The following is a 228,598-nucleotide window of genomic DNA, read 5'->3' as shown; positions in this document are numbered from 1 at the left end:
ACGTCCACATCATCGGCGGCGGCCTCGCGGGCAGCGAAGCAGCTTGGCAACTCGCGCAGCGCGGCTTTCGCGTACGCCTGTCCGAGATGCGCGGGAGCGGCGACACGACGCCCGCGCACCAGACGGAGGGCCTGGCGGAGCTCGTCTGCTCCAACAGTTTCCGTTCCGACGACGACGAGCGCAACGCCGTCGGCCTGCTGCACCACGAGATGCGGCGTCTCGACTCGCTGGTGATGCGCGCCGGCGAGATCGCACGCGTTCCTGCGGGGTCGGCGATGGCGGTCGATCGCGACGTGTTCTCAGCCGAAGTCGAGCGGGTGCTCACGGCGCATCCGAATATAACGGTCGTGCGCGAGCGGATCGACGAACTGCCGACCTCCGGCCTCACGGTCGTGGCCACGGGGCCGCTCACCGCGCAGGGACTGGCGGAAAGTATCGTCAGGGCAACCGGGCAGGACCGCCTCGCCTTCTTCGACGCCATCGCGCCGATCGTCCACCGCGAGTCCATCGATATGGACGTGTGCTGGTTCCAGAGCCGCTGGAACAAGGGTGACGGGAAGGACTACATCAACTGCCCGATGACGAAGGAACAGTACCTCGCCTTCCATCAGGGCCTGCTCGACGGGGAGAAAATCGCCTTCAAGGATTGGGAGGCCGACACCCCCTATTTCGAAGGCTGCATGCCGATCGAGGTCATGGCCGCGCGCGGCGTCGACACGCTGCGCTACGGCCCGATGAAGCCGGTCGGGCTCGACAATCCGCGCGACACGACACCGGAGTTCCCTCAAGGACGCTGGCCCTATGCCGTCGTGCAGTTGCGGCAGGACAACAAGCTCGGCACGCTGTGGAACATGGTCGGCTTTCAGACCAAGCTGAAGCACGGCGCGCAGGTGGAGTTGTTCCGCACGATCCCCGGGCTGGAGAATGCCGAGTTCGCACGCCTGGGCGGCTTGCACCGGAATACCTTCCTCAATTCGCCGCTGGTGCTCGACCGGCAGCTACGCCTCAAGGGCGGTGAGCATGTCCGTTTCGCCGGGCAGATCACGGGATGCGAGGGCTACGTCGAAAGCTCGGCCGTGGGGATCATGGCCGGATTGATGACCGCGGCCGAGCTGGCGGGTACGGCGTGGACTCCGCCGCCGCGCAGCAGCGCCATGGGAGCGCTTCTCGCGCATATCACGGGCGACGCGGAGGCCGAGACGTTTCAACCGATGAACGTCAACTTCGGGCTCTTCCCTCCGCTTCACGACGTGAAGAAGAAGTCGCGCAAGGAAGCCTACACGAGCCGCGCCAAAGCCGATTTCAGTGAATGGCTGGAGAGTGCCGCCCGCGTTCCGGCCTAGGCTGAAATAATGCGCACGAGCATCTCCGCAGAGAGGCACCTGGAAACACAGAAGAGGGCACAACGGGCCAACACACGAGGCCCGGCAGGCGACCGCTGGCTTGCTAGCATTTACATGCCGGCTTCGGATTGCGCTTCGGTGCAGTCGTTGCGAACTCCGCCGCAGTCAGTTCCTCATTTCCATCGGCGTCGGCGCCTTCGAAGCGCTCGGCCGTCGTGACGGCCCATTCCTCGAAAGTCAGCAGATTGTTGCCGTCCTTGTCGAGTTTGCGGAAGCCGTCGCTTCGCGTCGACAGCATCTCGTTGCGCGTTATCTTGAGGTCGCGATTGCGGTCGTAGCGGAAGAAGCGCCGCTGCTCGCGCGTCAGCTCGGTTGCCTCGGGCGGCTCTGGACCGCTCAAGTTTCCGGGATCGACTTGCGGCAGCGTCTCGTCATCGGGTTCCGCGATTTCGGGCAACGGCGGTGGAGCTCCTCGCTCGACCTCGGCCCTTCCCTGCCACCAGAACATACCGATCCCGACAAGAATCAAGGCGCCGACCGCCCCCAGCACGAGCCGGTTCATCGTCCACTCTCCCCCTGCTTCGCGGGGGATCATAGGCTAACGGCCGATCATGCCAAGACGCAGCGCAGCAAGAATGTCGCGCCTCCCTGTGACGAGCGGCGCCCCTCCAAGAAGGAGAGCACGGTGCGCAAGCCCTCGCAGCACCGCCAGCGGACGCAGCGCGCGGGGCAGGCGCGGGAAGCGATGCTCTTGCCCTTCCGCCAGACGACACGCCGTCTGCCGCTCCTGGTCGTCACTCACCCGGGCCGCGAGATCGGCAAGAGCCCAAACCCTTCCGGCATCGCGAGCTATCTCTTCCGCGGACGGCTCACCTGCGAGGCGGGCGAGCGCCGCGAACGCACCGGCGCGGCCGTCGGCAAAACTTTCGAGAGCGGAACCTGGTAACGGTGCAGCGCCGACGAGTTGCTCCCACCCGTCTATCAGGCGAATGAGCGCGTGTTCCTCTCCCGGCCATGTCTCGCCGAGCGTGTCGAGTATGGGATCACCCCTCGCCCGCTCCTCCTGTGGCTTGCTCAGCTCATCGCGCCACCACGCCAGGCGCAGCTGCGCGAGCAGCGGCTCGTTGGCCTTGGCGACAAGCTCCCCCAGGCGTGCGTCGAGAGCGAACAGCGCAGCGGTCTGCGCACGAATACGTTCGGGCGCGTAGTTCAGCGCCAGCCGCTGCGGCAAGGGGAGGAAACCGAGATCCATCGAGTCTGCTGCCGATAGCACCGATCGGGCCGACCACGCCACGTCGATCCGAGATGCATCGCCTATTTGGAGTTTCTTAATGCCGTCTTGGTAGGCGCAAGGCGAACAACTTCGGACGTTCCATGAGGGGTATCGGCATCGCCACATCGCTTGCAGCGCTCTGGCGCGATCGGGGGGGAAACACCCTGCCGATTTTCGCGGCATCGCTGATTCCGCTGCTCGCGATCGTGGGCGGCGGGGTCGACGCCAGCCGCGGCTATCTGACCAAGACGCAGTTGCAGAACGCCTGCGACGCCGGCGTACTCGCGGGCCGCCGCGCCATGGCGAAGTCTGGTCTGTTCGAAACCTCCGAAAAGGCGAAAGCATCGCGCATGTTCGATGCGAACTTCGATTCCGCTATCGTCGACGCAGAAGAGGTGACCTTCGATACCCGAGCCGGCACGGACGGTGACGTCTACGGTACGGCCACAGCGACGATCCCGACCGTGCTGATGAAGCTGTTCGGCACCAACGAGCTGTCGTTCTCGACAGGATGCATGGCCGAGCTGCAGATCACCAACACCGATGTGATGTTCGTGCTCGATACGACCGGGTCCATGGCAGGTACCCGTATCCAGGGCCTGCGCGACGCGGTGAAGGACTTCCACAAGACCATCGCTTCGTCAGTAACCGACGACGATGTACGGGTACGCTACGGCTTCGTACCGTACAGCATGACCGTGAACGCCAGAAACTTGCTGGTCAACGGCGACATGCCGAAAGATTATATAGCCAACACCGCCCGCTATAACGTGCGGAAGGCGGTGTTCGATTCCCATGAATGGGCTTGGACGGGCTCGAAATGGGAGCAAGTCTACAAGCTGTCCGGATGGCGCCGCGAACCCACCGAGATCGATGTATCGTTCCTTAAGGACTTTACCTCGGTCAAGATCGTAAGCAAAGTTGAGGGAGAGGGCCGGAACGAAGATCCGGCCTATATCAAGGGTACCCCCGCAAGTCCCCGTGAATACGACATGCTCAGACTCGCGACGATGTCCGGCACGGTTGGGGTCAAGACACTCAACTATTCTTGGGGCGGATGCATCGAAGAGCGTGCAACGGTGGTCGATGGGGATATGGATCCTGTCCCCTCCGGCGCCACCGACCTTGACATCAACTCCGCGCCGAACAGTGACGATACACGTTGGAAACCATATTTCGCCCCATATGTCGTCGGGACGCGCAATTCGGCGAGCGCCGCTGACAACTGCCCCTCGCCGATGCAGCTATACAAAAAAGTTGACCTAACGCCGAACGAGATCCCGGAATGGCTCGACAACTATGTCGATGGACTGGTCGTCCGGGGCAATACCTATCACGATATCGGGATGATCTGGGGAGGGCGTCTGGCGAGTCCGAGCGGAATTTTTGCCGATCTCGTTAACGATGAACCCGATCGCTCAGTCAGTCGGCACATCATCTTCATGACTGATGGCGAAATGCTCCCCGTGCTGAGTGGCTACTCTGCATATGGGATCGAACAATACGATCATCGTGTAGCCCCCTCCGGCAGCGATACCGATGATCTGATCGCTTACCACAATGCCCGCTTTGTGGCGGCATGCAACGCAATCAAGGACGAAGGCTACACGGTCTGGGTAATCGGCTTCGGTTCGTCACTGACGACGCAGATGAAGAACTGCGCGACGGGCCATAGAGCGTATTACTCCAACGACTCCGACGAACTCCGAGCCACCTTCCGCTACATCGCCTCACAGGTGGCCGACCTGAGGCTCGGCGAATGAACCGCTTGCGTGCTCTTCTCCGCGACACAGCGGGCGTTACGATCATCGAGTTCGCGATCGTGGCTCCGGTGTTGCTGACGCTGATCTTCGGCGTGCTCGACCTCGGTCATGGGCTCTACATGCAGTCGGTGCTCCAGGGCGCGGTGCAGGACGCGGGGCGCGACGCCGGCTTGGAGAGCGGGCGTACGGCGCAAGCCACGATCGACGAGAGCGTGCGGACGAGCGTCCAGGCCGTCATGCCGTTCATTCCTGACGAGGATATCGACATCAAGCGCTCCAACTACGTCACGTTCAGCGACATCGGCGTGCCGGAGGACTATGACGACACCAACAACAACGACCTGTACGATATCACGGAGTGCTTCACCGATCAGAATGGCAACGGCCAGTGGGACGATGACATCGGCGCCGACGGGCTCGGCGGGGCGGACGATGTCGTCTACTACGAAGTCACAGTCGGGTACGATCGCCTCTTTCCTCTCTGGTCCATGATCGGCTTGCAGCAACGGGCCACGGCGCAGGCGACCACCGTCATGCGCAACCAGCCGTTCGGTGAGCAAGCAGCCCGCAAGACGGTGCGCATATGTCCGTGACGCGCCTTGCTTCGTGGGTGACGCGCGAATTCCGCACGCTCGCCGGCGCGCGTGATGGCGTAGCTCTGATCGAGTTTGCCTATTCGCTGCCGATCATGGTCACGCTCGGCCTCGGCGGCCTCGAGCTCGTCAACTACACGACCGCACATCTGCGGGTGAACCAGATCGCGATATCGCTGGCCGACAACGCCTCGCGCGCCAAGCAGGAGGTGGTCGGCAGCAATCCCCGCTTCCGGGAACTCGACGCCAACGAGTCGATCCGCGCCGCGCAGTTACAGGGCGGCAATCTGAACTTGAAGGCAAACGGCCGTGTCGTTCTCTCCAGCCTTGAGGTGAATGGAGACGGTGGCCAGTGGATCCACTGGCAGCGTTGCGGCGGAGACAAGTCCTATCCTTCACGTTACGGCGCGGAAGGCGAGGGAGAAACGGGAACGTCGTTTGCCGGGATGGGCGCTGGCACGCGCATGGTGCAGGCGGAACCGAGATTCGCGATCATGTATGCCGAGGTCTTCTATGACTATCAGCCGGTCGTGTTCCGCGGTCTGATCCCGGAACAGACGATCTACAAGACGGCCGCGATGTACGTCCGCGACGATCGCGATTTGACCAATATCTTCAACCCGGACCCGGCAGCTACCAAAAGCGCCTGCTGAACCGAAGCGAACGAACTCAATAAATTAACCCCAGTCATTCACGATAATCTTACTGCGGCTCGATAACAGCGAAGGGTGGGAAATCGTCTCGCCTCGCCGCCTCGGCCGGTCGCCGGATTGCTGACGCGCCTCGTGCGCGATCGGTCGGGCAACACGCTGGCCATCATTGCCGCGGCGATTGCGCCGATCCTCGCCATGGTCGGCGGCGGGATCGACATGGGGCGCTCCTACCTCAGCCAGAGCCGGCTACAGCAGGCCTGTGATGCCGGGGTGCTCGCCGCGCGAAAGCGGCTGGGCGCGCAAGCCGCCGCCACCGGTGAAATTTCGCCCGACGTTGCCGAGACCGGACAACGCTTCTTCAACATCAACTTCCGCTCGGGCTCCTACGGCACCGAGGACCGCGATTTCGTGATGACACTGGAGGACGATTTCGCGATCTCAGGCGTGGCAACGGTCGACGTCCCGACCACGATCATGCAGATCTTCGGCTTCACGGTCGTTCCGGTGCGCGTCGAGTGCGAGGCGCAGATCGACTTTGCCAACACCGACGTGATGATGGTGCTCGACGTCACAGGTTCCATGGCGCAGCGCAATCCGGGCGATACGCTCTCGCGCCTCGATGCGATGAAGCAGACGGTTGCGACCTTCCATGCGCAGCTCGCCGCCGCGTCGCAGGCCGGTTCGCGCATCCGCTACGGCTTTGTCCCCTATTCGACCAATGTCCATGTGGGCCATCTGCTGCGCGACGAATGGGTCGCTGGGACATGGAGCTATCAGTCGCGCGAGAAGCATGACGACCTGACCAGCCCTGCGTCGCGGACATATACGACGCCTGCAAAACGCGTATCCGGCTCGATCACGGTGAGCAATTACACGTCCTACAAGGCCAGCTTCACCGAATTGAAAGGATACCACTGTCCTTCGAAGCCGTCGGGGAAAATCACCACCGGCACCGAGGTCACGGAGACTCTGACGGACGTTCTCACGCCCATACCCGGCGTCCGCCACGAGTGGACTTATCTTCGCACGCGCAATGGGAACAGCTATTCGACCGTTCTGAACGATACCACCTGCATCGTGCGCCAGCACACGTACGACAATTATGTCGACACCTACAAGAAGATCCAGGAACCCGCGCTCCTGAGCGAAGCGCAATGGCGATATGCGCAGATCGAGTACGATGTCGGTGACTGGCGCACGACCGGAAACGGCTGCGTGGAGGAGCGCGATACCTACGAGATCGCGGATTTCAGCGCCGTGGACCTGAGCCGCGCCCTGGACCTCGACCTCGATCGGATTCCGGTCAGCGGCAATCCGTCGACGCAATGGCGGCCGATGATACCCTCCTACATCTTCGGCCGCGCACTGCGCTGGGACGGCAGGGGCAAGTTCGACACCAGGGAGACGATCACCACCGAGGACTATGTTTCCCCGGTCGGGCTCGATTCCGCCGCCTGCCCTGCGCCGGCGCGCAACCTGTCCGCGATGACGGCCGACGAGTTGCAGGACTATCTCGAAACCCTGCGGGCGGAAGGCAGCACATATCACGACATCGGAATGATCTGGGGCGGCCGCCTCATCTCCCCGACCGGCCTGTTCGCAGCGGAAAATGCGGATGCCGCCAATTCGATGACCAGTCGCCACCTGATCTTCCTCACCGACGGCGAAACCGCGCCGCTCGATCTCAGCTACTCAAGCTATGGCTTCGAACCGCTCGACCAACGGCGGTGGTCGCCGGACTCCCCGCTCTCGCTTGCCGAAACCGTCGAGAAGCGTTTTGCCTTCGCTTGCGGAGAAGTACGCCGGAAGAACGTCACGGTATGGGTCATCGGCTTCGGCATCACCTTGACCGACGTGATGAAGAACTGCGCCGGCGAGGGACATTACTTCGAAGCCGCCGACGCGGCCGAACTCAACGCCTCGTTCGCCGCGATCGCCGAGAGCATGAGCGACTTGCGGGTGAGCCGATGACGCGGGCGCGCAATCTTTTCGTCGATCGCGGGGGTGCCGCCCTGGTCGAATTCGCGCTGGTGGCGCCGGTGCTGCTGCTGATGCTGCTGGGCATGTTCGACATGGGCTACAACTACTACGTCCAGTCGCAGCTCCAGGGCGCCATCCAGAAAGCCGCGCGCGATTCCGGCATCGAAGGCGCGCATTCGCGGATGGGCGAGATCGACGCACGGGTGGCCGATGCAGTTCACGCCATCGTGCCGGGCGCGGAGGTGACGTTCTCGCGCAAGGCCTACGCCCGCTTCTCCGACGTCGCACGACCGGAGGATTTCAGCGATATCGACGGCAACGGCACCTGCAACGACGGCGAACCGTTCGAGGATGCGAACGGCAACGGCATCTGGGATGAGGATCGCGGTGCAGAAGGCCTCGGCGGCGCGCGCGATGCGGTGCTCTATGTCGTGACCGTGAGCTACACGCGCGCTTTCGCCATCAGCGCTTTCATCGGCATGCCGGACACGTTCACCACCCAGGCGACGACGGTGCTGCGCAATCAGCCTTACGGCGAGCAGGATGTCTCGTCGCTGGTCAGGAATTGCGGATGAGCCCGCTACGCGCTCTCCTCAGGCGTATGTGCCGCTCGACGTCGGGCACCGCACTTACCGAATTCGCGCTCGCCGCGCCGCTGGTCATGACCGCGGGCCTCTGGGGTGTGGAATCGGCGCATCGCGCGGTCGTGCAGATGCGTATCAGTCAGATCTCGGTGTTGATCGCGGATAACGCGTCGCGCGTGGGCGAGAACTCGCTGCTCGGCGAAACCAAGCTTTACGAGACCGACATCAACGACGTGCTTTACGGCGCGCATGTCCAGGCCGGGAACTTCGACCTCTACAAGCACGGGCGGGTGATCCTATCCAGTCTGGAAGTCGTGCCGGGAACCCAGGACCAGCAGTACATTCACTGGCAGCGGTGCAAGGGCGAATTGGTCCACACCTCAAGCTACGGACACGCCGGCGACGGCCTCATGAGCGGCATTCCCGGCATGGGACCGCCCGGCGAGGAGATCATCGCGTTCGAAGGCGAGGCGGTGATGTTCGTCGAGGTCGTGTATGACTATCAGCCGCTGATCTCGCGCGCCTTCACCCATGCCGACAAGATAAGCGCCACCGCCGCCTTCAACGTGCGCGACAATCGCGATCTATCGCAAGTCTACCAGCACGATGCCGGGGACCCGGACGCGACCGCGGATTGCAACGTGTACGACGGGGTGGCGACGCTCGGCTGAGCGCCGCCCCAGGTCAGACGTAGCAGACCTTCTTCACCGCTTCGACGATCCGCGGCGCATCGATCAGCGCCATCTTCTCGAGGTTCGCCGCATAAGGCAGCGGAACGTCCTCGTTGCACACGCGAAGGACCGGTGCGTCGAGGTGGTCGAAGCCCTCCTCCATACAGATCGCGATCACTTCCGAGGCGATCGAGCACGTCGGCCAGCCTTCTTCCGCGACCACCAGGCGGTTGGTCTTGGCCAGGCTTTCGAGGATCGTCTGGCTATCGAGCGGACGCAGCGTGCGCAGGTCGATCACTTCCGCATCGATGCCTTCTTCGGCCAGCTTCTCCGCCGCCTGGAGCGCAAAGCCGACCCCGATCGAATAGCTGACGATGGTCACGTTGGAACCTTCGCGCACGATCCGTGCCTTGCCGATCGGCAGGACGTGGTCGTCGAGTTCGGGCAGTTCGAAACTGCGACCGTAAACCAGCTCGTTCTCGAGGAACACGACCGGATCCTCGCTGCGGATCGCGGCCTTGAGCAGACCCTTGGCGTCCGAGCTGTCGTAGGGCGCGATCACGATCAGGCCGGGCACGCTGGCGTACCAAGGGCCGTAGTTCTGGCTGTGCTGAGCGCCGACGCGGCTGGCCGCACCATTCGGACCGCGGAAGACCACCGGGCAGCGCATCTGCCCGCCCGACATGTAATTGGTCTTGGCTGCCGAGTTCACGATGTGGTCGATCGCCTGCATTGCGAAGTTGAAGGTCATGAACTCGACGATCGGCCGCAGACCGCCCATCGCAGCACCCGTGCCGATCCCGGCAAAGCCGTACTCCGTGATCGGGGTATCGATCACGCGCTTGGGCCCGAATTCGTCGAGCAGTCCTTGCGTGACTTTGTAGGCGCCCTGATACTCGGCGACTTCCTCGCCCATGACAAAGACGCGCTCGTCGCGGCGCATTTCCTCCGCCATCGCATCGCGCAGGGCTTCGCGCACGGTGACCGTCGCCATGTTGGTGCCGTCGGGAATGGCCGGATCGGACTTGGGCTCCGACTTCGGCTTGCCCGGAGCGATCGCTTCCTTCTCGTCGCCGGACTTTTCCTGATCTCCCGCAGTCGCTGGAGAATCAGGCTGTTGGTCCTCTTCGTCGGAGGTTGCTGCCTCCGCGGGGGCCTCGACCTCGGAGGCATCTTCCCCCTCGCCCGCGAGCATGGCGATCACAGTGCCGACCTTGACGTTCTCGGTGCCTTCCGGAACCAGGATCTTGCCGACCGTGCCTTCATCGATGGACTCGAATTCCATCGTCGCCTTGTCGGTCTCGATCTCGGCGAGAATATCGCCGCTCGAAACCGTGTCGCCTTCCTTGACCAGCCACTTGGCGATCGTGCCTTCCTCCATGGTCGGGGAAAGGGCTGGCATTTTAAGTTCGATGGCCATCAGTCGGTTACCGTCTGCTGATGTTGAATGAGATGCCAGCCGGCATCGGCACCGCGATAGGTGCTCGAGCAGTGGCAGGTGTAAGTTTCGTCGTCACCGCGTTTGGCTTCGGCGCGATAGGCGAGCACTGCAACGTCCTTCCCGAAGCGCGCCACATGCCTCTCGGACATGTCGAGCTCCCGCCAGCGCGGCGCATTCTCGAGGCCCGCGATAGCGCCGGCGCGATCCATCACGCCCATGCCCGGGAAAACCATCACACAGTCCGGTGCGACCAGCTCACCATAAGCCTCGGCACCCTCGGTCCACAGCCGCCGCTCGGCATGCCACAAGTTGTCGTCGGTGATCGCCAAGCTCAGTACTCCTCCACCAGGACATCGGTGTAGAGTTCGCCTGCTTCCGGCTCGGGAGAATTTTCGGAGAAATCAGCCGCTTCCGACACGATCTTGCGAATTTCCTTGTCGATCGCCTTCAGATCGTCCTCGCTCTTGCCTTTCTCGACCAGGACTTTCTTGAGGCCCTCGATCGGATCCTTGTGCTCGCGCACGTCCTGCACTTCCTCGCGCGTACGGTACTTGGCCGGGTCGGACATCGAGTGACCGCGATAGCGATAGGTGTTGAGCTCCATCAGCACCGGCCCCTTGCCCTCGCGGACGTGCTTGAATGCGACTTCGGCCGCCGCACGCACCTCGAGCACGTCCATGCCGTTGACGTCCATGCCAGGGATGCGGAACGCCGTACCGCGCCGATGGAATTCCGTCTCGGCGCTGGATCGCGCGGTGCTGGTGCCCATTGCATACTGGTTGTTCTCGATCACGAAGACGATCGGCAGCTTCCACAGCGAGGCCATATTGAAGGTCTCGTAGACCTGGCCCTGGTTCGCCGCGCCGTCGCCGAAATAGGCGAGGCACAGGCCGCCGTCTTCGTTGTACTTGTGCGCGAGCGCGAGCCCGCCGCCGAGCGCCACCTGCGCGCCCACGATGCCGTGGCCGCCGTAGAACTTATGCTCGGTGCTGAACATGTGCATCGAGCCGCCCTTGCCTTTCGAGATGCCGGCCTGGCGCCCCGTAAGCTCGGCCATGATGACCTTGGGATCGATACCGTAAGCGAGCATGTGGCCATGATCGCGGTAGCCGGTGATCACGCTGTCCTTGTCGTTGTCGAGCGCGCTCTGAAGCCCGATGGCAACCGCTTCCTGTCCGATGTAAAGGTGGCAGAAGCCCCCGATCAGGCCCAGGCCATAGAGCTGCCCCGCCCTCTCCTCGAACCGGCGGATGAGCAGCATCTGCCGGTAGAACGCCATCATCTCGTCTTCGGAGGCGTCGTAGGTTTTCGCCTTCTCGAACGCTTCCTGCAGACTGTGCAGCGCGAAATCGGGATCGTCGGACGGGCCGCCCTGCTGCTGGCTTTTCGCGGGCGTCTTGCGGGTCTTGGCGGTTCTGGCCAATTCTCTTTCCTCGGTTGTGGCGATCACCTGGGGAGGTGCGCCGCATCGCGCGGCATGCCGCGCCTATAGGCGCAAGCAGCGCGCACGTGCAACGCCCCGGACTGCAGATGAATACGAAATTCCCGACAGTGCAAGAGAGTGCCCGCTGCCGGCTTACTCGTCCTGGGGTTCGAGGATCAGAACGACCTCGTCCGGATGCACTACGTTGAAGTTCTGGCGCAACTGCTCGCCAACGAGATCGGGATCCGCGTGATCCGGGTCCAGCAACTTCACACGGTTGCGGAGCGCGTCGCGCTGTTCCGTCAGCTTTGCGATGCGCGTCTGGTGCTTGCCCAGCAACTGCTCGTTCTCGCCCCATGCGAGCAGCCCGCTCGGCCCCGCGATCGCCAAACCCATGAGCAGCAAAAGCAGCGCCAGGGCGAACCCTTGCGTCAATTGCTCCCTCGGCAAAGTGATCTTGTGCCCTGCTCTCGTCACGAGAACGACAGAATCACAGTTAATGCCGCTATTCAAGCGGTTTGTCTGCGATCATCACCCATTTGCGACGACCCGATGCTCCTGCGCGAGCCCTATGGCGTCTCCCAAGCGTTTTTCAAATGGCCCACCCTTGCGGAACGGGATCGAATTGGTTACACTTGAAACCAACAGAGGAGACCACATTCATGCCCGACCTGTTCGAAAATCCCGCCAGCCTCGATGGCTTCGAGTTCGTGGAATTCTGCGCGCCCGAAAAGGGCGTTCTCGAACCGGTGTTCGAAGCCATGGGCTTCACGCACGTGGCCACTCACCGCAGCAAGGATGTGCACCTGTGGCGCCAGGGTGGAATCAATCTGGTCACCAATTACGAGCCCAGAAGTGCTGCTTGGTATTTCGCCCGCGAGCATGGCCCGTCCGCCTGCGGCATGGGGTTCCGCGTGAAGGATGCCGCCAAGGCCTGGCAGCACCTGATGGACAGGGGGGCCGAACCAGTCCACGTCGAGACCGGACCGATGGAACTGCGCTTGCCTGCCATCCGCGGCATCGGGGGCGCGATCCTTTACCTCGTCGACCGCTATGAGAACGAGGATGGCGAAGGTCTGTCGATCTACGACATCGATTTCGAATATCTGCCCGGTGTCGAGAAGCACCCGGTCGGCGCCGGTTTCAAGCTGATCGACCACCTGACGCACAACGTCTACGGCGGACGGATGAAGTACTGGGCGGACTATTACGAGACGCTCTTCAACTTCCAGGAAATCCGCTATTTCGACATCAAGGGCGAATATACCGGTCTCACCTCGAAGGCGCTGACCGCGCCCGACGGCAAGATCCGCATCCCGCTCAACGAAGAAGGCGACGGCGGCAAGGGCCAGATCGAGGAATACCTGCGCGAGTTCAACGGCGAAGGCATCCAGCACATCGCCCTGATCTGCGACGACCTCGTCGCCTGCTGGGACAATCTCAAGAAGCTGGGCGTGCCGTTCATGACCGCGCCGCCCGCCACCTATTATGAGATGCTCGACGAGCGCCTGCCCGGCCACGGCGAGGACGTAGAGGCGCTGAAGGCGCGCGGCATCTTGCTCGACGGCACTACCGAAGGCGGTCATCCGCGCCTGCTTCTGCAGATCTTCGCGGAGGCGCAGGTCGGTCCGGTGTTCTTCGAGTTCATCCAGCGCAAGGGCGACGAGGGCTTCGGCGAAGGCAACTTCAAGGCGCTGTTCGAATCGATGGAACGCGACCAGATCAAGCGCGGCGCGCTCAAGGTCGAGGACGCGCAATCCGTTCAGACGGAACCGGCCGAGTAGGCCACACGGAGGTAGCGATGACCGAACAGGCAATGCACCCGATCAAGCTCGGCGGGGTCCACCACGCGGCCTACCGGTGCAAGGATGCCAAGGAGACGGTCGAATGGTACGAGAAGGTCCTCGGCATGGAATATGTCAGCGCCTTCTCCGAGGACCATGTACCGTCGACTGGCGAATACGATCCCTACATGCACGTGTTCCTCGACGCGGGTAACGGCAACGTGCTGGCGTTCTTCGAGCTGCCTCAGCAGAAGGACATGGGCCGCGACGAGAACACGCCCGCATGGGTCCAGCATCTCGCCTTCCGTGTCGGTTCGGAGGAAGAGCTGCTGGCCGCGAAGGAGCATATCGAAAGCCTCGGCATCGACGTGCTCGGCCCGACACATCACGGTATCTTCAAGTCGATCTATTTCTTCGATCCCAACGGCCACCGCGTGGAGCTCGCCGCCGACATCGGGACCGACGAGCAGTACGCCGAGCTCAAGCGGGTCGCGATGCCGATGCTGGAGGAATGGTCGCAGACCAAGAAAGCCCCCCGGCACGCCGACTGGCTCCACGAGATCGCCCGCGCCGAACACGCCGCCAAGGGCTGATGCCGCGGCGCTGGCTTCGCCCGCGCATGAGCCAGCTTCTGTGTAGTTCTTGCAGCACCGCGCCCGCGACCCTAAAGCGCGCTGCGGGGCGCCCGTAGCTCAGTCGGATAGAGCACCAGATTCCTAATCTGGGGGCCACAGGTTCGAATCCTGTCGGGCGCACCACGACCGCTACCAGCAACTTCGGTCGATCAGTTGATCTCGTCGGGCTCAGCCACGGGGAACGGCAGCGGGGCGAGCGAGATGCCCTCGTCCAGCAATTCCTTCGCTTCCTTGAGCGTCGCCTTGCCGTGGATCGCCTCGAGATCCTTCTCGCCATAGTGCATCGCCCGCGACTCCTCTGCGAAGCCGTCGCCGACCCAGCGGCTGCTCTCGAGCGCTTTCGCCTGGGCTTTCGCGAGCGCTTCCATCGCCTTGCGCACCTCCGGCGGGATCTTGCCGCCGCTCATCGGCTTCTTTTTGGTCTCGCCGGCGGCAGGACGCTGATTGCTCTTGGCCCCGACCGCGGGCGCCATCGGCGCCTTGGCGATTTCGGTTGAACCGCACCGCGGGCAAGTGACGAGCCCGCGCGTCTTCTGCCCGGCAAAGTCGTCGGACGAGCCGAACCAGCCTTCGAAACGGTGCCCTTCAGCGCAGGAGAGTTCGAATACGATCATAGCGGGCGCGCTAGTCGGGCATCTGGCGGCGATTGGCAAGGCTGGGAACCTGCCGGCGGACCTCGGCGATCCGCTCTGCATCGATCTCGGCAAAGCCCAGTCCCGGCCCTTCGCCACCCATGTCGAGCAGGACTTCTCCCCACGGATCGACCACCAGGCTGTGCCCGTAGGTTCGCCGGCCGTCCTCGTGAGTGCCGACCTGCGCCGCAGCGATCACGTAGGCGCTCGCCTCGATCGCCCGCGCCCGTTGAAGCACGTGCCAGTGCGCCTCGCCGGTCGGGACGGTGAAGGCAGCGGGGATCGCAATCGCATCGCACCGGCGGTTGCCGAGCGCCTCGAACAGTGCGGGGAAACGCAGATCGTAGCAGATCGAAAGACCCAGTCGGCCGAGCGGCGTATCGGTTGTCACGATCTCCTCACCCGGACGATAAGCATTCGATTCGCGCCAACTCTCTCCGCTGGCGAGATCGACGTCGAACATGTGCATCTTGTCGTAGCGCGCGGCGATATCTCCGCCTGAATCGATCAGGTAGCTGCGGTTCGCCCACTTGCCGCCTCCGAGGTCGATCGCGAGGGAGCCGAGGGCGATCCATAGTGCCTTCCGCGCTGCCGCTTCCCGGACGGCGCTCAGCACGCGGTCGTCCGCTTCTCGCGCGATGTTCTTCGCGGCTCTGGCACGGTCGCGGTCGAGCAGACCCGACATTTCGGGCGTAAAAAGCATCGCCGCACCCTCGCCCGCAGCGCGTTCCGCGGCCTCCACGATCGTTGCGGCGTTGCGGCCCGGGTCGATCCCCGACTGCATCTGGAGAAGTGCGATGCGCGTCATCCGCCGAGCAGCGCGTCCAGCTTGCCTTCGCGTTCGAGCGCGTGGAGCTCGTCCGACCCGCCAACGTGGGTGTCGCCGATGAAGATCTGCGGCACCGTGCGCGCGCCCGGAGCCCGCTTCAGCATCTCGTCACGCTTCGGGCCGCCCAGAGTGATATCATATTCGGTATAATCGACATCCTTCTGGTCCAGCAGGCGCTTGGCACGAAAGCAATATCCGCATCCGAATTTGGTGTAGATGTCGACCTTTGGGGTACTCATTGATATTCCTCGGTTATTCTTGGCAAGAAGAGGCTCTTGAACGGCGGGCCGTGCTCCCTATCTGGCGAATGGAGGCGCATGCCGCAATGGATGTGTCCTCCGCCAAACCGCCGGGCGCCGCATTGGGCCCGGCACATAGTCAAATTGCTCTTAGGAGGATTTGTTTCGATGAACCGTTTTGATTTTACCCCTTACCGCCGCTCCACCGTCGGCTTCGACCATCTGTTCGACCTGCTCGAGCGGCAGGCGCGCAGCAACACCGGCGACAACTATCCGCCCTTCAACATCGAGCGCCGGGGCGAAGACAGCTATCGCATCGTTCTGGCGGTGGCCGGCTTCCGCCCGTCGGACATCGATATCACGGCGCAGCAGAACCTGCTCGTCGTTCAGGGCAAGAAGCGCGAAGAAACCGATAGCGAGAGCGAAATGCTCCATGTGGGTATCGCCAATCGCGGGTTCGAGCGTCGCTTCGAACTGGCCGATTACGTCCGCGTCGAGAACGCGCGGCTCGAGGACGGCCTGCTCGCGATCGATCTGGTCCGCGAAGTGCCTGAAGCGATGAAGCCGAAGAAGATCGCCGTGAACGGGCAGAAGACGCTCGAGGTCGTCCGGGATGACGACGGCGACGAGAGCGAAGACAAGGCCGACGCCGCCTGACAGGTACTGGCAAGCTGGAACGGTCCGCCTCTGGAAACGGGGCGGGCCGTTTTGTTCAATTACAGACGGAGGCAGCGGCCGGAGATGGAGGCGGGCCCGAAAGCCCGCCCCCGCGGCGCGGACGCCGCCTTGTCACGGAGCATGATCGTCCGGGTCGCAGAAGACGATCAACTCCGAGCCAAGCTCGATTCAATAGCCTGGAGCCCCTCGCGGACGACTCACGAAAAAAATCGCGCGTGCCCAACGGCATCATGCGCTGAATTCATCAAAAGATAAAGCCGAGGCGCAAACATCTGTGCCTCGCTGTCCCGATTTGACGCTGTTTATTGCGCCCATACGGGTCAGAGAGGCCTATGATTTCGCAAGTTCGCCAACGATAATACGCGCTTAGGCGGCTTAGACGAGGCGCGATTGGTCCAGCGCGGCCGCTACGAAGCCGGCGAACAGCGGGTGCGGATCGAATGGTTTCGATTTCAGTTCCGGATGGAACTGCACCCCGACGAACCACGGATGTTCGGGGCGCTCGACGATTTCCGGCAGCAATCCGTCAGGCGACATGCCCGAGAAGATCAGGCCCCCGCTCTCGAGCGCGTCGCGATAGGCGACGTTGACCTCGTAGCGATGGCGATGGCGCTCCGATATTTCCGTGGCCCCGCCATAGATGCGCGAGACGTGGCTGTTGCCTGCAAGCTTGGCATCGTATGCGCCAAGCCGCATCGTTCCGCCAAGATCCCCGCCGGCCTCACGCTTCTGCAGGCCCTCCTCGCTCATCCATTCGGTGATGATGCCGACCACCGGCTCCTGAGTCTCGCCGAACTCGGTCGAGGACGCACCTGGATGGCCGGCGCTGCGCGCGCCTTCGATGCAGGCCATCTGCATGCCGAGGCAGATGCCGAGGAACGGTACGCCGCGCTCCCGCGCGAAACGGACGCTCGAGATCTTCCCTTCGGACCCCCGTTCGCCGAAGCCGCCGGGCACCAGAATGCCGTGAAGCGGCTCAAGCTTGGCCGCGAGCTCCGAATCCTCGCCCTCGAACAGTTCCGCATCGATCCAGCGGATGTTGACTCGAACCCGATTGGCCATGCCGCCGTGGATAAGCGCCTCGTTGAGCGACTTGTACGCATCGGGCAGGCCGACGTACTTGCCGACCACACCGATCGTCACCTCGCCTTCGGGATGCTCGTAGCGGTCGAGGATGTCGTGCCAGATCGAAAGATCCGGCTCCGGCGCGTCCTCGATCCCGAAGCCGCGCAGCACCTGCGTATCGAGCCCTTCGCGGTGATATTGCAGCGGCACCGCGTAGATCGACGAGGCATCGAGTGCCGGAATGACCGCTTCGGGGCGGACGTTGCAGAACTGGGCGATCTTGCGGCGATCGCTGTCGGGCAGCGGATGCTCGCAGCGGCACAGGAGGAGATCGGGCTTGATCCCCAGGCTGGCGAGTTCGCGCACCGAGTGCTGCGTCGGCTTGGTCTTCAGTTCGCCGGCCGCCGCGATGTAGGGCACCAGCGTGACGTGGACGCTCAGCGTCCGGTCTGGCTCGAGCTCGTTCCGGAGCTGACGGATGGCTTCCATGAAGGGCAGCGATTCGATGTCGCCCACCGTGCCGCCGATCTCGCACAGGATGAAGTCGTGGTCGTCCTGGTCGGCGAGCGCGAATTCCTTGATCGCGTCGGTCACGTGCGGAATCACCTGGACGGTCGCGCCCAGATAGTCGCCACGCCGCTCCCTGGCGATGATCTGCTGATAGATACGGCCCGAGGTCACGTTGTCGCTCTGGCGCGCGGAAACGCCCGTGAAGCGCTCGTAGTGGCCGAGGTCGAGGTCGGTCTCCGCCCCGTCGTCGGTGACGTAAACCTCGCCGTGCTGATAGGGGCTCATCGTCCCCGGATCGACGTTGAGGTAGGGGTCGAACTTGCGAATGCGGACCTTGAACCCGCGTGCCTGCAGCAACGCGCCGAGGCTCGCCGCCATGAGACCTTTACCGAGCGAAGAAACCACGCCGCCGGTGATAAATATGTACCGCGCCATGGGAGTCGGGCCTTACGCGTGAGGTATGAGTCGGGGCAAGCGGAATGGTGCGGGCAAGCGCCCGCAATCCACAACTGCCAGTGTGAAGTTACTGGGTGACGTCGGCCAGCGGATCGTCACCGGCCGGAGCAGGGGGCTGCGTAGCAGGTGCCGCAGGCGCCGGCGTACCGCCAGCGGCCTCTCCGAGCGGATCGGCGATCGAGCGGTCGAGCGTCGAGGTAATGCTGTCCTGTCCGGTCGTCTCGGCCGCAATCACCGCGAGCGCGATCGAGAGGAGGACGAAAACGACCGCCAGCCACTTCGTCGCCCGGGTGAGGAAGTCTGCCGCGCCGCGGGCGCTCATCAATCCACCCGGGCTACCGCCACCGCCGATGCCAAGCCCGCCGCCCTCGGAACGCTGCATCAGCACGACGCCGACCAACGCCGCGGCGACGATCGCCTGGAGCACGAAAAGGAAAATGAAGAGGGACATGCGTTCTATCTCGATCCGTTTGCCCGCGCATCTAGGGACTGCGCGGCGTCGGGGCAAGCCGCCCCTCCGGCGTAGGGCTTATTGCTCGTGCACTTCGGCAGCAGCAATGACGATACCCATGAAGCTGTCTGCCGTCAGGCTCGCACCGCCGACCAGCGCGCCGCCGACCTCGTCCGCCGACAGCAGTTCGCGGGCATTGTCCGCCTTGACCGACCCGCCATAGAGGATTCGTATCGACGCACCGTCGGCGTCCCCATAGCGTTCGACCAGCAGTTCGCGGATCGCACGATGCATGACGCCGATATCGTCGACCGTCGGCGTGCGGCCGGTGCCGATCGCCCAGACCGGCTCGTAAGCAACCGTCAGCATCTCGCCGGCCCGCTCGTGCTTCTCGGGCAGCGAGGCGCGAAGCTGGGAAGCGACGAATTCGATGGCATTGCCCGCGTCGCGGACATCCTCGGTCTCGCCGCAGCACATGATCACCCGCAGGCTCGCGGCCAGGGCCGCCTCCGCCTTGGCACGAACCAGCGCGTCGTCTTCGCCGTGGTTCTGCCGCCGCTCGCTATGTCCCAGAATCACGAACTTCGCGCCCGCGTCGGCGACCATCGTCGCGGAGACATCACCGGTATGCGCACCGTCGGTGGAGCAATGGCAATCCTGAGCGCCGACGCCGATTTGCTCGACTTCCCGGTGGGTCGCGTGAATCAGTGTGAACGGCGGCGCAAGCGCCACTTCGACCTTCATCATGTTCTGCGCCGCGCGGTCGATGGCACGCGCCTGGGCGAGCATCGCCCGCGTGCCGTTCATCTTCCAGTTTCCAACGATATAGGGCCGTTCGGCCATGACAATCCGTCCTGTAATCCCGATTTAGACGATTCCGATCGCCGCCTATATGGGGCGATACGCCCCGGCCGCCAGATGCTTCGCCTTGCAGGGCCAAAAGCGCTGCCGACCTGTTGCCGGGACGCCGCAGGCCGGATAAAGCGCTCGCCGTATAGCGCAACCCCAAATCGATCGCAGCTTCCGGAACCACCCACGACATGCTCCTATTCTTCCGCAACTTCTTCAACTCGAAGTTTGGCGTTCCCATCACGTTGGCCTTTCTGGCGCTGATCGCGATCGCCTTTGCGAGCAGCGATCTGGCCAACTCGGGCACCTTCGGCGGCGTCGCCGGCGGCGACCGGGTGGCGGTGGTCGGCGATCGGAAGATCGATTCGGCCGATCTGATCAGCAGCGCGAACGCAGCGCTCGATCAGGCTCGGCAGAGCAATCCGAATCTGTCGATGAACGCCTTCATCGAACAAGGCGGACTGGACGACGTCCTGGACCAGATGATCGATCGCGCGGCGATCGCCGAATATGCACGCCTTCACGGGCTCCGCGCGGGGGAGAACCTGGTCAACAGCGAGATCATGGCCATTCCGCAATTCCGCGGCGCCAACGGAGAGTTCGACACGAACACGTTCCGTCAGTTGATCGCCGCCCAGGGCCTCTCGGAAGCGACGTTCCGCGCCGATCTGGCGCAGGGCCTGCTCGCCCAGCAACTGCTCGTTCCCGTCGCGATCGGCGGGAAGGCCCCGGAAAAGGTCGTGACGCACTACGCCGCATTGCTCAAGGAACGGCGCCGCGGCGCTATCGCGGTCCTCCCGGCGCGGGCTTTCGCGCCGACCGGCGATCCCAGCCAGTCCGCTCTCGAAGCCCACTACACCGAAAGCCGCGCCGATTTCATTCGGCCCGAGCGCCGGGTAATCCGGTATGCGGTGTTCGGCGCCGATACCCTCGGCAAGCAGGCCGAACCGACCGCGGCCGAAATTCGGGCGCGCTATGACGAAAATCGTGCGCAATATGCGGCGAGCGAGAATCGCCGTCTCACGCAGCTCATCGTTCCCACGCAGGACGCGGCGAATGCCATCCGCCAGCGGGTGAGCACAGGCGGTTCGCTGGAAACGGCAGCACGTGAGGCCGGATTCGACACGGCGGCGCTGGGGCCGATTTCCCGGGAAGATCTAGCGGCTCGCAGCTCACCCGAAGTCGCCCGCGCCGTTTTCGCAGCGAACCGCGGAGAGATTGCGGCGCCTGCACGAAGCGGCCTCGGCTGGCACGTCGTGCGGGTGGACGAGATCGATACGACGGCGGCGCGCAGCTTCGAGCAGGTTCGCAGCGAGATTGCCGACGCGCTGCGGGTCGAAAAGCGCCAGAATGCTCTCGCCGATCTTGCTGCGAACGTCGAAGAGCAGTTCGCGGACGGCGTTTCGCTGTCCGACGTCGCGAAGGACCTCGGCGCCGAACTGCAAACCACGCGTCCGCTGCTTGCATCGGGCGGCGTCTACGGCACGCCGAACGAAACTGCGCCCCAAGTTCTCGCGCCTGCGATGGAGACGGCATTCCAGATGTCCGAAGGCCAGCCGCAGGTTGCGGAGATCGAACGAGGCCAGACGTTCCTGATCTTCGAGGCGAGCCAGATCATCCCCTCGGCCGCTGCGCCGCTGGCGGAGATCCGCGACGACGTGGTCGCTTCCTGGCGGCAGGCGCAGGGCGCCAAGGCGGCGCGCGCCGCAGCGGATCGTATCCTGCAGCGCGTCAAGGACGGTGCGACGCTCACTGCGGCAATCGGCGAGGAGGAGCAGGATCTGCCAGGTGTGGAGCAGATCGATCTCACGCGTGAACAGCTTGCCGCGATGCAGGGGCGGTTCCCCCCGCCGATCGCGCTGCTGTTCAGCATGGCCGAGGGTACTACGAAGAAGCTTGAAGCGCCGGACAGCAACGGTTGGTTCGTCGTCGATCTCGACGACATCGAGACCGGCGAGGTGAGCCGTGAAGATCCGGTGTTCGCGCAGGCGAGCGCGGACCTTGGAGGCGCGATGGGCCGCGAATACGCCGATCAGCTTCGTCTCGCGCTGCGCAAGGAACTCGGCGTCGAGCGCAACGAAACGGCGATCGCGGCGATCCGCAAACAGCTCCTCGGGCAAAATTGAGGGGGTCGGCTCTGGCCGCCCCGGGTCTCTCGAACGCGGGCGCCGCTCGCAGTGCGCTTGCTGCGGGACGGCCGGCGCTCGTCTGGCGCAAGGTCGTTGCCGATACCGAAACGCCGGTGGGCGCGGCGCTGAAGCTGATCGAACCGGGCCGGGGCGACTTCCTGCTCGAATCGGTCGAAGGCGGCGAGGTGCGCGGGCGCTACAGCCTGCTCGGCCTCGATCCGGATCTGGTGTTCCGCGCCGAAGGCGATCATGCCGAAATCAACCCGTGCTGGCGCGAAGATCGGGCGGCGTTCGCGCCGTGTAGCGAAGGGGCGCTGGCGGAACTGCGTGCACTCGTTGCCCGCTGCCGGATTGACGTGCCCGAGGCCCTGCCCCCAGCCCTCGCCTGCCTCGTCGGCTATTTCGGATACGAGACCATCGGGCTGGTCGAGAAGCTGCCGCGCGCGCCGCAGAGCTCGGTCGCCCTGCCCGACATGCTCTTCGTCCGCCCGACCGTGCTGCTCGTGTTCGACCGTCTGGGCGACGAACTTTTCTGCATCGCGCCGATCTGGGCGGAAGGCGGCGATCCGGACCATGCAATCGAAGCTGCAGAAGAACGGATCGATGACACCCTGCGAAAGATGGCCGGCCCCGTCGCGCCGGCAGATCGCGCGGCAAACCTGCCGGAGATGGCACTGGCCCCGACGATGGCCGGCGAAGACTACGCCGCAATGGTTGCGCGCGCGAAGGGCTACATCGAAGCCGGCGACATCTTCCAGGTCGTGCTCGCCCAGCGCTTCACGTGTCCCTTCCCGCTACCGCCGTTCGCGCTCTACCGAGCGCTGAGGCGGGTGAACCCCTCACCGTTTCTCTATTTCCTCGATCTACCCGGCTTCGCTGTCGTCGGGTCGAGCCCCGAGATCCTCGTCCGGGTGCGCGACGGGGAGGTCACGATCCGTCCGATCGCCGGTACGCGCCCGCGCGGCGCCACACCTGAGGCCGATCGTGCGGCAGAGGCCAGCCTGCTCGCCGATCCCAAGGAACGCGCCGAACACCTCATGCTGCTGGATCTCGGCCGCAACGATGTCGGCCGCGTCGCCGCAAAGGGCACGGTCGAAGTGACCGACAGCTTCACCGTCGAACGCTACAGCCACGTCATGCATATCGTGAGCAACGTTGTCGGCCGTCTCGGTGCCGACAAGGACGCATTGGACGCGCTCTTCGCAGGCTTCCCCGCAGGCACTGTCAGCGGCGCACCGAAGGTCCGCGCGTGCGAGATCATTGCGGAGCTCGAGCCCGAAACACGGGGGGCTTACGCAGGCGGCGTTGGCTATTTCGCACCAGACGGATCGGTCGACAGCTGCATTGTCCTGCGCACCGGTGTGGTGAAAGACGGCGTGCTCCACGTCCAGGCCGGTGCGGGCATCGTCGCCGATAGCGACCCGGCCTACGAACAACGCGAATGCGAAGCCAAGGCCGGCGCCCTCCTCGCCGCCGCACGGGAGGCCGCGCGGATCGCGCAGGAACCGGGATTCGGCCAGTGAAACGTCTGCTCGCCCTCGCCGCGCTCCTTGCCCTCACCGCGTGCGAAAAGCAGCCGGCGGGTGAACCCGTCATTCGCACGGAAATTGGAAGCGGCGTGGCTGAAAAAACGGACGCGCCTTCCCCAACCCCCACACCGACTCCGAGCGTCGCTTCGGCCTGCGAGAGCGTCACCTTCGAAGGCGCGGCCTTTACGCATTGCCTCGCCGACCCCGCGAAGCACCGCATTCTCACCGATCTCGGACCCGACGACGGCGCGCCCTACCGCAGCTTGGCGAAGCTCGCCGCCGCTCGCAGCGACGATGCGCCCAAGGTCGCGTTCGCGATGAACGGCGGGATGTACGATGGCGAAGGCAAGCCGATCGGCTACTACGTCGAGAACGGCGACCGTCTTGAGGAGCTCAACCGCGCGGACGGGCCGGGCAATTTCCACATGAAACCGAATGGCGTGTTCTTCGGCACCGGCGGCAAGTGGCAGATCCGTACGGCGGACGATTTCTACGCCAACGTCGGCGATCGCCCCGACTTCGGCACCCAGAGCGGCCCGATGCTCGTGATCAAGGGCAAGTTGCATCCCAAGATTTCGGAGGACGGGCCGAGCAAGGCGATCCGCAACGGCGTCGGCATAGACGCACAGGGTCGCGCCCACTTCGTCATCTCCGATGGACCGGTAAGCTTCGGCGTCCTCGCGCGTTACTTCCGCGACGTTCTCAAGACGCCCGACGCATTGTTCCTCGACGGTAGCGTCAGTGCGCTTTGGAACCCCGCCACCGATCGTCTCGACAACCGGGCACCGATCGGGCCGATGATCGTAGTCGAGCACAAGGACAAGCCATGATCCGGATTGCATACGAGCGCACTCTCTACCCACCCATCGAGCCGTACGAGACCGGAACGCTCGATGTCGGCGACGGCCACACGATCTACTGGGAGCGCGTCGGCACGCGCGGCGCCAAGCCGGCAGTCTTTCTCCACGGCGGCCCGGGTTCCGGCAGCAGCGATACGCAGCGCCGCCAATGGGACCCGGCGCTCTACGACGTGCTGCTGTTCGATCAGCGCGGCTGCGGCCGCTCCACGCCTTTCGCGAGTCTGGAGCACAATACGACTTGGGACATCGTCGCCGACATGGAGCGCCTGCGCGAGATGTGCGGGCACGAGACATGGCAGGTCTTCGGGGGAAGCTGGGGTTCGACCCTGGCCCTCTCGTATGCGCAAACACATCCCGAGCGCGTCAGCGAACTCGTGTTGCGCGGCATCTTCCTGTCGAGCCAGGCCGAACTCGACTGGCTCTACACTTACGGTGCGAGCGAGCTCTATCCGGAAGCCTGGGCGGACTTCATCGGGCTGATACCCGAGGACGAGCGGGACGACGTCGTCGAGGCCTATCACCGCCGCCTCACCAGCGACGATCACCCCACGAAACTCGCCGCTGCGAAAGCGTGGAGCACGTGGGAGGGTATGACGGTGACCCTCCTGCCCGATCCCGCAATGCTCGAGGAGTTCACCGAAGACGATCATGCGATCGCCATCGCCCGGATCGAGAACCACTACTTCCGCCACAAGTGCTGGCTCGAGGAAGGCCAACTCCTCGCCAACGCGCATCGATTGAAAGGCATCCCCGGCGTAATCGTGCAGGGGCGGCACGACTGCTGCACTCCCCCTGCCGCGGCGTGGGCGCTCAAGCAGGCGTGGCCCGAAGTAGACCTGCAGATCGTGCCGGACGGCGGGCACTTGTTTACCGAGCCCGGCATCACCGATGGCCTCGTCCGCGCCAGCGACCGGTTCGCGGGAAAGAGCGGCTGATAGCTTAACTTGCTTGATCGAGGGCGCCCGAATGGCGAAGGCCGCGCTATGACCGCACGACCCGACATACTCGTCATCGACAATTACGACAGCTTCACCTTCAATCTGGTCCACTACCTGATGGAACTGGGCGCCGAGGTTCGCGTCGAGCGCAACGATGCGCTGACGGCGGCGGAGGCGGTCGCGAGCGGGCCGGCGGGCGTGCTGATCTCGCCCGGACCTTGCACACCGAACGAAGCCGGGATCAGCCTCGATCTCGTCGGTGCCTGCGCAGACGCCGGCATACCTCTGCTCGGTGTGTGCCTGGGGCACCAGGCGGTCGGGCAGCATTTCGGCGGGCGCGTGGTGCGCGGCGGCTTGATGCATGGCAAGACCTCGCCGGTCGAGCACGACGGTAGCGGTATATTCGCCGGCCTGCCGTCGCCCTTCACCGCGACCCGCTATCATTCCCTGATCGTCGAGGATGTCCCCGAGGCTCTGGTGGCCAACGCGACCAGCGAGACGCCGGGGCTCGACGGCACGAGCGTGATGGGCTTCCGTCACGTCGAGCTGCCTATCCACGGGGTACAGTTCCACCCGGAAAGCATTGCCACCGAGCACGGCCACGCGCTGCTCGCCAACTTCCTCGCGATCTGCGGAATCGACGCGAAGGTGCCGGCATGAAGACGCTCCCGCAGGCAGAGCCGCACCTTTCGGAAACCGAGGCGGAGGAGGTCTTCGGCTGGATCCTCGACGGCGAGACCAGCGAGGAGGAGATCGCGCGCTTTCTTATCGAGATCACGGAGCGCAGCGAAACGGCGGACGAAATCGCCGGTGCGGCGCGGGCACTCCGAGCACGAATGATCCCGGTCGCGGCACCAGAGAATGCCGTCGATTGCTGCGGCACCGGGGGCGACGGTCATCACACGCTCAATGTCTCGACCGCAGTCAGCCTCGTCGTGGCGGCGGCAGGCGTTCCGGTCGCCAAACACGGCAATCGCGCGGCGAGCAGCAAATCCGGTGCGGCGGATACGCTGGAAGCGCTCGGGCTCGACATGGCGGCGGCTGGGAACACTGCCGAGAGGACGCTGGCCGAACTGGGCATCTGTTTCCTCTTCGCGAAGAACCATCACCCCGCCATGGGGCGCATCCAGCCTCTCCGGCAACGGCTCGGACGGCGCACGATCTTCAATCTCATGGGCCCGTTGTCGAACCCCGCCGGGGTGCGCCGGCAGTTGATCGGCATCGCGCGCCCCGGTTACGTGCCGATCTATGCGGCGGCCAAAGCCAAGCTGGGGACCGAGCGTACCTTTATTGCCTCGGGCGACGAGGGGCTCGACGAGCTGAGCCTTGCCGGCGGCAACGAAGTGGCGGACGTGGTCGGTGACGACTTCGAGATGCGCCGGGTCGATGCCTCCATGGCAGGCCTGCCGAATGCTCCGGTCGAAGCGATTCGCGGCGGTGATGCGCTGCATAACGCCCGGGCGCTCAAAGCGCTGCTGATGGGCTCGCCTGGGCCCTACCGCGACGCCGTGTTGCTCAACGCCGCGGCCACGCTGATCGTTGCGGGTGCGGTCCAGGGATGGGAGGAAGGCGTCGCGGTCGCCGCGGAGTCGCTCGATAGCGGAAGCGCAGGCACCCTGCTCGACCGCTGGATCGAAATGGCGCGGTAGATCGCGCGATCGAACGCAAGCCTGCCACACAGGACCGGATAATGAACAAGCTCGACGAAATCTGCGCCACGAAGCGAGAGGAAGTCGCCGCTCGCAAGGGGCTCGCCACGATCGAAGATCTCGACCGTGCGGCACTGGATGTCGAGCCGCCACGAGGCTTTGCCGAGGCGCTTGCGGCCAAAGCGCGCACCGGCTTCGGTCTGATCGCCGAAATCAAGAAAGCTTCGCCATCCAAGGGTCTGATCCGCGCCGATTTCCGCCCGGCGGAACATGCTCTGGCGTACCAGTCAGGCGCCGCCGCCTGCCTTTCCGTCTTGACCGATGCGCCCTATTTTCAAGGGCACGAGGATTTTCTGATGGATGCACGCGCGGCCTGCGATCTGCCGGTGCTGCGCAAGGACTTCATGGTTGATCCCTGGCAAGTCGCAGAGGCGCGCGCGATCGGCGCTGACGCGATTCTGATCATCGTGGCCGCGCTTGACGATGGCGCGATGGCCGAGATCGAGGCGGCGGCACTCGAGCGCGGCATGGATGTGCTGGTCGAAGTTCACGACGAGGCGGAGATGGAGCGGGCAAGCGCGTTGCGCTCGAGGCTCATCGGAATAAATAATCGCGATCTCAAGACCTTCTGCACCGATCTTGCAGTGACCGAACGTCTCGCACCGCTCGCTCCCGAAGGTGCGCTCTTGGTGGGCGAGAGCGGGATCGAGTATCATGCCGATTGCGAGCGCCTGGCCGGCGCGGGTGTGCGTTGCTTCCTCGTCGGCGAGAGCCTCATGCGGCAGCCCGATCTCACCGAGGCGACGCGGCGGCTTCTCCTCGGTTGAGGGCGTCGGAGACGAAAGCGGAACGGATGTTCTCCGTTATCGACTCCAAAATGGCGGAATTGCTTGACTTCACCAAATTGGTTGCCTAGTTGTTCCGCATTCGTTCGCAACCTGAGCGAGCATATCAGGCGACCGAGGAGACTTCGCCATGCTGACGGCAAAGCAGCACGAGTTGATCCGCTTCATCCAGCAGCGACTGGAAGAGACCGGCATTTCCCCTTCGTTCGAGGAGATGAAGGAAGCGCTCGATCTCAAGAGCAAGTCAGGCGTCCATCGGTTGATCTCGGCGCTCGAGGAACGCGGCTTTATCCGCCGCCTTCCCAACCGCGCCCGTGCGCTCGAAGTGCTCAAGCAGCCCGAAGATGCAACACCCGTCGCGCGCAGCGCGAGAGGCGACAACGTCATCGATCTGCATCGGGTCGCGCCCCCTGCGCAGCCACGACCTGCCAACGACGTAATCGAAGTTCCGCTCCACGGGCGCATCGCTGCGGGCGTTCCGATCGAGGCGATCGAGGGGCAGAGCAGCTTGCCGGTCCCGGCTGCGCTGCTTGGACCGGGCGAGCACTATGCGCTCGAAGTGTCTGGCGATTCGATGATCGAAGCGGGTATTTTCGACGGTGATTTCGCGCTCGTGCGCCGTACCGATGTGGCGCGAGACGGCGAGATCGTGGTGGCCCTCGTGCGCAATGAAGAAGCGACACTCAAATATCTGCGCCGCGAGAACGGGATGGTCCGGCTCGATCCCGCCAATGGCACCTACGAGCCGCAGATCTATCGGCCGGATGAGGTTCAGGTGCAGGGAAAGCTTTCGGGGCTGCTGCGCCGTTATCACTGATCCCTGAGAGTACGGCGGCGGCTCGATCGTTGATCTAGCGACCCGCGCCGCGCCACCAGCCGTGCTCGCCCTGCCCTTCGGCGACCGTCTGCATGCGTGGTTCGTCGAGGTAGAGCGCGAGCCCACCCGTCCGGCTGAGCAGGCGCCGATCGGCCTTTAGCCAACGGGGGCGGCAACTGCGCGGAAGGAAACGATCGGCAACGACGATGTCGGCGCGATCGCAGGCTGCGGCGAGCGCGCGTTCCTCCACCATGTCGCGGCTGCGCGCCATCAACAGTGTCCAGCGTCGTTCGCCACGGTCGATCGCGAGCGTGCAGAAGTCGCGGCTGCAGCGCGCACCATTCCAGCGGCCAAGCGGAACCGGCTCGCCCTCCAGTCCCGCGAGCTCCAGGAGATTGTCGCGCGCGAACTCGCTGCGGGTGTCGCGCAGCATCAGAAGCCGGGCGCCCTCCCCCGCAATTCCGACATGCCGTCCGTCGCCCGAAATAAGCATGTCCGGCGCGGGCGTTCCGATCAGCAGAATCGTCCCGAGAGCCGCGGGCGCAAGGCCGAGAAGCCGCGTCCGTCCGCGCCAGAGGGCCAACCACAGCCCTCCGATCACGAATAGCGCGATGGTTGCCAAATCCATTTGCGGCGCAAGCTTCACCGCCCCCGGCTGCGTAGCGGTGAAGTGCGCGATGGCCAGCAGCAGTTCGAGCGACTTGCCGGCCAGCCACCACAAAGGCGCTCCCATCCCGACAAGGTCGAACAGCAAGGCAAGCGCGATCAGCGGCATCGATATGAAAGTGACCAGCGGAATTGCGATTACGTTCGCCGCAGCGCCGTAGAGGCCCGCGCGGTGGAAATGGAACAACACGATCGGCGTCAGCGCGATCTCGATCACAACACCCATCATCAGCAGCATCACGGCGCGCCGTGCGAACCGAACCACCCAACTCTCCTCGCGCGGAGCAAGGAAAGCCTGCATCGGCTCGCTGCCGTGCAGAGCGACGATCGCAAGCACCGCCGCGAAGCTCATCTGGAAGCTCGGCCCCACCAGCGACTCAGGCCACAGCAAGAGCACGGCGATTGCGGCCACCGCCACCATTCTCATCGACAAGGGCTCACGCCCCAGCGCCAGCGCAATCAGGACGAGCACCGCCCCGATGCAACTACGCACGGTCGGCACCTCCGCGCCGGTCAGCAGCGTGTATCCCACGCCCGCACCGGCGGCGATCGCGGCGGCAAGCACCGGCAACCGCACCCGCAGCGCAAGCCACGGCCAGAGCGCGAGCAGCTTGATTGACAGAAGATACGCCGCCGCGATCACCGCGCTGACGTGAAGACCGCTGATCGACAGCAAGTGCGTCAATCCGGAATCGCGCATCGCCTCCTCGTCGGCACGGGTTATGGCTCCTCGGTCCCCGCTCGCGAATGCCGCCGCGATGGTCCCCGGCGAGCCCGACAACCGCTCGCGCACATGCGCGGCCAGCGCACGCTGAACCCCGGCGAGGCTGCTCGCGTCCCGGCCGGACTGCACGACCTCGACCTCTCCGATCAGCGATCCCGTCGCCGAAAGTCCCTGGAACCATGCGGTGCGCGCAAAGTCGTAGCCACCCGGCAGCATCGGGGGCGACGGCGGCATCAACCGAGTTCGCAGGCGCACGATCGCCCCTTCGGCCAATCCTTCCCGATCCGCCGCGAGCGGCACGTTGACCCGCACCTTTCGCGCAAGCCCCGCCTCTGCATCGCGGTACGCCAGTACGAGGCGCAGGCGGTCTTCCGCCGGCTGATCGATCCGTTCGAGAACCCGCGCTTCGATCCGCTCGACCCGTGGAGAAGGGAGCGGTTCGGCCCCTGCAGCTGCAGATCGCAGCCACACGATCGCGACGCCGGCCGCGACCACGATCGCCAGGGAAATCACCGCCAGCCGGAGATTGGCGCGATCGTCCCGGTCTCGCCACAGCGCTTGCGCGGCAACCGCTGCGAGAATCGCAAGGGCGATAACGGCAAGCCACTGCCAAGGCATCGAGAGGCGGAACCAAGCCCCGATCCCAGCGGCAAAGGCGACCGCGAGCCACGGCCCGCGATCGAATCCCGCCTCAGCGAGAAACGTCTCGATCCGATCCGCCGCACTGGACAAACGCGCCGCGCTGCGCCAATTGCGCTGCGCTGCAGCATTGGCCCGCTCGGGCCCGCCCCCCAACGGCACTTCGGGCACCCCCGTCGCCATGGGAGACATAGGAAAGGAACACGTCGGATATGGCAAGCGATAGCGGACAGGTTGTGACGCGCTTCGCCCCATCGCCGACCGGATTCCTGCATATCGGCGGCGCCCGTACGGCCCTGTTCAACTGGCTCTACGCGCGCCATCACGGCGGCAGGGCGTTGCTCCGAATCGAGGATACCGACCGCAAGCGCTCTACCCCGGAAGCGATCGATGCGATTCTCGACGGGCTCGCCTGGCTCGGCCTCGAATGGGACGACGACGTCGTGTTCCAGTCGGAACGCGGCGCGCGCCACGTCGAAATAGCGGAGCAGCTCCTCGCCGCAGGGCACGCCTACAAGTGCTATGCGACGCCCGAGGAGCTCGAGGAAATGCGCGCCGCACAGCGCGCCGCCAAACAGCCGCTGCGTTACGACGGCCGCTGGCGCGACCGCGATCCGGCCGACGCTCCGCTCGGCGCACCCTATGTCGTCCGGCTCAAGACGCCGAATGAAGGCGAGACGGTGATCGAGGACCGGGTCCAGGGCCGAGTGACGGTGCGCAACGAGGAACTCGACGATTACGTCCTCCTGCGCGCCGACGGCACTCCGACCTACATGCTGGCGGTGGTGGTGGACGATCACGACATGGGTGTCACCCACGTCATCCGCGGTGACGATCACCTCAACAACGCCTTCCGCCAATTGCCGATCTATCGCGCGATGAACTGGCCGGAGCCGAGCTACGCTCATATTCCGCTGATCCACGGCAGCGACGGAGCCAAGCTGTCCAAGCGTCACGGCGCGCTCGGCGCGGAAACCTATCGTGACGAGTTCGGCATTCTACCCGAGGCGCTGTTCAACTATCTGCTCCGCCTCGGCTGGGGGCACGGCGATCGCGAGGAGATCACGCGCGAGGAAGCGATCGCGCTGTTCGATCTCGACGGTGTGGGCAAGAGCCCTTCGCGGTTCGATCTGAAGAAGCTCCAGAACCTCAACGGCCACTATATCCGCGAGGCTGACGATGCGCGGCTCGCGAAGCTGGTGGCGGATCGGATGGGAACGAACGCCGACGAGGCGCTGCTCGCGCAGGCCATGCCCGTGCTCAAGACCCGCGCGCGCGATCTCGATGAGTTGGCTGAGGGCGCGGCGTTTCTGTTCAAGACCCGCCCGCTCGCACTGACGGAAAAGGCCGAAACGCTGCTCGATGGCGATGCGCGCGCAATTTTAGGTCGAATTGCCGATCGTTTGCGAGCCGAAAAGAACTGGACAATCGAGGCTCTCGAAGCCACTACCAAATCACTCGCCGAAGAGCTCGAACTGGGCCTCGGCAAGCTCGCGCAACCCATGCGCGCAGCGCTGACCGGGACAACCACGTCCCCGGGTATTTTCGATGTGCTGGTCCTGCTCGGGCGGGAAGAGGCGCTTGCGCGGATCGACGCGCAGACCGCTCCGGCGAAGCAGGGCTAGGCATCAAAGAGGAGAACGAATTTGGCGGACAAGCAGGCGAAACTCGAGCTGGGCGGCCAGACCCATGAATTTCCAGTGCTCCAGGGGAGCGTGGGGCCGGAGGTCGTCGACATCCGCAAGCTCTATGGCAGCACCGGCCTCTTCACCTTCGACCCGGGCTACAAGTCGACCGCCAGTTGCGAAAGCGCGCTGACCTACATCGACGGCGAGGAAGGCGTCCTGCTCCATCGCGGCTACCCGATCGGGCAGCTCGCCGAACATTCGAGCTTCATGGAAGTCGCCTACCTGATGCTGAACGGCGAACTGCCGTCGCAGAACGAGCTCGACGATTTCAACTACACGATCACCCGCCATACGATGCTGCACGAGCAGCTTGCGACGTTCTATCGCGGATTCCGCCGCGATGCCCACCCGATGGCGATCATGTGCGGCGTCGTGGGCGCTCTGTCGGCTTTCTATCACGACAGCACCGACATCTCCGACCCCGAGCATCGCAAGATCTCGAGCCATCGCCTGATCGCGAAGATGCCGACGATCGCGGCGATGGCTTACAAGTACTCGATTGGTCAGCCGTTCCTCTATCCGCAGAACGATCTGAGCTACACCGGCAACTTCCTGCGCATGACGTTCGGTGTTCCGGCCGAGGAATATGAGCTGCATCCCGCGGTCGAAAAGGCGATGGACCGGATCTTCATCCTCCACGCCGATCACGAGCAGAACGCGTCGACTTCCACCGTCCGGCTCGCTGGTTCGTCCGGGGCCAATCCCTTCGCCTGCGTCGCGGCCGGTATCGCCTGCCTTTGGGGCCCGGCGCACGGGGGAGCGAACGAGGCGGCGCTCAACATGCTGCACGAGATCGGCACGCCCGATCGCATTCCGCATTATATCGAGCGGGCCAAGGACAAGAACGACCCGTTCCGCCTGATGGGCTTCGGTCACCGCGTCTACAAGAACTACGATCCGCGCGCGACGGTGATGCAGAAGACGGTGCGTGAGGTGTTCGAAGCGCTCAAGGTCACCGATCCGGTGTTCGAGACTGCGCTGCGGCTCGAAGAAATCGCGCTGAGCGACGATTACTTCAAGGAAAAGAAGCTCTTCCCGAACGTGGACTTCTACTCGGGCATCATCCTTTCGGCGATCGGCTTCCCGACCACGATGTTCACCGCCCTCTTCGCGCTGGCTCGCACGGTTGGCTGGGTCGCGCAGTGGAACGAGATGATCTCGGATCCCGGCCAGGTCATCGGCCGCCCACGTCAGCTCTACACCGGCCCGACAGAGCGCGACTACGTTCCGGTCGAGAAGCGCTGAGCTTCACGCCTTCTTCAGGTTGCCGGCAGCGCAGTCGTTCGCCGGCAACCCAATTATTCCTGAGACTTGTGAGCCGCCGGTAGCTCGAGCGTGAAGTTGGCCCCGCTGCCGAGTTCGCTCTGCACCGTGAGGTCGCCGCCCATAGCGCGCGCAAGGCGGCGCGAAATGTAGAGCCCGAGCCCGGACCCGCCGTCACCACTGCGGCCCAATCTTTCGAACTTCTCGAACACCCGCGCTTGCTGCTCCGCGTCGAGCCCCGGTCCTTCATCGATCACGCTCACACTGGCACGCGCCCCCTCGGCTGAAAGTTCCAGACGGATTTGCGAGCCTTCGGGCGAATAGCGGATAGCGTTCCCGACGAGGTTGAGCAGAATCTGCAGGACGCGGCGGAATTCGGCCACCGCAGGCACGGGACGTCCTGCGGGTGGCGCAGTCAGGGCTATCCCCTTCTCCTTCGCGCGCACCGCCAGAATCCCAGCGGCACGGTGGGCGACATCGCCGAGGTCGATCTCGTCGGGCGCCGTAGCGAAGCCTTCGGCCTCCACGACTTCGAGATCCGACAAGTCCTCGATCAGTGCCAGAAGGTGCTGCCCCGCAGCCGCGATATCGGCCGCGTAGTTGCTGTATTCCTCTGCCAGCGGCCCCGCGAGGCGGGTGCGGATCGTCTCCGCATTGGCGATGATCCGCGCGATCGGTTGACGCAGAACGGGCGCAAGATTTCGCCCGATCAGATGAGTGGCAGGAGGTCCGGCCAACTCCGCGTGGGGCGGAGCTTCCCCGGTGGGAAGCACGGCGTCCGATGCGAGGTAGAGCTCGAAGCCGGACTGCCCGGGCTCAGGACCCCCGAGGGGCGCCAGTGTTACGGTCCATTCCCGCGGCGATTCCGGCACCCGGACCGCCAGGCCGTCAAGCAAGCGCCAGTGCATCGGCTGCTCGTGGACCGCACCGGGCAGCTCGACGAAATCGGTCCATGGCCGCCCTGCGCCCTGCATCATGCGGAGAGCAAGCGCGGCGAGGTCCGGCGCATGGGCTTCGGCCGCGAGCACGCCTTGCGCCGGATCGAGCCGCGCCCACAGATCGGCCACACTGCGCTCGATCTCTAGGTGCCGCACCGCCGCCTGCGCATTATCCTCGCGTACCGCCGGCGATACCTGCCAGTCGGCAATGCCGATCGAGCAGCCCGCTTCGTTTCCGGAGTGCGGAAAGACCTCGATCCAGGCGTGAATGATGTCTTCGCCCCCGAATGCCTCGATCGCACCGCTGAGGCGGGTGCCGGCGGCACGTGCCTGGCGCACCCGTTCGAGCAGCGCAGGCACCGCAAGCACACCGGGAATCTCGCCCCCGCAGCTTCGCTGCAAGGCGGCGAGCAGCTCGTCCGCTTCGATCAGGCGATCTTCTGCGTCCGTCCGCCCGCGCGCGAGATAGCTGGGAGAGTGGGCGTTCATGGGCTCAGCCCAGCGCCTGCCGGTCCGACGCCGCAAGAATCGTCGCCGCGCGGTCGGCGCGCAGCGTGTCGAACGCGCCGGGCAATGTGATGCCAGGGTGAATGAGCACGAACTGTTCGGCAATCTGTTCGGGCTTGAGCCCGGCGGCGCGCAGCGCGAGCGCCAGCCGCCCGACCTGGCTTTCGTTGATCGACACGGCAACCAGATCACGATCCTGTCCCGCCGCGAGCGCAAGTGCCGACAGGAACAGCCCGGTTCCGGCATGGCCGATGGAAAGGGCAGGCCTCATCCCGTCACCGACCGCCCCCGCCGCCCGCTCAAGCAGAGCAAGACGCGTGGCGTGCGGATCATAGGCGTCTCGCAGGCGCTTGTCCGCTTGCTCGACCGCGTTTTCGTCGGTGCCCCCGGCCTGCGCACGCCACACCGAAAGTGCGTGCTCGAACAGCGGAGGCGGCAGTTCAGCGAGCGGGAGTTCGACCCTGCGCTGTTGCTGAACGAAGCGGGCCTGCGCGGCGAGAAGCGCCATGGCAAGCTGAGATGTGTCCGTATCGGAAGACGCGATCAGCGATTGGAGCAGCGGAGACAGCACCGGATCGATCGCGTTGCGCCGATCCAACTGCATCGCCAGGCGATGCTCGAGCGCGAGTGCGTGGCAATGGCCGAGGAACTGCAGGTTCCGCGCAAGGCTCTCCGCCAGGGCATCGCCATGCTCGGCCGCAAAGGCGAATGGATCCTCGATACCCGCCGCGTTGGCCTGCGCGACCAATGTCTGCCGCGCCACGTGGAGGCCCATGCCGCGCACGTTGGCGACGATCTCGTCGCTGAACAGCGCACTGTCATGATTGGCCAACAACATGCCCAGCATTGGGCCGACCGTGCCGAGCACGAGATCGCCGCGCGCGAGCTCGCCCGCGAGAACCGCCTCGATCGGCGAATACGAGGCGCTGTTCGTGCCGGACTCGTTCATTCATCCGCCTTAACGCGGTATAGTTAAGCGAGCGTTATCCGCGTTCGCCGCGGGCGAGATAGATCGCCGCCAGCACCGCGAGCACAAGTATCTGAATTCCCGGGAGAGTTTGATCGAGCGCCGCACACAGTGCGAGCACCAGCGCCAGTGTACCCCGATCTGAGGCCGCGCGGGCGAGCGATTCGACCTGCGAACGTTCGGCGATTCTCAGCGCCAGAAGCAGCGCGAGCCCCCCGAACAACCAGTCCGCAAGTTCCCCCACCGGCGCAAGCATTCCGACCAGCGCCAGAATAATCGCATCGACCGCCAACCCCGGGAGGACGCGGGTCACGCGCGCAACGATGCCGCTCCGGCGACCTTCGCTGAGAAACGCAGCAACCGTCTCGCCCGTTCGCAGAAGGAAGGTTCCGAGTGCAGCCGCCCCGAAGGCGAGCGGCGGCAGCTTCCACCACGCGGCGGCGAGCGCTCCGCCGAGGCCCAGGATACCGCCTGCGATGGGAAGCGCCGCCTTGCCGCGCTGGGCGAGGACGCCAGGCGCCAGAACCATTGCGGCCCGATCCGCCAGGGCATGCACCGGCGCAGCGAAGGACGACAGGGTAACGCGCTGATTGAGCCAGGCAGCCTCGAACGCACGTGCCTGCTGCTCGTCGCGCAGCAAGGCCCAGCGCCGATCGCTCACCAGCGATGGCGTGAGCGGCACGATCCGTGTGCCGGTCTGCAGGCCGACACGCAGCAAGGCGGGCACCGCGTCGACTTCGAACGGCATTTCGACCAGCCGCTCGACCGCCGATCCCGGCAGGCGCGCCACGCCGGCCCAAGCATGATCCCGGTCGATTCGCTCGAATCCGGCCTCGATCCCCGGCTCGGCCGGCAGGGCGATGATGCCCGAACGCTCGCCCAGCAGCTCCCCGACCACCAGCGGATCGGGCACGACGCCCTCGGCGAAGAGGAACAGTTCGTCCTGCGCCCGCACCAGGCCTGAAAGCGAGCGTGCGCTGCTTAGCGCATGGAAGGTCGCCCCGCCCTGCTCCGCACGGTGAAGCAAGGGCAGCACGCCTTCGTCCAGGCCTTCCGCAAGGCACACAATGCGCTCGCATCCCAAGCGCAGCGCGAGATCGAGCTGGAGCGCGGCGACGCTCCGGCCGGCCACGGTCAGCAGGCCGCGCGTGGCCGCTCCGCTCCCTTCTCCACCTGGATGGATTGCCGACAGGATCGCAACCCGCAACTGCTCACTCCCGCATGAAAGCGAGGAGGTTTAAGCCCAGCTAGGGCTTGTGCCAAGCGTACCGATGGGGCGCTCAGGCAGGTCCGGCGGAGAAATCGCGTCTGAACGCCTCCAATCGGCGCAGGATGGTCGGCTCCCCGGGCGCGGCCGCGATCGCCTCGTCCGCAAGTTCGATGAGACCCGCAGCGTGAAAACTCGCGGCCAGCCCCTTCAACCGCAAGGCGGCGACATTCCAGTTTCCGTCGCAGCGCGCCCGCCCGAGCAGGTCGATCTGCCGCTCGAGACTGTCCGCGAAAGCTGCGCGCAGCTCGGCGAGCAGGACGGGATCGTCGCCCGCCGCCGCTGCCAGCGTGGCATCCAGGGCACCGTTTTCGTGGACCATTGCACTCCGTCTATCGCAAGACTGGTTAAAGCAGGGTTTCAGCCCCCCCTTTTCGTGATAGCCTTCCGGCCATGTCTGGAGGATCGAATATCAGGGCCATAGGGCCGGACGACGCGGGGAGCGAACAAGTCACGAACGAGGTTGAAACGACCGAGATCGAGGCGGACGTCGACGACCACACCGCGTTCGAGGAAGAATGGGACGAAGAGCCCGAACCTGAGGCGAAGACCCGATGGCTTGCGCCGACGCTCGTCCTGGGTGTGACGGTCGCGTGGACCGCAGCCTTCGTGTGGATCGTCCGCGAACCCATGCTTGCGGGCGCCCCTCCGGCGCAATGGCTCGCCTGGATGGGTCAATGGGCGGTACCAGTCCTTCTTGTGGCCGTGTTGTGGCTGATCGCGACGCGCAACAGCACGCACGAAGCACGCCGCTTCGGTGAAGTCGCCCATCTGCTATCGCACGAGTCACGCGTGCTGGAGACCCGGCTCGCCACGATCAACCGCGAACTCAGCCTTGCGCGCGAATTCCTCGCATCCCAGTCGCGCGAGCTCGACACGCTGGGGAGAGTCGCGACCGAGCGGCTCTCGACCCACGCCGATCGCCTTCAGGGACTCGTCCAGGACAATGGACAGCAGGTGGAAGTGCTCGCAACTGTCAGCACCACTGCCTTGACCAACATGAACAAATTGCGTGACGATCTTCCGGTTATCGCGAATTCCGCGCGTGACGTTTCGAACCAGATCGGCAATGCCGGGCGGATCGCGCACGAGCACGTGGCCGAACTGACGAGGGGCTTCGAGCGGCTCAACGACTTCGGTCAGGCGAGCGAGCGGCAGGTTGGCACTCTCGAATCCCGGATCGAGGAAGCGCTGGCCGGGTTCGGTAGTCAGCTCGATCAGCTCGATCAGCTCACCGCCGAGCGTTTCGAAGCGCTCCGTACGACGAGTGAAACCTTCCGCGCCGAACTCGATGGGCGAGAAGTGGAGACACTGGCTGCCCTGCGTCGCCGCGCCCAATCGTTGGCCGAGGAACTGCACGCAACGCACGAATCGCTGGCGTCCGAAGAGGAGGAAGCGCTCGTCTCCCTCCGCGCGCGTCTCGGCGGCCTGCGCGACGAAGCAAAGATCATCGGCAATGCCGTGCGCGAAGGCGAAGAAGCCGCGCTCGGTACCTGGGCCGAACAGATCGAGGCAATGAAGCAGCGCCTCAATGAGGCGATCGAGGTGATCAAGGGAGTCGACGACAACGCCCTCGCGTCGGCCAATCAGAAGCTCGCCGCACTCAAGGCCGAAGCCGAAGCGGTCGACCGGGGCATCGCGGAACGCGATCAGCGCTTGCAAGACCGGATTGCCGAACGTCAGGCGGCCCTCGCCGACGCGGAGCGCGAATATACCGAAGCGCTCACGTCGCGCCTCGCCGAAATCGATGCAGCGATTGCCGAGCGGCGCGAGGCGCACATCGCGCAGACCGACGAACTCGCGCGCAAGGGCGAGGCCGTGACCGAGCGGCTCGTGCAATTGCGCGCCGAGGTGGAAGCAATCGCGCACCACGGTGGGGAAACCGAGCAGGTACTGGCGCAGAGCCTCGAGCGGCTCGAAGCGAAACTCGGCGAGAGCCGCGCGACGCTGCACGGAACCGATGAGGCAGTCGCGTCCCTCACGGAAGCGAGTGTCCGCCTGCTCGAATTGCTCCAGGCGAGCGAGCAGCATTCACGTGAGGATCTGCCTCTCGCCATCGGCGAAGCGGAAGGCCGCCTCGCGTCGGTCGAGGAACGGGCAGGCAATCTCAAGCTCGTGCTCGACGAAGCGAACGCCACCAGCGCGCAGTTGTCCGACTATGTTGTCGGTGCCCGCGACACTGGCCGCGAGACGATCGGCGATGTGGAAGTCCTGCACGAACGATTCGCGCAGGCGAACGAAGCCCATGTTGCGCAGGTCGGTGAGCTGCGTGCCGTGATCGCCAGTCTTGAGGAGGACAGCACCGCGGTCGCCGAGAAGGCGCGTGCAGACTTGCGCGATGCCATCGAAGCGCTCGAAACGGCAGCCCGTTCGGCCCGTGCCGCGATTGGCGAGAGCGCCAGCGAGAGCATCCGCGAACTTGCCGAGCGCGTGGGTACGGAAACCTCGCAAGCACTCGACGAAGTTATGCGGGAGAAGGCCGAGCAATCGATCGGTCAGCTCGAGAAAGCAGCCGCGAAGGCATCGGATGCGAGCCGTCAGGCCGCGATTCAGCTACGCGACCAGCTGGCCAAAGTGGACGAACTCGCCGGCAATCTCGAAACGCGCGTCGTGCAGGCGCGCGAACGTGCCGAGGAACAGGTCGACAACGATTTTGCCCGGCGCATGGCGCTAATCACCGAGAGCCTCAATTCGAACGCGATCGACATCGCGAAGGCGCTTTCGACCGAAGTGACCGATACCGCGTGGACATCCTACCTGCGCGGCGATCGCGGCATCTTCACCCGCCGCGCGGTGCGCTTGCTCGACAGGGCGGAGGCGCGGGACATTGCCGGCCTCTACAGCAGCGAGCCGGATTTCCAGGAGAACGTAAACCGTTACGTCGCGGACTTCGAGGGAATGCTGCGCACTATGCTGTCCACGCGGGACGGACACGCCTTGGGCGTGACCTTGCTAAGCTCCGACATGGGCAAGCTCTATGTCGCGCTCGCCCAGGCGATCAAGCGGCTACGCGAATAGGCGGGTGACGTCGAGATCCTCGACCTCGATCCAGCGATACTCGTAATTGAGCGCGAAAAGCCCGGTGAGCACCGCTGCGAGGATCGTAGCGCGTAGCACCAGGCGGCCGGGGCGGAAGTTGGCCGGCGCACTGTCCGCCTGCCCCGGAATCTTTTCGAGACCCAGCTCGTCGTGGGTGCGAACACCGAACGGCAGCAGGAAGAATGCGCTCATCACCCAGACGATGAAATAGATCGCAAGGATGGAAGTCCATTGCATCTCATCAGCCCTCCAACATCACGACCTTGACTTGCGGGTTCTTGCCCGACCAGCGGCGCGCCGCCCGGCGAGCGGCAAGCCGTGCAGCCTCGGCAACATCGTCGGCGCCGGCGCGCGCCTTGCCGCGCAACTTGCGGATCGCTTCCAGCACGTCCGCTTTTGCCTCCGCGGCGAAATCGGTCATGTCTTCCTCGAGCGGGAGCCCGAAGGATTCGATTGCCACATTGCCGTCGGGGGAGAGGATGACCACCAGCGCGCCTTCCGCGGCGATACGCCGGCGCATGACGATGCCCTCGCCGTCGGCCGGCGCGATGATGTCGCCGTCGAGCACGAGCCGTCCAGCGCGCACTTCCGCCACTTTTCCCGGCGCGCCCGGTGCGAGGCGCACGACGTCGCCATTCACCTGCGCCACCGCGTGGGGGATGCCGCTGGCTAGGCCGAGCCGCGCCTGTTCCTGCATGTGCCGCACCTCGCCGTGCACCGGCACGAGCACTTCCGGACGGAGCCATCCGTAAAGCGCCTCGAGCTCCGGCCGCCCCGGATGACCGGACACGTGGATCGCGCTCTGCCGGTCGGTAACCATCACGATCCCTCGCGCGGCGAGCTGGTTCTGCACTCGACCGATCGCGATCTCGTTGCCGGGAATCTGCCGGCTTGAGAACAGCACCACGTCACCCGCGGTAAGCTCGATCGGGTGCGATCCGTCAGCGACTCGCGCGAGCGCCGCTCTCGGCTCGCCCTGTCCGCCGGTCGCGAGGATCAGCACCTCGCCGCGCGGCAGGCCCATGGCGGTGTCGAAATCGACCAGCGGCGGCAGGTCTTCCAGATAGCCGTTGTCCTGCGCGACATCGATGATCCGGTCGAGCGAACGCCCGGCAACGCACAACTGGCGCCCGGTCGCCTTCGCGACTTCGCCCAAGGTGTGCAGGCGTGCGACGTTGGAGGCGAAGGTGGTGACGAGCACGCGCTTACCCGCCTGGCGCTTCACCTCCTCCATCAGCCCCTGATAGACGGCGCCTTCCGAACCGCTCGCGGCGGGATTGAAGACATTGGTGGAATCGCACACGAGCGCGAGAATGCCTTCGTCGCCGAGTTCGGTCAGTTCCTCCTCGGTCGTCGGCTCGCCCACGATCGGGTCTTCGTCGAGCTTCCAGTCACCGGTGTGGAATACGCGGCCATAGGGCGTCTCGACCAGCAGTGCATTGCCCTCCGCGATCGAGTGCGCGAGCGGTACATAAGAAATATCGAACGGGCCCAAGGAAAACGGATCCGTGCTTGCGACCACATTGAGCTCGACCGTGCGCGAGAGCCCCGCTTCCTCCAGCTTGCGCATGACCAGATCGGCGGTGAACGGCGTCGCGTAGAGCGGAACGCCGAGATCGGCGGCGAAATAAGGCACCGCGCCGATATGATCCTCGTGCGCGTGGGTGAGGACGATGCCGACGAGGTCCTTCGAGCGCTCCTCGATGAAGTCGAGGTCCGCGAACACGAGGTCCACGCCCGGATACTCGCCGCCGGAGAACGTCATGCCGAGATCGACCATCAGCCATTTGCCGTCGCACCCGTAGAGGTTGACGTTCATGCCGATCTCGCCTGACCCGCCGAGCGCGAGGAACAGCAGCTCCTTTTCCGGGGTGAAGTCCTTTTTCACTGCGATGCACGCTCCGCGAGAATGGCCAGCCCCTCGAGCGTGAGATCGGCGTCCACGGCGTCGAATATCTGCGTGTGCTGATCGAACAGGATCGCGAGGCCACCGGTCGCGACCACTTTCGCGGGTCGGCCGATCTCGGCCCGCATCCGCGCGATCAGGCCCTCCATCATGGCGACATAGCCCCAGAATACGCCGATCAGCATCTGATCCTCGGTGTTCGTGCCGATCACGCTGTTGGTGCGCGGCGCCTCGATGGCGATTCGAGGCAGCTTCGCGGTGTTGCCCACCAACGCGTCGAGCGAGAGGTTGATCCCCGGCGCAATGATTCCGCCCTTGTAGGCCCCGTTGAAATCGACCGCGTCGAAGGTGGTCGCGGTCCCGAAATCGACCACTATCAAGTCGCCCTGGTATTTCGCATGCGCGGCGATCGTATTGAGTGCCCGGTCGGCACCGAGCGAACGCGGTTCGTCGACGTCGACCGCAATGCCCCAGGCAGCTCTCCCCTCACCGGCGATCAACGGCGTGATGCCGAAATACTTTTCGGCAAGCACGGTGAGATTGTGGATCGCACGAGGTACGACCGATCCGACGATAAGCTGCGTGATCGCACTCCGGTCGATGCCCTCGATCGCGAGCAGCTGCAGCAACCAGACCGCATATTCGTCGCCCGTCCGGCGCGGATCGGTCGCGATGCGCCAGCGGGCCTTGATCTCGCGCCCTTCGAACAGCGCGAAGACCACATTGGTGTTTCCGACATCGGCAGCGAGCAGCATGACAGATTCCTTCAGCCGAGCGTCACGTCGCCTGCGTGGATGGCACGGGTTGTCCCGTCTTCCAAGCGCAGGAGAAGCGATGCGTCGGGCGCCAGGCCGGCAAAGGTGCCGGATGTGGGCACTCCATCGGCATCATGCACCTTCAGCGGTGTGTCCAGCGGGTGCGCCACGGCCAGCCAGCGGCGGATCAGCGGTTCGATCCCGAAAGTGCGCCAGCGTTCGATCTCCCGATCGAAGGCGGCGGCCAGGGCGAGAGCAAAGGCATCGCGGTCGGGCGCCGGTCCGAGATCCGACAGGGCGACCGTCGGCCGATCGGGCAGATCGGGTGCCTGCGCGAGATTGATTCCGATGCCCACTACCACGGCGTCGCCTTCGCGCTCGAGCAATATGCCCGAGAGCTTGGCGCCGCCGAGCAGAAGGTCGTTCGGCCACTTGATGACGAGCGCGCGCGGGTCGGGAAGCAGCGGCACGACTGCTTCGTAGGCCGCCAGCGCCGTCGCCAGTGTCAGCGTGTGCGGAGGTGGATCGCCGGGGCCCGGGTGAACCACGGTCGACCCCATGAAATTCCCCGAAGCATCCTGCCACGGACGGCCATGGCGGCCCCGCCCCGCGTTCTGGCGATCCGCGACCAGCCAATCGCCTTCGGCAACACGCTCCCCTGCGCCCAATCGCGCGGCGAGGTCGGCACTGGTCGATCCGGTTTCGGCGACGGTGTGGATCAAGCGACGAAGAACAGCGCGGCGGCTGCCCTGTCGGCCAATTCGCCCAAGGGCCCCGTCAGCAAGTAACCCAGCGGCGAGACGAACAGAGTGGTCGCGCCCAGGATCAGCCAGTGCGCCCAGTCGCTCCCGCCCTTCACCACATCGACCGGCTCGTCGAAGTACATCACCTTGACGATCTTGATATAGTAGAAGGCGCCGATCACGCTGGCCGCTATACCGATCGCTGCGAGCGCGACGAGATCGGCTTGCACCGCGGCCTGGAAAACCACGAACTTACCCCAGAAGCCGAACAGCGGCGGAATGCCCGCAAGGCTGAACATCATCGCCGCGAGGCACAGTGCAAGCAGCGGTCTGGTGCGCGACAGACCCGCAATGTCGGCAACCCCTTCGAGCTGTTCGCCCTCGGCGGTGCGCAGCATGAGCACGGCGACGAAGCTACCGAGCGACATCGCGACGTAGATCGCTAGGTAAACCAGCATCGCCGAAGCGCCGCTCGCCGTTGCAGCGGCGAGGCCGATCAGGATGAAGCCGACGTTGTTGATCGAGGAGTAAGCCAGCAGCCGCTTGAGGTTGCCCTGCCCGATCGCACCCAGCGCACCGAGGATGATCGAGGCGAGCGCGGCAAAGATGACGATCTGCCGCCACGCATCGACCTGCGCGCCGAACGCGTCCAGCGCAACGCGCGCGGTGAGCGCGATCGCCGCCACCTTGGGCGCCGTCGAGAAGAAGGTCGTCACCGGCGTCGGCGCGCCTTCGTAAACGTCGGGCGTCCACATGTGGAACGGCACGGCCGAAATCTTGAACGCGAGGCCCGCGAGCACGAAGATCAGCCCGAACAGCGCGCCCATCGACAGTTCACCGGTCAGCGCAGCCCGCGCGCCTTCGAACGAGGTGGTGCCGGTGAAGCCGTAGACCAGGCTGATGCCGTAAAGCAGGATGCCGCTCGCCAAGGCGCCGAGCACGAAGTACTTGAGCCCTGCCTCGGCCGAACGGTCGTCGGCCCGCATGAACGATGCGAGGACGTACGCGGCCAGACTGTTGAGCTCCAGCCCGATGTAAAGCGTGATGAAATCGGTCGCCGAGACCATGATCCCCATGCCGAGCGTGGCGAGCAGCACCAGCACCGGATATTCCGGCCGCATCGCGCCGTTGCGGTCGAAGAAGGTCGGGGCGACCATCAAGCAGGCGATGGCCGCGACGTAGATCAGGATCGTGGAGAACGAAGCGAAGGCATCGGCGGCGAATTGTCCGCCGAAGGCCATGGTATCCGGCCCCATCGCCCCAGCGCAAAGCGCGGGTGCTGCGACGAACGCCGCACCGCCGAGCGCGACGGCGGCAAGTATGCTGACCAGACGGCTGGAGTTGCGGCCCCAGGCCGCGACCAGCAGCAGCGCCAGCGAAGAGAGGCTGAGCAGGATCTCGGGCGCAATGAGCGCGAGGGAAGCCTTGAAGTCCATCAGTGCGCTCCCTCCGCTTCGCCATGGCCGACACTGTGCGTGCCCCCCACGGCGTTGGCGGCCTCGGCACGCGGCGTGCCGGCGACGAGATGCGCGTCACCTTCGGGCGCCGCGCGCGAGAGGCGGGCATCGAGAGCGGCAATGTCCTGACGCATCGGGGCAAGGAAGCTTTCCGGATAGACGCCCATCCACAGGACGGCCGCGGCGATCGGGGCCAGCATGAGCCATTCGCGCAAGGAGAGGTCGGGCATGGCGGCGGCGTCCGCGTTCTTCTGCACGCCAAACGCGATGCGCCAATAGAGATAGAGCATGTAACCCGCGCCCAGAATGATACCCGTGGCGCACACCAGCGTGACCCAGGTGTTTGCCTGATAGATGCCGGCGAGGCTCAGGAACTCGCCGACGAAGCCACTCGTCCCCGGCAGGCCAATGCTGGCCATGGTGAACAGCAGGAAGAACAGCGCATATTTCGGCATGTTGATCGCAAGACCGCCGTAGCGATCGATCTCACGCGTGTGCAGCCGGTCGTAGATCACGCCCACGCACAGGAACAGCGCACCCGACACGAGACCGTGGCTGAGCATGACGATCATCGCGCCCTCGAGCCCCTGCACGTTGAACGCGAACAGGCCGACGGTCACGATCGCCATGTGCGCGACCGACGAGTAGGCGATCAGCTTCTTCATGTCCTGCTGCACCAGCGCGATTAGGCTGGTGATGACCACCGCGGCCATCGACAGGCCCCAGATCAGCCACACGAACTGCGCACTCGCTTCGGGGAACATCGGCAGGCTGAAGCGGATGAAGCCGTATCCGCCCATCTTCAGCAGCACGCCGGCCAGGATCACAGAGCCGGCGGTCGGCGCCTGAACGTGCGCATCGGGCAGCCAGGTGTGCACCGGCCACATTGGCATCTTGACCGCGAAGCTGGCGAAGAACGCGAGCCACAGCCAGGTCTGCGCGCCGGCCGGGAAATCGTACTGCATCAGCGTGGGGATGTCGGTCGTGCCCGCTTCGTTCACCATCCACAGCATCGCAATCAGCATCAGCACGGAGCCGAGCAGCGTGTAGAGGAAGAACTTGTAGCTGGCGTAAATCCGGTTCTGACCGCCCCAGATGCCGATGATCAGATACATCGGGATCAGGCCGGCTTCGAAGAAGATGTAGAACAGGAACAGATCCTGCGCCGCGAAGACGCCGATCATCAGCACTTCCATGAACAGGAAAGCTGCCATGTACTCGCCGACGCGCTTTTCGATCGACTGACTGGCGAGGATGCAGATCGGCATCAGGAACACGCTGAGCACGATCAGCAGCATCGCGATCCCGTCGATCCCGAGCGCATAGTTGAAGCCGGCGAAGATCGGCGCGCGCTCGGTGAACTGCCACTGCGCGCCGCCGATATCGAAGTTGAGCCACAATGCGATACCGAGCGCGAGGTCGACCAGCGTCGCTGCGAGCGCGATCGTGCGCGCGGCCTTCGCCTCCACGAACAGGCAGGCGATGCCCGCCAGCAGCGGCACCAGCAGCATCACGGAAAGGATCGGGAAGCCCCCCATTACATCAGCACCCACGTAACCGCGGCCACCAGCCCGAGCAGCATGACCAGCGCATAGCTATAGAGATATCCGGACTGCACCTTCTTCGCTGCGACCGAACCCTTGGCGACCACCCAGGCCGCCCCGTCGGGGCCGAAGCGGTCGATCAGGCCAACGTCGCCGCGCTTCCAGAACTGACGCCCGAGCCAGAACGCCGGCCGCACGAAGATCAGGTCGTAGAGCTCGTCGAAGTACCACTTCCGGTAGACGAAGTTGTGCACCAAGCTGAACTGCTCGACGAACTTGCCGGGGATCGAGGTGTCACGGATGTAGGCGAGCCAGGCGCCAAACAGGCCGAGCAGCATGACGATCGTCGCGGTCAGCTTCACCCACAGCGGCACGGCGTGCATCTGGTGGACCAGCGCCTCGTTGTAGAAGATCGAGTCGCCCCAGAAGGCCGGATCGTCGAGGAAGGCGTGGCTGAAGACCCAGCCCGCCAACACCGCGCCGAGCGTCAGCAGGCCCAGCGGGACCAGCATCGTCAGCGGGCTCTCGTGCGGATGGTAACCCGCAGTCCCTTCATGCGGGTGCAGGTCGGGCGCGGCGGCGTGGCCATGTTCCTCGTCGGGATTTTCGTGCTGGCCGTGGACCGCGTGCTGGATATGCTCGCTGTCGGCCCAGCGCGGCTTGCCCCAGAACGTGAGGAACATCAGCCGCCAGGAATAGAAGCTCGTCAGGAGCGCCGCGATCGCGCCCATCCAGAAGGCGAAGGTGCCGAGACTTGTCCCGCGTGCAAAGGCGACTTCGAGGATCGCATCCTTCGAGTGGAAGCCTGCGAAGCCCGCATGCAGCCAGTAGACGCCCACGCCGGTGATCGCGAGCGTGCCCGCCATCATCGCCCAGAAGGTGAACGGGATATGCTTACGCAGCGCGCCGTAATAGCGCATGTCCTGCTCGTGGTGCATCGCATGGATGACCGAACCCGCGCCCAAGAACAGCAGCGCCTTGAAGAAGGCATGCGTGAACAGGTGGAACATCGCCGCACCGTAGGCGCCGACGCCCGCGGCGAAGAACATGTAGCCGAGCTGGCTACAGGTCGAATAGGCGATGACCCGCTTGATGTCCCACTGCGTCGTGCCGATCGTCGCGGCGAAGAAGCAGGTCGCGGCGCCGATGAAGGTCACCATGCCGAGCGCGACCGGTGCCGTCTCGAACATCGGCGAAAGCCGGCAGACCATGAACACGCCCGCGGTGACCATCGTCGCCGCGTGGATCAGCGCAGACACCGGCGTCGGGCCTTCCATCGCGTCGGGCAGCCAGGTGTGCAGGCCGAGCTGCGCCGACTTGCCCATCGCGCCGATGAACAGGAGGATGCAGAGCACGTCCATCGTCTGCAGTCGCATCCCGAGAAACCCGATCGAGCTGCCGCTCATCCCCGGAGCAGCGGCGAGGATCTCGGGGATCGAAGTCGTCTGAAACACCAAGAACGTGCCGAAGATACCGAGCATGAAGCCGAGGTCGCCCACGCGGTTGACCACGAAGGCTTTGATCGCGGCCTTGTTGGCGCTCGGCTTCTTGAACCAGAAGCCGATCAGCAGATAGCTCGCGAGGCCCACGCCTTCCCAACCGAAGAACATCTGCACCAGGTTGTCCGCCGTCACCAGCATCAGCATCGCGAAGGTGAACAGCGAGAGGTAGGCGAAGAACCGCGGCTGATCCGGGTCTTCGTCCATATAGCCCCAGCTATAGAGGTGGACGAGCGCCGAGACGCTGGTGATCACCACCAGCATGACCGCGGTCAGCGTGTCGACCCGCAGCGCCCAGTCGAAGCTCAGCGCGCCCGACTGCACCCACTGCAGCACCGGCACGACCTGTGCTTCGGCGGTCCCTCCGATGAAGCCGAGGAAGATCGGCCAGGAGAGCGCGCACGAGACGAACAGCGCGCCGGTCGTGAGCGACTTTGCGACGGTGTTGCCGAGCGCACGGTTGCCCAGCCCGACGACGATCGCCGCCAGCAGAGGCAGGAAGACGATAAGCAGGATCGATTGCACCGGTGCTTATCCCTTCATCCGGTTGACGTCGTCGACCGCGATCGTGCCGCGGCCACGGAAGTAGATCACGAGGATTGCCAGCCCGATCGCAGCCTCGCCCGCAGCGACGGTGAGTACGAACATCGCGAACACCTGCCCCGTCATGTCGCCCAGAAAGGCGCTGAACGCGACGAGGTTGATGTTCACCGCCAGCAGGATCAGTTCGATCGCCATCAGGATGACGATCACGTTCTTGCGGTTGAGGAATATCCCCAGAACGCCGAGCACGAACAGGATCGCGCTAACGACGACGTAGTGTTCGATGCCGATCACAGCTCGACCCCCTTGCCCACTTCGGGGCGCTTCATTTCGGTCGCCTCGTTCGGGCGGCGGCGGTTCTGCTTGTCGATATTCTGGTGGCCCCGCGCGCCCTTGGGCTGTTCGCGGTGCGTCAGCACGATCGCTCCGACCATCGCCACCAGTAGGATCAGGCCCGCGGTTTCGAACAGGAACAGGTATTCGCCGTAAAGCACCGCTCCGAGGCTCTCGATATTGGTCCGGTCCATCAGCGGAGCTGCGCCACCGTCCGGCACGCCCAGCTCGATCGCACCCGCGCGGTAGGCGCCGATGCCGAGGACCAGCTCCGCGAGCAGCACGAGCGCGATGGCGATGCCGAGCGGGAAGTTCTTTACGAACCCCGCGCGCAGCTCGGCGAAATCGATGTCGAGCATCATCACCACGAACAAGAACAGCACCGCGACCGCACCAACGTAGACGATCACCAGCAGGGCGGCGATGAACTCCGCACCGACGATGACCATCAGCCCCGCAGCGTTGAAGAACGCGAGGATCAGCCACAGCACCGAATGCACCGGGTTGCGCGCCATAATCGTGAACACACCGCTGGCGATCACGAGAAACGCAAATAGGTAGAAGGCTAAAGTCTGGATCATGGCCCCTGAATCTCGTTGCGGCGGCGCCTAGCGGTAGGGCGCATCGGCTTCAAGGTTCGCCGCAAGCGCGCGCTCCCACTTGTCCCCGTTGGCCAGCAGCTTCGCCTTGTCGTAGAGCAGTTCCTCGCGCGTTTCGGTCGAGAACTCGAAATTCGGGCCTTCGACGATCGCATCGACCGGACAGGCTTCCTGGCAGAAGCCGCAGTAGATGCACTTGGTCATGTCAATGTCGTAGCGCGTGGTGCGGCGGCTCCCGTCCGCGCGCGGTTCGCTCTCGATCGTGATCGCCTGCGCGGGGCAGACTGCCTCGCACAGCTTGCACGCGATGCAGCGCTCCTCGCCGTTGGGATAGCGGCGCAGCGCATGCTCGCCGCGGAAGCGCGGGCTGATCGGGTTCTTCTCGAACGGGTAGTTGATCGTCACCTTGGGCTTGAAGAAGTACTTCAGCGTGAGAGCATGCGCCTTCACGAACTCCCACAGGGTGAACGATTTTATGAGATGGGCGACGGTCATTGGACTACCTCTCGATCATCGCTCTCGATGATCGGTGAACAGACACCGGAGACTTCTGTGATAGGGGCACCATTAGGCTTTAGGCGTTCATTATTCGCCCAAAATATGCTGAAAGTCCCGCCCTCATTTGGAACAAGAAGGCCGGAGAGCGGTGCGCCGTCCTGCTTCGGCAGAATTAGCACCGAACCATGAAAGTTTGGGCCTGTTTCCCAATCCGACGCCAAGCCCAACGCTTCGGCTCCGGTCAGGTAAATCTCTGCGTTCTCCCGAACAAGCACTGAATGCGACGGACCGCTGAGCGTGACTTTATGCTCCGGGCCAATCAGCATCGAGCCATCGGCAGACGTGGCGTGCAATATGCAGGACAAGGCCAACGCTTGTGCAGCAACTGCCAGACTCATGCCCCGTACCTCGTGAACATCAACCAGCCCGACACGAGCACTACGAACAGCAGGCTCAGCGGCAGGAAGACTTTCCAGCCCAGCCGCATCAACTGGTCGTAGCGGAAGCGTGGGACGGTGGCCTTCACCCAGCTGAAGATGAAGAAGAACAGGAAGATCTTGGCGAAGAGCCAGATCCAGCCCGGAATGTCGAACCACGGGATCAGATCGATGTTCAGCGGGGGCAGCCAACCACCGAAGAACAGCACTGCGTTGAGCGCGCACATCAGCAGCACGTTGGCATATTCACCGAGCCAGAAGAGCGCGAAGCTCATCGAGGAATATTCGGTCTGGTAGCCGGCGACGAGCTCGCTCTCCGCCTCGGTCAGATCGAACGGCGCGCGGGCGGTTTCCGCAAGGCTCGAGATCAGGAACATGACCCAGATCGGGAACAGCAGCAGGTTGAAGAAGAACCCGTTGACCAGACCAAACCCGTGGCCGCGCTGCGCCTCGATGATGTCGTTCAGGTTGCTGGTGCCCGCATAGAGGATCACGCAAACGAGGATGAAGCCGATCGATACCTCATAGCTGATCATCTGCGCCGCAGCGCGCATCGCCGAGAAGAACGGATACTTCGAGTTGGAGGCCCAGCCAGCCACCACCACGCCGTAAACCCCGAGCGAACTGATCGCGAGAACGTAGAGCAGGCCGATATTGATATCGGCGAGCACGGCCTCCGGCCCGAACGGGATCACGGCCCAGGCAAGCAGCGCGACCGTGAAGGTCACGATCGGGCCGATCAGGAACAGTCCCTTGTTCGCGGCAGAAGGGATAATCGTTTCCTGCAGAAACACCTTCAGACCATCCGCAAAGCTCTGCAGCAAACCGAACGGCCCGACCACGTTGGGGCCGCGCCGCAGCGCAATCGCCGCCCAGATCTTGCGGTCGGCATAAATGATCATCGCCACCGCCAGCATTAGCGGCAGAGCGATCAGCAGCACGCCCGCGACGGTGGCGACGAACCACGCCCACTCGTAGGTCATGCCAAGGGATTGGAAGAACGCGGTCATTCCGCCGCCTCCAGAATTTCCTCGCCGTGGAGAAGTTCGGCCGAGCATCGCTGCATTACGGCGCTGGCGCGGGCGATCGAGTTGGTCAGGTAGAAATCCCTGATGGGATAGGAAATCGCACCCTTCACCTTGGCCGCCTTGGCCTTCGGCAGCTTGCCCCCCGAAAGACCCATAATGTCGGCGAGACCTTCGACGCCCAGCGCGGGGACTTCCGCGATCATCGCCGCCTGCAGTTCGGCGAAACTGTCGAAGCCGACCTCGACGCCCAGCGCATCGGCGAGCGCGCGCAGGATCGTCCAGTCCTCACGCGCATCGCCCGGCGCGAACACTGCCTTCTCGGCGAACTGCACGCGGCCTTCGGTATTGACGTACGTGCCGTCCTTCTCGGCGTAGCTCGCGGCGGGAAGGATAATGTCCGCCGCATGCGCGCCCTTGTCGCCGTGATGGCCGATATAGACCTTGAGACTCTTGCCGAAGGCCGACCAGTCGACCTCGTCGGCACCCAGCGCGAGCACGACCTTGGGTTCGGCCTTCACCACGTCGGCGATACCGCCCTTCTGCGCATAGCCGAGCATGAGCCCGCCCATCCGCGAAGCGGAGGTATGGAGGACGTTGAAGCCGTTCCACCCTTCCCTGCTCCAGCCCTGCGCGAGCGCGAGGGCATCCTGAAAGGCGCCTGCCGCGAGGCCGCCGGCGCCGACGATTACTGCCGGGCGCTCCGCCTTCTCGAACAGCTCCGCGACTTCCGAGGGAAGATCGCCGAGCACGCTCACGTCATCGCCCAGGAACTCGGCCGGATAGGTCGTTTCCCAGCGCGGGCCGACCAGGAAGATCTTCGCCCCGCGCTTGACCGCCTTGCGCAGGCGGACGTTCACCAGCGCCGCTTCCCAGCGAACGTGGCTGCCGACGACTAGGATCGCATCGGCCGTCTCGATCCCTGCGAGGGTCGAGTTGAAATTCACCGCAGCGAGATTATCCGTCGGGTAATCCAACCCGGTCTGCCGCCCTTCAAGCAGGTCGGACCCGAGCGCGCCGAGCAGCTTCTTGGCCGCGAACATCGTCTCGCAGTCGACCAGGTCGCCGGCGATCGCGGCAACGCTGTTGCCCGCCTTGGCCTTGGCGATCGCCTTGAACGCATCCTCCCAACCCGCCGGCTGGAGCTTTCCGCCCTTGCGAATCCACACCCGGTCGAGCCGGCGCCGGGTGAGCCCGTCGACCATGTAGCGGCCCTTGTCGCTGAGCCACTCCTCGTTGACGTCGTCGTTGATGCGCGGCAGCGCCCGCATGACTTCGCGCCCGCGGCTGTCGAGACGGATGTTCGCCCCGACGGCGTCGCTGACGTCGATGCTGAGCGTCTTCTTGAGCTCCCACGGCCGCGCCTCGAACGCATACGGGCGGCTGGTCAGCGCGCCGACCGGGCACAGGTCTATCACGTTGGCCGAAAGCTCGTGCTTGGCGGCATGCTCGAGATAGGTCGTGATCTGCATGTCCTCGCCGCGATAGAGCGCGCCGATTTCGTCGACGCCAGCGATCTCCTCGGAGAAGCGCACGCAGCGGGTGCAGTGGATGCAGCGGGTCATGATCGTCTTGATCAGCGGGCCCATGTACTTCTCGGTCACCGCGCGCTTGTTCTCATGATAGCGCGAGCCGCCGCGGCCATAGGCGACCGCCTGGTCCTGCAGATCGCACTCGCCGCCTTGGTCGCAGATCGGGCAGTCGAGTGGGTGGTTGATGAGCAGGAACTCCATCACCCCTTCACGCGCCGTCTTGACCATCTGGCTATCGGTGCGGATCTCCTGCCCGTCGGCAGCGGGGAGCGCACAGCTCGCCTGCGGCTTGGGCGGCCCGGGCTTCACCTCGACCAGACACATGCGACAGTTGCCCGCGATGCTCAGCCGCTCGTGATAGCAGAACCGCGGAATCTCCTTCCCCGCCAGCTCACACGCCTGCAACACGGTCGCGCCGTCGGGGACCTCGATTTCCTGACCGTCTACGGTAACTTTAGGCATTATTCGGCTGCCTCGGCAAACTTGGTGTTATGCTCCTCGATCCGCCGTTCCAGCTCGGGGCGGAAGTGGCGGATCAGGCCCTGGATCGGCCAGGCGGCGGCGTCGCCCAGGGCGCAGATGGTGTGGCCTTCGACCTGCTTGGTCACCTGCTGCAGCATGTCGATCTCCTCGATCGCCGCATCGCCGGTGCGCAGGCGTTCCATGACGCGCCACATCCACCCGGTGCCTTCGCGGCATGGGGTGCACTGGCCGCAGGACTCGTGCTTGTAGAAATAACTGATCCGGCTGATCGCGCGGACGATGTCGGTCGACTTGTCCATCACGATCACGGCCGCAGTGCCGAGCCCGGAGCCTAGTTCCTTGAGCCCGTCGAAATCCATCGGGCAGTCCATGATCTGCTCAGCGGGGACCAGCGGGACGGAGGAACCGCCCGGGATCACCGCCAGCAGGTTGTCCCATCCGCCGCGGATGCCGCCGCAGTGCTTCTCGATCAGTTCGCGGAAGGGGATGCTCATCGCTTCCTCGACCACGCAAGGCTTTTCAACATGGCCGCTGATCTGGAACAGCTTGGTGCCGGCGTTGTTCTCGCGTCCGAAGCCGGCGAACCACGAGGCCCCGCGACGCAGGATCGTCGGGACGACCGCAATGGACTCCACGTTGTTGACCGTGGTCGGGCAGCCGTAGAGGCCCGCGCCGGCCGGGAACGGCGGCTTGAGGCGCGGCTGGCCCTTCTTGCCCTCGAGGCTCTCGATCATCGCGGTCTCTTCGCCGCAGATGTAGGCACCCGCGCCGCGATGCAGGAACACGTCGAAGTCGTAGCCCGAGCCGCTGGCGTTCTTGCCGATCAACCCGGCATCGTAGGCCTCGTCGATCGCCGCCTGCAGCGTTTCGGCCTCGCGGATATATTCGCCGCGGATGTAGATGTACGCCGCCCGCGCACGCATCGCAAAGCCCGCCACGAGCGCACCTTCGATCAGTTTGTGCGGATCGTGGCGGATGATCTCGCGGTCCTTGCATGAGCCCGGTTCGGATTCGTCGGCGTTGATGACGAGGAAGCTAGGACGGCCGTCCTTGCTTTCCTTGGGCATGAACGACCACTTGAGACCGGTCGGGAAGCCCGCCCCGCCGCGCCCGCGCAGGCCCGATGCCTTCATCTCGTCGATGATGGCGTCCTGACCGCGCCCGATCAGCGCCTTGGTGTCGTCCCAGTCGCCGCGCGCCTGCGCCGCCTTCAGCCCCCAGTCCTGGAAGCCATAGAGGTTGGTGAAGATGCGATCCTTGTCGGCCAGCATCACATGGTCCCCTGCGAAACGAAATAGATCGCGGCCGCCGCCACCAGGACGATGGCGCCGAACTTCACGAGACCGGCGAGCACCTTCCAGGCGATGACGATCAGCACGAGCGCGACGAGAATGGTGACGATATCCATTACTGGCCGTCCTTCTCTTGCCGTTCGCGTATCTCGCGGCTCTTCGACTGGCTCGCGGAAATGGCGATGAAGGCCACGCCGATCGCGACGAAACTGCCGCCAAGCGCGCTGTTACCGCTGCCAATGAAGGCCAGCGCGCAGACCAGGAAAACAATCCCGGCGAGTTGAAGTATTCGGACCTGCGACATCACCACTCACCCCGGTAATCGTGGTTCTCGGTGACCATTTCCTTGAGCGTGGTCGGCCCGCCGACCGGCTCGCTGGTGTGCCGGCCCGGCTCCTGCGTGCCGGTCTTCGGCTGACGGCCGGCGGCGAGCTCGTCAAGAACGTGATCGAGCCGCTCGGGCGTCAGGTCTTCGTAGTTGTCGTCGTTGATCTGGACCATCGGCGCGGTCGCGCAGTTGCCGAGGCATTCGACCTCGGTCAGCGTCCACAGCCCGTCCTCCGAGACATGGCCCTTCACCATGCCGCGCTTCTTGCAGGTCTCGAGTAGTCCGTCCGAGCCGCGCAGCATGCACGGCGTCGTGCCGCAGACCTGCACGTGATACTTACCCACGGGCTGAAGGTTGTACATGAAATAGAACGTCGCGACCTCGAGCACACGGATCACCGGCATCTCGAGATAGTCGGCGACGTATTCGATCACCGGCAGTGGCAGCCAGCCCTGCGTATTCGTTTCCTCACCCACCTGACGCTGGGCGAGGTCGAGCAGCGGCATCACCGCCGAACGCTGGCGCCCCTCGGGATAGCGCGCGATCGCGGTGTCGGCCTTCGCCTTGTACGCGGGCGAGAACTCGAACGAGCCCCAGCGCTCGCGGAGCTCGGGGGTATCGGGTGCGGGGGAGCGGTCAGCCATTGATCAGCTTTCGTTCCAGATAGCGGCCAACATAGAGGCCGACCACGGCGGCAAATGCCGTTGAGAGGACTTCCTTCAGGCTCGACTGGCCATGCACTGCCAGAAGATAGGCGGCGACGGCCGAGGCGAAGGCGGCGAACGCCGCGACGAGGATGAACAGTTCGCGGATCACCGATCGCACTCCCCGAACACGACGTCGATCGCGCCGAGGATGGCGGTCGCGTCGGGCAGCATGTGGCCCTTCGACATGAAATCCATCGCCTGCAGATGGCTGAATGCCGTCGGGCGGATCTTGCAGCGATAAGGTTTGTTCGACCCATCCGAGACGAGATAGACGCCGAACTCCCCCTTGGGGCTTTCGGTCGCCACGTAAACTTCGCCGGCCGGCACGTGAAAGCCCTCGGTGTAGAGCTTGAAGTGGTGGATCAGCGCTTCCATCGACTGCTTCATCTCGCCGCGCCTCGGCGGGGAGACCTTGCCGTCGTCGCTCGCGATCGGCCCCTCGGGCATCTCGGCGAGGCACTGCTTGATGATCTTCGCGCTTTCGTAGACTTCCTTCACGCGGACCATGAAGCGGTCGTAGCAGTCCGAATTGGTGCCGACCGGAATCTCGAAGTCCATCCGGTCATAGACGTCGTAGGGCTGCGACTTGCGCAGATCCCACGGGATACCCGCGGCGCGGATCAGCGGGCCGGAGAAGCCCCAGCGCAGCGCATCTTCCTTGCTCACTACGGCGATGTCGACGTTGCGCTGCTTGAAGATGCGGTTGTCCATGACGAGGCTCATCGCATCGCCGAACAGTTCGGGCAGGCGCGTGTCGACCCAGTCGCCGATGTCGGTGAGCAGCTTGAGCGGTACGTCCTGGTGCACGCCGCCGGGGCGGAACCAGGCGCTGTGCATGCGCGCGCCCGAGGCCCGCTCGAAGAAGTTCATGCAGTCTTCGCGCAATTCGAACACCCACAGGTTCGGCGTCATCGCGCCGACATCCATGACGTGGCTGCCGATATTCAGCATGTGGTTCGAAATGCGCGTCAGCTCGGCGAAGAGCACTCGCAGGTACTGCGCACGGATCGGCACCTCTAGATTGAGCAGCTTCTCGATCGCGAGGACGTAGCTGTGCTCCTGACAGAGCGGCGAACAGTAATCGAGCCGGTCGAAGTACGGCAGAGCCTGGAGATAGGTCTTGTACTCGATCAGCTTCTCGGTGCCGCGATGGAGCAGGCCCACGTGCGGGTCGATCCGCTCGATGATCTCGCCGTCGAGCTCCATCACCATCCGCAGCACGCCGTGCGCCGCGGGATGCTGTGGGCCGAAGTTGATCGTATAGTTGGAGATCACCTCGCCTTCGGTGGTGGGCGAGGATTCCTGAACCAGGCCCCCCATCAGTCTTCTCCGTTTTCGTCTGGCTCGGTGGCACCGGAGGTGTCGCGCGCAGTTTCCTTGCGCGGCTTCCTGTTCGGGCGATTCTCGGTCGGTTCCGGTGCGTCGGGCTCGTCCTCGCCGGTGTCCACCGGTGCCGGATTGGCGTCGCCCTGCCCCGCGACTGTGCCGCTCGACCGTTCCGCCGGCGCGACTTTCTCGGCCGCCTTGTCGTTGGTCTTCTCGCCGGCGCCGGTTTCGCTCTTCTTGTCGGTCGTCTTCACCTCGTCGACCGGAGGTGTTTCCGCCTTCTCGTCGCCCGGAAGCACGTAGTTCGCGCCTTCCCATGGGCTCATGAAATCGAACCGGCGCAGATCCTGCGGCAGGTCGACCGGTTCGTACACGACGCGCTTCTCCTCCTCGGAATAGCGCAGCTCGATATAACCGGTGAGCGGAAAGTCCTTGCGGAAGGGGTGCCCTTCGAAGCCGTAGTCGGTGAGGATGCGGCGCAGGTCGGTATTGCCCTCGAACAGCACGCCGTAGAGATCGAACACCTCGCGCTCGAGCCAGCCCGCGTTGGGCCACAGCGTCGTGACGGTCGGCACCGGCGTCTTCTCCGACGCAGTGACCTTGAGCATCACGCGGTGGTTCTTCGTCACGCTCAGCAGCATGTAGACCACTTCGAAGCGCTCGGCGCGCTGCGGGTAGTCGACGCCCGCAATCTCCATGAGCTGCTGGTACTGGTGCTCGTCGCGCAGCAGGCGCAGCGCATCCTCGATCCGCTCGCGCTTCACCGTCAGCAGGATTTCGCCATGCTCCTCATGCGCCTCGACGAGCATATCGCCGAGCGCTGTCGCAAGCGCGGCCTTCACCCCTTCGTTGGAGGCGAATCTGGGGGCGGAATGAACCACGGTCATCGTGAGCCAATCACCTCTCAATAGTCCCTTCGCGGCGGATCTTGCGCTGGAGCTGCATCACGCCATAGAGCAGCGCCTCGGCGGTCGGCGGACAGCCGGGCACGTAGATATCGACCGGCACGATGCGGTCGCACCCGCGCACCACCGAATAGCTGTAGTGGTAGTAGCCGCCACCGTTGGCGCAGCTACCCATGGAGATGACGTACTTCGGGTCCGACATCTGGTCATAGACCTTGCGCAGAGCCGGAGCCATCTTGTTGCACAGCGTACCCGCGACGATCATCACGTCGGACTGGCGCGGGCTGGCTCGCGGAGCCACGCCGAAGCGCTCCATGTCGTAGCGCGGCATGTTGACGTGAATCATCTCGACCGCGCAGCAGGCCAGGCCGAAGGTCATCCACCACAGCGAGCCCGTGCGGGCCCACTGGAACAAGTCCTCGGTGCTGGTGACGAGGAAACCCTTGTCGTTCACCTCGGTCTGCAGCGCGCGGAAGTAATCTCCGCCGGGCTGGCGCACTTCGCCGCCGCGTGCGGTCGGCGCGTCGTGCAGCGCGGGGTTGAGCTTCGGGCGCGTCGGGCTGTGGTCTACTCCCATTCCAGGGCTCCCACTTTCCAGGCGTAGGCAAGGCCCACGGCGAGTTCGAACAGGAAGATCATCATGGTGATCCAGCCCGGCCATCCGGTCAGGTCGAGGCTGACGGCCCAGGGAAACAGGAACGCCGCCTCCAGGTCGAACACGATGAACAGGATCGCGATCAGGTAGAAGCGCACGTCGAACTGGCTGCGCGGGTCCTCGAACGCGGGGAAGCCGCACTCGTACTCGCTCAGCTTCTCAGCGTCGGGATTGTGCGCGCCGGTCAGACGCGCGACACCCATCGGCAGAAAGACGAACGCTGCCGAGAGGCCCAGGGCGATGACCAGGAAGATCAGGATCGGAAGGTATTGGCTCAGGTCGACCACACGGTTTTCCTTGGGGCGATTCCCACGGGGAAGGATGTTTCGCGCCCGCCTCTAGGCCCCTGTCCCGCATGGTGCAAGGGCATGGGAATGCGAACGATTCGCAACAGTTGACCGGTACCGGAGAGTCGCAGGCGAACCGCTATTTCATCAACGTTCGAACCGCCTTTTCGGTCGCCGCGCCATAGGGCGGCTTGAACCCGCCAAGCTTGGCGATGTCGATCTTCGGCTGGGTGTAGATGCTGCGCGCGTGGCTGAACTCGCGGAAGCCCTCGATCCCGTGATAGGAGCCCATCCCGCTCGGGCCGACACCGCCGAACGGCAAGTCCTCCATCGAGACGTGGAAGACCACGTCGTTGACCGTCACACCGCCCGAGATCGTGCGGGTCAGCACCTGCTCGCGCTCGCCCGCGTCCTGCCCGAAGTAGTAGAGCCCCAGCGGCCGGTCGCGCCGGTTCACGTAGTCGATCGCTTCGTCGACATCCTTGTAGGTCTTCACCGGCAGCACCGGGCCGAAGATCTCTTCCTGCATCGCCTGCATGTCGTCGCTGACATTGCGCAGGATCGTCAGCGGCATCTTGCGTGCGTTGGTGTTGCCGAAATCTTCCTTGCCCGGATTGACCTCGATCACCTCGGCACCCTTGTCCCGTGCATCGGCGACGAGGCCCTGCAGACGGTCGAAGTGCCGGTCGGTTACGACCGAGGCATAGTCCTCGTTTTCCAGTAGGGTCGGGTACATCTTGTGGACGCCCAGTTCGACCGCCGCGATCGCCGCGTCCTCCTTGTCCTCCGGCACATACATATAGTCGGGCGCGAGGCAGATCTGGCCCGCGTTCAGCATCTTGCCGAGCGCGATCCGCTCCCCCGCCTGCTCGAGATTGGCGCTGCGGCCAAGGAACACGGGCGACTTCCCGCCGAGTTCGAGCGTGACTGGGCAGAGGTTGCGCGCCGCAGCCTCCATCACCTTGCGTCCCGTCGCGGTCGAGCCGGTGAAGACCAGATGATCGAACGGCAGCCCGGAGAATTCGTGCGCGACCTCCGGACCCCCGGTGACGAAGGCGACTTCCTCCTCCGCAAAATACTTCGCGCACAGTTCCGCCGAGAGTTTCGAGGTCCGCTCGGTGAATTCGCTCGGTTTGATCATCGCCCGGTTGCCGGCGGCGAGCACCTGCATCAGCGGACCGAAGCTCAGGTTCACGGGAAAATTCCACGGGCTGAGGATGCCGATCACGCCTTTGGGCTCATAGCGCACCTCGGCCTTCGCGCCGAGCAGGCCGAGCGGGAACTGCACGTGCCGCTTGTCCGCCCTCGCCCACTTGTCGAGGTGCTTGAGGCAGTACTTCCCGAAGTTCGCCGTGCCCGCGATGTCGGTGATCATCGACTGGTGCGCGCTGCGATTGCCGAAGTCGGCACTCATCGCGTTGCAGAGTGCCTCGGCATTGTCCTTGAGCAGCGCAATCGCCCGCTTCACCCGATCGCGGCGCACGTCGAGCCCTTCGGGCCGCGCGAGGGTGAAGGCGTCGCGCTGCTTATGCAGCAGGGTCTCCATGGTGGACTTCGGGGACTCGGCCATCGCTCTCTCCACTGGTTTCTCTTTGCTACCGATTGTTCACCAGACCCTCGCCTTTGACAAGCGATCGCACGATTTGCCTTTGCCGCACTGCAACATTACCTAGGCCGGCAAGATACGAGTCCAATCGAAAGGCATTCTCCCGATGGCCCAGTTTTCCGCCGCCGATCCCGTCGTGATCCTCTCCTACGCGCGCACGCCGATGGGCGGCATGCAGGGCGCTCTGGCGGACGTCTCGGCAACCGATCTCGGCGCAACCGCGGTCAAGGCCGCGGTCGAGCGCGCCAGCGTTTCGGGGGAGGATGTCGAGCGTATCTATATGGGCTGCGTCCTCCCTGCCGGGCTCGGCCAGGCGCCGGCCCGTCAGGCGGCGATCAAGGCCGGCCTGCCCAAGTCGGTCCAGGCCACGACCGTGAACAAGGTCTGCGGCAGCGGCATGCAGACCGTCATCATGGGCGCGGAAGCGCTTGCCTCTGGCACGATCGACCTCGTCGTCGCGGGCGGCATGGAGAGCATGACCAACGCCCCCTACCTGCTCAAGAAGCACCGCTCCGGCGCGCGCATCGGGCACGACACGGCCTACGACCACATGTTCCTCGACGGGCTGGAGGATGCCTACGAAGCGGGCCGCGCCATGGGGACGTTCGCCCAGTGCACTGCCGACGAATACCAGATGACCCGCGAGGAGATGGACGACTACTCGATCGAATCGCTCCGCCGCGCGAATGCGGCGATCGAGAGCGGCGCCTTCGCCGACGAGGTCGTCCCGGTAACTTTCACGACCCGCGCCGGTGAGACGGTTGTCGACACCGACGAGCAACCGGGCCGCGGCAAGCCGGACAAGATCCCGACTCTCCGTCCCGCTTTCGCCAAGGACGGCACGATCACCGCCGCCACCTCCAGCTCGATTTCCGACGGCGCCGCCGCCGTGGTCCTGACCCGCGAAAGCGTCGCGAAGAACAAAGGCCTCGCCCCGGTGGCGAAGATCGTCGCCATGGCAGCGCATGCGCAGGAGCCGGCGAAATTCACCGTCGCCCCGATCGGCGCGATCCAGAAGGTGCTCGACAAGGCCGGGTGGTCGGTCGACGACGTCGACCTGTGGGAAGTCAACGAGGCATTCGCCTGCGTCGCCATGTTCGCCATGCGCGACATCGGCATCCCGCACGAGAAGATCAACATCAACGGCGGCGGCACCGCGCTCGGCCATCCGATCGGGGCGAGCGGCACGCGGATCATCGTCACGCTGCTCAACGCGCTCAAGCGTCAGGGCAAGACGCGCGGCGTGGCCTCGCTCTGCATCGGCGGCGGCGAAGCCACGGCGGTGGCGGTCGAGTTGGTCTGACACAGCAACCGGGGACACCCGTCGCAGATCGTTTGCGGTGCGCGTTCCGCAGGAGTATCATCGCCTAACCTCCAAGAAAAATAAGGAGATCTGGGAGATGAGAAGCCTTGTTCTGATCGCTGCGATGGTCGCGCTATCCGCCTGTTCGCAGGGCGCCGACGAGACGCCGGCGCCCGCGGACACGACGGATGCGGCAGCGGTTCCGGCCGAGACAGCAGACGCCGCTGGAGGAACGACGTCCGCGCTCGCCGCCGAAGACGCTGCCGGCACCTACACGGTGACCTGGGCGGACGGTACGATTACCAGCACGACCATCAATGACGACGGCACTTATGTCGACATGATGGAAGGGGAAGAGACGGCTCACGGCGTCTGGGCGGTGAAGGAAGGCAAGAGCTGCCTGACGCCCGAAGGCGGCGCGGAGCTGTGCTGGACCGACAGCGCCCCCGGGGCCGACGGAAGCTGGACCGCCACCGCCGACGACGGCACCACCGTCACAGTCGTGAAGGCCGATACTGCCACGAGCTGATACGAGAGCACCGGCGGGGCGGCACCACGCCGCGCCGTCGGTCCTTTTTGCGCCGATGGAGCAGATCAGTGCCCGGCGGCCGTGCCAGCCCTGGGCGTCTCCATGATCTCGGTAAGCTGCCCCATCATATCCTTCGGGTGGACGAAGAAGATCGGCGTACCATGCGCCCCGATCCGCGTTGGACCGAGGATGCGCTTGCCCTTCCCCTCGAACCATTCGCGTGCCGCCGCGATATCCTCGACCTCGAAGCAGACGTGATGCTGCCCGCCGAGCGGGTTCTTCTCGAGGAACCCCCGGATCGCCGAATCCTCGCCCAGCGGCTCGATCAGCTCGATCTGCGTGCCGTTCATGCCGCTATCGGTCGGCGTGTTGACGAAGCAGACCTTCACTCCCTGCTCGGGCAGGTCGAACGGCTCGATGATGTCGGTCGCCCCCATCGTTTCACGATAGTGCGCGATGCTGTCGGCAATGGAAGGCGTCGCGACGCCGATATGGTTGAGACGGCCGAGTTTCATATTGCTCCACTCCAGATCGAATAGCTGAACCAAGCAGCTGCAAGGCCACCGATAAAGTTAGCGCCGATCGCGAACCAATACATTGTTTCTCCCCGATCCCACTCCAGTAGCTCATCAAGGTGGCGAAGTGGGATTGTAACCGTTCCTAATTTCAAACCTTGATAGAAGTACCACAGGAAGATCATTGATATTACCGCAGTAACACCTGCCCCCCAGTATCGGAGATGGTCATCGCTCACAGCGGAATATTATCGTGCTTCTTCCACGGGTTCTCGAGCTGCTTGCCGCGTAGCTTGCGCAAACCCAGGGCGATCCTCCGCCGCGTGGAATGCGGGTAGATCACCTCGTCGATATAGCCGCGGCTGGCGGCGACGAAGGGGTTGGCGAAGCGGTCTTCGTATTCCCTCGTCTTCTCCGCGATCTTTTCGGGATCGTCACGATCCTGGCGGAAGATGATCTCGACCGCGCCCTTGGCGCCCATCACGGCGATCTCGGCGGTCGGCCAGGCGTAGTTGAGATCGCCGCGCAAGTGCTTGGAGGCCATCACGTCGTAGGCCCCGCCGTAGGCCTTGCGGGTGATGACGGTGATCTTGGGCACGGTCGCTTCGGCATAGGCGAACAGCAGCTTGGCGCCGTGCTTGATGATCCCGCCGAGTTCCTGGCTGGTTCCGGGCAAGAAGCCGGGGACGTCGACGAAGGTCAGAATCGGAATATCGAACGCATCGCAGAAGCGCACGAAGCGAGCGGCCTTCTTGCTGGAATTGATGTCGAGCACGCCTGCGAGCACCATCGGCTGGTTCGCCACCACGCCCACGGTGCGGCCCTCGACCCGGCCGAAGCCACAGATGATGTTTCCCGCATGCGCCGGCTGGATCTCGAAGAAATCGCCTTCGTCGAGCACCTTACGGATGACTTCGTGCATGTCGTAAGGCTGGTTGGCGTTGTCGGGGATCAGCGTGTCGAGCGACGGCTCCTCGCGGTCCCAGGCATCGGCGGTCGGCCGCTCGGGCACATCCTCGCGGTTCGACAGCGGCAGGTAGTCGAAGAAGTCGCGCGTCGCGAGCAGCGTCTCGATGTCGTTCTCGAATGCGAGATCGGCGACGCTGGTCTTGGTCGTGTGCGTCACCGCCCCGCCCAATTCCTCCTGCGTCACGACTTCGTTGGTGACCGTCTTGACCACGTCGGGCCCGGTCACGAACATGTACGAGCTGTCCTTCACCATGAAGATGAAGTCGGTCATCGCCGGCGAATAGACCGCCCCGCCCGCACACGGGCCCATGATCAGGCTGATCTGCGGCACTACGCCCGATGCGAGCACATTGCGCTGGAACACCTCGGCATAACCGCCGAGCGAGGCGACGCCTTCCTGGATGCGCGCGCCGCCACTGTCGTTGAGGCCGATGACGGGTGCGCCGACCTTCATCGCCATGTCCATCACCTTGCAGATCTTCTCCGCATGGCGCTTCGACAGCGAGCCGCCGAAGACGGTGAAGTCCTGGCTGAAGACATAGACCAGCCGGCCGTTGATCGTGCCCGAGCCGGTGACGACGCCGTCGCCGGGGATCTTCTGGTCCTGCATGCCGAAATCGACGCAGTCGTGCTCGACGTAGGTGTCGAGTTCCTCGAAGCTGCCCTCGTCGAGCAGCACGTCGAGCCGTTCGCGCGCGGTCAGCTTGCCCTTGGCGTGCTGCGCATCGATCCGCTTCTGCCCGCCGCCCATGCGAGCGGCTTCACGGCGGCGTTCCATTTCGGCGATATTGGCGGACATCCTGACCCCTGATCTTGCGGTGGCGGAGGCCTAGCGGGCAGCGCAAGCGAGCGTCAATCTTTCATGCGCGTTACAAGTGCCCTGCAAAAGGTGGAGGTCTCGAGCCTACGGCGCTGCGTCCCCTGCCCTCACAGGGTCCTGTGGGCTTACCGCAGCAACACCAGTTCTTCCGCCATGGTCGGATGGATCGCGACCGTCGCGTCGAAGTCCGCCTTGGTCAACCCGGCTTTCACCGCCACGGCCGCGGCCTGCATGATCTCCGCCGCTTCCGGCCCGATCATATGGATGCCGAGGATGCGTCCCGAGTCCTCGTCGCAGATCATCTTGTAGAGCGCGCGCTCGTTGCGGCCGGCGAGCACGTTCTTCATCGGCCGGAAGTCGGACTGGTAGACGCGCACCGAGCCGTACTTGTTGCGCGCCTCGCCTTCCGTCAGTCCTACGCCGGCGAGCGGCGGGTGACTGAACACGGCGGCGGGGATGCAGCTATGATCGACCTTGGTGGGCTTTCCGCCGAAGACGGTGTCGGCAAAGGCCTGGCCCTCACGAATCGCGACCGGAGTGAGCTGTACGCGGTTCGTGACGTCGCCGACGGCGTAGATGTGATCGACGCTGGTCTTGCTGAACTCGTCGACCACGATCTCGCCCTTCGCGCCCAGCTTCACGCCGGCCTTGTCGAGCCCCAGACCCTCGGTATTGGGGACCCGCCCAGTGGCGAACAGGACGCCGTCGACCACGAGATCGTCGTGGTTGGTCATCGATACCTTGAGGCCTCCGTCATCCGTTTGCTCGATTCCGCGGAACTCGGCATGGAAGCGGAAATCGATGCCCTTCATCACGCTGATCTGCAGCAGACGATCGCGCAGCGCCTCGTCGTAACCGCGCAGCAGCTTGTCGGAGCGGTTGATGATCGTGACCTGGCTGCCGAACTCGTTGAAGATCCCGGCGAACTCGTTGGCGATATAGCCGCCGCCGGCGATCAGGATGCGTGGCGGCAGCGCGTCGAGGTGGAACGCCTCGTTGCTGGTGATGCCGAGTTCGTTGCCCGGGCATGCAGGAATGTGCGGACGTGCCCCGGTGGCGACCAGGATATGCTTCGCGGTGACCTTCCGGCCGCTCGCCAGGGTGATCTCATGCGGGCCGGTCAGTTCGGCGCGCTCGTTGATGATCTCGACCCCGTGGTTCTCCAGCGTCTCGGTGTAGAGGCCATTCAGCCGGTCGACATCGCGCAGAACGTTGTCGCGCAGCGTGGCCCAGTCGAACCTGGGATTGTCGATCGTCCACCCGAAGGCCTTGGCGTCTTCCAGATCCTCCGCAAAGTGAGCCCCGTAGACGAGCATCTTCTTGGGCACGCAGCCCCGGATGACGCAGGTACCGCCGACCCGGTGCTCCTCCGCAATGGCGACTTTGGCGCCATGTGCGGCGGCCACCCGGCTTGCGCGCACGCCGCCCGAACCGGCACCGATGGTGAAAAGGTCGTAATCGTACTGGTCGGCCATGCGCGCGCTCCTTGTCTGGACGCGCGATATGGCGGGCATGGCGACACTTGCCAACCGCAGGAGTTGGCCGCGATCAGTCTCGGTGGCGGTGGACGGCTGGCTCTTCCTTCGCCAACCGGCGCGCCGTGGAGAAGGTTTGCACGACGAACAGCACAATCAGCAGCAGCCCAGTACCGCCGACGAACAGGTCGAACCCGTTTAGCTGCCAGATGATCGGATTCTCCCGCCCGGCGATCAGCATCGTCAGCGTGAGGCCGATCAGGATCAGCCGCAGCTCGGTCGGCCCTGCGTTGAGGTAGGAAAGCCGAAGCTCGCCCAGCACGCGTACCGACAGGAACGCGTGGATCGACATGAGCAGGTATCCGGCCAACGCTATCAGGGCGACTTCCAGTTCGACATAGGCGCTGAGGCCAATGCCGACGACGACCAGCATCGTCGCGAAACCGTCACAACTATGATCCAGAAAATAGCCGTAGCGCGGACGCTCGATCTTGCGGAAGCGCGCCAGGCTGCCGTCGAGCGAATCGCCGAACCAGTGGACCACATAGCCGGCGATCGACAGCCACAGCCATCCGGCGTCGAGGTTGCTCGCGAGATAGCCGGCGAAGACGAGCACGGCGCCGAACATGCCGGTGAACGTCAGCATGTCGGGCGTGACCCAGCCTGGCATGACAGCGCAGAGGCGGTTGAGAATCCGCCGCTCGACGCGAGCGATCAGGTTCTCCTGAATACGCTCGATCGGCGCCGCTGTGGCGTTGGAGAGGTGTTCCATCACTAGTCGCCCGTTGCTGGCTGGGTCGCGCAAAGGAAGCGCATTACCGGCGCGTGTGCGGTGAAGTCCAGCGAAGTAACGCCAGCCTCAGCCCTGTCCGCTGCGACCCGACCGTCCGCGGCGCCGAGATGAACGACCGCGGCCGGCACCTTCGCGTCGCTCGCCCCCAGCGTGATTCGGGTGCTTGCGCTTCGGCTTGCGCTGTTCACCCCCGGCGGAGCGCGCCTCGCCCCGCGGCTTCACCGCGACACGCTGACGCGGCTGGCGTGGTTCGGGCTTGGTCGGCCCGACGCCCTCGACCACCGCGCGGAAGTTCGGCGGCAGGTCGAGCCGAGTGAATTCCGCATCGGTCGTCTTGCGGATGTCCTTCAGGTAGGCGCGCTCGTCCTCGGCGCAGAAGGCGACCGCGATCCCGTCCGCCCCGGCGCGCGCGGTGCGGCCGATGCGGTGGACGTACTGCTCGGGCACGTTGGGCAGCTCGTAGTTGATGACGTGGCTCACGCCCGGAATGTCGATCCCGCGCGCGGCGACGTCGGTGGCGACGAGAATCCGCGTCTTGGCAGAGCGGAACTCGGCCAGCGCACGCTCGCGCTGCGGCTGGCTCTTGTTGCCGTGGATCGCATTGGCCGCGATGCCGACTTGCGCCAGCTTCTTCACCACGCGGTCCGCGCCGTGCTTGGTGCGGGTGAAGACGAGCACCCGCTCGATCTTGCCCGGCACCGGATGGCGGCCGGCGAGGATCATTTCGAGCAGCGTCTGCTTCTCGTCCTGCTGGACCATGAACAGGTACTGGTCGATCCGCTCGGCGGTGGTGCTTTCCGGCGTCACCGAGACCTGAACCGGGTTGTGGCAATATTGCCCGACCAGGTCCTTGATCTGCTTCGGCATCGTCGCGCTGAAGAACAGCGTCTGGCGCTCCTTCGGCACGAGCTGGCTGATCTTGCGCAGCGCATGGATGAAGCCGAGGTCGAGCATCTGGTCGGCCTCGTCGAGCACGAGGATCTCGACCCCGCCCAGGCCGAACGCCTTCTGATCGATCAGATCGAGCAGGCGGCCCGGCGTAGCGACGAGGATATCTGTCCCGCGGTGGAGCTTGTTGCGGTCCTTGCTGACCGAAGTCCCGCCGACGATCGACTGGACCTTGAGGCCGGCGAGCGCGCCGTAATCCTTGGCCGACTGGGCGATCTGCCCGGCCAGCTCGCGCGTCGGGGCGAGCACCAGCATGCGGCACGACTTGAACGGCGTCTGCCGCTCCGCGTCGCGCAGCCGATCGATCGAGGGCAGCATGAAAGCCGCCGTCTTGCCGGTGCCGGTCTGGGCGATTCCGAGCAGGTCGCGCCCTTCGAGCACGGGCGGAATGGCCTGCGCCTGGATCGGCGTGGGCGTGTTGTATCCCTTCAGGTCAAGCGCCTGGAGGACGGGCTGCGACAGCCCGAGTTGTTCGAATGTCATTGTGGATTGAACTCGCAATATATGCGGCGCGCAGCCGAAATGGCGCGCGCTCGCGGTGGTTGTCAAAACCGCCCGCGTGAAAAGGGAAGTCTCTTGGGTAAACCGAAGTGCGGCCGGGGCGTCCCTGTCTCGGGCCGCCGCTTCACGCTGGCACGCGCGCTTCGCTGAAGGCGCAGATGGGGGCAATTCCCGCCAAAGTCAATGCCGCGCGTGGGCCTGGCCCGGCCGCTACCCGGGCGGGAAAGGGGAACCGGTGCCCGCCGCAACCGATTCCAACCATAGGGAGACCGCGCGCCCGGCGGCTCCCATCCCGATTGAAGCAACCGGAGCTTCCCGCAATGTTCGACCCCATCGTCGATGCCATCGACCGGCAGGCGCAAGCCCTGCATAGCCCCTGGAGCATAATCGCCGTGGGCCTCGCGGCGACGCTCATGGCACTTCTCGCACACTGGATCGTGTTTCGCATCCTGCGCCGCATCGCCCGCCACAGCGACAGCGGTTCGGACAACGTCCTCGTGCGCTGCCTCGCCCGGCCCACGCGGGTCGCCCTGATCGCGCTCGCCCTGGTGCTTGTCGCGCGCGAGGTCCCGGCGCTCGACTCCATCTGGCAGAAAGTCGCCAGCTTCGTGATGCCGGCGCTGGTCGGCTGGATCGCGCTCGCGATCCTCCACGCGCTGATCGAGGCGATGAAACTGCGCGCGGATATCACCGTGGCCGACAATCTCGCTGCTCGCCGCCAGCGCACCAAGCTGACGATGTTCAGCCGCATCGCGACGTTCCTGATCGTCTTCGTCACCGTCGGGCTGATGCTGCTCTCGATCCCCGGCGTGCGCGACGTCGGGCTGACGCTGGTCGCCTCCGCCGGGCTCGCGGGACTCGCGGTGGGTGCCGCCGCGCAGCCCGCGCTCAGGTCGTTGATCGCGGGCGTGCAGATGGCGCTGACCGAGCCGATCAACATAGATGACGTCGTGATCATCGATGGCGAATGGGGCCGGATCGAGGACATCCGCACGACATACGTGGTGGTGAAGATCTGGGACGAGCGGCGGCTGATTGTCCCCACCTCGCGCTTTCTGGAGGATACGTTCCAGAACTGGACCAAGAAGACCGCGCAACTGCTCGGCACGGTGGTCCTCTACCTCGACCCCGCAGCCAAGATCGCGCCGATCCGCGCCGAGTTCGAGCGCCGGATCAAGGCGAACCCCCGGTGGGACGGCCGCGTGCAAGTGGCGCAGGTCACCGAAACGCACCGCGACGCGATCGAGCTGCGGCTGCTGATGAGCGCGGCGGATTCGGGCATGCTGTTCGATCTGCGGTGCGATATTCGCGAAGCGATGCTGGACTGGATCGCGGACAACTGCCCCGAGGCATTTCCGAGAAACCGCCTCGCCGCGCCCGAGCCGATCGGCCTCGAACTGGAAAGCCGAAAGGCGGCCTGAGTCATCCCGTCGCCGCGGCGCGCTGCCCTTCCGTCTGCGAACCGGCCGAGGCACCGTCGGAAAACACCTTGTCGGTCGTGGTAACGCGGCAGACGACGCCTTCGGGAGCGTAATCCAGCGTCACCTTGCCGCGGAGCGCCATTTCCGGATTGCGCGTAATGATAGCCGTGCCGAAGCCTTTGTGGTCCGGGCGGCTGACCGGCGGCCCGCCGCTCTCGCGCCATTCGATATCGAGGCGCTGCTTGCCTTCGGTTTCGACAATGTCCCAGCGCAGCGACACTTTGCCGGTTTCGCTCGAAAGCGCACCGTATTTCATCGCATTGGTCGCCAGTTCGTGGATCGCCAGTCCCAACGCCTCCGCCGCCGTCGGCTTCAGCATGAGACCTTCGGGCCCGTCGAATTCGACGCGGCCGTCCGAAGGATCGACGACATGAAGCATCTGCGACCTGCAAATCGCGTCTACTGTCGCGCCAGACCAATTGCTCTTGGTCAGCAGGTCCTGGTTGGCCGCCAGCGCGGTGATCCGGCGCACGAGCGCTTCGGTCAACGCAGGATCGGCCTCGCCCACCGTGCGGTGCACGATGGCCTGGATCGTCGCCAGGATATTGCGCGCGCGGTGGTTGACCTCGTTCATCAGCAGGCGGATGCGTTCGTTGGTTTCGCGCTCTTCCGTGATGTCGGTATTGGTGCCGCACCAGAAAAGCAGATCGCCCTTCTCGTCGTGGACCGGCTGCGCGCGGGAAAGGAACCAGCGGTATTCGCCGTCGGCGCCGCGCAGAGGGTAGGTTCCCTCCCACGGCTCGCCCTTGCTCCAGGTATCCCCGATGCTGTCGATCACCCGCTGGGCATGGTCCGGATGCAGGATCTCGTGCCAGCCCCAGCCCTGCGTGTTCTCCGGGGTGGTGCCGGTGAAATCGTACCAGCGCTGGTTGTACCAGAAGACGCGCGCGTCGCTTGTGGCCATCCACGCGAGCTGCGGAATATTGTTGGCAAGTGCCTTGAACTGCCGCTGGCTGCGCAGCAGCTCGGTGCGCAGGCTGGCCTGCTCGCGCAGATCGTTGGCGATCTTGGAGGCGCCGATGATATGGCCCAGTTCGTCGCGAATGGGCGATACCGTGATCGCAACCGGGATCTCCGCCCCGTCGGCGCGCAGTCGCATGGTCTCGAACTTGGGAACCAGCTCGCCGCTGCGGACCCGGGCGAGAATCCTGTCTTCTTCGTCCTGTCGATCGGCGGGGATGATCCGCCGGATCGACTGTCCGATCATCTCCGAAGCCGGGATCCCGAACAGCCTCTCGGCCGCGACGTTCCAGCTCAAAACATTGCCGTCGAGGTCCTTCGACACGATCGCGTCGGAGGAATGGTCCACGATCGCAGCAAGATGCGCGTCGCGAAAGCTGCTGGTTCGCCCGACTTTCACGACGGGCGGATACTACGGATAACCACCCGGAAACAATGGCACATTTGTTAGCTGGAGCACAAGAACTGGTTTGCCATGCAATCCGCCGGATTCAGACCATGCCGAGTTGTGCCGCCGCAACCTGCTGCAGCGCCTGCGTGATCCTGGCGGACATGCCGAGATCCCGCGCCGCTTGCTCGTCGGGTCCGAGTGTGCGCGGATCGATCCCGGTGACATAGCCGAACACGACCAGCGCCTCGAGGTACGACCCCTCGATGCTCGCGTGATACTGGTCGTGGCTCCACAAGTCGATCTGACCGAAGGTCCGCCCGTCGTAAGGATTGGGATCGGCCACGCCACGCTGGATTGCGCGGTTCCATGCCTCCCCCACCGGGATTACGCCGTCGATCTCCGGAGACGCCGCGTCCGCCACGTCCATCGCCCGCCGAAGATCGAGCGCCATCGCGGCGACCGGCCGGCCATGCCAGTGCCCGTCCTCGCGATAGACCTGGTCCGCGCGCGACCAGGTCGCCATCAGATAGACATCCACCGCCGGATTGGCGCGAGTGAACATCTGCGCCAGCGCCGGCGCATCGGCCATTGTCCGCCCGGAGTCGCCCGGCCGCTCGGGATCGAGCACCGAATACTGCTGCATCACCACCACGTCCCACGGCGCATCGATCTTGTCGCGCCGCTCAGTGAGGTGGAAACCCAGCGTCGAGCCCCCGCGCAGCTCATGCGACACTTTCCACGCCTGCCCCGCCTGCTCGACAAAGCGCTCGAAAAGCGCGGGAATACCGCCCACGCCCTCCCCGTTCAGATCGTTCACGCTCTCCGGCCGGTAGTGCATGACCGCAGACGTGGCACCCTGGGTGAAGCTGTTGCCGACGAACAATATGGTCCGCGCTTCCTCCGCCGACACGGGGGAGGCGAACGCCAGCAGGGCGGCGAGCGCTGCGACAAGAGTGCGTAGGAACCTCATGCTCCCAACGCTAGCGCAAGGTAACGGGCGAGCCCAACCCACGCCCGGCGCTCTTCGCCATTTCCGTCACGCTCTCCTCGCCTTCCGTCATCCCAGCGGGAACTGGGATCGCTCACCCCAACCCTGCAGCCTGAAGCAGCGCCTCCGTGCTCGCATCGAAATCTCCACCCCCGGCCTCGATGTCCTTCGCCATGCGCTTGCCGAGCTCGACGCCGAACTGGTCGAACGGGTTGATGCCCAGCATGACCGCGTTGGCGAACGTGCGGTGCTCGTGGAATGCGATCAGCGCGCCGAGCGCGGCGGCGTCGAGGTCGTCGCACAGCATCGTCGCGCTCGGGCGGTCGCCGGGGAAGTGGCGCGCGGGGTCCTCGCCCGCGTCGCCGGCCATCAGCGCTGCGCCTTGCGCGAAGCAGTTGGTCAGCAGGATGCGGTGATGCGCGGGGTCGAGCGTGTCACCGGGCGCCACGCTGGCGATGAAATCGATCGGCACCAGATTGGTGCCCTGGTGGAGGAGCTGGAACACCGCGTGCTGCGCGTCGGTGCCTACCCCGCCCCAGGTAATCGGCGCGGTCGGGCCGGAGACCGGCCGCTGGTCCGCCGTTACCCGCTTGCCGTTCGATTCCATCTCGAGCTGCTGGAGATAGTCCGGCAGCAGCGCGAGCCGTTCGTCGTAGGCGAAGACGGCGCGGGTCTGGCAGCCGCGCACGCTGGTGTAGTACTGGTCGGCGAAGGCTGCGCGGAGGCACAGATTGTCGCGCCCATCGGTGTCGCGAAAATGCTCGTCGACCGCCCGCGCGCCAGCGAGCATGGCCGCAAATTCCTCCCACCCGACGGCGAGCGCGACCGGGAAGCCGATCGAGGACCACAGCGAATAGCGTCCGCCGACGCTCTCGGGAAACGGCAGGACGCGGGTTTCGTCGACGCCCCATTCGACGGCCCTCTCCGGGCTCGCGGTGAGCGCGACAACGCGGCCGGAGGGATCGGACACGCCGTTGTCGCCCAGCCACTTGAGCGCGCTGGCGGCGTTGGTCATCGTTTCGATCGTGGTGAAGGTCTTGCTCGCCACCGCGATCAGCGTGGTGGCCGGATCGCAGGCAGCAAAGGCCTGTTCGAGCGCCAGCCCGTCGATGTTCGAGACGACATGCACCTCGACCAGCGCCAGATCTCGGGTCAGCGCATCGACCGCCATCGCCGGGCCGAGCGCACTGCCGCCGATGCCGATATGAATCAGGTGCTTCACCGGACCCAGCGCGCCCTCGTGGATCGCCTCGACCAGCAGCCGCATGCGTGCATGGAGCGCGGCGGCTTCTTCCACCGACGCTTCGCTGCCGATGCCACGCTGGGCCGTGTGCTCGGCCGCGCGCCCTTCGGTGACGTTGATCTTCTCGCCGCCGAGCAGGGCCGCGCGCTGCGCCGGGAAACCGCGCGCCTCGGCCAGCGCCTCGAAGCCGGCGATGAGGTCCTCGTCGAGATGGGTTTTCGACCAGTCGAAGCGGATTCCACCGGCGGTCTCGCCTTCGCCCCATTCGAGTCGCTGCGAGAGCTTGGCCACCCGGTCGGGATCGCTCGCGAACAGCTCCTTCAGCGTGCGCTGCGGCACGGCCTCGATCTGCTGCCAGGCTGCGGAAACTGCGTCGGTCATGCGAAAATCCCTTTCCTACATCGTGGGCGCCCGACTAGGGACTGTGGCGATGTTTGCAAGCACTCAACCGAGCCGGAACCGTCCTCTTCGGGAGGTCACGGGCCTTTGTGACCTTTCCCGCCGGAACCGCGGTTTTCCGGGGGCGCGATCGTGTCACATCTGTCAACACCCCGGCTCGGCATGACCCCGGTGTCCGAAGCCGAAGCGCCGAAGCCGGAGGAGCAGAGCGAGACGCTCGGCAGCTTCCTGCTGTTTCTGATCAAGCTCGCGCTGGTCGTGCTGATCTTCCGCAGCTTCATCTTCTCGCCGTTCTCGATCCCCAGCGAATCGATGCTGCCCCGGCTGATGAACGGTGACTACCTGGTCGCGGCCAAGTGGCCCTACGGCTACAGCGACTACTCGCTGCCCTTCTCCGCCCCGCTAATCCCGGGCCGCCTGTTTGCCGATCAGCCCGAGCGCGGCGACGTGGTGATCTTCAAGCATCCGATCGACAACACCGACTACATCAAACGCGTGATCGGCCTGCCCGGCGACACCGTGGCGATGCGCGGCGGCCAGCTCTTCATCAACGGCGAGCCGGTGGCGAAGCAGCGGATCGAGGATTTCGTGATCCCCGTCTCCCCCAACACCGATTGCGCCTGGGCGGCGGTGCGAGAGACGGACGGCGAAGGCGGCGAACAATGCCGTTACGCCCGCTTCCGCGAAACGCTGCCTTCGGGCCGTAGCTATGACATCCTCGACTTCGGCCCCACCCCGCAGGACGACTACGGCCCCAGGATCGTGCCCGAGGGGACGATCTTCGTGATGGGCGACAACCGCGACAACTCGCAGGACAGCCGCTTCCCCGCCATGCCGGGCGGCGGTGTCGGGCTCGTCCCGCAGGAGAATCTCGTCGGCCGCGCGAGTGCGATCATGTGGTCGACCGACGGCAGCGCCGAGTGGATCAAGCCCTGGACCTGGTTCACCGCCGCGCGCTGGAGCCGCATCGGGGACGGGCTGTGAGCACGCTCGAAGGCAAGACGCGCGACTGGCTTGCCGGCGTCGGCTTCGCAGTCGGGGACGAGGGGCTGTGGCGCGAGGCACTCACCCACGGCAGTACGGGCGATACACGGCACTACCAACGGCTCGAGTTCCTCGGCGACCGGGTGCTGGGCCTCTCGATCGCCGAGTGGCTTTACGGGCGCAATGGCGCAGCGGAAGGCGAGCTGGCCCAGCGCCTCAACGCGCTCGTCAGCCGCCAGGCCTGCGCCGGTATCGCCCGTGAGATCGGCACCCCGGCGCACGTCCGTCTCGGCAAGCAGGCGCGCGACGACGGCGCGGCCGAGAGCGACAACGTGCTCGGCGACGTGATGGAAGCGCTGCTCGGCGCCAGCTTCGTCGAGAGCGGGTTCGATGTGACCCGCGATCTCGTTCACAAGCTGTGGAACGACCTGGTCGAGGGGCACGCCGGCCGCTCCAAGCATCCGAAAAGTGCGCTGCAGGAATGGGCCGCCGGTAACCAGCGCCGCCCGCCGCAATACGAGTTGATCGACCGCTCCGGCCCCGACCACGCAGCCAGCTTCACCGTGCGGGTCAAGGTGCACAAGGTCGGCGAGGCCGAGGCAACCGCCAACAGCAAGCAGGAGGCCGAAACCGCGGCCGCACGCAAATTCATGGAGATGTTCGGGTGACCGACGATACGAATACCCGCTGCGGCCTCGTCGCCGTGATCGGCGCGCCGAACGCGGGCAAGTCCACGCTGGTGAACCAGCTCGTCGGGCAGAAGGTCGCGATCACCAGCGCCAAGGCGCAGACAACCCGCGCGCGCATGCTCGGCATTGCGCTGCACGGCGAGACGCAGATGATCCTGGTCGATACCCCGGGCATCTTCACACCGCGCCGGCGGCTCGACCGCGCGATGGTGAGCGCCGCGTGGGAAGGCGCCGAGGCGGCCGACGCGGTGCTACTGCTGGTCGATCCGGTCAAGCAGCGCCGGCACGAGCTGGAGCCGCTGCTCGAAGCTCTCGCCGCCCGGCCCGAGCGCAAGATCCTGGTGCTCAACAAGGTGGACGTGGCGAAGAAGGAGCCGCTGCTCGCGCTGGCGCAGGAGCTTTCCGGCAAAGTCGACTTCGCGGAGATCTTCTTCGTCTCGGCACTCACCGGAGACGGCGTGCCGGAGATGGAGGCGGCGCTCGCCGAAATGATGCCCAAAGGCGCGTGGATGTACCCAGAGGACCAGGTCTCCGATGCCAGCGAACGCCTTCTCGCCGCCGAGATCACGCGCGAGCAGCTCTACCGCCAGCTCCACGAAGAACTGCCCTACGACAGCGCCGTGCGGCCCGAGAGCTATCAGCAGCGCCCCGACGGCAGCCTCGAGATCCACCAGCAGATCGTCGTCGGCCGCGAAAGCCAGCGCCCGATCGTGCTCGGCAAGGGCGGCAGCCGCATCAAGGCGATCGGCGAGGCGGCGCGCAAGGAACTGGGCGAAATGCTCGGCGTGAAGGTCCACCTCTTCCTCCACGTGAAGGTGGAGGAGAACTGGGCCGAGAACCGCGAGATCTTCGAGGAAATCGGGCTGGACTGGGGGCGCTGAGGTCTGGCGCTCCGGAGCGGCGACTGAGCGCCGCTACCGTTTCTTGGCGATTCCGATCTTGTTCTTCTTGGCGAAGTCCTTGACCGATTCCTCGCTGCGGCCCAGCGCCTTGGCGATAGCCTTGAGGCCGTGGCCCTTGGCGGCGAGCGTGCGAAGCTGACCGGCCTCGTCGGCCTTCCACGGCTGCTTGTGGCGCTCGAAATGCTCCTTCGCCATGCCTATCTCCTTCCGCCGCGGCCGCGAGGCGAGACCGCGACGATCACTTCGCGGCGCTCTTTTTCGGCGCAGCTTTCTTCTTTGCGGCAGGCTTCTTCTTCGGCGCTGCCTTCCGGCCGCCTTTCTTCTTCGCCGGACCCTTGGCTGCTCGTGCATCGATCAGTTCGATCGCCTGCGCTTCGGTGACGTCCTCGGGCTTCACGTCCTTCGGGATCGTGGCGTTGGTCGTGCCGTCGGTGACGTAGGGACCGTAGCGGCCCGGCATGACCTTGATCTCGCCTCCGCTGGTCGGATGGGCGCCAAGGGTCTTGATCGGCTCCGCCTTGGCGCGCGTGCCGCCGCCGCGCTGGGCCGCTTCGGCGAGCGCGGTGACGGCGGCGTTCATGCCAGTTTCGAACACGTCACGGGTCGAGGACAGCTTGGCGTACTTGCCGTCATGGCGAAGATATGGGCCGTAACGCCCTATATTCGCTTCGATGTCCTGCCCGGTTTCCGGGTGCTGGCCGACGATCCGGGGTAGCTCGAGCAGCTTGATCGCCCATTCGAGATCGAAATCGGGCAGATCCTTGGGAATGCTCGCCCGCTTCGCATCCTTGCCCTCGCCCATCTGGACATAGGGACCAAAACGCCCGGTCTTGCGGTGGATGTCCTCGCCCGTCTCGGGGTGCTTGCCGAGCACTCCATCATCGGCCGCAGCCTCGCCATCGGCGCCGGGCTGCGCGAAGCGGCGGGTGAACTTGCACTCGGGATAGTTGGCGCAGGCGACGAACGCACCGTAGCGCCCGCCCCGCAACGCGAGCCGGCCGCCGGAGCGCCCCTCAGCCTCGCACAGCGGACAGATACGCGGGTCCTTGCCATCGGCGCGCGGCGGGAAGAGGTAGTCGGACAGGAAATCGTCGAGCGCCTCGGTCACTTCCGAGGGTTTGCGCTCCATGACTTCTTCGGTCTTGGGTTTGAAATCGCGCCAGAACTGGTTGAGCAGGGCCTTCCATTCCTCGCGTCCGCCGGAAACCTCGTCAAGCTCGTCTTCCATCCCCGCGGTGAAATCGTAGGCGACGTAGCGGTCGAAGAAGCGTTCGAGGAAGGCTGTGAGAAGCCGCCCAGATTCCTCTGCAAAGAAACGGTTTTTCTCCATCCGCACATATGCGCGGTCGCGCAGCGTCTGGATCGTCGAGGCGTAGGTCGAGGGCCGGCCAATGCCGAGCTCCTCGAGCCGTTTCACCAGCGAGGCCTCAGAGAAGCGCGGCGGCGGCTGGGTGAAGTGCTGGTTGGCGTCGACGCTCTTCTTCACCGGGCTGTCACCCTTGTGCATGACCGGCAGCAGACCCTCGTCGTCGTCGCTATCCTTGTCGTCGAACCCTTCCTGATAGACGGCGAAGAAGCCCGGGAACTTCACCACCTGCCCAGTCGCGCGCAGTTCGTTCTTGCCCGTCCCGTCGCGCAGGGTGACGGTGGTGCGCTCGAGCCGCGCGGCGGCCATCTGGCTCGCCATCGCGCGCTTGAATATCAGGTCGTAAAGCTTCCCCTCGTCGCCCGATCCAGCACGATCACGCGAGAAATCGGTCGGACGGATCGCCTCGTGCGCCTCCTGAGCATTCTTCGCCTTGGTGCTGTAATGCCGGGGCTTTTCCGGAAGGTAGTGCCCGTCGTAGCGGTCCGCGATCGCCTTGCGCGCGGCGCTGATCGCACTGCCGTCCATCTGCACGCCGTCGGTACGCATGTAAGTGATCGCGCCCGCTTCGTAGAGGGACTGCGCAAGCCGCATGGTATGGCTGGCGGAAAAGCCGAGCTTGCGCGCAGCCTCCTGCTGCAGCGTCGAAGTGGTGAACGGCGGGGCCGGATTGCGCGTGAGCGGCTTGGTCTCGATCTCCTCGATCGTGAAGCGGCCCTGCTCGACCGCGGCCCTTGCCGCCATCGCGCTGCCCTCGTCGCCGAGCGTCAGCTTGTCGAGCTTCTTGCCATCGTATTTGACCAGGCGCGCATCGAATTCGGTGCCGTCCTGCTCGAGCTTCGCGACGACCGACCAGTACTCCTGTGCGCGAAAGGCCTCGATCTCGCGCTCCCGATCGACGATCAGCCGGAGCGCAACCGACTGCACACGGCCCGCGCTCTTCGCGCCCGGCAGGCGGCGCCAGAGCACCGGCGAAAGCGTGAAACCGTAGAGATAGTCGAGCGCGCGGCGGGCAAGGTAGGCATCGACAAGATCGTTATCGAGCTCGCGTGGGCGGCCCATGGCCTCCGTGACGGCAGGCTTGGTAATCGCGTTGAAGGTGACCCGGTCGACCTTCGCCGGCAGCGCCTTGCGTTTGGCCAGCAGCTCGCGCACGTGCCACGAAATCGCCTCGCCCTCCCGATCGGGGTCGGTTGCGAGTACGAGCCGGTCGGCCTTCTTCGCCGCGTCGGCGATTTCCTTGAAGCGGCTCTGCTTGTCGCGATAGAGTTCCCAGTCCATCGCGAAATCCTCGTCCGGCCGCACGCTGCCGTCTTTCGGCGGCAGGTCCCGGACGTGACCGTAGGAAGCAAGAACCTTGAAGTCCTTGCCCAGGTATTTCTCGATGGTCTTCGCCTTGGCCGGCGATTCGACGATAACAAGCTGCATGGAAGTGGAGACGGTCCCTTACGTGTGTACGTGCGCGAGGGTGGGGTGGGCAAAACAGGTTCGTCAAGCGGTCATCGAAAGACAGCGTCCAAGTCGCTTTTTTGGGCGGTAAGCATCCCGAAAGCGGCGATCCCAAATGTCGTCAACCATGCAATGCCAAGTGCCATAGCTCCGTTCCATACGACGGCAGCCACCACATACGCGGTCCAGTCGAAATGGTCGTAGAAGAAGTCGTAGCCAAGCCACATGCCCATTGAGACGCCATAACCTGACAATGGAGCTATCATCGCAAGGCTGAGCGACTTTTGAAAGGGCTCGGTATTTTGCCAACTCCAGCGCATGGCGTTGCCGAATCCGTCGCTTGTCACAAGCGCTCGCGAATATGCAGGCAACCATCTCATCAGCAAATAGAGGCCCGGCAAGACGAATACTACAAGGGCGAGGACCACGGGTATTCCTATGGCGACTCCCAGCACGAAATAGGTCCCGATGCCTGTTTTCTTTCCCCCTGCAAGATATCCACCCTTTTTCATCAAACCCACAAAAAGAACATAACCCAGCGCCCACGAAAGCAGGCCGAGTAAAGCGTAAAGCCCATCCTTCTCGTACGCGTAAAGATCGAGATAAATGTACGGTCCGGTGCACACGATCAGATAGGCCGCGATGTATGCCCAGCCCGCCCGAGCAAGCCGTTTCTGTTCGCTGAAGAGGAACTCCAACGTTTCTAAAGATCTGCTCTCAGCGATTGATAGAATGCTCATCGAACCAAACTCACCCGCCCGCCCGCATGTCGCTGCAATCGGCCGACAATCTCAAGCTCCAGCAATGCCATCTGCACCGCCGCAGGTCCGGCGCCGGACTGCCGCACCAGTTCGTCGACCGGCACCGGCGCGGTGGTGAGCAGGTCCGAGATGTCGGCCGGTTCGGCGTCTTCGAAATCGTCGGACGCATAGCCCCTGTCGGGCGCGGCTTCGCGGAACGTCGAGCGCGGCGTGCCGTCGAAACCGCTGAGGAGTTCGACAACGTCGTCTGCTGCCTGCACCAGCACCGCGCCGTCGCGGATCAGCTGGTTGCAGCCTTGCGAACGCGCATCGAGCGGGCTGCCGGGGATCGCCATGACCTCGCGCCCGGCCTCGCCGGCGAGCCGCGCCGTGATCAGCGAGCCGGACTTCGGTGCGGCTTCCACCACCAGCGTTCCCGCCGCAAGACCGGCAATGATGCGGTTGCGGCTCGGGAAATGGCTGCCGCGCGGCTCGGTGCCGGGTGGCTGCTCGGCAAGAAGGAGGCCGGTGCTCGCGATCTCCTCCTGCAGGTTGGCGTGCTGAGGCGGATAGGCGATGTCGATGCCGCTCGCGATCACGCCGATCGTCGCAGGCAGCGCACCGCGATGCGCGGCGCCATCGATACCCCGCGCAAGGCCCGAGACGACGACGAAACCCGCCTCCGCCAAGGCTGCCGCGAAATCGCGCGCCAGCTTGACCGCCGCGGCAGAGGCGTTGCGCGCGCCGACCATGGCGACACAGGGTCTCTCGGCGAGCGTAAGGTCGCCCCGGTAGATCAGGATCGGCGGAGCGCTCTCGATTTCGGCGAGCAGCGATGGATAGCCTGGCTGGTCGTGGAACAGGTAGCGCGCGCCGACCGAGCGCGCGGCGTCGATTTCGCGCTCTATGCGCCCGGCAGGGGCCGCGCGATATTCGCGCCCGCCACGCTTGCCGAGGGCAGGCAGCGCCTCGAGCGCCGCCTCGGCCTCTCCGAACCGCGCCAGCAGTTGAGCGTAGGATACCGGCCCGATATTCGGCGACCGCAGCAGCCGGATGCGCGCGAACGCCTCGGACTGGGAAAGCGCGGTCACCCCTTGGAACCGACTTTCGGCTCGGTGCCGTTCGCCAGGCGCTTGAGGTTCTCGCGGTGGAGCCAGATCACGATCAGCGCGATCAGCACCAGCGCGGGGACGTAGGCGGTGTGACCGAGCACAGCGGCGACGATGGCCGCAGCGACCACCGCGCTCATCCCCGCAAGCGAGCTGATCCGGCTCAGCCCCAGCACGCCGAGCCACACAAGCGCGTAGGCGAGGCCGATCGGCCAAGCGAGGCCGAAGCTGACGCCGGCATTGGTCGCAACGCCCTTCCCTCCCTTGAACCCGAGCCAGACCGGGAAACAGTGGCCGAGCACTGCGAAAACCGCGGCCACGGGCGCCGGAGCGAGGGCGGCACCGGGCATCTCGCTTGGCCCTGTAAGCAGGTGCACGGCGAGCAGCACTGCCACAAACCCCTTGGCGAGATCGAGCAGCAGGGTGGCTGCGGCGACCGCCTTGTTGCCGGTGCGCAGCACGTTGGTCGCGCCGATATTGCCGCTGCCGATCTTGCGCACGTCGCCCAGCCCGGCGAGCCGCGCGAGAATCAGCCCGAAGGGAATCGAGCCGCACAAGTAGCCGAGCAGCGCGGCAAGCAAGGTATCGGTGGTCACGTCCATGGCAGCGCCCCTCCCTTCAGCAGCAGATAACCGTTTGCCCTGAGCTTGTCGAAGGGCCGTTCTCTCTTCTACGGCGCTAGAAGAAAAAGCGGGGCTTCGACAAGCGCGGCCCGAACGGAAATGGTTCCTTGGACGATTCATCCCCTATCCTGCTGTTCGATTCCGGTGTCGGCGGGCTCAGTGTGCTGGCGGAGGTGCGCAAGACGCTGCCGCAGGCGCCGGTGATCTACGCCGCGGATCTCGCCGGCCTGCCCTATGGCACCAAGAGCGAGGCCGAAGTCGCGGCGCGAGTCTGCGGGCTGCTCGGGCGAATGGCGGAGCGCTGGAACCCGCGGCTGATCTGCATTGCCTGCAACACCGCGAGCACGATCGCGCTCGGCATGGTGCGCGAGGTGCTCGAAATCCCGATCGTCGGGACGGTGCCCGCGATCAAGCCCGCAGCCAGCGAAACGCGCAGCGGCACGATCGGATTGCTCGGCACTGCGGCGACGATCCGTCAGGCCTATGTGGACAATCTCGAAGCACAGTTCGCGGACGCCAAGACGTTGCTGCGGCACGCTGCGCCCGGTCTGGTGGATGCGGCGGAGGCCAAGTTGCGCGGGCGCCCGGTCGATCCCGCGGCGATCGACGAGGCCGTGGCAGGGCTTCGCAGGCAGCCCGGCGGGGACGAGATCGACACCGTTGTGCTTGCTTGCACCCATTTCCCGCTCCTGCAGGCGGAGCTGGGGGACGCGTTCGGCCCAGGGGTGAAGTTCGTCGACGGCGCCCAGGGCATCGCACGCCGGATCGCACACCTCGTCGCGGGGCAGCCCATGGCGCGGAGCGAACCGGATCGCGCCGTCACCACCGGGCCGATCGAGCGGTTCGAGTCGCTAGCCGGGGCGTTCCGCGCTTGCGGGATCGAGCGCCTCGATAAATTCTAGCTGCGAATCGCTCGCAAAGATCGCGGTGGAAATACAAGCGGGAGCGGCCTAAATGCCCGCTCGGAACGGCCGGGATCGGACGGCGAGGCGCGAGCGTGCGATGAATTACAATCAGATCTTCGATCAGGCGATCGACCGCCTGCACTCGGAAGGCCGTTACCGCGTCTTCATCGATATCATGCGCAACAAGGGCACCTTCCCCAACGCGCGCTGCTTCGCCGGGCACAATGGGCCGAAGCCGATCACCGTCTGGTGCTCGAACGATTACCTCTCGATGGGCCAGCACCCGAAAGTCATCGCGGCGATGGAAGAGGCGCTGCACGATGTCGGCGCCGGCTCGGGCGGCACCCGCAACATCGGCGGCAACACGCACTTCCACGTCCAGCTCGAGCGCGAACTCGCCGACCTGCACGGCAAGGACGGTGCACTGCTGTTCACCAGCGGCTATGTCTCCAACGACGCGACACTCTCAACCCTGGCGAAGCTGTTGCCCGGCTGCGTGATCTTCTCCGACGAGCTCAACCACGCGAGCATGATCGCCGGCATCCGCAACTCGGGCTGCGAGAAGCGCGTCTTCCGCCACAACGATCTCGAGCATCTGGAAGAGCTGCTTGCAGCCGAAGCGCCCGAGACGCCCAAGCTGATCGCGTTCGAGAGCGTCTATTCGATGGACGCGGACATCGCGCCGATCCACGCGATCTGCGACCTTGCCGAGAAATACAACGCGCTGACCTATATCGATGAGGTCCACGCCGTCGGCATGTACGGCAAGCGCGGCGGCGGAATTTCGGAGCGTGACGAGGCCGCGCACCGGATCGACATCATCGAAGGCACGCTGGGCAAGGCGTTCGGCGTCATGGGCGGCTATATCGCGGCCGACACGCGCGTGATCGACTGCATCCGCAGCTATGCGCCCGGGTTCATCTTCACGACCTCGCTCAGCCCCGTTCTCGTCGCGGGCGTGCTCGCGGCGGTGCGGCACCTCAAGGAATCGAACGAGGAACGCGAGGCGCAGCAGCGCAACGCCGCGCTGCTCAAGGCGAAGTTCGCCGCTGCCGGTCTGCCGGTCATGCCGAGCCAGACGCACATCGTGCCGCTGATGGTCGGCGATCCGGTGCGCGCGAAGAAAATCAGCGACATTCTGCTCGCCGAGTACGGCGCCTATGTGCAGCCGATCAACTTCCCGACCGTGCCGCGCGGCACCGAGCGGCTGCGCTTCACCCCCGGCCCGACGCACACCGAAGCGATGATGGACGATCTGACCACCGCGCTGGTGGAGATCTGGGACCGTCTCGAGCTGGAGCTCGCACGGGCAGCCTGAGCGCTGCCACTGGTCACCGCCGCCTGCGACGCTAGATAGCGGCAATGGACGAGAGCCAATCCCGGCAGTGGCGCGAGAACGCCCCTCTCTATGCGGTCTCCGCAATTCTCGCGCTCGCCTTCGCGGCGCTGGCGCTGTTCGGCATAGCTGATCAACCGGCGGTCACGGCGCCTCCCCCCGCAGTCACCCCGCCGCTCGATGCCCTGCCCGCCAGCGCCGAGGACGAAGGCACGATCCTCTCCACGCTTCCCGCCGAGGATGCGCGGGCGCGCAACGCCGCCGTTCCCTTTGCCGACACCGATCCGGCCGCCGCTCGGCCTTTCGCCTTTCAGGGCACCTCCGCAGACCGTGTCCGGGCGCGCGACTGTCTTGCGCTTGCCGCGATGGCCGAGGCCGGTGGAGGCGAGGCCGACCAGCGCGCGGTGATGCAGGTGATCCTCAACCGGGTGCGCCATCCGGCCTTCGCGAACACGGTGTGCGGCGTGGTTTTTCAGGGGTCCGAGCGGCCAACCGGATGCCAGTTCACCTTCACCTGCGACGGCTCTCTCGCCCGCCGCTATTCCGACGACCTGTGGCGAGCGGCGCGACAGCGGGCGGAGGAGGCGCTGGGGGGGTACGTCCACCCGCCTGTCGGAACGGCAACGCACTACCACGCAGATTACGTCTATCCGGCCTGGAGCGGCGAACTGGACAAGATAGCCGCGGTCGGGCCGCACCTGTTCTTCCGCTGGCGCGGCTGGTGGGGGAGCGGCGCGGCGCTGTCCGCGCGTTACACGGGCGGCGAACCCGACCCGCTGACGCTGCGGAGGACAGCGCAGGAGATCGACCGACCGGCGGATCTGCTCCTCCCCCGGCTTGCCGAACAGGGAACGGCGGTTCGTACGATCACCACACCGGGCGGGACCGGGTCGGAGGAGCCTCCGGCTGGAGCAGCGGAGGCATCGGACGCATCTCCCGACTCTCCCGCGCCAGGCGTCCATTTCGTGCTCGTCGCGCGCGGGGATGCGCCGCAGACGCTGGTGGAGCGCGCCCGCGCCCTGTGCCCGGGCGACGCCTATTGCCAAGTCTATGGCTGGGATGATGCGGCGGCGATTCCGGCCCAGCTGCCACTGACCGGCGAAGCACGCCGTGCCCTTCGCTTCAGCTTCCTGCCAGCGCGGAATGGCAATGCCGAGGCGATCTACTTCGACTGCCGGATCTTCACCGACCCGTCCGTAGGGGCCTGTCTCCCCCGCGCGAGGCCGTAGCCGGTCGCGCGGGGCAGAAGCCTGCTCAGCGCAGGCTCACCACGTTGTCGGTCACCGGACGCTCGCGATCGCCGCGGTAGAGGCTCGCCATAGGCTCGTCGCCCACCACGATCTGCTGCGCGTTGCCGAAGCCATTGAAGCCGGTCTTCATCGCCGCACCATAGGCGCCGAGCATGCCGATCTCGATATAGTCGCCTGCCTGGATGTCGCCGGGGAGCATGAAGGGGCCCTTCATATAATCGGCATCGTCGCAGGTCGGCCCGTAGAAGGCGAATTCCTGCAGCGGATCGCGCAAGTCGTCCTCGAGAGTCGCAACCGGGAAACGCCAGTCGACATGCGCCGCATCGAACAGCGCGCCGTACGCCCCGTCGTTGATGTAGAGCTCGTCCCCGCGGCGCTTCTCGACCCGCACCACGACCGAGGAATACTCGGCACAAAGCGCGCGGCCGGGCTCGCACCACAGCTCGGCGTTATAGGCGATCGGCAGGTTCTCGAAGTGGCGATGGATGACTTCGAAGTAATCCTCCAGCGGCGGGGGCTCCATGTCCGGATAGACCGACGGGAAGCCGCCGCCGACGTCGACCACGTCGATCACCACACTCGCCTCCGCCACCGCGGCGCGCACGCGCTCCAGCGCCTGGACATAGGCAAAAGGCGTCATGGCCTGGCTACCGACATGGAAGCACACACCCAGCCAGTCGCAATGCTGGCGAGTCGCCTGGAGCAGCGGCGCAGCGTCGACCAGATCGACGCCGAACTTCGAGGCAAGGCTGAGCTCGGAATAGTCGGACGAGACGCGCAGGCGCACCAGCAGCCGCAGGTCGGCCGCATGTGTGCCGTCCTCAGCGGTTGTCGCCTCGACGATCTTGGCCAGTTCCTCGATCGTATCGAGGCTGAAGGTCTTCACCCCATGGTCGAAGTAGGCCTCGCGAATCGCGCGCGGCGTCTTCACCGGATGCATGAAGCACAGCGTCGCTTCGGGCAGCATGGCGCGCACCAGGCGCACCTCTGCGATCGAGGCGACGTCGAAGTGCGTCACTCCGCCGTTCCACAGGACCTGCAGCAGGTCGGGCGAAGGATTGGCCTTCACCGCGTAGAGCGACCTGCCCGGAAACTTCTCGACGAAGAAACGCGCTGCGCGCTCCGCAGCATGCGGGCGATTGAGGATAACCGGCTCGTCCGGCGCGAGAGCGCGAACTACAGACCGGGCGTCAGGATGGATGTGCAACTCAAGGGACCCCCAAACGGTTAAGTTCGAACGAGGCTGCCTTGCGGTTAGGAAGTCCCCTTGGGGCAGCGGGGTGCGCCTATAAGCTTCGCAGCGTGAACCGCAAGTGAAAACTCGCGCTTTTCCCCGCAACCGAAGAGGGGACGAAACGGGGGTGCGGCGGGACGATCCGTGCGGATTTATTTATCGAGGAGCGCATCCACCACACTGGGCGTGAGCGAGAGGAGGACGTTCACGTTTTCCCGCAAGTTCGCCATCGTGATCCCATGGTCCAGCACGACGTAGCGAGTGACGCCGATCGTACCGTTCGCCGGGTCGCGCCAGGTGTTGACGGCTGCCTGCGACAAATTGGCCCGCGCGAGGCTTTCGGCATCGACACTCTCATCCGGGTCGAACCGGACCTGCATCATCACGCCCTGGCATCCGGGAACTCCGTTGGCGTTGCAGGCGGTTCCGATGAGGATGTAGTTAGTCTCCTGGGCATCGGTCGCGGAGAGGCTGACATCGCCGAATTTCCCCTGTTCGCTGACGCGATGGCCGAGCGATTCGACGATCGCCTTGAGATCGTCGAGATCGACCGACTTCACCAGGCGTTCGGCCGAATAGCCCTGAGCCCGTGCCGCCGGTGCAGCCGCCACGTTCCCGCCCGCGAGTACGATTGACGCGACAAGAAGATGGAATTTTCGCACCGGCATTCCCCCAAACGTCTCGCGGCGATCCTTCCACGGACCGTCAGCCCCGCCAACCCCCGCTAACTCAACCGGTCGCGAAAATCTTCGTAGTCAAAGCTCTTCACCTGATCGAGCGCGTCGGTTTCACTGTCCCAGAGCCAGATAGAAGGCAATTGGACGCCGTTGAAGGTGTTGGTCTTCACCATCGAATAGTGGGCCTGATCGAGGAAGGCGATTCGCTGGCCCGGCTCGCAGGGCACGGGCAGGCGATAATCGCCGATCACGTCGCCCGCGAGGCAGGATGGCCCGCCGAGGCGGACGGGATCGCCCTCGCCTGCGGCTTCCTCGTGCAGCATTGCCGGTCGGTAAGGCGCCTCGATCACGTCCGGCATGTGGCAAGTGGCGGAGATGTCCATCACCGCAAGCGGCATTCCGTTCCACATCGAATCGAGGATCGTTCCCACGAGGATCCCGGCATCGAGCGCCACGGCTTCGCCCGGCTCGAGGTAGATCTCAGCCCCGGTATCCTCCTTCGCATCCCGCAGGAACTCGACCAGTTCCTCGCGCTGATAATCGGCACGGGTGATGTGGTGCCCGCCGCCCATGTTGATCCACTTGAGCTGCCCGAACCACGGCTCGATCGCGTCGAACACCTTGTCCCAGGTGCGCCGGAGCGGGTCGAAGTCCTGCTCGCACAAGTTGTGAAAGTGGATGCCGTCGACCTGCTCCATGACCTCGGGCGTGAGTTGGTCGATCGGAAAGCCGAGCCGCGAGCCGGGCGAAGAGGGGTCGTAGCGCGGCACCTCGCCGCAGGGGCACAGCGGATTGAGCCGCAGCCCCACATCGAAGTCCTGCCCGCTCGCCCGCGCCTGCTCGAGGATCAGCGCCGCGCGCTCGAGCTGGCCCGGCGAGTTGAAGATCACATGATCCGAGAGCCTGCAGACTTCCTCCAGTTCGTCGGGCTTGTAGGCGGCCGAGTAGGTCGCGATCTCACCGTCGTAGAACTCGCTCGCCAGCCGCGCTTCCCACAGGCCCGAGGTGCACACCCCGTCGAGATACTCGCCGACGATCGAGGCGACGCTCCACATCGAGAACGCCTTGAGCGCGGCAAGCACCTTGATGTCCGCGGCGTCGCGAATGTCCGCGAGCACCTGCAGGTTCGCGCGCAGCTTGGCCGCGTCGACGACGAACGCGGGGCTGTCGACACGGTGGAGATCGAAATGGGCGAAAGCGCCCGGATCGCCGGCTCTGGTTTCCATCGGCTCAGGAACCTTTCTGATCGACGTTTGCGGAGGCCTGTCCGCCACCGGTCAGGGGAACCACTTCGCGCAGCAGCGCGGCGAGGAACAGGCCGGGTTCTTCGAACATCGGCATATGCGCCGAATGCTCGAACCAGATCAGTTCCTTGGAAGGCGCCTCGACTTCCTCGAACCATTCAGCCGCGACCGGCGATGGCACGGTGTAATCGTGCCGCCCGAGGAGAAACACCAGCGGCACCTCGACCCGATCGACGTCGGCGAAGCTGACATCGGCCAGGCGCGGCCAGAGCGTCGTCACGGTGAAGACGCTGCCCTCACCCCAGGCCTTGCGATCCGCCGGGGTGTAGAGCGGCGAGAGGCGCGGCTGGTGGAAGTAGAGCGTCTCCCCCGGGGGGCGGTTGTACAGCAGCGAGCCGTACGGCATCGCGTACTTCCGCCAGCCGTCGGCCTGCTCGATCGTGAACGGGCCCGCCATGGGATAGGGCGCGAGCGCATCGATCGCGGCAACCGCCTCCTCGTTCCCCGCCGCGAGCGCCTGGGCCCGCGTCCAGGCCATGCCGGCCTTCTCGCCTTCGCGAAAATCGATGCCTTGCCCGACCCCGACATAGGCGTGGAGTAGATCCGGCCGCTCCAAAGCCACCGCCAGCCCCACGAACGAGCCCCAGCTATGCCCCATCAGCACGACCTTGCGCTTGCCGTAGCGCTCCTGCAGCAACTCGATCAGTTCGATGGCGTCGTCCCGGTAGCGCTCCAGCGTCATGGTGGGGGCGAGCGCTTTCGGCGGGTTGAGCGGATAGGACCGGCCGGCGCCGCGCTGGTCGTAATGGACCACCGTGAAGAAATCCTCCCACGGACGCTGGAAGGTCCAGGCGAACGGCATCTCCACCGCGCCGGGCCCGCCGTGGACGAAGACCAGGATCGGATTGTCACGGTCGGTTCCGCGAACGTTGACGACCTGCTTCGCGCCGCCCAGCGTGGCCACGAAGGTCTCCTGAACGCCGTCGGGCGTCACGATCCGGTTCATGTCCGCGACGATCTCGCGCGCCGGGGCGTAGGGATCGCTGGGCGGCTCGGCCGCCGACGCGGGGAGGCAGAACGCTGCCACCAGCGCCGCGGCCGTGGTCAGGGCGGCTCTGATCACCGTCAGAAGCCTACCGGCCCGTCGAGTTCCTTCACGTTCCAAGGCAGGCCGTGATCGTTCAGCATGTCCATGAAGGGATCGGGATCGAACTGCTCCATGTTGAACACGCCCTCCCCCTTCCACGTGCCCTGCAGCACCATGGCGCTGCCGATCATCGCGGGGACCCCGGTGGTGTAGCTGACCGCCTGGTTGCCGGTCTCTTCGTAGGCATCCTCGTGGTCGCAGATATTGTTGATGTAGAACGTCTTCTCGCCCGACCCGTCGAGCGCCTCGCCGGTCGCGATCACGCCGATGTTGGTCTTGCCCTTGGTCGTCTCGCCCAGCGTTTCCGGCTTCGGCAGGACCGCGGCGAGGAACTGGAGGGGGATGATGTCCTTGCCCTGGTAGCGGATCGGCTCGATCGAGGTCATGCCGACGTTCTGCAGCACGGTCAGGTGCGTAATGTACTGGTCGCCGAAAGTCATCCAGAAGCGCGCCCGCTCCAGCTCGGGGACGAACTTCGCGAGGCTTTCCAGCTCCTCGTGGTACATCATGTACATGTTCTTCCGGCCGACGCTCTCGAAGTTGAACTCGACCTTTTCACCCAGCGCCGGCGTCTCGACGAACTTGCCGTTCTCCCAGTGGCGCGCCGGCGCGGTGATCTCGCGGATGTTGATTTCGGGATTGAAGTTGGTCGCGAAATGCTGGCCGTGATCGCCGCCGTTGCAGTCGAGGATGTCGAGCTGGCGGATGGTCTTCAGCTTGTGCTTCTTTAGCCACATGGTGAAGACGCTGGTCACGCCCGGATCGAAGCCGCTGCCGAGCAGCGCCATGATCCCGGCTTCCTTGAAGCGGTCGTGGTAGGCCCACTGCCACTTGTACTCGAACTTCGCCTCGTCCTTCGGCTCGTAGTTCGCGGTATCGAGATAATCGACGCCGGCCTCGAGACAGGCGTCCATGATCGGCAGATCCTGATAGGGCAGCGCGAGATTGACCACCAGGCTGGGCTCGATCTTGCGGATCAGATTGACCATGGCCGGGACTTCTTCGGCGTCGATCTCATAGGTCGCAACCTGCTGACCGGTGCGTTCCTTCACCGAATCGGCGATCGCGTCGCACTTGGCTTTGGTGCGGCTCGCGAGGTGGATCTGGCTGAAGATGTCCGGGTTCATCGCCATTTTGTGCACGCAGACGGAGCTGACTCCACCTGCACCGATTACCAGCACTTTCGACATAATTGCTCCAATCCTACTGCTGATGAGCCTCCGCGAAGGCGGAGGCCTCGGGCCGCCTGGTCGTCCACTGTCTGCCCGAGGTCCCCGCCTGCGCGGGGACTCGCGAATAACGACGGCTCACATAGGGAAATGCGCTAGCAGGGCAACATGATCCACGAGACGATTCGAAAGCCGACCCGCGAAGGCGTGCTGCGCGCCGCCGCGAAGATCGCGGAAATCCTTCCGCCCACCCCGCTGCTGCCGCTAGAGATCGGCGGCACGCGCCTGTGGGCGAAAGCCGAGGTGCTACAGCCCATCGGCGCGTTCAAGATCCGTGGCGCCTGGCACCGGCTGAGCGATCTCGGCGAGAAGGAGCGCGCACGTGGCGTGGTCGCGGTCTCGAGCGGCAATCACGCGCAGGGCGTTGCATGGGCAGCCAGGCGGCTTGGCATCGCCGCAGTGATCGTCATGCCCCGCGACGCGCCGAAGGTGAAGCTGGAAGCCACCCGGGCGTTGGGCGCCGAGATCGTACTCTACGACCGTCCCGGTGAGGATCGCGATGAAGTCGCGGCACGCGAGGTCGAGCGGCGCGGCGCCGTGCTGGTCCACGCGTTCGCCGATCCGTGGGTGATCGAGGGCCAGGGCAGCGCGGGCATCGAAATCACGGTGCAACTCGGCCGCGAGCCGTCCCGCCTCGTCGTGCCCTGCGGTGGCGGGGGCCTCAGCGCCGGACTGGCACTCGCCTGCCCTTCAGCCCAAATCGTTCCGATTGAGCCGGTCGGCTGGGATATGGTCCGGCAAAGCCTCGCCGCGGGCGAAATCGTCCACGCCGCGCCCGATGCACCGAAGACCATCTGCGATGCGCTGCAGCCGAGCGCGACGAAGCCGATCAACCTCGATGTGCTGCGCGGTCGCAGCGAGGCGGGAGTGGCCATGACCGACGAGGAAGTGCGCGCCGCGCAGCGCTTCGCCTTCGCGCGGCTCAAGCTGGTCGTCGAACCGGGCGGCGCGGCGGCGCTGGCGGCGGTGCTCGCAGAGAAAGTGCCGGCGGACGGGGACACGGTCATCATGCTGACCGGCGGCAACTGCGATCCGGAAAGCTTTGCCGCCACGATAGGGACAACGTGATTCTCGCCGTTTGACTTCTGCCGTCCGGCAACGCAGTTTCGCGGCGGGTCGCTGGAGGGGGAGTTTCTATGCAGGCTGACATTCTCGCACCGGCCGCCGTGTTGGTGGCGTGGACACTGATCATGCTCGTCTGGATGGCCGCCACGCGGCTGCCGGCGCTTTCGAAGATCGGCGGAATGGCCAACGCCAAGCCGGGTGGCCGCGGGCAGGATCTCGAAGGCGTGATCGACGACCGGATCAACTGGAAGTCGCACAACTATGCTCACCTGCTCGAGCAGCCGACGCTGTTCTACGCGGTGGTCGTCATGCTCGCGATCCTCGGCCCGCATGAGCACGACGTGCTGTTCGCCTGGAGCTACGTCGCGCTCCGCGTGATCCACTCGCTGTGGCAGGCGACGGTCAACAAGGTGAACGTGCGGTTCCTGCTGTTCGTGATCTCGACCGCATGTCTCCTTGTCCTCGCGGTGCGCCTGCTGATGCTCACACTCTTTGCAGACCCGGGAGTTCCTGCATGATCGGAATGGCTATCCTGCAACCGCTCGTCGCACTGATGGCGTGGACTATGGTGATGTGGCTGTGGATGTACGTGACGCGTATTCCCGCGATGAGCCGCGCAAAGATCGACCCCGACCAGATGACGCGCGATCCCGACGCCTCGCTCGACCGGTCGCTACCGCCCGAAGTCCAGTGGAAAGCGCACAATTATAACCACCTGCACGAAGCACCGACCGTGTTTTACGCGGTCGGGCTGGTGCTCGCGATCATCGGTCAGGGCGACGGAACGAACGCGCTGCTGGCGTGGATCTACGTCGGCTTACGAGTGATCCATTCGCTGGTGCAGGCCACCGCGAACAAGGTGATGGTGCGCTTCGTGCTGTTTGCACTGTCGAGCCTGGTGCTGATCGCGCTGATCCTGCACGCAGCGATGGCGGTGTTCGAGTTCGTCTGAGCCCATTATTTGATCCGTCATCCCAGCGAAAGCCGGGATCGCTTGCAGCAGGTTCGACTTGGCGGCCTGCGCCCCCAGCGCTTGCTGGGATGACGGGAATTTTTGGGCTCCTCCGTAGCGGCTAGCGCACTACTCCGCCGCTTCGGCTTCCTGTTTCGCGAACTCCAGCGTCGCGAGGAACCGTTCGGCGTCGAGAGCGGCCATGCAGCCGGTGCCCGCTGCGGTGACCGCCTGGCGATAGGTATGGTCCATCACATCGCCGCAGGCGAAGACGCCTGGAATGGCCGTCTTGGGCGTGCCCGGCTCGACGATCAGGTAGCCGCTGTCGTCCATCTCGAGCTTGCCCTTGAACAGCTCGGTCGCGGGCGCGTGGCCGATCGCGACGAACGCGCCATCGACCTCCAGCGTCGAGGTCTCGCCGGTCACCGTGTCCGTGAGCACCAGATGCGTCAGGCCGCCGTCGGCCGGATCGCCTTCGAAGCTCACCACCGTCTTGTTCCAGAGCGTCGAGATCTTGTTCGACTTGAACAGCCGTTCCTGCAGGATCTTCTCCGCGCGCAGTTCGTCGCGGCGGTGGATCAGCGTCACGTCATCCGAATGATTGGTGAGATAGAGCGCTTCCTCGACCGCGGTGTTGCCGCCGCCGATCACCGCGACTTTCTTGCCGCGGTAGAAGAACCCGTCGCAGGTCGCGCAGGCCGAAACGCCCTTGCCGCCCAGTTGCTGCTCGCCCGGAGCGCCAAGCCATTTGGCCTGTGCGCCGGTCGCGATCACCAGCGTATCGCCGATATATTCGTCGCCGCTGTCGCCGATCGCGCGGAACGGGGGACCCTTGTCAATCTCGACCGAGACGATCGTGTCCCACATCATCCGCGTGCCGACATGCTCGGCCTGGGCCTGCATCTGCTCCATCAGCCACGGACCCTGGATCACGTCCTTGAAGCCGGGATAGTTCTCCACGTCGGTGGTGATCGTGAGCTGCCCGCCCGGTTGCAGGCCTTGCACCACGATCGGCTCCATCAGCGCGCGCGCGCCGTAGATCGCGGCCGAGAAGCCGGCGGGCCCGGAGCCGATGATGAGCATCTTCGTGTGGTGGGTAGCCATGCGAGGTATTCCGTTCTGATTGACGATCCAGCCCAGAGGTGGGTCAGGATTCGACGAGATGCAAGCGCAGCGCCTCGCGCCGCGCGTCGTCCACCTCCAGCACATCGGCGAGGAAGGCGTCGAGCGAGCCGTGCTTCTCCTCCACAGCTTTGCGCATGGCATGGAGATAGCGCGCGTCGACGCCCATCAGGATGCGGATCGTGTCGTCGTCGACCGCGCCGTACTTCGCGCGGATCGTCTCTCCTCCCGCAGCAATGCGCGCCTCGATATTCCCAGCGACATTGGTGAGGAGAAAGTCCTCCATCGCATCGTCGGGATGGACGCCGAGCGCATGATGGAGCAGCGCCACCGCCATGCCGGTGCGGTCCTTGCCCGCGAGGCAGTGGACGAGGCTCGGTCCGCCCCCTTCGTCCGGCCCCCGCGCGAGCGTCGCGAAATACTGCCGCATGACCCACAGGACCGGCTCTCGGTTGGGCAGGTTGCGGTAGATGCGCTCCATCGCCCGATGCGCCCCGTCGCGCGTCAGTGCGCCGCCCGCGGCTTCCACGTGCGGCGCGAGGTTGGCGGTTTCGCCTTCATAAGCGACGACCTGGGCGCAGAAGCCGTCGGCTCGGCGGCAGGGATAGCTTTGCCGTTCGCTCGCGCCGCGAAAATCGATCACATGGCGCAGCCCGAGCGCTTCGATCTTCACGAGATCGGCGTCGCTTGCGCCGACATGCTGGCCCGAGCGATAAAGCAGTCCGCTCCGCAGGCGGCCTCCGCCCGCGACGGGATAGCCGCCGTAATCGCGGAAATTGTGCACGCCTTCCAGCGCGACGACGCGTTGTTGGTCCATGGAAAGCGGCCCTGCCATCTCGGCTCGTGCCGCACAAGCCGATGTCAGCGCTTCGCCTCGTGTCCTGCCAGGTCGGATGTGAAGTTCTCCGTCCACCGCTGGACGTTGTCATTGACCACGGTTTCGATCATCCGTTCCCACCGCCGCCGGCGCTCTTCCAGCGGCATGTCGAGCGCGGTGTGGATGGCGTGGGCGAGGTCGTCCGGACTGTGCGGATTGACGAGAACGGCATCTCGCAACTGCAACGCCGAGCCGGCGAAACGCGACAGGATCAGGACGCCCGGATCCTCGGGATCCTGCGCCGCGACGTATTCCTTGGCGACCAGATTCATCCCGTCGCGAAGCGGCGTGACCAGCCCGATCTTCGCCGCGCGATAGAACCCGCACAGCTCGGCCAGGGTGTGGCCGCGGTTGACGTAGCGAATCGGCACGATGTCGACTTCGGTGCGCGCGCCGTTGATCTGGCCGATCTTCTGTTCGAGCGTAGCGCGGATGTCTTGATAGGATTCGACGTTCTCGCGGCTGGGCGGCGCGATCTGGATGAAGACCAGATCGCGAACCCGCTCCGGATAATTGTCGAAGAAGCGCCCGATGCCGTCGATCCGTTCGGGCAGGCCTTTCGAATAGTCGAGTCGGTCGACCCCGATCATCGCCGTGCGCCGCCGCGTGCTCGACAGCAACCGCTGCGCCGCCTGTCGCGCTTCGCCGGTGTCGGCCTGCGCCCGCACGTGATCGTAGTCGATCCCGATCGGATAGGCGCGTGCGACCGTCTTGCGCCCTTCGTACGTGATCGTCCCGGTTGCCTCGTCTACTTCGGCCCCCAGTTCCTTTTCACAGTAGTGAACGAAGCTCTCGAGCCATTCCTCGGTCTGGAAACCGATCAGGTCGTATTCGAGCATCGTCTGCACCAGCCGCTCGTGGAACGGCAGCGAGACGAACAGCCGCGTCGGCGGCCAAGGCGTGTGGAGGAAGAAACCGATGCGGTTCCTGATCCCGCGCGAACGCAGGCGTCCACCCAGAGGGATCAGGTGATAGTCGTGCACCCAGACCAGATCGTCCGGCTCGATCAGCGGCCCGACGCTGTCGGCAAACCGCTCGTTGACGCGTTCGTAGCCCTTGCCCGTCTCACGTTCGTATTCGGTCAGGTCGAGGCGGAAATGGAATAGCGGCCACAGCGTCGAGTTGGCGTAGCCGTTGTAGTATTCTTCCACGTCCTGGTGCGGCAGGTCGACCGTCGCAGTCGTCACCCCCTCGTGCCGCTGCATGTTGATATTGCCGCTGAACTTGTCGCACTCCTGTCCGGACCACCCGAACCAGATACCGCCGTGCTTCTTGAGCGCTGCGTTGAGCGCGCCCGCCAATCCTCCCTGTGCACCGGCCGCGCCCCGCGCCTTTGGGACGGCGACGCGATTCGATATGACGACTAGACGGCTTATCTTACTTCGCTCCACGGTTTGGACAGAAGACCGGCGCAGTTGATTATCCCTACAAGCGAGTAGGTCTGGGGGAAGTTCCCCCACAGTTCGCCGGTGTCGAAATCGAGGTCTTCCGAGAGCATCCCCGACGCCGTGCGATGCGACAGCATGGTCTCGAACAGTCCGCGTGCCTCTTCGTCGCGGCCCGCCATGTGGAGCGCCTCGATCAGCCAGAACGTGCAGACATTGAAGGCGGTCTCGGGCAGGCCGAAGTCGTCTTCGCTGGCATAGCGCAGCATGTGCTCGCCGCGGCGGAGCGCCTTCTCGATCGCGGCGAAGGTCGTCTTGAAGCGGGAGTCGTCGGGCCGCAGAAACCGTAGCTCGACCATCTGCAGCAGGCTGGCGTCGAGATAGTCGCTCTGGAAGCTCGCGCCATAGTGGCCACCGTCCTCGGTCTCGACCCACGACTCGCGCTCGATGCGATCGCGGATCGCATCCGCGCGCTTGCGCCAGAGCTTGCGCCGGTCTTCCCGCCCAAGATGCGCCGCGACATTGGCCAGGCGGTCGCAGGCCGCCCAGCACATCACGGCGGAATAGGTATGAACCTCCTGCCGGGTGCGGAATTCCCACAGGCCGGCGTCGGGCTGATCGTGCATCTTCCACGCCATCTCGCCCACTTTTTCGAGACTGGCGAAATCGTGCTCGTCGGCCATGCGCAGCAGCCGTCGGTCGAAAAATGCCTGCGCGGTCGGCATGACGATCTGGCCGTAGCAGTCGTGCTGGACCTGAAAATAGGCGGCGTTGCCGATCCGCACCGGGCCCATCCCGCGGTAGCCGGCCAGGTGCGCCGCAGCGCTTTCGTCCAGCACGGTGTCGCCCATTACCGAATAGAGTGGCTGGATCTGCCCGCCCTGTGCCGAATCGACGATGTTGCGCAGGTACGACAGGTACTTCTCCAGGACGTCAAGTGCGCCGATCCGGTTGAGTGCCTGGACGGTGAAGTAGGAGTCGCGGATCCAGCAGAAGCGGTAGTCCCAATTGCGTTCGCTGTGCGGCGCTTCGGGAATCGAGGTGGTCAGCGCGGCGACGATCGCGCCCGTCTCCTCGTGCTGGCAAAGCTTGAGCGCGATGGCGCTGCGGATCACCTCGTCCTGCCATTCGAGTGGGATGTGCAGGCCGCGCACCCAGAGCGTCCAGTACTTGCGCGTCAGCTCATCCATCTGGCGCAGCTCGGCGCGCAGATTGCCGGAGAACGGCTCATCCGGGCCAAGGAAGAAATGCTGGTCGCTCTCGACCCGGTAGGTGCGGCCGGAAAGGACGTAGCCGACCGGGGCGTCCGTGCTCATGCGCATGGCCTGGCCGCCGACCAGATAGCGGATGTGGTTGGTGCCGTTCGTCGTTTCGGCGAGCTGCGCGCCGTAGTTCCGCGCCGGGCGCAGCACGATTTTCATCCGCGGGGTACCCGCGACCGGATGAACGATGCGGACGTAGGCCACGGGGCGGTACATGCGCCCGGAGCGCTCGAAGCGCGGGCAGAAGTCGCGAATCTCGACCGCGCTGCCATCCTCCGCCTCGAGCCGCGTTACGAGGATGGGCGTATTGCGCTCGTAGTACTGGGTGGCGGCGATCTGTCCCTCGAGTTCGAAACGCCAGACGCCGATATCTTGCTCGTCGCCATTCAGCAGCGAGCAGAACACCGGATCGCCATCGACCCGGGGCACGCAGCCCCAGACGAGCGCGCCCTGGCGGTTGATCAGGCCACTGACCTGGCAATTCCCGATGGGCCAGAGTTCGAGTGAGGCTTGGTGCGGGTCGGTCACAGGCTCAACCATTCGTAGACGGCGGAAACATTGGGCAGACGGTAGCGCGCGGTTGTGGGTGTGCGGTCGCCTACGAGAATGCCGAAGCCGCCGGCTTCCTCACAGGCTGCCATACCGTCCTCGTCGGTCACGTCGTCGCCAATGAACACCGGCTGCGCACCGGCGAAAGGTGGCAGTGCGAGGAACGCGCGCACCGCTCCGCCTTTGTCGGCGCCGGTCTGAGTGAGTTCGACCACGCCCTTGCCCGGCTTGATCGCAAGATCGAAGCGCGCGGCGACTTCGTCTGCCAGCGCCCGGGCCAGGTCTGCGCGTTCCGGATGCCTGCGGTAATGGAGCGCCGCACCGTGGGGCTTTGCCTCCAGCATCAACCCGAACTCGCGTGCGCCGGTGCGCAGATCGTCGAGAGCGTCGGGCGCCATCGCCTGTGCGGGTTCTCCCAGCGACATCCCTGCGGCGTCCCGGCGCGCCGCGCCGTGAGACCCGGCGCAGGCAATGCCCTCGATCGGGCAATGCCCGCCGAGATCGTCCAGCGATCGGCCCGAGACCAGCGCAAGCCGCCCACCGAGCCGCGCTGCCAGCTTGCGCAACCGCTCACCCAAGTCAGGGGGCACGACAATCGCGCCGGGCGCATGGGCCAGGTCCACCAGGGTGCCGTCGAAGTCGAGAAACAGCGCGATGTCGCGCGCGTCCGCCAGCCGATCGAACGGAGGCGGCGGAGGGAGATCGATGACGTCGCTCATCCGCGCTGCCTCTTACCGGTGCCGCGCGTGAGGTCAAACGCGAATGCGATTTCCAGATGGCGCGGCCCAGCCGCGCTGCGGCAGAGCGTTTTCCTGCGGAGACCACCTCTTAGCCGCTCACACGTATTCGCGCCGCCTATGCCGGCAACGACAGTATCCGGCGACGCGAACGCGCTTCCTCCGCGACCAGGCGGCTGCCGCAGAGTTCCGCCTCGCGCCAGACGGCGTCAACGCTTGCCGGAGCCGCTGCCAATGTCGCTTTCGCTTCGAAGCAGGCGAGACGGAGACGGTCGCTGGGGTGGGTCCGGCCGAACCGTTCGGCCAGGTCCACCGCTTCGGCCCCGCCCAGCCCCACGGCAAGGCGCAGGAATACCTCCGTCGAGGTCGGATTGAGCACGCCGGTGATCGTGTCCGTCTCGACGTCAAAGCCATATTGATCGAACCAGCCTGCGGCGGGATCAGCCGCGACGACATTGAGCGAGACCGACAGGCTTTCGGGCGGCAACTGGCGGTGAACGTCGTGGTGCGCGCGGTAGTGCATCAGCTTGCCGGGGCTGAGCGCGCTGCGCTCGGTGAACCGCAGGCCCGCCTTCTCCCCGCACCTGCCCGTGACAGCCTCGTAGTCGTATTCGTAGTAGTCGCTGCGATAGCCGGGGCCGAAGTAGCCGACGGTCAGGAAATCGAAATTGTGATCGTGCGGGATCCCGTAAACGAAACTGCGCGCGCCGCTCGTGTGGAAGGCATGATCGCGCTCCGACGGCCATATGTTCGCACGCAGGAAGAAGCCGTTCCGCATGCCCGAAAGCACGATCGCCTGCGCCCCGTAAGCGCTCTCCGCCACCTCGCATGCAGACCCAGCCGTGAGCTGCGCTACAATGTGGTCCCCGAGAAAAGCTGCGTTGTTGCCAAGACGCCTGAGCCACCGGGCGGTATGCATCAGGCTCCCTTCCTCGCGTGGATCAAAACCTGTCGAGTCGATCGCGTGGATGGCCTCGTCCAGCGAGGAGGACGCAGTATCCTCCCCTTCGATCAGGCGAGGCACGGTTGGCGCTCCGCCTCTGCTAGCTGAGGGTATCGGGCGAGGAGGTCGCAGCGCAGCGCCCGCGCCGGTTCGCACAGCGGGTCGGCGGTGCGGTGCGCCATGCGGGACAACTCTCGGAAACCCGCCGCACTGTCGAGCGCGAGGCATTCGCGCAGTGCCTGCCAGCGCAGGCTCTCGCTCCCCTCCCGGATGAGTCCCGCGATCGCCGGCACCGCGTCGTGCCGCTGCATCGCACCCAGCACGGCAAGCATCAGCTCCTTCCGACTCTCGCCGCACTCTCCCGCCGCGCGGTGCAGCAGTACCCCGTCGGAGAGGCGGTATTCCAGGCTCGGCAAAGGCTTGGCCGCCGGGCGCGACAGTCTCAGCATGACCAGCCGCCCTTCGACCCGATCGACGAGCTTGGTCTCGCGCAATCCGGCAAAGGAAAGGCAGGTCGCCGCATCGATGCGGATACTGTTGCAGGTCAGCATCGCCTTGTCCTGCCGTTCGCCCGCAATCGAAACACACCGCGCCTGAGCCGCGCCCGCGAGACAGATCTCGTGCCGCTCCCCATCGGTGAAACAAACCGAATCTGGCGGATTCGCGCTTTCGGGCGGCACGTACTGCATCAGCGAGAGCGTCGCCCGGCCCGAGTGCGCGAGCTGCAGAACAGCGAAGCCGTCGACGCACTGATGGCGGAACGGGACGTGGCCGAGAGGGCTTTCGCGGAGGTTCTCGATCATCGAGCGGACCAGTCGATCCACGAGGCCGTGCGCAGCGCCGATCTCCGATACGAGCGACGCGAGCGGCCCGCAGTCGGCCAGCGCCTTGCCCCGACCGTATTCTTCCAGCGCCCGCAACACCGCCCCTATGCCAGGCTCGGCGAGCCAAGCGGCCCTGGCGCGCTCAAGCCGCTTCTGCGCATCGCGCTGCGGCACGCCGTCGCTTCGCAGCGCCGCGATCGCTGGATCGATCCGCACAGGCGGTCCCTCAGAAGAGCCCCAGCGTCCGCTCGGAAACGGTCTCGTAGAGGTAGACCATGATGATCACCGCGCGGTCGTCGGTGGCGACCGTCGCCGCGTCGGACAGGCTGCCGAACATGCCCGCGGCTTTGTCCAGCGCCGGCAGCGACGAAAGGTCGATTTTCGGAAAGTTCACAGTGGCATCCCCTCATGGCGCGAACGCGATTCCGCCCGCATCGAGCGAATGGCCCACTGCCGCGGCCGCGGGAAATTAGAACATTGAAATGCGGCGCCGCTGCCGTAGAGCGCTGTCATGGCCAGCGACCTGCCGCCCTTCGATCCCGCCACCGCAGCAACCTTCATGCTGCAGCACGGCCACCCCGGCTGGCTCGGCATGCGCTACGTCGCGCACGGGGCGGACTGGGTGGAACTCGCCCTCCCCTGGCGCGAGGATCTGGTGGGGGAGACCGGCAGCGGTATCCTCGCCACCGGGCCGATCGTCAGCCTGATGGACATGGCGTCCGGCATGGCGATCTGGACCGCGACGAGCGAATTTCTTGCCATTGCCACGCTCGATCTCAGGGTCGATTACATGCGCCCGGCGCGCAAAGGCGCGGCGGTCAACGGACGGTCCGAATGCTACCGCCGGACGCGCTCCGCCGCGTTCGTACGCGGCATCGCCCACGATGGCGATCCCGACGATCCGGTGGCGCACGTCGCCGGAGTGTTCATGTCGATCGGAGGACGCCGCGATGAGCGACGCTGACCTTTTCGCCGCCGTCGAGCGTGAGCTGCCTGCCTACGCCCGCTCGCTCGGGATCGCGGTTGATTCGATCGAAGGCGGTTCCCCCATCCTGGTCGTGCCCTTCGGCAAGATCGTCGAGGGACGGCCGACGGTCTTCCACGGGGGTGCGACCAGCGGATTGCTCGAGAATGCCGGCTATGCGGCATTGCGGGTCGAACTGGCCCGTGCCGACCGTCAGCAACGGCTGAAGCCGATCAACGTCACGGTCCAGTTCCTGAGCGCCGCCAAGAGCCGCCCGACTTACGCGCGCGGCCGGGTGCTGCGCCTCGGGCGGCGCAACGCGAATATCGAGGTCGAGGCGTGGCAGGACGACCGCACCCGGCCGGTCGCGACGGCGGTGATGAACGTGCTAATGGCTGCGCCTGAGGACGGCAGCGGGAGCTAGCGCCACCGCCTCGTTGTTGAGAATACCCGTGCCCCGACGCACATCGCTGCGGATGCTGGTATCGCGCCAGGCACGTCCCGAAGGTCCTGCAAATCCCTTCAGCATTGAGATCGCGGGCTCTTGCCGAGGCGGCGGATCATCCGGTAGCCATAACCGACCGCACGGGCCGAGAAGCCTTTCTCGACCCGCCCGCGCTGACCGCGATGCGTCTTCTTAGCCAGATCCTTCAGGAACAGCGCATTCATCGTGCCCTTGAGACCGACCTGCAGTCAGGTGATTTCGCCTTCAGCCAGTGTCACCAGCGGCACATGCGCGAACTGAAGGTGCCTGTAGAGCGTTGCCACGCCAGCCTGGTCGCGCGAGCCCCGGTCGAGAGCTTCAAGATTGGGTGGCAGTGCAGTGGCTACAACGCTCCTTAAGAGTAGGAGCGATGATCAGTCGATATCGCAGCATTGTTTGAGGGATCTGCTGATCCACTTGAGTCTCTTGCGGTACTTGGATGGTTTCCAGGTGTGCTGCACCAGCTCTTTCGAGGGTCTTCCGAGATGCGACGTTATCGGGTGCGCAGGTAAACCACAGCTCTGTAAAACCAAACTTTAAGGCGATTGGCGGAAGCTGCCGCAGGGCGGCCGCCGCGTAGCCTTGACCGCGGTGCTGCTCTCGCACTCGGTAACCGACATCGCCGTGATAGAGGCGAGTAGCGCTCATGCTCCGAAGCCGAAGCACCAATTCGCCCACAGAAGCGCCATTGCTGACAATTCGGTAGAGGGCCATTTCGAGCTCACCGTGCCCGCTATCGTCACGATGAACTGCTTGGAAGCTGAGCTCGACGGACAAGATCAGCTACTTCCGGCGGAAAGTGCCTACGAAATCCGATGGGACATGGAGGATCTCGCTTGATAGCTTCGGTTTTGCATCGTCGGCCAATAGGAATTGAAAGTCGACCGTCGCAAGGCGCAAAAAGATCAGCAGCTGATCCAGCCCGATCGATGCGCCCAGACAAGAACGTTTGCTAAAGCCAAAGGGGAAATAGCTCTTCATTTGAGCTTCGGAGGGACTCAGCCAGCGCTCCTCATGGAAGGACGCAGCGTCATCCCAAACCGCTGAATCCCGGTGGAAATGTTCAAAGCTTAGGTCGTAGACGTCACCTTTGCATATCAACTCACCGTCGATCCACATGTCAGTATGTACCAGACGACGAGCCCGAAGCGGGAAGGACCAAAGGCGAAGTGCTTCTTTGATGAAGCGCTGACAATATTTAAACTGTCCATGGTCTATCTGAGCGATACTAGCTACGTCCCAGTCGGCCAGCTCCTCGTGAACTCGTTCGAAGCGCTCTTCATCCAGGAGGAGCTTGTAAAGCATACATGATGCTATTGCGCCTGGTGCGGTCGAGACAGCCGAAGATAGCGTCACGATAAGATAGGAGATGCCCCGGAGGCCGATGACATCTTCCAGTTCTAAGAGTGTATGAAGGAAGTCGGCCTTATCGGTGTCGCCGCGCTCAATACGATGCGCTACAGCCTTGCGAACCGCTCTACCGGCTCGATATTCGACCATCATGGACAGAGCCCGTTGCCAGAACCCATGCCTTAAATGGTGAAAATTGATCTGCTTTGTAATTTTATCGTTCTGATCCAGGGACAAACCCGCGATCGACGCTTCATCATCGATGATCATCGGCAACGTGGCGTTCGCCAGCGTGCTCATCACGAAATAAGTGAGATCTTGAGGTTGCTCCCGAGTCCCCGCATCAAATCTCTTGGCTATGCCCTCATAAAGGTTACGAGCTGGTAATCTGATGCGAGCAGCGCGTGATGCCTTAGTGATGACCCGCCTCACATCCTGCCAAAGGACGGGGTCTCGGCGTTTGCTAAAAAATCCGTGATGCCTGGCAGGAAATCTGGTGCAACGTGCGTTCTGCAACTCGGCATCGAGCGCCGCATTTCGGCAATTTACAAGCCAGGAATCCGGACCGGTTCGTTGGACTGAAGCCTGACAGTTGCCGGCAGCAAGCTCTGCAGACGTCAAAAGGTTTGCCTCTGGGAAGAGCCGGGAGACCTTAGTAGTCTCCCGGCGTCAATGCCTCAAAGCTCGACGTACTGAGGCCAAGCCGGCCCCCAAATCGTATGCCCTGTACGCGGGCGGATGTTCAGAGCGTAACGAACCGATTTAAAGAAACTACGCATTGGCTTCTCCTCTTCGCGTTAGTGAATCGGAGACTATAGCTCGTCTGCTCGCAAGTCCACCCCTTATGTAATATTTGACATGTCATGGGATGTACATTCCATGTCTCTCCGCCAACTATAGGAAGCTCTGGTACATCTCCGACGACCAGGTACACTGTCGGTTAGATGCGACAGCTATCGGATAGAGTAACATGCGGAATCGAACGGAACTTCTCGATCAGCTCCACGAAGCCGGCAGTACTGGCGAAAAGGCGGCATGGTTAGCACCAGGCAACCTTTGCGTGATGGACCGCAAGCTGGCGCTGCAGATACTCGACAATCGTGATCAGGCTTTTGTCGATCATTCCGACTTTTTCGGCCGGTTAGGTGAGCAGGCCCCTTGCCGAGCTGACCAGCGCGCGATCGCGCGCGAGCTTCTTAGGCTTGTATCCTCCAGGCTTTCCTTGCTCCGCAAGCGAGCTGTCTTTCATCTGCCGGAAACGTCTCACTGGCCTGATCTCGCCTTCGCGATCGTGCATGAAACCCTGGCCACGGTCCTCGTCTCAGATCGCCGCTCCGAAAGGATTCGGCGAGCCTTCAATCGATTCGTGCATTCAGTGGCTGCGCCAGAAAAACGAAGCCTTTGGAGCAAAGTGACAAGCGCCTCGCTAATGCACAAGATTTTATCAGAAATAAACTCAAAAAATGCTATTAATGATGCTCAATATGGCGATATTCTTGAGTTTATCGGAGGGTGGCGCAGAGAAATGGGTGATGATGTCGCCTTGCGTATATTTATGTCCGCGCTGTTCTCCATCATCAAATCACTTTCCTTATCATTGTCATGGGCCGTATTTTACTTCGTTAGAGAAGGTGGGCAGGCAGGCGACGAGCGAATAATGATCAAGGAATCAATGCGCCATATGCCAATAGCGTGGATGTTGGAGCGGTATCCCAAGAAAAGAATGCTGGTGGATGACATTGAGGTAGATGAGACAACGAAGCTGTTAATTTCACCATATCTTCTTCAGCGCCTCAAAACCCCCGGACAGTGGGAAGAGGGCTTCGACACGACTATGTGGAGCCATGATGCAAAAGAGCTCTTCTGGATACCGTTCGGCCACGGAGACCATAAGTGTCCGGCGGCCTCGTTCAGCTTGGCCTTTATCGAATTTGTCCTGAGAAATATGAATCTTTCCCGGGCCACAGTGACTGAGCTGGCCGACGCTGATAAGCCTCTCGTATCTGCGGTCCTTAGGCCCAGGCAATTCCTCCTGACCTCAAAGATAGCCGCATGAGGGGAAATGGTATGGAGCGAGCGCCGCTTTCTTTTTGCAGACGGCCACTTCCCACAATACCAGTTCTCTTCGACATCATCCGGCGTTTTAGAGGAAGTTGGAAGGGCAGGTCAGGTTTCCCGCGATCTCCCTTCGTACAGTGGCGATATCGAGATTTGCAGCGAGCTATAACAAAGGAGGCCTAGCGAAAGCTGGGATAACGGAGCTGTTTGCATTCTCGCCCATCTAGCGCAGCGAGGCTTCCTCGGGCGGCGGGTCACGCGGGCCGGTGCCGGGTTCGAGCGCCACGCCGTCCTCGCCAAGCCGCACGTCCACCGGAACCCCGCCCACGTCGGTCGAGATGACCACGCCGTTGTCCCTGATCTGCAAGCGCGAACCGTCTTCACCGAGCGGAATGTCCCCGATCTGCGGCACGTCCTGCGGCTGGACCGGGCCGCTCGGGTCGGGGCTCGGCGTCGGCCGCGGGCGGACCGGTGCGCGGGCCTCGCCCAACGCCTGGCGCATGAAGTCGCGCCAGATACGCGCCGGCAGACCGCCGCCGTGAATGCCGGCCAGCGGCGAATTGTCGTCGTTGCCGATCCACACGCCGACGACGAGATCGCCGGCATAGCCGACGAACAGCGCGTCGCGATTGTCCTGGGTCGTGCCCGTCTTGCCGTAGTTCGGCGCGTGCAGCATCGCGACGCGGCCCGTGCCGCGGTTGATCGCGCTGCGCAGGAGCTGCTCCATCTCCTCGTGCTTGCGGCGCGAAAGGCTTTCCGGCCCGTCCCATAACCATGCGAACCAGCCTGGCTCTTCCTCGACGAAAGCATGAGGACGGACGGGAAACGCATTCCCCGCAATGCCCGCGTAGGCCGCGGTGAGCTCCATCAGCGTCGTGGTCGAAGTTCCGAGTGCGAGGCTCGGGTCGCCGGCCGCGAGCGGCGAAGAAATTCCCAGGCGGCGCGCGGTGTCGATCACCGACTGGTCGCCGACGAGGTTGAACAGGCGCACCGCCGCGACGTTGCTCGACCGGGCGAAGGCCTGCTCCAGCGTGAGACTGTCGGAGTAGTTTCCGCCGGCATTTTGCGGGCGGTAGCTGCCGGTTTCGAATGCAGTGTTGTCGATCCGGTCGTTCGGAGACATCCCTGCTTCAAGCGCAGCGAGATAGACGAACAGCTTGAACGTCGAACCGGGCTGCCGGCGCGCCTGCGTCGCGCGGTTGAAAGGCGACTTCGCGTAATCGCGCCCGCCGATCATCGCCACGACTTCGCCATTGGTGCGCATGGCGACGAGCGCGACCTGCGCCTGCCCCAGCGGGGCCCGGGCGACGACATCGCGCGCGATGCCCTGGAGACGCGAGTCGAGCGTGGTGGTGATGGTCTGCTCTGCATAGCCGCCTTCGGTCAGCTTGCGCGCGGCAGGGAGCGCCCAGTCGGCGAAGTAGGTTCCGGTCGGCAGCTCGTTGCGGGTACGCACGTCGAGCCGCGGGGTCGGCAGGTGCCGAGCCTCCGCCTCGGTCAGATATCCAGCCTCGACCATGGCGCTGACCACGAGCCGCATGCGCTTCTCGGCGAGATCGAAGTTGCGCGTGGGCGCGAGGCGCGAGGGAGCCTTGAGCAGCCCGGCGAGCATCGCCGCCTGCTCCGGCTTCAAATTCTCCGGCTGGCGGTAGAAGTAGTGCAGCGAGGCGGCTCGCAGCCCGTAGGTGTTGTCGCCGAAATAGGCGTTGGAGAGGTAGCGCTCGAGGATCTCGTCCTTGGTCAGCCAGGCTTCGAGCCAGAAGGCGATGAGCGCCTCGCGCGCCTTGCGGGTCAGGCTCTGTTCGGGCGAGAGGAAGGTGAACTTGGCGAGTTGCTGAGTGATCGTGCTGCCGCCCTGCGTCGGCCCGCCGGTCAGGTTCGACCACGCGGCGCGCGCGATGCCTCGCGGGTCGACACCCCAGTGGCTGTAGAAGCGACGGTCCTCGATCGCGAGGAACGGTTCGACCACATGGCCCGGCAATTCCGCGACCTCGACCGGCTCGTCCACCACCGCGCCGTTGCGGGCGATCGGCGTGCCGTCGGCTGCCAGCAGGGTGAGCTGCGGCGGGGCGATGGGCTCGAGCGAGCGCGACAGAGGCGCGGTGACGGCCAGCCACCCGACCAGCAGGATGAAGACCAGCAGCGCACCGGCGAGGATGCGCACTGCCCAGCGCCGACGCTTGCGCTTCTTCTCCCGCTTCGGTTCCTCGTCGATATAGCGGTCGAGCTCGTCGAGCCGCTCAGCCCAGGGATCGGCATAGGCGTCCTGCACCGAATAGAATCCGGGATCGGCCGGCTCGCCGCCGCCGCCGCCGCGCCGTTCGCGCGAGGTCCAGGGAAGAATGCGATCCATGGCTTACTGTGTTAAGTGCTTAACACAGCGGCGCCGTATCGCAAGCGATCAGGCGCCCGAGACCACGCTCTCCGGCAAATCCTCTCCGAAGACGCGCTGATAGTATTCGGCCACCAGCATCCGCTCGGCCTCGTCGCACTTGTTGAGGAAGCTGAGGCGGAAGGCAAAGCCGATGTCCTTGAAAATGGCCGCGTTCTCCGCCCAGGTGATGACCGTGCGCGGGCTCATCACTGTGGAGATATCGCCATTAATGAAGCCTTGCCGGGTCAGGTCGGCGACCTTGATCATGTCGGCGATGGTCTTCGAATCGGTATCGGGGTTCTTCGCCGCGACGATCTGCTGCTCGGTCTCGGCCGGCAGGTAGTTGAGCGCGACGACGATATTCCAGCGGTCCATCTGTCCCTGGTTGATCGCCTGCGTGCCGTGGTAGAGCCCGCTGGTGTCGCCGAGGCCGACCGTATTCGCGGTTGCGAACAGGCGGAAATGCGGATCGGGGCGGATGACACGGTTCTGGTCGAGCAGCGTGAGCTTGCCCGCCTGTTCCAGCACGCGCTGGATCACGAACATCACGTCCGGCCGACCCGCGTCGTATTCGTCGAACACCAGCGCCACCGGATGCTGCAGCGCCCAGGGCAGCAGCCCTTCGCGGAACTCGGTCACCTGCAAGCCGTCGCGCAGCACGATCGCGTCGCGCCCGACGAGGTCGATGCGGCTGATATGCGCGTCGAGGTTGATGCGGATGCACGGCCAGTTGAGGCGAGCGGCGACCTGTTCGATGTGGGTCGACTTGCCGGTGCCGTGGTAGCCCTGCACCATCACCCGCCGGTTGTGCGCGAAGCCGGCGAGGATCGCCATCGTCGTATCAGGATCGAACACGTAGGCGGGGTCGACATCGGGCACGCGCTCGTCCGCCTTGGAGAAGGCGGGCACTTTCCAGTCGATGTCGATGCCGAAGGTCTCACGCACGTCGACTTCGGTGTCGGGTGCGGCCATCACGGTCTTGTTCGAGGCTTCGAAGCTCTTGTCGGTCATGTCGTTCATCTCGGGCGCGGTGCCTATACGCGCGCGGGAGCGGCTGCAAGCGCGCTTGCAGCGAGATTTCATTCCGGCCGGCCAACAGTATATTGGACCGCATGCCTCCGCCCCGCCCGACCGACCGTCTTCGCCAGGAACTGGTTCGCCGGGTGCGCGCGACTTTCAACGAGGAAGGCCAGCAGCCCGTTCCGCCTTCGGACGAAGCGCTGTTCGCGAAGGACACTCCGATTCGCCTGGTGCATGCCGATGTCGTGGCGATGATGGTCGGCGGCATCCGCGGCCTGCTGCTGCAAATGCTCCACCCGCATGCATTGCAAGGCGTGCTCGATCATTCGGACTTTCGCGCGGACATGCACGGCCGGCTGCGGCGTACCGCACGCTTCATCGCCGTGACGACCTTCGGCCATCGCGACAACGCCCACGCGGCGATCGCGCGGGTCAATCGAATCCACGAACAGGTGGGTGGCACCCTGCCCGATGGGACACCGTACTCCGCCCGCGATCCGCGCACGCTGGCCTGGGTCCACGTGGCGGAAGCGACCAGCTTTCTCGCCGCCTATCTGCGGCTCGTCCGGCCCGAGATGCCCAATGGCGCGCGCGACGAGTATTACCGCCAGTTCGCGGTCATCGCCCGTGCGCTCGGCGCAGACCCCGTGCCCGAGAACCAGCGCGAGGCAGAGGCGATCTTCCGAGAACTGCGCGCCGACCTGCGCGGATCGCCGGAAGCGCGCGAGGTCGCACAACTCGTGTTGACCCAGCGGCCGGAAGGAGCGCCGCCGGCCTTGCAGGCCATGTTGCGAGCAGAGGCGATTGCGCTGCTACCGCCCTTCGCACGCTCGATGCTGGGGCTGGACAGACCGGGCGTCGAGGCGATCCCCGCCCGCGCGGCCACTTGGGTCGTTGGCAAGACGCTGCGCTGGGCCTTTCGGCAAAATTAGCCTATTTGGTGTTTTTATCTTGACATCGCAACGCTATTCGGTTAGTCGAGCGAACCCTCGCGATAGTGCGATTCATTACTGCTCTTGTGTGAAACTAGTCGCCTAGGCGAGCTTGGGCGGCAGGCCGAACATGCCAGCATAGCGCAGGGCCAGATCGCGGTCCCCCTCGATCGAAAGGCCGGCCCCGCGCTCCAGCTCCTCCCACGGTACGCCCGCGTAGAGCCCGCCCGCGATCACCGCGGCAATCGGTGCACGGAAGATCGCGTCGGCTTCGTCGGGATCGCCGCGCCGGATCGGAAGCACGCCCTCGCCCGGCTCGGCGACAAAGCCGTCCTCACCGATGGCGAAGCCGATCGTGCCCTCGATCTCGCCGATCCGCGCCTTGTCGACCATCGTGCGCATCGACAGCATCAGCGAGACGTTGGAGAGCGGCAGCGTCGGATCGTGCGCACTCGATTGCGCGGCCCAGCGCCCGGCCTCCTGGATCAGCGGCTCGGCGGCATAGCCCCATTCGGTGAGTTCGTAGACCTGCGCCTTCACCGGCGGCGGCAACTGACGCCGGACGAGCACGCCCGCCTCCTCCAGCGACCCGAGCCGTTCGGTCAGCACTTTGGCGCTGATCCCCGGCAGCGCGGTCCTGATGTCGGAGAAGCGCCGCGCGCCGAGCATCAATTCCCTGACGATCAGCAGCGACCACCGCTCCCCGACGAGCTCCATGGCAAACGCGGTGCCGCAGGCGTCGCCATACCACTTGCCATGGGGGGATTTGGCGGTGTCAGTTTCTTTTTGTAACTTCATGGTTGCTTTTTGTAACCGAGTCGTTCAGAAAATGCAAGTTCCGATTCGCCCCCAGCGAAAAGGCAATGCGAAAGACCGAGAGGAAACCGCCATGACCAAGATGATTTTCGTGAACCTGCCCGTCACCGACCTCGACCGGTCGAAGGCCTTTTACGAAGCCGTTGGCTTCACCAACAATCCGCAGTTCACCGATGACAACGCGGCCTGCATGGTCTGGTCCGACGCGATCCACGTCATGCTGCTGAAGCACGACTTCTGGAAAACCTTCACCAGCAAGGCGATTCCCGATGCGAACGAGAGCGCGCAGGTGATGCTCGCGCTGAGCCAGGACAGCCGCGACGCGGTGGAGGATATCGTGGGCAAGGCCGTCGCCGCCGGCGGCAAGGCCGATCCCACGCCGCAGCAGGACATGGGCTTCATGTACGGCCGCAGCTTCGAGGATCCCGACGGACACATCTGGGAGAACGCGTTCATGGACATGAGCGCCCTGCCCGACGGCGAGACCCCGGCCTGACGGTCCGCGGGCCGATCCGCGCCCTTCCGGTAGAGAGGAGCAAACCGATGGCTACCGTTGCCGACACCGAGATTACCTCCGCCACGTTCCGCACCCCGGCAGGGGTCTGGGTGGGGCGGGTCCTCAGCGGACTGGTAATCGCTTTCCTGCTGTTCGATGCGGGATTCAAGCTGGCCGCCCCCGAACTCGCGATCAAATACAGCCCGCCCGATCTCGGCTGGCCGCCGGAAGTGGGCACGATGTACACGCTCGCGATCCTCCTGTTGATCCCGACGCTGCTCTACATCTGGCCGCGCACGGCCGTGCTCGGTGCGGTCCTGATCACCGGCTATCTCGGCGGCGCGATCGCCACGCATCTGCGGATCGACAGCCCGCTGCTCACGCACACGCTGTTCGGGGTCTATCTCGGCCTGATGGTCTGGGGCGGGCTGTGGCTGAGGAATCCGGCACTCCGCTCCGTCTTCCCATTCGACAGCCGGAAGGACTGATCCATGGCCATCGATCCCAATGCTCCGATCACGATCACGGCCTACGACTGGGTGCCCGATTTCGCGCGCGGCCTTGTCCGCGACTTGCGGGTGCGCTGGGCGCTGGAGGAAGCCGGGCTCGACTACCGGGTCGAATATCTCCCGCAAGGCACGCAGAAGATGCCCGCGCATCGCGCCCGCCAGCCGTTCGGCCAAGTTCCGACGTTCGAGGAAGACGACCTGACGCTGTTCGAGTCGGGCGCGATCGTGCTCCACATCGCGGACCGCGCGCCGGGCCTGCTGCCGGAAGGGCCGCATGCTAGGGCGCGGGCCGCGGAATGGGTCTTCGCTGCGCTCAACACGATAGAACCACACTTAAGCGACTGGGCCATTGCCTCGATCTTCGAAGCGGATCAGCCTTGGTCCGAGCCGCGCAAGCCCGCGATCCGGGAGCGGATCGACGAGCGGCTGGGCGAGCTTTCGAACCGGCTCGGCGAGGCCGAGTGGCTCGAAGGCACGTTCAGCGTGGGCGACCTGATGATGATCGCAGTGCTGCAGATGGTCGGCGGCGAACTCGCCGACATGTTCGATCGCTATCCGAACCTCGCCGCCTACCGCGAGCGGGGCGAGGCACGCCCGGCCTTCCAGCGCGCGCTGGAGGCACAGCTTCAGGGATTCACCGGCAAGCCGCCCGCCGGATGGGGCGACCAATAGTCCAAGGAGACGAACCATGAATAACGGCCAGCACCAATCACTCGCAGGCGTCACCCCGCATCTGACGATCGGCGAAAAGCGCGCCAAGGAAGCAATCGATTTCTACAAGGCGGCCTTTGGCGCCGAGCAGGTCATGGAACCGCATATGGCGGAGGACGGCGAGCGGATCATGCACGCCCACCTCCACATCAACGGCGGTTCGCTGATGCTGAACGACGACTTCCCCGAATATGGCCAGGCCGCGGGCAAGCCGGCCGCGGTAACGCTCCATCTTCACGTCGACGATGCGGACGCATGGTTCTCGCGCGCGCTGAAAGCCGGAGCAACCGAAACGATGCCGCTCGCCGACCAGTTCTGGGGCGACCGGTACGGGCAGGTGACCGATCCGTTCGGACATCGCTGGTCCATCGGCGCGCCCGTGAAGCAAAGCTGACAAGGAGAGAGACGATGACCTATCTGGAAGGATTTGTCGCAGCGGTTCCGACCGCGAACAAGGATGCCTACCGCAAGCATGCCGCGGATGCGGCACCGCTGTTCCGCGAGTTCGGCGCCGCTCGCATGGTCGAGACCTGGGGCGACGATGTGCCCAAAGGCAAAGTGACCGACTTCTACGGCGCGGTACAGGCGAAAGACGACGAGACGGTCGTGTTCTCGTGGTTCGAGTACCCCGACAAGGCCACCCGCGACGCCGCCAACGAGAAGATGATGAGCGACGAGCGGATGGAGAAGATGGGCGAGACCATGCCCTTCGACGGCAAGCGCATGATCTTCGGCGGGTTCGAGGCAATCGTCGACGAGCGCGGCGAAGGCAAGCCGGGCTACACCGACGGCTATCTCGTGCCTGTCCCCGTGGACAAGAAGGACGCCTATCGCGACCTGGCCCAGAGCGTCGCCGGCAAGTTCATCGAGCGCGGCGCGGTCCGCGTGGTCGAGGCCTGGGGCGACGATCTTCCCGACGGCAAAGTGACCGACTATCGCCGCGCGGTGAAGGCCAAGGACGGCGAAGGGGTGATCTTCTCCTACGTCGAATGGCCCGACAAGCCGACCCGCGACAAGGCGTGGGAAGCGATCATGGCCGATCCGGATATGCAGCCCGACGGTGAAATGCCGTTCGACGGGCAGCGCATGTTCTGGGGCGGCTTCCGCCCGATGATCGACGCCTGATCGAAGGGCGCAGGGACAATGGCCGAGACCATCACGATCTGGACGTACGACTGGGTGCCGGAAGGCCCGCGCGGTTTCGTGCGCGACTTCCGGCTGCGCTGGGCGTGCGAGGAGGCCGGCCTGCCCTATGCCGTCCGCACTGTCGCCTTCGACGATCGCGAGACCAATCACCTCGACCGCCAGCCGTTCGGCCAGGTGCCGATGCTGGAGGACGGCGAGATCGCGCTTTTCGAAAGCGGAGCGTGCCTGATCCATCTGGCGCGGAAGAGCGAGGCACTCATGCCCCGTGACGCGGTCGGGGAAGCGCAGGTGCTGCAGTGGGTGGTGAGCGCGCTCAATTCGATCGAGATGGTCTCGGTGCCGTGGTGGTTCCTCAACGTCATGGGCGACCCCGAGAACGGGCTGACCGGCTGGCTGGACCAGCGCCTGGGTCAGTTGGAGACTGTTCTGGCGGATCGCGAGTGGCTCGCCGCCGACCGCTTCACCGCCGCCGACCTGATCATGGCCGACGTGCTGCGCGTCGCCAAACTGCGTGCGCACGGCGACCGGCCGGCGACCGAGGCATATGTCGCGCGCGTCACCGCCCGTCCCGCCTTCGCGAAGGCACGCGCGGACCAGCTCGCCCATTTCGCCGCGGCGGACGAGACAAGGAAGGGAGACTGAACAATGGCCGAGGATAGAGGCAGCTTCATCTGGTACGAGCTGATGACCCCCGACCCGGCGGGCGCGCGGGCATTCTACCGCGAGGTGATCGGCTGGGACATCGAAGCGCAGAGCTCGATGCCCGCGAGCGGGCCGGACTATCGCATGATCCAGCGCAGCGACGGCGGGTTCGCCGGCGGCGTGTTCACCCTGACCGACGCCATGTGCGAGGAGGGAGCGAGGCCCGGCTGGTTCGGATATGTCCATGTCCCGGACGTCGACGCCGCGGTCGCGCGGATTGTCGAGGCCGGCGGCACGACCTTCATCGCCCCGCAGGACATGGAAGGCGTTGGCCGGATGGCGCTGGTCGCCGACCCGCAGGGCGCGCCAATCTATGTGATGACCCCTACCCCGCCGCCGGATCAGCCCGACGCGCAGAGCGACGTGTTCGATTACGAGAAGCCGCAGCACGTGCGCTGGAATGAACTGCAGACGACCGATCCGGCCGCCGCCGTGGCGCTCTACACCGAGCTTTTCGGCTGGGAGCAGAAAGAGAGCATGCCGATGGGCGAGCTGGGCGATTACCAGTTCATCCACCATGACGACGGGATGATCGGCGCGATCATGCGCAAGCTGCCCGAAGCGCCGCAGTCGGTCTGGACCTACTACATCGGAGTCGACGACATCGACCGTGCCGCGAAAGCGGTGACCGACAACAGCGGCAAGCTGCTGGACGAAATCATGGAGATCCCGGGCGGCGAATTCGCGGTCCATTGCATGGACCCGCAAGGCGCCGCTTTCGGCCTCGTCGGTCCGCGTAAATCCTAAGGAGAGAGACGATGAACAAGAACACGATCTGCCTGTGGTTCGACCGCGACGCGGAAGAAGCCGCGAAGTTCTACGCCGCAACCTTTCCCGACAGCGAAGTGACGGCGGTGCGCAAGGCCCCGTCCGATTTCCCGAGCGGGAAGAAGGGCGACGTGCTCACCGTGGAATTCACGGTGTGCGGCATTCCGTGCCTGGGTCTCAACGGCGGGCCGACTTTCCCGCAGACCGAGGCGTTCTCGTTCCAGATCGCGACCGAGGACCAGGAGGAAACCGACCGCTACTGGAACGCGATCGTCGGCAACGGCGGAGCGGAATCGGCCTGCGGCTGGTGCAAGGATAAGTGGGGCCTCAACTGGCAGATCACCCCGCGCGTGCTGACCGAAGCCATGGCGGCGGGCGGCGAGGAAGCGCAGCGCGCGTTCGAGGCGATGATGACGATGCAGAAGATCGACGTCGCCAAGATCGAAGCCGCGCGGCGCGGCGGCTGAACCGCCTCGCACTGGCAGGAGCGGCACCATGCACCCGATCATCACCGCCTTCGCGCGATCTCCCGACCGCGGCCAGGGCCTGGCGCGCGACATGCGCGTGCGCTGGGCGCTGGAGGAAACGGAACAGCCCTACGACGTCCGCCTGGTCTCGTTCAAGGAGATGAAGCAGCCGGCACACCTGGCGCTTCATCCCTTCGGACAGATCCCGACGTACGAGGAAGGCGGTCTCGTGCTGTTCGAGTCGGGCGCAATCGTGCTCCACATCGCGACGCACCATCCCGGCCTGCTGCCCGAGGATCGGGACGCGCGGGAGCGTGCCATCGGCTGGCTGTTCGCCGCGCTCAACACGGTGGAGCCGCCGATCTTCGAGTTGCAGAACGCCGTGCTGCTCGAACGCGACAAGCCGTGGAGCGACGAGCGCCTGCCACTGGTCAAGGATCGTGTGCGCGACCGGCTGAAACAGCTTGCGGCACGCCTCGGCGATACCGAGTGGCTCGACGGCGGGTTCAGCGCGGGCGATCTGATGATGGCCTCGGTGCTGCTCAGGTTGCGGCGGTCGAGCATTCTCGACGAGTTCGCGAACCTCGCTGCCTACGTGGCACGGGCGGAGGCCCGCCCCGCCTACAACCGGGCCTTCGCCGCGCAGTACGCGGTGTTCAAGGGCGCCGCATGACGCGCGCGCAACTCGCCCCCGACGCAACCCATCCGGCGCAATAGGCAGGAACCGATCTTATGCTCACAATCTACGGCCACCCGTTCTCGTCCTACACCTGGAAGGCGCTGATCCCGCTCTATGCGAACGGCACGCAGTTCGAATTTCGCGAAGTGGGCCCCGATCATCCGGCGAACGGCGAATTCGTGCAGGCCGCGCATCCCGCCGGCAAGTTCCCCGTGCTCGTCGACGGCGATGCCACGGTGATCGAGGCGACCGCGATCGTCGAGCATCTCGCGCTGCATCATCCCGGCAGCGCTCCGCTGATCCCGGCCGATCCTGCGGAGGCGGTCACCGCACGTATGCTCGACCGTGTGTTCGACAGCTACGTAATGAACGGCGGCGTGATGAGAGTGGTGGCCGCCTATCTCGTCGACATGGACAATCCGGACCCGGCCGAAGTGGATGGCGGGAAGGAGGGGCTGCGCCGCGTCTATTCCTGGCTCGAGACCTGGCTGGCAGCAAACACGCTGCCGCAGCATGTCAGCCTGGTGACCTGCGCCGCCGCACCCTCGCTGTTCTACGCCGACTGGGTCGAGCGCATTCCCGAAGACTGCCCACACCTGACCGCGCTGCGCGCCGAACTGCTCGCCCTGCCGCCGGTCGCGCGCTGCGTCGACGACGCGCGGCCCTACCGCCCACTGTTCCCGCTCGGGGCCCCCGACCGCGACTGAGGAGAAACCCGATGCCTGCCCAGCTCAACCATACGATCGTCTGGTGCCGCGACAGGCATCGCTCCTCACGTTTCCTTGCCGAGATACTCGGCCTGCCCGAACCGCGAACCTTCATGCATTTCGAGATCGTCGATGCCGCCAACGGCGTCTCGCTCGATTTCATGGAGAAAGAAGGGCCGGTTTCACCGCAGCACTACGCATTTCTCGTCTCGGACGAGGAATTCGACGCTGGCATGGCGCGCATCAGGGACAAGGGCCTGACCTTCTGGGCCGATCCGGCGCGCAGCAAGGCCGGCGAGATCAACCGTCACTTCGGCGGCCGCGGCGTCTATTTCGAGGATCCCGACGGTCACCTGCTCGAGCTGATCACCAAACCCTACGGTTCGGAGGGCGAACTATGACCGGCGACTTCCCGCGTATGGAATACCCGAACGAGAGCCCGGAATATCGCGAGGCCCGCAACGCGCTGCTCGATGCCGAGATCGCGCTTCGCCGCCAAACCGAAGCGGTGGCCGCGATGCGCCGCGCGCTTCCACCCGGCGGCGAAGTGCCCGAGGATTTCGTGTTCGAGCGGATCGACGCCGATTTCCGGCCGCAGCAGGTCCGCCTGTCGGAGCTGTTCGGCGAGTTCCCCTCGATCCTGATCTACAGCTACATGTTCGGGCCGGAGCGAGACAGCCCCTGCCCCGGCTGCACGCATCTGCTCGACTGCATCGAAGGCGCCGCACGCCATGTGCCGCAGCGCGCGCCGCTCTACGTGGTTGCTCGTTCGCCGATCGCCCGGCTTGCCGCCTGGGCGCACGCACGCGGCTGGAATAACCTCGAGCTGCTCTCCACCGCGGGCAACGACTACAATGCGCACTACTACGGCAACACGGCGGCGCTGACGCCCACCATGCGCGCGCAGCGCGGCTATGGCGAAGACGAGAACTGGGACGAGCCGATGCTCAACGTCTTCCGGAAGGACGGCGATACGATCCGTCACTTCTGGGGCAGCGAGCTGGTGTTTGCCCCCGAGGACGCCGGGCAGCATCACCGCGGACTCGACTTTGCCGATCCGGTCTGGGGCCTGCTCGACACCACGCCCGAGGGCCGCGGCGACACTTTCTTCCCCAAGGTCGCCTACGACCAGGCTGCCCGAAACTGACGTTCCGATCAGAGAGGATGATCCGATGAGCGATACCAAGGAACTGTCCGTCACCCGGTACATCGACGCCCCGCCCGCGAAAGTGTGGGACGTCATGGTCGACCGTCAGGAGGAGTGGTGGTGCCCTACCCCCTGGCGCGCCGAGATCGATTATGTCGAGCGGCGCCCCGGCGGCCGCTGCGAGATGACCTTCCACGGTCCGGATGGAGAGAAGATGCCGCAGAACGGAATCTATCTCGCCTACGACGAGGGGCGCCGTTTCGTCACCACGGACGCGGTGACCGGAGACTTCGAGCCTGCCGGACCGTTCATGGTCGGGATCTGGGAAATCGCACCCGAGGGCGACGGAACCCGCTACACCGCCAAGGCCCGCCACTGGACCGACGAAGCCCGCAAACAGCATGAGGAAATGGGCTTCGAACCCGGCTGGGGCGCCTGCGCCGATCAGCTGAAAGCGCTCTGCGAAAGCGGTTGACATATGTCAATGTTCTTGATATGTTCTTTGCTTCGAATCGCAGGAGACGCCCGTGGCCGAATACACGTTCTACACCCATCCCATGAGCCGCGGGCAGATCGTCCGCTGGGCCTTGCACGAGGCGAATGCACAATACGAACAAGTGCTCGTCGATTGGCAGAACAGGCCCGAGCGTTTTCTCGAGGCCAACCCCATGGGCAAGGTGCCGACGATCGTGCACCACCATGGCGAGCACGATCACGTCGTGACGGAAGCGGCCGCGATCTGTCACTACCTCGCGGAAATGAGCGCGCCCGACCTGCTCCCGCGCGAGCACGAGAAGGCCGACTACTTCCGCTGGCTACTGTTCGCCGCCGGTCCGCTCGAACAGGCGGTGCTGGCGAAAGTCATGGGCTGGAGCGTGCCGCAGGACCGCGAGAGCACGGCAGGCTTCGGCAATTATGAGCGCACGATCGATACGCTGGATGCCTGGCTTGCGGAACGCCAATTCGTTTGCGGCGACCGATTCACGATGGCGGACGTCTACGTCGGCAGCGCGGTCGACTGGGGCCTCCAGTTCGGCACGATCCCCGAGCGGGACGCGTTCAAGGCCTATGCCGCCGGTTGCAGCGGGCGCGCAGCCTATCAGGCCGGCAAGGCGATCGACGGTCAACTGATCGCGGAGATCCAGGCGCGGGAGAACCAGGCATGAGCTACACCACGAGTTGCCACTGCGGCGCGATCAGCGCGACGGTCAATGGCGATCTGCCCGCCAGCGGCATGACCTGCAATTGCTCGATGTGCAGGCGCAAGGGTACTATCCTCCATTTCGTGCCCGCCTCCGAGGCGACGGTCGACGCGCCGGCGGACAAGCTCGGCGACTACACGTTCAACAAGCAGACGATCCATCACCACTTCTGCACCGAGTGTGGCTGCACGCCCTTCGCTCTCGGCACCAGTCCGGACGGCGGCGAGATGGTCGCCGTCAACCTGCGCTGCGTGCCGGAATGCGATATCGACGCGCTGGAGATCAACCGGGTGGATGGGGCATCGTTCTAAGGGATCTGGCCGGCTTGGCTTCGGGTTTGGCGGATTAGCGGATCGCTTGCCGGTCAGCTCACACGCGGCCACCGATAGGTGAAGGACGAGGGGAGGCCGGCGCTCTACTCTATCGCCGCACTCTTCCGGAGCAACTGGTACGCCTCGACCACGCGGGTCAGGCGTCCCTCGTGCCGCCGGTCCCCGCCGTTGCGGTCGGGGTGGTAGCGGCGGACCAGTTCCGAATAGCGCCGCCGCAGCCGCCGGCGGTCGGTGTCTAGACCCAGGCCCATTGTCTCAAGCGCCTGCGCCTCCTCGCGGCTGAAGCGGCCGTCCATCGCCATTTGAGCCTCGCGCTGGGCGCGGCTCCTGATCCCCCCGGCCCGCGCGGCGATGGCGTCGAGCGGATCGTCGAAGTCGGACCAGCGCGGCATTCCGTCGAGCCCGGCGGTCGGCCTGAACGCATGGCTCTCGGTCCGCCACCCGGCGGCGGGCGCCTGCGCGGCCAGGATCTCCTCCGCACTCATCCCCTCGAACCAGTCGTAACCCGAATTGAATTCGCGCACGTGATCGAGACAGAACCAGCGCCAGTTGCCAGGCCCGTCGAACGAGTTTCCTTGCGCGCCGGGTGCGCGAAACTCGCCCGCTTCGGGACATCCCGGCATCTCGCAAGTGCGGCCCGTGCTCGCGTATCGGCCATGGAACGTCGTCTGCTTCACGCCCATTAGGATGGGCATGGACAAGCCGGATGGGAACCCCCAAACCTGAGTCATGGCTGAAACGTTGCAATCCGAAATCGAATCACTGCTGACCTCCGCTTTCGCGCCGTCGCGGCTCGAAGTGATCAACGATAGCGCCAAGCATCATGGCCATGCCGGCGATGACGGCAGCGGCGAATCGCACTTCACGATCGTGATCGAAAGCGCCGCATTTACGGGCAAGAGCCGGCTCGACCGCCAGCGCATGGTCAACGCCGCGCTCGGCGATATTCCCGGCCAGCGCGTCCACGCCGTGGCCATCCGCGCCTCCGCCCCCGGAGAGAACTGATGGCCTACGCGCTCTGGTACTGGCCAAGCATACCGGGGCGCGGAGAGTTCGTGCGATTGGCGCTGGAAGCCGCGGGAGTCGCCTACCGCGACATGGCCCGCGAACAGGGCGCCGAGGCATTGGTGCGGGATCTGGAGGCCCGCAGCGGCATCCGGCCCTTCGCCCCACCCTATCTCGTCGACGGCGACTTCGCCATCGCTCAGGTCGCACATATCCTCGCCTGGCTGGCGGACCGGCACGGGTTCGGCGCCGGCCAGCTAGAACGCGATCTCGAACTGATCACGCTCCAACTCACCATCAGCGACATGGTGGCCGAAGTGCATGCCGTGCATCATCCGATCTCGGCCGCCCTCTATTACGAGGATCAGAAGGACGCCGCACGGAAGGCTGCGGAGCATTTTCGCAGCGAACGCATGCCGAAGTTCCTCGGCTACTTCGAGGATGCACTTGGCGCCAACGAGGGGCCGTTCGTGCTCGGCCACAAGTGGAGCCACGTCGACACCTCGCTGTTCCAGCTCGTCGAGGGACTGCGCTACATGTTCCCGCAACGGATGGAGGCGCTGGAGCGCGGACATCCCCGGCTGCTCGTGTGCCACGAAGCGGTCGGCAAACTCGACGGTATAGCCGCCTACCGCGCGTCCGACCGCTGTATTCCGTTCAACGAGGACGGCATCTTCCGCCACTATCCGGAGCTCGACGGATCATGATCGAACAGACAATCACTCCGGTCACGCACGACCTCGGCCAGTTCGAAGTGCGCCGCGCGATCCCCTCGCGCGAGCGGACGATGGTCGGGCCGTTCATCTTCGTCGATCAGTTCGGACCCGCGCAGCTCGACATCGGCGGCGGCATGGACGTGCGGCCGCACCCGCACATCAATCTCGCCACCGTCACCTGGCTGTTCGAAGGGGCGATCGACCACCGCGACAGCCTGGGCACGTTCGCCACGATCCGTCCGGGGCAGGTCAACCTGATGACCGCGGGCCGCGGGATCGTCCATTCGGAGCGCAGCCCACAGGATGAGCGCGACAAAGGCGCGTGGCTCTACGGCATGCAGACCTGGCTGGCGTTGCCGGACGGACAAGAGGAGATCGATCCCGCCTTCGAAGCGCAGATCGACTTGCCGGTGGTCGAGGACCAGTGCGCCAGGGCGATCGTGATCATGGGTGAGCTGTGGGGCAAGCGCGCACAGACGACGACGCATGCAGGCACGATCTACGCCGATATCGTGCTCGCCGCCTCGGGCGCGCTGCCAATCGAGGCGGAGGCCGACGAGCGCGCGGTCATGCTGGTGGGCGGGGAAGCAAGTATCGATGGGCGGCCACTGGTTCTCTACGAGCTGACGGTGCTCGAGCCGGGAGCGCAGATGACGCTCTCGAGCGAGCGCGGCGGACGGGTCATGCTGCTCGGCGGCGAAGCCTTCGCGACCAGGCGCCACGTCTGGTGGAATTTCGTCAGCTCCGACCGCGAGCGGATCCGCGCGGCGCGCGACGCCTGGACGCGCGGCGAGTTTCCCAAGGTCCCGGGCGACGACAAGGAATTCATCCCGATCCCCGAACAACCGAAGACGGTGAGCTATCCATGAGTTTCAAAGACAAAGTCGTCTGGATCACCGGCGCATCCTCCGGCATCGGCGCGGCACTGGCCCGCGAGTTCGCCGGACGGGGTGCGAAGGTCATCCTTTCGGGTCGCGACAAGGCGCGCCTCACCGCAGCTGCCGATAACCTTGGCACGGAGGCACTCACCCTCCCCTTCGACGTGCGCGACGATGCGGCGCTGGCCGATGCGACGCGGCAAGCGATCGACTGGCAGGGCGGCGTCGATATCGCGGTCGCCAATGCCGGCGTCTCGCAGCGCAGCGCTGCCCTCAAGACGGACATGCAGGTCTATCGCGACATTATCGAGATCGACCTCACCCAGCAGATCGCCTTCGCTCAGGGCCTGATCGGCCATATGGCGGAGCGCGGCAGCGGGCGTCTGGTCTTCATCTCGTCGATCGCTGGCAAAGTCGGGGTGCCGATGCGCACCGCCTACTGCGCGGCCAAGTTCGGGCTGATCGGTTACGCCGATTCCCTGCGCGGCGAGCTGTCGCGGGACGGAGTGGAGGTCCACGTCGTCTGCCCCGGCTCGGTCGCGACCGACGTGAGCCGCAACGCGCTCACGGCAGACGGATCGAAGCGCGGCAAGAGCGACAAGGCGATCGACGAAGGCATTCCGGCCGACGAGGCAGCGAAGACCATGGTCGACGCCATCGCCCTCAACCAGCGCGAGATCATCATTGCGCGCGGCATGGAAGAGGCGATGGGCCAGATGCGGCAGACGCCGGATCAACTGTTCGATCAGATCGCGGCGATGGTCGCGGCCGGATATATCGAGAAGATGGAAGCGGAGGGGTGAGGATGGAACAGAAGCGCGTAACGCTTGCCAACGGGATCGAGCTCGACGTGGTCGACACCGGGCCGCGCGATGCGCCGGCGCTGATCTTCCTCCATGGCTTTCCCGAGAGCCATCGCACCTGGCGGCACCAGATCGCGCACTTTGCCGACCGCTATCGCTGCATCGCCCCCGACCAGCGCGGCTATCGCGGATCGTCGAAGCCGCAGGAGGTCGAGGCCTATACGCCTGACAAGCTGATCGGCGACGTGTTCCTGCTCGCCGACGCGCTTGGGGTGGAGACCTTCACCGTGATCGGCCACGACTGGGGCGGCGCAATCGCCTGGGGTACGGCGCTCGCCGGCCAGGCGAACGGCCGCGTCACGCGCGCGGTGGTCGCCAATGCCCCGCATCCGGCGATCTTCCAGAAGCTGCTCTACACCAACGAGCACCAGCGCAAGTCGAGCCAGTACATGCGCGGCTTCCGCGATCCGGCAAACGATGCGCTCGTGCGCGAGCATGGCCTCGCCGCGATTCTGATGCAGGAAATCAAGTGGGATCGCCCGAGCGAGATGGAGGCAGAGGAGCGCGAGGCGCTACTGAAGGACTGGCAGGACCGCGACGCAGCGTTCGGCATGCTCAACTGGTACCGGGCGAGCCCGATCGACGTACCGCCGCTCGATGCGCCCTATGCGCTGCCGGAGGGCTGGACGCCCCCACCCCTGCCGAAGCTGACCATCCCGACCCTGGTGATCTGGGCGATGGACGACCTGGCACTCCCGCCTGAGAACCTGGAAGGGATGGACGAACTGATCCAGGACCTGACGATCGTCGAAGTGCCGGACTGCGGGCACTTCGTCCCGTGGGAAGCGCCGGACGAGGTGAATGCGGCGATGGATGCGTTTCTGGACCGGACCGGTTAGCCGTCGTCACCCCTTCCACTCGACCCACGCGCCGTGCGGGTGCGCCGTAGCGAGCAAAGTCCACTCTTCCGGACCAGGCCAGTAGCGCACGCGCAGCTCGTGGGCGAAAGTCTCGCGGTTGGTTTCCAGCATGATCCAGGCGAGCGGCTCGTCCGCCGTCGCCGTCTCGCCTGCGCGCTCCATCGCAGCCACGATCCTCTCTCGCGAGGCTTCCGGGATGTACTGCCAGACGATCGAATGGAACACCGTGCGAGTGACGCCCTGCACCTGCGGCTCTGACAGGACTTCCTCAACCCATTCGGCCGCTCCCATCCGATCAAGCTCAGGCGCGCGTTCGGCCGCCAACCGCGCCGCGCGGTCGATCCTGCCCACGCGCTCGCGCGCTTCGGGCCAGATGTAGCTCTTGAGCCGCAGCACGGTATCGGGGTCCCGCAAGTCCATCGGGCGGACATCGCAGCCGCGGATGCCCTCGATCTTGACCGGATTGTCCGGCGGCCGAGCTCCGCGCCACTCCGGCGCGAGGTGCATCGGCGAGCCTGTCGGGCCCACGATGACGCCGCCAAGGTCGAAGCGAAACCGCTCCATCATCGTGTTGATACCGGCGCTCGCACCGATTTCATTCATCTCGAAGCGCGGCCCCGCTCGCTCGGACAGCCACAGCAGGCCCGCCATGATGCTGGCGGAGCGGCCGGCCTCGTTCGTCTGCGGCGGGTGATCGAGCCAGGGTAGCAGGAGGTGGTCGAACGTCTCGACCAGTCCGACCACCAGTTCGTCCACCGCGTTCTGATCCGTCGTCAGCCCGGCGTAGACCGGCTCCAACCGCTTGTCGGTCCCGCTGAGCAGGAGGTAGTGCAGCCCGCCCGCGATCCGCAGGGGCATGGCATCCTCCAGCAGCAGGCCCTGCCAGTTGGCCATGCGCCGGCCGACCGCCGTTTCCGTCTCCAGCACCGGCAGCAGGCCGCGGATCACGCGTGCGGTGCCCGGCGCTCCGTTCTTCGCCGCGTGCTGCGCCTGCCATTCGATCCCGTCCGGAACCGACCGCGTGTGCATGATTGCATGGGGGCTGCCCGCCATCTCCATTGCCCTTTCCCGACTCGACCTCTAAGTGCCCCGGCGCAATGGCCGCACCGCTCACCTTCGCCATCCCCAAGGGGCGCATCCTCGACGAGGCTCTGCCCGTGATGGCCCGCGCCGGTCTCGTGCCCGAAGAGGCTTTCCACGACAAGGGCAACCGAAGCCTGACCTTCGGGACGACCCGCAAGGATCTCCGCATCATTCGTGTGCGCGCCTTCGACGTCGCCACCTTCGTCGCGCACGGCGCGGCGCAGGCCGGCATCGTCGGTTCCGACGTGATCGAGGAGTTCGACTATTCGGACCTTTACGCGCCGGTCGACCTCGACATCGGGCACTGCCGCCTCTCGCTCGCCGCGCCGGCCGATGTTGCCGAACCGCAAGCCGGCGCGAGCCACATGCGAGTGGCCACGAAGTACCCGAACCTCACGCGCCGTTGGTTCGAAAGCAAGGGCGTCCAGGCGGAATGCGTCAAGCTCAATGGCGCAATGGAGATCGCCCCGGCGCTGGGTCTGGCGCGGCAGATCGTCGATCTCGTTTCTACCGGCCGCACGCTGATCGAGAACGGGCTCGAGGAGCGCGAGACGATCATGCAAGTGTCCGCCCGGCTGATCGTCAACCGTGCGGCGCTCAAGACCGATCCGCGCGTCGGCGAGATCGTGGAGAGCTTCCGAGCCGTCGCTGCCGAGGCGGAGCCAGCCTGATGCAGCGCCTGACCGTCACCGATCCCGGTTTCGAAGCGGCTTTCACGCGCCTGGTCGACGGGCGGCGCGAAAGCGATATCGAAGTCAGGCAGGACGTCGCCGATATCATCGCGCGCGTGCGGGCCAAGGGCGATGCGGCGCTGGCCGAGTACACCGCCCGCTTCGACAAGCACCGCCTCGTGGACGACAGCGACTGGCGGATCGCACCCGAGGACTGCCGCGCTGCCTATGAAGCGCTGACGCCCGATCTGCGCGACGCACTCGATCTCGCGGCGAAACGGATCGAGGCTTACCACCGTGAGCAGCTTCCCGCCGATCGCGACACTGTCGATGAAGCCGGGGTCCGCCTCGGCGCGCGCTGGCTGCCGGTCGATGCGGCGGGGCTCTATGTGCCGGGGGGCCGCGCCGCCTATCCCTCCTCGCTGTTGATGAACGCCATTCCTGCCAAGGTCGCGGGAGTCGAGCGGCTCGTCGTTGTCACGCCGACGCGTGCGGGCGAGACCAATCCGCTCGTTCTCGCCGCCGCGCATGTCGCGGGCGTGGACGAGGTCTGGCGCATCGGCGGCGCGCAGGCGATCGCCGCTCTTGCCCATGGCACCGAGCGGATCGCGCGGGTCGACGTGGTCACCGGTCCGGGCAATGCCTGGGTCGCTGAGGCGAAGCGCCAGCTCTATGGCGTCGTCGGGATCGACATGGTCGCTGGGCCGAGCGAGATTCTGGTGATCGCCGACGCGGACAACGATCCCGACTGGATCGCTGCCGATCTGCTGAGCCAGGCCGAGCACGATCCGACCTCGCAGTCGATCCTGATCTCCGACGATGCCGCCTTCGCCAATCAGGTGGAGGACCGGATCGACACGCAATCGGCCATGCTCGCAACCCGCACGACGGCGCAGGCGAGCTGGCGCGACAACGGCGTGATGATCGTGGTCGAATCGCTCGATCAGGCCGTGCCGCTCGCCAACCGGCTTGCGGCCGAGCACGTCGAGCTCGCGGTGGCCGATCCCGAGGCGCTCTTCGCCGGCCTGCGCCATGCCGGCAGCGTGTTCCTCGGCCGCCACACACCCGAGGCCGTCGGCGACTATGTCGCTGGCCCCAATCACGTTCTGCCGACCGGCCGCCGCGCCCGCTTCTCCAGCGGGCTATCGGTGCTCGACTTCATGAAGCGCACAAGCTTCATCTCGCTCGATCCCGCGGCGCTCGCCGCAATCGGTCCCGCCGCCGTGGCACTCGCCGAAGCCGAAGGGCTCCCGGCCCACGCCCAATCCGTTGCCATGAGGCTCAAGTAATGTCCGCACGTCCGCCGAAACGCACGCTCGCCCGCTCCGCTGCGCGGCTCGCGGCCGTACAGGCGCTCTATCAGCGCGAGATGGAGGGGACTGCGCTCGCCCGCCTGCTCGACGAGTTCCACCGACACCGCCTGGGCGCGGTGATCGGCGAGGAGGATCATGCCGAAGCGGAGATGGCATTCTTCGACGACGTCGTCTCCGGCGTCGACGCCCGCGGCGACGAAATCGACCTGCTGCTGAGCGAGCGGCTCGCACAGGGCTGGAATCTCGCGCGCCTCGACAAGACGATGCTGCAGGTTCTGCGCGCCGGCGCCTACGAACTGCTCGCCCGCGAGGATGTGCCGGTCGCGACCGTGATCAACGAATACGTCGACGTCGCAAAGGCGTTCTTCGACGACCGCGAGGCGAAGTTCGTCAACGGCGTGCTGGACGCTCTCGCCAAGCAGGTGCGGTGAGCGGCGAGAGCGCCTTCATCGATCTTCTGCGGGGCCTGCCGCTGCATCCCGGCGCCCGCGGCCTGGACGACGACGCAGCGGTGCTGGAAGTGGGCGGCGAAACGCTGGTCCTCACGCACGACATGCTGGTCGAGGGCATTCACGTCCTGCCAGGACAGGATCCGGCCGACGTGGCGTGGAAGCTGGTCGCGACCAATCTCTCCGATCTCGCCGCGAAGGGTGCCGAGCCCATGGGTGTGCTCGTGGGCTATATGCTGGGCGCGGACGACGCGCGTTTTCTCGAGGGGCTGCGGGAGGTCCTTTCCACATACAACACGCCGCTACTGGGCGGGGACACCGTCTCGGGCGGTCCGCCCCGGAGCTTCGGACTGACTGCCATCGGCCGTGCGACACACGTCCCCGTGCCCTCGCGTAGCGGAGCACGGCCGGGGGATGCGATCTACGTCACCGGCCCGCTGGGCGCGGCACTCGCAGGCTTCGAGGCGTTGCAGGCGGGAAACCTCAACACCGCCCTTCCCTACCGCAGGCCGGTGCCCTTGCTTGCCGAAGGCCGCGCGCTAGCGCCGATCGTCGGTGCGATGATGGACGTGTCCGATGGTCTGCTGCTCGATTCTTGGCGCATGGCGAAAGCGAGCGGCACGACCTTCGCGATTGACCGCTCCGCCCCGCCGATCGTCTTGCCCGAAGCAAGACGCGACGAGGCCCTGCGCTGGGGGGACGACTATCAGTTGCTCTTCACTATGCCGGACGGCGTGGAACCGCCGGTGCCGGCGACGCGGATCGGCAAGGTGAAGGCGCGGGCCGATGACGCTCCGCTAGTCCTCGATGGAACCCCGATCAGTTCGCCTGAAGGGCTCGGCTACAGCCACGGCGGCTAGCTCGAAACTATCAACCGCCGTCATCCCAGCGAAAGCTGGGATCGTTGGCCGCTAGGTCGGACGATGCTGCACGCGATCCCAGCTTTCGCTGGGATGACGAGGCTGCTGAGTGAGTCCCCGGTGCAACGGCTTGCTTCAGAGATCGCCCCTAACAGGCCGCCAAGCCTAGATCTCCGGACAATGCACCCCGCGCTTTTCCAGCACCGGCCGCAGCGCGTAATAGGCTTCCTTGGTCCGATGGCTCGGAATCGCCGGGTAGAGGTGATGCACGAAGTGCGTTTCCATCCCGATCGACCCGATATGGCCGAGCCTGCTCTTGAACAGCCGCGTGTTGGTATAGCGGCCCCGCTCCTCGCGCGGGTGGTGCGGCGCCCAGCTCAGATAGAAACGGATATAGCTGAGGCCGATGTGCCGCGGCAGCCACCAGATCAGCGCCGCCTCGATCGCGTAGCCGCTCCAGGCCATGCCGAACAGCACGGCCAGGAAGATCAGTTGCAGACGGATCGTGTCCTTGAGCGAGTCCGCCGCTTCCTTGGTCCCCATCTCGGCCAAGATGCGCTTGTAGATGTGGATCGATCCGTCGACCCCGGGCTGGCGGTTGAGCCAGGTCTTGTAGATCGCGTGCCACGGCCCGTCGGCGCGGTCGGGGTAATCGGGGTCCTTCTCCGGATGATTGCAATGGTAGTGATGCTCCAGGTGCATCAGCCGCGCCATCGAGAAGGGGAACACGATGATGATGGTAGAGACCTTGCCGGTCCATTCGTTGAGCCAGCGCGTCTTGCTGCCGGGGCGGCCGATGTTCGAATGCATCGCCTCGTGGCTGGTGACGTAGCCGCCAACCGCGAACACCGTCGACAGCACGAAGGCAAGCGGCAGGTTGAGCCAGCCCATGATCGCCAGCGGGAAGAAGCTGAGCCAGATGGCGTAGCAGGTGAACGCGAAGGCCGGGTAGATCCACATCTTCCCGCCTTCGAACCGCCGGGCGATCTCACGCTCTTCCCTGAGCAACGCGACGCGGGTGTGCTTGTCGAGCGAGGCGTCACCCGTCAGCGGAATGGCCGGCGCATCGCCGCGCGCAGGCGCCTCGACGAGCCCCTCGCGGAAAAACATCGCGTCTGTCGCCCCCCGCCCCTCTGTCACACCCATCGTCCCCGCAATGTCGCGTAGAGTCCCCACGGCCCACCGATGAGCAGGCCGAAGCCGATCGGCGAGAGACCCAGTGGCGGCTCCCACCCCCAATAGATCATCGTCTGCGCAATCAGCGGCGCGATGAAACCGATGCCGAAGAGAAACGGCATGATTTTGAAGAGCGTCTGGACCGCCTTTTGCATGACCGTTTACTTAATCTTAAGTACGATTTGCCGCAAGACTCGGCCGGATTTGTCTTGGCGATGTCGCATTTCGGGGCAGCGCTGGACCGGGGCACAACTTCGCGCGAAGCTCTTGCGCGCGGCGTCCCACCCCCTATACCTCGACGGGCCGGCGGCCCCGCGAAAGCGGGGCCGCCGGCCAAATGAAACCAGGGAAGAGGGGACTAGCGCGTGAATCTAGTCACGATCGCAATCGTTTTGGGCCTGCTGGCCGTCGTGTACGGCTTCATCACCAGCCGCCAGGTGCTCGGCGCTGCCGCCGGCAATGAAAAGATGCAGGAAATCGCCGGTGCCATCCAGGAAGGCGCCAGGGCTTATCTCAACCGCCAGTATACGACGATCGGATTGGTCGGCGTGGTCGTGGCGATCATCGTCGGGATCTTTCTCGGGCCGATCTCGGCCACCGGCTTCGTCATCGGAGCGATCCTGTCGGGCGTCGCCGGCTTCATCGGCATGAACATCTCGGTCCGCGCGAACGTGCGCACGGCGGCTGCCGCGCAGACGGGGCTCCAGCAGGGCCTCACCCTCGCCTTCCGCGCGGGCGCGATCACCGGCATGCTCGTGGCCGGCCTCGCATTGCTCGCGATTGCGGTGTTCTTCTATGTGCTGATCGGCCCGATGGGCCATGCGGCGAACGACCGCATCGTGATCGACGCGCTGGTCGCGCTGGCCTTCGGCGCTTCGCTGATCTCCATCTTCGCGCGCCTCGGCGGCGGGATCTTCACCAAGGCGGCCGACGTCGGCGCCGACCTCGTCGGCAAAGTCGAGGCCGGCATTCCGGAGGACGATCCGCGCAACCCCGCGGTGATTGCCGACAACGTGGGCGACAACGTCGGTGACTGCGCCGGCATGGCCGCCGACCTGTTCGAAACCTACGTCGTCACCGTCGGTGCGACCATGGTGCTCACCGCCCTGCTGCTGAGCGGCGCGGGCGACCTGTTGCTGCCGCTGATGGCGCTGCCGTTGCTGATCGGCGGCGCGTGCATCGTCACCTCGATCATCGGCACCTACTTCGTCCGTCTGGGCGGCGGGACCAATATCATGGGCGCGATGTACAAGGGCTTCCTTGTCACCGCGGTGCTGTCGATCCCACTGATCTGGCTCGTCACACAGTACGCGCTCGGCGATATGAACGCGGTCCTCAACGATGGCACCGGCATGGTGCCGTTCACGGGGATGGAGCTGTTCTGGTGCTCGATGCTCGGCCTCGTGATCACGGGCCTGATCATCTGGATCACCGAGTACTACACGGGCACCAACTACCGCCCGGTCCGCTCGATCGCCAAGGCTTCGGAAACCGGCCACGGCACCAACGTGATCCAGGGTCTCGCCGTCAGCCTGGAGGCGACCGCGCTGCCGACGCTGGTGATCGTCGCCGGCATCATCGGCGCCTATCAGCTCGCCGGCCTGATCGGCATCGCCTACGCGGCGACCTCCATGCTGGCACTCGCGGGCATGGTCGTGGCGCTCGACGCCTACGGTCCTGTCACCGACAACGCCGGCGGCATCGCCGAGATGGCGGGCCTCGACGACAGCGTGCGCGAGAAGACCGATGCGCTCGACGCCGTGGGCAACACGACCAAGGCTGTGACCAAGGGTTACGCGATCGGATCGGCCGGCCTCGCCGCGCTGGTGCTGTTCGCCGCCTACACCACCGACCTCACCGAGTTCTTCCCGGACGCGGACGTCGATTTCAGCCTCGAGAACCCCTACGTCATCGTCGGGCTGCTGCTCGGCGCGCTGCTGCCCTACCTCTTCGGAGCGATGGGAATGACCGCGGTCGGCCGTGCGGCGGGCGACGTGGTCAAGGACGTGCGCGAGCAGTTCGCCGCCGACAAGGGCATCATGGCCGGCACCAGCCGTCCGAACTATGCCCGCACGGTGGACCTCGTGACCAAGGCGGCGATCAAGGAGATGATCGTTCCCTCGCTGCTGCCGGTGCTCGCGCCGATCGTGGTCTACTTCGTGATCAGCCTGATCGCGGGGCAGGAGAACGGCTTCGCCGCGCTCGGCGCGCTGCTGCTGGGCGTGATCGTCGGCGGTCTCTTCGTCGCGCTCTCGATGACCGCCGGCGGCGGCGCATGGGACAACGCGAAGAAGTACATCGAGGACGGCAATCACGGCGGCAAGGGCTCCGAGGCGCACAAGGCCGCGGTGACCGGCGATACGGTTGGCGATCCCTACAAGGACACCGCGGGCCCGGCCGTGAACCCGATGATCAAGATCACCAACATCGTCGCCCTGCTCCTGCTGGCGGCATTGGCGGCAGGCTGACGGCAGCCGATATCTGATCGCATTCCGGGGCGCGGGACCGCTGGTTCCGCGCCCCTTTTTCGTTAAGCATTCGTCAGCCTTCGCCTGATAGCCCGCTGATGCGGCGGCATGCGCCGCGAACTGCGAAGGTTAACGCGTGGCCAGCGCCCACCTCGAACGCTCCGATCCGGCAGACGCGGGCTGCATCGCGCGGCCGCGTGCGGCAGTGGCCGGCTTCGCAGCATCTGCGTGGCGTGCGTTCGAAGATCTTTTCACTCCCCTCGAATGGGACCATCTTGCCCGGTCTGGGGACGAGCCCAACCCGTTCGCCGAAAGCTGGAGCCTCGTACCCGCGCTGGAGCGGTTTGCCCCGGATGCGAGCGTCGCGCTCGCCCATTTTCGGGTGGCGGGCGAACTCTCCGGGTTGATACCGCTCGCGCGCAGCCGGAGCTACTACGGGTACCCGATCCCCCACCTTGCAGCCTGGAGCCACGACAACATGTTCGTCGGCAGCCCGCTGGTGCGCGGCGGCTGCGAGGAGGTCTTCTGGCGCGAGTTGTTCGGCTGGGCCGATGCGCACGCCGGCGCGGCACTGTTTCTCCATCTTGGCTGGATGGCGGAGGACGGTCCGCTGTTTCGCGCGCTGTCGCAAGTCGCGGACGGTCAGGGCCGGCCATGGGGCGTGGTCCAGCGGGAGGAGCGCGCGCTGCTGCAGTCCGAGCTTGGCCCCCAAGCCTATCTCGAGGCCGCGATGAGCGGCAAGAAACGCAAGGAGCTGCGCCGCCAGCACAAGCGCCTCGCCGAAGAAGGAGAGCTGCGCTTCGAGCGGCGTTGCGATGAAGCGGGGCTCGACGGCTGGATCGAGGATTTCCTCGCGCTCGAACAGGCCGGGTGGAAGGGCCGCAACGGTTCCGCGCTGGCCGACCGCCTGAACACGCGGGACTGGTTCGCGCAGACCCTGCACGGCGCGGCGGCGCAGGGGCGGCTTGAGCGCCTGACCCTCGCGCTCGACGGCAAGCCGATCGCCATGCTCGCCAACTTCATCGCCCCGCCGGGTGCGTTCAGCTTCAAGACCGCGTTCGACGAGCGCTTCGCGCGCTTCTCGCCCGGTGTGCTGCTCCAGCTCGAGAACCTCGATCTGTTGGAACGCGAGGACGTCGCGTGGTGCGACAGTTGCGCGGCGGCGGACCATCCGATGATCGAGCGCATCTGGCGCGAGAAGCGCGCGATAGTGCGCGTCAACGTCGCGATCGGCGGGCCGCTGCGCCGGGCGCTGTTCCGCCCGATGCTGCGCGCGGAGAGCCGCGGCAAAGCCAAAGGAGCCTGATAATGGGTGCCCATTCCGCCATCGAAGTCCCGGCCGAGGGTGCGCCCGCGCCGGTGTTCGGGCCCGAGGCCCGCGCCGCTTTCGCCGCCGGCTATCCCGAGACCCCGCACGTGCTGCGCCACGAGCTTGCCGCGCACGAGCTGCTGACCCTCGACGCGCTGGCAACCCTGGCGAGCCGGCTGCCCGAGCGCTCGATCGAGTACAACCGCGGCGACCTTCCCATCGGGGTCGACGGCAAACCGGGCGGTACCGGCCTGTCGATCGAGGACACGATCCGCCACATCGCCCGCAGCAACAGCTGGGCCGTGCTCAAGAACGTCGAGCAAGTGCCAGAATACGAGGCTCTGCTGCTCGGACTGCTGAGCGAAATCAGGCCCGAAATCGAGGCCAAGACCGGCGCCATGCTGCGCCCGCAGGCGTTCGTTTTCATCTCCAGCCCCAATGCGGTTACTCCCTATCATTTCGACCCCGAGCACAACATCCTGCTCCAGCTCGTCGGCCGCAAGACGATGACGCAGTTTCCCGCGGGCGACGCGCGGTTCGCACCCGACGAGATCCACGAATCGTACCACGCCGGCGGTGCGCGCGAGCTGACCTGGCGCGACGAGCTGACCGAAGGCGGGCGCGCGTTCGCGCTCGGTCCCGGCGAGGCGGTGTTCGTGCCGGTCATGGCGCCGCACTTCGTCCGCAACGGCCCGGAGAGCTCGATCTCGCTGTCGATCACCTGGCGCAGCGACTGGAGCTTCGCCGAGGCCGACGCGCGCGGGTTCAACCGTCTGCTGCGCCGAGCAGGTCTCTCGCCCACGGCGCCGCGGCGCTGGCCCGCGTCGAACAAGACCAAGGCGCTGGCGTTCCGCGCGTTGCGCAGGCTCGGCATGGCCCGTTGACCGCGGCGCCCGCACGCCGCAAAGCGCAGCGGATGACCGACCAACCCAGCCCCGAACAACTCGTCGCCGATCTCGTCCGTCTGCTCACCGTCGAGCGGCAGGGGGAGGACGCCTTCATCGGCCACCCGCAGAAGGACGGCGTCGGCCGCGTCTTCGGCGGGCAGGTGATCGCACAGGGCCTGCAGGCCGCGCAGGCCAGCGCGCCGGAGGGAATGGTGGCGCACTCGCTGCACGCCTACTTCCTGCGCGGCGGCAAGGAGGGGCCGGCGATCGACTACGCCATCGCGCGGGACTTCGACGGACGCAGCTTCGCCAACCGGCGGGTCGTCGCCAGCCAGGAAGGCACACCGATCCTGAACCTCACCGCCAGCTTCCAGCGGCCCGAGGACGGGCTGTCGCACGACGACTACGAGATGCCCGAAGCCGTGCCGCCGGAAGAGCTGACGTCCGATCTGGAGCAGCGCCGCCGGCTCCTCGCCGAAATGGGTGGGCTGAGCGAGGCGCAGCGGGCGATGATGCTTCGCCCACGCCCGATCGAGATGCGCACGGTCGACAGCCTGCACTGGATGAACAGCGAGCCGCGCGCGCCTCGCGCCCGCTGCTGGTTCCGCACCGCCGCGCCGCTGCCCCCGATCGCGCAGGACCCCGCCCTGCACCGCGCCGTCATCGCCTACGCCAGCGACTACACGCTGCTCGGCACCAGCGCGCTGCCGCATGGGCTGAGCTGGGCGCGCGGCGACATGATCGGCGCGAGCCTCGACCACGCGGTGTGGTTTCACCGCGAGGCGCGGGCGGACGAATGGCTGCTCTACGCCACCGACAGCCCGTGGAGCGGCGGCGGACGCGGCTTCAACCGAGGCCGGATATTCGACCGCGAGGGGCGCCTGGTCGCCAGCGTCGCGCAGGAAGGGATGATCCGCCGGCGGGTGCCGAAGCCGGACTGACGGCGCGGCGGCGGTTGACACTCGCGGGGTGGTTTGCGCGGTGTCACCTTGTGCGCGACGCGCCCCATGGCAGTCGGCCGGATAGTCCCGCTCCAGCCACACGCAAGAAAGCGTATCTATTTGAAAGAGCGGTTGTTTTCTTCCGCTCGCCAGCCGCGCTGCAGCGGAGGAACAGCGTTTCGGAGGGTGCCACGCGGCATCGGCACGAGTTCCCGATTGTGACCTTCCGAAACCTGTAACTTTATGACGGTGTAACCTTCCGCCGCACCTCCGAAGCGCAGTCGCCTCGCGGACCGTGGGCCCACTCGTGTGCCGCCGATCGGCCCGTTGTGCGTGCAAGGAAGGTGCAAGACGCGTCATCCGGAAGGATAAGGCAAATTTTTTCCATGTAGGAAAGCCTTTTCGTGCGCATGGCCGGATTGCGCCCGCCCGGCGGCGGCTACCGCGTTGTCCGGCCGCGGACAGGCTCGCTTACCCGAAAGGAAGCCGCAATCGCTGCGCATGCGCCGAGCGCACACAAAAAAGGCCCCGGAAACGGGGCCTTTTCGTAATCTTTGATCAGATGGATCTCAATTGAAGACCCATTCCCAAAACCATGAACGTTCCATCGCTTTTCCCCTTCTGCGGTTGCAGGAGGAGATTACGTTAACCATGAATATTTGTAAACTGTTAACCAAACTTGTTGCGCAAGAGCGGCGTATCCTTCTGTAATGTCATCATTTCCTGGAGATGACTCAGCGTCAGAGGGCGGGAAATGTAATACCCCTGACCCACATCGCAGCCCATTTCACGCAAGAGATCGTAAGTCTCGCGCTCCTCGATTCCCTCGGCCACCGACGTCAGCCCTGCGTCGCGCGCAAGCCGGACGACGTTGGCAACGATCGCACGTGCGGTTTCCGAGTGATGCACATCGCGGACGAAGATCTGGTCGACCTTGATCTCGTCGAACGGCAGCTCGAACATGGCTTCGAGATTGGCGCTGGCCACGCCGAAATCGTCCATCGAGAAGCTCACCCCGAGCCGCTTGATCTGCTCGAATACGCCGCGCGCCACCGAGAAGTTCTCGATACGCGCGGTCTCGGTGACCTCGATCATCAACTTCGCGGGATCGGCCGAATGTATCATCAGGTTCTTCTCGATCAGTTCGGCGATCCTGCTGTCGACGAACTGGATGGCCGACACGTTGACCGATATTCGAGGATGATGATCGCGCGCTTGCAGCACTTCGGCTGCATAGAGGCTCTTGGAGAGGATCCGCTTGGTCAGCTCGTCCAGTCGCCCAACCCGCTCGCACTGCAGGATGAAGCGCGAGGGCGGAACGTCGCCGCGCTCTTCGTCCACCCACCGCGCGAGCGCCTCGGCACCGACAATGCGCCCGTCGCGCAGGTCGACCTGGGGCTGAAGCTTGATCGAAATCCGATCCTCGGACAAGGCGCTCTCGAGGCGCGCCTGCAACGAATAGTCCCATTCCTCGCTGTCGGCGGCGAAATCGGAAATGATGAACACCGGGCGGTAAGCTTCACGGGCCTGATCGGCCGCCGCGATGGCCGCGCTGAGCCGGCTCGAAATGGACTTTTCCGACGATTCGTCCACGCCGATGGTCATCGACACATCGAGCACGCGTTGCGAAACCGTGATCGACTGCGATGCTACGGCGCGCAGCCCTTCCAGATGCTCCTGAATGTCCTGGAACTCACCGCTGTTCACGAAGAACGCGAAATACTTGCCTCCGTCGTAGTAGATCGTCGAGCGAGTGTCGCCCAGCGCGAGGCGTGACGCCAATTGGCGAAGGTAGCGCGCCTGGTCGGTCGGGCTCAGCGTCGCGAAAACGGCATCGAGGCGCGCGATCTTGGCGACGACGATCGAGGTTTGCTCCCTCGGATACTCGCCGAAGTCCCGCTGCAGGGCGACGAAGTTCGGCAGCTTGCTTCGGGATTCGACGAACAAATGGCGTCGCTTGAAATTCACCGTCGCGCGCAGCGATCCATAGACCAAGGTGAGGACCAGCGTTTCGCCGAACAAAGCCCTGACCCCGAGGTGGGCCGTCAGGACGAAAGTCGCAGCCAGCGATGCGAGCCAGAGGAAATAGAACACGCGCCTGGGCATCGCTCGCCTGAATGCGATCGCCCCGAGCACGAGACTCAGCCCAAAAGCGCCGATCATCCAGAGCCAACCCAGGTTCTGACCGGTGCCACGCAAGGCGGTTTCGGCCGCGAGAATATGGACCAGGCTTGAAGGGCCAAAGGCGTAGCCCGGGATCTTCACGATGCGCGCATCGGTCCCCGCGGGCCCCAGAACCACGGTCTTGCCGGCAAGTATGCCAGCGCCTCCGAGCCCGGGCTGCAACTCATCGATCTTGTATCTCGGGACGCTATTGCGACCGATTGAATAGTCCAGGGATATTCCCTCGCGCGAACGGCCATTTGCAGCCAGAGCGCTCCACATGGCAGGCAGGTTTACGGTGCCGTCGGAATAGGACGCCTCGATGTCCCACACGTATCCGAGAAAGTCGGCCTGATAGTCGCTGCTGACGACGCGCATATCTTGTTCGAAGAACGGATCGTTGCCCTGCGAGAATCGACCCGCGACAAGGTCCGGTCGGACTACTCTCGTAAGCACGATCTTGTCGGCCGAGCGCACCAGTTCCCGCTGTAACTCACGATCGAGCGCCGGCGAATTGCTACGCCGTACCGGCAAATCGAGAAAAATCCGCTCGGCCCCGGCTTCGCGTAGATACCGGATCGATCGGAGAAGGTGCCGGTTTTCTGCGGATCCGCCACCAGGGTCGGCGGCTGCCGCAACTTCGACGAACACGATTTCCGAACTGGCCGGACGGTCGAACAGCTTTGCCTGCAGGGACCAGAGCGTAATGTCGACCGGCCGCAGGAAGGTGCCCACGCCGACGAGCACGGCTAGCCCAATGGCTATAGCCGCGTGACGCAACCTCTCGGAAGAAAACAATTTTTTCGCCATTAGGAGCAATGGTGCGCACCTCACTGGAAGACGCATTACGGCAACAAGGTAAAGATGATATTTCCAGTATGGACGGAATTGGCGTGGAAAAGCCTTCGCAGCAGCCCGCGTCTCTCACCCTGCGGGGTGGTAGAAGTCGTAGATCTTCTGCGCGACGCCGGCGCTGATGCCGGGGGTGCGTTTCAGGTCGTCCAGCGCGGCGGCGCGCACTTTCCCGGCGGTGCCGAAATGGAGCAATAGCGCGCGCTTGCGCGAGGGGCCGATGCCGGGGATCTCGTCGAGCGGAGAGGCGGAGATCGCGCGGCTGCGCTTGGCACGGTGGGCGCCGATCGCGAAGCGGTGGACCTCGTCGCGCAGGGTCTGGAGGTAGAACAGTAGCGGCGAATTGGTCGGCAGGGTCTTCTCGCGCCCGTCGGGGAAGTGGAACACCTCGCGCCCCTCGCGCCCGTGATGCGGCCCCTTGGCGATGGCGATCAGGGCTACGTCTTCGATCCCGAGTTCCTCCAGCGCGTCGCGCGCCGCCGACATCTGCCCCTTGCCGCCGTCGAGCAGGACGAGATCGGGCCAGATGCCGCTCCCCCGTTCCTGGCTGCGGTCCGGGTCCTCGCGCAGCGCGCGGGCGAAGCGGCGGGTCATCACCTCGCGCATCATGGCGAAGTCGTCGTCGGTCTGCGCGGTCTTGATGTTGAACTTGCGGTACTGGTTCTTGAGGAAGCCTTCGGGCCCGGCGACGACCATCGCGCCGACCGCCTTGGTGCCCTGGATATGGCTATTGTCGTAGATCTCAATCCGCTGCGGCGGTTCGGATAGTTCAAGGAATTCCGCCAGTTCTCGGTTGATCTTCGCTTTGGTTCCGCTTTCGGCCAGGCGCCGGTCGAGCGCTTCCATGGCGTTGCGGCTCGCCTGCGCCATCAGCCGTCGGCGGTCGCCGCGCTGCGGCACGGAAATCTCGACCCTGTGCCCGGCCACTTCGCACAGCGCCTCGGCGAGCAGCGCCTGCTCGGGCAGCGCGCGGTCGACCAGCACGGTGCGCGGCGGCGGCACTTCCTCGTAGAACTGGGCGAGCACATCGGCGAGCACATCCGCGTCGTCGACGTCCTGCGTGTGCGTGGGAAAGAACGCCCGGTGGCCCCAGTTTTGCCCGCCGCGGACGAAGAAGGCCTGGATGCCCACCTGCCCGCCCTTGCTCGCAAGCGCGAAGACATCGGCATCGCCCACACCGGCGGCGTTCACCGCCTGGCTGCTCTGGATGGCGGTAGCGGCACGCAGGCGGTCGCGGAGCATGGCCGCGCGCTCGAAATCGAGCGCTTCGGCTGCCTCCTCCATCTGGCGCTCGATCTCGCGCTGCACGCCGGACGACTTGCCGCCGAGGAAATCCTTCGCCTGGCGCACGAGCTCGCCGTAGTCCTCGGGGCTGATCCGCCCGACGCAGGGGGCCGAGCAGCGCTTGATCTGATAGAGCAGGCAGGGCCGGTCGCGGCGTTCGAGAAAGCTGTCGGTACAGGACCTTAGGAGGAACAGTTTCTGCAGCGCGTTAATCGTGGTGTTGACCGATCCGGCGCTGGCGAAGGGCCCGTAGTAGTCGCCCTTCGCGCGCCGCGCGCCGCGGTGCTTCATGATGCGGGGATATTCATGATCAGCCCGCAAGAGGATGAAGGGAAACGATTTATCGTCGCGCAGCAGGACGTTGTAGGGTGGCCGGAAGCGCTTGATCAGCTGCGCCTCGAGCAGCAGAGCCTCGGCCTCGCTGTTGGTGGTGACGATCTCCATCCGCCGCGTCTGGCTGACCATGCGCTGGAGACGGTTCGAGAGATTGGCGACCTGGGTGTAGTTGGCCACCCGGTTCTTCAGCGCGCGCGCCTTGCCGACGTAGAGCACGTCGCCGCGGGCATCGAGCATGCGGTAGACGCCCGGTTTGGGCTTCAGCGTCTTCACCGTGTCGCGGATCGCCTGCACGCCCGCTTCGATATCCGGCTGCGCGTCGCCCTTGACGGTATAGGTCGCGCGCTCCTCGTGGAAACGCTCGGCGCCGCGTGGGTCGTAGGGAGAGCCGGCGGAAGAAGGGACGCGCGGGGGCATGGCGTTCACATAAGCCCTGCGCCGAAAATGGAAACCGGCGGCGGACCGGACGGCCAAGTCCCGTTAATGTTCGGTGGGGCATTTTCATGGCCCGCCCGGTCGCGTAAGGCGCGGCCCGGGTCGGAATACCGGAGTTGGAATGAAATGTTGAAGAAGATGATCGCCATCGCGGCGCTCGGCGCATCGGTCGTGGTGCTCACCGGCTGCAACACGGTGAAGGGCCTCGGCCGCGATATCGAATCGGTCGGCGAAGCCGGCGACCGCGCGACCTGACGCGCTTGCCATTCCGCGCGGCGGCTCTACCGCGGCGGGAATGCAGACCCATGACGCTATCGTTCTCGGCGGAGGTGCCGCCGGGCTGATGTGCGCGGCCGTCGCCGGCCAGCGCGGACGGCGCGTGCTCGTGCTCGAACGCGCGCCGGAGGTGGGGAAGAAGATCCTCATTTCCGGCGGCGGGCGGTGCAACTTCACCAACCTGGGCACCGCGCCCGACCGCTATCTCTCGGCCAATCCGCATTTCGCCAAGTCGGCGCTGAGCCGCTACACCGCGCGCGATTTCCTCGCGCTGGTCGAGGCGTACGGAATCGCCTGGCACGAGAAGACGCTGGGCCAGCTCTTCTGCGACGGATCGGCGCGGCAGATCGTCGCCATGCTGCTGACCGAATGCGCGAAGGCCGAAGCGGCGGGCGGCGCGGTGGAGGTGCGCTGCGGCGAGGAGATCGGAGAGGTTTCGCACGACGGCGGCGAATATCGGGTCATGACGTCATCCGGCGCTTTTGCCGCGCCCGCGCTGGTGATTGCGACCGGCGGCCCCTCGATCCCCAAGATGGGCGCGAGCGATTTCGCCTATCGCCTCGCGCGGCAGTTCGGCCTCAAGGTGGTCGAGCCACGCCCTGCCCTCGTGCCGCTGACCTTGGGCGGCGAGGACGTGCTGTTCCGCGAGCTCTCGGGCGTCTCGGCGGACGTGGTCGCGCGTTGCGGCAAGGCGGCGTTTCGCGAGGCGGCGCTGTTCACCCACCGCGGGCTGTCCGGCCCGGCGATCCTGCAGGTCTCCTCCTACTGGCGTTCGGGTGACGCGATCGGGATCGACTTTCTGCCGGACGCCGCCGAAGGATGGCTGCTGGAGGCGAAGCGCGCCCACCCGCGCGGCACGGTGCGGAGCGTTCTCGGCGATGCCCTGCCCGATCGCCTCGCCGCGACCCTGGCCGAGCGGATCGCGTTCGACGGCGATCTCGGCAATATGCCCGACAAGGCGCTCCGCACGGCAGAAGCGCGGCTGGCCGACTGGCGCTTCCACCCCAACGGCAGCGAGGGCTTCGCCAAAGCCGAGGTTACGATCGGCGGGATCGCGACGGCGGAGCTGTCCTCCAAGACGATGGAAGCGCGGCGCGTTCCCGGCCTCTACGCGATCGGCGAGGCCGTGGACGTGACCGGCTGGCTCGGCGGCTACAACTTCCAGTGGGCCTGGGCGAGCGCGGTCGCCGCCGGGACGGCGCTCGCCGAAGGCTAGAACAGCTTGCGGAACTCGATCTCGAACGTGCGGCCGAGCGGGTCGACCAGCGCCGGCTGATAGCTGAGCGGGACGACGCCGCTGCTGTCGGTCACGCGCTGCTGCGCATCGAACAGATTGTCGACACTGAACGAGAGCCGCGAGCCCTTCCAGAAGCCGGGGGTGCCGCCGGTCAGCCAGTCCTGCTGCTCGAGATTGACGAAAGCGCGCAGATTGAACTTGGCGATATCGTCGAAGAACAGGTCCTGCGAACCGGCCAGACCGCTGCCGTCGATGCGCGTCGCCGACTGGTAATCGCCGGAGAGGCGCAGGCCGAGCCCCTTGTAGAACAACCCGCCCTGAAGCTCGATCTTGTGGCGCGGCACGCCGTTGCCGAAAGCCTGACCGCTGAGCTGATCGAGCACCGGCCCGCCGGGTGCGACCAGCACTTCGTTCTCGAACTCGATCGAGTGGTAGAGCGCCATGTACCAGCGGCCCTGCCCGTCACCGCCGCCGCCTCGGCCGAAACGCATTCCTCCCCCGCCCCCACGACGCCCGCCTTCGCCGCCTCCCCCGCGCTGTGCGCGGGCCGCGCCATCGGCGCTGCACATCCGCTCGCGCAGGGCGGCGACCTTGGCCGGATCGATCTGCCCGTCCTCGCCCTTGAGCCGCGCCAGCATCCGTTCGGGAAGGCCGGAGAGATCGGGCGTCTCGCCTTCCGGAGTGGCGCAGAATTTCTGCCGCAGTTCGGCCATCTGCGCCGGGTCGAATCCGCCCGGCCCGCGCGTCCCCTGCCCCTCACCCTGCGAGGAGCGCCCGGAGCTCATTCGCTCGCGCCGCTCCCCGCTACCGCCTTCGGGCTCTTCCTTGCCGACGCGGCCGAACAGGTTGATGCCGTAGCGCAGCCGGGAGCTCTTGGTCCCTTCGAAGGTGATCGGCCGCCGGTCGATCGAGACCAGGTTGCCCGCGGGATCGCGCACCACGCGGTTGGGGAAAGCCGCCTCGATCGCCGGCGTGAGCAGCGGAAAGTTCTGCGTCACGTCGTCCGACCGGTTGCGGAAATATTCGACGACGATGTTCGCGCGGTCGAACAGGTCGATCTCGTAGTTCGCCGAAACCTTGATGTCGCGCTGCGTCTCCGCGCTGAGGTTCGGGTTGCCGCCGCTGACGATCGTCGCCAGCACGCTTTCCCCGGCGGCGAAATCATAGACCGGCACGTTGTATTCGGTCACGATCGGATCGCCGAGCTGCGACAGGCTGGGCGCCGCCTCGCGCCAGATATAGCTGGCCTGGAGCGAGAGCCGCTCGGCCGGTTTCCACGAGAGCCCCGTGGTATAGTCGGCCAGAGTGCCGAAGTCCGACAAGTGGTCGACCCCGGCTGCGAGGTTGAGGCTGAGCTCGCCCAGCGCACCGAGGAATCCCTCGCGCGCGCTGGCGATTGGCAGGCCGAGATTGACGCCGGCCGAAAGATTGCCGCGCGTCTGCGCCAGATCGTCAGCGTTCGTACGCGTGTCGGTGCTTTCGATGCGGTTCCACGAATAGCCGGCGTCGAATGTCAGGTTCGTTTCGCCTGCCGGCAGCATGAACGGCGTACCGCGCAGGGTGGACTTCACGTCGGCGGCGTAGGACGTGCTCTCCGCGCGGTCGACACCGGCACGGGGAATCACCGGCAGCGCCCCATCGATCTCCAGCTCACCCGCGTCGACCAGGTCTTGCAGAAGACCGGTATCGCGCCGCTGGTCGATCAGTGTGGTTTGCTCTGTGCGGCTCGCATCGAGCGTCGTGTCGAGTGTCCACAGGCCGAGCGGCTTGATCACCGATCCGCCGAGCGAGAACTTGGTAGAGCTGTTGCGGCGCGTGAGGGGATCGTCGTCGAGCGTGCGAACCGCACTCTCGCCGTTCGCCGTCAAGGTGACCACGTCGAGCCCCGAGAGCGAGCGGCCGGTGGTGTGCTCGACCCCGCCGTTCACCGAGAAAGTGCCGGAACCCGGCGCGTCGCCGAGCGTGGAATTGAGCGTCGCGTCCAGCTCCCAGCTGTCCGACGACCCGCGCAGGCTGCGGAACGGGGCCGGATCAGGATCGCCCGCCACGGTCGGCGTGCTGCCCGGCGTCTGCACGATATCGCGCTCGTCTTCGGTCAGGAGGCTGGTGGTGTTGTACTCCATCCCGATGTTGAGGCGCCGGTTGCCGTTGATCGTAAGCTGCGACACTTCGATCTCGCCGTTCCCGGTGCCGCCGCGGTCGGGCATGCCGTATTCGACCTCGACTTCGCGCGAGGCGAAGTTGTCCTGCAGGATGATGTTGATCACCCGCTGGTCTGCCGGATAGCCGAACTGGAGCGCGACTTCCTCGGGCAGGACCTCGACCTTGCGGATCGCCTCGGGCGGGTAGCGGCGGAACTCGCGGAAGCCGCCTGAGCGCTGGCCGTTGATAAGGAACACCGGGCGCCCTTCCCCGCGTCCGCGGCCGGACCCGGTTTGCGGCGCGAGCTGCTCGATCAGTTCCTCAATCGAACCTGCGCCGTAGGAGGCGATCTCCTCCGCATCGAGCTCGAACACCGGCGGCACGTCGGTATCGACCTGCCCCCGGATGCGCTCGGCGGTGACGACGATTTCCTCTTCGCCTTCGGCGGCAGCGCCCTCGCCCGTGTCCTGTGCCCAGACGGGTGTGGGAGCGATAGCGAAAGCGGCGATGGCGAGCAGCGATGCGGTGGCGGAAAGTTTCGGCAAGGGTGTCTGCTTCCTCTATTGCGGCTATTGTCGCACCTCACCCCGCCGGCCGAACTGCCAAGCGCGGGCCCGCCAGGCAATCCCCGGCCGCGTAACGAATTGTCGCGCGCAGCTTTACGCAGGATTGACGGGACGGCGGAGAAGGCTTCCCTTTTCCACCTTCCGCCGCTACAGCGCGCGCCCTGATCGACTCGCAATCCACGGAACGAACAACTGCATGGCCAAAGAAGAACTCCTCGAAATGCGCGGCAAGGTGGTGGAACTGCTGCCAAACGCGATGTTCCGGGTGGAGCTCGAAAACGGTCATGAAGTGCTTGGCCACACCGCAGGCAAGATGCGCAAGAACCGCATCCGCGTGCTGGTGGGCGACGAGGTTCTGTGCGAGCTGACGCCTTACGACCTCACCAAGGCGCGCATCACCTACCGCTTCATGCCGGGACGCGGCGGGCCCGGCCCGCAGTAAGCGCGCGGGGGTGACTCCGCCCTCCCTCATTCTTGCCTCCGCCAGCCCGAGGCGCCGCGAACTGCTGGTGCGGCTCGGCGTCGAACCTGCGCGCGTGGCACCTGCCGACATCGACGAAGCACCGCTGAAAGGCGAGCTGCCGCGCGACTACGCCGTGCGTATGGCGCGCGAGAAGGCCGAGGCCGCAGCGAGCGGCGACGGATATGTGCTGGCGGGCGATACCGTGGTGGCCGCCGGCCGTCGCATCCTGCCCAAGGCCGAAGACGAGACGACCGCACGCGCATGCCTGGGCCTGCTGTCCGGACGACGCCACCGCGTCCTCTCGGCCATCGCGTTGCGCGCGCCCGACGGTACGCTGCGCGAGAAACTGAGCGAGACGATCGTCCGCTTCAAGCGGCTGAGCCGTGAGGAAATCGACGCCTATATCGCGGGCGGTGAGTGGCACGGTAAGGCTGGCGGCTATGCCATTCAGGGCGCGGCCGAAGGGCTGGTCGCGTGGATCCAGGGCAGTCATTCGGGCGTCGTCGGTCTGCCGCTGTTCGAAACGCGCGCGCTGCTGAAGGCCGCGGGCTTTCCCATTGGCTGACTGGCTGGTCGAGGAAGGCATCGGCGAGCACCGCGCGGTGCGCCTCTCCGGCGACCGCATCATAGAGTCGCGGGTCGAATGGCCGGGGCAGCTGGCGGCGGGACATGTCGGCGATGCCACGCTGGTCTCGCGCACGGCGGGCGCCGCGCGCGGCACGGTGCGGTTCGCGAGCGGCGAGGAGGCGCTGGTCGACCGCCTGCCCCGCGACGCGAGCGAAGGCGCCGCGATCCGGGTCGAGGTTGTCCGCGCGGCGATCGGCGAGCGCGGGCGAACCAAGCTGGCGCAGGCGCGGCCGAGCGACAAGGCGTCCGCCAGCCCTACGCTCGCCGAACGGCTGCGAGCGGAAGGCCACGCGGTGCAGGTCGTGCACCGCTTTCCCGATTGCGGCTGGGACGAGCTGGTGGATGAGGCGCTGGACGGGACCGTCGCCTTCGCGGGCGGATCGCTGCTCTTCGCGCCGACGCCGGCGATGACCGTGGTCGACATCGACGGCACGCTGCCGCCCCGCGAGCTCGCGCTTGCCGCCGTGGCGCCGCTGGCCGAGGCGATCCGCCGCTTCGACCTCGGCGGATCGGTCGGGATCGATTTTCCGACACTGCAAGCCAAGGCGGACCGGCGCCAGGTGGACGAGGCGCTCGGCGCGGCGCTCGCCGGATGGCCGCACGAACGCACGGCGATGAACGGCTTCGGCTTCGTCCAGCTCGTCGCCCGGCTGGAGCGCCCTTCCCTGCTCCATCTCGCGCGCCTCTCGCGCACCGGCTTCGCCGCGCGCCGCCTGTTGCGCCGGGCCGAACGGATCGCCGAACCGGGTGCGCTGCTGCTCACCTGCCATCCCGCAGTCGAGGCGGCGCTGCGGCCCGAATGGCGCGAGGCGCTCGCCCGCCGCACGGGACGCGAGGTGCGGATTGCGGCGGACTCTACCCTTGCGCTCGAAGCCGGCTTCGCGCAGGCGGTGGCCTCATGAGCAAGCCGAAGCCCTGCCCGATCTGCAAGAAGCCGCGCAGCGAGGAGTTCACGCCGTTCTGCTCGGCCCGCTGCCGCGACCGCGACCTCGCCCAATGGTTCAACGACGGCTATGCCGTACCCGGCCGCCCCGCGGCACCGGAGGAGATCGCAAAGGAGGACTGATTCCCCCCTTGCCAAGCTCCACGCCCTTCGCCATAGGGCCGCTTCCAACCGCTCGCCGGCCCTTTCGAGGGACGTTTCGCAGAGTGCGCCCAGGTAGCTCAGTTGGTAGAGCATGCGACTGAAAATCGCAGTGTCGGCGGTTCGACTCCGTCCCTGGGCACCATTGCCCCCCTGATTTCAGAACATCTCGAAGTGTCTCGCGACCAATAGACGTTGCAGCACCGGCGGGCGCCTGGGTTTAGCGACGTTCTCGCTCGGGGAGAGGTGCGGCATAGGCACCGCTTGCGCCGGATTTGTCCTCTCGCATGAAGCGGAGTCCCCTGTTCGATTGGCAGCACCTGGTTGGGACGGAGGGAAGCCAAATGAGCAGAGCGGTTCTGGTCGCGGGTCTGGGGCTGGCGCTGGCAAGTTGCGGCGATCCGGAGGACCTCTCCCGGGAGGCCGCCGGCGATCGAACCGCACCGCAACTGGAGATCCTCGCCGAATACGGCGGGCCCGATGGCGGTTACGACTACCTTTCAGTCGACAGCGATGCCCGCCGTGTGTTCGCTGCGCGCGAGTTCGGCGTGATGGCTGTCGATCTCGATACCGGCGAGGTGACCGACCGGCTGATCGAAGCCAACGATGTTTCGGCCGTCCTGCCGATCCCCGGCACCGAGGAGATGCTCAGCACCGTTTACGGCGATAACGAGGCCGTGCTGTTCAATCGCAGCACCGGCGACGAGATCGCGCGGATCGCCGTCGGCGAAAAACCGGACGCGGCAGCCTACGACCCTGACAGCGGACTTGCGTTCGTGATGAACGCGGGCGGCAACAGCATCTCGCTGATCGACGTTGCCGACCGCGCGTCGGTCGGCACGATCGCGGTCGGCGGCAAGCCGGAGGCCGCCGCGATCGATGGCAAGGGCCATCTGTTCGTCAACATCGAAGACACGGCAGAGATCGCGGTGATCGACATCGCCGCCCGGAAGGTCGCCAGGCGCCTGCCGCTTCCCGGCTGCGTGGAGCCGACCGGCATCGCCTACGACGCACTGACCGGAACGCTCATTTCCGCCTGTCACAACGGCGTTGCCAAGTTGATCGATGCCGGCTCGGGGGCGGACAAGGGGACCCTGCAGGTCGGGCAGAATGCCGACGGAGCGATCTTCGATTCGGGCACGCGCCTGGCTTACATTCCTGCCAAGGAGGGCACCCTGACGCTCTTCCGGGTCGCGGAGAACGGCACGGCAGGCAAGCCGACGGAGATCCAAACACGCTACGGCGCGCGCACCGCAGCGCTCGATCCAGCGACAGGACGCGTCTACCTCTCGACTGCGGATTTCACCCAGGACGCCAGCGACGAAGACGTCGCCACCCCCGGCACTTTCCGCATACTGGAGCTCGGCATCAAATGAGGCACGCTCTCGCCCTTCTCCTCGCCGGCGCCCTGGTGGTCGGCGCGTCGGCCTCCGCCGAGACCATCCAGGTCTGTCCCGACGGTTCGCAGGCGCAAGGTTGCGACTTCTCAGGGAACGACGCCATCCAGGCAGCCGTCGATCGCGCCGAGGATGGCGACGTGATCCAGCTAGCGCCGGGCCGCTACGTCCCTTCCTCGTACCGCGATGTGCCCTTCGAGGACATTGCGGCGCGCGGCTACGTCGTCATACGCGAAAAGCGGCTCACGATCGAAGGGAGCGACGGTACCGTTCTCGACGGGAAGGACGGCATCCCGGCCATCGCCTTCGTTCTCGAGAACGCCGACGTCACGTTCCGCAACCTCGAGATTAGCGACTTCCGCTGGGGCGAGGAGGAAGACGATATCTACGACGGACACGGCATCTTCGCGATCGACAGCCGCGTGCGAGCCTCGGACATCGTCATGCGGGGGATCGTCAAGATGGCGCTTACCGGACGCGGCCGGACGCTCATCGACGCATCGGCGCTCCGGCTGCTCGACGGCCACCTGGGCATCTGGCTGGAGGAAGCCTCGCATGCTCACGTGCGCGACAGCGTCATCGCCGGCGGGGATTCAGCGGGTATCGGGACGTACGACGACAGCACACTCCACCTGTTCAACTCCGTCGTGGCGAACAACACCGACGACGGTGTCTATGCGGCCGATAGTTCCACGATCCTGGTCGTTCGCTCGATCATCGCAAGCAACGAGCCCTACGGCATCAACGCGGAGAAGAATGGACGGGTAACGGTGCGCGAAAGCGCCATGCACGCCAATGCCGCGCCCGCAAACGCTACGCTCGCCCCGGGCCAGCTCGTTATCGGCGACGACGTCTTGCAGGTCGACCCGATGCTGGATGCGCAATGGCTTCCCAAGTCGGGATCGCCGCTGCGTGCCCAGGACCGATCGGGACAACCGATCGGCCTCACCGGTGATCAGCCATGATCCGCGCATATGCCTCGCTGGGTCTGCTGAGCCTGATGCTGACGACGCCGGCTCAGGCGGAACAATATTGGACCAGCACACGCATCGTCCAGATCGGCGCCGTTGCGGAGGATCTCGACTACCCGCACTACAGCGACGTGATCTATATCGGTGTCGCCGACCGCGAGTGGCTTCCGGAAACCTGCCGCAAGATGCCGGGCCTGCTTGCGCGCGCCAGCGATACGGCTCTCCTCCTGCTGGCCAAGGCAGCATTCGAACATGGCCGCCCGGTCGTCATCAAGGCGGACGACCAGGGCAAGATCGGCGAATACTGCCGGTTCTTCCAGATCACCGACGAGGCCCCGTGATGGACGAGCCCCGCAGGGTCTCGCCCGCAAAAGACAGATCGAAAAGAAAGAGATACGTGATGACCTTCAGGACACCCGCACTGGCTTTGGGACTTCTCGCTGCCGCAACGGCGGCTTCCGGGACCGCGCAGGATCAAAGCACGCAAGGCGTTCAGGACGAGTTGGTCATGACGCTCAACGACGGGGCCGACGATCCCGACGCCCTGACGTTCGACTGGCCGATGCTCTCCATCGGCACTGGGCAATACGAAGCCGGTCCCACCGGCGTCACGGTCATCCGTTTCGGCCGCAAGGTGCACGGCGCGGTGGACGTGCGTGGGGGCGGACCGGGCACCGTCAACGCGCCCTATCTGGATCTCGGCTATGTCCAGCCCGAACTCGACGCGGTCGTCCTCGCCGGCGGGTCCTGGTACGGGCTCGAGGCCGTTACAGCCGTCAACACCGCGATGAAGGATGACGGCTATCGCGGCGGTCACTGGAACAACGTCGGTCTCGCCGTCGGCTCCATCATCTACGATTTCGGCGGGCGCCGGCTGAACGAGATCTATCCGGACAAGCGCCTGGCGCAGGCCGCTTACCGCGCGGCTCGGCCGGGAGTCTTTCCCGTCGGCCCCTACGGTGCGGGGCGGTCGGCGATGACGGGCGGCCTGTTCGGCTGCAACGCCAGATCCGGCCAGGGCGCCGCGTTCCGGCAGATCGGCGAAGTCAAGATTGCCGTGTTCACCGTCGTCAACGCGCTGGGCGTTGTCACGGATCGGGACGGAAAAGTGGTGGCGTGCCACGCCGGCTCCGGCTGGCCGGAGGATCTGGCCGCACACGAACTGCTGAATGCCTCGCCCGCAAGTCTCCGGCCCGATTGGGACGGCGAGCGCGCCGCGGAGCCCGAGCGCAAGAACACCACCATCAGCCTAGTCGTCACCAACCGGTCGATGTCGAGTGCGGAACTCAAGCGCCTCGCCGTCCAGGTACACACCTCGATGGCGCGCGGTATCCAGCCGTTCGCGACCGAGCTCGACGGCGACGTTCTCTACGCCGTTTCGACGGGCGAAGTGGAGTCGGGGCCCGGCGATGGTCTCGTCACCGCCGAGATCGGCGCTGTCGCATCGGAGCTCATGTGGGATGCCATTTTGAGCAGCGTTCCCGAGCAACCCTCGGCTCCATCCCCGCGACAGGCCCGCGACACCACGCCCGATCTGCAGAGCTTCGTCGGCACCTACCGCTTCAGCCCCCTCGCTTCACTGGAAGTGACGGCCGAAGGCGGGCGTCTTTTCGGCCAGGCGACCGGCGAGCGCGACATCTTCGCCATCCGCAAGGGCGAACCGGTTGAGCTCCAGCCATCGGGGCCCAGCCAGTTCGTGATTCCCGGCCGCTATCCCTTCAGCGTTCGCTTCGAAGGGGATAAGATCGTCGTCAATCCGGGGCGCTGGCAGCAGGTTGGCATGCGCCCCTGACGGGGATCGACCGGTTCAGATCGCGCGCTCCATGTAGTGTGCTGCGCCTCCGTAGCTCGCCAGCGAGCGCTCCACATCTGCGTCGCGAACGACGGCGAAGCCCTGTCTTCGCCAGAATTCGATGGAATCTCCCACCGCCACCAGCGAGAGCGTCCCAAATCCGCCCGCGCGCCCGATCGTGACGGCCAGGGTCACAGCTTCGACGGCGAGACCTCTTCCTCGGGCCTGGGGCGTGAGTGCGAGATCATGAATGTAGTAGGTATCCGCAGGCTCGGGCAGCTTGCCGAGCAATGTGTCGAGCGCAGGCGGCGCCCCCCGCGTCCACGGATGGGAAACGAGGTATCCCCGCGCATCGTCGCCATCCAGGAGCAAGCGGCACCCCTCAGGGAACAGTGCCAGCCGCTCTGCGAACACGTGTTCTCCTTCCGGGTAGTCCAGATGAACGCGCGCGGCGATCCGGACCACGGCGGGCAGGTCCGCCGACATCATGTTTCGCCATCGCGCTTGTCGAGGTTCGGCGATCATGTCTTCCTATCGTTGATTCCAGAGATTCATTACGTCCGCCCAATCCAGCTCTAAACGATCGGATCTCCGCCTATGTGGTGCGGACTGTGCACCGCCCTATGCTATTTTAGCATCTGCAACACTCTCCTCGCTGTCATATCGTCGCAAAAATCACGCAAACGCGAGTGGGGGAAGTCATGAGAGGGAAATACGGATTCATCTGCACGGCGTCGGTCCTGGCCCTCGCGCAAGCAACTCCCGCGTTCGCCCAGTCGGAGGACAATCCGGACGCGCTGAACGAGATCATCGTCACGGCCCAGAAGCGCGAACAGACCCTCATCGAGGTGCCGATGGCCATCTCGGTGGTCGGAGGCGAGGAACTCAGCAAGCGCGGGATCGAGGACGTCCAGGATCTTTCCTTCGCGGTCCCCGGCCTGACGATGCGCGAGGACGGTCCCGGCAGCTATACGATCTTCCTCCGCGGGCTGGCCAATCAGTCGGGCTCGGGCGCACTCGTCACCCAGTATCTCGACGAAGCGCCGCTATCGCTGAGCGGGTACGACCAGCTCAGCCCCATCCCTCTCGATCTCGAGCGTGTGGAAGTCCTGAAGGGACCACAAGGCACTCTCTACGGGCAGGGCTCGGCCGGCGGCACGATCCGCTACATCACCAACGACCCCGATCCGACGCAGTTCGAGGGCCGCGCCGAAGGCAAGCTCTACTCCGTCGCGCATGGCGAGACGGGCGGCGGGGTTACCGGCGTGATCAACCTGCCGCTGATCCGTGACGAACTCGCGCTTCGTATCGCGGGCAAATACGAATCCGGCGGCGGCTGGATCGACCAGCCCGAAGCCGGCATCAGGGACGGCAACGGGACCGAACTCTTCAACCTTCGGGCCAAGCTCCGCTGGTCGCCCAGCGCCGCGTTCGAAGCGACCGCCATGGTGCAGATCCACCGCGCCGATACCGCCCTAGGCCTTGGCTTCGAGGAGCCCGATCGCACCGTCGACATCGGCCCGGACCGCAGCAAGGTGATGATTCCGAAGGAATTCGACTTCACCCTCTACAATCTCGAGCTGCGCTACGACCTCGGCTTCGCGGAGCTCGTCAGCGCGACGACGTATGTGGAGCACGACCACCAGTACCCGTTCACGTACATTCCGCGGCCCGGCAACTACTCCTACGGCATCGTGGAAGGGAACGACGACCGCTGGATCGACGCGGACCAGTTCAGCCAGGAACTGAGGCTCTCCTCCGGCGAGGGCCCCTTCCAGTGGACCCTCGGCGCCTTCTACACCAAGGGCGACCGGACCATGCGTGCCGACTACGAGTACGCCTATGCGGCCGACGGCGATCTCTATTCGGGCGGCGGCGTGTTCATCGATGATCTCTATTATCTCGACGCCTCGAGCTCCGAGACGATCTCGGTCTTCGCCGATGCCGGCTACGACATCACCGACCGGCTGACGATCGGCGCCGGGATCCGCTACTTCCGGGACGAGCAGACGAGCCTCATCACTTACGTGCCCGACACCGGCACCACGCTGGAGGCCACATTCGACTCGATCGATCCGCGGGTCTATCTGAGCTACCGCTATGCGGATCAGGCGAACTTCTATGCCAGCTTCGCCAAAGGGTTCCGTAGCGGCGGCTTCAACTCCGAGCCGTTCGACCCCTACGACCCGGAAAAGATCTACACCTACGAAATCGGCACCAAGGGTGCGGCTCTCGATGGGCGGCTCCAGTTCGAGCTGGCCGCGTTCTACACCGAATACAAGGACATGATCCGGCGGCGTCTGACCGAGGTGAACGGCGCGTTCCTGGGTGAATCGAGCAATATCGGCAAAGTCGAGGTCAAGGGGCTCGAGCTGGGACTGGCGACGCGGCCAGTCACCGGCCTCACGCTGTCGGCGACGGGCTCCTATATCGACAGCGAGATCGTCGAGACGGACGCGGCCGACCAGGTCAATATTCCGGGCGACCCGACCGACTACACGCCCGAGATTAGCTTCACGCTGGGCGCCAACTACGACTTCGAATGGGCGGCTTCGGTCCCAGGCTTCGTGCGCATCGACTACAACTACCGTGACGCCGTGACCTACATCGACCGGTCGAGCTTCCTGCCCAGCGCCCTGCCCCAGCGGTCCGACAGCATCGGCCTGCTCAACGCCCGCTTCGGCGGGACGGTGTACGGGTTCGACGTGGAGCTGTTCGCCGAAAACATCACGAACGAGAACAAGGCGATCGATCCCTATCAGGGATGGGCCAACTCCAACCGCACCCGCCCCCGTGTGGTCGGGATCGAGGTCGGCTACTCCTTCTAATTCTCTCCGCCAAACTTGCATCGCGGGCCGGAACCTTCGGGTTCCGGCCCCTTTTTTGTCCGTGCGGGGGACGGCTGGCGGCAGATTTCTGAAAGGGGAAGCAGCCGCTTGGCGTCCCCGGTCAACAAGTCCGCCCCGCATTTGCCCCCCACAGACAACGGGGCCACGCCGCTATCATGAGATCCGATCAGCCTGGTGTGCGGGGATTGAGCTTCATCGCCTGCAGCAGCTGCGTCTTGAAGGCGAAGAGTAGCAGCGCCCCGGCCCCGACCACGGCAGCATGGATGAACCAGAACGCCGAGGGCGAGACCGTCTCGTAGAATCTGCCGAGCCAGCCGCTGGCGATGCCGCCGGCGAAGATCGCGAGGTAATAGGAGCCCACCATCATCGCGTTTACCGCAGGCGGGGCCGCCCGCGAGGTAAGCGCGAGAGCGATCGGCCCGACGTAGAGGAACGACCAGGCGCAGATGAAGTGGAAGATCACCGGCCACACGAGCGACACGGCGCTTCCGCCGGAAAGCAGCTCGCCGACGGACAGCCAGACCATGGCCGCGGCGAAGACGAGGCATCCGATCGCAATCTTCGGCAGATCGCCCGGCTCCGCCGAGCGCCGTGCCTGAAAGCGCCAGAACCACAGCACGGCTGGCGCGAAGATCAACACGGCCAGCGAATCGAGCGACTGGAACCAGGTGACGGGCACCATCAGCCCCAGGATTTCACGGTCCACCCGGGCGCGGATCCACAGAGGGTATGTGTTCCAGACCTGGCTCTGCGCCGTCCAGAACAGCGCGGTAATCGCGAGCATCACGAGGATCGCGACGATGATGCGCCAGTCGCCCGGTGCGAGCCGCGGCCGCTCGCCCGCATCCTTCCCGATCCGTTCGGGCGGAAGCCATTGCGAGCCGCGCACATAGATGACGATCCCGACCAGCATGCCAATACCGGCGGCGCCAAAGCCGTAGTGCCAGCCATAGAGTTCGCCCAGCGTGCCGCATACGAGCGGCGCCACGAAGGCACCGATGTTGATCGCGAGGACGTAGAGCGAGAACGCCGTGTCGCGCCGCGGGTCGTCCTTCGAGTAGAGATCGCCGACCTGGGCCGCGAGGTTCCCTTTCAGCAGGCCCGCTCCCAGGATCAGCGCGGAGAGCGCCGGGAGAAACAGGCTTTCGAATGCCATCAGGAAGTGTCCGACGGCCATCAACGCACCGCCCAGCAAGACCGCGCGGCGCCGGCCGATCCAGCGGTCGCCCAGCAGGCCGCCCAGCACCGGCATGAAATAGATCAGCCCGACGTAGAGGCCGAACACCTGCGTTGCGAGCGCCTGGATGCTGAGTGGCCCGAACACCGCCTCGACGCCGGTCCTAAAGCCCGCGAATCCGGCCACGCCGCCGATATTCTCCGGCTGGAACAGGTAAGTCGCCATGTAGAGGACGAGCAGCGCCTGCATCCCGTAGAACGAGAAGCGCTCCCACGCCTCAGTGAAGACGATGAAGGCGAGCCCGCGCGGGTGCCCCAGAAACAGCTTGTCCGCCGACGCTGCTTTCCCTCCACCCTCGTTCAAATGCGCGATCGTCTGCGTGGTTACGCCGTCTGCTGCCTGCACCCTTGATCTCCCGCCGGTCCGGCGAGGCCCATCGTCATTGATGCGCCCACGCCGGTTCCCAATCGATTCCGTTGAAGTCCCGCCCTGTTTCCCAGAAGAACGGCTCGCGCTCGCGCGGGTGGTTGCCGATCTCGTCCATCGTGACGGAGTCGTAGAGCCGCCCGTTCGCGAGCGTGTAGCGCACGCTGTTGGAGTTGCGGATGTCCTCGAGCGGGTTGCGGTCGAGCACCAGCAGGTCGGCCAGCTTGCCCGGTGCTACGGTGCCGATCTGACCATCGAGCCCCAGCGTCCTGGCGCCGTTGATCGTGGCGGTCCGCAGAACCCGGTGGTTCGACATGCCCCCTTCGGCAAGCAGCCACATCTCCCAGTGGAGCGCGAGGCCGGTGACCTGGCCGTGCGATCCGGCGTTGATCACCACGCCCGCATCATCGAGCGCCTTCATCGACCGTGCGGCGGCGCGGAAGCCGATGTCGTAGAGTTCGTCCGCCGCGTGGATGGTGGTCATGCCGCGCACGTGCGGCGGCGCGCCATAAGGGGCGCCGAGCGGGCTGTATCCACTTGTCGTCAACTGGACGAAACGGCGCGCCTTCGGATCCTCCCAAGCGCGGGTATGCTGGTAGAGATAGTTCTCTCCCATCAGCTCTCCGAACAGCACAATCAGCGTCGGAGTGTGCGCCACATCCGACGCCGCCATGAGCTGGACGACGTCGTCGTAGATGTTCTCCAGCGGCATGTTGTGCTGCAGGTTGGTATGACCGTCGAGGATCATAGTGACGTTGTTGTAGAAGTGGCTCTCCCCTTCCACGTCGACCATGATCCCGGCGTCGCGGCCGGCGTCGATGATCTGCTGGCGCTGGCGGCGCATCGGCTGGCGATAGCTCTTGACGATAGTGCCGCCGAGCGCCTGCTTGCGCGCCATCAGCGCATCGGCATCGGCCTGGCTTTCGATCGGGATGTAGACCTTGTCGACCTTGCCGGTCCGCCCGTAGACGACCATCCCGGAATCGATCGCGCGCGGACCGGTCATCATCCCGGCCATCGTCATTTCGCGAGTGGCGTACGTCGCCAGTTCCGAGGTGTAGGGATCGTAATTGGTGGTCACCCCATATGCGAGATCGGCATATTGGGTAGGCTGCTTCTCAGGCGTGAGGCCGGACGAACTGTAGTAGCAATTGTCCACATGGCCGTGCATGTCGACGAGGCCCGGCATCACGGTCTTGCCGCTGATGTCGATCACCTTGGCATCGGCCGGCACGTCGATCGCGGCGGCGGGCCCGACGGCCTGAATCCGGTTCCCGCGCACGACCACGGTGCCACGCTCGATCACCTCGTCGCCGCGCATGGTAATGATGCGCCCGTTGACGAACGCCAGGGCACCGCTCGGCACGTCCGCTTCGGCCGTCAGCTCGATCTTGGTGTGCACTACGGGCGAAACATCCGAAACCGCGCTTCGATAGACGGTGGGGCCGAGCGCCCAGAGCACTGCGCTCGAATCCGGCGCCCAGGTAAGCTCGTAACCGCCGAGATGCCCGAGAGGATTTGCGCCATCGGGAGTGATCTCGACCGGTTCGGCGCCTGGCGCGAAAGGCTCGAGGTAGTATTGCTGCTCATGACGGAAGGCGATCCACTTGAGATCGGGGCTGACTTTCAGCTCGTTTACGTCGGCATGCGATGCGCGCGCGTGGACGCGGTGGTCGGTTCCGTCGAGCCGCAGACTTTCCACTTGCGAGACCAGATCATGGCCGGCGTAGCCTTCGGTGCTGAACCAGATCCGCGTTCCATCGGGCGAGAACGCGGCTTCGAGGGCGGTCGGGCCGACATAATGGGACGGCCCTCCACTCACGTCGGTCCAATAGATGCCCGGACGTGCCCGGTGGCCACCGAGGCAACGATCGCCCTCTGCAATGATATAGAGGATGCGCTTGCCGTCGGGTGAGAACGCCGGGGCACGAAGGATTCCCGCGCTCTCCACAAGGGCTCGGACGTCTCCGCTGCTGTCCCGTACTTTGAGCGTACCGCCCCGGTCGTCCTTCCAGTCGACGAACGCTACCCGGGTACCATCCGGCGAATACGCGGGATCGAACTCCGGCAGATCGCCCGCCGTGAGGCGCGTCGGCGCACCGCCGGCCGGCTGGCTCCAGATCCTGCCGAGCGCATTGAAGCTCACGCGGTCGCTGCCGGGCGCCCAGGCAAGCTGGCGAATGATCCGCGCGCGGAATTCTTCCGGTGCGAGGTCCTGCGCCACCCGCGGGGGCTTGGCGAGGCGATGGGTGGCCGAGGCCGTGAACGGAATCTCTTCCGTTTCGCCAGTCTCGGTGTCGAGACGGAGGATCTTGCCGCCCGCCCAGATCGCGAGATAGCGGTTATCGGGAAACCAGTCGTACTGCGGATAATAGAGGCCCTGCCCCAGGAAATCCGCCTGATCGTCGCGATCGAGACCGGCGAATACCGGCCACTGCTCGCGCGTTTCCAGATCGTAGAGGAAGAGCACGGTGTCCGTCTTGACGCGCCTCAAGAAGGCGAGCTTGCGCCCGTCGGGCGAAACGACGGGGCTCGTAGCGCTGCCGAACCCCTTCACCACTTCCTCTACCGAACCGGTGCGAAGATCGCGGCGCTTGATCGCGTAGTTGATATGGTTCGCATCCACATAGACGACCGACGCTGTCGGGGCGGATACCTTCTCGGTGTAGTACAGCCAGCGGCCGTCGCGCCCGAAAGCCGGTTCGTGCACGTTCTCGCCGTTGGCGGGGGCAGCGACGAGTTGCTCATCGTCGCCCGTGGCGACGTCGTAAAGGCGAAGCTCCGACGCGTGTAGCTTGTCCGCGCTGTCGAACATCCGGGCGGCAGCGACGCTCTCGCCGTCCACGCTCCAGGCCGGACCGGTGACTGCGAGCGTCGTCTCGCGCGAGATCTGGCGGGCGTCGGCCCCATCCACGCGGGACGTCCAGATATTGTCCGCCCCGTCCTCGTCACTGAGGTACAGCAGCCGCTCGCCATCGGGGCTGAAACGGGGGCTGCGCTGCATCGCCGGACCGCCATGGACGAGCTGCGCCTCGCCGCCGGTCGCGGGCATGACGTAAATGTCGTTAAGGAGATCGAAGGCGATCGTCTTCCCGTCGGGACTGACGTCGACGCTCATCCAAGTGCCCTCGGAGACCGTGATATTCACGTCCCCGTAGGGCGGGCTCGCCGGCGACGACGGCTCGGCAGAAACGGGCGCACTGGACGCACAGGGGGCAAGCGCCAGGGCAAGTACCAGCCCCAACCAGGCAACTTTCATTCTTCCCCTCCCCACAAGCACCCCTTTGCCCTTTTCGATCAGCGGCCGCACAGGGAAATGCAACACAGGCGCTTCGGCACAGACAGGCGCGTTCGAAGCATCCCCTGTTGCGGCGAAGTCACCACCGCCACCCTCATTCGCATCTGGCGCGAGGCTGGCCGAAGCTCACTTTGTCCCCGTCCGAACCGAGGAGGGGATGAAGCACAATGGCGGCAGTCCGCACAAGCGCCCGGCGCGTGCACAAGTACCTGAGCCTCGCGGCCGCCGTCTTCTGGCTGCTTCAGGCTCTCAGTGGCATTGCGATTTCGTTTCGGGCGGAGCTGGACGATTGGTGGCTGAGCGGCGTCGCCACCGGAACCAGCGTCGAAGCGCTGGGCGAGAGGATCGAGACGGTTGAGCGCGGCGGACTGGACGTCAGCGGCATGTGGGCGACCGGAGGCATCCCGGGCCAATACGACATCTACGTCTCCGCCCCCGACGGCGATCGGACCATTCGCGTAGATGGCGGCGGCGAGGTGCTCCGCGACAGGCCGGATCGCGAGAAATTTTCCGACGGCGCCGTGTTCGAGACGCTGACGCTATTCCACAAGTCGCTCCTGCTCGGGAGCACGGGCACGGTACTGATCGGAATCAGCGGCCTGCTGCTCTTCAGCAACATCGTGCTGGGTCTCACCGCGGCCTGGCCTGCGAGAAACTTCCGGCGCGCGCTGACCACTCGGCCTAGGGGACCACGCTCAGCCCGTATCACGGGCTGGCATCGGTTGCTGGGTTTGTGGGTGGGCGCGCCCGCGGCGCTCATGGTCGCGGCGGGTATCCAGCTCGCCTTTCTGGACTCGATAGAAAGCGCTGTGGACGGTGGCCTGGCCGATCCGATAGCGGCCCCGCCTGGTCCAGTCGCCGTCGCTCCGGGCGAGGCGATGGCACGCGCCCTCGCCCGCTATCCGGGAGGAGAACTCACGGCGCTGTCGATGCCTGCGGAGGACGCGCCCTGGTACCGGATCAGGCTGCGCGCGGATGGCGAGATCCCCCGGCAGTTCGGGGCGACGACCGTATGGGTATCCTCCGTCGACGGCAGCATCCTCGGCGACCATGACGCGCGGTCGAGCAAGCCCGCGCGCCGGCTGATCGAATGGCTCTACCCGATTCACACGGGCCAGATCAGCGCCGTCCCCGGCCGATTGCTCAATCTCGCGGTCGGATGCTGGCTGGTGACGATGATCGTCCTTGGCGTATTGAGCTGGCAGAGGCGTGCCCGCCGCGTCAGCGAAAGCCGGCGCTCAGCCGCAGACCAATGACCAGCGCGTCGTCGAGGGCCGGATCCCAACCCGGATTGCGCACGTACTGAATATCCGGCTGAATGGTCACTGTCGGCGTCAGCGCATGAGCGTAGCTGAGTTCGAAGTTGGTCTCCACCCGCTGAGCCCCGTAGCCGCTGATCGCTGCGGCTTCGATCGCGGGATCGCCGAGGCGCGCATGGGCAATGGCGAAGCCGATGCCCCGGCCCTCGGTGCCGTAGCGAACTCCGCCGCCCAAGTAGGTCGCGACCGGGAGGACATCCTCATTGGCAACGCCAACCCGAACCCATGATTCGAGCTTTTCGCCGGTGTGCGTCGTTGCGAGCGTCGTTTCCATAGCAGCGTAAGCCCCACGACTGCGCCACCGATCGCCGGCCGCGTCAGCCGGGTGCAGGAGGTCAGGCGAAGCCGTGCTGTATGCCCAGAGGCCGGCGTAGGTCCGCACACTTCCGGACCGATGTTCGACCTCGGCAATCAGCAGCAATCCGTCCTCACCCGGGAAGGGCAAGACCGTCTTTTTCGGGTTCGCCGGATCGCCGGCGACCGCATTGAAGGCGCCCACCCTCGCGCCCCAACGTTCGGCTTCGAAGCCATAGACGACCGCGGTGGTCGTGGTCGGGAAGATGGAGGGACCGTTGGCTCCCGACTGCGACAGTTCGGGGCCGATGCCGTGCTGGACCATTGGTCTGCGCAGGCCGCCAGATGCCAAGGCTGGGAGGTGTGGTGCAGATGCAGCACCGCCACGCATTCGGGTTGCCCCTCTTGACCCGTCCGTCGCGGCACCGAATGATAGGCAATTCATTCTCGCGAGCGCACGAAGGATTTGAATGGCGGACAACCAGCCTCCGGCTCCACGATCCGATAACCCACCTTCGCGGAAGGCTCTGCCCCCGTTCGAGGCGCTGCGGGCCTTCGATGCCGTTGCGCGGCTGGGCGGCGTCAGACGGGCGGCGCAATGGCTGGACCGCGATCACGCCGTGATCAGCCGCCATCTCCGCGCGATCGAATCCTGGGCCGGCGTGCAACTGGTAGAGCGCACACCATACGGCATCGCGCTCACCGAACGGGGCCGCGACTATCACGGGCGGGTGTCGGCCGCGATGGATATGCTGGCGCACGCCACGCTTGATCTGATGAGCGAGGGCCACCACCGGCGGCTTCATATCTGGAGCACCTCGGGCTTCGCACTGCACTGGCTGTCGAGCCGCCTCGAACAGTTCGAGCGGCGCAACGACGCCGCCGACATCGTCCTCCGCCCGACCGACCACAGCCCGGATTTCGCCGCGCACGAGGCGGATATCGACGTCCGCTTCCACGCGACCTATGAACCGGAACCGGAACTGCTGCCGTTGCTCAGGCGCCAGATTCTGGTGGAGGCGCCGATCATTGCGGTGGCGAGTCCCGGCTATCTTGGCAGCACCCAGACTCCGAAGACGCCGGAAGACCTTCTTCAGCACCGGCTGCTTCACGAAGACAGCTTCCAGACCTGGGCCAAGTGGCTCGCTTCCTACGGCGTGGAGGACAGCTCCGGCCTCACCGGAGCGCGCCTGTGGGAAGGACATCTCACGCTCGACGCAGCGCGGCATGGGCGAGGCATCGCCCTAGCCAATCCAGTGACGGCCGGAGCCGATCTTCAATCAGGATCCCTGATCGACATAGGCAAGGACAATCTGCAGTTCGCGCCACGGCTCGGTCGCTATACGCTCTACGCGCGCCGCGATCGCTGGAACGATCCACTGCTCAGACGCTTCAGGCAATGGGTCACCTCCGCCCTGGCAGCCGATTACCCGGCGTTGAAATCCGCCGCCTGACCGGTCAGCGCAGCGCCTCGACAGCCGAATTGAAGAAGTGGTTGTCCAGTATGGCTTCGGCGAACTTAGGTTTGGACCGCGAGCTGAGCACCGTCAGCACCACCCGTTCGGCGGGATTGACGTAGATATACTGTCCGAAGATTCCGCGAGCGCTGAACGCGCCGTCCGCGAACGATCCTTTCGCATCGGGGACCGGCCACCACATGTAGCCGTAGTTCAGGGGCTCCCCGCCTGCTTCGCGCGGTGCGGTGGATTCCTCGATCCAGCCCGCGGGCAGTACCTGCTCGTCCCCGATCCGGCCGTCGTTCATCGCGAAGAGGCCGAGCCGCGCATAGTCGCGGAGCGTGGCGCAGATGCCGCTGCCGGCGACTTCGAGGCCGTCGGGCGCTTCGAGCCACCATTCGGCATCGGCATCCATGCCGAGCCGCGACCAGAATTTTTCCGAAAGGTAGTCCGCCAGCCAGCGCCCCGTCGCCGCCTTGACCAGCGCCCCTACGACGTGGGTTTCACCGGTGCTGTAGTTCCAGCGCGTGCCGGGCTCCGCGACGCGCGGGAGGCTCGCCATGTATTTCAGAATGGCGTCGGGCTGCTGTCCGACCTGCAGGGCCAGCATGTGGCGCCGGTGCGAGTTGGGGTCGGTATGGGTGTCGTCCCATTCGACGCCCGAGGTCATCTGCATCAGATGGCGGATCGAGACGCCGTCGTAACCGCTTCCCCGCAGCTCGGGCAGATAATCCGTCAGAGGATCGTCGACACTGCCGATGAATCCGTCGCGGATGGCGATGCCGATCAGAAGCGTGCTTACGGATTTCGCCATCGACATCGACATCCACCGGGTACCGGCGTCGATCCCGAGTTCGTAGCGTTCGTGAACGACCTTCCCGTCCTTGAGCATGAGCAGTCCGACGAGCCGGTTGCGCGAGACGTAGTCGTAGAGATCGAACTCCTGCTCGCCGGCCCTTACCGGAAAGTCCTCGACGACATCGACCTCCCGCGGCAAGTCCCGGACCGGACCGTCGCCGCGCGAAATGCGCCGGCAGGGAAAGACGCGGTGCGTGTTGCGGAACAGGTGCACCTGCTCATCAGGCATCAGCTTGCCGGCATAAGCCTGCTCAATCGAAGCCAGGGGCTGCCCACTTCCATCGGCACTCGTGATTACTTCCCCCAACGCTTCACACTCCCCGGCTTCATGATCCATGCGGTGATGTCTATCGGAGGACGCACCGATGATCCGGTGCGAAAGCCATCCTCGGCCGGTGAGGCCGGGTCACCACTACCGGCGCCGTATCCTCGGTGCCCCTTCCGCACCGGTGCGCGCACATTCGGCATCTGTCTGCGCCCGCCGCGGTGGACATGATGAAGGCAATTGATCGGGAGGGACCTGAATTATGAACGACGAACGCCGCCTCTACGCACCCAAGGCCTATGCCGCGGACGATCCGCGACAGATCGTGCGCGAGCATCCGTTCGCGCTTCTGATCACGACTGGCGAAACCGGTCCTTGGGCGACGTCCGTTCCGATCTATTTCGAGACCGACGATCCCGGGGAAATGCGGCTGATCGGACATATGGCCCGCAACAATCCGCACGCGCGGGCACTGCAAGCCGGCGATACCGCACTGGCGGTGTTTGCCGGGCCGCACGCCTATATCTCCGCGAGTTGGTACCACGAGCGCCCGACAGTGCCGACATGGAACTATGTCACCGCGCATGTCCGGGGGACTCTCGATCCGATCGATGACGACGACACCCAGTTGCGGTTGCTCGATCGCGTGACCGAGATGGTCGAGCAGGGGCACAGTTCCCCTTGGACGATGGCGCAAGCGCCCGAAGGTCGCGTCGATGCGCTCTTGCCCCACATCCGGTCGTTCCGCATCGCAATCGACCGTATCGAAGGGGTCACCAAACTGAGCCAGACCCACCCTGCCGGCGACCGCATGAGGGTAATCGACGCCCTCGAAGCCCGTGGCTGGTTCGGCGATCAGGCGATTGCGGCCCTCATGCGGGACAACGAGCGGGCAGCCGAGGAGAACTGATCCAGCGGTGCGCCCCGCGCACCGGCACTGGCGATTTAATCATCTGATGCCTCCCATCCGAGCGGCATACCCCGAACGGGAACCGAAGGAATGGGAGTTCGAGATGGAGCAGATTACCACCACCACCGCCGAATGGCAGGCGCTGGACCGTGAGCACCATCTGCATCCCTTCACCGATCCAAAAGTGCTTGGCGAACAAGGTGTTCGCGTCTTCACCCACGCCGACGGCTGCTACATCTGGGACAGCGACGGCAACAAGATACTCGACACGATGGCGGGCCTGTGGTGCGTGAATGTCGGCTATGGCCGCCAGGAGCTGGTCGACGCTGCATCGAAACAGATGGCGACGCTGCCCTACTACAACACGTTCTTCTCGAGCTCGACGCCGACCCAGATCCGGCTCGCCCGCCGCCTTTCGGAACTGACGCCGGCAGGGCTCGACTACTTCTTCTTCGCCAACTCGGGTTCTGAGGCGAACGACACGATCATCAGACTCGTGCGTCACTTCTGGGAAGTCCAGGGCCAGCCGAGCAAGAACGTCTTCATCGGCCGCACCCTCGGCTATCACGGCAGTACGCTGGCCGCCACGAGCCTCGGCGGCATGGCCCCGATGCATGCGATGGGCCAGTCGCTCCTGCCCGGCTTCGAACACATCATCGAACCGCACTGGTACCGGCACGGTCAGGGCAAGACGCCCGACGAATTCGGGCTCGAAGCGGCGCGCGCACTCGAGACCAAGATTCTGGAACTCGGCGCCGAGAACGTCGCGGCCTTCGTCGGGGAGCCCGTTCAGGGCGCAGGCGGCGTCATCGATCCGCCCTCCACCTACTGGCCCGAGATCCAGCGCATCTGCAAAAAATACGACGTCCTGCTGGTGGCGGACGAGGTGATCTGCGGGTTCGGCCGCACGGGCAACTGGTTCGGATCGGACACGTACGGGATCGAGCCCGACCTGATGCCGATGGCGAAGGGTCTTTCCTCCGGATACCTTCCGATTGCCGCGGTCGCCATGAACAAGCGCGTGAGCGACGCCATCAACGGCGGCGGCGTCATATCGCACGGCTACACGTATTCAGGACATCCGGTATCCTGCGCGGTCGCACTCGCCAATATCGACATCATCGAGCGCGAAGGTCTAATCGAGAAGGTGCGCGAGGAGACGGCGCCCTACTTCCGGGACTCGTTGCAGCAACTGGCGGATTCGCACCCGATCGTCGGAGAGCTGCGCGGCGTCAGCCTGATCGCGGGCCTCCAACTGGTGCGCGACAAGGTCAGCCGCGAGTTCTTCGCGCCCACCGAGCAGCCGGCGATCGAATGCCGGGAGCACTGCATCGGGGAGAACCTCATCCTCCGCGCCGTGGGCCACACGATGGTCGCCTGCCCGCCGCTCACGATCGGACACTCCGAGATCGACGAGATGATCGAGAAGACCAAGATCGGCCTCGACAAGACCGCCGCCGCCCACGGACTTTTGTAGCGGGGAGCTGGCCGATGAACGTGATGACGAACATGGACCGGGCAAAGGATACGGATCTCCTCGCCCGGATTGCTCCGGGGGACGGTATCGCCGCGCGTTTTCCGGTCAGCAATCCGGCTACCGGTGCGCATATTGCGGATGTGGCGGACATGGACGCCGACGATGCCGCCCGGGCTGTCAGCAGGGCCAAGGAGGCGCTTCCGGCCTGGGCAGCGAAGACCGCCAAGGAGCGCGCCGCTATCCTGCGCCGCTGGCACGACCTGATCCTCGACAATCAGGAGGCACTCGCCACGCTGCTGACGCGCGAGCAGGGCAAGCCTATCGCAGAGGCGATGGGCGAGATCGTCTATGGAGCGAGCTTCGTCGAGTGGTTCGCCGAAGAAGGCAAGCGCGCCTACGGCGACATCATCCCCTCAAATGCGCCGGGCCGCCGCCTGCTCGTGCTGCGCCAGCCCATCGGCGTCGTCGGGGCCATTACGCCGTGGAACTTTCCGGTCGGCATGGTGACCCGGAAGGTTGCGCCTGCCCTCGCCGCGGGCTGCACCATCGTTCTGAAGCCGGCCGAGGATACCCCTTTGAGCGCCCTGGCCCTGGCAGCGCTCGCGCGGGACGCCGGCTTTCCCGAGGGCGTTCTGGAAGTCGTTACCGCCGCCCGGGCGGAGCCCGTCGCTCGGGTGCTGACGGACAGTCCGGACGTCCGGAAGCTATCCTTCACGGGATCCACGCGCGTCGGCAAGCTGCTGATGGCGCAATGCGCGGACACGGTGAAGAAGCTCTCGCTCGAACTCGGCGGGAACGCCCCGTTCATCGTCTTCGACGATGCGGGCATCGACGCGGCAGTCGCAGGCGCGATCCAGTCGAAGTTCCGCAACGCCGGGCAGACCTGCGTCTGTGCCAATCGGCTGTTCGTTCAGGCCGGCATCGCCGAGGAGTTCGCCGCTCGCTTCGCCGCTGCAGTCGAAGCGCTGCCGGTGGGCGATGGAATGGCGGGCGGAAACGCGATCGGCCCGCTGATCAATTCGGCCGCCAGAGAGAAGGTGGACGGGCTGGTGCGCGATGCGCTGGCGAAAGGCGCGCATTGTGTGATCGGCGGCGGCGGACATGCGCTGGGTGGCAATTTCTACGCGCCGACGATCCTTGCTGGCGTCGATGCTTCGATGGAGATCGCAAGTGCGGAGATCTTCGGCCCGATCGCACCGATCATGCCGTTCAAGACGGAGGAACAGGTCATCGCACGGGCAAATGATACGCCCTACGGCCTCGCCGCCTACTTCTGGACTCGCGATCTCGGGCGCGCGTGGCGCGTGGCCGAGCAGCTCGAATACGGGATGATCGGCCTCAACGAAGGGATCATTTCGAGCGAAGCCGCACCGTTCGGCGGGGTCAAGGAATCGGGCATCGGCCGCGAAGGCTCGAAGTACGGTTTGGATGAGTTCCTCGAGCTCAAATACTTCACGATGGGCGGCCTCTCCGCACGGTAGCTCCCTGCCGCTCGCCCCCCGACGCCCTTCCGAGCCGCAGGCGCCGCCTGCAGGGCACGACAAACGAAAGGATGCAAGCATGCGACTGAAATTCGCCGCCGCTCTGCTCGCGACGACGTTCGTGACCGCTCCCGTCCTGGCGCAGAGCGAGACCGACAAGGACGCGCGCATAACGGAGCTGGAGGCCCGCCTGGAAGCACAGGACGCGCGCATTCGGCAGCTCGAGGAGCGGCTTCTGACGGCCATTGAAGGACGGCCGCTGGCCGAAGCCTCGGCCGTTCCCCAAAACGGCACCTCAGCGGTGCCGGCGGCAAGCGAGGTTTCCCAAACCCCTCCTGTTGCCGCCGCCACGCCGACAGCGCCCGCCCGATCTTCGGCGCTCAGCATCTCCGGCGACCTGCGCCTGCGTTACGAGCATAACGGGAGCGACAACGACGCTCCCGGCGATGGCCGCGGTGTTCTCCGCGCCCGCCTGCGCGCAGCGTACCAGGTCAACGACTGGCTCGAATTCGGCGGTCAACTCGTCACCGGCAGTCAGGACGATCCGAATACGACTGACGTTACGCTGGGGAATTTCGACGACGATCTCGAAGTCAGTCTGGATCAGGCTTACGCGCACATCACCCGCGGTGGTTTGGACATCTGGGGCGGCAAGATTCCCCAGGTGTTTCGCCGGACCGACCTTGTCTGGGACGGCGACGTAAGCCCGCAGGGCATCGCCGCGCGGTACCGCGTTCCCCTGTCGTCCGGCGTCTCGCTCGGCGCGGCCGGAATCTACTTCCCCATCGATCGCTCCGTCACCGGCCCCGACAGCACGATGACCGGCGGGCAGATTGAGCTTGCTGCCGGTGGCTCGATGTGGTCGGGGGCGCTTGCCGCCGCCTATTACGACTATCGTCTCGGTAGCATCGCCACGGCCGATGCAGGCGACTTCCGCGGCAACCTGCTGGGCCCGGACGGCCACTACCTGTCGGACTTCGACCTCATCGACGTGATCGCGGAGGTCAGCGTTCGGCCGTGGGGCGCGCGCTGGCCGATCGCTCTCACCGCGGACTACGTGAAGAATCTCGGCGCCGCGACCGCCGCCGGTAGCGGTTATAGCGTCGCCCTTGCCCTTGGCAGGTCGAGCGAGGCCGGCGACTGGCGGTTCGGCTACAGCTATTCCCAGGCCGAAGCCGACGCGGTCTTCGCCGCGTTCTCGCACGATAATATCAACCTCGCGACGAACTACCGGCTGCACTCGCTCACCGCGGACTATGCCTATCGCAAGGACCTGATCCTCAACGCGACGCTCTATCTCTACCAGCCCGACGACCCGCTCTACGCGGGCACCGAAGATCCGGACGACTGGCTCTCACGGCTGCGCCTGAACGCTCTCTTCACTTTCTGACGCGGGCCGGCTTCGCGCACCCCATCCGAGAGCACGGATAGTCGCGCCGTGCTCGTCCAGCACCGGCGGTCCGAGATCGTCGCGCGGCGGAGAATCTGAGAGGCGCACCGGACAGGCAACGCCGGGAACCGATCCGAGAGCGGCGTGCGGCATCTCCTTGCGGATTTCCCGAGCTTGCACGTGCGGATCGGCAAATACGTCGCCGACCGTATTGACGGGGCCAGCCGGAATACCTGCCGCACGCAGGGCCTCGATCCATTCGTCGGCGGTGCGATTCAGGAATTCCGCCTGAAGTGTGGGAATCAGGGTGTCGCGCCCGGCTACACGCCCAGCGTTCGTTGCATATGCAGGGTCACGGCCAAGGTCTTCACGCCCCAGGAGCGCACAAAGCTGCCGGAACTGCGTGTCGTTCCCCACCGCCAGCGCGATCGTCCGGGTCGAGGTTTCGAACGCCTGGTAGGGAACGATACTGGGGTGAGCGTTGCCGTGCCTCTGCGGATCTAGGCCTTGGGCGAGATAGGCTGCGACCTGATTGGCGAGTGCGGCCACTTGAACGTCGAGAAGCGAGGTCTCCACCCATTGCCCTCGCCCCGTGCTGGACCGTTGATGGAGCGCGGCCAGAATGCCGTTGCAGGCGTAGAGGCCGGTCAGGATGTCGGTCAGCGCCACGCCCGCCTTCATCGGCGGTCCGTCACGCTCCCCGGTGACGCTCATGAGACCGCCCATGGCCTGGATGATGAAGTCGTATCCGGGAAGGCTCGCGTAGGGCCCGTCCTGCCCGAACCCCGAGATCGAGCAATAGACGAGGCGCGGATTGCGTGCCGACAGCGCCGCGTAGTCGAGCCCGTATCGCGCCAGCGCGCCCACTTTGAAGTTCTCGACCAGCACGTCGGCCTCTTCGGCCAGAGAGGCAACGAAGGCCGCCCCCTCCGCATCGCTGATATCGACCGCGAGCGATCGCTTGCCGCGGTTGGCGCAGGTGAAGTACGCCGCTTCCCTGCTACCCTCCTCGCCGGAGAACCATGGCGGCCCCCATCCCCGGGTGTCGTCCCCGGTGCCGGGCCGCTCGATCTTGATCACGTCCGCGCCGAGGTCGGCCAGGAGCTGCGTGGCCCAGGGGCCGGCAAGGACGCGGCTGAGATCGAGGACGCGAACGCCCTCGAGCGCCCGTGCGGGTGCGATGTTCTCAGGCAAAGGCTGCAAGCCCCGTCTGCGCCCGGCCGAGGATCAGCGCGTGGATGTCGTGGGTTCCTTCGTAGGTATTGACCGCTTCCAGATTGCAAGCGTGGCGCATCACGTGAAACTCGTCCGAAATTCCGTTCCCGCCGTGGATATCGCGCGCTTCACGGGCAATGGCGAGCGCCTTCCCGCAACTGTTGCGCTTGACGATCGAGATGTTCGCGACCGGGCAGCGCCCCTCGTCCAGCAGGCGCCCCACTCGCAGGCAGGCCTGAAGGCCCAGCGTGATCTCCACCTGCATCTCCACCAGCTTGCGCTGGATGAGTTGGGTCGCTGCCAGGGGTTGGCCGAACTGCTTGCGGTCGAGCGCATACTGGCGCGCGGCGTGCCAGCAGAACTCCGCGGCGCCCAGCGCCCCCCACGAAATCCCGTAGCGCGCCTTGTTGAGGCAGCCGAACGGCCCGCCCAGCCCTTGCGCATTCGGGAGGAGTGCGGTCTCGGGAACGAAGACGTCGTCGAGGACGATTTCGCCGGTCACGGAAGCCCGCAACGCGAGCTTGCCCTCGATCTTTGGCGCGGAATAACCGTTGGCGCCCGCTTCGACGATAAAGCCGCGGATCACCCCGTCCAGCTTTGCCCATACCACCGCAATGTCGGCGATCGGGCTATTGGTGATCCACATCTTGCTGCCGTTGAGGCGATAGCCGCCGTCCGCCCGGTCCGCGCGCGTGCGCATGCCGTCCGGATCCGAGCCGTGATCGGGTTCGGTCAGGCCGAAGCAGCCAATCAGGCGCCCAGCTGCAAGCTCGGGCAGGTACCTGGAGCGCTGAGCGTCGTCTCCGTATGCGTAGATCGGATGCATGACGAGCGACGATTGGACGCTCATCGCGGAGCGATAGCCCGAGTCCACGCGCTCCACCTCGCGCGCGATAAGGCCGTAGGCCACATGCCCCGCCTCTGCGCCGCCATAGGCTTCGGGAAGCGTCGCACCGAGAAGGCCCAGGGCGCCCATTTCGGTCATGATCTCCCTGTCCAATTTCTCGTGCCGCGCGGCAAGCAGAACACGCGGCATCAGTGATGATTGGCAGTAATCACGCGCCGTGTCACGGATCAGACATTCCTCGCCAGTGATCTGCGATTCCAGATCGAATGGATCGTCCCACTGGAACGTCGCCAATTCCGCCATTCTCGTTACTCCTGCCATCTGAATCTTCCCTTGAGAAAGCCTGAGAGCATGCCGGAGCGAAACCGAAATCTTGCCATCATATCATGCGTACTGGTAATGATCTTTCATGGAAGCACCCGACACCACGCCCCGCCGGCAGATGCCGCAGATGCACGAGCTCGTGGCGTTCGAGGCGGCCGCGCGGCACATGAGCTTCACCGGGGCCGCGGCGGAGCTGAACCTGACGCAGGGCGCGGTCAGCCGGGCCGTCGCGGCGCTCGAGCAGCGCCTGCGCACGCCGTTGTTCAAGCGCGTCCGCCAGCGCGTGGTGCTGACGCCGGTCGGCCGCGATTATCAGGACCAGGCGCGCGCTCTGCTCGGACAGCTCAATGCCGCCACGCGCCAGGCCATGTCCGCGAACCCCGTCGAGCAGACGCTCCATGTCGCGACTCTTCCCACCTTCGGCATCCACTGGTTGGCGCCGCGGCTGCCGCTCTTTCAGGCGATGCGGCCGCATGTGACCGTCAACCTCGCGTCACGGCTGCGTCCGTTCTCGTTCGAAGCCGAGCCGTTCGACGTCGCGATCCATCATGGCGATCCGGCCTGGCCCGGCGGAACGCTGAGGCGGCTTATGAATGAGACGATGATCCCGATGTGCAGCCCCGAATACCGGCATTCCAAAGCGATCACTTCACCTGCCGACCTAGCGGGCGCGACCTTGATTCATCTCAGGACGCGCCCGGCCGCATGGGCCGAGTGGCACGCGAAAGCCGGTCTTCCGGGAGACAGTGCCTTTCGCGGTCCGGTCTACGACCAGTTCGGCATGGCCGTCGCCAGTGCCGCAGCTGGTCTAGGGGTGGCGCTCCTCCCGGAGATGTTCGCGGCGGAGCAGATCGAGGAGGGAAAGCTGATCACCCTTTTCGATCTCGAGGTGAGCACGGGCAGCGCTTATTACGTCGTCCTCCCGGAAACCGGTCACAAGTCCGCCGCTGCGGACTTCGCGGAATGGCTTGCGGTTCAATTGATGGATTGACTGCGGCTGCCGCTAGGGAGGGAACGCGGTCGGCTTCACTCCACCGAATGCGCGAGTCGGAAACCGACGGTGAAATAGCCCTGATCTTCCGGCCCGCGGAGCCGGAAGCGCTCCTCCAGAAACTCGCCGGCATCGCCGTAGGAACCGCCGCGGATCACGTGGTAGTCCGGCGTCGGGCACTCGCTTCGCGCGGAGCCGTCGACCGGGGCATCGACGTAGTTCTCGTGATAGCAGTCGGCCTGCCATTCCCAGACGTTGCCGCGGATGTCATGGAGCCCCAGTCGGTCGGCCGGAAAGCTGCCGACCGGCGCCGTCTCGATCCAGACGTCGCGGCCTTCGGCCTTGCCGCCGCAGCATTCCACCTTCCCGATATTCGCCAGTTCGTGGGTTACGCCCTCGCCGCCGCTGCGAGCGTTGCCGAGATCGGCCAGCGTGGCGACGTATTCCCATTCCGCCTCGCTTGGCAGGCGGTATTGCTTGCCGGTCCTGGCGTTCAGCCACTCGATATAGGCTTGGGTGTCGCGCCAGCTGACGCAGAGCACGGGGTGGTCATCCCCCTGCGCGAACCCCGGCGTCCGCCAGTTTCGGTCGGGGTTGATGTGCCAACTGGTGCCTTCGTCGTAGACGTTGCACTTTCCCGCGGTGACATAGCCGGTCTCCTCCGTGAACGTGCGGAAATCCCCCACCGTGACTTCGTGCGCCGCCAGTTGGAACGGAGCGATGGCGACTTCGTGCGTCGGGCCGTCGATCGGTCCATAGCCGCGGTCGACGGTCGCGCCCATGGCGAAGCTCCCGCCGGGGATCGAGACCATCTCCGGCACAAGCTCCGAGCGCTGCGCCTCGCCGTCGGGTGCCGCCGCGACGAGGAGCAGGGACGCCGCAGTGAGGGTCACTGCGAAACGCTTAGCGCTGGCGCGCGCTTCCAGCCCAGGCCGGGTTCCAGTCCGTTCCATGTTGATCGCTCATCTCCCAGTAGAACTTGGTGCGCGGCCGGTCGTGATTGCCGATTTCGTTCATGGTCGCGGAGTCGTAGAGACGCCCGTTGACCATGGTGTAGATCACGCTGTTGGTGTTGCTGATGTCGGCGAGCGGATCGCGCTCCAGCACGATGAGATCCGCCAGCTTGCCGGGCTCGATCGAGCCGAGCTGATGATCCAGCCCCCAGGTCGTCGCACCGTCGATAGTCGCGGCGCGCAGGATGCGCATTGGCTCCATTCCGCCTTCGGCGAGCAACTGCATCTCCCAATGGAGAGCGATGCCCGCCGCCTGGCCGTGGGAGCCAACGTTCACGATCACGCCGGCATCGTCCAGCCGCTTGATCGAGCGCGCGACCGCGCGGAAGCCGACGTCGTAGAGCTCGTCCGCCTGATGGATCGACTGCATGGCCCGCACGTAGAGCGGCGCGTCCGACGGGCCCTGTATCGGGTTGTAGGCGTTGTTGATCCCGGGGATGAAGGTGCGGACCTTCGGTTCCTTCCACGGCTCCTGGTTCTGGTAGATGTAGTTCTCCCCGAACAGCTCGCCGAACGTGACGACGAGAGTGGGCGTGGTGGACATCCCAGAATTTTTGAAGAGCTGGAGCAGGTCGTCGTAATACGTGGCGACGGGCAGGTTGTGCTCCAGGTTCGTATATCCGTCGAGGATCATGCCGACGTTGTCGTAGAAGTGCCCGGCTCCCTCCGCGTCGACCATCAGACCTTGTTCCGCCGCGGCCTGCAGTAGCCACTGTTTCTGCGCCCGCGTGGTGAGCTTGTAGCTCTTGAGCACCGTCCCCCCGATGGCGGCCTTGCGGCGAACCACTGCGCGGGCATCTTCCAGGCTCTCGATCCGGTTGAAGACGCGATCGGGCTTGCCGGAACGGCCGTAGATGACGTTCCCGGTGGTCAGCCAGCGGGGGCTCACCATCAGGCCGGCGATGGTCATCTCGCCGGTTTCGTAGCTCGGCAGCTCGTTGGCGTAGGGATCGAAGTTGGTGGTCACACCGTAGGCGAGCGCCGCGTAGCGGACTGCGTGCTTCTGCGGCATCGCGCCGGTGCCGTAGCAGCAATCGATATGGCCGTGCGCGTCGAAGAAGCCGGGCATGAGGGTCTTGCCCCCGAGATCGTATACCTTGGCCGCATCCGGTATCGCGACGCTCTCCGCCGGCCCGACGGCCTTGATGCGATTGCCTTCCACCACGACCGTGCCGTTATCGATGACCACGTCCCCGCCTGTCATCGGCAGAACGCGTGCATTGACGAAGGCTATGCTGCCCTGCGGTACGTCGGCCGGAACGCTGAGCTCGATCGAATGCAGAGCCGTTTCGACGGTGCCGCCAGCTTCCGGCCGTGTCGCATAGACATCAGGGCCAAGCGTCCAGAAGAGCTGTCCGGAACTGTCGCTCCACGCCAGCTCGAACCCGCCGGAGCGGGTAAGGCGGCGCGCCGCGGGATTGTTCCGCGCAGTGATCGCAATCGGCTCCGCACCCGGCCGGAACGGCATCACGTGCAGTTCCTGGAATTCCTTGAAGGCGATCCACGCGAGATCGGGGCTGAGCGTGAAGTCGCCGGTGTCGGCCGTCTCGGCATAGGCGTGGTCCTGCGTATCGCCGCCCTCGGCCGGGATGCTGCGCAGGATCACCGCACGCCGCTTCTCGAAGTCCGGCGGGCCCATGTAATAGATGCGCCGATCGTCGGGTGAGAAGCGCGCCACGCCAGCGGCAGGTGCAAGGTAGCGGGGTTCCCTGCCGTCTACGCTGACGGCGTACAGCCCCGGAACGTCGTGAGCGCCGCCCATCTGAGCGTCCGGCTCAAGGATGCGGTAGGCGATCTGTTCGCCTCTGTTGGAAAAGACCGGCTCGGCAATGATTCCGCCGCTGCGGGCGACCACCCTGTCCTCGCTCCCATCGGCGCTGCGCAGGTGGAGCGTGCTGCCGGATTCGTCGTGCCATTCGACATAGGCGATCCAGCGCCCGTCGGCGGACCATCTCGGATCGGTCTGGGCGCCGTCGCTCTCCGTCAGGGGGCGCGGCGGTTCGCTACCGGTGAGGTTCTGGCGCCAGATGCGGCCCAGTGCACGGAACAGAAGCTCGTCACCTTCCGGCGATGGCGCGATCTGCCGGACGATCTTCACGTCCACCTCGTCGGGTGCGAGATCGAGCTCGGTACGCAGAGCCGGATGAATTTCGTGGCGGGCAGTTGCGCGGAACGGGATATCCGTCGCCTCGCCTGTTTCCATGTCGACCTTGATCAGTTCGCCCTTGGCCCAGATCGCGACGTGCCGATTGTCGGGAAACCAGTCGAACGCGGGATAGTAATGCTCCTGCGCAAGATAATCGGCCTGCAGGTCGCGCGCGAGCCCGTCGTAGACGGCGTTCTGGCGGCCCGTCGCGACGTCGTACCGGAAAAGGACCGTCTTGGCGCCGACCCGGCGAATGAAAGCGATGACCGACCCGTCGGGTGACACCTGCGGCGTGGTCGCGCTCCCGAAACCGGAAATCAGATCGACCGTGTCGCCACTCTGCAGGTCGTGCCGGCGGATGACGAAATTGCTGAGGTTCGGGTTGAGGTAGACGTAATGCAGCCCGCCGACCCGCTCGGTATAGTAGAGATGCCGTCCGTCCGGCGAATAGCGCGGCTCCTGGAGATCCTTGCCGCTTTCAGGAGGTGCGACCAGTTGCCGCTCCTCGCCGCCGCCTACGTTGAAGCGGATCAGCTCCGACGTACGCATGTCGAACACCGACGCGCTCGTCTTGGTGGCGACGATGGCGCTGCCGTCGGGCGACCACGAGGGCGCCGTGATCATGTCCATCGTTTCATAGCTGATCTGGCGCGGATCGGATCCATCCGGGTTGGCGATCCAGATATTGTCGGCGCCCGTCGCGTCGCTGAGATAGAGAATCTTGCGGCGGTCCGGGCTGAACTGGGGGCTGCGCTGGGTCGCAGGGCCCGACAAGATCGCCCTGGCCTCTCCCCCGGCTGCAGGCATGGTGTAAATGTCGTTGAGCAAGTCGAACACGAGTGTTTGCCCGTCAGGGCTGACGTCGACGCTCATCCAGGTACCCTCGGTGAGGGTAAGCGCCACGTTCTCCGTCTGCGACGTCAGAATATCCGAAGGTGACGCGGAGGGCTCCGCGCTCAGCGGAGCGGCCATCAAAGCGATTCCTGCGAATGCTTTCGCCCAATTCGGACCCAATGCCATTCCCTCCCCTTTCACGACCGACATCGTTGTGTCGGCCCGTGCCAGACTAGGTGCGGCCGATGCGATTTGGCGGTGCGAAAGGCGCGAGGACCGTTGCCGACGGATCACCGGTCCGACAGCGTGCGGATTGGTCGGATCGGCGTCATCGCCAGGTCAGCGTGCCGCCAAGCATCTACGCTCGCGCGCGGCCAGCCGGACAAGTTCCCAGTTCGGAACAGGTCCCGGCCTGCCCCGCCCTGGGAGCGAACGGTCGGGCCGTGCGTTTCTTCGGTGTGACCATTCTGCCCAGGCCAGGAGACCACTCCCATGAACCAGACTGCAGACGACGCTCCCCGCGATCTCCATCATCCGTTGATCCTGTCCAGCCGCGTCATCGGCACGCCCGTGTTCGACCGCGACGGGAACCAGCTTGGCCATGTCGACGATCTGTCGATCGAGAAGGCCAGCGGCAAAACCGTATATGCGATCATGTCGTTCGGCGGATTTCTCGGCATTGGCGCCAAGCTCCACCCGGTGCCGTGGCCGCTGCTCGACTACGATCTCGAGCGCGGGGGCTATACCGTGCCCTTGAACGAAGAAATCCTGAAAGAGGCGCCGAACTACGACGCGGCGGAAATCCGCCTGCTCGGCGGTCCGGATCACCGCACCTATGGCGAGACGATCTACGGATACTACGGAACCTATGGCGTCGTGCCCTACTGGTGAGGTGTGGGGCATTCGAATGACCGGGCCGATCGGCCTGTATTTTGCGGGCGCGGGCTAGCGGCGCTGCAGGTCGTAATCGATCCTGATCCGCACCCAGGTGCCCACCTGGTATTGTCCGCCGAGCCGCGGGGGACGCACTCTGAATTGCCAGGCGGCAGCCAGAACAGCCCGATTGATGTTCGAGCCGGTGGGATATTCCTCGAGCGCAACGCAGTCCTCGACGCGGAAATCCGGCACGGTCCGGCAGGCGATCAGGCCCCACCCCGGCCCGGTTGCGGTCGAGAGATATCCGCGAAGCTCGCCCGGACGCGGCTCGCGATACCATGAGGCGGCGTAGAGCGGCTCCCCGTTGGGCGCCGTGCCGACGCGCGGCGTATCGCCGCTGGAGCCCGTGTCCGGCGGTCCGATCGCCGGGCCGCTGGCCGGAGCGCGCGGTGCGGAGGAAGGCGCCTCCACTTTGGACAGATCGAACGAGGACGGCGCCACCTGCACGGCCGGCATGGGCGGACTCGGTTCGGTGGGGCGTGGAGGTTGAATCGACGGCTGAACCGCCGCCTCCGCCTCTGCCGGCGGACGCTCGGCGGGCTCGGGTTGCTGCGTGGCTTCGCTCTCGGGCTCGGGGCTGTCGTCGGCACTTTCAGAGGCGGAGTTGGCCTGAAATCGCACCAATGTCGGCTCGGCCTCCGGCTGCCCCGGATCGTGCAGGCCCAGTGAGAGCAACAGGGCAATCAGCAGCAGTTCGAGGGCAAGCGCCGCGACGATCGCCAGCGCCCGCCGCTTCGGATCAGGCAGGTATTCTCCCGGTGTGCGACTAATCAACGGGCATCTCGTAGCCAGCCCATCGCTCGCAAGGATTCACGCGGCACACACCGGCATCGCGCGCATCGCGGTAAGCAGCCGCCTCGCGCCGCCTTGTCGTTACAGTGCTCACCAGCCCATCCAACCTACGGATTGTACCCATTCCCTCAGCGCCCGTGCGCGCGAGGCGATTCACGATGCGGTGTATCATCGGAACCCGGATGCGCGATAGGCGGTTGCCGCACCGGGGGCCGGTGGGCTGCAATTGCCTTGGGCAGGCAATCGGAGTATGGGCGGCTTCCTGCCCCGGTTCATGCGAAGCCCGACCTGCTTCGTACGCCGGGGCACCGTCATTTTGCGCGCAAGGAATTCCCGATGGCTCGTCGCCGCCAGATCTACGAAGGCAAGGCCAAGATCCTCTACGAGGGGCCCGAGCCGGGCACGCTGATCCAGTACTTCAAGGACGACGCGACCGCCTTCAACGCGCAGAAGAAGGGCACGATCAACGGCAAGGGCGTGATCAACAACCGCATCAGCGAGTATGTCTTCACCCGCCTCGCCCATATCGGCATTCCGACACACTTCATCCGCCGGCTGAACATGCGCGAGCAACTCGTGCGCCAGGTGGAGATCGTGCCGATCGAGGTGGTCGTGCGCAACGTTGCGGCAGGCAGCATTTCCAAGCGCCTCGGGCTGGAGGAAGGCGAGCCGCTGCCGCACACGCTGATCGAGTACTATTACAAGGACGATGGCCTCGGCGATCCGCTGATTGCGGAGGAGCACATCGCCTGCTTCAACTGGGCCTCGAACGAGGAGATGCAGGACATCTCCAGCATGGCGATCCGGATCAACGATTTCCTGTGCGGCATGTTCGCCGCGATCGACATTCGCCTGGTCGACTTCAAGCTCGAGTTCGGGCGCATGTGGGACGGCGACTACAGCCGCCTGATCCTGGCCGACGAGATCAGCCCCGACGGCTGCCGCCTGTGGGACATGACGACGGGCGAGAAGCTCGACAAGGACCGCTTCCGCCGCGACCTCGGCGGCGAGGAGGAGGCCTACCAGGAAGTCGCCCGCCGCCTCGGCCTGCTCCAGAACGACGACGGCGGCCCCGGCGAGGTGTTCGACCTCAACGCCCACCGCGGCAAGCTGCGCAGTTCCAAGCCGAAAAAGTAGGCTTTTCTCCGCGTCAGGGTCGGGGCTGCCCTTCCCTGGCTTCCTCAGCAAGCCGCTTGGTGAAGGCCTGTTCGTAGGTATCGGCATAGGCCGCGCAGGCCCGAGGATCGAGAAACGGGTTCGGTTCGCGGCTCTTCTGAAGCTGGGCCAGTTTCGCTTCGCCCCCCGACGCGGCCGGGTGCGTTGTCAGCAAAATGTCGCAGGACAGCGACCGCAAGCGCCGGAAGGTTCCGCGAAAGCGCGAGACAGCAGTCTCGTTCGCAGGTGCCGAGAACCGATAATTCTCGGCCGCGAGAGGAGTGAGACTGGAGGCGAATACGACGTCGGCGCAGCGGTCTGCCTCGCAGGAGCGCCATGTCCAGCTCATTGAACCGGGCGTGTGACCAGGCGTGGCGAGAGCCGTAATCGTGACGTCGCCGACCTGGAGCCGTTCTCTATCGCGGACAGCGCGGACGTGCTCGACAGGTGGAAACGGTGGGAGCCAGGCCATTTGGGGGTCATCGGGACCGCTCTTTCCGGCGCGGAGCACCTCCGCAGCCTCCGCGCTGGCGATTACCGGCGCACCGGTGTCGCGCGCCAGCGCCGCGAGCCCGCCCGAGTGGTCGTAATGCGGCTCGGTGCTGAGGATCAGCTTCACATCGCCAGGTTCGAAGCCGAGGCTGCGAATGTTGGCCTCGATCCGGCGAACGCCTTGCGGCAGTCCGCCATCGAGAAGGACGAGGCCGTCACTGGTGCGGATAAGCGCGATGTTCAGGCCGCCGAAGCCGACCAGATAAGTGTTTCCGAAGATCCGCACGGGCGGCTGCGGTGTCAGCCATTCCTGCGCGCGGTCGGCGGCGATAGGCTTCAGAAGGGAGTCGCTTTCGGCCTGAACGGGCGTGGCAGCCGCAAGCAAGACCACAATTACACTCATGACCGGCTTCATCGTCATCTCCTCGGCAGGCTTGGACCGCCCCACCGGTGAAGAAGGTCGCCGCACCTGACAAAGCATCATTTCTCGACAGAGGCATGAGCTGCATTCATGTAATAGCCATGGATCGAGCCCAACTCCCTCTCAATGCGCTGCGCGCTTTCGAAGCGGCCGCCCGGCATTTGAACTTCACCCGCGCCGCGAATGAACTCTGCGTCAGCCAGGGTGCGGTGAGCCACCAGGTTGCCCTGCTGGAACGCCGGCTCGGGACCCCACTTTTTCGCCGTCTGTCACGCGGAATCATGCTGACCGACGAAGGACAGGCGCTGGTCCCGGTCGTGCGGGACGCTTTCGACCGCATCGGTGCGAGTCTTGATCGCTACGCCGGCGGGCGAATGACCGAAGTGCTGAGGGTCGGGGTCGTGGGTACGTTCGCCGTCGGATGGCTGCTCGAGCGGCTGGACCGCTTTACGCAGGCGCATCCGCACATCGACCTGCGGGTGATGACCAACAACAATCGGGTCGATCTCGCTGGCGAAGGTTTGGACCTCGCGATTCGCTTCGGCGACGGCGCCTGGCACGGGACGCATGCCGAACGGATCATGGAGGCTGCACTCACGCCGCTCTGCACGCCAATGATCGCTGAGCGATTGCACGGACCAGAGGCGCTGGGACGGGAGAACCTTCTTCGCTCTTATCGAGCGGACGAATGGCCGCGCTGGTTCGCCGCCGTCGGGCTGGACTGCCCTCCGCTCCGCGGTCCGGTTTTCGACAGTTCGGCGTTGATGATAGCACCCGCCCTGGCCGGGCGCGGCGTAGCACTGGCCCCGGCCCAAATGTTCGAGAACGAACTGGCAGCCGAACGACTCGTCCGCCCGTTTCCGACGGAAGTGAACTGCGGCGGATACTGGCTCACCCGGACAATGTCCCGTCAGGATACCCCCGCCATGCGAGCCTTCCGTGAGTGGCTGATACAGGCCGCTGGCGAATAGACGCTGCTGCAACTGCGGTGCTGCCGCCCCCCGGCGGGGCTCAGCGACCAAACCTTTCCGAAACCGGCGACAAGCCGGCGTCGTAACTTCGCGCCGCATCCCTCCGTAAATCTGCCCGCCAGGTAATTGGCATGACAAACATGCAATAATCTACATACCTAAGTTGTTGACACACTGGTCGACCGATCTATGTTGCCTCCCCAAAATAGACAACAGTTCTGGGGAGGGACGAATGACTCGTCGCACTGCGAGGTCGAGGCTCGGCATCGGCCGTATTTCTTTCGGCGCCATTCTTCTGGCGAGCACCACTGCCATGGCTTTTCCGGCTCATGCGCAGGATAGCGACGCCGGAACGGAGGAAGCGGCAGACGAGGACACGATCGTCGTCACCGGCCTTCGCGAAACGATCCGGGATTCGATTGCCACCAAGCGCAACAACGATCTGATCGTCGACGCGCTGGTGGCGGACGAGATCGGCGACCTCCCTGCCCTGTCGATCGGCGAGGCCCTGGAAACCCTGACCGGCGCCGGCTCTCACCGCGAACAGGGCGGCGCGACCGAGATCGCCATTCGCGGCCTGGGCCCGTTCCTCAGCTCGACCGTGATCAATGGGCGGATCGCGACCAACGGCAGCGGCGATCGGTCGGTCAATTTCAGCCAGTTTCCCTCCGAACTGTTCAACAAGGTCGGAATCTACAAGACGCAGTCGGCCAGCATGATCGAAGGCGGTGTGGCCGGGCAGATCGCGCTCGAGACGGTGAAGCCGCTCGATTACGGCAAGCGCCGCATCCAAGGTGAGCTGAAGCTCAACATCAACCCCGACAACCTCGACATCGATGCAGACCAGCGGTTTCAAGACATCGGCTTCCGTGCGACCGGAAGCTACGTCGACCAGTTCCAGCTCGGCGCGGGCGAGCTCGGCATTTCACTCGGCTATTCGCACAACGAGTCGACCAATCCCGAGCAGGAAGCGAACGTCAGCAACACGCTCAACTACTGCAAGAACGATACCGGCGACACTTCGAGCGGCGTCTTCGACGACGGGAACTGCAATTCCGATCGGCCGGATCAGGTCGGGGCCGAAGACTTCGTGATCGCGCGGAACAGCTATTCGTATCGCCAGAACATCACCGACGATACGCGCGATTCCTTCTTCGGAGCGCTGCAATGGCAGCCGAGCCCCGACGTCGATATCAATGCCGACTTCCAGTACTCCAAGCGCCTGTTCCGGGAGCAGCGGCACGATCTCAACTTCTCCGAAGGCCGCCGCGTCGATGGTGCCAGCGACGGCAATCATCTCGATTACGACCTGATTACCGGGCCTTACGGCGAACTGTTCCAGTTCACCGGCGAGACCTCCGTCGAGAGCAACAGCGAATATCTCGAGCGCGACGAGGAGTATTACGGGGGCGGCCTCTCGCTCTCGGTGCAGGCGAGTGATCGGCTTCGCCTCTCAGGCGACGTTTCCTATTCGCAGACCCATCGTATCGAAGAAGCGGTGCAGGTCCGCATGAGGATCCGGGACGGCCTCGATATCTTCGGCAATCCCGATCAGTATCCGCTCGCGGTCGAGAGCGACGGCGACCCCAACAACGACCGCGTGGAAACGGCGTACCTCATCCGGCAGAACGGTTCGGACACGCTGAATTTCGTGGTGCAGGATTTCGACGTCAACAATTACGATCTCTACCGCGACTCCGCTCGCCTGCGGGCCGATCTGGAGCAGGATCGATACAACAGCGTCTTCGCGGCACGGGGCGATTTCGAGTACGAGATGGACGGTTTCCTCTCGAGCATCCAGGGCGGCGTCCGCTTTCAGGAACTGAAGTATCGCGACGTTCCGGGCGCGGCTGGAAAGAGCCGCTTCGAACACATCTACAGCAACGACGCGCTGGCCATCGCCAATCAGGAGTGCCGCACGCCGTTCCCGGAAAGTGGCTTCATGTCCGCGGTCAGCGGGGGCAACCCGCTGATCACGGTGGTCGATGCAGATGGCAACGTGACCTCGACCACCAATACCTTCGCGACGTTCGATGCGCTCTGCCTCGCTAGAACACTCGAAGCGAACAACCCGACGGGCGAACTGCATTTCGACGAGGACGGCATCCCGATCTATCCCACGGGGGAATTCGATTCGATCCAGAACAGCGACGTCAACGAGAAGACCTGGGCAGGTTACCTCCAGGCGAATTTCGACGGGGACATCGGCCTGCCGGTTCGCGGAAACTTCGGTCTTCGCATCATCAACACCAAGGTGCGCTCGAACGGCTTCCGCGGTCAGCTGTCCGCAGTCTACGCTCCGGATACCGGCGAGTTGATCGACATCGTCGAGGATACGAACACGCTGACGGGCGTCAGCGGGGGCGGATCGTACACCGAGTTTCTGCCTAGCTTCAACATCACGGGCGAACTCCGGCCCGACCTGCTCGCCCGTTTCGCGGTCTACCGCGCGCTCTCACGCCCGGATCCCTCCGCCCTTGGCTATGGCCGCACATTCAATGCGCTGATCGATGACGGCAGCCCGATCTACTCAGTGGAGGATGCGATCGGCAGCGCCAATGCGACGGGCAACCCCTTCACCGATCCGCTGCTCTCGTGGAATTTCGATGCCGCGATCGAATGGTATCCCAATGAAGACACCATTCTGGCCATCGGTGGATACTACAAGAGCTTCAACGGCGGGTTCGATACGATCGGCCGGTTCGAAACCTTCGTGGTCGACGGGGAGGAACTCGAAACGCTGGTCACCACCCTCAATACGAGCGACGAGATGAGCACGATCTACGGGATCGAGGTCACCGCGGCGCACCGCTTCAGCTATCTGCCCAAGCCGCTCGACGGCCTCGGTTTCAAGCTCAGCTACAACTTTGCCGACTCCGATTTCGAAATTCACGACGACACGCTTGGCGCGATAACGACGGTTAACAACGACTTGACGACCTCGACCAGCGAGGCATTGATCCCACCCTCGGGAATCTTCGGCTTGTCGAAGCACGTCCTGTCGGCGCAGGCCTACTACAAGATCGGCAAGCTGCAGCTCCAGGGTGTGTACAAGTACCGCAGCCGCTACTTCCAGCAGTTCGTCGGAACGCCCGGCCGCGTGCGCTACGTCGACGACGCGGGCGTTTTCGAGGCGCGTATTTCCTACGCTCTGAACGAAAACCTGCGCCTGACGGTGGAGGGGCTCAATCTCTTCAATGAACCGCGGACAGATTATCGGGGCACGATCAACGACTTCGGAGCCGTTCATGTCTATGGTCCGCGCTATTATGCGGGGATTCGGGCGCGGTTCTAGTGCGGCTCCAACTGGAACAAGCTTGCCGATTTGTTTAGGGCAATTGGTGTAGGAGACCCTGCAGGCAATTCGTGCGAAGGTGAGTATGAGCGGTAAGAGGCTTTTCCAATCGGTCGCGGAACAGATCGCTGAACTGATCGACGAAGGGGCGTTCCCTCCGGGGACCCGGCTGCCCGGGGAGCGGGAACTCGCCGAACGCCTCGGGGTCAGCAGGGTCACGATCCGCGAGGCCGAGATCGCGCTCCAGGCGGTGGGCCGGCTGGAGATCAAGACCGGCTCCGGCGTTTACGTTAGCGAAACCCAGCCAGCCAGCCGCGTGACCCTGCCGAAGGCGAGCGCCTTCGAAGTCACCGAGGCGCGCTTGTTGATCGAATCCGAAGCGGCGGCGCTGGCCGCGCACAACATCACGGAAGAGGCGATCGCGCGGCTGGAAGAACTCATCGAACAGATGGGTTCACCGGACAACGACACGGCGAACGAGGCGGACGAAGCGTTCCACCTGACGATCGCGGAAGCATCGAACAACGCCGCGATGGTTCACACGATCAAGTCGCTCTGGCGGATGCGCGAAGAGATCCCCGACGTGAAGGCCACCTACGAAGCGGTCTGCGTCCACGATGCGGAGACGCGGACCGCCGAGCACCGCGCGGTGTTCGAGGCGTTGCGCGCCCGCGATTCCGCAGCCGCCCGGTCCGCCATGCGCGATCACTTCCATCGCCTGATCGCTGCCATGCTCGATGCGACGGAGAAAATGGCGCTCGAGGCAGTTCAGCAGCGCGCATTGGAGAGCCGCGAGCGCTTCCTGGCGTCCGCCAAAATCGGCTGACCACATTGGTATGACAGAAATAGATCAGTTTGGCATGCCAAACTGATTGACAGTAGGGCAGCAGCGGCCGAGTTCCGGGCATCCGAAGCCGAGGTCGGCGAGGCCGAACAGGGCGTCGCCGTCCTCGTGCAGCTCGGTGGCAATCCAGGTCGCCGCGCCGGCCGGGTTGAACAGCTTGATCACGGGCCAGGGATCGAACGCCTGCCCGCGCTCGGCGTGACGCTGCGACAAGGCCGTATTGAGCCGCAGGCCGCGCACGAGATGAGGCGGAAGGTCGATCACGCCTGCGCCTCCGTTTGCTGTGCAGGGCGGCGGGCGAGCAGCCAGTCGGCCGCCTTGCTGGCCGCGCTCGCGGCGCGGAAGATCGCCCTGCTGTCCTCGCGCAGTACGTCGAGCCAGCAGGCGATATAATCGGCATGGCGGACGGTCGGACGAATGCCGAGCGCCGCGCAGAGGAAGGCGCTGCCGAGTTCGGCGACGAGCTCCTCGCGCGCGTAGCCTTTCGAGCCGAACGGGTCGGACAGATCGCGCGCGAGACGCGAGGCATGCCCGGTGGCATGGGCAAGCTCGTGCAGGCAGGTGCGGTAGTAATCGATCTGGTGGAAGAACGCCGGCTGCGGCGGAACCTGCACGTAGTCGGGACCCGGCGCGTAATAGGCCATGTCTCCGCCGATCCGGACCTCGACACCGCTCGCCGCGATCACCTCTTCGGCGACGGGAAAGAGCTCCCGCTCGGGCAGCGGCGGGGCCGATGCCGGAACGTCATCCGGCAATCCCTCGCACTGCGCGGCATTGAACACGGTGAAGCGCTTGAGGAACGGGACGCTGCGCGCCTCCTCCCCGGCGTCGCGAGCGCGTTGCCGTTCGGCTGCCGGGACGAAGCGGTCGGCATAGACGATCGCGGTCCCGCGCTCCCCCTTGCGGACCGAGCCGCCCGCCGCGCGCGCCTGCCGGAATGTCAGCCAGCCTTGGGCCGGATAGCCATGCTCGATGACCGCGCCCCAGAGGATGAGGAGTAGGGTGGGCTGGCCTCGTCTCAGAGAGAACATGGCTCAGCCTCCCTCCGAACCGGACGTGCGGCTTTCACCGCATCCGGCTCTCCACTTCCAAAGTCCCTTGGTGGGCGGGTGTAGGGCCGATAGCTGTGGACCTTCTCATGGCAGTCCACGCAGAGCACGATGCGCTTGCGCGAGCGCGCGGCACGCATGTAGCTCAGGTAATCGTCGTCTCGACGGTGGTCGTTCAACCTCCGGACGTGATGGACCTCGCACGGTTGATCATCCCGACCGCAACGCTCGCAGATTCGGGCATTGAGGCGTTCGACCAGTTCCGTTTGACGGTATACGAACGGCGTGTGCGGGATGGCATCGACGACGCCATATCGCCTCACCGCTGGCACCAAGTCTTTCAGCTTCCAGAGTTTAATCGACCGGGTTTCGCCCTTCACCTTGTAGGTGACGTAAAATTCCTGCCCCTTTCGCAGCCGTCTTGCGATACGCGTCGTTGTACTCTTATGCTTGTTGGCGAGCGTGCGAAGGAAGCTTCCGAAGGCCAGATATTCGGCCTTGTTCAGCTTGCGCTTCACATCATGCGCCAAGGCATAATAGTTGGCGAAGCCACGCAGTTCGGCATTGTAGGCGGCAGCGATCTCTACATCACTGGCGTAGAGCAGCGCGGGTCGGTGGGTCGGTTTGCAGGCGTCGAAGCGCCCCCACTTCTTATCTTGAACGAACCGCAGCACCCGCTCCCGTGGCACGTGCAGCTGCACCCGGTCCCGGCACCCCCGCCGCGTGACCCGGCGAGTGCCGAAGTTCGCGCGATAGGAGTTGGGATTGGTCCGTGTGCAGATGTCGTAACCGAGGAAGCGCGCCCCGTCCGAAGCATGCCGGATGCCGCTTTTCGCCTCGGACACCTCCAGTTTCAGGTGCTCGGCCAGGAAGTCCCTGACCTCGTCCATCATCTGGCGGGCCTCAGCTTTGCTGCCGGTCACACCGATGAGGAAGTCATCGGCATAACGGCAGTAGCGGAGCCTGCGGTAGTTCGGATCGAGAGCATCGGTGGCCGGGATCGTCCGGCTTTCCGCGCTTTCATGACCGATCCTGTCCAACAGGGACTGGATCACGACCGGGTCGGGGTTCTCGCTTGCGCGAAGCTTCTCGACCCGGCGACGGAGTTTGCAGATGCGATCCTTCACCCGGCGGTAATCCGGGTGCATGGCTCGCTTCACCCCTTTGTCGAAGGCCGCGATCTTACCGCGCATCCACTCATCGAGTTCGTGCAGGTAGATGTTGGCCAGCAACGGAGAGACGACGCCGCCTTGCGGGGTGCCGCTCAGGGTGCGGTGGAAGCGCCAGTCCTCCAAATAACCCGCCTTGAGCATCCCTCGGATCAACGCGATGAAGCGTCGATCCTCGATCCGCTTTTCGAGCAGGCGCAGGAGGACGGCGTGATCGATATTGTCGAAGAAGCTGACAACATCGACGTCCACCAACCATTTGACGCCCGTCCAGACCGCACCGATGGTTTTCAGCGCAGTGTGGCAGGACCGACCTTCCCGGAACCCGTGGCTCGCATCATCGAAGATGGGCTCGTAGATCTGGTTGAGCACGATCCTGACCACCTCCTGGACAAGCCTGTCCTCCGTGGTCGGTATGCCGAGCGGTCGCATGCGACCGTCGGACTTGGGTATCAAGACACGACGTACAGCAGCGGGCTTATATGATCCGTCCGATAGCCGAGCGATGATGGAGCGGACCTTCTCGGGCGAGTAGCCGTCGAACGTTCGTCCATCGATGCCCGGGGTCATCGCCCCCTTGTTGGCGGCGACCTTCAGATAGGCCTGATCCCAGAGGGACGGGCTTTTCATCAGGCGGAACAGGCCATTAGCCCGCCGGCCCGACCGCACCACGGTCGGGAGTGATCCGATTGCCTTTTCGACGGTTTCCGGCAGCATTAGCACGCCCCCGTCAAAGTCGTTCGGATCGTGGAAGCTGCCGCCCTTCCCCCGATCGGTGGGCGTTTCACGCGGATCGCCCCGTGCTTATCGCATCGATCGTCCGCCGGTCGCCCGGCGACTGTCCCGGCCGTTACGCCGGGCATTTGAGTACTATGACGGCTCCGTCGCCATGCAGGTCCGGCAAAGCCGTCCTGTTTAGGCGATCCCGCATTTACGCGAGTGGGAGGTTTCGACGTGTTTAGGCACCCCGTTCGTTCACTTGCCCCTCCATACAGAGGATGCGTCGGACGAGCTGGTAGACCGGGCCTCTCAACGTCGGAGGACCGGCTCGCGGAAAGTATAAACGTCGCACTTTCCGACCGTCCGATGTGCCATGTCAGCCATTCTACGGCACCACTGCGGGTGTAAGTCGCTGCAAACTGGGGTTCAGGCAGTATAGCTTTCGCCATGCACGTCTTATCCTGACCCGCCGCGCCACAAATGGCTTCGACGCTTTGGGCCTTTTCCGGACATGCTGTTGTCCCCCGCCTCTTTCGAGGTCGCAGCCATTTCTGGCCAAGGTTAGTCCGGTGGATACAGGTCATTACCAGCGAACCTGATCGTTCATTCGATACCTCCTTCTTCTCGCGCCGATACGGCGCACTGTTGATGCCCGAGTAGCTGCGACCGGTGAGCGCGTTGCGCGGCAAGCCGGGTCCGGGCGTACCGGCGCTGGCGCCCCAGGGCTGGACCCACGGGAGCCGCCCTGCCTCGAGTTCGCTGACGGTCCGCTGGGTGACGTCGTCGTAGAGATCGGCATGCGATTCTGCCGTCTTGCCCGCGCGGGCGGACGGAGTGGATCGGCGGCGCCGGGTTCCGGTGCAACGGTCGGGGTCCGGGTGCATGATCGAGCCTCCTTCCCGCCCCCAAACCCGACCGGGCCTCCCCCGAAGCGGGGGGTGGGCGGTGAAGCGACTGCCGGGCTCGCCGCGCACGGCGGCCCGCACCGTCAGGCCGGAACGATCAGTGGAGGAGCCGGCGTGAGCCGGCTTGCGGGCCGCAGCGGCGAGCCCAGAAGGGAGCGCCGCCCACCCCGCGCGAGAGGGGCAGGCCCATCAGGAACGCCGCCGCGCACCGCGCGGCGTCCGCTTGGAGTCGTGCGCCTGTGTCGATCATAAAAAGACGCCCACGACACCGATGGAATGCCGTGGGCGCACAGAGGGGCGGCTGCGACCACCGCTCCCTCCGAGGAGAGGTGTGGAACCGGACTTCAGCGTAAGCGCGTCCAGACTTTGGTGCGGCAGAAGATCGCGGCCTTGCAGCCCTTGACCTCCAGCTTGCCGTCGCGGCGCAGGGTCAGATAGCCCTTGGCGGCTCCATCGCCCGATTCCGGGTCGTAGACCGGGCCGCCCTGCCATTCGGCGGGACCGCCGGTGAAGCCGCGCAGCACCACCAGTCCCTTCAGCTTGCGATCCCTGAGCGACTTGTCGGGATTGCGCACGTCCCGCAGATCGGGATTTGCACGCAGCCGCGTCGCGTCGACGATCCTGCCGCACAAGGCTTCGCCGCAGCGATAGATCTCGACCCGGCCGCCTTCGCTGCCGGTCGCCCAGACACCCAGAAGCCGGCTGCCGTCCGCCGCTGCGGCCGGCGCGGATGCGGCGAGCAGGAGCCCGAGCATGACCGCAACGGCCCTCACGACGCGAGTTCCGCATCGGCAGGCGGCGTGAGGGTGTCGAGCGCCCGCGCCACGAGCGCCCGGTCGTCATGCTGCCAAGGGTGGAAGCCGGGGCGCATGTACCCGATCGCGCTGCCCACCAGCAGGCGCATGGCGCCCGGGCGGACATAGAGATAGTGCAGCAGCTTGCGCCAGGTGGCGAAGTCGTTCCTGTCGTCCTGGCGGAGCAGATCCGCGGTGTTGCGGAAGATGACATAGTGAAACCGCACCGTCGCCGCGGCCATCGCGAAGGAACGCCCGAGCCAGCGCCGCCAGCGCGGGAACTTGCGCGTCGCGTGAAGCCAGGTGTCGTAAGCGACCGCCTTATGCTCGATCTCCTCGATCGCGTGCCACCGCCACATGCGCTGCGCTTCCGGCTCGGCGCCGGCGAGATGTTCGGCGTTCGAGAGCACCGCGTTCGCCAGGGTCGCCGTGAAGTGTTCCAGCGCGCAGGTCGCCGCTAGCTGCATCACCGGCTTGCGGCGCTTGGCCCAGGCGATCGTGCGCGCCGCACGGTCCTCTCCCGAGCGAATGTCGTATCCGGCATCGCGCGCCTGCTTGTTGAAGAACACGTGCTCGCGCGTGTGCATCGATTCCTGATAGACGAAATCGTCGATCTGCGTGCGCAGCGACTCGGGCGCGTCGTCACGGTAGTGGCGCACGGTGGTCATGAAGAACTTCTCGCCCACGGGAAAGGTGGAGGAGAGCGCATTGAAGAAGGCGGTGCGCCCCGGGTCGCCCCCGTGCCACCAGCGGCGGGCGGGCTCGTTCCGGCCGAATTTCCAGTTGCGCTTGTGAATCGTGACTTCAGGTGTTTGGGAGCGGGACATGCTCAATCCTCCGAACTATCCCGGGCTTTATGAATTACATTGATGTCAATGTAAATCCTTCATATGGATTGATCACTAGGGATGACGCGTCTCGCCGCGTCTGTATGGTAAGACCGGGTATAACGCCGCGCCCCATCGGGAGGAGACACAATGGCATACGGCAGGAAGGAACCGATCCGGCGGCGCAAGCGGATGGGCGACGAGGTTCGCGACGAGGCCTTGATTGCGGCCCGCAAGCTACTCCTCGCGGGAGGACCGGCGGCCGTGACCGTCGCCAATGTCGGCCGCGAGATCGGCATGACGCATGCCAACGTGCTGCATCACTTCGGATCGGCGGCGAGCCTGCAATCGGCCCTGATGGGATCGATGATTCGCGACCTGACCTCGGCGCTCGACAACGTGGTGGAGCTGCTCAAGACCGACGCGGCGGCGCCGCGAACGGTCGCCGACAAAGTGTTCGACGCGTTCGACAAGGGCGGCGCGGGCCCCCTTGCCGCCTGGATCATCCTGTCCGGCGACGTGAAGCAGCTCGAACCCGTGCGCGAGGCCGTGCGGGCGCTGGTGGAAGCGATCGTCGGCCAGTCGACCGACGATGCGGCACCCGAACGCGTCCGCGCCGCGGTGCTGATGATGGCGGTCAGCGCCTTCGGCGATGCGCTGATTGGCCCGCACGTGCGCGAGATGCTCGATCAGAAGGACGACGCGATGCGCGACCTGATCGCGCGGATCCTGCCGCTGTTCCTGATCCCTTCCGGCATTCCTGAAGCGATCCGCTGATTCGCGCTGCATGCCGCCTACGATCGGCAATTGCGGTTAAAATTGCTTCCGAACGCTGAGCCGGATTGTGCGGCCTAAGGGATCGACTTCGTCGCGGCCGTATGTGCGGAACGAGTCCTGACCAAGGGCCGACATCTTCCGGTATCCGTTCAGCAAGTTCTGCACATCGAGAGAAATTCTCAGACCGGAAGTCCAGGTCCCTTCACCGCCCCCTTCGCCCCAATGCTCGGGCTCGGCGAATAACCCCAGATTGAACAACACCGTAGGCGAGTATCGGAACGTTACATCGTTCGTGCCTTCGCCTGATGCGACTTGGGCCGCGCTACTCCAGTTTCCGTTGAGGCTAACGCCCAGCCCGCGCCGACCCAATACCAAGTTCAGCGCGATGGTGTGACGCGGCTGGCCGCTGCTGCGCAGGCGGTCCAGAACCGGCAAGCCCTCGCGTATCACCGTTTCACTGCTGAGCTGCCAATTGTGGATGAGGGACAAGCTCGCGGTCCATGGCGTGAACGCATTCGGCTCGGCCACCTCGCCCTCCGGGCGATCGGGCTTCTCCACGTAACGCAGCGTCAGACCTGATGTGATAGCCTCCGTCCGGTCGTACGCGATGTTGATGGGACGCGCATCGATTGCGACGAGCGAGCTATCGGCATCGCGGGTAACGCGTCCCGGAAACGCAGCTTCGATCTCGGGAGTGAGGGCCGGGAAGGAGGTGATGCCACCGCGCGAAATCTGGCGAGCGTACCCGAAGTTGAGCGTCGCCAGGTCGCTTTCGAACGGCCGGACCATCGCATCGATTGCGAGATTGCGGATGCTTCCCCCGTCGAGACCAGGATTACCGCCGAATACTTGAACCGGTTGAACATACGCCTGCTGCAAGAAGTCGAACATGCGGGTGACGATCTCGATGGGCGGGCCATAGAGCTGCTCGAACGTCGGCTCTGTCGTCTCACCGCTCATCGCAACCCGCAAATCCAAAGCCGGAAAGGGCAACCAGCGGACACCCGCGTTCCATTTGTGCCGCGTCCGGGTTCGTGTCGCGCCGCCGACCTCGAGCGACACATCCATCGCTATGTCCCCCAAGGCTGCGAGCGGGGAGTCCATGGCTTGGTTTGTCACTGGAAGAGAAAGCGACCATCGGGCGTTCATCTCATCGCTACCCGAGCGTTCGCGCCGCGTTGCCAACGAACCTCCTTCGACGAAGGTTTGGCGCGCCCGATTGCGGTGCGCATTGACCGTAATGCTAGTATACAAGTCGCCTGCGGGCAGCGTCAGAACCGATTTCGACGCGTTGAAAGTCGCTCCAAATCTGTCGGTGCGAAACCGCGCGCGATCAGCGCGAAGCGGCGTTCCTGGCCAAGAGCCGAACGGGTCGAAGGTCGGATCTCCTAGGTCGACCAGGTCCTGAACGGCCATCACGTCGTAGCCGCGATCGTAGATGTTGTCGCTTCGACTGTGCGAATAGAAGGCCGAGACATCCGTCTGCCAGCCAAGGACTTGCCCGGACAGCGAGGCCGATAGGCCGAACGACTCCGATTGCTGCCTGCTCTGCAGAGCTCGCCCATCCAGCAACCGGCTCGTGATGACAGGTGCCCCTGTTGCCGGAACCCAGGGACTCCCCGGCGGTAATGTGATCGTACCGAGCGGCAAGCCGGTCAGCTGCCGTCCTCGGTTGGTGCCCGCATTGAAACTCAACGACGCCGAGAGCGCTCCGACCGGATGAGTCACCCCCGCATTGAAATTCAGGGAGCGCACCTCCCCCAATATGGATTCGAAGCGGTTCGGATCGACCGGCTGCCCCTGAAGTGTTGGCAGCAGCGGGAGGATGTTCCCACTGACGGGCACATGGCGAGCGCTCTTGAGAAGCATAGTCTCATCGGACGTGGCAATCTGGACGTTCCAACGGGTGTTCGCGTCGATTGCGGTGCGCCCCGCGGACACTTGGACACTACGTCGGCCTCCCGCCGTGGGAACCGTAACGACGCTGTTCGCATCCCAACTGGCGTAGTGCTTCTTGAGCTCGAGATTGACGACGCGCTGTCCTGCTGGAAAGCCATAATGCGCAGCTGCCCGCGGAGGCAGGATCGCCACACGTTTCAACGCCTCTGTCGGGTAACCGGTGATCTCCTCCGGACTGCCGATCCGCCTTCCGTTCACCAGTATCGCAGGGGTGTCGCCGTTTCCGCCGATCAGCGGTGCGATGCCTTGGACAAGGTCTTGGATGGTGTCCGCGCCGTAAGCCGCAATCTCATCCTCGCCCACCTCCGTTTCCGAGGCGATCTCGGCCTGCCCCCACCGCTTGCCGATTACGACTATCTCTTCCTCGCTGGCGGTGCTGGGGACTTCCGAATTTGCGGCGGATGGCTCGGCAGACCGCCGAACCTCCCCGCGCTCCGGGCTCTGCCACGCCCGGGCGTGGCATTGCTCCGCGGTCACACACGCGATGACTGCAACGATCGAGAGCGACAGGTATGCGGTACGCATCCGGATGTGCGAGTTGGGGGTTGGAAAGCCATGAGGGAAAATTCGGACTAGCAAACCGCTCTCGAAACCGAAGCGTGGAAGCGGCCCTGCGGGCGGGCAGCGGCTTGCCTCGCACTCGACCCAGCCGCAGCCCCTGCCAACTCCCGCCGTCTTGCCTCGACAGCTCTGAAAGAACGCAACGGCGCGCGAACCCGCGCACGGCTGTGGCCACCAGCATTTCCGGACCGAGCGACCCATGGCCCAGGGGACCGATGCGACATCAAGGCCGAGGCCGTACCGGGATTGCGATCACTCTCGCAGCTTTGGGCAATGCAAATCACCTCGCCAAATGCCGCCCCTTGTGTGACTCTTCACGGGAAAACGTCGCAGAGGGACGTTGCAGTGTCCTGCAACGCCCCTCCGACCCCTGTGTTCGCCAGACTTAGGGCGTCAGCGTAAGGTTATCACCGGCCGACGTCAGCGTGCCTTGCATCTTGCAGGGATTACCGCCGGTTGGATCGGACGAATCCGAGAACCCGTTGGTGAGGCCGATGGTCCGGGGATTGGCGGTATTGCCGCCCCAGGTGAACTTGATCCTGCCAGTGCAGGTCCCGGCGCTCAGGGGCGGATCGATGGTCAGCCCAGTGATGCCCCAGTTGGCTCCATCGTAGGTCACGTTGGCATTGCCGGTGACCGAGATCAGGCCGCACGGAAAGCCGCCCCCGAGGTTCCCCGAAGGCACCGTAACGTCGACGTCACTCGCGCTGTTGACCTTGACGTTGACGGTCAGCGAACAGGCGTAAGGCAGGCCATCCTTCTGAACCGTAACGCTGCCGGTGTAGGTACGGCTGTTGGGAAGTGGCGACGTCGGGCCGAATGTGGCTGCAACTGCAGCTTGCGCACCAACGGCTATGACGCCAGCAGCGAGAATAGCACTCAATTTCTTCATTGTAGCATCCTCTTCCGTATTTTGGTTTCTACGTTTGTGTACAGCGACTCGCCTGTACTCTTCTAGGATAAATTAATGAACATGAGTGTCAATGTTTATATTTACGTTATATCCATAATGGATGAAGTTGAGCGAATCTATTCTCACCACAGTGGTAAGTTGATCTCTTCAGGCTGCATGTTTTCTATATCAAAAGCTCTTCGATACGCTAAATCCAATAATTCTGGGATCCAGAGTGAATATGTTGGATGTAAGTCCGGTGTCGTCGCTGTTGACGAAGAAATCCGTGATGGGGGTCTTGTCGAAGACATTCTTCACATAGAGCTGGAACTCTAGTCCGCTCGCCGGACGCTCGAGAGCGATCAGGATATTGGCATTATCCCAGCCTTTAAGCCGATCGAACTCCGTATTGTAGACGCGGGCGAAGCTTTTCGACTGCCGATAATAATCGCCGCGCAGCGTGAGCTCCCAATCCCCGCCGTCGATGGGGACAGTATATTGCGCACCGACATTGAAGGTCAGTCGCGGAGCGTTGGGGAGTTCGTTGCCTGAAAGATCTGCAAAGAACCCGCGGCCTCCGTTCGGCGCGTCCGTCAGCGGATTATAGGTGAAGCCGAAAAACTGGTCCATGCGAAGGCCATCGACTTCCGGATTGAACGTGCCGGTCTCCTTGGAGCCGCCACAAAGTGCGCCGAGGGCATTAAGGCCCAAAAACGGTGCCAGAGGGGAGTTGAGAATGGTCTCGACATGCTGTCGCGGCGCGATGCAGTTGGAAGGGATCTGAATCCACGGCCGCAGCAGAACCCAGTCCTCGTTGCCTTGCGTCCGGTTCATCACGTCAATCGACTGTGACCCGTCCTTCAGTCGCGTGCGGAGATACCCCAGGTTAGCATCCATCTGGAATGCCCGCGATGGTCGCCATGCGGCCTCGAGCTCCAAGCCCCAGATCGTCGCATCGAAGTTTTCGTTGAGCGAGATGCGGTCGACAATTTTGGAGACCTGATAGCCCTCATAATCATAGTAGAAGCCCGTAGCGTTCAGCGTGAACCGGCCACCGGCGAAGGTGTTCTTCGTGCCGATCTCGAATGCGTTGACGTATTCCGGCTCGAACGTCGCCGGTAGCGGCTGGAACTGCACGATGCGTGGGTTGAGGTTCGGGCGCGGAGGATTGGTGCCGCCGCCTTTATAGCCGCGCGAGGCCGAGGCATATATCAGGGTATCGTCAGTGAACGACAGGTCCGGCATCCAGTCTAGGACCAGGCGCCCCGTAGGCTCGGACCAGCGCTGCTTGACCTCAGGATCGGCTGGATAGCCCGCGCTGACAGAGCCGCCGCTCGTACCCAATTCTCCGCCGCCCCCGAGGAGCAGCTGACTCGGAATCGGCGTTGCGGTCTTGCTGTCCTTTGTAAACCGCAATCCCGCAGTCAACTTCACGTTCTCGGCGACATTCCAGTACGCTTCGCCAAAGATGGCCCATGACTCTGTTTTGACGACGTTGCGGCTCAGGAAATAGTTGTGTCCCAGTTCGTCCAGCGACCCGATCGGATTGGGATCGACGTAGACACAGTCAACGCCAACCGTATCGGGCGGACAGGGGTGGTAGTTTGGATAAGTCTGGACCGGGCGGTTATAGAGATTATAAGCGATAAAGCTGAATGTATTGTTGAATACGAAATAATCATCTTGCGATTTGAAATGCAGGTAGTTTGCGCCGATATTAAAGTTTATTGGCCCGTCAAAGGACGACTGAAGTCGGAATTCCTGTGACCACTGACTGTTGCGCGACCGATTCAGGTCAACGGCGAGCAGCCGGTCGGACGCTCCCAGCTGGGGATCGACGAATATTGCGCCTGGCGCCGCATGCGCCTGGTCAATGGGCTCTCCGGTAAGTGGCGAAACGAGCCCGGTCGTATCGTTGAAGATGGGCGCCGATAGGAAGCGGTTATAATCCTGGGACGAGTAATAGCGATCGCGCGCGTAGGCGGTCTGCGAGACGAGGCGCAATGAATCGCTGATGTCGAATTCGAGGTTGCCCTGGAAGACGTCGTTCTTGGCTCGAAAGACTGGATCATAGCTGGTCGCGATCTCGCGCAGATCGCGCGATTGTGCGACATCCGCGAACGGATCGCCGGCGCGCATGCCATAAACCATCTCGAAGGTGTCCGGGCGCACGCCCATCGGGATGGCAATGTTGCCCGCAACCAGAAAAGCGAGACCGGACGCGTTAGGCGCCCCAAAGGCGGCTTCATCGTACAAGGAGCGCGGCAAACATCCTTGGCTTAGACGTCCCTGCAAGTCGGCCGGGACGGGAGTCGTCCCCACCATCGTGGGACCAGGGTCGCGTGTGCAAAGCTGTTTGCCGGTGCGCGAGCGGTTGTCGTCTTCCTCGAAATGCTGCCAGATCACGTTGGCGCGGAAGCGGTCGCTCGGCTCCCACTCCGCGATCGCGCGGGTCGACCACAGGTCGCGGCCGTTCACGCGGTTCTGGGTGAAGGTGTTGTAGTCGAACCCGTCGCGCTTGGTCCACTGGCCGGCGACGCGGACACCGAAGGTATCGCCGAGCGGCACGTTGAGCATGCCGTTCAGGCGGCGCGTGGAATAGCTTCCGACCTCGGCCTTGACCGATCCCTCGAACTCGTCGGTCGGCAATGCGGGGATCAGGTTGACCACGCCTGCCGTGGCATTGCGGCCGTAGAGCGTACCCTGCGGTCCGCGCAGCACCTCGATCCGCGCCATGTCGAAGAATTCGGATTCGAACAGGCGGTTGCGCACCAGCGGTGTGTTGTTGAAGCTGATCGCGACCGCGGGGTCGCTCGCCGCCGAGATCGCCTTGGTCCCAATCCCGCGGATCGAGAAGTTGTACATGCTGAAGTTGCTTTTGGAAAAGCTCACGTTCGGCACGGCGCGCAGGAGTTCGGAACCGCCCTCGATCTTCTGCGCATCCAGGTCCTCGCTCGACAGCGCCGTCACCGCGATCGGTACGTCCTGGATCGATTCCTCGCGCTTCTGCGCGGTGACGATGATCACCGAGCCCTCAGTCACGCCAGCGGCGGACTCCGGAATCTGCTCCGAGCTGCTCGGGTCCTGCGCGAAGGCCGGCGATGTGGCTCCGGCAATCAATGCGATCATGCTGGACGCGCAAAAACAACTACGGAAAACTCGCATATTTCCTCTCCCCTGTCGACGCGGGATCTTCCACGACCCGTCGCTTCTCAACTCGGGCGTTGTACTGCAACTGACATTAGTGTCAATGTTGATTGTTGTTGCGGAATGAGCCGGTCAGAGGGTCTAGATCCGCCTGCGCACGCTTAGGGAAACCGGCATCTGCGGTCCACGCGACAAGCCTCCAATTTGGATCGGTTTCATCTGCAACCATGTTGCATCTGATCAGTGCCCGGCTATGCTGACGACGCATCGGGCGAAACAGGCGCACGATGCCGGGCTTGAGAACCCGCTTGAGCAGTTAACGAATTTCCAGCCATCCGGCCGGGTGGCCGCCGCGCATGTCCAGGCGTGTTCGCTAAAGGCGGCGGCGCATAGTCAAGTATGTTCTCGACACCCGGCTTTCGGCCGCCTTGTCGCCCAGCGCGGACGAGGCAGCATGGCGATGGACTACGACGACAACAGCACGCTCGGCTCCCGCGGCATTGCGCCGGGCGATCCGCTTCCGCCCGACAATTGGCACGGCCATGGCGCTCGCGCCCGCGCCGCGGCCGTCTACCGAGAAGAGCATCCGCGGCTTGTCCGCTTCATCAAGGCGCGAGTTCCGGCGCAGGATGTCGGCGACCTCATTCAGGAGTGCTTTCGCCGGTTCATGGCGAGCAGCGCCTACCCGCGCGTTCTGGCCCAGCAGCCTGGCCCGTATCTCTTCCGCACCGCCCGCAACCTGCTGGCCGAGCGTGGCCGCTCCGACGCACGTCGCATGGCCGCGCATCACACAAGCTACGAGGAGCCCGAGATCGCAGGTCCCGATCCCCATGCCGCGCTGGAAGCGCGCGACGAGATGCGGCGCGTCGGCGAGGCGCTCGGCCGCCTGAGGCCCAAGACCCGTGACATCTTCCTGATGCACAGGATAGACGGTCTCACCTACGAAGAGATCGCGTCGCAAATGGGGATGAGCGTGAAAGGCGTCGAAAAGCAGATTGCGAAGGCCCTGCGCGCGGTCCGGCGGGCACGGAGCCGGCATCCGTGACACGCGATCGGAAGGCCTCCGACTGGTTTGCGCTCATGCGCGGGCCCGAAGCCGAGACGCACCGCGCGGCGTTCGAGGATTGGCTGCGCGACCCGCGCAATGCTGCCGCCTATGCGAGCTACGAGGACGACTGGCACTTCACCCGCAATCTGGCCCATGAAGATGTACCCAGGCCGGAAGAAGCGCGCGGTGCAGCGCGGTGGGCGCCGCTGCGCTGGGCGGCCGTGGCGGCCGCGGCAATCGCCCTCATATGCGCCTGGTACCTGCAAGCCACGCCGCGCATGGGCGACCTGGCTGGCACGGAGACCGCCGCCGGCACGCTTCTTCTCGCCGACGGCAGCACAGTCGCCCTGAGGAACGGGGCACGGATCGGGACCGAGTTCACGGCCACCGAGCGGCGCGTGCACCTGGAGGGCGGTCGCGCACGCTTCACGGTCGCGCCCGACGCGAACAGGCCGTTCGTCGTGCTCGCGGGCAATTCCCGGACAACTGCGCTGGGCACCGTGTTCGAGATCGATCTGCGCGGTGCCCATCCGCGGGTTCACCTGATCGAGGGCGCGGTCGAGGTGCGCGCCTCGCCGGAGGCCGAGGCTGTTCGCCTAGCGCCGGGCGAGAGCGCCGAAGTCGAGGGTGGCACGCCCCGCCGGATCGCGCCGGCGGCGAACGCGCGGTCGCAGCACCGGCCCCCGGCCACGGCGCAAGCCTCCACCGCCACGATCCTGGAGGCTGACGGTCTCCCGCTCGGCACGATCATCGACCGGGCGAATGCGATCAACAGCGATCCCATCCGCCTCGCCGATCCGGCATTGGGCCGCCTGCAGGTCACCGGGCGATTCCAGATCAGCGACAGCGCGGCCCTCGCCCGTAAGCTAGCCGCCGCGCTTGCCCTCGATCTTGCCGGCGGCGACGGCGGCTATGTTCTGAGCGGCGGACCTGCAACTTCGCGGAAATAGCCTCCTGCCGCCTCCCGGGGCGCAGACCCGGTGCTTGTCGGGAGCCCTACGCTGTGCGAGCCGGCGGAACGAGGGCTACGACATCGGCGCCTCGTAGCAAAAACAGGCGACGTTGCCGGGCTGTAGTGGATTGCCTGGATCCGGATGTCGATCGCGTAGAGCGGTGCGTTCTTCGCTAGGTCCGGAGCGTGCGCACGCCTGTGCGCGGGAACCGAGAAGAACAATCGCGCGTGAACCTGGCCGCTACGACCAGGATCTAATTCCGCCATTCCTCCATGGCGCGATCGTACCGCGACCGAAGCTTCTCCACGTTCTTTTGCAGCTTCGTCAGTTCAGATGAATGACCGCGCTCGAGTTCGCGCAGCTCGCGCTCGAGATCCGCCAAGCGTCGAACCAGCGCCCTGTGCTCCTTGACCTGCTGCTTTTCAGCCTCGGCCAGAGCGCGCTCCGCCTCATCGAGCGCAGCGCGATCGGGCTTCGGCTTCGGTGGGACGGCGCGCTTTTTCGGCCGGGCGGACGGATCTTGCGCCGGCACGTCGCCCGGCTTCGGTGCCGGGGAGCGCTTTCGAGCGGGCTTGCTCTTCGGCAGCGCGGCGATCTGCTCGCTCATATTGCCGCGCAGGCGGCGTATGATCACGCCTGGCTTGGCGAGCGGCTCGCGCATCAGCTCGGGATCGTCGACCTTCTCGGCGATGCCGCGAGCGAAAAGGTCGTGCTCGCTTCCCCACGCCTCCAATGCCGCCTTCTGGCTCGGTGCGGCAACATAGGCGTCATGGAAGCCGGTCGGGGTGCGGAATACCTTGAGCTTCTGCTTGCGCGGCATGATGCAGACTAACATCGGCCATGGCACCGCGCCAGTTCGTACACGGGCGCGAATGGCCATTGGAGGTTGTTCAGCCGCGACGCTTTCGCGGCATCCGTTCCGCAAGCTCGATCCAGACCGGCGCATGGTCGCTGGTCTTCTCCCAGCTTCGAGGGCGCGTATCGACCGCCGCTTTCGTCAGGCGTGCGGTGGCGGGACCATTGAGGAGGAAATGGTCGATCCTGAGACCGGCGTTGCGCTCGAACGCGCCGCGCCAGTACTTCCAGAACGTGTAGATCGTCTCGTGGGGGTGCAGGTGCCGGACGGCATCGGTCCAGCCCTGGTCGAGCAGTCGGCGATACGCCGCTTTCACCTCGGGCGCGAACAGCGCGTCGTCGCGCCAACGCTCGGGCGCGTAGACGTCGAGATCGGTCGGCATGACATTGTAGTCGCCGGCGACGACCACCGGCGCGTCGAGATCGATCAGAGCCGCGAGGTGCTCGTGCAAGCGGTCGATCCAGCGGAGCTTGAATGCGAACTTCGGCCCCGGGGCGCGGATTGCCGTTGGGTAAGTAAAGCCCGGCGACGAGTACACCGTCGACCGCCGCCTCGATATAGCGGCTCTGCACATCATCGAGATCGCCAGGCAGGCCGCGACGGGTTTCGTGAATTTCGCCGACCCGGCTCAGGAGAGCCACTCCGTTCCACCGGCTCTGGCCATGCCAAACCGCCTCGTAACCGGCATCGCGAATGGCCTTTTCGGGAAACCGCTCTTGCGGCGCTTTGAGTTCCAGCTGAGCAGCTACCGTCCGCCCCGATGGCGGACGGTAGACCTTGGGACTAGTTTCCCGACTTACCGCCCATCGGCGCCCAATACCTGCTCGTCATTCACTCAAGTGAATGGCGGTAGTGTTGGACGAACCGGAACGGCTCCTTTCAGAAGTGTCTATTGAGATAGCGGACGTTGCTGGCGGCGAGTCGGCGAGTCATCTTCGCGCCCTCATATCGGACATCCGCCAGCTCAATCGGGTTGCCGAAAAGCCGCCATCCGCGCTATGCCCCGAATGTCGCTATTCCGCTTCCCGGTATTCATGCTATCGCCGTTGTCGTCTAATGGAGGCGGCTGCAGCGTGCTTGAGCTAACCACCGAGAATAATATTGAAATTTGCGTACGAAGACCTCAGCGAAGACCAGTTCGAGAAGCTGATCGTGCTGTTGTGCCAGCGGTTGCTCGGCATGTCGGTGAAGGGTTTCGCTAAAGGACCCGACGGTGGCCGTGACGCGAAGTTCGTTGGCACTGCCGAGCTTCATCCGAGCACGGCCGCGCCTTGGACAGGAACAGTCATCGTCCAAGCCAAGCACACAAACGGATACAATCGGCATTTCGGCGAGGCGGATTTCTACAGCCCTAAGTCCAAAGACACGGTCATCGGGAAGGAGGTGCCGCGGATCGCAAAGCTGCGGACGGAGAAGCAACTCGACCACTACATGCTTTTTGCAAACCGACGGCTCGCCGGTAATGCTGACCAGAACATTACCCAGCACATCGCGAAGAAATGTGGTCTGCCGGAAGGCTCGATCTATCTCTGTGGGCTGGAGGCGCTCGAGCTCTTTATGAAGCAGTTCCCCGAGGTGCCGGGCCTCGCCGAACTCGACCCGCTGGATTCCCCGCTCATCGTGTCGCCAGATGAGCTGGCTGTTGTTGTGCAGGCGATCGCTAGCAACGAGGCCGATCTGTCAGCCGTTCTCGATGCACCGCCGGCGGAGCGGACTTCATACGATACGAAGAACGCCCTCAACAACATGAGCGCGGATTATGCGGCAGCTCTTCGCAAGCGCTATCTGAAGGACACAGCACAGATACGCACCTTCCTAGCTGCACCGGAGAATCTGGAAATCCTAAAATCCTACGAGGCGACTGCCGAGGAGTTCCAGATGAAGATCATCTCCAAGCGGAAGGAGTTCCAGAATTTCGATACAGTAATGGAGTATCTTCTCGATCTCCTATTTCACCGCGATCCAATCCTGCGCCAGAAGCAACACAAGCGCCTGACAAGGGCCGTGCTGTTCTACATGTACTGGAATTGCGACATTGGGGAGGCCGCAGTTGCTGAAGCCTAGCAAACACGCGCATCCCGACCGCACCGTCGTCAACGTCGCCTTCTTGCTGCTCACGCGCCTACGCGCCCAGCGGCTGTGCGACTATGATGCGCTCCTCGGCTTCGCCCGCAAGGCCGTTGTCGGCGGCGATGTCCTTTTCCTGCCGTCGCTTAACTTCCTCTACTTGCTCGGGTTAATAGAATACCATCCCAAGACCGATGCGATTGAATATGTGGGGCAGAATGAAGCCGTCTAAGCTTTATTCCAACCGGCCTTCTGTGTTCGCCCCGGTGGAGTTCGAGCCCGAACTCAACGTGGTGCTCGCGGAAATCCGACTGCCCGAGAATCGAGATCGGGACACCCACAATCTGGGCAAGACGACGCTTGGCCGCCTGCTCGATTTCGGCTTCCTCGCTGGCCGGAACGCCAAGTTCTTCCTGTTCAAACACCTCGATCGCTTCGAGGAGTTCGTGTTCTTCCTCGAAATCGAGCTTCTCGATGGCAGCTACGTTACCGTCCGCCGCAGCGTGGCTGAAGCGTCAAAGGTCTCATTCAAGAAGCATGTCTCGCGCCATCAGGATTTCTCGACCCTGTCCGATCTCGAATGGGATCACGTCGATGTTCCGTTTGATCGAGCGAAGGCACTACTCGATAGCCTGCTGGACTGGCGCGCACTAAAGCCTTGGCATTTTCGCAAGGGACTTGGCTATTTCCTGCGTTCGCAGGAGGATTTCCGTGATGTTTTCCAGCTAAGTAAGTTCGCCAACTCGCACGCCGACTGGAAGCCGTTCCTTGCTCATATCCTTGGGTTCGATGCCGAACTGATCACTAAGCATTATGAGAAAGAAGCCACGCTCAAGGAGAATGAGCAGAAGGCAGCGACAATCCGCCAGGAGCTCGGCGGCGAGATCGAGGACGCCGGCAAGATCGACGGGCTCCTGCTGCTCAAGCGGCAAGAGGTCGCCAAAAAGCAGGAGCTTCTCGACTCGTTTGATTTTCGGAGCCAGGACAAAGCGGACACCAAGCAGCTTGTCGATCAGGTGGACGAACGCATCGCTGCTCTCAACCAGCGACGCTATTCGCTGACCCAGAACAAAAAGAAGATCATCACCTCAATCGAAGAGGATCAGATCCTCTTCAACCCTGAGGATGCAAGCGAGCTCTTTCGCGAGGCTGGAGTCCTCTTCACAGGACAGATCAAACGTGATTTCCAGCAGCTTATCTCCTTCAACAAGGCCATCACGGACGAGAGGCGCGATTACTTGATCGAGGAGCGGGCGGAAATTGAGTCCGAACTAAAATCAATCAATAACGAGCTGAACGCGCTCGGCAAGCGTCGTTCGGAGATGCTCGCTTACTTGAGCAGCACCGACACTTTTGCGAAGTATAAGCACTTTTCCAGCGAGCTCGTGAAACTGCGCGCCGATATAGAGGGTCTTGAGAGGCAGCGTGAGTTCGTGCACCGGCTCCAACAGCTCCGCACAGACATCCGCACGCTGGCTGAGGAGAAAACGCACCTGCAAGCAGCGATAGAGGCCGACGTCGAGGCAAAGAATGTCGATGGCGGAAGCCTGTTCTCCCGTATTCGCCTGTTCTTCAACGAGATTGTCGAAGATGTGATCGACCAGAAGGCACTGCTCAGCGTGACGGTTAACCAGTACGGACATCTCGACTTCCGCGCAGAGCTTCTCGATGACGCGGGCAACGCCACCAGTGCCGACCGGGGGTTCAGCTACAAGAAATTGCTCTGCATTGCGTTCGATCTTGCTCTTTTGCGCGCCCATCTCGACGATGCTTTTCCGCGCTTCGCCTTTCATGACGGTGTGTTCGAGTCGCTTGACGACCGAAAGAAGGAAAACCTCCTCGCCGTGATCCGGAGTTATACTACCCTCGGTATTCAGTCGATCATCACACTGATCGACTCCGACCTGCCCTCGGACGGTTACGAAGAAGCGGTGTTTGATGCGACTGAAGTCGTTGTCTTGCTACATGACGAGGGCGACCACGGCCGATTGTTCAAGATGAAGGCTTGGTAGCACTCCTATGTGAGCGAATAGTTTCTAGCCGGATTTGTCGCCTAAAGGAGCCGGTCCGGATTCGGCCCAGTTTCGGAACGGTTACAAAACGCCCCGACACGGTCATTCGAAATCGCCTTGAAAGCCTCTAAGAGCAGTCATCATTCCATCGGGGCGGTGGCCTAAGTCGCTGCAATTGTGGAAGTGACATTAGAGCGGTTTCCACACGAACTGACTCGTTAGGGATTCCCATTGTGGCTGCGTTGTGATTCACACTTCCTGCTGGTGGCAGGAGGCCAGCATGGATGGCACGAACGCTTTCACAGGATCTTCGGGACCGGGTTGTTGCCGCTATTGACGGTGGCATGAGTTGCCGCGCGGCTGCGGCGCATTTCGGGGTCAGCGCTTCAAGCGCGATCCGCTGGCGACAACGTGCTCTTGAGCATGGTCGGGCTGTTGCGAAGCCGCGCGGGGGCGACCGGCATTCGGGCAAGATCGAGGCGCATGCCGGCTTCATCCGTGAACTGATAGCCGAGCAGGGCGACATGACCCTGGTCGAGGTCCAGGCGCGGCTGATCGAGCGTGGCACCTCTGTCGGGATCGGCACGGTTCATCGCTTCTTCGCCCGGCACGGGATCACGCGCAAAAAAGACCGGGCACGCGATCGAGCAAGACCGTCCCGACGTCCTGAGACAGCGTCGGCGCTGGTTCGACGGGCAGATCGATCTGGAGCCGGAACGCCTGGTCTTCATCGACGAGACGTGGACCGCCACCAACATGACCCGCAGCCATGGCCGCTGCCCGAAAGGCGAGCGGTTGCGGATGGGCTTCCCGCACGGGCACCGCAAGACGACCACGCTGGTCGCGGGCCTGCGTATGACCGGCATGGTCGCACCGATGGTGCTGGACGGCCCGATCAACGGCGACTGGTTCGAGGCCTATGTCACCCAGGTGCTCGTGCCCGAACTGCGCCCCGGCGACATCGTCATCATGGACAACCTGTCGAGCCATAAGCGCGCCTCGGTGCGCGAGAGGATCGAGGAGGCGGGAGCAACCCTGCGCTTCCTCCCTCCTTACAGCCCGGACTTCAACCCGATCGAGAAGGCGTTCTCACGGCTCAAGGCCATGCTGCGCAAAGCCGGCGAAAGAACCGTCAGTGGACTGTGGGACCTGATCGGCAGACTCGTCGACATCTTCCAGCCCGGCGAATGCGCCAACTACTTCAGTTCCTGCGGCTACGAACCAGAATGAACGGAAATCGCTCTAGTCCTCCCCTGCGCCAAGTTGTGAGGATCGGGAGGAATCATGTTCAATCTTATTATGCGTTGGTTTGAGTGGGGGCACGACAACACGGGCACGCTTCCAGTTGGTCGCATGTTCGAGTACACCGAAGGCCCGCTGATCGAGCACTTCCGTGTTGACGGGGAGCCGCAGCTCGAAAGGCTGATGCGCCTCCCATGCCTCTTCATGAATGAAGGCATTGACGATCAGGTCTGCCGTGTTGGCACGCTCACCCGCGCACGGATCGTCAATCGAGAAGTTGTCTTCGAATATGCGTTGGATCCTGAGGTCCCACCGCTGCTCAATAGCGTGATTTATGCCAACCGCAATGCGCTCGACATGCCACACGATTTCGAGTTTTCTCGCAACCACTGGGCGATCAAGGAGGTAGACCTATACCGATTCCTGCTACGCAGCGTGCGGCCGCGGCGGCAACGACCCACTGTTTTCGAAATTGCCGAGCACGAGAACATTGAACCTGAACTGGCTTCGGCGATGATGCCGTTCGATGCTGGGTTCAACGACGTTTACGCGGCAATCCAAGAGGCTGCTGCGAATGCTGGTCTTCGCTGTCGGCGTGCCGACGACATTTGGGAGAACCCAGCGGTGATCCAAGACGTGGTGTCGCTCATCGACCGTTCCCGCGTGGTGGTCTGCGACTGCTCGGGGCGCAACCCGAATGTCTTCTACGAGGCGGGTATTGCCCACACGCTAGGGCGCGAAGTCATTCTCATAACTCAGAATGCAGCGGACATACCGTTTGATCTGCGCCATCTGCGCTACGTACAGTACCACAACAACGGCGAAGGGCGTGCAGCGCTTACACAAGCGCTGCACGGTCGGATGGAGACGATCCTGGGTCATTAAGGTGGCTGAGCTCGTCCGTAAGAGTCAGCGGCGCACTGCAACTTTCGCCTATCTGAATCCGAAACCGGACTGCCTCCTCTCGGCCCCGTTGCCGTCATCGGCGAGCACCTGAATGTATGGCATCTGTGGACGCCCCCAAAGAAGCAAGGGGTTAAATCGAGTATTGGCGTAGTCGGGTGCTGCCATCTGTCCGGCCTCTTGGTGCAGCGCCTTGCTGCGGGCCCGTATGGGAGTTCGCGGATCGGATCCATATCAGCTTTGCGCGCTCGTAAGGCGCTCTGCCATACCCTGGTTTTCCGACCCGGTCTCGCCGACCGTTTTTGCCATACTCTCCTTCGACCGCCTACGCCTCCCGGCGACCTCTGACGCCAGTCCCGGCTTTACGCCGCGACCGGTGCCGGAGCCCTGTAATCTTCCTTCTTGGTGAGCAGCGCCCAGACCGTGCGCGCCATCTTGTTGGCGAGCGCCACCGAGACCAGCATCCGCGGTTTTCTCGCTAACATGCCTTCGAGCCACGAACCTGCCGGCGCACCCCTGCGCGATGCCTGCCGAACGACCGAACTTCCGCCGATGATCAGCAGCCGCCTTATGGTTCGTTCACCCATCTTCGAGATCGATCCGAGCCGCTGCTTGCCGCCCGTCGAGTGCTGCCGCGGTGTCAGACCAAGCCATGCGGCGAAGTCGCGGCCCTTGGCGAAGGTCTCGATCGGCGGTGCCAACGCGAGGATCGCCGTCGCCGCGATCGGGCCGATGCCGGGGATAGTCATCAGCCTGCGGGCCGCCTCGTCTGCCTTCGCCCGGCGCTCGATCTCGCGGTCGAGATCGGCGATCTGCGCATCGAGCCGGTAGAGATGATCGACCATCACCTTGAACATGGCGCGCGCTGCTTCGGGCAGGGACGATGCCATTTCCTCCTCGTCGAGCAGATCGGCCAGCATCAGCACCTGCGCCCGGCCGCGGGGCGCGGCCCAGCCATATTCCGTCAGATGACCGCGCAGCGCATTGATGAGCTGCGTGCGCTGGCGAACCAGTAGATCGCGGGTGCGGAACACCATGCCGGCGGCCTGCTGCTCCTCGGTCTTGATCGCCACGAAGCGCATCCCCGGCCGTTGCGCGGCTTCGCAGATCGCCTCGGCATCGACCGCATCGTTCTTCTGCCGTTTCACGAACGGCTTCACATATGCCGGCGGTATCAGCCGCACGTCATGACCCAAATGGGTCAGTTGCCGAGCCCAGTGATGAGCCCCGCCGCATGCTTCCAGCGCAATCGTGCACGCTGGCTGCGCCGCGAAGAAGTCGAGCAGCTTGGCCCGCGTGAGCCTGCGGCTGAAAACCATCCGGCCCATCCCATCCGCGCCATGCGCATGGAAAACAGTCTTAGCGATATCCAACCCGATTGTGGTAACTTCTGACATGGACGCCTCCTTCAAGTGGTGTTCAACACCTCCACTTTGGCACACCGATGCCGCCGGGGGGCGTCCACCCCATCAGCTGCTTTCAGTGCGAGAAACTGGGAAAGCTGCCTCTCAAGTGGGCGAAGGTTTCTAGATTTTACTAGTCAGCAGTTCGTTTCCATTAGCATGAATACGGGCCTGCAAGCTCAATCACCCGTCTCTGCTACTCCCACGAGATCACGCCGTCCGCGGAACGCCAGCTCGCTGGCCGGATCATTTTCTCATGGGCGATTCGGACTGACCTTATCTCCGCCTCGATCTCGCGCCGCCAATGCGCGAGGAAATCGAACAGCACCGGAAAATCCGGTGCTGCATCGTATTCCTGCCAGGCATAAATCTGCAGGAGCGAGGGGTGATCCGGCATGAAATAGCAGATTTCTGCCGTGGTCAGCCCGTATCCTTCCAACTGAACCAGGAAAGCGCGGTCGGTCATTGCAGTGTGGGCTGGCTGTCTGGGCCGTCGAGCGAGCGCAATGCCGCGAATACATCGTCAACGGAAACGGGAGCTTTGAGTTCGGGAGGCTGGCGCATTGCAGGATGATTTTCGACGGCATGCCGATCGGACGCCCAGGAAGCCAGGATGGCTCGCTTCACTTCGGGTTCAAGCGAGGAATGATGCGCTACATCGAACGGATGCAGGTAGCGCGCGAATGGTTGCGACATAGGAACACCCTCCTTTCTGCCTTGCCGCTGATCACTCACTGTGGATCGCTCCGCTCACCATATTTTGTGATGCCATTTCAGACCGTCAAGACCCTGATAAGGCGTACGGAAAGTGCCCATTGGCAGTCGCAATCGGCGAGTGCCAAAAAATTTGGTTTGGACCTCTTGAAGCCGTTATCAGCAAAACTAGATCGCGCACTGCCTCCTGCCGATCATCCGGGGGAGGCGCTGTCAGTCATTTCGCTTTGTAATGGAGGTTATGCATGCATTTCCGACCTTTGCACGATCGCGTGCTGGTTCGCCGCATCGAGGCTGAAGAAAAGACGGCCGGCGGCATTATCATCCCCGACACCGCCAAGGAAAAGCCGATGGAAGGCGAAGTCGTCGCCGTGGGCCCTGGTGCGCGTGACGATTCCGGGAAGCTGGTGGAACCCGCCGTCAAGGCAGGCGACCGGGTCCTGTTCGGCAAGTGGTCCGGCACCGAAGTGCGGATTGATGGCGAGGACCTGCTCATCATGAAGGAGAGCGACATTCTCGGCATCATCGAAACCACCGCCCAACTCAAGAAGGCGGCGTAAGCAATCAACCCAATCTTCAGTTCAATCGAAAGAAGAGAAAGGAGCAGGCCAAAATGGCTGCGAAGGAAGTAAAGTTTGCGTCTGACGCGCGTGATCGCATGCTGCGCGGCGTGGATACGCTTGCAAATGCGGTCAAGGTAACTCTCGGCCCGAAGGGGCGCAACGTGGTGATCGAGAAGAGTTTCGGCGCTCCCCGCATCACCAAGGATGGCGTCACCGTTGCCAAGGAAATCGAACTCAAGGACAAGTTCGAAAACATGGGCGCGCAGATGCTGCGCGAAGTCGCCAGCAAGCAGAACGACAAGGCGGGTGACGGCACGACCACCGCCACCGTTCTGGCCCAAGCCATCGTGCGCGAAGGAGCCAAGGCGGTTGCTGCCGGCATGAACCCGATGGACCTGAAGCGCGGTATCGACCTCGCCGTCGGCACCGTGGTCAAGGACCTCGAAAGCCATGCTAAGAAGGTGTCGGCCAACAGCGAGATCGCGCAGGTCGCAACCATTTCCGCCAATGGCGACGAAACCGTCGGCCGCATCCTTGCCGAAGCGATGGAGAAGGTCGGCAATGAAGGCGTGATCACGGTCGAGGAAGCCAAGAGCCTAGAGACTGAGCTCGAAACGGTCGAGGGCATGCAGTTCGACCGCGGCTACCTCTCGCCCTATTTCGTGACCAATGCCGAAAAGCTGAAGGTGGAACTCGAGGATCCGTACATCCTCATTCACGAGAAGAAGCTGTCGAACCTGCAGGCGATGATTCCGCTGCTCGAACAGGTCGTGCAGTCGGGCAAGCCGTTGCTCATCATTGCGGAGGACGTCGAAGGTGAAGCCCTTGCTACCCTTGTGGTCAACAAGTTGCGCGGTGGCCTGAAGGTCGCGGCTGTCAAGGCGCCCGGCTTCGGCGATCGCCGCAAGGCCATGCTTGAGGATATCGCCATCCTCACCGCCGGCAATGTGGTGAGCGAGGAACTCGGCACCAAGCTCGAGAACGTCACGATCGGCATGCTCGGCCGGGCGAAGAAGGTCATCATCGACAAGGACAACACTACCATCGTCGATGGTGCCGGTAACAAAGCCGACATTGATGCCCGGGTCAGCCAGATCCGTGCCCAGATCGAGACCACGACCAGCGACTACGACCGCGAAAAGCTGCAGGAACGCGTGGCGAAGCTCGCCGGCGGCGTCGCCGTCATCCGCGTCGGCGGTGCCACCGAGGTCGAGGTCAAGGAGCGCAAGGACCGCGTCGACGACGCGCTGCACGCAACCCGTGCGGCTGTCGAGGAAGGCATTCTGCCGGGTGGCGGTATCGCCCTGCTGCGTGCGCTGAAAGCGCTCGACGGCCTCAAGGCTGCCAACGACGACCAGCAATCGGGCATCGACATTGTCCGTCGCGCGCTGCGTGCTCCAGCCCGCCAAATCGCCGAGAACGCAGGCGAGGACGGTGCTTACATCGTCGGCAAGCTGCTCGAAGGTGACGACTACAATCATGGCTTCAACGCCGCGACCGGCGAATACGAAGACCTGGTGAAGTCGGGTGTCATCGATCCGGCAAAGGTGGTGCGCACAGCGCTGCAGGATGCGGCTTCGGTCGCCTCGCTGCTAATCACCACCGAGGCGCTGGTGGCCGAACTGCCCAAGGAAGAATCGCCTGCCCCGATGCCGGCGATGGACTTCTAACAGGCTGTGGAGAGCGCGGGATCACGCTGCGCTCTCCCATCCTTCAGCGCACGGCAGTGCTGCTTAGGTGCCTGCACACGCCGTTCGGAACAAGGCAGGCTCCGAAAACGGCGACATCAGAAAATCGGTCTAATGAGAGAGGAGGAGATGATGACCGACAGGTATCTGGAGTACCTTTCACGCGAACATGCGCGGCTGGAGGACGAAATCCGGCTGGAAAGCAAACGCCCCCGGCCTGACGAAGTTCTGATTGCCCGGCTGAAGAAGCTCAAACTGGCGCTCAAGGACCAGATGCAAAGCTGGGATTCCAATCACGCGAGCAGCGATCGGCTGACCGCGTAAACGGACTGGATCCTACCATATTCTCTCTTGGAAGAGGGCCAGGCGCACCTCTATCGGTGCGCCTGGCTTCCCTTTCAAAGCACTGAAAAAACGACAACAAATTTTTAACGGGTCTTGAAACCGATTGCGCGCTTCCTCATTTTGTCAGTGCCGGATGCCATAACGGGTCTGGTTGGACAGAGGGCGTCGGCTCTTGGTTCCCGGCGCCTCTCATGCCCAGATTGCTCAATAAGGAGGATTTGGAAATGAGAACTGCATTTGATTTGACCCCCTATCGCCGCTCGACGGTAGGCTTCGATCGGCTCTTCGATGCGCTCGAGAACAGCTTCCGCGCTGAGACGCAGGACAGCTACCCACCCTTCGACATCGCCCGCACCGGCGAGGACAGCTACCGGATCACTCTGGCGGTTGCCGGCTTCCGTCCGGACGAAATCGACATCACTGCACAGCAGAACCAGCTCGTCATCTCCGGACAGAAGACCGAAAAGGACGAAGAAGGTGTCGAATTCGTTCACCGCGGTATCGCTGCCCGCGCGTTCGAGCGCCGGTTCCAGCTGGCCGATTACGTCGAAGTGCGCGATGCGAACTATGAACACGGCATGTTGACGATCTCGCTCCAGCGGATCGTCCCGGAATCGCTCAAGCCGCGCAAGATCGCCATCGAAAGCCGCGAGCATGTCAATGACGACACGCCGCAGCTGACCGAAGACAAGGCGGCCTAAGCCTCAATCACCGGGCAGATCCTCGGCGGGGTGGGTGCAATCACACCTGCCCCGCTTGCAAGGGCTTTGCCTAAACCAGTCGGAAAATAGGAGGAACGTCGAGATGGCAATTCGCGATCTCATTCCCTGGAAAAGCCAGGGCCAGGACATCGCTCCCCGGCAGGAGGAGCGGGTCGACCATCCGGTGATGTCGCTTCACCGGGATATCAATCGCTTGTTCGACGACATGTTTCGCGGGTTTTCCATGCCCTCGCTGCCGTCCATCGGACGCAGCCTTGGCAGGCCGCGTGTCGAATTGTCGGAGAACGACAGGGAAATCCGGGTCACGGCCGAGCTGCCGGGCATGGAGGAAAGGGACATCGAAATCAGCCTCGACGATCATCAGCTGGTGATCCGGGGTGAGAAGAAGTCCGAGATCAGCGACGAGGAACGCGGCTATTCCGAACGCAGCTACGGCCGCTTCGAGCGCCACATCGGTCTTCCCTCGCAGATTGACGAAAACAAGGTCGAGGCCGCTTTCCGCAACGGTGTTCTGACTGTTAGAATTCCGCGTACCTCAGAAGCGGCAAAAGGCCGCAAGACGATCCCGATCAACGCCAGTTAATTGCAGCCAAGAGGGCCGGTCCTGCCCATGGGACCGGCCCTTCTTTGTGCATCAACTTCCCGGTTCGAGTTCGAGCCTGACCGTTCGCACCTCTCCGCCGCGCATCAACGTCAGTTCAACGCTTTGCCCGACCCGAAAGTCGTCAAGGCGAGCGAGCAGGTCGCCGACCCGCGAAACAGGTTTGCCGTTCATAGCGGTAACGATGTCCCCGGGAACCACGCCGCGCCTTGTGCGCTGCGCTGCGACCAGACCGGCGCGCTCGGCTACCGACCCGGGATCGACCCGCAGGACAAAAACACCCTCGATCCCTGAAGCGCGCTTGAGCCGGTCGTTGATATTGTCGTCGCTTTCGAGGCCAAGGCTGGGCCGCGTATAGCGCCCCTCGGAAATGAGCTGCGGCACAACGCGCATCACCGTGTCGACCGGCACAGCAAAGCCGATTCCTGCCGATGCCCCGGAGGGACTGTATATCGCGGTATTGATCCCGATTAGTCGGCCAGCGGAGTCGAGTAGCGGGCCACCCGAATTTCCCGGATTGATTGCGGCATCGGTCTGGATCAGGTGCCGAATGTCGGGGCCGTTTTCGTTCGGCAGCGAACGATCCAGTGCCGAGACAATGCCCTTGGTCAAGGTCCAGTCCAGGCCGAACGGATTTCCGATCGCGAAGACATTCTGTCCGACCTGCAGGTCGCTGCTCGTGCCTATGGGCACCCGGGCAGGCGCAGTGAAGCCTGCACCGCCAATTTTTAGGACAGCAAGGTCGTGTTGTGGGCTCACACCGACCAGAGTGGCGGAAAACTGGCGACCGTCGGCAAGCTGTATTTGTGCTTGGGATGCACCCTCGATGACATGGAAATTGGTCACAATATGGCCGGCTCCATCCCATACGAGACCGGAGCCAGATCCGCGCGGCACGCTGTAGACATTACGTGTCCAGAAATCGGCAACTCGCTGCCGTGTCGATATGAAGACAACGGACTCTCGGGCATTGCGGAACAGGTCGATAGTGGCGCGTTCATCTCCGCCAAGGTCTCCGCGCGGAGTGACCATGCGTGGCTCGGCCACTGGACCCAATTGGCTGAAGAGTAACGATGCTGTTGCAGCTAGAAGCAGGGCGTTCATTATGATCAAAACCACTATCCACGGACGCGAATTTGACATTGGCTTCGTCAACGTTTGTCTCATCGCGGATAAATAGCGCCGGTTGTGCCGGGATCAACGCAATGCCTCGTCATTATTCGATCGACAAGAATGTCGGCAAACCAACCATAATCGGACATTGGTGGTGCGCATAACCAGGGCAAAGCTGCCTGTCCGCTTTCAGGCATCGTTTGGGAGAGCCTGAATGTCCGACATGGGGCGCGTGGCTGCCATCGGACATGGCCGCGACGAAGGGCAGCTATACGCAAACTGCGCCCTAAGACCTGCCGTTCCGGAGTGTCCGACATTGCAGCCATGTCGAGCAGGCTTAGTCGCCGTCCCCCTCGGGCGATCGGCGGCAAGATTCAACGATCGATAGGGCGCGAAGCTGCCTTGGGGCCGCGACGACCAGAGGCAGGCGCAACCTAAGCACAACAGGAAGGCCGGACCGCCGATCCTGCAGCGTGTGCGTCTCCGTGCTCTTCGTGGACCATGCGACCGTGTCCAAGGAGCCGGAGACGGGTCGGAGCGGTAGAGAGAACAGGCGTTCCGCTTGCACCAAATTAACGCGCGGCCCACCATGACGTCAGTCCGCAGGTCCGATTATTCCCACCGGTACGGCTCAAGAAGGTCTGGAGCACAGGTTCAGGCGGCGATAAGCTGATGGCCGGGTAGCGCGTATCCGCCATGCCCTGCACCACGTTCAAACACGGCCATGCTTGACTGGAAGAGGTACTGGGGCAATCATCGATGCACCTAAATCGAAAAGCTTTCTTCGTGATCGAGCTTGTGCTTATCGCTGCGCTGGTGGCGTTCATGTACTTTGGTGTGCTTTGCGCGTTTACCGGCATGGTAGCGAAGGCGTGGCACTGGGTAGCGAGTTGAACATGCTGTGCCGTGGTTCGGCTCTACGCTTTCGAGTCAGAATTTCTTCCGCACCATTAGTCGCACGGTTCGACCAAGGGGATCGATCTCGTCGCGGCTGTATCCGGAGGGAATGCTGCCATCATCCAACGTTACCCGGCGATAGCCATTAAAGAGATTTCGCACGTCGAACGAAATCTTGAGGCCCTCTATCAACGCGCTTCCTGCCGAGTTGCCGAGCAGGCGATCGGGTTCGATGAACATCGAGAGATTAAGCACGAGCGGCAGCTCGGAGAGGAAACGATCGTCGCCGGCGCGAACTCGGGTCGCACTGCTCCAGTTTCCATTCAAACTTGCACCAATCCCGGCCTTTCCTACGGTTGTCTGCACCGACACGTTGTGTCGCGATTGACCACCGTTGCTGAGCTGATCGATAGGCGGGACGCCAGGCCGGGTGAGTAGTTCGCTCTTTAGCTGCCAGCGATGATTGACCGCGAGACTGAACTGCAGCGGATCGGCATCGGGTGTGCTGCGCCGGCCTTGGCCGAAGCGCAATGCAATACCTGTCGTCAACGCGGAGTCGGTATCGTGGGCAATGTTGATGGCGCGCGCATCGACCGCAACGAGCCGTCCTTGCGCATCGCGTGTCACGCGTTCCGGAAACGCCGCCTCGATAACCGGGGTCAGCTCGGGAAACGACGCCACGTCCCCCTTCGCGATATGCTTTCGGTAGCCGATCTTGAGCGACAGCGTCTGATCGTCGAACGGCCTTATCAGGGCGCTCAAGTCCAGGCTCTGCCGGCTGCCGCGGTCGAGCTCGGGGTTGCCTCCGGTGATCCAGATCGGTTCTGCGATCTCCTGACGGGTGTAATCGAAGATCCGGTTGACCGTCGTAACGATCGGAGCGTCGAGCTGATCGAACGAGGGCGCGGTCTGGGCATATTCGAACGAGCCGCGCAGACGAAGGATCGAAATGAGCGACCAGGTCATGTCGCCGCCGAACCGCGTCTGCGCCCGTGTGTTGGTCATCGCCTGCCCCTTGAAGGACAGGTCGAGGGTTAGGTCGCCCAATGGTCCGATCGCGGATCCATCGCGGGCGGAAATCGGCAGACTAAGAGACATCTGACCGTTCAGTTGATCCCGAGCCGAATTATTTACCGAGATGAGTTCCTCGCCGCCGTCGTTCTGCCGGCTTCGCGTCCGATTATGGCTAGCGTTGGCAGTCACGCTCAGAACGACCGGGCCGGCGGGCAGACCGACAATATTCTTCCGGATGTTGAGCCGGGCGCTCAGATTCTCTCCGCGTGTGCGATTGCGGTTAGAGAGCAGCAGGCCGTCGTCCCACGGGCCGTATGGATTGAAGTCGGACTCGGCATCATCGATCAACTGCTGGATGTGTTCGACGTCGATCCCGCTCTCGAGGAGGTTGTCCGCCCAGTTGCGCGAATAGCTTGTCGCTAGGCTCGTTCGCCAGTCTCCGATTCTGCCATTCAGCGTCAGCGATGCGCTCAGCGATTCCGAGCTATTGTCGGTGCGCAGCGCGCGCTTACCGGAGAACGGACGCGTGAGGACAATGTCGTTGGCGAAAGGCGACGAAGGATGGCCGGCGGGAATGACGATCGATGCCATCGGGAGGCCGCGCAAACCCTCGCTGCTGCTGCTGTTGGCGCTGAGGTTCAACGATGCGGAGAAGGCGCCCAGCGGGCGCGTAATGCCGACACTGAGCGAGGCATTGCGCCGGCTCGATCGCAGGGTTTCGAAGGCGTCGGGATCGACCGGATGACGAAGGCCTGCGGTTGCGACGAAGTCCTCGAGTGTCGGCAAACCTGACCCTATGTCGCCGGGCATAGCCGCGACGGTGACGTGTTCTCCCACCGCAAAGCTCAGGGCGGGATCGATCTCCCCGCCTCCAGCGCGCCGGATATAGCCGACGCTGTCGAAAGCTCCGTCTTGCGCGGGAATATCCCTCGCGTCCTTACGCAGGGCGCTGTCACGGCCGATCCTGGCTTGGACATTCCAGCGGGTTTCGCCGCTAATTGCGGTACGCCCGAGAGAAAGATCGCCGCCATACTGGCCGCCGGCAGTGGCGAACTCCACGCCGGCGTCGGCGCTTAGCATCGAGAAGTGCTTCTTGAGCACCAGGTTGACGACGCGCTTGCCGGTCGGCTCACCATAGTGTGCGGCGGCCTCAGGCTTCAACACCGTGAGGCGGTTTAGCGCTTCAGCAGGATAGGAAAGAATCGAGCGCTCGAAGCCGACTGGTTCGCCGTTGATGAGGATGACCGGCTCTTCTCCGCTCGGGTCGATAAAGGGAGCCAGACGATCCAGCAATTCCTGTATGCTGTCGGCGTCCTGGCTGGCAATTTCGGCTTCATCGAACTCAGTCTCGGCGGCAACCTCCGCCTCGCCCCGACGGCGGTCGGCGGTGACGATAATGTCGCCGGGGTCGCCAAGTGGGTCGGACGCGATGCCGCTAACATCCGGCTGAGCGGTTCCTTGCGAAACCCACCCCGCCTCGACGCCCCCCATAATCGCGTGAGCATGGGCCGAGGACGCAAGGGCCGCCGTGCCCAGCAACGACGCAACAAAAACTCGGTTCAGCGCAAGCACATTGTGACCGCTCATCTGATCATTATGTCTGGCTAGTGCTGGCAGCGGTTCGCCGCTGGCGACCGGAAAAGGCCGCACCGTTACAGCGGTGCGGCCAGTAGCTTTCCGTCGACGGGTGGATGCCTCGATTGGTTCTGTACTAATCGAGGCGTCCACCAACCAATTCGAACGATCGTCACATCATCAAGGTACGACGTTGATATCGGGGGTTGTCGACAGATTGGCCAGGACGACGCAATCGGGATCGACGGGCGAGTTGAACTGGATCGTCGACGGTCCCGAGCCGTTGTTGATGACCGTGAACGGAAGCGGGCCAGCGTCGGAACACACGGGAGTGCCGGCAAGGCGAACGACGAGATTGTAAAGGCTCCCCGTGCCGCCGGTGCCGGTGGACGTATCGATCTCGAAGGTAGCGCCGCCATCGACGGTCAGGAGCGGGCAGTTGCCCGGCCCCGTATTGGTCCCCCCGGTGATGGTACCGCCATCGGCGACGCCGCCGCCGACGTCGGGTCCGGTGGTACCGCTCAGCGTCAGAGTGCAGGATAGCGATGTCGCACCCTTGGTAAGCTGTGCCGGGCCAATCGCATCGAAATTCGTGTTTGCGGGCGAGATGTGTTGTGCAAGCGCCGGGGTCGCGGCCATGCTGCCAGCGGCGAGCGCCCCAATGCAGACAAGTGTAAGCCTTTTCATTGCATCTCTCCTCTTAATTTGTAAGCGGTGTTCTCAGACCACGCCGGCTGAATAATTCCACGGCATTAGGTCGCCGAGGCGATCATTGCGATGCCCGGCGGCGAGCCTGGAAAGTGTGTCGGTGAGCCAGGCCTGCGGATCGACATCGTTCAGCTTGGCGGTCTCGATGAGACTGGCGATGACGGCCCAGTGTTCACCGCCGTCATCCGATCCGGCAAAGAGAGCATTCTTGCGGCTTAGGGCGATCGGCCGGATCGATCGTTCGACCGTGTTGCTGTCGAGTTCGATGCGGCCGTCGTCCAGGAACCGGGTCAGTCCTTCCCAGCGGGTGAGCGCATAGCGGATCGCCTCGGCAAGACGGCTCTTGCGGCTGACCTGGGTGAGCCGCGTGTCGAGAACGCGATGGAGTTCATCAACGATGGGGCGGCTATGCTCCTGGCGTGCTGCGCGACGTTGATCGGGCGACTGGCCGCGAACATTGGACTCGATCGCATAGAGCCTGGCGATACGCGCGAGCACGTCGGACGCCACCGGCGAAGCGCCGGCAGCGGCAAGCTCGTAGAAGCGGCGGCGGACGTGCGCCCAGCAGAAAGCGAGCGCGACCTCGCCCCGCCGCGCGAGCGCACCGTAGCCGCCATAGCCGTCCACCTGGAGCGTGCCCTTGAACCCGGCGAGATGCTCGATCGGCCGTTCGGCTTTGCGATCGGGCGCATAGCGATAAACCACCGTCGGCGGATCACTGCCGCCCCAGGGCCGATCATCGCGTGCGTAGGCCCAGAGCTGACCGGTCTTCGTTCTGCCGCGTCCGGGATCGAGCACCGGCGCGGTGGTCTCGTCCGCGAATAGCTTGCCGCTCCGCTTGAGGTCGGCGAGCAAGTGATCGCGCAGCGGCGTCAGCCACCACGCCGCGCGTCCTACCCAGTCCGACAGTGTCGAACGATCGATATGCACGCCCTGGCGAGCGTAGATCTGCGCCTGCCGGTAAAGCGGAAGGTGATCGGCGTATTTACTGACCAGAACCTGCGCGATCAGCGCTTCGGTCGGCAGCCCGGCGTCGACGATCCGCGCGGGTGCCGGGGCCTGGACCGGAGCGGCCTCGCACGCGCGGCAGCCATAACGCGGGCGCCGGGTGACGAGCACGCGGAACGTGGCGGGCACGACATCGAGCCGCTCGGCCACGTCTTCACCGATGACGTGGAGATCACCGCCGCAGCAGGCGCAGGCTTTATCCTCGATATCGACGACCTGTTCGATCCGTTCGAGATGCGCGGGCAGCGATCCCCGGTTGGTCTTGCGCGGAGCCGGCGTGCCAGTGTCCTTCTTCACGGCGTCGAGACTGGCCATTACACTGCTCAGCGCTGCGTCGAGTTCCTCGAACGCGAGCTGCAACTGATCCTCGTCGAGCTGCTCGGAGCGCGCGCCGAACCGGTGGCGCTGGAATGCGGCGATGATCGCGTTGAGCCGTGCGATCTCGGCTTCGGCCCTGGCGCCGGCAGTCTCGAGGCCGGCGATCCGATCCTCACTCTCGGCGAGCATCACCTCGCGCTTTGCAATCTCGCGATGGGCCGCCACGATCATCGCGCGCAGCGCGTCCGGATCGTCGGGAAGGTCGGCCTCGAGCAGCATCGAGTAGCACTGAATCAGGCGCCGCGACCCTCGTCAACCGGCCTTATCAACCAGCCAGTTGCGGCGCCTGTGCACGGCGTCCGCCATGAACCCGGCGCCAGTCCAGCCCTTCCAGCAAAGCTCCGAGCTGGGCGGCCGTCAGCCGCATCACGCCGTCCCGGATGCCAGGCCAGCGGAAGCTTCCTTGCTCGAGCCGCTTCGCCATCAGGCACAATCCCGTACCGTCCCACCAGACCAGCTTCACCCGGTCCGATCGCTTGGCGCGGAACACATAGACGACCCCGGAAAACGGGTTGGCGCCGTACTCCGCCTTCACCAGCGCGGCGAGGGAGTCCGGTCCTTTACGAAAATCCACGGGCCGCGTCGCAATCAGGATGCGCGCATCCGTTCCCGGACCGATCACCGCGTGGCCCTCAGCGCGGCGATCACGGCCGAGATCGTATCCGCATCGGTGCCTTGCGCGATCTTCACCGTCACGCCGTCTATCTCCAGCTCGACCGCAGCTCTGGACGAACGTCGCGAACGCCGACGGGGACGCTGCGCGGGCGCGGCAACCTGCGAGGCCACGGGCTCGATCACTGCCGGCACAAACATCGGCTGATCGACCGATCTCGAGGCGGCTTCGGACTTCTCGCGCATCTGGCGACGCCAGGTGAACAGTTGCGAATGGCTCAGCCCATGCCGCCGCGCTACCGCGCAGACAGTCTCGTGACCGGAATAGCTCTCCGCGACGATCGCCGCCTTAACATCGTCATCCCAGACCCGCCGTCGCCCCGCGCCGGTGAAGATCTCCAGCCGCTGAACTGGCCTAGTGCCAGCATCATCACATGACATCGACATGGCTCCAGGCCCGCATCGCGGAAAAACCCGAACTCGCCGATCAGCTCAGCGCTGACAATGTGGGGCGGAAACAGCGGTTACCTTAATTTCGGCGTTCGCCGATTTTAGAATTGATCGCGGTCGAGTAACAAACCCCGATCAACTACCACTCCACTGAGAGTGATCTGTGAGAACTCCGTTCCGGCTTGGTCGCCGGGAAATGAGGCTGCCGTTCGGCAAGAAGGCCATCAGCCGCTGCGCGACCGACGGCATTTGCACAGCCGGGAGAGATAGGCTGCGTCCTTGCATGCTCAGAAACTCTTGGTGACACTAAATCCGACTAGCCGCGGGTCCAGGGTGAAGACATTGGTCGTCAAACCACTATCATCGCTGTTGATGAACGCGTCCGTGATGGGCGTATTGTCGAACAGGTTCTTGACATACAATTGGAACGCTAGGCCATCGACGGGCCGCTCAAGTACGATCGACAGGTTGGTATTATCCCAGGCCCGCAGCCGGTCGATCGCGGTGTTGTAGACGCGTGCCCAACTCTTGCCTTGGCGATAGTAGTCACCGCGCAGCGTGAGCTCCCAATCATCGACTGGAATGGTGTATTGCGCGCCGATGTTGAAGGTCCAGTGCGGCGAATTCGGCAACTCGTTCCCACCGAGATCGGCGTAGAAGCCGCGTCCCTGATTGGGTCCATCCACGGCGGGGTCGTAGGTCACACCGTAGATGATCGAGTTGAAGCTTCCCGGCATGTAGTTGCCATTGTATGACGCGCCGCACAGCGGGCTTAGGATCGCCATCGCGTTGAGATCGTTGAACAGCGGACTGCTGACCAGCGTCTCGACGATTTCCCGAGGCGCGATGCAGTTCGATGCAAGCTGGATCCAGGGCTTGACCAGAACCCAGTCGGGATTCCCCTGCGTCCGGTTCATGACATCAATCGACTGCATGCCGTTGGCGATGCGACTGTCCAAGTACCCGAGGTTGGCGTTGATCCGGAAGCGCGGGGCGGGCTGCCAGACTGCCTCCAGTTCGGCCCCCCAGATTTCGGCATCGTAGTTTTCGTTGAGCGCCAGCCGGTCTACGATCTGCGAGACCTGATAATCCTCGTAATCATAATAGAACGCGTTGGCGTTAAGCGTTAGACTGCCATCGGCAAAAGTATTCTTCATGCCTATTTCGAATGCATCGACGCTCTCGGGCCGGAAGGTTTCGGGTTGCGGGAAGAACTGCAGCCGCTCGGGATTTGCGTCGATGCTGGGAGGGTTGGCCCCGCCCCCTTTGTATCCGCGTGCGTAGGAGGCGTACAACAAGGTGTCGTTGGTGAAGGACAGGTCGGGCTGCCAGTCGACGACCATCCGCCCCGTCAGTCGTCCCCACTTCTGAACGATGTCAGGTGAAACCCGGTAACCTTGACTGACATAGCCGCTGCCGAATATGCCGGGCGCAAGAAGCAGCTGACTCTTGATCGGGGTCGCTGTCTTCTTGTCCCTCGTATAGCGCAGCCCGGCCGTCACCTTCAGCGTATCGCTGGCCTGCCAGTATAGCTCACCGAACGCGGCGAGAGACTCCGTTTTGGCAAGGTTTCGGCTGCGGAAGTAGTTGTGGCCGTCGCCGTTAATCTGATCGAGCGGGTTGGGGTCGACATATACGCAGTTGCTCGGATCGGCGAGCTCAGCACAGTCTTGAACTACGCCACCGAAGTTTCCGTTGCCGAATGTGCCCTGCGCGAGGGCCGTGAACAGGTTGTTGAAGACAAAGTAATCTTCATCGATTTTGAAATGGAGGTAGTTTGCCCCGACGCTAAAGTTCACCGGCCCCGCGTAGGCCGACTGCAACCGAAATTCCTGATACCATTGCTTGCTGTGAGACCGGACCATATCGACACCGAGAATGGCGCTTGATGGGCCAAGCTGCGGGTCGGTGAAAATTCCTCCGGGGGACAAACCGTCGGTGGGAAGAGGGTTACCAAACAGATCCCTCAGATCACGGGAGTCGTTGAAGACGGGCCCGGAGTTGAAGCGATTGTAATCCTGCGTGGAGAAGTAGTAATCCTTGCTGTAAGCGGTCTGGGAGAACAGGGTAAGGTCACGGTTCAGATCGAATTCTATGTTCAGCTGATAAACGTCGTTCTTCGCCCGGAAGGTTGGGTCATAGGCCGTGGCAATCTCGCGCAGATCGCGGGATTGCGTGATTCCGGCATATGGATCGACGGGATCTATTAACCCGATCGCGGGTGAACCAAACGGGGCTCCGGGAACAAAACCGAGCTGAACGGTCCACGAGGCAGCGTTGACGTAGGGTAGCGACAGACCGTTTGGCACGCCGTAAGCATCGTCGTCGTAAAGTGATCCCGGCAGGCAACCCTGGCTAAGCTCACCGCGCGTAAGCGCAAGATCGGTGATGTCGCGCCCGACCATCGTCGGTCCGGGGTCTGTATGGCACAGCTGCTTACCTGTCCGCGAGCGGTCGTCGTCCTCCTCGAAATGCTCCCACACCGCGTTGACGCGGAGGCGGTCGCTTGGCTCCCAGGCCGCAGTGAGGCGCGTGGACCAAAGGTCGCGGCCATTCACGCGCTGGCCGGTCACTGTGTTGAAATCAAAGCCGTCACGTTTGGTCAGTGCGCCGGCGGCCCGGAGAGCGAAGGTTTCGCCGACCGGCACATTGACCATCGCACTCATCCGGCGCGTCTTGTAATTGCCCACCTCGGCCTTGACCCGGCCATCGAACTCGCCGAATTCGGGCTTCGCCGTGATCATGTTGACGACGCCGCCGGTTGCGTTGCGGCCATAGAGCGTGCCTTGCGGCCCACGCAGCACTTCGACGCGCTCCACATCGAAATATTCCTGCTCGAAAAGTCGGTTGCGAATGAGAGGCGTGTTATTGAAGCTGATTGCAACGGCCGGGTCGGACGTGACTGACAGCGCCTTGGTGCCCACCCCGCGGATCGAGAAATTGTAGCTCGCGAAATTGGTCTTCGAGAACGCGACGTTGGGAACGGCACGCATCAGTTCAGACCCACCTTCAATCTTCTGCTCGTCGAGATCCGCGCTCGTGAGTGCCGTAACTGCGATAGGTACGTCCTGGATCGATTCTTCGCGCTTCTGCGCGGTGACGATGATTTCGGCCGGTGCTGCCGCGACAGGACGGGGAGCGGCGCTCGGTGGGGAAGCGGGCTGCGATTGCGCTTGCGTGACCACGAAAACACGACCGTCGCGCCGATAGGTCAGTCCCGTGCCTTTCAGCAATGCCCGCAAAGCAGCCTCAGGGCCGGCCCGGTCGCTGAAACCCGGCGTCCGCTTGCCGCGGACAAGCCCAGCATCGGCCATGATCGTCATGCCGTTCTGTACGCCGAAATCGCGCAACGCGCTTTCAAGCGATTGCGCCGGAATATTATAGGTAATAAGATTCTCGCCCGCCTGTGCGGGCATTGCTGTAGCGGCCAATCCTACAACGGCCACGCTGCTCAAAAGAACTTGCTGCAGCGCAGATGCACCAAAATGCATGTATCCCTCTCCCATGTTATTTTTTTGTATGTTGGGAGTTGCCCCCCAAGGTATTCGATGTGGATTGCCCTAACACTTCATAGGACGCAAAATATGCGAGACAGGGGGGTCGCCGGCCGACATTTTTTCGGAAATCCTCGCCTGCCGTAGGGGAACCTCAGAAAGAATTTTTTTAGTAGACACAGATTTCGACCCCCCTAGCCGCCGGTTTGCGCGTCTATTCCTTTAAGTGCCAATGCATCGGGGTCATCGGTGGAAACTTAGAATGAACGGGAAGTTTGGCGAGCACTGTCGGATCCGGCCTCTCGGGAGCGTTCGCTGACGATGGCGTCGGTACAGCCACGGCCAGATTACGGCGCCTGGATGACAGCGTACGGACCAGGTCTTCGCCGCTATTTTCGGCGCCGCGTTCCCGATCAGGATGTCGATGATCTGGTGCAGGATGTTTTCGCCCGGCTCCAGTCCGCCCAGGCAAATGACGCGATCGAGAATGTTGAAGGCTACCTGTTCAGAACCGCGCACAATGTGCTGGTCAGCCGCTATCGAGAGCAGGCAGCGCGCATCAGCCTGCTGCATGGAGATTGGGACGAGGGCCACGATCCCGCCGATCCGCTTTCCCCCGAACGCATCGCGATCGGACGAGAGGAATACCAACGCGTGCTCACAGCAATCCGCGATCTGCCCCCGCGGACGCGCGAAGCCTTCGAACTGCACCGGTTCGAGAACCTGACCTATCAGGCGATCGCCGAGCGAATGTCCATTTCCAGAGAATCCGTGAAAGACCTCATGCACCGCGCACTTGTCCGCATCGCCGAAGATCGGGAGACCCACCGATGACCGGCGCGCAAGCCAGCGGTTGCGCCAAGCTTCGATCCGAAGCGGCAGACTGGTACAACGAGCGCCTCGCAGGCGATATGACGGCGGAGGACGAAGTTCGTTTCCGCGACTGGATCCGCCAATCCGACGCGCACCGCGGCGCCTATGAGGCGATCGACCGAGCGTGGTATGTCGCCAGCACCGCGGCGCCTGATCTTGTCCCGCTGGAGAATCCCCTGCCGGCCCGCGCCGGGTCGAGCCGTTCGAAGGTTTTCGCTGCGGCTGCGTCGATCCTGCTCGTCGGAGGCATCGGATGGCTGTCCCTGGGCGACCTCCCGTTTGGCGAGCGTGATCATCCGGCGCAGGCTTTCCAGACCGAGACCGGGCAACGTGCCACTATCACGCTTCCCGACGGATCGGTCGTAAAGCTCGATTCCGAAACCGACATGCGCTTCTCGGATCTGCCCGATGAGCGCCGCGTGCAGCTGCTCCGCGGCCGCGCCTATTTCGAGGTTGCAAGCGACCGATCGAGGCCATTCATCGTCCATGCCGCCGGCAAGACCGTGCGTGCGATCGGAACGGCCTTCGAAGTCAGCATGGATCGCGGGGAGCTGACGGTCGTCCTGGCCGAAGGAAAGGTCAGGGTCGAGGACGCGACCGATAACGGAAGCGGCACCGGCACCGATATGACTCCGGGACGCCAGCTCGTGATCGATACCGATCGGCGCTGGACACTGACCAGCGCCGACGTGGCGAAGGAAACCGGCTGGACCGAAGGCCGCCTCATTTTCATGCACGATCCGCTGTCGGAGGCCGTCGCCGAGATGAATCGGTACTCGACGAGAAAGTTGACTTTCAGGGATGGGATGATCCCTGACCGGGAGATCGTCGGCGTGTTTTCAGCGGGCGATGTCGACGGCTTTATCAAAGCGCTGGAACTCAATGGGATAGCAAAGCAGGAATCTTCCACAAATGACGAGATCATCTTAGTCGAACCCTGATGAGCGTCATCGCCAGGCGCTGCGCGCCCTGAAGCCACCGATCGATGTGCCCTTCGTCTCAGGGTCTTCGAAGATCGGAATGCGCATGTCGGATCTCCCTCTCCCCGAGGGACCACCTGGGGTCGATGCCGACACTAACCTCTCCAAGGATCGGCATCGGCTCTCCTTTGCTAGTCGCCACGATGACGGGGTGTGAGCAGCCTTCTGATCGCCGGAGCGGCGATCCTGCGAAGCGGAAGATCCCTGAGAAACCCTCGCGCTATGGCGGCGACGCGGTAGAGGAACTTTCGATCAAGGAACGCATGTGATGGAATAACGCTCTCGGTGGCCGGATTTTCGTAACAAGTTTAGCTTAATGATCGTCAAGAGGGGGAAGTGTCATGATCCTGTCGAAACTGCGCGCATTGGCCTGCACGCTCCTTGTTTGTGCTGCGCCGTCTGTGGTCAGCGCACAGGACTTTACTGTCGAAGCCAATGGGGCTCGCGCCCAAGATCGTTGGGGTGGCGAGTTCGGTGTCGGTTACAATCTGCACATAGGCCCCGTGACCGTTCGGCCAATCGGAGGGGTTTTTCTCCATGCCAGCGACAACGATCGCTTTCGCAGCGAGACGATCAGCGACGGGCGAGAGGTTTGTCGCGACCATTCCAATGGACAATTTGCGGACAAGTCCAACTGCAACGACCTTGCCGCCAAGCTCTACGGCAAGATCGAAGGCACTCTGACGGTCCTTGCAGTCGAAGTGGGCGCCGGCGCTCGCTTTAGCGGAGATCGCACCCGCGCCTATGGGACGGCGGCAATGAATGTCCTGCCTAAGGTCAAGATCAAGGGGAATCTCGGCGATCGCTACGGCGCGATCGGGCTTATGGCGACGTTCTAAAAATCTGATGGGAGAGGATTTGCATGAAAGCGTTGATTGGCGCGCTCGCGTTGTCGGTGGTCAGTCTCACAGGTGGGGCAGCACCGATTTGTTCGACTGCTTGGGCCGGTGAGGCATGCTGCAAGGTATGTAAGAAGGGAAAAGCTTGCGGCGATAGCTGCATCAGCCGGGAGAAGACTTGCCATAAGGGCAAAGGCTGCGCATGCGACGGCTGACAAGCCCCGCGAACGGCTTCTGAGCACGGCCCAATAGCCAGGGTGGACACCTCCCGTTCGGGTGGTGCAGTGCTCCGGTAGCGGTCCCCGCCGCTAACGCCTGTCACTATAGGCCGAGGTGGCAACCCGCACTACACACTCAAACGATGCGTATCTCGTCGTCATTGTACGGCCCAAAACCCAAATCGGCCTCGTTTGGAGCCATGTAGATGCCACCCCTCGCGGCATCAAGAAAACGACGTAGGGTCAGCAGGTCATCCAGCGCGCCGCTCATCACAAGGCTCATGGGTGGTCGACCGGCAAATACCGGAGCGTTATGCGGCTGAGCCAACCAGCAGATGCGCTCGTCTTCCCCGGCGAACAGCACGCAAAGCGCGGCATAAATACCGAGGGTTGCAGAAATCCGGTTCAGTACATCGGCGCTGAGGGTAAGGTCGCCATGCTCTCGCGCCTTCTTGCACCACCTGCGATATGTCGAAGGCGCCGGCCCGCCAAGAACCACACGTTGCTCGTGTTCGCTCAGGCTCCAGAGCTTTGCGATGTTGAGAAAGGTCCGCAGACCCGGACCGCTAAGCCTGCGCCGATTGGCCGGCGCGAAGCGCTCAGGGTCTACTTGGGGTGGTGCTTGCTCGGACATGCTGTCACTCCACGCATAGACAATTCAGTTTCGCCCTGGGCCGCCCATCTCCAAGCCCGCCGGGACAGTGAGCGGAGGCATCAGGAATGGACTCCCGCATCGACAGCGTCGATGTAGCGATGCACCCAATCGGCATGGCCCTCCTGCACTAGTTGCATGGCCGTGAGGACAGCAAGCCCGGGATCGGCTCGGCAGAGTACCAGGCATAAGCAAGCTCGCAGGAGCCGAAGCGGGTTCGACTCGAGCCGGGATTTCAGCCATCTGCGCTTTCTCTTCCTGGGTCATGAGAACTCTCCCGGGCACTTGCTCTCCGGCTTCTGGAGCAGCTCCTGCTCGAGGCGCCTCACAGTCATTGGATCGACGCGCATTGCCCTTGCTTTCCCGCGGAGACTAAGCCCGCTGGCGGCAGCTTGCCTCAAGAAGCGCCCTGCTTCCGGTCCGAACTGACGAATGCGAGGCCTGCCGATCGCCCCGTCCGGACGGCGGGTCCTGCTGTAGGAATAGCCGCAGGAGCAGGTAAAATGACCGTGCAGCTTTCCGCGATCACGGACCAGCCTTTGCCTGGTCACGACTGGTTTCTCGAAATGCTCCGCCAGCGGGTTGAGACAGAGCCACGGCGGCGGCCCGAACGGCCTTTCGACCTCCGGAACTTGCTCCAACGCAGTTTGAAGTACGAGATGCTGCGCCGGCGGCGCCAGCTTGCGTCTGTTGCGCAGCAGGTCCGTCACCCAGTTCGGGCCCTCGTCAGTGCCGAGCGACAGCCCCGGTATCATCTCGAGCGTCTCGCCCCAGTAGTCGCTCACGAGCTGCTGTATTCGCGAAGCTCGCAAGTGCTGCGTGCCTCTCAGCAGGCCGCGATCGGCGAGCATATGCCGGTAGTGCTGGTATTGTCCGGCCGGCCCATTCGGTTCCGGTGGCGCATCGAGAAGAGCCCGGCTCAGACGCGCTAGCTCGACCAGTTTCGGTGGCGGTGGTTTGCCGTTAGAACGGCATGACAGATCTCCGCTTTGCATTTCGGCAGCCTCGTCCGGAGACATCAACGAATGCCGTTTCCGCGGGTTCAGCTCGGCCGAGGATCTGTACAGCCACGTCCCGTGTTCGGCACAGACGAGAACGCCCGGTAGCTGCTGCCAGCGCAGCCACCACGCCTCGCCGGCCCGGTCCAGCACATCGGCGACGCAGTCCCGGCAGAATTGCAGGCTCCCGGGCATCGGCACCGGAAACGTGGACAGGCCAAGCGTGAACTGCAGCGAGGCGCCCTGCCCCTTCATCTGCCGCAGCGCCCTCTCCCGAACCGTCTGGCTCGCGAACGCGGTGTGATAGCCATAGGTCGTGGTCGAATGGATCAGCTGGTCGAGCTGCTCGTCGGGCCAACCAAAGCGCTCGGCAACAGCTGCAAGATCGCAGGGTAGGTGACACAGGGCCACGAACTGCCGCCTGCCGGCAATCGCCCGCGCGAAGCTCGCGTAAGGAGGTCTGCCCAGATAGCGGTGCAACCGCACGAGCATGCTGTAGAAGGTCTCGCCAGGATAGGGCTCGGGCAACCAGTCCATCGCTCAAGCTTCCGGCCAGATGCCGGTCAGCCCGGCTCCGCGTATAGCCTCGAGCGGCGTCAGGCCTCGCCCGGCCGCTTCTGCAACAAGCTTCCTGAGATCGCGATCCTCGAGGATGGCGGGGTCGAAAGCCACCTCGTCCTTGCGCTTCGATTTCCTGCCCCTGATGAGCTTCCGGACGTGCTCGAAGAACCCCAG

General features: G+C 64.5%; 217 protein-coding genes, 2 tRNA genes and 2 pseudogenes (1 of these 221 cut by a window edge). 106 read left to right on the top strand and 115 right to left on the bottom strand.

Annotated elements, in window-relative coordinates; translation table 11 throughout:
- Positions 1-1,343, top strand: partial view of a methylenetetrahydrofolate--tRNA-(uracil(54)-C(5))-methyltransferase (FADH(2)-oxidizing) TrmFO gene (gene trmFO, locus D2V04_RS04940; protein ID WP_119512175.1) — the 3' portion only. It extends 10 nt beyond the left edge of the window; only the last 1,343 of its 1,353 coding nucleotides appear in the window; its start codon lies off the left edge, out of view; the stop codon is at positions 1,341-1,343.
- A 103-nt stretch (positions 1,344-1,446) separates the two neighbouring features.
- Here trmFO and D2V04_RS04935 read toward each other — a convergent pair whose 3' ends face one another.
- A complete protein-coding gene (locus D2V04_RS04935; RefSeq protein ID WP_119512596.1) occupies positions 1,447-1,905 on the bottom strand; it encodes an EF-hand domain-containing protein in 459 nt (152 codons plus the stop codon).
- A 36-nt stretch (positions 1,906-1,941) separates the two neighbouring features.
- Positions 1,942-2,616: a squalene/phytoene synthase family protein gene (locus D2V04_RS04930; RefSeq protein WP_182849666.1), complete on the bottom strand. Its 675-nt coding sequence runs from the start codon at positions 2,614-2,616 to the stop codon at positions 1,942-1,944.
- A gap of 101 nt (positions 2,617-2,717) precedes the next feature.
- Between D2V04_RS04930 and D2V04_RS04925 the strand changes: the two genes are divergently transcribed.
- From D2V04_RS04925 to D2V04_RS04900, 6 genes are all read left to right on the top strand, one after another.
- On the top strand, positions 2,718-4,379 hold the full coding sequence (locus D2V04_RS04925; RefSeq protein WP_119512174.1) for a TadE/TadG family type IV pilus assembly protein: 1,662 nt from the start codon (positions 2,718-2,720) through the stop codon (positions 4,377-4,379).
- On the top strand, positions 4,376-4,972 hold the full coding sequence (locus tag D2V04_RS04920; RefSeq protein WP_119512173.1) for a TadE/TadG family type IV pilus assembly protein: 597 nt from the start codon (positions 4,376-4,378) through the stop codon (positions 4,970-4,972). The genes D2V04_RS04925 and D2V04_RS04920 overlap by 4 nt, the downstream gene beginning before the upstream one ends.
- Positions 4,973-4,989: 17 nt before the next feature.
- Positions 4,990-5,625, top strand: a complete 636-nt coding sequence (locus D2V04_RS04915) for a TadE/TadG family type IV pilus assembly protein (protein ID WP_182849665.1) — start codon at positions 4,990-4,992, stop codon at positions 5,623-5,625.
- A 75-nt stretch (positions 5,626-5,700) separates the two neighbouring features.
- Positions 5,701-7,596: a TadE/TadG family type IV pilus assembly protein gene (locus D2V04_RS04910; protein ID WP_119512171.1), complete on the top strand. Its 1,896-nt coding sequence runs from the start codon at positions 5,701-5,703 to the stop codon at positions 7,594-7,596.
- Entirely contained in the window at positions 7,593-8,180 is a 588-nt protein-coding gene (locus D2V04_RS17875; RefSeq protein ID WP_182849664.1) for a TadE family protein, read from the top strand. Before D2V04_RS04910 ends, D2V04_RS17875 begins: the two co-directional genes overlap by 4 nt.
- 26 nt (positions 8,181-8,206) lie before the next feature.
- Entirely contained in the window at positions 8,207-8,860 is a 654-nt protein-coding gene (locus D2V04_RS04900; protein ID WP_119512169.1) for a TadE/TadG family type IV pilus assembly protein, read from the top strand.
- A gap of 13 nt (positions 8,861-8,873) precedes the next feature.
- Here D2V04_RS04900 and D2V04_RS04895 read toward each other — a convergent pair whose 3' ends face one another.
- The 4 genes from D2V04_RS04895 to D2V04_RS04880 form a co-directional block, all read right to left on the bottom strand.
- Positions 8,874-10,280, bottom strand: coding sequence for a pyruvate dehydrogenase complex E1 component subunit beta (locus tag D2V04_RS04895; protein WP_119512168.1), 1,407 nt, complete (start codon positions 10,278-10,280; stop codon positions 8,874-8,876).
- Positions 10,280-10,630: a nuclear transport factor 2 family protein gene (locus D2V04_RS04890; protein WP_182849663.1), complete on the bottom strand. Its 351-nt coding sequence runs from the start codon at positions 10,628-10,630 to the stop codon at positions 10,280-10,282. The genes D2V04_RS04895 and D2V04_RS04890 overlap by 1 nt, the downstream gene beginning before the upstream one ends.
- 2 nt (positions 10,631-10,632) lie before the next feature.
- Positions 10,633-11,724 (bottom strand): pyruvate dehydrogenase (acetyl-transferring) E1 component subunit alpha, encoded by a 1,092-nt coding sequence (pdhA, locus tag D2V04_RS04885; RefSeq protein WP_119512594.1) that lies wholly within the window; start codon positions 11,722-11,724, stop codon positions 10,633-10,635.
- A gap of 153 nt (positions 11,725-11,877) precedes the next feature.
- On the bottom strand, positions 11,878-12,201 hold the full coding sequence (locus tag D2V04_RS04880; protein ID WP_228766269.1) for an FtsB family cell division protein: 324 nt from the start codon (positions 12,199-12,201) through the stop codon (positions 11,878-11,880).
- Between the two features lie 185 nt (positions 12,202-12,386).
- Here D2V04_RS04880 and hppD point away from each other — a divergent pair, with 185 nt between their 5' ends.
- From hppD to D2V04_RS04865, 3 genes are all read left to right on the top strand, one after another.
- Positions 12,387-13,508 (top strand): 4-hydroxyphenylpyruvate dioxygenase, encoded by a 1,122-nt coding sequence (hppD, locus tag D2V04_RS04875; protein ID WP_119512166.1) that lies wholly within the window; start codon positions 12,387-12,389, stop codon positions 13,506-13,508.
- A gap of 17 nt (positions 13,509-13,525) precedes the next feature.
- Positions 13,526-14,101, top strand: a complete 576-nt coding sequence (locus D2V04_RS04870) for a VOC family protein (protein WP_182849662.1) — start codon at positions 13,526-13,528, stop codon at positions 14,099-14,101.
- 88 nt (positions 14,102-14,189) lie between these two features.
- A tRNA-Arg gene (locus tag D2V04_RS04865) sits at positions 14,190-14,266 on the top strand.
- A gap of 26 nt (positions 14,267-14,292) precedes the next feature.
- On the opposite strand, the gene D2V04_RS04860 is transcribed toward D2V04_RS04865, so the two are convergent.
- From D2V04_RS04860 to grxC, 3 genes are read right to left on the bottom strand one after another with little or no spacing between them, the layout of a single operon-like run.
- Positions 14,293-14,757: a DUF1178 family protein gene (locus D2V04_RS04860; RefSeq protein WP_119512165.1), complete on the bottom strand. Its 465-nt coding sequence runs from the start codon at positions 14,755-14,757 to the stop codon at positions 14,293-14,295.
- Positions 14,758-14,767: 10 nt separating this feature from the next.
- A complete protein-coding gene (locus D2V04_RS04855) occupies positions 14,768-15,583 on the bottom strand; it encodes a carbon-nitrogen hydrolase family protein (protein WP_119512164.1) in 816 nt (271 codons plus the stop codon).
- On the bottom strand, positions 15,580-15,843 hold the full coding sequence (gene grxC, locus D2V04_RS04850; protein WP_119512163.1) for a glutaredoxin 3: 264 nt from the start codon (positions 15,841-15,843) through the stop codon (positions 15,580-15,582). The genes D2V04_RS04855 and grxC overlap by 4 nt, the downstream gene beginning before the upstream one ends.
- A gap of 168 nt (positions 15,844-16,011) precedes the next feature.
- Here grxC and D2V04_RS04845 point away from each other — a divergent pair, with 168 nt between their 5' ends.
- On the top strand, positions 16,012-16,500 hold the full coding sequence (locus D2V04_RS04845) for an Hsp20 family protein (RefSeq protein WP_119512162.1): 489 nt from the start codon (positions 16,012-16,014) through the stop codon (positions 16,498-16,500).
- A 396-nt stretch (positions 16,501-16,896) separates the two neighbouring features.
- Here D2V04_RS04845 and D2V04_RS04840 read toward each other — a convergent pair whose 3' ends face one another.
- From D2V04_RS04840 to tpiA, 3 genes are all read right to left on the bottom strand, one after another.
- Positions 16,897-18,531 (bottom strand): CTP synthase, encoded by a 1,635-nt coding sequence (locus D2V04_RS04840; protein ID WP_119512161.1) that lies wholly within the window; start codon positions 18,529-18,531, stop codon positions 16,897-16,899.
- A gap of 88 nt (positions 18,532-18,619) precedes the next feature.
- A complete protein-coding gene (gene secG, locus D2V04_RS04835; protein ID WP_119512160.1) occupies positions 18,620-19,003 on the bottom strand; it encodes a preprotein translocase subunit SecG in 384 nt (127 codons plus the stop codon).
- 78 nt (positions 19,004-19,081) lie between these two features.
- A complete protein-coding gene (gene tpiA / locus D2V04_RS04830) occupies positions 19,082-19,846 on the bottom strand; it encodes a triose-phosphate isomerase (protein WP_119512159.1) in 765 nt (254 codons plus the stop codon).
- 197 nt (positions 19,847-20,043) lie between these two features.
- Here tpiA and D2V04_RS04825 point away from each other — a divergent pair, with 197 nt between their 5' ends.
- The 8 genes from D2V04_RS04825 (at position 20,044) to lexA (ending at position 28,619) form a co-directional block, all read left to right on the top strand.
- Positions 20,044-21,978, top strand: a complete 1,935-nt coding sequence (locus D2V04_RS04825; RefSeq protein ID WP_119512158.1) for a peptidylprolyl isomerase — start codon at positions 20,044-20,046, stop codon at positions 21,976-21,978.
- The gene (trpE, locus tag D2V04_RS04820) at positions 21,975-23,504 is read left to right on the top strand and encodes an anthranilate synthase component I (protein WP_407672043.1); all 1,530 of its coding nucleotides are present in this window, start codon (positions 21,975-21,977) and stop codon (positions 23,502-23,504) included. Before D2V04_RS04825 ends, trpE begins: the two co-directional genes overlap by 4 nt.
- Positions 23,501-24,340: a phosphodiester glycosidase family protein gene (locus tag D2V04_RS04815; RefSeq protein ID WP_228766268.1), complete on the top strand. Its 840-nt coding sequence runs from the start codon at positions 23,501-23,503 to the stop codon at positions 24,338-24,340. Before trpE ends, D2V04_RS04815 begins: the two co-directional genes overlap by 4 nt.
- Positions 24,337-25,305: a prolyl aminopeptidase gene (gene pip / locus D2V04_RS04810; RefSeq protein ID WP_119512156.1), complete on the top strand. Its 969-nt coding sequence runs from the start codon at positions 24,337-24,339 to the stop codon at positions 25,303-25,305. Before D2V04_RS04815 ends, pip begins: the two co-directional genes overlap by 4 nt.
- Before the next feature lie 48 nt (positions 25,306-25,353).
- The gene (locus D2V04_RS04805; RefSeq protein WP_119512155.1) at positions 25,354-25,968 is read left to right on the top strand and encodes an anthranilate synthase component II; all 615 of its coding nucleotides are present in this window, start codon (positions 25,354-25,356) and stop codon (positions 25,966-25,968) included.
- A complete protein-coding gene (gene trpD / locus D2V04_RS04800) occupies positions 25,965-26,957 on the top strand; it encodes an anthranilate phosphoribosyltransferase (RefSeq protein ID WP_119512154.1) in 993 nt (330 codons plus the stop codon). Before D2V04_RS04805 ends, trpD begins: the two co-directional genes overlap by 4 nt.
- A 38-nt stretch (positions 26,958-26,995) precedes the next feature.
- Positions 26,996-27,784, top strand: coding sequence for an indole-3-glycerol phosphate synthase TrpC (gene trpC / locus D2V04_RS04795; protein WP_119512153.1), 789 nt, complete (start codon positions 26,996-26,998; stop codon positions 27,782-27,784).
- A 148-nt stretch (positions 27,785-27,932) separates the two neighbouring features.
- On the top strand, positions 27,933-28,619 hold the full coding sequence (lexA, locus tag D2V04_RS04790) for a transcriptional repressor LexA (protein WP_119512152.1): 687 nt from the start codon (positions 27,933-27,935) through the stop codon (positions 28,617-28,619).
- A gap of 34 nt (positions 28,620-28,653) precedes the next feature.
- Here the strand turns inward: lexA and D2V04_RS04785 are convergent, their stop codons facing one another.
- Positions 28,654-30,831: a ComEC/Rec2 family competence protein gene (locus D2V04_RS04785; RefSeq protein ID WP_119512151.1), complete on the bottom strand. Its 2,178-nt coding sequence runs from the start codon at positions 30,829-30,831 to the stop codon at positions 28,654-28,656.
- Between the two features lie 29 nt (positions 30,832-30,860).
- Between D2V04_RS04785 and gltX the strand changes: the two genes are divergently transcribed.
- Both gltX and D2V04_RS04775 read left to right on the top strand, forming a co-directional pair.
- Positions 30,861-32,273 (top strand): glutamate--tRNA ligase, encoded by a 1,413-nt coding sequence (gene gltX, locus D2V04_RS04780; RefSeq protein ID WP_119512150.1) that lies wholly within the window; start codon positions 30,861-30,863, stop codon positions 32,271-32,273.
- 21 nt (positions 32,274-32,294) lie between these two features.
- Positions 32,295-33,581, top strand: a complete 1,287-nt coding sequence (locus D2V04_RS04775) for a citrate synthase (RefSeq protein WP_119512149.1) — start codon at positions 32,295-32,297, stop codon at positions 33,579-33,581.
- 53 nt (positions 33,582-33,634) lie between these two features.
- On the opposite strand, the gene D2V04_RS04770 is transcribed toward D2V04_RS04775, so the two are convergent.
- The 4 genes from D2V04_RS04770 to D2V04_RS04755 all read right to left on the bottom strand — a co-directional run bounded on the left by D2V04_RS04770 (position 33,635) and on the right by D2V04_RS04755 (position 37,600).
- Positions 33,635-35,026 (bottom strand): sensor histidine kinase, encoded by a 1,392-nt coding sequence (locus D2V04_RS04770; protein ID WP_119512148.1) that lies wholly within the window; start codon positions 35,024-35,026, stop codon positions 33,635-33,637.
- 4 nt (positions 35,027-35,030) lie between these two features.
- Complete coding sequence (locus D2V04_RS04765; RefSeq protein WP_119512147.1) at positions 35,031-35,993, bottom strand: hypothetical protein; 963 nt, start codon at positions 35,991-35,993, stop codon at positions 35,031-35,033.
- Between the two features lie 34 nt (positions 35,994-36,027).
- On the bottom strand, positions 36,028-37,218 hold the full coding sequence (locus tag D2V04_RS04760; protein WP_119512146.1) for a hypothetical protein: 1,191 nt from the start codon (positions 37,216-37,218) through the stop codon (positions 36,028-36,030).
- A 73-nt stretch (positions 37,219-37,291) separates the two neighbouring features.
- The gene (locus D2V04_RS04755; RefSeq protein WP_119512145.1) at positions 37,292-37,600 is read right to left on the bottom strand and encodes an Hpt domain-containing protein; all 309 of its coding nucleotides are present in this window, start codon (positions 37,598-37,600) and stop codon (positions 37,292-37,294) included.
- A gap of 71 nt (positions 37,601-37,671) precedes the next feature.
- On the opposite strand from D2V04_RS04755, the gene D2V04_RS04750 reads away from it, so the two are divergent.
- On the top strand, positions 37,672-40,296 hold the full coding sequence (locus D2V04_RS04750; RefSeq protein ID WP_119512144.1) for a coiled-coil domain-containing protein: 2,625 nt from the start codon (positions 37,672-37,674) through the stop codon (positions 40,294-40,296).
- Here D2V04_RS04750 and D2V04_RS04745 read toward each other — a convergent pair.
- From D2V04_RS04745 to D2V04_RS04645, 23 genes are all read right to left on the bottom strand, one after another.
- Positions 40,285-40,554 carry a DUF1467 family protein gene (locus D2V04_RS04745; RefSeq protein ID WP_119512143.1) on the bottom strand — a complete coding sequence of 90 codons (270 nt, stop codon included), beginning with the start codon at positions 40,552-40,554 and terminating at the stop codon, positions 40,285-40,287. The two genes, D2V04_RS04750 and D2V04_RS04745, sit on opposite strands and share 12 nt — an antisense overlap.
- Positions 40,555-40,558: 4 nt before the next feature.
- Entirely contained in the window at positions 40,559-42,205 is a 1,647-nt protein-coding gene (locus D2V04_RS04740; protein WP_228766267.1) for a ribonuclease J, read from the bottom strand.
- Positions 42,202-42,978: a type III pantothenate kinase gene (locus D2V04_RS04735; protein WP_119512142.1), complete on the bottom strand. Its 777-nt coding sequence runs from the start codon at positions 42,976-42,978 to the stop codon at positions 42,202-42,204. The genes D2V04_RS04740 and D2V04_RS04735 overlap by 4 nt, the downstream gene beginning before the upstream one ends.
- A gap of 11 nt (positions 42,979-42,989) precedes the next feature.
- Entirely contained in the window at positions 42,990-43,700 is a 711-nt protein-coding gene (locus tag D2V04_RS04730) for a biotin--[acetyl-CoA-carboxylase] ligase (protein ID WP_119512141.1), read from the bottom strand.
- Positions 43,697-45,157 (bottom strand): NADH-quinone oxidoreductase subunit NuoN, encoded by a 1,461-nt coding sequence (nuoN, locus tag D2V04_RS04725; RefSeq protein ID WP_119512140.1) that lies wholly within the window; start codon positions 45,155-45,157, stop codon positions 43,697-43,699. The genes D2V04_RS04730 and nuoN overlap by 4 nt, the downstream gene beginning before the upstream one ends.
- Complete coding sequence (locus D2V04_RS04720) at positions 45,157-46,716, bottom strand: NADH-quinone oxidoreductase subunit M (RefSeq protein ID WP_119512139.1); 1,560 nt, start codon at positions 46,714-46,716, stop codon at positions 45,157-45,159. The genes nuoN and D2V04_RS04720 overlap by 1 nt, the downstream gene beginning before the upstream one ends.
- Positions 46,716-48,746, bottom strand: coding sequence for an NADH-quinone oxidoreductase subunit L (gene nuoL / locus D2V04_RS04715; protein ID WP_119512138.1), 2,031 nt, complete (start codon positions 48,744-48,746; stop codon positions 46,716-46,718). The genes D2V04_RS04720 and nuoL overlap by 1 nt, the downstream gene beginning before the upstream one ends.
- Positions 48,747-48,752: 6 nt before the next feature.
- Positions 48,753-49,058, bottom strand: a complete 306-nt coding sequence (gene nuoK / locus D2V04_RS04710) for an NADH-quinone oxidoreductase subunit NuoK (protein ID WP_119512137.1) — start codon at positions 49,056-49,058, stop codon at positions 48,753-48,755.
- Positions 49,055-49,678: an NADH-quinone oxidoreductase subunit J gene (locus D2V04_RS04705; protein ID WP_119512136.1), complete on the bottom strand. Its 624-nt coding sequence runs from the start codon at positions 49,676-49,678 to the stop codon at positions 49,055-49,057. Before D2V04_RS04705 ends, nuoK begins: the two co-directional genes overlap by 4 nt.
- 27 nt (positions 49,679-49,705) lie before the next feature.
- Positions 49,706-50,191 carry an NADH-quinone oxidoreductase subunit NuoI gene (gene nuoI / locus D2V04_RS04700; RefSeq protein ID WP_119512135.1) on the bottom strand — a complete coding sequence of 162 codons (486 nt, stop codon included), beginning with the start codon at positions 50,189-50,191 and terminating at the stop codon, positions 49,706-49,708.
- Complete coding sequence (locus tag D2V04_RS17730) at positions 50,188-50,592, bottom strand: hypothetical protein (RefSeq protein ID WP_147391769.1); 405 nt, start codon at positions 50,590-50,592, stop codon at positions 50,188-50,190. Before D2V04_RS17730 ends, nuoI begins: the two co-directional genes overlap by 4 nt.
- Entirely contained in the window at positions 50,589-51,641 is a 1,053-nt protein-coding gene (gene nuoH, locus D2V04_RS04695; protein ID WP_119512134.1) for an NADH-quinone oxidoreductase subunit NuoH, read from the bottom strand. Before nuoH ends, D2V04_RS17730 begins: the two co-directional genes overlap by 4 nt.
- Positions 51,638-53,650 carry an NADH-quinone oxidoreductase subunit NuoG gene (gene nuoG, locus D2V04_RS04690; RefSeq protein WP_119512133.1) on the bottom strand — a complete coding sequence of 671 codons (2,013 nt, stop codon included), beginning with the start codon at positions 53,648-53,650 and terminating at the stop codon, positions 51,638-51,640. Before nuoG ends, nuoH begins: the two co-directional genes overlap by 4 nt.
- The gene (gene nuoF / locus D2V04_RS04685) at positions 53,650-54,942 is read right to left on the bottom strand and encodes an NADH-quinone oxidoreductase subunit NuoF (RefSeq protein ID WP_119512132.1); all 1,293 of its coding nucleotides are present in this window, start codon (positions 54,940-54,942) and stop codon (positions 53,650-53,652) included. Before nuoF ends, nuoG begins: the two co-directional genes overlap by 1 nt.
- Positions 54,942-55,079, bottom strand: a complete 138-nt coding sequence (locus D2V04_RS17870) for a hypothetical protein (protein WP_182849661.1) — start codon at positions 55,077-55,079, stop codon at positions 54,942-54,944. The genes nuoF and D2V04_RS17870 overlap by 1 nt, the downstream gene beginning before the upstream one ends.
- Positions 55,079-55,267: a hypothetical protein gene (locus D2V04_RS04680; RefSeq protein WP_119512131.1), complete on the bottom strand. Its 189-nt coding sequence runs from the start codon at positions 55,265-55,267 to the stop codon at positions 55,079-55,081. The genes D2V04_RS17870 and D2V04_RS04680 overlap by 1 nt, the downstream gene beginning before the upstream one ends.
- The gene (nuoE, locus tag D2V04_RS04675; protein WP_119512130.1) at positions 55,267-55,935 is read right to left on the bottom strand and encodes an NADH-quinone oxidoreductase subunit NuoE; all 669 of its coding nucleotides are present in this window, start codon (positions 55,933-55,935) and stop codon (positions 55,267-55,269) included. The genes D2V04_RS04680 and nuoE overlap by 1 nt, the downstream gene beginning before the upstream one ends.
- Positions 55,928-56,107: a hypothetical protein gene (locus D2V04_RS04670; protein WP_147391768.1), complete on the bottom strand. Its 180-nt coding sequence runs from the start codon at positions 56,105-56,107 to the stop codon at positions 55,928-55,930. Before D2V04_RS04670 ends, nuoE begins: the two co-directional genes overlap by 8 nt.
- A complete protein-coding gene (locus D2V04_RS04665) occupies positions 56,104-57,318 on the bottom strand; it encodes an NADH-quinone oxidoreductase subunit D (RefSeq protein ID WP_119512128.1) in 1,215 nt (404 codons plus the stop codon). Before D2V04_RS04665 ends, D2V04_RS04670 begins: the two co-directional genes overlap by 4 nt.
- On the bottom strand, positions 57,318-58,211 hold the full coding sequence (locus D2V04_RS04660) for an NADH-quinone oxidoreductase subunit C (RefSeq protein WP_119512127.1): 894 nt from the start codon (positions 58,209-58,211) through the stop codon (positions 57,318-57,320). The genes D2V04_RS04665 and D2V04_RS04660 overlap by 1 nt, the downstream gene beginning before the upstream one ends.
- Before the next feature lie 10 nt (positions 58,212-58,221).
- Positions 58,222-58,806, bottom strand: a complete 585-nt coding sequence (locus tag D2V04_RS04655) for a NuoB/complex I 20 kDa subunit family protein (RefSeq protein WP_228766266.1) — start codon at positions 58,804-58,806, stop codon at positions 58,222-58,224.
- Positions 58,797-59,171, bottom strand: a complete 375-nt coding sequence (gene ndhC, locus D2V04_RS04650; RefSeq protein ID WP_119512126.1) for an NADH-quinone oxidoreductase subunit A — start codon at positions 59,169-59,171, stop codon at positions 58,797-58,799. The genes D2V04_RS04655 and ndhC overlap by 10 nt, the downstream gene beginning before the upstream one ends.
- Positions 59,172-59,310: 139 nt before the next feature.
- Positions 59,311-60,741, bottom strand: coding sequence for a coniferyl aldehyde dehydrogenase (locus D2V04_RS04645; protein ID WP_182849660.1), 1,431 nt, complete (start codon positions 60,739-60,741; stop codon positions 59,311-59,313).
- Positions 60,742-60,883: 142 nt separating this feature from the next.
- Here D2V04_RS04645 and D2V04_RS04640 point away from each other — a divergent pair, with 142 nt between their 5' ends.
- Complete coding sequence (locus tag D2V04_RS04640; protein ID WP_119512125.1) at positions 60,884-62,080, top strand: thiolase family protein; 1,197 nt, start codon at positions 60,884-60,886, stop codon at positions 62,078-62,080.
- 97 nt (positions 62,081-62,177) lie between these two features.
- Positions 62,178-62,609 carry a hypothetical protein gene (locus D2V04_RS04635; protein ID WP_147391767.1) on the top strand — a complete coding sequence of 144 codons (432 nt, stop codon included), beginning with the start codon at positions 62,178-62,180 and terminating at the stop codon, positions 62,607-62,609.
- Between the two features lie 65 nt (positions 62,610-62,674).
- Here D2V04_RS04635 and mce read toward each other — a convergent pair whose 3' ends face one another.
- The 6 genes from mce to D2V04_RS04610 form a co-directional block, all read right to left on the bottom strand.
- Complete coding sequence (gene mce, locus D2V04_RS04630) at positions 62,675-63,124, bottom strand: methylmalonyl-CoA epimerase (protein WP_119512123.1); 450 nt, start codon at positions 63,122-63,124, stop codon at positions 62,675-62,677.
- Positions 63,121-63,363 carry a hypothetical protein gene (locus D2V04_RS17725; protein ID WP_147391766.1) on the bottom strand — a complete coding sequence of 81 codons (243 nt, stop codon included), beginning with the start codon at positions 63,361-63,363 and terminating at the stop codon, positions 63,121-63,123. Before D2V04_RS17725 ends, mce begins: the two co-directional genes overlap by 4 nt.
- Entirely contained in the window at positions 63,360-64,892 is a 1,533-nt protein-coding gene (locus tag D2V04_RS04625) for an acyl-CoA carboxylase subunit beta (RefSeq protein ID WP_119512122.1), read from the bottom strand. Before D2V04_RS04625 ends, D2V04_RS17725 begins: the two co-directional genes overlap by 4 nt.
- A 146-nt stretch (positions 64,893-65,038) precedes the next feature.
- Positions 65,039-66,388, bottom strand: a complete 1,350-nt coding sequence (gene gor, locus D2V04_RS04620; protein WP_119512121.1) for a glutathione-disulfide reductase — start codon at positions 66,386-66,388, stop codon at positions 65,039-65,041.
- A gap of 73 nt (positions 66,389-66,461) precedes the next feature.
- On the bottom strand, positions 66,462-67,160 hold the full coding sequence (locus D2V04_RS04615; RefSeq protein ID WP_119512120.1) for a CDP-alcohol phosphatidyltransferase family protein: 699 nt from the start codon (positions 67,158-67,160) through the stop codon (positions 66,462-66,464).
- Between the two features lie 87 nt (positions 67,161-67,247).
- Positions 67,248-68,612 carry a DEAD/DEAH box helicase gene (locus D2V04_RS04610; RefSeq protein ID WP_119512119.1) on the bottom strand — a complete coding sequence of 455 codons (1,365 nt, stop codon included), beginning with the start codon at positions 68,610-68,612 and terminating at the stop codon, positions 67,248-67,250.
- 338 nt (positions 68,613-68,950) lie between these two features.
- On the opposite strand from D2V04_RS04610, the gene D2V04_RS04605 reads away from it, so the two are divergent.
- Positions 68,951-70,051 carry a mechanosensitive ion channel family protein gene (locus D2V04_RS04605; protein WP_228766265.1) on the top strand — a complete coding sequence of 367 codons (1,101 nt, stop codon included), beginning with the start codon at positions 68,951-68,953 and terminating at the stop codon, positions 70,049-70,051.
- Position 70,052: 1 nt separating this feature from the next.
- Here the strand turns inward: D2V04_RS04605 and D2V04_RS04600 are convergent, their stop codons facing one another.
- The 3 genes from D2V04_RS04600 to pgi form a co-directional block, all read right to left on the bottom strand.
- Positions 70,053-71,471, bottom strand: coding sequence for a PAS domain S-box protein (locus D2V04_RS04600; RefSeq protein WP_119512118.1), 1,419 nt, complete (start codon positions 71,469-71,471; stop codon positions 70,053-70,055).
- A 91-nt stretch (positions 71,472-71,562) separates the two neighbouring features.
- Positions 71,563-72,432: a PEP-CTERM sorting domain-containing protein gene (locus tag D2V04_RS04595; protein ID WP_119512117.1), complete on the bottom strand. Its 870-nt coding sequence runs from the start codon at positions 72,430-72,432 to the stop codon at positions 71,563-71,565.
- A 112-nt stretch (positions 72,433-72,544) separates the two neighbouring features.
- Positions 72,545-74,074: a glucose-6-phosphate isomerase gene (gene pgi, locus D2V04_RS04590; RefSeq protein ID WP_119512116.1), complete on the bottom strand. Its 1,530-nt coding sequence runs from the start codon at positions 74,072-74,074 to the stop codon at positions 72,545-72,547.
- Between the two features lie 180 nt (positions 74,075-74,254).
- On the opposite strand from pgi, the gene lepB reads away from it, so the two are divergent.
- Genes lepB through era form a run of 3 tightly spaced genes read left to right on the top strand, consistent with a single transcriptional unit; the run spans position 74,255 to position 76,646 of the window.
- The gene (gene lepB, locus D2V04_RS04585; RefSeq protein ID WP_119512115.1) at positions 74,255-75,076 is read left to right on the top strand and encodes a signal peptidase I; all 822 of its coding nucleotides are present in this window, start codon (positions 74,255-74,257) and stop codon (positions 75,074-75,076) included.
- The gene (gene rnc, locus D2V04_RS04580) at positions 75,073-75,744 is read left to right on the top strand and encodes a ribonuclease III (protein ID WP_119512114.1); all 672 of its coding nucleotides are present in this window, start codon (positions 75,073-75,075) and stop codon (positions 75,742-75,744) included. Before lepB ends, rnc begins: the two co-directional genes overlap by 4 nt.
- The gene (era, locus tag D2V04_RS04575; RefSeq protein WP_119512113.1) at positions 75,741-76,646 is read left to right on the top strand and encodes a GTPase Era; all 906 of its coding nucleotides are present in this window, start codon (positions 75,741-75,743) and stop codon (positions 76,644-76,646) included. The genes rnc and era overlap by 4 nt, the downstream gene beginning before the upstream one ends.
- A gap of 33 nt (positions 76,647-76,679) precedes the next feature.
- Here the strand turns inward: era and D2V04_RS04570 are convergent, their stop codons facing one another.
- From D2V04_RS04570 to plsY, 5 genes are all read right to left on the bottom strand, one after another.
- Positions 76,680-76,862 carry a hypothetical protein gene (locus D2V04_RS04570; RefSeq protein ID WP_119512112.1) on the bottom strand — a complete coding sequence of 61 codons (183 nt, stop codon included), beginning with the start codon at positions 76,860-76,862 and terminating at the stop codon, positions 76,680-76,682.
- A 43-nt stretch (positions 76,863-76,905) separates the two neighbouring features.
- Positions 76,906-79,461, bottom strand: a complete 2,556-nt coding sequence (gene topA / locus D2V04_RS04565) for a type I DNA topoisomerase (RefSeq protein WP_119512111.1) — start codon at positions 79,459-79,461, stop codon at positions 76,906-76,908.
- 71 nt (positions 79,462-79,532) lie between these two features.
- Positions 79,533-80,222: a hypothetical protein gene (locus D2V04_RS04560; protein ID WP_119512110.1), complete on the bottom strand. Its 690-nt coding sequence runs from the start codon at positions 80,220-80,222 to the stop codon at positions 79,533-79,535.
- A complete protein-coding gene (gene dprA, locus D2V04_RS04555) occupies positions 80,219-81,313 on the bottom strand; it encodes a DNA-processing protein DprA (RefSeq protein WP_119512109.1) in 1,095 nt (364 codons plus the stop codon). Before dprA ends, D2V04_RS04560 begins: the two co-directional genes overlap by 4 nt.
- Positions 81,310-81,933, bottom strand: a complete 624-nt coding sequence (gene plsY, locus D2V04_RS04550) for a glycerol-3-phosphate 1-O-acyltransferase PlsY (RefSeq protein WP_119512108.1) — start codon at positions 81,931-81,933, stop codon at positions 81,310-81,312. Before plsY ends, dprA begins: the two co-directional genes overlap by 4 nt.
- Positions 81,934-82,061: 128 nt before the next feature.
- On the opposite strand from plsY, the gene murI reads away from it, so the two are divergent.
- The 3 genes from murI to D2V04_RS04535 all read left to right on the top strand — a co-directional run bounded on the left by murI (position 82,062) and on the right by D2V04_RS04535 (position 85,424).
- Positions 82,062-82,856: a glutamate racemase gene (gene murI / locus D2V04_RS04545; protein ID WP_119512107.1), complete on the top strand. Its 795-nt coding sequence runs from the start codon at positions 82,062-82,064 to the stop codon at positions 82,854-82,856.
- A 100-nt stretch (positions 82,857-82,956) separates the two neighbouring features.
- The gene (gene hemA / locus D2V04_RS04540; protein ID WP_119512106.1) at positions 82,957-84,177 is read left to right on the top strand and encodes a 5-aminolevulinate synthase; all 1,221 of its coding nucleotides are present in this window, start codon (positions 82,957-82,959) and stop codon (positions 84,175-84,177) included.
- A gap of 44 nt (positions 84,178-84,221) precedes the next feature.
- Positions 84,222-85,424: a cell wall hydrolase gene (locus D2V04_RS04535; protein WP_119512105.1), complete on the top strand. Its 1,203-nt coding sequence runs from the start codon at positions 84,222-84,224 to the stop codon at positions 85,422-85,424.
- A gap of 25 nt (positions 85,425-85,449) precedes the next feature.
- On the opposite strand, the gene D2V04_RS04530 is transcribed toward D2V04_RS04535, so the two are convergent.
- From D2V04_RS04530 to D2V04_RS04510, 5 genes are all read right to left on the bottom strand, one after another.
- Positions 85,450-86,652, bottom strand: coding sequence for a type III PLP-dependent enzyme domain-containing protein (locus D2V04_RS04530; RefSeq protein ID WP_119512104.1), 1,203 nt, complete (start codon positions 86,650-86,652; stop codon positions 85,450-85,452).
- Between the two features lie 179 nt (positions 86,653-86,831).
- Positions 86,832-87,290: a type III secretion system chaperone family protein gene (locus tag D2V04_RS04525; protein WP_182849659.1), complete on the bottom strand. Its 459-nt coding sequence runs from the start codon at positions 87,288-87,290 to the stop codon at positions 86,832-86,834.
- 113 nt (positions 87,291-87,403) lie between these two features.
- The gene (locus tag D2V04_RS04520) at positions 87,404-88,582 is read right to left on the bottom strand and encodes a carboxynorspermidine decarboxylase (RefSeq protein WP_119512102.1); all 1,179 of its coding nucleotides are present in this window, start codon (positions 88,580-88,582) and stop codon (positions 87,404-87,406) included.
- A gap of 4 nt (positions 88,583-88,586) precedes the next feature.
- Positions 88,587-89,723, bottom strand: coding sequence for an alpha/beta fold hydrolase (locus D2V04_RS04515; RefSeq protein ID WP_228766264.1), 1,137 nt, complete (start codon positions 89,721-89,723; stop codon positions 88,587-88,589).
- A gap of 2 nt (positions 89,724-89,725) precedes the next feature.
- The gene (locus D2V04_RS04510; RefSeq protein ID WP_119512101.1) at positions 89,726-90,937 is read right to left on the bottom strand and encodes a saccharopine dehydrogenase family protein; all 1,212 of its coding nucleotides are present in this window, start codon (positions 90,935-90,937) and stop codon (positions 89,726-89,728) included.
- A gap of 147 nt (positions 90,938-91,084) precedes the next feature.
- Between D2V04_RS04510 and D2V04_RS04505 the strand changes: the two genes are divergently transcribed.
- The 3 genes from D2V04_RS04505 to D2V04_RS04495 all read left to right on the top strand — a co-directional run bounded on the left by D2V04_RS04505 (position 91,085) and on the right by D2V04_RS04495 (position 92,993).
- Positions 91,085-92,044, top strand: a complete 960-nt coding sequence (locus D2V04_RS04505) for a threonine ammonia-lyase (protein ID WP_119512100.1) — start codon at positions 91,085-91,087, stop codon at positions 92,042-92,044.
- Positions 92,045-92,112: 68 nt separating this feature from the next.
- Positions 92,113-92,559 carry an MAPEG family protein gene (locus tag D2V04_RS04500; protein ID WP_119512099.1) on the top strand — a complete coding sequence of 149 codons (447 nt, stop codon included), beginning with the start codon at positions 92,113-92,115 and terminating at the stop codon, positions 92,557-92,559.
- Positions 92,556-92,993 (top strand): MAPEG family protein, encoded by a 438-nt coding sequence (locus D2V04_RS04495; RefSeq protein ID WP_119512098.1) that lies wholly within the window; start codon positions 92,556-92,558, stop codon positions 92,991-92,993. Before D2V04_RS04500 ends, D2V04_RS04495 begins: the two co-directional genes overlap by 4 nt.
- A 129-nt stretch (positions 92,994-93,122) precedes the next feature.
- Here D2V04_RS04495 and trxB read toward each other — a convergent pair whose 3' ends face one another.
- The 8 genes from trxB to D2V04_RS17865 all read right to left on the bottom strand — a co-directional run bounded on the left by trxB (position 93,123) and on the right by D2V04_RS17865 (position 101,086).
- Positions 93,123-94,097 carry a thioredoxin-disulfide reductase gene (gene trxB, locus D2V04_RS04490; RefSeq protein WP_119512097.1) on the bottom strand — a complete coding sequence of 325 codons (975 nt, stop codon included), beginning with the start codon at positions 94,095-94,097 and terminating at the stop codon, positions 93,123-93,125.
- A 43-nt stretch (positions 94,098-94,140) separates the two neighbouring features.
- A complete protein-coding gene (locus D2V04_RS04485; protein WP_119512096.1) occupies positions 94,141-94,932 on the bottom strand; it encodes a tyrosine-protein phosphatase in 792 nt (263 codons plus the stop codon).
- A 44-nt stretch (positions 94,933-94,976) separates the two neighbouring features.
- Positions 94,977-96,368 (bottom strand): alpha,alpha-trehalose-phosphate synthase (UDP-forming), encoded by a 1,392-nt coding sequence (locus tag D2V04_RS04480; protein ID WP_119512585.1) that lies wholly within the window; start codon positions 96,366-96,368, stop codon positions 94,977-94,979.
- Positions 96,365-98,179: a glycoside hydrolase family 15 protein gene (locus D2V04_RS04475; protein ID WP_119512095.1), complete on the bottom strand. Its 1,815-nt coding sequence runs from the start codon at positions 98,177-98,179 to the stop codon at positions 96,365-96,367. Before D2V04_RS04475 ends, D2V04_RS04480 begins: the two co-directional genes overlap by 4 nt.
- Complete coding sequence (otsB, locus tag D2V04_RS04470) at positions 98,164-98,907, bottom strand: trehalose-phosphatase (RefSeq protein ID WP_119512094.1); 744 nt, start codon at positions 98,905-98,907, stop codon at positions 98,164-98,166. Before otsB ends, D2V04_RS04475 begins: the two co-directional genes overlap by 16 nt.
- A 136-nt stretch (positions 98,908-99,043) precedes the next feature.
- Positions 99,044-99,949, bottom strand: coding sequence for a transposase (locus D2V04_RS04465; protein ID WP_119512093.1), 906 nt, complete (start codon positions 99,947-99,949; stop codon positions 99,044-99,046).
- The gene (locus tag D2V04_RS04460; RefSeq protein WP_119512092.1) at positions 99,937-100,908 is read right to left on the bottom strand and encodes an acyl-CoA dehydrogenase family protein; all 972 of its coding nucleotides are present in this window, start codon (positions 100,906-100,908) and stop codon (positions 99,937-99,939) included. The genes D2V04_RS04465 and D2V04_RS04460 overlap by 13 nt, the downstream gene beginning before the upstream one ends.
- A gap of 10 nt (positions 100,909-100,918) precedes the next feature.
- The gene (locus D2V04_RS17865) at positions 100,919-101,086 is read right to left on the bottom strand and encodes a hypothetical protein (protein ID WP_182849658.1); all 168 of its coding nucleotides are present in this window, start codon (positions 101,084-101,086) and stop codon (positions 100,919-100,921) included.
- 117 nt (positions 101,087-101,203) lie between these two features.
- Here D2V04_RS17865 and D2V04_RS04455 point away from each other — a divergent pair, with 117 nt between their 5' ends.
- Entirely contained in the window at positions 101,204-101,656 is a 453-nt protein-coding gene (locus D2V04_RS04455) for a PaaI family thioesterase (protein ID WP_119512091.1), read from the top strand.
- The gene (locus D2V04_RS04450) at positions 101,643-102,080 is read left to right on the top strand and encodes a PaaI family thioesterase (protein WP_119512090.1); all 438 of its coding nucleotides are present in this window, start codon (positions 101,643-101,645) and stop codon (positions 102,078-102,080) included. The genes D2V04_RS04455 and D2V04_RS04450 overlap by 14 nt, the downstream gene beginning before the upstream one ends.
- Before the next feature lie 98 nt (positions 102,081-102,178).
- On the opposite strand, the gene D2V04_RS18170 is transcribed toward D2V04_RS04450, so the two are convergent.
- The 3 genes from D2V04_RS18170 to D2V04_RS04435 form a co-directional block, all read right to left on the bottom strand.
- On the bottom strand, positions 102,179-102,325 hold the full coding sequence (locus D2V04_RS18170) for a hypothetical protein (protein WP_228766263.1): 147 nt from the start codon (positions 102,323-102,325) through the stop codon (positions 102,179-102,181).
- Positions 102,326-102,458: 133 nt separating this feature from the next.
- Positions 102,459-102,854: a GNAT family N-acetyltransferase gene (locus D2V04_RS18405; RefSeq protein WP_407672072.1), complete on the bottom strand. Its 396-nt coding sequence runs from the start codon at positions 102,852-102,854 to the stop codon at positions 102,459-102,461.
- 69 nt (positions 102,855-102,923) lie between these two features.
- Positions 102,924-103,922, bottom strand: a complete 999-nt coding sequence (locus D2V04_RS04435; RefSeq protein WP_182849657.1) for a cytochrome P450 — start codon at positions 103,920-103,922, stop codon at positions 102,924-102,926.
- 538 nt (positions 103,923-104,460) lie between these two features.
- Between D2V04_RS04435 and D2V04_RS04430 the strand changes: the two genes are divergently transcribed.
- On the top strand, positions 104,461-105,546 hold the full coding sequence (locus D2V04_RS04430) for a cytochrome P450 (RefSeq protein WP_119512087.1): 1,086 nt from the start codon (positions 104,461-104,463) through the stop codon (positions 105,544-105,546).
- A 225-nt stretch (positions 105,547-105,771) separates the two neighbouring features.
- Here D2V04_RS04430 and D2V04_RS04425 read toward each other — a convergent pair whose 3' ends face one another.
- Together D2V04_RS04425 and cobS are read right to left on the bottom strand one after the other, a co-directional pair.
- On the bottom strand, positions 105,772-107,901 hold the full coding sequence (locus tag D2V04_RS04425) for a transglycosylase domain-containing protein (protein WP_119512086.1): 2,130 nt from the start codon (positions 107,899-107,901) through the stop codon (positions 105,772-105,774).
- Between the two features lie 48 nt (positions 107,902-107,949).
- On the bottom strand, positions 107,950-108,942 hold the full coding sequence (gene cobS / locus D2V04_RS04420) for a cobaltochelatase subunit CobS (protein ID WP_119512584.1): 993 nt from the start codon (positions 108,940-108,942) through the stop codon (positions 107,950-107,952).
- A gap of 92 nt (positions 108,943-109,034) precedes the next feature.
- On the opposite strand from cobS, the gene D2V04_RS04415 reads away from it, so the two are divergent.
- Positions 109,035-109,874 carry an oxygenase MpaB family protein gene (locus D2V04_RS04415; protein WP_119512085.1) on the top strand — a complete coding sequence of 280 codons (840 nt, stop codon included), beginning with the start codon at positions 109,035-109,037 and terminating at the stop codon, positions 109,872-109,874.
- A gap of 102 nt (positions 109,875-109,976) precedes the next feature.
- Here the strand turns inward: D2V04_RS04415 and D2V04_RS04410 are convergent, their stop codons facing one another.
- The gene (locus tag D2V04_RS04410) at positions 109,977-110,672 is read right to left on the bottom strand and encodes a winged helix-turn-helix transcriptional regulator (protein ID WP_119512084.1); all 696 of its coding nucleotides are present in this window, start codon (positions 110,670-110,672) and stop codon (positions 109,977-109,979) included.
- A gap of 91 nt (positions 110,673-110,763) precedes the next feature.
- Here D2V04_RS04410 and D2V04_RS04405 point away from each other — a divergent pair, with 91 nt between their 5' ends.
- From D2V04_RS04405 to D2V04_RS04335, 15 genes are read left to right on the top strand one after another with little or no spacing between them, the layout of a single operon-like run.
- Positions 110,764-111,186, top strand: coding sequence for a VOC family protein (locus D2V04_RS04405; RefSeq protein WP_119512583.1), 423 nt, complete (start codon positions 110,764-110,766; stop codon positions 111,184-111,186).
- A gap of 47 nt (positions 111,187-111,233) precedes the next feature.
- Positions 111,234-111,674 (top strand): DoxX family protein, encoded by a 441-nt coding sequence (locus D2V04_RS04400; protein ID WP_119512083.1) that lies wholly within the window; start codon positions 111,234-111,236, stop codon positions 111,672-111,674.
- A gap of 3 nt (positions 111,675-111,677) precedes the next feature.
- Positions 111,678-112,367, top strand: coding sequence for a glutathione S-transferase family protein (locus tag D2V04_RS04395; protein WP_119512082.1), 690 nt, complete (start codon positions 111,678-111,680; stop codon positions 112,365-112,367).
- A 16-nt stretch (positions 112,368-112,383) separates the two neighbouring features.
- The gene (locus D2V04_RS04390) at positions 112,384-112,800 is read left to right on the top strand and encodes a VOC family protein (protein ID WP_119512081.1); all 417 of its coding nucleotides are present in this window, start codon (positions 112,384-112,386) and stop codon (positions 112,798-112,800) included.
- A 14-nt stretch (positions 112,801-112,814) separates the two neighbouring features.
- Positions 112,815-113,531, top strand: coding sequence for a DUF1428 domain-containing protein (locus D2V04_RS18460; protein ID WP_119512080.1), 717 nt, complete (start codon positions 112,815-112,817; stop codon positions 113,529-113,531).
- 18 nt (positions 113,532-113,549) lie between these two features.
- On the top strand, positions 113,550-114,194 hold the full coding sequence (locus tag D2V04_RS04380; RefSeq protein WP_119512079.1) for a glutathione S-transferase family protein: 645 nt from the start codon (positions 113,550-113,552) through the stop codon (positions 114,192-114,194).
- Between the two features lie 3 nt (positions 114,195-114,197).
- Entirely contained in the window at positions 114,198-115,001 is an 804-nt protein-coding gene (locus tag D2V04_RS04375) for a VOC family protein (protein ID WP_119512078.1), read from the top strand.
- Positions 115,002-115,012: 11 nt separating this feature from the next.
- On the top strand, positions 115,013-115,489 hold the full coding sequence (locus D2V04_RS04370; protein WP_119512077.1) for a VOC family protein: 477 nt from the start codon (positions 115,013-115,015) through the stop codon (positions 115,487-115,489).
- 28 nt (positions 115,490-115,517) lie between these two features.
- Positions 115,518-116,162, top strand: coding sequence for a glutathione S-transferase family protein (locus D2V04_RS04365; RefSeq protein ID WP_119512076.1), 645 nt, complete (start codon positions 115,518-115,520; stop codon positions 116,160-116,162).
- Positions 116,163-116,221: 59 nt separating this feature from the next.
- Positions 116,222-116,875, top strand: coding sequence for a glutathione S-transferase family protein (locus D2V04_RS04360; protein ID WP_119512075.1), 654 nt, complete (start codon positions 116,222-116,224; stop codon positions 116,873-116,875).
- Between the two features lie 11 nt (positions 116,876-116,886).
- Positions 116,887-117,276 carry a VOC family protein gene (locus tag D2V04_RS04355; RefSeq protein ID WP_119512074.1) on the top strand — a complete coding sequence of 130 codons (390 nt, stop codon included), beginning with the start codon at positions 116,887-116,889 and terminating at the stop codon, positions 117,274-117,276.
- Positions 117,273-118,022 carry a DUF899 family protein gene (locus D2V04_RS04350; protein WP_182849656.1) on the top strand — a complete coding sequence of 250 codons (750 nt, stop codon included), beginning with the start codon at positions 117,273-117,275 and terminating at the stop codon, positions 118,020-118,022. Before D2V04_RS04355 ends, D2V04_RS04350 begins: the two co-directional genes overlap by 4 nt.
- 25 nt (positions 118,023-118,047) lie before the next feature.
- Complete coding sequence (locus D2V04_RS04345; protein ID WP_119512073.1) at positions 118,048-118,497, top strand: SRPBCC family protein; 450 nt, start codon at positions 118,048-118,050, stop codon at positions 118,495-118,497.
- Positions 118,498-118,549: 52 nt separating this feature from the next.
- On the top strand, positions 118,550-119,188 hold the full coding sequence (locus D2V04_RS04340; RefSeq protein ID WP_119512072.1) for a glutathione S-transferase family protein: 639 nt from the start codon (positions 118,550-118,552) through the stop codon (positions 119,186-119,188).
- The gene (locus D2V04_RS04335) at positions 119,185-119,535 is read left to right on the top strand and encodes a GFA family protein (protein WP_119512071.1); all 351 of its coding nucleotides are present in this window, start codon (positions 119,185-119,187) and stop codon (positions 119,533-119,535) included. The genes D2V04_RS04340 and D2V04_RS04335 overlap by 4 nt, the downstream gene beginning before the upstream one ends.
- Positions 119,536-119,639: 104 nt before the next feature.
- Here D2V04_RS04335 and D2V04_RS04330 read toward each other — a convergent pair whose 3' ends face one another.
- Positions 119,640-120,233: a DnaJ domain-containing protein gene (locus D2V04_RS04330; RefSeq protein ID WP_119512581.1), complete on the bottom strand. Its 594-nt coding sequence runs from the start codon at positions 120,231-120,233 to the stop codon at positions 119,640-119,642.
- A gap of 52 nt (positions 120,234-120,285) precedes the next feature.
- Between D2V04_RS04330 and D2V04_RS04325 the strand changes: the two genes are divergently transcribed.
- From D2V04_RS04325 to D2V04_RS04305, 5 genes are read left to right on the top strand one after another with little or no spacing between them, the layout of a single operon-like run.
- Positions 120,286-120,561, top strand: coding sequence for a BolA family protein (locus tag D2V04_RS04325; RefSeq protein ID WP_119512070.1), 276 nt, complete (start codon positions 120,286-120,288; stop codon positions 120,559-120,561).
- On the top strand, positions 120,561-121,268 hold the full coding sequence (locus D2V04_RS04320) for a glutathione S-transferase (RefSeq protein WP_119512069.1): 708 nt from the start codon (positions 120,561-120,563) through the stop codon (positions 121,266-121,268). Before D2V04_RS04325 ends, D2V04_RS04320 begins: the two co-directional genes overlap by 1 nt.
- Positions 121,265-122,146, top strand: coding sequence for a pirin family protein (locus D2V04_RS04315; protein WP_119512068.1), 882 nt, complete (start codon positions 121,265-121,267; stop codon positions 122,144-122,146). Before D2V04_RS04320 ends, D2V04_RS04315 begins: the two co-directional genes overlap by 4 nt.
- Positions 122,143-122,958 carry an SDR family NAD(P)-dependent oxidoreductase gene (locus D2V04_RS04310; protein ID WP_119512067.1) on the top strand — a complete coding sequence of 272 codons (816 nt, stop codon included), beginning with the start codon at positions 122,143-122,145 and terminating at the stop codon, positions 122,956-122,958. Before D2V04_RS04315 ends, D2V04_RS04310 begins: the two co-directional genes overlap by 4 nt.
- A gap of 2 nt (positions 122,959-122,960) precedes the next feature.
- Positions 122,961-123,857, top strand: coding sequence for an alpha/beta fold hydrolase (locus tag D2V04_RS04305; protein ID WP_119512066.1), 897 nt, complete (start codon positions 122,961-122,963; stop codon positions 123,855-123,857).
- 6 nt (positions 123,858-123,863) lie between these two features.
- Here the strand turns inward: D2V04_RS04305 and D2V04_RS04300 are convergent, their stop codons facing one another.
- Complete coding sequence (locus D2V04_RS04300) at positions 123,864-124,931, bottom strand: DUF2332 domain-containing protein (RefSeq protein ID WP_228766262.1); 1,068 nt, start codon at positions 124,929-124,931, stop codon at positions 123,864-123,866.
- A 44-nt stretch (positions 124,932-124,975) separates the two neighbouring features.
- On the opposite strand from D2V04_RS04300, the gene hisG reads away from it, so the two are divergent.
- Genes hisG through thiL form a run of 4 tightly spaced genes read left to right on the top strand, consistent with a single transcriptional unit; the run spans position 124,976 to position 128,254 of the window.
- Entirely contained in the window at positions 124,976-125,632 is a 657-nt protein-coding gene (gene hisG, locus D2V04_RS04295; RefSeq protein WP_119512065.1) for an ATP phosphoribosyltransferase, read from the top strand.
- Positions 125,632-126,921: a histidinol dehydrogenase gene (hisD, locus tag D2V04_RS04290; protein WP_119512064.1), complete on the top strand. Its 1,290-nt coding sequence runs from the start codon at positions 125,632-125,634 to the stop codon at positions 126,919-126,921. The genes hisG and hisD overlap by 1 nt, the downstream gene beginning before the upstream one ends.
- On the top strand, positions 126,921-127,376 hold the full coding sequence (gene nusB, locus D2V04_RS04285; RefSeq protein ID WP_119512063.1) for a transcription antitermination factor NusB: 456 nt from the start codon (positions 126,921-126,923) through the stop codon (positions 127,374-127,376). The genes hisD and nusB overlap by 1 nt, the downstream gene beginning before the upstream one ends.
- Positions 127,373-128,254 (top strand): thiamine-phosphate kinase, encoded by an 882-nt coding sequence (gene thiL / locus D2V04_RS04280; RefSeq protein ID WP_119512062.1) that lies wholly within the window; start codon positions 127,373-127,375, stop codon positions 128,252-128,254. The genes nusB and thiL overlap by 4 nt, the downstream gene beginning before the upstream one ends.
- 165 nt (positions 128,255-128,419) lie before the next feature.
- On the opposite strand, the gene D2V04_RS04275 is transcribed toward thiL, so the two are convergent.
- Both D2V04_RS04275 and D2V04_RS04270 read right to left on the bottom strand, forming a co-directional pair.
- The gene (locus D2V04_RS04275; RefSeq protein ID WP_119512579.1) at positions 128,420-129,364 is read right to left on the bottom strand and encodes a fatty acid desaturase; all 945 of its coding nucleotides are present in this window, start codon (positions 129,362-129,364) and stop codon (positions 128,420-128,422) included.
- A gap of 26 nt (positions 129,365-129,390) precedes the next feature.
- Entirely contained in the window at positions 129,391-129,585 is a 195-nt protein-coding gene (locus D2V04_RS04270) for a hypothetical protein (RefSeq protein ID WP_119512061.1), read from the bottom strand.
- Positions 129,586-129,795: 210 nt separating this feature from the next.
- On the opposite strand from D2V04_RS04270, the gene D2V04_RS04265 reads away from it, so the two are divergent.
- From D2V04_RS04265 to D2V04_RS04250, 4 genes are all read left to right on the top strand, one after another.
- A complete protein-coding gene (locus D2V04_RS04265; RefSeq protein WP_119512060.1) occupies positions 129,796-131,898 on the top strand; it encodes a sodium-translocating pyrophosphatase in 2,103 nt (700 codons plus the stop codon).
- 136 nt (positions 131,899-132,034) lie between these two features.
- A complete protein-coding gene (locus D2V04_RS04260) occupies positions 132,035-133,204 on the top strand; it encodes a GNAT family N-acetyltransferase (RefSeq protein WP_228766261.1) in 1,170 nt (389 codons plus the stop codon).
- Positions 133,205-133,206: 2 nt separating this feature from the next.
- A complete protein-coding gene (locus D2V04_RS04255; protein ID WP_119512059.1) occupies positions 133,207-134,091 on the top strand; it encodes a cupin domain-containing protein in 885 nt (294 codons plus the stop codon).
- 32 nt (positions 134,092-134,123) lie between these two features.
- Entirely contained in the window at positions 134,124-135,035 is a 912-nt protein-coding gene (locus D2V04_RS04250; RefSeq protein WP_119512577.1) for an acyl-CoA thioesterase, read from the top strand.
- Between the two features lie 669 nt (positions 135,036-135,704).
- Here the strand turns inward: D2V04_RS04250 and D2V04_RS04245 are convergent.
- Together D2V04_RS04245 and uvrC are read right to left on the bottom strand one after the other, a co-directional pair.
- Positions 135,705-137,945, bottom strand: a complete 2,241-nt coding sequence (locus tag D2V04_RS04245) for an EAL domain-containing protein (protein ID WP_182849655.1) — start codon at positions 137,943-137,945, stop codon at positions 135,705-135,707.
- Between the two features lie 177 nt (positions 137,946-138,122).
- Positions 138,123-140,087 carry an excinuclease ABC subunit UvrC gene (gene uvrC, locus D2V04_RS04240; RefSeq protein ID WP_119512057.1) on the bottom strand — a complete coding sequence of 655 codons (1,965 nt, stop codon included), beginning with the start codon at positions 140,085-140,087 and terminating at the stop codon, positions 138,123-138,125.
- A 144-nt stretch (positions 140,088-140,231) separates the two neighbouring features.
- Here uvrC and D2V04_RS04235 point away from each other — a divergent pair, with 144 nt between their 5' ends.
- Entirely contained in the window at positions 140,232-140,360 is a 129-nt protein-coding gene (locus D2V04_RS04235; protein ID WP_182849654.1) for an entericidin A/B family lipoprotein, read from the top strand.
- A gap of 40 nt (positions 140,361-140,400) precedes the next feature.
- Complete coding sequence (locus tag D2V04_RS04230) at positions 140,401-141,597, top strand: BaiN/RdsA family NAD(P)/FAD-dependent oxidoreductase (protein WP_119512056.1); 1,197 nt, start codon at positions 140,401-140,403, stop codon at positions 141,595-141,597.
- Here the strand turns inward: D2V04_RS04230 and D2V04_RS04225 are convergent.
- Positions 141,594-144,305, bottom strand: a complete 2,712-nt coding sequence (locus D2V04_RS04225; RefSeq protein ID WP_119512055.1) for a TonB-dependent receptor — start codon at positions 144,303-144,305, stop codon at positions 141,594-141,596. The genes D2V04_RS04230 and D2V04_RS04225 overlap by 4 nt on opposite strands.
- A gap of 217 nt (positions 144,306-144,522) precedes the next feature.
- Here D2V04_RS04225 and infA point away from each other — a divergent pair, with 217 nt between their 5' ends.
- The 9 genes from infA to D2V04_RS04180 all read left to right on the top strand — a co-directional run bounded on the left by infA (position 144,523) and on the right by D2V04_RS04180 (position 150,660).
- Positions 144,523-144,768, top strand: coding sequence for a translation initiation factor IF-1 (gene infA / locus D2V04_RS04220; protein ID WP_047806247.1), 246 nt, complete (start codon positions 144,523-144,525; stop codon positions 144,766-144,768).
- A 10-nt stretch (positions 144,769-144,778) separates the two neighbouring features.
- Positions 144,779-145,354 carry a Maf family protein gene (locus tag D2V04_RS04215; protein WP_119512054.1) on the top strand — a complete coding sequence of 192 codons (576 nt, stop codon included), beginning with the start codon at positions 144,779-144,781 and terminating at the stop codon, positions 145,352-145,354.
- Positions 145,347-146,318: an Rne/Rng family ribonuclease gene (locus D2V04_RS04210; RefSeq protein WP_119512053.1), complete on the top strand. Its 972-nt coding sequence runs from the start codon at positions 145,347-145,349 to the stop codon at positions 146,316-146,318. Before D2V04_RS04215 ends, D2V04_RS04210 begins: the two co-directional genes overlap by 8 nt.
- Positions 146,315-146,482 carry a DNA gyrase inhibitor YacG gene (locus D2V04_RS04205; RefSeq protein ID WP_119512052.1) on the top strand — a complete coding sequence of 56 codons (168 nt, stop codon included), beginning with the start codon at positions 146,315-146,317 and terminating at the stop codon, positions 146,480-146,482. Before D2V04_RS04210 ends, D2V04_RS04205 begins: the two co-directional genes overlap by 4 nt.
- A gap of 87 nt (positions 146,483-146,569) precedes the next feature.
- Positions 146,570-146,645 (top strand) — tRNA-Phe (locus D2V04_RS04200).
- Positions 146,646-146,844: 199 nt separating this feature from the next.
- Complete coding sequence (locus tag D2V04_RS04195) at positions 146,845-147,876, top strand: YncE family protein (RefSeq protein WP_119512051.1); 1,032 nt, start codon at positions 146,845-146,847, stop codon at positions 147,874-147,876.
- Positions 147,873-148,862, top strand: coding sequence for a right-handed parallel beta-helix repeat-containing protein (locus tag D2V04_RS04190; protein WP_119512050.1), 990 nt, complete (start codon positions 147,873-147,875; stop codon positions 148,860-148,862). Before D2V04_RS04195 ends, D2V04_RS04190 begins: the two co-directional genes overlap by 4 nt.
- Positions 148,859-149,209 (top strand): hypothetical protein, encoded by a 351-nt coding sequence (locus tag D2V04_RS04185; RefSeq protein ID WP_119512049.1) that lies wholly within the window; start codon positions 148,859-148,861, stop codon positions 149,207-149,209. The genes D2V04_RS04190 and D2V04_RS04185 overlap by 4 nt, the downstream gene beginning before the upstream one ends.
- A 59-nt stretch (positions 149,210-149,268) precedes the next feature.
- A complete protein-coding gene (locus D2V04_RS04180; RefSeq protein WP_119512048.1) occupies positions 149,269-150,660 on the top strand; it encodes a P1 family peptidase in 1,392 nt (463 codons plus the stop codon).
- Between the two features lie 15 nt (positions 150,661-150,675).
- Here D2V04_RS04180 and D2V04_RS04175 read toward each other — a convergent pair whose 3' ends face one another.
- Positions 150,676-151,185 (bottom strand): GNAT family N-acetyltransferase, encoded by a 510-nt coding sequence (locus tag D2V04_RS04175; RefSeq protein ID WP_228766260.1) that lies wholly within the window; start codon positions 151,183-151,185, stop codon positions 150,676-150,678.
- 176 nt (positions 151,186-151,361) lie between these two features.
- Between D2V04_RS04175 and D2V04_RS04170 the strand changes: the two genes are divergently transcribed.
- A complete protein-coding gene (locus tag D2V04_RS04170) occupies positions 151,362-153,488 on the top strand; it encodes a TonB-dependent receptor (protein ID WP_119512046.1) in 2,127 nt (708 codons plus the stop codon).
- A 187-nt stretch (positions 153,489-153,675) separates the two neighbouring features.
- Here D2V04_RS04170 and D2V04_RS04165 read toward each other — a convergent pair whose 3' ends face one another.
- Positions 153,676-155,091, bottom strand: coding sequence for a peptide MFS transporter (locus tag D2V04_RS04165; RefSeq protein WP_228766259.1), 1,416 nt, complete (start codon positions 155,089-155,091; stop codon positions 153,676-153,678).
- A 34-nt stretch (positions 155,092-155,125) separates the two neighbouring features.
- Positions 155,126-158,371 carry an amidohydrolase family protein gene (locus D2V04_RS04160; RefSeq protein ID WP_119512045.1) on the bottom strand — a complete coding sequence of 1,082 codons (3,246 nt, stop codon included), beginning with the start codon at positions 158,369-158,371 and terminating at the stop codon, positions 155,126-155,128.
- Between the two features lie 206 nt (positions 158,372-158,577).
- Between D2V04_RS04160 and D2V04_RS04155 the strand changes: the two genes are divergently transcribed.
- Positions 158,578-159,666, top strand: coding sequence for a PepSY-associated TM helix domain-containing protein (locus D2V04_RS04155; protein ID WP_119512044.1), 1,089 nt, complete (start codon positions 158,578-158,580; stop codon positions 159,664-159,666).
- On the opposite strand, the gene D2V04_RS04150 is transcribed toward D2V04_RS04155, so the two are convergent.
- The gene (locus D2V04_RS04150) at positions 159,632-160,348 is read right to left on the bottom strand and encodes a carbohydrate porin (protein ID WP_182849653.1); all 717 of its coding nucleotides are present in this window, start codon (positions 160,346-160,348) and stop codon (positions 159,632-159,634) included. The two genes, D2V04_RS04155 and D2V04_RS04150, sit on opposite strands and share 35 nt — an antisense overlap.
- Before the next feature lie 145 nt (positions 160,349-160,493).
- Here D2V04_RS04150 and D2V04_RS04145 point away from each other — a divergent pair, with 145 nt between their 5' ends.
- Positions 160,494-161,477: a LysR substrate-binding domain-containing protein gene (locus D2V04_RS04145; protein WP_119512042.1), complete on the top strand. Its 984-nt coding sequence runs from the start codon at positions 160,494-160,496 to the stop codon at positions 161,475-161,477.
- A 4-nt stretch (positions 161,478-161,481) separates the two neighbouring features.
- Here the strand turns inward: D2V04_RS04145 and D2V04_RS04140 are convergent, their stop codons facing one another.
- The gene (locus D2V04_RS04140) at positions 161,482-162,567 is read right to left on the bottom strand and encodes a serine hydrolase domain-containing protein (RefSeq protein WP_228766258.1); all 1,086 of its coding nucleotides are present in this window, start codon (positions 162,565-162,567) and stop codon (positions 161,482-161,484) included.
- Positions 162,568-162,865: 298 nt separating this feature from the next.
- Here D2V04_RS04140 and D2V04_RS04135 point away from each other — a divergent pair, with 298 nt between their 5' ends.
- The 4 genes from D2V04_RS04135 (at position 162,866) to D2V04_RS04120 (ending at position 167,861) form a co-directional block, all read left to right on the top strand.
- Complete coding sequence (locus D2V04_RS04135; protein WP_119512040.1) at positions 162,866-163,513, top strand: FMN-binding negative transcriptional regulator; 648 nt, start codon at positions 162,866-162,868, stop codon at positions 163,511-163,513.
- 103 nt (positions 163,514-163,616) lie between these two features.
- Complete coding sequence (locus D2V04_RS04130) at positions 163,617-164,990, top strand: aspartate aminotransferase family protein (protein WP_119512574.1); 1,374 nt, start codon at positions 163,617-163,619, stop codon at positions 164,988-164,990.
- Between the two features lie 14 nt (positions 164,991-165,004).
- Positions 165,005-166,471 carry an NAD-dependent succinate-semialdehyde dehydrogenase gene (locus D2V04_RS04125; RefSeq protein ID WP_407672039.1) on the top strand — a complete coding sequence of 489 codons (1,467 nt, stop codon included), beginning with the start codon at positions 165,005-165,007 and terminating at the stop codon, positions 166,469-166,471.
- 79 nt (positions 166,472-166,550) lie between these two features.
- Positions 166,551-167,861 (top strand): putative porin, encoded by a 1,311-nt coding sequence (locus tag D2V04_RS04120; protein ID WP_182849652.1) that lies wholly within the window; start codon positions 166,551-166,553, stop codon positions 167,859-167,861.
- Here D2V04_RS04120 and D2V04_RS04115 read toward each other — a convergent pair.
- The gene (locus D2V04_RS04115) at positions 167,826-169,055 is read right to left on the bottom strand and encodes a CaiB/BaiF CoA transferase family protein (RefSeq protein WP_228766257.1); all 1,230 of its coding nucleotides are present in this window, start codon (positions 169,053-169,055) and stop codon (positions 167,826-167,828) included. The two genes, D2V04_RS04120 and D2V04_RS04115, sit on opposite strands and share 36 nt — an antisense overlap.
- Positions 169,048-170,226, bottom strand: coding sequence for an acyl-CoA dehydrogenase (locus D2V04_RS04110; RefSeq protein ID WP_119512038.1), 1,179 nt, complete (start codon positions 170,224-170,226; stop codon positions 169,048-169,050). Before D2V04_RS04110 ends, D2V04_RS04115 begins: the two co-directional genes overlap by 8 nt.
- A 106-nt stretch (positions 170,227-170,332) precedes the next feature.
- Here D2V04_RS04110 and D2V04_RS04105 point away from each other — a divergent pair, with 106 nt between their 5' ends.
- Entirely contained in the window at positions 170,333-171,238 is a 906-nt protein-coding gene (locus D2V04_RS04105) for a LysR substrate-binding domain-containing protein (RefSeq protein ID WP_228766256.1), read from the top strand.
- A 35-nt stretch (positions 171,239-171,273) separates the two neighbouring features.
- On the opposite strand, the gene D2V04_RS04100 is transcribed toward D2V04_RS04105, so the two are convergent.
- Both D2V04_RS04100 and D2V04_RS04095 read right to left on the bottom strand, forming a co-directional pair.
- Positions 171,274-172,131, bottom strand: coding sequence for a formylglycine-generating enzyme family protein (locus tag D2V04_RS04100; protein WP_182849651.1), 858 nt, complete (start codon positions 172,129-172,131; stop codon positions 171,274-171,276).
- Positions 172,132-172,141: 10 nt separating this feature from the next.
- A complete protein-coding gene (locus D2V04_RS04095) occupies positions 172,142-175,369 on the bottom strand; it encodes an amidohydrolase family protein (RefSeq protein WP_182849650.1) in 3,228 nt (1,075 codons plus the stop codon).
- A 354-nt stretch (positions 175,370-175,723) separates the two neighbouring features.
- Here D2V04_RS04095 and D2V04_RS04090 point away from each other — a divergent pair, with 354 nt between their 5' ends.
- Positions 175,724-176,122 (top strand): PRC-barrel domain-containing protein, encoded by a 399-nt coding sequence (locus D2V04_RS04090; RefSeq protein ID WP_119512035.1) that lies wholly within the window; start codon positions 175,724-175,726, stop codon positions 176,120-176,122.
- Between the two features lie 54 nt (positions 176,123-176,176).
- Here D2V04_RS04090 and D2V04_RS04085 read toward each other — a convergent pair whose 3' ends face one another.
- Positions 176,177-176,941, bottom strand: coding sequence for a hypothetical protein (locus D2V04_RS04085; RefSeq protein ID WP_119512034.1), 765 nt, complete (start codon positions 176,939-176,941; stop codon positions 176,177-176,179).
- Positions 176,942-177,295: 354 nt separating this feature from the next.
- Here D2V04_RS04085 and purC point away from each other — a divergent pair, with 354 nt between their 5' ends.
- Positions 177,296-178,096, top strand: a complete 801-nt coding sequence (purC, locus tag D2V04_RS04080) for a phosphoribosylaminoimidazolesuccinocarboxamide synthase (RefSeq protein ID WP_119512033.1) — start codon at positions 177,296-177,298, stop codon at positions 178,094-178,096.
- 13 nt (positions 178,097-178,109) lie between these two features.
- On the opposite strand, the gene bla is transcribed toward purC, so the two are convergent.
- Positions 178,110-179,021: a subclass B3 metallo-beta-lactamase gene (bla, locus tag D2V04_RS04075; protein WP_119512570.1), complete on the bottom strand. Its 912-nt coding sequence runs from the start codon at positions 179,019-179,021 to the stop codon at positions 178,110-178,112.
- Between the two features lie 107 nt (positions 179,022-179,128).
- Between bla and D2V04_RS04070 the strand changes: the two genes are divergently transcribed.
- The 3 genes from D2V04_RS04070 (at position 179,129) to D2V04_RS04060 (ending at position 184,119) form a co-directional block, all read left to right on the top strand.
- Positions 179,129-179,998, top strand: a complete 870-nt coding sequence (locus D2V04_RS04070) for a LysR family transcriptional regulator (RefSeq protein ID WP_119512032.1) — start codon at positions 179,129-179,131, stop codon at positions 179,996-179,998.
- A gap of 313 nt (positions 179,999-180,311) precedes the next feature.
- Complete coding sequence (locus D2V04_RS04065; RefSeq protein WP_228766255.1) at positions 180,312-183,293, top strand: TonB-dependent receptor; 2,982 nt, start codon at positions 180,312-180,314, stop codon at positions 183,291-183,293.
- Positions 183,294-183,378: 85 nt separating this feature from the next.
- On the top strand, positions 183,379-184,119 hold the full coding sequence (locus tag D2V04_RS04060) for a FadR/GntR family transcriptional regulator (RefSeq protein WP_119512030.1): 741 nt from the start codon (positions 183,379-183,381) through the stop codon (positions 184,117-184,119).
- A gap of 66 nt (positions 184,120-184,185) precedes the next feature.
- Here D2V04_RS04060 and D2V04_RS04055 read toward each other — a convergent pair.
- From D2V04_RS04055 to D2V04_RS04030, 6 genes and pseudogenes are all read right to left on the bottom strand, one after another.
- Positions 184,186-184,350 (bottom strand): annotated as a pseudogene (locus D2V04_RS04055) (DUF2958 domain-containing protein); the annotation flags it as partial.
- A gap of 47 nt (positions 184,351-184,397) precedes the next feature.
- Positions 184,398-185,168 carry an ArdC family protein gene (locus tag D2V04_RS04050; protein ID WP_119512028.1) on the bottom strand — a complete coding sequence of 257 codons (771 nt, stop codon included), beginning with the start codon at positions 185,166-185,168 and terminating at the stop codon, positions 184,398-184,400.
- On the bottom strand, positions 185,156-187,072 hold the full coding sequence (locus tag D2V04_RS04045; RefSeq protein WP_119512027.1) for a reverse transcriptase domain-containing protein: 1,917 nt from the start codon (positions 187,070-187,072) through the stop codon (positions 185,156-185,158). The genes D2V04_RS04050 and D2V04_RS04045 overlap by 13 nt, the downstream gene beginning before the upstream one ends.
- 647 nt (positions 187,073-187,719) lie before the next feature.
- Positions 187,720-187,959 (bottom strand): annotated as a pseudogene (locus tag D2V04_RS18155) (ArdC-like ssDNA-binding domain-containing protein); the annotation flags it as partial.
- A 365-nt stretch (positions 187,960-188,324) separates the two neighbouring features.
- Positions 188,325-188,753, bottom strand: coding sequence for a DUF2147 domain-containing protein (locus tag D2V04_RS04035; protein WP_228766254.1), 429 nt, complete (start codon positions 188,751-188,753; stop codon positions 188,325-188,327).
- The gene (locus D2V04_RS04030; RefSeq protein WP_119512024.1) at positions 188,750-189,601 is read right to left on the bottom strand and encodes a metal-dependent hydrolase; all 852 of its coding nucleotides are present in this window, start codon (positions 189,599-189,601) and stop codon (positions 188,750-188,752) included. Before D2V04_RS04030 ends, D2V04_RS04035 begins: the two co-directional genes overlap by 4 nt.
- Positions 189,602-189,751: 150 nt before the next feature.
- Between D2V04_RS04030 and D2V04_RS04025 the strand changes: the two genes are divergently transcribed.
- On the top strand, positions 189,752-190,378 hold the full coding sequence (locus D2V04_RS04025; protein ID WP_119512023.1) for a TetR/AcrR family transcriptional regulator: 627 nt from the start codon (positions 189,752-189,754) through the stop codon (positions 190,376-190,378).
- Between the two features lie 36 nt (positions 190,379-190,414).
- On the opposite strand, the gene D2V04_RS04020 is transcribed toward D2V04_RS04025, so the two are convergent.
- From D2V04_RS04020 to D2V04_RS04010, 3 genes are all read right to left on the bottom strand, one after another.
- Positions 190,415-192,862 carry a porin family protein gene (locus D2V04_RS04020; protein WP_119512022.1) on the bottom strand — a complete coding sequence of 816 codons (2,448 nt, stop codon included), beginning with the start codon at positions 192,860-192,862 and terminating at the stop codon, positions 190,415-190,417.
- 421 nt (positions 192,863-193,283) lie between these two features.
- Positions 193,284-193,790 carry a hypothetical protein gene (locus D2V04_RS04015; protein ID WP_119512021.1) on the bottom strand — a complete coding sequence of 169 codons (507 nt, stop codon included), beginning with the start codon at positions 193,788-193,790 and terminating at the stop codon, positions 193,284-193,286.
- A gap of 189 nt (positions 193,791-193,979) precedes the next feature.
- Positions 193,980-196,919, bottom strand: a complete 2,940-nt coding sequence (locus D2V04_RS04010; protein WP_119512020.1) for a TonB-dependent receptor — start codon at positions 196,917-196,919, stop codon at positions 193,980-193,982.
- 271 nt (positions 196,920-197,190) lie between these two features.
- Here D2V04_RS04010 and D2V04_RS04005 point away from each other — a divergent pair, with 271 nt between their 5' ends.
- Together D2V04_RS04005 and D2V04_RS04000 are read left to right on the top strand one after the other, a co-directional pair.
- On the top strand, positions 197,191-197,982 hold the full coding sequence (locus D2V04_RS04005) for an RNA polymerase sigma factor (protein WP_119512019.1): 792 nt from the start codon (positions 197,191-197,193) through the stop codon (positions 197,980-197,982).
- Entirely contained in the window at positions 197,979-198,935 is a 957-nt protein-coding gene (locus D2V04_RS04000; protein ID WP_119512018.1) for a FecR family protein, read from the top strand. Before D2V04_RS04005 ends, D2V04_RS04000 begins: the two co-directional genes overlap by 4 nt.
- Before the next feature lie 256 nt (positions 198,936-199,191).
- On the opposite strand, the gene D2V04_RS03995 is transcribed toward D2V04_RS04000, so the two are convergent.
- Both D2V04_RS03995 and D2V04_RS18150 read right to left on the bottom strand, forming a co-directional pair.
- Positions 199,192-199,773, bottom strand: coding sequence for a hypothetical protein (locus D2V04_RS03995; RefSeq protein WP_228766253.1), 582 nt, complete (start codon positions 199,771-199,773; stop codon positions 199,192-199,194).
- Between the two features lie 55 nt (positions 199,774-199,828).
- Positions 199,829-200,332: an exodeoxyribonuclease III gene (locus D2V04_RS18150; protein WP_228766252.1), complete on the bottom strand. Its 504-nt coding sequence runs from the start codon at positions 200,330-200,332 to the stop codon at positions 199,829-199,831.
- Positions 200,333-200,895: 563 nt separating this feature from the next.
- Here D2V04_RS18150 and D2V04_RS03985 point away from each other — a divergent pair.
- From D2V04_RS03985 to D2V04_RS03965, 5 genes are all read left to right on the top strand, one after another.
- Positions 200,896-201,858, top strand: coding sequence for an ABC-three component system protein (locus D2V04_RS03985; protein WP_119512016.1), 963 nt, complete (start codon positions 200,896-200,898; stop codon positions 201,856-201,858).
- Entirely contained in the window at positions 201,845-202,093 is a 249-nt protein-coding gene (locus D2V04_RS03980) for an ABC-three component system middle component 8 (RefSeq protein WP_119512015.1), read from the top strand. The genes D2V04_RS03985 and D2V04_RS03980 overlap by 14 nt, the downstream gene beginning before the upstream one ends.
- Positions 202,080-203,873: a DUF2326 domain-containing protein gene (locus D2V04_RS03975; RefSeq protein WP_119512014.1), complete on the top strand. Its 1,794-nt coding sequence runs from the start codon at positions 202,080-202,082 to the stop codon at positions 203,871-203,873. Before D2V04_RS03980 ends, D2V04_RS03975 begins: the two co-directional genes overlap by 14 nt.
- 284 nt (positions 203,874-204,157) lie before the next feature.
- Positions 204,158-205,103, top strand: a protein-coding gene (locus D2V04_RS03970; protein WP_119512013.1) for an IS630 family transposase whose coding sequence is annotated in 2 segments (ribosomal slippage) — positions 204,158-204,495 and positions 204,494-205,103 — 948 coding nt in all. Because the reading frame shifts where the segments join, the coding sequence is not laid out codon by codon here.
- Positions 205,104-205,157: 54 nt separating this feature from the next.
- Positions 205,158-206,000 (top strand): hypothetical protein, encoded by an 843-nt coding sequence (locus D2V04_RS03965; RefSeq protein WP_119512012.1) that lies wholly within the window; start codon positions 205,158-205,160, stop codon positions 205,998-206,000.
- A 380-nt stretch (positions 206,001-206,380) separates the two neighbouring features.
- Here the strand turns inward: D2V04_RS03965 and D2V04_RS03960 are convergent, their stop codons facing one another.
- The 3 genes from D2V04_RS03960 to D2V04_RS03950 form a co-directional block, all read right to left on the bottom strand.
- Positions 206,381-207,415, bottom strand: coding sequence for an IS110 family RNA-guided transposase (locus D2V04_RS03960; protein ID WP_119512011.1), 1,035 nt, complete (start codon positions 207,413-207,415; stop codon positions 206,381-206,383).
- 202 nt (positions 207,416-207,617) lie between these two features.
- Positions 207,618-207,887 (bottom strand): usg protein, encoded by a 270-nt coding sequence (locus D2V04_RS03955; protein ID WP_007013261.1) that lies wholly within the window; start codon positions 207,885-207,887, stop codon positions 207,618-207,620.
- Complete coding sequence (locus D2V04_RS03950; protein WP_119512010.1) at positions 207,884-208,117, bottom strand: hypothetical protein; 234 nt, start codon at positions 208,115-208,117, stop codon at positions 207,884-207,886. Before D2V04_RS03950 ends, D2V04_RS03955 begins: the two co-directional genes overlap by 4 nt.
- Before the next feature lie 263 nt (positions 208,118-208,380).
- Between D2V04_RS03950 and groES the strand changes: the two genes are divergently transcribed.
- The 5 genes from groES (at position 208,381) to D2V04_RS03925 (ending at position 212,036) form a co-directional block, all read left to right on the top strand.
- Positions 208,381-208,695 carry a co-chaperone GroES gene (groES, locus tag D2V04_RS03945; RefSeq protein WP_119512009.1) on the top strand — a complete coding sequence of 105 codons (315 nt, stop codon included), beginning with the start codon at positions 208,381-208,383 and terminating at the stop codon, positions 208,693-208,695.
- A 53-nt stretch (positions 208,696-208,748) separates the two neighbouring features.
- Positions 208,749-210,368, top strand: a complete 1,620-nt coding sequence (gene groL / locus D2V04_RS03940; protein WP_119512008.1) for a chaperonin GroEL — start codon at positions 208,749-208,751, stop codon at positions 210,366-210,368.
- Positions 210,369-210,518: 150 nt separating this feature from the next.
- Entirely contained in the window at positions 210,519-210,710 is a 192-nt protein-coding gene (locus D2V04_RS03935) for a DUF465 domain-containing protein (RefSeq protein WP_119512569.1), read from the top strand.
- Between the two features lie 245 nt (positions 210,711-210,955).
- Positions 210,956-211,432 (top strand): Hsp20 family protein, encoded by a 477-nt coding sequence (locus D2V04_RS03930; protein ID WP_194956656.1) that lies wholly within the window; start codon positions 210,956-210,958, stop codon positions 211,430-211,432.
- A gap of 103 nt (positions 211,433-211,535) precedes the next feature.
- Positions 211,536-212,036: an Hsp20/alpha crystallin family protein gene (locus tag D2V04_RS03925; RefSeq protein ID WP_119512006.1), complete on the top strand. Its 501-nt coding sequence runs from the start codon at positions 211,536-211,538 to the stop codon at positions 212,034-212,036.
- 51 nt (positions 212,037-212,087) lie between these two features.
- On the opposite strand, the gene D2V04_RS03920 is transcribed toward D2V04_RS03925, so the two are convergent.
- The 7 genes from D2V04_RS03920 to D2V04_RS03890 form a co-directional block, all read right to left on the bottom strand.
- Entirely contained in the window at positions 212,088-213,158 is a 1,071-nt protein-coding gene (locus D2V04_RS03920; RefSeq protein WP_228766251.1) for a S1C family serine protease, read from the bottom strand.
- A gap of 939 nt (positions 213,159-214,097) precedes the next feature.
- The gene (locus tag D2V04_RS03915) at positions 214,098-216,665 is read right to left on the bottom strand and encodes a porin family protein (RefSeq protein ID WP_147391765.1); all 2,568 of its coding nucleotides are present in this window, start codon (positions 216,663-216,665) and stop codon (positions 214,098-214,100) included.
- 168 nt (positions 216,666-216,833) lie between these two features.
- On the bottom strand, positions 216,834-217,340 hold the full coding sequence (locus D2V04_RS03910) for a hypothetical protein (RefSeq protein ID WP_147391764.1): 507 nt from the start codon (positions 217,338-217,340) through the stop codon (positions 216,834-216,836).
- 33 nt (positions 217,341-217,373) lie between these two features.
- Positions 217,374-218,966, bottom strand: coding sequence for an IS66 family transposase (gene tnpC, locus D2V04_RS03905; protein WP_119512002.1), 1,593 nt, complete (start codon positions 218,964-218,966; stop codon positions 217,374-217,376).
- A 46-nt stretch (positions 218,967-219,012) separates the two neighbouring features.
- A complete protein-coding gene (tnpB, locus tag D2V04_RS03900; RefSeq protein WP_119512001.1) occupies positions 219,013-219,369 on the bottom strand; it encodes an IS66 family insertion sequence element accessory protein TnpB in 357 nt (118 codons plus the stop codon).
- The gene (gene tnpA, locus D2V04_RS03895) at positions 219,366-219,800 is read right to left on the bottom strand and encodes an IS66-like element accessory protein TnpA (protein ID WP_228766249.1); all 435 of its coding nucleotides are present in this window, start codon (positions 219,798-219,800) and stop codon (positions 219,366-219,368) included. The genes tnpB and tnpA overlap by 4 nt, the downstream gene beginning before the upstream one ends.
- Before the next feature lie 296 nt (positions 219,801-220,096).
- Positions 220,097-223,300: a TonB-dependent receptor domain-containing protein gene (locus D2V04_RS03890; RefSeq protein WP_182849649.1), complete on the bottom strand. Its 3,204-nt coding sequence runs from the start codon at positions 223,298-223,300 to the stop codon at positions 220,097-220,099.
- A 324-nt stretch (positions 223,301-223,624) separates the two neighbouring features.
- Between D2V04_RS03890 and D2V04_RS03885 the strand changes: the two genes are divergently transcribed.
- The 3 genes from D2V04_RS03885 to D2V04_RS03875 all read left to right on the top strand — a co-directional run bounded on the left by D2V04_RS03885 (position 223,625) and on the right by D2V04_RS03875 (position 225,995).
- Positions 223,625-224,137 carry an RNA polymerase sigma factor gene (locus D2V04_RS03885; protein ID WP_228766248.1) on the top strand — a complete coding sequence of 171 codons (513 nt, stop codon included), beginning with the start codon at positions 223,625-223,627 and terminating at the stop codon, positions 224,135-224,137.
- Complete coding sequence (locus D2V04_RS03880; RefSeq protein ID WP_119511997.1) at positions 224,134-225,117, top strand: FecR family protein; 984 nt, start codon at positions 224,134-224,136, stop codon at positions 225,115-225,117. The genes D2V04_RS03885 and D2V04_RS03880 overlap by 4 nt, the downstream gene beginning before the upstream one ends.
- A 380-nt stretch (positions 225,118-225,497) precedes the next feature.
- Positions 225,498-225,995, top strand: a complete 498-nt coding sequence (locus tag D2V04_RS03875; protein ID WP_228766247.1) for a hypothetical protein — start codon at positions 225,498-225,500, stop codon at positions 225,993-225,995.
- Between the two features lie 354 nt (positions 225,996-226,349).
- Here D2V04_RS03875 and D2V04_RS03870 read toward each other — a convergent pair whose 3' ends face one another.
- The 3 genes from D2V04_RS03870 to D2V04_RS18145 form a co-directional block, all read right to left on the bottom strand.
- A complete protein-coding gene (locus D2V04_RS03870) occupies positions 226,350-226,847 on the bottom strand; it encodes an antitoxin Xre-like helix-turn-helix domain-containing protein (RefSeq protein ID WP_119511995.1) in 498 nt (165 codons plus the stop codon).
- 281 nt (positions 226,848-227,128) lie between these two features.
- Complete coding sequence (locus D2V04_RS03865; protein WP_119511994.1) at positions 227,129-228,400, bottom strand: TnsD family Tn7-like transposition protein; 1,272 nt, start codon at positions 228,398-228,400, stop codon at positions 227,129-227,131.
- A 3-nt stretch (positions 228,401-228,403) separates the two neighbouring features.
- Positions 228,404-228,598: hypothetical protein (locus D2V04_RS18145; protein ID WP_228766239.1), on the bottom strand; the 195-nt coding region annotated here is incomplete at its 5' end.

This window comes from Pelagerythrobacter aerophilus (genome assembly GCF_003581645.1).
GTDB lineage: Bacteria > Pseudomonadota > Alphaproteobacteria > Sphingomonadales > Sphingomonadaceae > Pelagerythrobacter > Pelagerythrobacter aerophilus.
The sequence above is the reverse complement of the archived record's forward strand: the minus strand, read 5'-3'. Positions and strand labels throughout refer to the sequence as shown.

Coding starts and splice junctions, on each gene's coding strand:
- D2V04_RS04660 (WP_119512127.1), bottom strand. CDS start 58,211: ATGACCGTGGTTCATTCCGCCCCCAGATTCGCCTCCAACGAAGGGGTG.
- D2V04_RS04785 (WP_119512151.1), bottom strand. CDS start 30,831: ATGGCGACGGGGGTGCCCGAAGTGCCGTTGGGGGGCGGGCCCGAGCGG.
- grxC (WP_119512163.1), bottom strand. CDS start 15,843: ATGAGTACCCCAAAGGTCGACATCTACACCAAATTCGGATGCGGATAT.
- D2V04_RS04840 (WP_119512161.1), bottom strand. CDS start 18,531: ATGGCGCGGTACATATTTATCACCGGCGGCGTGGTTTCTTCGCTCGGT.
- D2V04_RS04745 (WP_119512143.1), bottom strand. CDS start 40,554: ATGCAATGGACTTCCATCCTTGCGATCTATTTCATCGTCTGGGTGATG.
- D2V04_RS04825 (WP_119512158.1), top strand. CDS start 20,044: ATGCTCCTATTCTTCCGCAACTTCTTCAACTCGAAGTTTGGCGTTCCC.
- D2V04_RS04015 (WP_119512021.1), bottom strand. CDS start 193,790: ATGAAGAAATTGAGTGCTATTCTCGCTGCTGGCGTCATAGCCGTTGGT.
- D2V04_RS04680 (WP_119512131.1), bottom strand. CDS start 55,267: ATGTCGCAGGTCCGAATACTTCAACTCGCCGGGATTGTTTTCCTGGTC.
- nuoN (WP_119512140.1), bottom strand. CDS start 45,157: ATGGACTTCAAGGCTTCCCTCGCGCTCATTGCGCCCGAGATCCTGCTC.
- uvrC (WP_119512057.1), bottom strand. CDS start 140,087: ATGCCCCCGCGCGTCCCTTCTTCCGCCGGCTCTCCCTACGACCCACGC.
- trxB (WP_119512097.1), bottom strand. CDS start 94,097: ATGGCTACCCACCACACGAAGATGCTCATCATCGGCTCCGGGCCCGCC.
- D2V04_RS04185 (WP_119512049.1), top strand. CDS start 148,859: ATGATCCGCGCATATGCCTCGCTGGGTCTGCTGAGCCTGATGCTGACG.
- D2V04_RS04020 (WP_119512022.1), bottom strand. CDS start 192,862: ATGCGTACCGCATACCTGTCGCTCTCGATCGTTGCAGTCATCGCGTGT.
- D2V04_RS04495 (WP_119512098.1), top strand. CDS start 92,556: ATGATCGGAATGGCTATCCTGCAACCGCTCGTCGCACTGATGGCGTGG.
- D2V04_RS04415 (WP_119512085.1), top strand. CDS start 109,035: ATGCCTCCGCCCCGCCCGACCGACCGTCTTCGCCAGGAACTGGTTCGC.
- D2V04_RS04050 (WP_119512028.1), bottom strand. CDS start 185,168: ATGTTCTCTCTGAGACGAGGCCAGCCCACCCTACTCCTCATCCTCTGG.
- D2V04_RS04235 (WP_182849654.1), top strand. CDS start 140,232: ATGTTGAAGAAGATGATCGCCATCGCGGCGCTCGGCGCATCGGTCGTG.
- D2V04_RS03965 (WP_119512012.1), top strand. CDS start 205,158: ATGTTCAATCTTATTATGCGTTGGTTTGAGTGGGGGCACGACAACACG.
- nuoI (WP_119512135.1), bottom strand. CDS start 50,191: ATGACCGTCGCCCATCTCATAAAATCGTTCACCCTGTGGGAGTTCGTG.
- D2V04_RS04705 (WP_119512136.1), bottom strand. CDS start 49,678: ATGATCCAGACTTTAGCCTTCTACCTATTTGCGTTTCTCGTGATCGCC.
- D2V04_RS04065 (WP_228766255.1), top strand. CDS start 180,312: ATGGCTTTTCCGGCTCATGCGCAGGATAGCGACGCCGGAACGGAGGAA.
- D2V04_RS03920 (WP_228766251.1), bottom strand. CDS start 213,158: ATGAACGCCCTGCTTCTAGCTGCAACAGCATCGTTACTCTTCAGCCAA.
- lexA (WP_119512152.1), top strand. CDS start 27,933: ATGCTGACGGCAAAGCAGCACGAGTTGATCCGCTTCATCCAGCAGCGA.
- lepB (WP_119512115.1), top strand. CDS start 74,255: ATGACCCCGGTGTCCGAAGCCGAAGCGCCGAAGCCGGAGGAGCAGAGC.
- nuoG (WP_119512133.1), bottom strand. CDS start 53,650: ATGCCTAAAGTTACCGTAGACGGTCAGGAAATCGAGGTCCCCGACGGC.
- D2V04_RS17875 (WP_182849664.1), top strand. CDS start 7,593: ATGACGCGGGCGCGCAATCTTTTCGTCGATCGCGGGGGTGCCGCCCTG.
- D2V04_RS04665 (WP_119512128.1), bottom strand. CDS start 57,318: ATGGGGGGCCTGGTTCAGGAATCCTCGCCCACCACCGAAGGCGAGGTG.
- D2V04_RS17730 (WP_147391769.1), bottom strand. CDS start 50,592: ATGAGTCTGGCAGTTGCTGCACAAGCGTTGGCCTTGTCCTGCATATTG.
- D2V04_RS04230 (WP_119512056.1), top strand. CDS start 140,401: ATGCAGACCCATGACGCTATCGTTCTCGGCGGAGGTGCCGCCGGGCTG.
- D2V04_RS04155 (WP_119512044.1), top strand. CDS start 158,578: ATGGCGGCAGTCCGCACAAGCGCCCGGCGCGTGCACAAGTACCTGAGC.
- D2V04_RS04135 (WP_119512040.1), top strand. CDS start 162,866: ATGAACGACGAACGCCGCCTCTACGCACCCAAGGCCTATGCCGCGGAC.
- D2V04_RS04935 (WP_119512596.1), bottom strand. CDS start 1,905: ATGAACCGGCTCGTGCTGGGGGCGGTCGGCGCCTTGATTCTTGTCGGG.
- trpD (WP_119512154.1), top strand. CDS start 25,965: ATGAAGACGCTCCCGCAGGCAGAGCCGCACCTTTCGGAAACCGAGGCG.
- D2V04_RS04920 (WP_119512173.1), top strand. CDS start 4,376: ATGAACCGCTTGCGTGCTCTTCTCCGCGACACAGCGGGCGTTACGATC.
- D2V04_RS04150 (WP_182849653.1), bottom strand. CDS start 160,348: ATGGTCCAGCACGGCATCGGCCCCGAACTGTCGCAGTCGGGAGCCAAC.
- D2V04_RS04755 (WP_119512145.1), bottom strand. CDS start 37,600: ATGGTCCACGAAAACGGTGCCCTGGATGCCACGCTGGCAGCGGCGGCG.
- D2V04_RS04350 (WP_182849656.1), top strand. CDS start 117,273: ATGACCGGCGACTTCCCGCGTATGGAATACCCGAACGAGAGCCCGGAA.
- D2V04_RS04130 (WP_119512574.1), top strand. CDS start 163,617: ATGGAGCAGATTACCACCACCACCGCCGAATGGCAGGCGCTGGACCGT.
- D2V04_RS18405 (WP_407672072.1), bottom strand. CDS start 102,854: ATGGCCCTCTACCGAATTGTCAGCAATGGCGCTTCTGTGGGCGAATTG.
- D2V04_RS03870 (WP_119511995.1), bottom strand. CDS start 226,847: ATGTCCGAGCAAGCACCACCCCAAGTAGACCCTGAGCGCTTCGCGCCG.
- D2V04_RS03915 (WP_147391765.1), bottom strand. CDS start 216,665: ATGAGCGGTCACAATGTGCTTGCGCTGAACCGAGTTTTTGTTGCGTCG.
- D2V04_RS04105 (WP_228766256.1), top strand. CDS start 170,333: ATGGAAGCACCCGACACCACGCCCCGCCGGCAGATGCCGCAGATGCAC.
- D2V04_RS04410 (WP_119512084.1), bottom strand. CDS start 110,672: ATGAAGTTACAAAAAGAAACTGACACCGCCAAATCCCCCCATGGCAAG.
- D2V04_RS04395 (WP_119512082.1), top strand. CDS start 111,678: ATGGCCATCGATCCCAATGCTCCGATCACGATCACGGCCTACGACTGG.
- D2V04_RS04750 (WP_119512144.1), top strand. CDS start 37,672: ATGTCTGGAGGATCGAATATCAGGGCCATAGGGCCGGACGACGCGGGG.
- D2V04_RS03885 (WP_228766248.1), top strand. CDS start 223,625: ATGGCGTCGGTACAGCCACGGCCAGATTACGGCGCCTGGATGACAGCG.
- D2V04_RS04305 (WP_119512066.1), top strand. CDS start 122,961: ATGGAACAGAAGCGCGTAACGCTTGCCAACGGGATCGAGCTCGACGTG.
- D2V04_RS04640 (WP_119512125.1), top strand. CDS start 60,884: ATGGCCCAGTTTTCCGCCGCCGATCCCGTCGTGATCCTCTCCTACGCG.
- purC (WP_119512033.1), top strand. CDS start 177,296: ATGGCTCGTCGCCGCCAGATCTACGAAGGCAAGGCCAAGATCCTCTAC.
- D2V04_RS04510 (WP_119512101.1), bottom strand. CDS start 90,937: ATGTCGAAAGTGCTGGTAATCGGTGCAGGTGGAGTCAGCTCCGTCTGC.
- D2V04_RS03960 (WP_119512011.1), bottom strand. CDS start 207,415: ATGTCAGAAGTTACCACAATCGGGTTGGATATCGCTAAGACTGTTTTC.
- D2V04_RS04120 (WP_182849652.1), top strand. CDS start 166,551: ATGCGACTGAAATTCGCCGCCGCTCTGCTCGCGACGACGTTCGTGACC.
- D2V04_RS03875 (WP_228766247.1), top strand. CDS start 225,498: ATGATCCTGTCGAAACTGCGCGCATTGGCCTGCACGCTCCTTGTTTGT.
- D2V04_RS04205 (WP_119512052.1), top strand. CDS start 146,315: ATGAGCAAGCCGAAGCCCTGCCCGATCTGCAAGAAGCCGCGCAGCGAG.
- D2V04_RS18460 (WP_119512080.1), top strand. CDS start 112,815: ATGACCTATCTGGAAGGATTTGTCGCAGCGGTTCCGACCGCGAACAAG.
- D2V04_RS04735 (WP_119512142.1), bottom strand. CDS start 42,978: ATGCTGCTCGCTGCCGATGTCGGAAACACCAATGTGGTCTTCGCGCTG.
- D2V04_RS04860 (WP_119512165.1), bottom strand. CDS start 14,757: ATGATCGTATTCGAACTCTCCTGCGCTGAAGGGCACCGTTTCGAAGGC.
- D2V04_RS04160 (WP_119512045.1), bottom strand. CDS start 158,371: ATGAAAGTTGCCTGGTTGGGGCTGGTACTTGCCCTGGCGCTTGCCCCC.
- D2V04_RS03865 (WP_119511994.1), bottom strand. CDS start 228,400: ATGGACTGGTTGCCCGAGCCCTATCCTGGCGAGACCTTCTACAGCATG.
- D2V04_RS04025 (WP_119512023.1), top strand. CDS start 189,752: ATGGCATACGGCAGGAAGGAACCGATCCGGCGGCGCAAGCGGATGGGC.
- D2V04_RS04655 (WP_228766266.1), bottom strand. CDS start 58,806: ATGGGAGTAGACCACAGCCCGACGCGCCCGAAGCTCAACCCCGCGCTG.
- D2V04_RS04320 (WP_119512069.1), top strand. CDS start 120,561: ATGGCCTACGCGCTCTGGTACTGGCCAAGCATACCGGGGCGCGGAGAG.
- D2V04_RS04390 (WP_119512081.1), top strand. CDS start 112,384: ATGAATAACGGCCAGCACCAATCACTCGCAGGCGTCACCCCGCATCTG.
- D2V04_RS03925 (WP_119512006.1), top strand. CDS start 211,536: ATGGCAATTCGCGATCTCATTCCCTGGAAAAGCCAGGGCCAGGACATC.
- D2V04_RS03955 (WP_007013261.1), bottom strand. CDS start 207,887: ATGACCGACCGCGCTTTCCTGGTTCAGTTGGAAGGATACGGGCTGACC.
- D2V04_RS04125 (WP_407672039.1), top strand. CDS start 165,005: ATGAACGTGATGACGAACATGGACCGGGCAAAGGATACGGATCTCCTC.
- plsY (WP_119512108.1), bottom strand. CDS start 81,933: ATGGACGTGACCACCGATACCTTGCTTGCCGCGCTGCTCGGCTACTTG.
- D2V04_RS03935 (WP_119512569.1), top strand. CDS start 210,519: ATGACCGACAGGTATCTGGAGTACCTTTCACGCGAACATGCGCGGCTG.
- D2V04_RS04765 (WP_119512147.1), bottom strand. CDS start 35,993: ATGAACGAGTCCGGCACGAACAGCGCCTCGTATTCGCCGATCGAGGCG.
- gor (WP_119512121.1), bottom strand. CDS start 66,388: ATGGCCGACCAGTACGATTACGACCTTTTCACCATCGGTGCCGGTTCG.
- D2V04_RS04520 (WP_119512102.1), bottom strand. CDS start 88,582: ATGGAAACCAGAGCCGGCGATCCGGGCGCTTTCGCCCATTTCGATCTC.
- D2V04_RS04380 (WP_119512079.1), top strand. CDS start 113,550: ATGGCCGAGACCATCACGATCTGGACGTACGACTGGGTGCCGGAAGGC.
- tpiA (WP_119512159.1), bottom strand. CDS start 19,846: ATGGCCGAACGGCCCTATATCGTTGGAAACTGGAAGATGAACGGCACG.
- D2V04_RS04505 (WP_119512100.1), top strand. CDS start 91,085: ATGATCCACGAGACGATTCGAAAGCCGACCCGCGAAGGCGTGCTGCGC.
- groL (WP_119512008.1), top strand. CDS start 208,749: ATGGCTGCGAAGGAAGTAAAGTTTGCGTCTGACGCGCGTGATCGCATG.
- D2V04_RS03890 (WP_182849649.1), bottom strand. CDS start 223,300: ATGCATTTTGGTGCATCTGCGCTGCAGCAAGTTCTTTTGAGCAGCGTG.
- D2V04_RS04400 (WP_119512083.1), top strand. CDS start 111,234: ATGGCTACCGTTGCCGACACCGAGATTACCTCCGCCACGTTCCGCACC.
- hisG (WP_119512065.1), top strand. CDS start 124,976: ATGGCCGCACCGCTCACCTTCGCCATCCCCAAGGGGCGCATCCTCGAC.
- D2V04_RS03930 (WP_194956656.1), top strand. CDS start 210,956: ATGAGAACTGCATTTGATTTGACCCCCTATCGCCGCTCGACGGTAGGC.
- D2V04_RS04895 (WP_119512168.1), bottom strand. CDS start 10,280: ATGGCCATCGAACTTAAAATGCCAGCCCTTTCCCCGACCATGGAGGAA.
- D2V04_RS04045 (WP_119512027.1), bottom strand. CDS start 187,072: ATGCTGCCGGAAACCGTCGAAAAGGCAATCGGATCACTCCCGACCGTG.
- D2V04_RS04315 (WP_119512068.1), top strand. CDS start 121,265: ATGATCGAACAGACAATCACTCCGGTCACGCACGACCTCGGCCAGTTC.
- D2V04_RS17870 (WP_182849661.1), bottom strand. CDS start 55,079: ATGGATATCGTCACCATTCTCGTCGCGCTCGTGCTGATCGTCATCGCC.
- tnpA (WP_228766249.1), bottom strand. CDS start 219,800: ATGTCATGTGATGATGCTGGCACTAGGCCAGTTCAGCGGCTGGAGATC.
- D2V04_RS04430 (WP_119512087.1), top strand. CDS start 104,461: ATGCGGAATCGAACGGAACTTCTCGATCAGCTCCACGAAGCCGGCAGT.
- D2V04_RS04605 (WP_228766265.1), top strand. CDS start 68,951: ATGTTCGACCCCATCGTCGATGCCATCGACCGGCAGGCGCAAGCCCTG.
- bla (WP_119512570.1), bottom strand. CDS start 179,021: ATGAAGCCGGTCATGAGTGTAATTGTGGTCTTGCTTGCGGCTGCCACG.
- tnpC (WP_119512002.1), bottom strand. CDS start 218,966: ATGCTGCTCGAGGCCGACCTTCCCGACGATCCGGACGCGCTGCGCGCG.
- D2V04_RS04310 (WP_119512067.1), top strand. CDS start 122,143: ATGAGTTTCAAAGACAAAGTCGTCTGGATCACCGGCGCATCCTCCGGC.
- D2V04_RS04450 (WP_119512090.1), top strand. CDS start 101,643: ATGAGCGACGCTGACCTTTTCGCCGCCGTCGAGCGTGAGCTGCCTGCC.
- D2V04_RS04645 (WP_182849660.1), bottom strand. CDS start 60,741: ATGGCCGAGTCCCCGAAGTCCACCATGGAGACCCTGCTGCATAAGCAG.
- gltX (WP_119512150.1), top strand. CDS start 30,861: ATGGCAAGCGATAGCGGACAGGTTGTGACGCGCTTCGCCCCATCGCCG.
- D2V04_RS18170 (WP_228766263.1), bottom strand. CDS start 102,325: ATGAATGCGCTGTTCCTGAAGGATCTGGCTAAGAAGACGCATCGCGGT.
- D2V04_RS04900 (WP_119512169.1), top strand. CDS start 8,207: ATGTGCCGCTCGACGTCGGGCACCGCACTTACCGAATTCGCGCTCGCC.
- hemA (WP_119512106.1), top strand. CDS start 82,957: ATGAATTACAATCAGATCTTCGATCAGGCGATCGACCGCCTGCACTCG.
- D2V04_RS04845 (WP_119512162.1), top strand. CDS start 16,012: ATGAACCGTTTTGATTTTACCCCTTACCGCCGCTCCACCGTCGGCTTC.
- D2V04_RS04870 (WP_182849662.1), top strand. CDS start 13,526: ATGACCGAACAGGCAATGCACCCGATCAAGCTCGGCGGGGTCCACCAC.
- D2V04_RS04805 (WP_119512155.1), top strand. CDS start 25,354: ATGACCGCACGACCCGACATACTCGTCATCGACAATTACGACAGCTTC.
- D2V04_RS04365 (WP_119512076.1), top strand. CDS start 115,518: ATGCACCCGATCATCACCGCCTTCGCGCGATCTCCCGACCGCGGCCAG.
- D2V04_RS04325 (WP_119512070.1), top strand. CDS start 120,286: ATGGCTGAAACGTTGCAATCCGAAATCGAATCACTGCTGACCTCCGCT.
- D2V04_RS04570 (WP_119512112.1), bottom strand. CDS start 76,862: ATGGCGAAGGAGCATTTCGAGCGCCACAAGCAGCCGTGGAAGGCCGAC.
- secG (WP_119512160.1), bottom strand. CDS start 19,003: ATGTCCCTCTTCATTTTCCTTTTCGTGCTCCAGGCGATCGTCGCCGCG.
- D2V04_RS03950 (WP_119512010.1), bottom strand. CDS start 208,117: ATGTCGCAACCATTCGCGCGCTACCTGCATCCGTTCGATGTAGCGCAT.
- D2V04_RS04475 (WP_119512095.1), bottom strand. CDS start 98,179: ATGGTTGAGCCTGTGACCGACCCGCACCAAGCCTCACTCGAACTCTGG.
- D2V04_RS04255 (WP_119512059.1), top strand. CDS start 133,207: ATGGGTGCCCATTCCGCCATCGAAGTCCCGGCCGAGGGTGCGCCCGCG.
- D2V04_RS04005 (WP_119512019.1), top strand. CDS start 197,191: ATGCTGACGACGCATCGGGCGAAACAGGCGCACGATGCCGGGCTTGAG.
- D2V04_RS04095 (WP_182849650.1), bottom strand. CDS start 175,369: ATGGCCGCTCCGCTGAGCGCGGAGCCCTCCGCGTCACCTTCGGATATT.
- D2V04_RS04090 (WP_119512035.1), top strand. CDS start 175,724: ATGAACCAGACTGCAGACGACGCTCCCCGCGATCTCCATCATCCGTTG.
- D2V04_RS04405 (WP_119512583.1), top strand. CDS start 110,764: ATGACCAAGATGATTTTCGTGAACCTGCCCGTCACCGACCTCGACCGG.
- D2V04_RS04375 (WP_119512078.1), top strand. CDS start 114,198: ATGGCCGAGGATAGAGGCAGCTTCATCTGGTACGAGCTGATGACCCCC.
- D2V04_RS04010 (WP_119512020.1), bottom strand. CDS start 196,919: ATGATCGCATTGATTGCCGGAGCCACATCGCCGGCCTTCGCGCAGGAC.
- D2V04_RS04300 (WP_228766262.1), bottom strand. CDS start 124,931: ATGGCGGGCAGCCCCCATGCAATCATGCACACGCGGTCGGTTCCGGAC.
- D2V04_RS03910 (WP_147391764.1), bottom strand. CDS start 217,340: ATGAAAAGGCTTACACTTGTCTGCATTGGGGCGCTCGCCGCTGGCAGC.
- D2V04_RS04925 (WP_119512174.1), top strand. CDS start 2,718: ATGAGGGGTATCGGCATCGCCACATCGCTTGCAGCGCTCTGGCGCGAT.
- D2V04_RS04855 (WP_119512164.1), bottom strand. CDS start 15,583: ATGACGCGCATCGCACTTCTCCAGATGCAGTCGGGGATCGACCCGGGC.
- D2V04_RS04485 (WP_119512096.1), bottom strand. CDS start 94,932: ATGGACCAACAACGCGTCGTCGCGCTGGAAGGCGTGCACAATTTCCGC.
- D2V04_RS04370 (WP_119512077.1), top strand. CDS start 115,013: ATGAACAAGAACACGATCTGCCTGTGGTTCGACCGCGACGCGGAAGAA.
- nusB (WP_119512063.1), top strand. CDS start 126,921: ATGTCCGCACGTCCGCCGAAACGCACGCTCGCCCGCTCCGCTGCGCGG.
- groES (WP_119512009.1), top strand. CDS start 208,381: ATGCATTTCCGACCTTTGCACGATCGCGTGCTGGTTCGCCGCATCGAG.
- D2V04_RS04250 (WP_119512577.1), top strand. CDS start 134,124: ATGACCGACCAACCCAGCCCCGAACAACTCGTCGCCGATCTCGTCCGT.
- D2V04_RS04070 (WP_119512032.1), top strand. CDS start 179,129: ATGGATCGAGCCCAACTCCCTCTCAATGCGCTGCGCGCTTTCGAAGCG.
- D2V04_RS04175 (WP_228766260.1), bottom strand. CDS start 151,185: ATGATCGCCGAACCTCGACAAGCGCGATGGCGAAACATGATGTCGGCG.
- D2V04_RS04170 (WP_119512046.1), top strand. CDS start 151,362: ATGAGAGGGAAATACGGATTCATCTGCACGGCGTCGGTCCTGGCCCTC.
- D2V04_RS04180 (WP_119512048.1), top strand. CDS start 149,269: ATGACCTTCAGGACACCCGCACTGGCTTTGGGACTTCTCGCTGCCGCA.
- topA (WP_119512111.1), bottom strand. CDS start 79,461: ATGCAGCTTGTTATCGTCGAATCGCCGGCCAAGGCGAAGACCATCGAG.
- D2V04_RS04770 (WP_119512148.1), bottom strand. CDS start 35,026: ATGAACGCCCACTCTCCCAGCTATCTCGCGCGCGGGCGGACGGACGCA.
- D2V04_RS04635 (WP_147391767.1), top strand. CDS start 62,178: ATGAGAAGCCTTGTTCTGATCGCTGCGATGGTCGCGCTATCCGCCTGT.
- D2V04_RS03880 (WP_119511997.1), top strand. CDS start 224,134: ATGACCGGCGCGCAAGCCAGCGGTTGCGCCAAGCTTCGATCCGAAGCG.
- D2V04_RS04140 (WP_228766258.1), bottom strand. CDS start 162,567: ATGCCTGATGAGCAGGTGCACCTGTTCCGCAACACGCACCGCGTCTTT.
- D2V04_RS04030 (WP_119512024.1), bottom strand. CDS start 189,601: ATGTCCCGCTCCCAAACACCTGAAGTCACGATTCACAAGCGCAACTGG.
- D2V04_RS04110 (WP_119512038.1), bottom strand. CDS start 170,226: ATGGCGGAATTGGCGACGTTCCAGTGGGACGATCCATTCGATCTGGAA.
- nuoH (WP_119512134.1), bottom strand. CDS start 51,641: ATGACCGCGTTCTTCCAATCCCTTGGCATGACCTACGAGTGGGCGTGG.
- D2V04_RS04560 (WP_119512110.1), bottom strand. CDS start 80,222: ATGAGCATTCTATCAATCGCTGAGAGCAGATCTTTAGAAACGTTGGAG.
- D2V04_RS04535 (WP_119512105.1), top strand. CDS start 84,222: ATGGACGAGAGCCAATCCCGGCAGTGGCGCGAGAACGCCCCTCTCTAT.
- D2V04_RS04610 (WP_119512119.1), bottom strand. CDS start 68,612: ATGACATTCGAACAACTCGGGCTGTCGCAGCCCGTCCTCCAGGCGCTT.
- hppD (WP_119512166.1), top strand. CDS start 12,387: ATGCCCGACCTGTTCGAAAATCCCGCCAGCCTCGATGGCTTCGAGTTC.
- pgi (WP_119512116.1), bottom strand. CDS start 74,074: ATGACCGACGCAGTTTCCGCAGCCTGGCAGCAGATCGAGGCCGTGCCG.
- D2V04_RS04625 (WP_119512122.1), bottom strand. CDS start 64,892: ATGTCCGCCAATATCGCCGAAATGGAACGCCGCCGTGAAGCCGCTCGC.
- D2V04_RS03995 (WP_228766253.1), bottom strand. CDS start 199,773: ATGTTAGTCTGCATCATGCCGCGCAAGCAGAAGCTCAAGGTATTCCGC.
- cobS (WP_119512584.1), bottom strand. CDS start 108,942: ATGAACGACATGACCGACAAGAGCTTCGAAGCCTCGAACAAGACCGTG.
- nuoE (WP_119512130.1), bottom strand. CDS start 55,935: ATGGCTGACCGCTCCCCCGCACCCGATACCCCCGAGCTCCGCGAGCGC.
- D2V04_RS04195 (WP_119512051.1), top strand. CDS start 146,845: ATGAGCAGAGCGGTTCTGGTCGCGGGTCTGGGGCTGGCGCTGGCAAGT.
- D2V04_RS04275 (WP_119512579.1), bottom strand. CDS start 129,364: ATGTTTTTCCGCGAGGGGCTCGTCGAGGCGCCTGCGCGCGGCGATGCG.
- D2V04_RS04060 (WP_119512030.1), top strand. CDS start 183,379: ATGAGCGGTAAGAGGCTTTTCCAATCGGTCGCGGAACAGATCGCTGAA.
- D2V04_RS04190 (WP_119512050.1), top strand. CDS start 147,873: ATGAGGCACGCTCTCGCCCTTCTCCTCGCCGGCGCCCTGGTGGTCGGC.
- D2V04_RS04720 (WP_119512139.1), bottom strand. CDS start 46,716: ATGGGGGGCTTCCCGATCCTTTCCGTGATGCTGCTGGTGCCGCTGCTG.
- D2V04_RS04595 (WP_119512117.1), bottom strand. CDS start 72,432: ATGAGGTTCCTACGCACTCTTGTCGCAGCGCTCGCCGCCCTGCTGGCG.
- otsB (WP_119512094.1), bottom strand. CDS start 98,907: ATGAGCGACGTCATCGATCTCCCTCCGCCGCCTCCGTTCGATCGGCTG.
- nuoF (WP_119512132.1), bottom strand. CDS start 54,942: ATGCTGGCCGACAAGGATCGCATCTTCACCAACCTCTATGGCTTCCAG.
- D2V04_RS04145 (WP_119512042.1), top strand. CDS start 160,494: ATGGCGGACAACCAGCCTCCGGCTCCACGATCCGATAACCCACCTTCG.
- D2V04_RS04360 (WP_119512075.1), top strand. CDS start 116,222: ATGCTCACAATCTACGGCCACCCGTTCTCGTCCTACACCTGGAAGGCG.
- D2V04_RS04335 (WP_119512071.1), top strand. CDS start 119,185: ATGAGCTACACCACGAGTTGCCACTGCGGCGCGATCAGCGCGACGGTC.
- hisD (WP_119512064.1), top strand. CDS start 125,632: ATGCAGCGCCTGACCGTCACCGATCCCGGTTTCGAAGCGGCTTTCACG.
- pip (WP_119512156.1), top strand. CDS start 24,337: ATGATCCGGATTGCATACGAGCGCACTCTCTACCCACCCATCGAGCCG.
- D2V04_RS04270 (WP_119512061.1), bottom strand. CDS start 129,585: ATGCAAAAGGCGGTCCAGACGCTCTTCAAAATCATGCCGTTTCTCTTC.
- D2V04_RS04615 (WP_119512120.1), bottom strand. CDS start 67,160: ATGGAACACCTCTCCAACGCCACAGCGGCGCCGATCGAGCGTATTCAG.
- D2V04_RS04425 (WP_119512086.1), bottom strand. CDS start 107,901: ATGGATCGCATTCTTCCCTGGACCTCGCGCGAACGGCGCGGCGGCGGC.
- D2V04_RS04345 (WP_119512073.1), top strand. CDS start 118,048: ATGAGCGATACCAAGGAACTGTCCGTCACCCGGTACATCGACGCCCCG.
- mce (WP_119512123.1), bottom strand. CDS start 63,124: ATGAAACTCGGCCGTCTCAACCATATCGGCGTCGCGACGCCTTCCATT.
- infA (WP_047806247.1), top strand. CDS start 144,523: ATGGCCAAAGAAGAACTCCTCGAAATGCGCGGCAAGGTGGTGGAACTG.
- D2V04_RS04355 (WP_119512074.1), top strand. CDS start 116,887: ATGCCTGCCCAGCTCAACCATACGATCGTCTGGTGCCGCGACAGGCAT.
- D2V04_RS03975 (WP_119512014.1), top strand. CDS start 202,080: ATGAAGCCGTCTAAGCTTTATTCCAACCGGCCTTCTGTGTTCGCCCCG.
- D2V04_RS04455 (WP_119512091.1), top strand. CDS start 101,204: ATGGCCAGCGACCTGCCGCCCTTCGATCCCGCCACCGCAGCAACCTTC.
- D2V04_RS04500 (WP_119512099.1), top strand. CDS start 92,113: ATGCAGGCTGACATTCTCGCACCGGCCGCCGTGTTGGTGGCGTGGACA.